The sequence below is a fragment of the Burkholderia stabilis genome, assembly GCF_001742165.1.
Taxonomy (GTDB): domain Bacteria; phylum Pseudomonadota; class Gammaproteobacteria; order Burkholderiales; family Burkholderiaceae; genus Burkholderia; species Burkholderia stabilis.
In genome coordinates this window covers 1804481-2033207 of record NZ_CP016442.1, presented here as the reverse complement: position 1 = coordinate 2033207, position 228727 = coordinate 1804481, and the positions used below count along the sequence as shown (strand labels likewise).

Below are 228727 nucleotides of genomic sequence, written 5' to 3'. Positions count from 1 at the left end.
GGGGAAGGTCTGAATGGTGCAGACGATGATTTTCTTGCCATCCTTGAGCGCCTGACCGAGTTGGCTGCTCTTGCTACCGCTCTCGTTGGTGATGGACGCCACGACGCCAGTCGTGCGCTCGAAGTCAAAAATGGCCTCCTGCAGCTGCGCATCGAGCACGGTCCGGTCGGACACAACCAGCACGCTATCGAACAGCTTGCGATTGTCTGCATCGTGCAGGTCCGCGAGGAAGTGCGCGGTCCACGCAATCGAATTGGTCTTGCCCGACCCGGCCGAGTGCTGAATCAGATACCTCTGGCCAGGGCCCCGTGCTAGCACGTCGTCTACCAGCTTTCGGGTTGCCTCGAGCTGGTGATGGCGAGGAAAGATGACGGATTTAAGCAGCTTCTTCTCATCGCGCTTGCCAATCAGGTAGCGGTGTAGGATATCGAGCCAGCTCTGGGGGGCCCACACTTCGTCCCACAGATAAGCCGTTGCGAAGCCGACCGGATTGTGTGCGTTGCCCGCTGCCCCGTTGTTGCCACGGTTGAACGGCAAGAAGTGGGTGGCCGGGCCGGCAAGCCGTGTCGCCATCATGACTTCGGTTTGGCTCACCGCAAAATGGACGAGGGCCCCACCGGGGAAGGCGAGCAGCGGTTCCTCTTGACCGCCCTTCGGATGTGGATGACGGTCAAAGCGGTACTGGTCGACAGCGTCCTGCACGCCTTGCGTGAAGTTCGATTTCAACTCGGCGGTCGCTACCGGAATGCCGTTCACGAACAGCACCAAGTCCAGTGCGTCCTGGGGATAGTTGGCTGAATGCCGCACCTGACGTACCACGCGCAGGCGGTTGGCCGCGTAGTGCTGCTGGATGACGGGATTGATGGCCAGTGCCGGCTTGAACTGCACCAGCGACAGGGGCTCCTTGAGCCCCAGCATCTCAACCCCACGCCTCAACACATCTAGGGTACCGCGCTCGTTCAGGCTCTTGCGGACACGTTCAGCTAGACGTTGTTTGAGTCCAGGGCCGTGGGTCCTAGTGAGGCGCTGCCAGGTGTCGGACTGAGTCGTCTCAATCCATGTCTCCAGGTCCGGAAGGTAAAGCGCGGTTGCACGGTCGTAGTGCGCCGCATCGCCTTCGGCATAGTGCCAACCTTTGGCTGCGAGGGACCGGCAGATTTCGGCTTCGAAGTGATGTTCCTGGTGCAGGTTGCTCATCGATGACCCCGGAAGTTCTTGATAGTTGTTCTTTGACGAAGAAGTGTGGGTCTAGCCGGTCGCATACCCACTGGCGACAAAGCGGATGCCGAGGAAGGTCGGCACGTTCCCGTCGATTAGCGCCTGCAATTGCTTTTCCAGCTTCGCGGCCTCGCTCGATAGCTCACGCGTGGTGTCGCTCGACAGGCGGGACAGTTGGATGTCGGTCATGCGGCCAGTTCCTGCGGCACTGCGTCGCGCACGTCGATTTTCCCGGTGACGGCGGCGGTAATCAGGGCACTGCGGCGCTCCCTTAGGAGGTCGATAGCATGCGCGGCCTGCTCGACGAGACCGTCGATGTGCGCGGCTACTTCGCCAAATGAGGCCATGATTTCTTGCTGCTCGCGCAACGGGGGTAGCGCAATTTTTATGTTCTTAAATTCATCCCAATAAAGTCGCAACCGGAAATCTGTAATTCCACGAGAGTATCGCTTTACTTCTTGAATACCTTGGGGAGTTCGTAGGAGTTGCTCAATAAAATCAGTTTTGAAGTTGCTATTTATCGGGTGCGCAACGACATATGCTGGACTGACCATTCCGGACGTTTGCACAGTGCCGAAGCCGCCTTGCCATGCTCGCATCATGTTATAGACCAAGTCTAGTGGCATGACCTTTTTGTACTTTGAGCGGTCCTCGCTTCGAGTTACCTTGCGGTCCAGTTCATCGTCATCCAGTTCCTTGTTCGAAACACCGTTATGAATCGATACGCTCAATATGGGTAAAGATTCATCGCCTGACTCTCCCGACTCTCTGAAGATTTGACCCAAACGTACTATTTCCCAATGCGCTGGCACCGTGCCCAACCATGCCACTCCGGAGTCCTTCAGCGGCGAATTAGGGTTGAGGCCACGGGTAACAGCGTGCGCGATGGTCGCCTGGCGCTTCTCTGCCAGCAGGGCGAGAAGTTTTTCTTGTTCAGCAATTAGTCTGTCGATTTTTTTGGTTTCTCGGTCGAGAAATGCGACGATGGCTGATTGTTCATCAAATGGCGGGCGAGGGGCTTTAAATGCGCCCAGCTCGTCTGCTGATAATTCAAGGAATGTAGTCCCCTTGCCCCTGAGATTGAGTGCCTCGGTGGACGCTAGGAGGTAGTAGGCATAGAAAGCTTCGTTAGCTCCGGACCTTGGTACAAGCGATTTACAGCCTTGGTTCGTGCACAGCTCTGTCTTTGCGATGGCCAGTGACCCGATGGGCGCACGGGTCGATAGAACAATGCTTCCCTCGGGCACTAAAATTGTTCCGCAGGATTCAAGCCCCGCTCGGCTTATTTTGCGAGCGGAATCGTCGATATAAATGGAGGAGAGCTTGCTTAGGTCAGCGGGGCTTACCCAAACTATCTCTCCATCCCAGTACGCTGCCTCATCGGATTTCGGCGTCGAACCACCGTAAATGGTGAAGCAGCGTTTAATAGACGTTGCAGACCAATGTGCTGGCAAGTCGCCGAGCAACGGTTCGCCGCTGTCCTTGTATTGCGCGTATTTCGGTAAACTCATTCCGCTAGCTCCTGGAGCATCCTCACGATATTGGCCGAAACGGCTTTCAGTTCGCCGTCTATCTCGTGTAGGTCGCGGGGCGGCTCGAACACGTAGAAGTACCGGTTGAACGGAATCTCGTAGCCGACCTTGCTCTTCGCGTGGTCTATCCATGCGTCCGGCGTGTGGTGGAGGACTTCACGCTTGAAATAGGCCTCGATGTCCTCAGAGAGTGGCACGTTTTCTGTATCGCGTAGGGTGCTATCTGCCTGCGGCTTGCCTTTTTGCTTTCCCTTCAGGCCCAACAATAGCCGGCCTTGCTCGTCGCGCATCGGGCGCTCCACGGTAATCGTCGTGTAGCCGAAGTCCTCGTTCCTAAAAATTCGTGAAATCGGCACTGATTTCACCGTGCCATCAGCCGACACGTTTGGTGCCCTTGTGCCCGCAGGCACCACCCAGCGTCCTACCTCCGCGCCCTCCGCGTCAAACACCGTCGTGAGCTCTGCCTCGACGAAGGTGCCGAAAAGGCGCGTGACCGTGTCAATATGTTCGTCCGACATTTCTCTACGCTTGTTGCCCAGACTCTTCCGCATCTTCTGCCAGAAACTCGACGCATCGATAAGTTGGACAAAACCCTTGCGCGCAGCGGGCTTCTTGTTAGAAAGAATCCATACGTACGTTGCGATGCCTGTGTTATAGAACATGTCGGTCGGCAGGCCTACGATGGCCTCAACCAAGTCGTTCTCCAACACATAGCGCCGAATTTCGCTCTCCCCGCTGCCGGCGCCGCCCGTAAAAAGCGGCGAGCCGTTCAGCACAATGCCAAAGCGGCTTCCACCTTCCTGTGCTGGGCGCATCTTGCTGATGAGGTGGAGAAGGAAAAGCATCGAGCCATCTGACACACGGGGCAGGCCGGGGCCGAAACGACCATCGAATCCCTTCTGCTCATACTCGGTCCGCACAGTTTTTTCGACCTTCTTCCATTCGACGCCAAACGGCGGATTGGATAGCATGTAGTCAAACTTGCGTCCGGTATGACCGTCGTCGGATAGCGTGTTGCCGGCGACAATGTTCTCGACGTTTTGGCCCTTGATGAGCATGTCTGCCTTGCAAATGGCATACGACTCATCGTTGAGTTCCTGTCCAAACATTCTCAAACGTGCGGCAGGGTTATGCTCCAGCAGAAATTCACTTGCCACCGACAGCATGCCGCCCGTACCAGCGGTGGGGTCGTAGATAGCCCGGACCACAGCGTTCCCGGGTGTGAGCACATCGTCGTCTTCAATGAACAGCAGGTTCACCATTAACCGAATAACCTCGCGCGGGGTGAAGTGTTCCCCGGCGGTCTCGTTCGAGATTTCGGCAAACTTTCGAATCAGTTCTTCGAAAACGAGCCCCATCTGGGTGTTGTCCACCGCTGCCGGGTGCAAGTCGATATTGGTGAACTTTTCGGTGACCAGGTAGAGCAGGTTGGCCTTGGCGAGACGTTCGATTTGAGTGTAAAAGTCGAAGCGTTCGAAGATGTCGCGCGCTGCGGGCGAGAATGCTCGCATGTAGGCGTAGAGGTTCTGCCGGATATGGTCCTGGTCGCCCAGCAATTTGACCAGGTCGAGCGGCGAAGTGTTATAGAACTTGGCGTCTCCGACTATGCGCAGTAGAAATGGTTCGGGGTTGATTCCCTTTTTCGATTTTGCGTCGAACTCGGCGAGTACCGCCGATTTGGTGGATTCCAGTACGCAATCGAGGCGTCGTAGTACCGTGAACGGCAGAATTACGCGACCGTACTCGGATTGCTTGTAATCGCCGCGTAACAGGTCGGCAACGGACCAGATGAAGGACGATAGTGCCTGGTGGTTCATTCTGCTGAAGCCTATGCTTGCTGATTTGTGTTCGGGCGGCCATGCGCGAAAGATAGGCCCCTACTGGGGGGCTATTCCAGTGTCGGCGGGGAGGGGGCCGATTTTACAATGGACACCCATACTGTGATTCGACACCGGTCTATGGTCCAGGGCGTGCATGGCGGGACTGGGTTGCGTAGGGGGCCTCGGTTGCTCCGCAGGGGCTCGCCGTCATCGTTGACGCTGCAACGGGATGACGGCGTTTGCGCCGCACAACATGAGGCGCGGTTGAGGTATCTTCATCCCAGAACCGATATTCGAAGAAGTCCAGCATCTCGCCGTGCTACATGCGATTGAACTGACTCTTGAGCAGTGTGCCCATCCGTTCCGCGCCATCGTTGCTGCGAAGCCCGGCATAGTGCTTCTCAACGGTTTGGGTCCGGTCGTTCAGTACCAATGCCGCAGTTTTGTAGTCACCGCCGTCTGCCTTCAGGATTGACGTCGCGACCAAGTGTCGGAATGCGTGAGCGCTAATGCCGGCGCACCGAGGAAGGTACTTGCCGGTAAGCTCGTAGACGCGCTTGCTCAAGTCGGCCCACGGCACATGCCCATTCTCGCCCCGTTTTTGGGTCAGGAAGACCAGGTCGGTTGGCGCTCGCAGCAGCGTCGGACGGCAAATGAACAGATATCGTTCAATGTCCCGCCAGCAGCTTGGCTGCACCATGCAGTCGTAGTTGTGTTCACCCGCAGCGCCGCGGCGATTCTTGAACTTGGTTTTCTGTATCCGAATCCACCACGATTTATCCAGGCGCTGATACAGCTCACCCGTATTGTCGGCACGCCATGTCAAGTGAGCCAGATTGCGCCGTCGGAGCGGATTGCTGGCCAGAATCTTGATGAGCATCATGTCGCGAGCCCACACGGCTTCCCTTCGTGGTAGGGCAATGGGACGGTCCCCCCGCATGCGCTGAATCATGTCAACGACCGCGTCCATCGGTTGGGGCAATTCAATGAAGTGTCGGATGGGTTCGAAGGAGTCCCGTGACACTTCGATTTCGTGCCGATAGCCTGAGACAAGTTGCTGGGTCAACTCGAACTGGCGTTCGCACATCACCTCCCAATCGAGGTCTTGATACGTGCTTGGCAGGGTGGACCGGAACTCGGGGCGTTGCCGCAGGTAGCCAAACCGCGGCCGCACGAGCGATGCAACGAACGCGAGAAACTGATTAACGCTTTGATTGCGTTTTCCAATGCGCGACCGAGTCCAGTCGAGGAACGCCTCAAGGTAGTCCGGCACGGCAAGCCAAGCAAGGGTCTGGATAGCTTCCTCGGCGAGCCCAATGCCTCCCTGGCGGGAAGGCATGGTCAGCCAGCCGAAGTACGCCGACGTTTTCATCCACGCGATTCTGGCCGACGCGACCTCCTGCCCCTTGTAGAAGGCCCACCAGTTGGCAGCGGTTTCAGGGGTCAGCGGGCACGGTGAAAATCTCCATTGACCGCGTTCAGTACGCCTGTACAGCGGTACAGCCGCCGTCTTGTAGCGCAGGTATTCCATCCATTGCCCGCGTAACGGCGACTCCTCGGCGGGCTTGTAGCGGAACGCGACCTTGGTGAGCTTTCCGACCATTTCGTTGTACGGGATTGGCGTGGGTGGGCCGCCGACAGCAACCTTGTGGCCGGAGACCTTCATACCAGAGAGGTTGAGCAGGCTATTGCGCTCCAGCCCGAAATAAGTTTCAAGGCGAAGGAGATATCGTGCATTGCTGGCGCGGGGCGTCTTGCCGCGAAGCCATCCCCAGAGCATACCCTTCGGCACCGCAGCATCTCTCGCGACGCGGGCGACGGACTGGTCGTCCAGAACGCTCTTGAGTGCCTGCATAAAGGGAGTGCCATCGCCCTGGTCGATGGCCACGCGAGTGTCATGCTCAATAACGAACTCCTTCCAGGGCCGAAGCGCGGACCGGGTGTTCGTAATGTTTCTGGCAGAGCGTCCGACCGCCTGCAAGGCGGCGACAAAGCGCTCGATAGACTCGGGATAGCGCATGCGCATCTCGTCGCCAACAACATCGTCTTCGGTCAGGCAATTGGCTCGGAGGAAGGCGCGCAGCGCGGAGACGCGGTTCGCGGCAGTTTGCTGGTTGAGATTCTCAAGCTGCACCTTGCGGGCGTGGTCGTCCAGCATGATGCGGTAGGTAAGGGGCAAGGCCATACGGCTCCCAAGCGCCCGCCCACTCACGCTGCTCGTCTGCGATGCTGTTAAAGACGATGGAGTGAAATACCTGCAAATCTTATAACTCGATGATTTGTCGAGTCTTTGTGCGGTCATGGCGCTCCTCCCTTTTGGTTGGAGGGCGGCGCAATTGCAGGTAATACTCAGGCGAAAAAGAGGGCGTGCAGAAATCTGCGTCGCGAACCGTATAGCTCGGTGCGTGGGGCATGGCCGCTGAAATTTCTCAGGCGACGGGGAAATGAACCAGAAACGTGGGGGCTACGGCGCTGCCGCACCTGCAGGAGAGGGAACAGGGCTCGACTGGCTGGACGCTCGGCCCAGTAATTGGCACCTGGGGGCGCCTCACACCTGCCGGAGTGCCCCGTTCGTGGCTCCCCCCAAAGGGCACAGTCCGGCGTGGGCGCCGGCCTGCGACTCCGGCCGATAGGCCTCCGTCGCCGTCCGGGTGCTGACCGTCCTGGGGGACGGTCGAAGCGACGCTCGACATTGCTCTGAACGCTCCCGTGTGGCGCGGTTGAGGGATGGCGTTGCGCTTCCGGGACGGCGCGTACTCGTCGGTACGGCGCCATCGTGAAAATGTGTCAATTCGCTGGCTAAGCAGCCGCCACATGCAGTCGCCCGATGGACAAACACATTCTTCTGACCTAATAATTCGCGTGGCGATAATGACGTAGAGAGACGTCTTGATAACACGAACAGCACAAAGCGATTTTTCGCCCGGGCAGGTATTTTTCCCTGAGCCATCCCTGTATCTGGTGGCGAACTATGAGCCTCGCCCGGACAATCCGAATTGGGTCAACGTGTTGTGCGAACGGCACGATGGGGGCGACGCAATCTGCGCATACCTCTCGCCGGTGGATGCCATGCTCGACGCAATCTTCGCCTCGAAGCAAGGCAAGCGCTACTACGCAATTCCCGCTAGCGGATTCATTCCGACGACATTCATTGACGACAACAACGGTCGTCTTGCGCTCGACGTGCACCTGGGCTGGCCGGCGCGGAACGGCCAGTTGATTGCCCGGCGCAACGGCAAGCCCGTCTCCTGCGCTTCGCATCACGAGATGCAGGTTCCACCCGAGCACGCTCATCACATCGCGTTCAGACTTGAACGGGGCACCCTGGCAGTTCTCGACGAGCTATATATGAGCGCCGGCCTGTTTGCGTACCGTGAGACGTTCAACACGATGATGGGCTGGCCTGAAACGCGCCGCAACAGAGCCGTTACTGCGGCCGTGCAAAAGATGGGCGGCCTCGCGCCGGCGGAGAGCGAGTACAACCAGATGGCGCTCTACGACGCTGAGTTCGAGCAGTGGCATTTTGTATCCCCCGCGCCACTGGCGAAGCTTTGACTCGACGACTGAAGTTGTTGGTTTCCCGGCAAGAACGGATTTGCGGGAAGCCAGGATGGTTCTACGACCACTAGCCTGTTCAACGTTTTTGAAGGTATCACCAGCATGAGGCGCAGCTACTTGATGGTGGGCGACAAGTCGTCTGCCAACGGAACGGTGATTGAAGGGGTGCCTATGACGACCCATCACGGCACCGAACCGACCTTTCTCGGTGCGCAGGTGACTTGTCCGGCCTGCAAATCCGTCGGCCGTATTGTCCCAACGGGGCCACGCTGGCCGGGTTCAATGATGGGTAAGGAGCCAGCGCTGGAAGGTGACATCTGCGCCTGTAAATGCGACCCGCCCCCGGTGATGATTGCCTCTCAAACCGACATGTACATGACCTTCGAGAGCAATCATTTGGCCGACCTCGGTTTTGCGCCAAGCGGCGAGCTGATTGAGCACGCGTTCAAGACGCACGACCAACACTTTCGGATTATCAACAGCGATGGGGAACCAGTGGAAGGGTTGCCTTATATGCTCAAGAGCGCGGATGGAAAAACCGTGCGAGGCATTACATCAGCGAACGGGAAAACCGAACTCATCTCGGCTGACCAGGCGCATGATGTCCAGTTCTTTCTTCACTTGGCGGGAGGGGGTGAGTAATGCAACTGGCCAACGCGCTGATGACCCCCAAGGACGAACGTAAGGCCGTCACGGTTCAACACAAAATCTACTGGATTCACCGGCACGAATGGAATGCCGAGTGGATAGCTCAATACCATGCTGCAGTACCCGCACTGGCCAAGGAAATACAGGCTCGAAAGGTCGATATGTCGAAGCTGGAGAGCGAACCCATCGATGGGTCACCTACCGGTGGAAATGACACGAACCGATTTACCTGTGAGGATTTCGCCTTCGAAATTCTCATTGAGTTTGCCTCCCGCAACAAGTTGCCCTTGAAAATCAAGACCGGCTCCGCGGTCTTTAAAAACATCGACATGGACTATCAGTCCGGAAACAAGACGGCTCCGCCGACACCGGCTGGATTTGCTCTTGATGTTGCTTATGCCAGCGGGGCGCCCGACGTGCTGAAAAACTCGCTTCCCGTAGCTGACAGCAACCTGTTGCCGGGCGACCTCTTCGTCGAGTTTAACGGCGGGCATATCCAGGTCGTAACCGGGGTGGGGCCAGGGCGGGTAGAAATCATGCAGGGCAACTTCCCTGGACCGGGCGAGACACCTCGCCGAAAGTGGACAAGCTATCTGGAACTCGGTCCCTGGATTCGCGCGACGAATACTGGCAACCGGGAAAGCTCGAACTACCTGGGCTCCCCTGTTCAGAATGCCGTGTACGAGCAGCGCAATGGCAAGTGGATGTATCAGCGTCTCTACGGCGACTATCGAGACTGGGACGCCGATGTCTGGAGAGGCATGAACAAGCACGTGCGCTGGAACTTCGCCGAGTTCAACAACCTATGAAACTGAGACTTACCATCGCGGTGCTTGCGGCGCTCATACTGTGCTACGTCGCAGCTGGTACCCCCTCCATCGGATTGCTCTTTAAGCCTTCCGTAATAGGAGGGGGCCTCGCATTGAAGCCAATCACCTATCATTGGGCTAACCGACTGGACCGCGCGATACCCGACGCGGAACTGCTGGCGAGCCGTTTTTATGTCTTGGTGTTGGCGGCCATCAGCTTGGCAGCGAGTGGATTGGTGTTCCGCGGCGCGCGCGACGGCAAGGGCTTCGCATTTGTGCTCGGGTGGTCCGTTGCATTGCTCTTCATCCTGCTCTATGCGCAAACTCAAGCTTTCTATACGGTCGGCTAACCCATGAAGAAGCGGACGCAAATCGCGCTGGCGACAGCGGCATCTATCCTCTGCCTTGTGGGCACGGTCTTCTGCGTTGGTGCGCTGCTCTCCCTCAGGAGCGTGGACCAACTCCATCGCTTATTGAGCTACGATTACCTCAGCTTTGTGGATGGTCAGACCGCCAGCGGTTTGGCGACTGATTTTTTCACGGGTATTGCGTTGCTGCTCATCGGGAGCATTCTGTTCACCAAAACGCAGCGGGCTGGTCAAGTGAGTAAGGTGGTAGCCGGCTTTCTGCTCGTGTTCATTGCCTGTACTTTCATCTACGCCTGCCTGAACCCTCGCATCGGTGTTCGGCCGTATTGAAGGTGCTGATACTACTTAGCGATGAATTCGGCTGTTGTAGCGCTTACTGCGGGTATTTCCGGTTCACGGCCTCGTACTCGGCGTCCCGCTTTTTCACCATGTCGGTGTAGGGCGGAGATTTTCGTTTCTGGTTAGTCGCCCATTCGTGAAGAAGTAAGCCGGGAATGAAGCCAATCAGAAGAAAGACGACAAACCCGCCGAAAGTCAGGTCACGCGACGAAAAAACGCTGAACAGGACCGCCAGGATTACGCCGCCTATCACCCAGAACACCGCGAAATGGGGCACCTTCTCAAGGGATTCGAACTGCGAATAGTACCGCGCGTTAATTTCCTTGACGGCGGCTTCTCGCGCGGCAGCTGCAGCGCGCGCCTCATCTTCCTGCTTCCGGCGGAGGGCGGCATCCTGCGCGACCTTTTCGGCGGCAAGCTTCCGGTTGCGCTCGTCGACCTCTCGGTCTTTCTCCTCTTTCGCGACCTTGCCGGTCGACGCCTTAACCGCATTCACTGCACGCTCGCGCGTGCACTGAAACCATTCCCGGTCGCGATTGACCCGGCAATCCGCCAGCCGCCGGTGCGCATCGCGCTCGACCGCGGCCGCGTCGGGCACGCGCACCGAGTATTCAACTGTCGCTGGATAGGCCGAGCCCGTTCCGCTCAGTTCGACGGCTCGCTTTTCGGGCGAGCGCGTCGTCAAGCCGACCTTCATCAGGCCGGGCATGCTCTTGTTCGAGATGACGTACACGTAGCCTTCCACAGCGCCTCCGACACCTGCTTCCCCATGAGCGGCGAAACGAGTGTAGCAGTCGTTGGCGGGCCGGCGCGAGCGAATGACGAACTGCTGGATGCCCCCGATGCCGCGATTTACGCAGCGAAGTGCGGGGGCCGCTCGACATACAGCTTCGGAGCATCGACGGACTCCGAACTCTCCTGCGTCGTGAAGCTGACTTGGTAGAGCGCAGCTCAGTATCGTCCGCAGGGCGTCACGCGCCGTACTCAATCTTTTTGGTGGCGCCCCGCCCGTATCCCCGTTCCCCAATCACCGGCAGAAAATGGTCATGCGGCACGCTCGCGGAAATGATGCAGCAACGTTTCATAACTATGAAGAAACGTTGCGGCAACGAATCGTGACTGATATAGTGCACGCTCCAACACATGAACGGGGGGGCAACATGACTGGACGAACGCTGACATCGATGGCCATCGGGCACCATTTGGCTCGTCTTAGAGACCAGGTGGGATTGAAGCAGGCAGAACTTGCACGCAAAGTCACTTGGAGTCCCGCGGTTCTCTCGAGAGTTGAGAGCGGTGAACGTGAGTTGAGCGCCGAGGAACTCGAGGAGGTGTTGCAAGCCATCGGGTCGGATGAAGCTCTCAAGCTTCGAGAGCGCATTCAGCGACAGTGGCAGGTGCTGCCCCAGCCGTCCCTTGACCACCCGGAGCAGGAGCTTTTGTGGGAAGCGGAACTCGCAACTCAGCAGTTGCGCGCGCTTTCGGCATCGGACGATGTCTCCGGCTCATTCCAACGACGGCTCGATGAGTACCAGGAGGAGTTGCAGTATTTGGCGAGCCTGGTGCAGAAACGGGAGCACACGGTTGCGTTCATTGGCAGCATCGGTATCGGTAAATCGACAGCAATCTGCCGGATGACCGGGCTTGAAGTGCAGGAAGGGGACTCTCCGGCGCAGCCGGTGCTCGAAGCCGGTGCTGGTGGCATCACGGTGTGCGAAGTGCATCTTCAAACCGGTCCGCAATACGGCATCACCGTGGAGCCATGCTCGGATGAAGAGATTCGACAGCATGTTGCCGATTTTGCAGACCACATCAGTCATGCAGGTGCGCAAGGCGGTGGCGACGACGTCGACGCAGAGGCCGACGGTCAGGGCATTTCGCGCGAAATCGAGCGGGCTATCCGGAACATGGCGGGACTGCGGCTTCGGAAAGAAAAAATAGAAGGAAAAACGGTTCGACGTGACGACGCGAAGGAAATGGCTCAGCGCTACGGGTCGACTCGAGAGGTCGTGGTCGAAGTTCTTTCCCGCATGGAACTGCACCGTCGCGATACGAGGCACGTTTGGTACGACCCGTCTACCGGGAAGGCCCCGCTAGCGTGGTTGAAAGAGACCTTTGAGGCCATCAATAACGGACGGCTGGCCGAATTCACCCTGCCGAAGCGGATTGAAGTGGTCGTGCCGGTAAAGCTTCTCGACGCAACCGACCTTACCACTCGGCTCATTGATACCAAAGGCATCGATAGGACGGCGGCACGCGCCGACCTCGAAATGCATCTTCAGGACCCTCATACCTTGGCGGTTCTTTGCTCTGGCTTCAACAACGCGCCCGGTGCGGAAGCTCGCCTACTGCTCACGCGCGCTCGCGAGGCAGGCATTCGGAACTTGGCGCTGAAGGCTGCGGTAGTCGCCCTGCCGCGCCCGGAAGAGGCTTTGGCGGTGAAAGACGACGGCGGCGAAAGAGTCGAATCGGCCGAAGAGGGCTATGAGCTGAAGGGAGAGCAGGTAGCGACCGCGCTTGAGCCACTCGGGCTGGCCGATTTGTCGGTCGGTTTCTTTAACGCCCGAGAGGACGCGCCTTCCACCCTGCAGGATTTTGTAGTCAAGCAACTCCTACGGGTACGGGAAGACTTTTCGAGGCGGCTCCAACAAGCCACGGAAAACATTCACGAGGTTATCCGCAACCGGGAGCGCGAGCAGACTCAGGCCGTTATACGAGAGGCCGCTGGTCAATTGAGGAATTGGCTGACTCAGAACGCCGACTGCCCGCCCGTAAAGCAGCAACTGCAGGGTAGCCTGATGACCGAGTTGGTCAAGGCTCATGCCAGCACGATTCACGCAGCAGTGCGGCGTGGCGGTGATTGGCCGAACCTGAATTACAGCAACGAGCTTGGACACGGTGCACGTGTGCTGGCAGCCAGTACGCTTGGGCGTAGACTGAAGGCATTTCAAGCCGTTGCCGAAAACCTGCGAACGAATCCCGACTATGCCATGGCGGTGTCTCTGGTTTCTCAGGCGGAAAAGGTGATGCTTGTTGCTTTTGACGGCGTACTTGCGAAGATGCGACTGCTCGGTGAGACGTTGTTCGAGGAGGAGATGAGAAGAGACGCGGAATTTTGGCGCAATTGCGAAAACGAGTGGGGCAAGGGGCCCGGATATCGAGACCGCATCGTGGACCGCAGCAAGCAGTGGTTTGATGACGAGCGCAAGGACGAGCTCAATCGGGCAATCCAGGCACTACTGTCCTCCGAGTGGGCTGATAGCGTTTCGCGGGTTTCGGCGCTGTTGGACGAGTAATTCTCGACACAAGCTAAGCCCCCGTTTTCTGCGAACCGGGCCGGTATCCCCGTGCATACAAAGGGCCGGTGGGAGAGCGGGGCGATAGTCATTCCACGATGCCGCACTCCTTTGCGTGCCTTGCCGGTTGAATGTCGGCGACAAGCAACGACCTTGGAGTTCACGCGTATCAACGACGGCTTCGTTGCCGCCCGCGATGAGATGCGACGCGATTGTCCGTCATCATGCGAACGACCGAAGGGTTGGCCCGCGAAAGATGGTCGATTTCCGCTCGGTAGCCGTACAACTGGTGGAGAGCCAGTGCGATAGCGCATGAACGCGAATAGCCGCCTTCGCAGTGGACGACGACCGATATCACCTCCATGGGCAGCGCCTCGACGAAAGAGCGAATCGCCTGAGCCTGCCTGGTGGTGAATGCGTGGGCGAGCTTGGCTCGGGACTTGTTCGACAGATTCGGGCTCAGGAAATCGATGTCCGCGAAACTCAGGCGCAGCAAATTGGCGAAGCCGTCGACGCTGGCAAGCGGGTGCTCCGGCGCGGTGACCGAGATGACGGCAATCGACGGTAGCCGCGGCAGTTTCTCGGCGTCGCCGCGCGACAGCGCAAATACTTGGCGCGAACCATCCGCTGGCGGCTTGTACAGCTTGCTCACAACCTCCTGAAGTCGCTGGACCATCGGCTGGATACTAGGAACTCGAGAGTGGATGGACTTCGACCAGCCACTCCCGGATGCGCTGCTGGACTTGCGCGTCGCCAATTCCGCGCTGGGCGTCGAGCAAGACCAGGTGCGAACTCAAGTCGAGGAAATCGGTGCTCAGGTGAAACGCCCCGAAGACCGAGTCGTCAATCGCCAGCCAATTTTTCAGGCGTTTCGCGAACACGTAAGACCTGATGATATAGGTCCGTGCCGACCCGTCCATCAGATACCCAAAGCGCGCCTTGATGCCGCAAGTTGTGCCCACGACCCGTCTGGCGAGCGCAGCCGGCAGGTACGAGACGACCTGGTCGAGCGGCAGCGTGTCGAGCCAAGATGTCGTCAGGACAATCTGCACGTCCGGATACGGCTCGAGCATCTCCGCCAGAAGCGGCGCATATTCGAACAATGGCTGGCCCGAATCCAGTAACACGTTGCCGTCGGCGTCGAGAACGGCGTGTCCCCGGTGGAGCGTGCCGTCATAGTCGACGAAGAGGGTTGGGATTGGTTGGTCCAGCACGAGCATGGTTCGTTGAATTTCATTTGCCATGGTCTTGTTTCGGTCCTGAGACTGCGCTGGGCCGATGCGGTCATCCCAACCGTCGGAACGGCACGCAGGCTCACCGCGTCGGGCTTGAGGCCTTGGGAAACGGCCACCCTAGCAGACGTAATTGGCAGCGGTCAAAGTGAAAGTATGGAGTGCTTGACAATGGAGAATTGAGGGCTATACGCGATGTTGCTTTTTTGCAAAAGACGGACTGCGGCCCGTCCAAACGGTCGATGCAGTCTCATCATCGGCCCATTGGAGTACGCGCTACGGCGACATATAAGGTCGCGTGCCCGGCTGTGACAGCGGCGGCGCACATGATGACGCGAGCCGGCGGCCTAAATATCGTCGTCAAGGCCATGCTCGACGGTTTGCTCCGAAACTGCCTTTCGAGTTTTGGACTTTTCTGCCCGCGCAGCGGTGCAGTCGCCTTTTTCCACGACGACTTTTCCTGCATGCACGCCTTGCGTTTCGAATTCGCATTTGACCCAGCCGGTCGCGAGCTTGACAGCAGCGAGAGCCGGAAGCAACACGTCGAGCCCCTTGCTTAGCTGCATTCCCTGCCGTCCCGCCAGCCGCAGCAAGGTCTCCGGAAGCATGGGGTGAGGGGTCGGCAGCGTCGAGAAATACGCGTGCAGGCCTTTCGCAAGGGGGTTGCCATCAAGGAGCCGCCGCTGTGACCGCCGGAGAATCGTCCATCGGTTACCGTCGAACAACCGGGCCAACTCGACATCGAGCAGAACGTCATAGTCTTCGCCTGCCGCCGTTTTTTTATCGAGGCGATGCATCTTGAGAATGAGCCGGGACTTGCCGGAAAAAAGGCCATGCACCGAAAACTCGAACTCAGCATGGTAGAGGCGGTCCAGCGATTCATCCAGAAGCTTTCTGGTCTTGCCGCCGGCGCTGCGTTCGAGCGCCCGTAGCAACTCCGCGCGACCGAACACGACGTGGGACTCGCGGCACCTTTCGCGGCCGTCCGCAAATACGCGCCTCAGAAGCTCATAGAAGACATCAGCATCGCCCTGGTCAAGTTGATGACCGGCAGTCTGGAAGACCTCGATGTCGCTCGTCGACGGCAACTTGGTTCGTTCGCGATACAGGGGCCGTTCGGCATGGCTGCGATAGAACCGTGTGCTGAAGATGGCGCTACGCGCGAGGGCATGCGCCGTCACGAGGTTATTGTTCAATCCGTGCTTGAGTTGCAGCTTGGGCCACGTCACCGGGCTGGCGTTCTGAAGTGCGGTCATTGCGTTCCTGTCGATTCGTCACATGGCCGCCCGACGGACGGCAGGGAGTATAGTGCGGAATCGTTCATGCGGGCCATGCAGGGGACTTGCGGATAATGCCGCGGGGACTTGCGGATGAAATGTGGGGACTTGCGGAACGGTGCGCAGAAAAAACTGCCTGCAAATAGTGCCGGTTCTTGCCGGCGCCGGGAGGGCAATTCATAAACAGGAGAATTTCAAACAAGGCGCTGTGGGGTTAAGGCAGCTCGCTACGCTCGCGGCTGCTGAAGCGCGGTATCGGCTCTTGCTCCGCAGATGGACATCATTCTGCCCTCGCGGCACTGGCTGGCCAGGACGAGCGGGATTGCGCTAACGGGCGTGCAAATGCTTCCGCCCGTGGCTCCCCGGGGCTGTCGCTTCTGAGGTGCCGTTGGCCACTGGTGGTTGGAAGGACGGCCGGTGCGTGCTCGGTTAGAGACCGGGGTATGCAGCCAGCTCGCTCAAGTCATTTGCCAAAATTGGGTGCAGGGACTTATGGCTAACGGCGAGCGCTGTTGGATGCGCAAGCAGTATAGATGTACTCGTGGCGGCAGAATTCTCCGGCCGTCGCTATTTGGCGCGGAATCCGGCTGCGTCCCACCCATGCTCTGCTAGAACCGGAGCTTTTGCTGTTTCGCTTCGCAAACGCCCGTTGCGTGCGCCGGGTGGTCGAAGCGGCTGATAGCGGTAGCGTAGGAAAATTCGCCACTCGACCGCGATACCCGGAAGATGTCATTGGAGAAGTGCCAACCCCGGACGACATACTCGGTGCCGTCCTCGGCGAGCTTCTTAACTGGCACCTCAATCGCCTTCCCTTTCGGAAAATAGCTGGTTGTCGATTCTTCCGCCTTGCAGAGCAGTTGCGTGAATTCGGCGCAGTGAGCCGCGAGCGAAAACAAAAACAAGGCCGCAGCCAAGGAGATTTTCTTGAGCGTCATAACGTTGTCGAACTGCATAGCTTTTTTGATGCCGAATCCAACATGACATTGCGAAATGCTCGAGAGCCGACTCGGGTACTGCAGGCGACGCGCATCGCGCACGCTGCTTCCCACCGCCGTTGTCGGGATGTCGTTCGTTGGCCGTTCCCTCCTGGCCGCAGGCTCGGTCGTTGTGCCAGTCGCGCTCGCAGTCCTCAGACTGGCGGCCCATGCGCTCCAATTGGCACACTCGTGCCACGCATTCTACGAATAACGTAGGTAAGTAACAAGTTCAACCCTTCGAATCTCGTAGGTCGGAGCGCCGGTTGCCAACGACGGGGCAGCAGGGAGGTTTTCTCAGATTCGCTGAGAAAACGTGAGAAAAAAGCGTCGTGTCGTCGCGGCGACCAGCCGGCCAACAACACGGTCAATCTCTTCGCGGTGCATTCACGACTCCGGCTCTTCCGCGATGCAGTCGTTGCAGTACACGCGCGACCAATATTTGCGGAACGTGCCGGCACTGCCGCAGCATTCGCAGACAGTTCGCGCGAGAAGCTCCGCCTTCTCGACCGCGTCACGGATGCGATTATGCGATGGCATGTCAAAGAAGAATCCGAATGCCAGCTTGATGTCGAGCAGGCCGTTCGTCGTTTCAATGCTTCTGCAGAGCGGGAGTACCGGGTACGGGTTGTACGCCTCCAGAAGAGATTGCTCCCGCAGTGCCTGTTCGAGGGACACGAGGAGGGTGGGCAAGCGTGCCTCCCTGGTCCATAGCGCCTGAATTTCACGCTCAATATCGTCCGCGAGCAGAGCAATTACCGAGTACCATCCGGCGCCACACTGGATGCCGTGGAGCGCAATGTTCGACGGGTATGCCTCCGGCCAATTCATGGCGCGGAAGAACAGCGGATACGCCGAGGCCAGGCGCTGCTGCAGTTCCATCGACATTCGCGCACGCGGCTCATTGTTGGTCGGCTCGGTAGCTTCAATCGCTGCTGGCCGGGGTGTCCGATGACCGTCCACAGATGGACCTCCTTCCGGATTTTTGTTTCGGGTCGTGCGTACCCTGCGGCGAATCGGGAGCCGGGAATCGGGTGTGGCATTAAATGCGCAGCCAAAAGCTCACCAAGGCGGCTCTGGCTTGTTGCCAGGCGGTTGGCGGCGCCGAGGGGTGGCGTCGAATTCTACGAATTACGTAGAGAAACGGCAAGGGATTCCTACGATATTCGCAGCATGAGGATAAAGGAGCCCGCCACCCTATTCGGCCGCCGCCTACGGGCAGCGCGGCAGCGGGCCGATATCCCGCAAGACCGGCTGGGCGTCCAGATTGGGCTCGACGAAAGCACGGCGAGTGCCCGAATGAGCCGCTATGAAACGGGCACACATGAGCCTCCGTTTGGCATCGCCGTCAAATTGGCGCAGGCGCTCCATCTTCCCGCCGCATACTTCTATTGCGAAGACGACGAGCTTGCCGACCTCGTGCTAGCGTGGGTGCGCCTGCCCAAGACCGAGCGCAAACATATCAAGGCCATGATTGATGCCATCCTGGCAGGCAAGCGCGGCAAGTAGTGGCCGTCACGCGACCCGGCGGGCAAAGTCGACACGGATGACGTTCCCGGTCGAGCCGGTTGACGTCGGTGATGAGACCGGCTCCTCTGTTTGCTGACGCGTGCCAGCGTCGCCGTTCTCACGACTGCTTGTTGAAGACTGCATCGCATTGGTGGCCGTGGCAACTTGCGCTGACGGCGCGGCGTCATAGGCGGGCGGGGCGGTTGACGGTGCCGGAGCATGGTCGTCCAGCACCTCCTTGAGCGAGACGGACGCGCCCTGTTTGAGCCGAAGCCGGCCACGGTGGAGTGTCGAATCGGGCGAATTGACCCGAAAGGCCTCGTCCAAGCGCTTGGCAAAGCTTCCTGCGCACAGATGGGCATAGCGCAGCAGCATGCGGGTATCGCGATGGCCGCTGAAGTGCTGAAGGTCGACCAGCGAGAACCCGCCGGGCGTGCGGCTGCCGGCCTCGGCGACGCGGGAAATGGCTTCATGACGCAGGTCATGGATGCGCACCTCGTCGCCGCCAGTCAGGCCCGCGGCGATGCAAATGCGCTGCCAGGCCTTGCGCAGACCATCGACGCCAATTGGGAACACCAGTTCGCTGGTGCACGGCAGCCGGCGCACCAGCTCGACGAGGTCACTGCGAAGAGGCAGGGTGCGGGGCCGGCCATTCTTGGTTTCCGGCAGGAACGCGGCCTGGCCGTCCAGGCTCACGTTCGACCAGGTCAGCGTCAGCGTCTCGCTTCGGCGGGCCCCGGTCATCAGTTGGAAGTGGATGAAAGTCTCCAGCATCGGAATGTGCTCGTACGTCTCCTCGGCTTCCGCCTGGTAGCGCTGCCGGGCGTCCTTAATAACCTGCTTGCGCCGGTACACGGTGGTCGCGCTGTTCGCGTCCTCGCGCTCTGCTGCCAGCAGCTGCTCGAGGCGCAGAGCGATGGACTGCGCGCGGTCCTCCTCGCGGGCGGCGGCCAGCAAGCGCGCCTCCTCGCCATCCTTCAGGCGGCGGTCCCGCTCGTTGTAGTAGCGGGGCCGGCGCACGCCGTCCATCGGGTTCTTGGCGACGTGAATGCGCCAGGTGTCGATGGCGATGTGGCAGACCGCCGAGAAGATGTCGATTTCCCGGTCCACCGTGCTCGGCTCGACGACCTGGCACCGCTCCTCGATGTAGTCGGCGAAGTCGTCCGGGACGATGGCGGCGAAGGGCTTCCGGATGAACTTGCTGGTCTCCGACGGCTGCCCGACGCGAGTGCCCGTGGACTTGCGGATTTTCATGGCTGCGACCGTGGGGCAGGGATTTGGGTGCGCGTCGCGAATCTCGGCGAGGTCCTGCCGGGGCAAGCCGGCATCCTCCAGCCACGCATTGATTTTGTAGCCGAGGACCTCGAAGCTCTTGTCGCGCGGCGCCTCGTCGCGCAGGTAGCGAATCAGCAGGTCGGCGAGGGTTGTCTTGTGCCCCTTCGCATAGTCGATGAAAAGCCCCTGGCGCTGCTCGCTCTCGATGCGCTGCTTGATGGCGATGGCTTCCGCTTCGCTGTGCGCGGTGAGGAACTGGTTCTTGTGCGCGACGCTGCGTGTTCGGACGACATAGTGGTCGTCGAGGCTGGCCAGCCTCGGCTTGAGTCCCTGCAACTGCAGCGTCTGGACGTAGCGCTGGATAGCTTTGTCGGCGTTGTGGGAAAAGGTGCGGGTCAGGTCGTCGCGGTTGCGGACGGTGACGCGGATGCGCGAGCGGTTCTCGATGGACGCCATGGCAGCGATGCTCCAAGGTTGGGAGCAACGTATAGGCGTAAGGCAGGGGGATGATTCGCGATTTGCAGCGAAGTGGGGGAGATTGCCACTGATTTGCCACTGCGAACCCCGAAAACAAAAACAGCGGACATCTAGTCCGCTGTTTTTGAAGGGAAACCTGGTCGGGGTGAGAGGATTCGAACCTCCGGCCTCTACGTCCCGAACGTAGCGCTCTACCAGGCTAAGCTACACCCCGATTTTTACTCTTCCGATTTTGCCGTCTTCTTCAAGACCGCTGCGTCGTCGAGCAAGAACGTAACTATAACGACGTTTTTTCGAAAATGGAATACCTTCGTGAAGATTTTTTTCGAGGCAGGTATTTCACCGTACCGAACGTGCGTCGTCGCAGCGGTGGCGGCGACGCACGCGATGCGCTTACGACTGCCGTGACGTCGAGTAAGAGCACAGCGCGAGCAGGCTCTCCTTGTAGATCGAATCGGGGAACGCGGCGATCGCCGCGGCTGCCGCCTGCGCTTCCTGGCGCGCGCATTCGAGTGTGTGATCCAGCGCGCCCGAGCGCGTGATCGCTTCGAAAATCGTGTCGAAGCGATCGGTGCCGCCCTGTTCGATCGCCTCGCGGGCAAGCGCCGACTGCTCGGGCGTGCCGCGTTCGATCAGATAGATGAGCGGCAGCGTCGGCTTGCCTTCGCGCAGGTCGTCGCCGGCATTCTTGCCCATTGCCTCGACGGTGCCCGCGTAGTCGAGCCAGTCGTCCATGATCTGGAACGCGGTGCCGATCCGGCGGCCGTATTCGGCGGCGGCGGCTTCGGTCGGCGCATCGGCGCCCGCGAGCACCGCGCCCAGGCGTGCCGACGCCTCGAACAGCTTGGCCGTCTTGTAGCGGATCACCTGCATGTAGCGCGTTTCGTCGACGTCCGCGTCGTGCATGTTGAGGAGCTGCAGCACCTCGCCTTCGGAAATGATCGTCGTTGCTTCGGAGAGGATCTCCATCACGCGCATCTTGCCGACGCCGACCATCATCTCGAACGAGCGCGAGTAGAGGTAATCGCCTACCAGCACGCTCGCCGCGTTGCCGAACAGCGCATTGGCGGTCTGGCGGCCGCGGCGCAGCTCGGATTCGTCGACGACGTCGTCATGCAGCAGCGTGGCCGTATGGATGAACTCGACGACGGCGGCCAGCACATGCCGCTGGTGCGACGTCTCGCCGAGCGCGCCGGCGACGAGCAGCAGCAACGCCGGACGCAGCCGCTTGCCGCCCGCGCCGATGATGTACTCGGCGATCTGGTTGATCAGCAGCACGTCGGACGCGAGGCTTTGCCGGATAACGCGATTCACCTGCTCCATGTCGCTGGTGATCGGAGCGAGCAGGTGGGCGGCGCTGAGGGTGGGGGAGGCGGTGGACGACGACATGATGATGGAATTGGGTGATGCCGCGGATTATAAGTCGAATCCGAGATATCCCGGTCTGTCGGACGCGCCGCAGCCGTGATTTTGGCCGTTCGGCCGGGGCCGGCGAGCGGCAATCGTCGATCGGTTTTGACTTCGGTGCTAACCCCATGTATAATCACGTGTTTTCCGCGCGTGGTGTGCGGAAAATTTGGATCCAGAGTGAGGTTCTCAATGTACGCGGTCATAAAAACCGGCGGCAAGCAGTACAAGGTTGCCGTTGGCGAAAAACTCAAAGTAGAACAGATACCGGCTGACATTGACGCTGAAATCACGCTCGACCAGGTTCTCGCAGTGGGCGAAGGCGAATCGATTAAGTTCGGTACGCCGCTGGTCAGTGGGGCTTCCGTCAAGGCCACCGTTGTGTCGCACGGTCGTCATGCCAAGGTCACCATCTTCAAGATGCGTCGCCGGAAGCACTACCAAAAGCACGGCGGCCACCGCCAGAACTACACTGAGCTGCGCATCGACGCGATCAACGCGTAAGCGCCTCGGTAAAGGAGCAATCAGATGGCACACAAAAAGGCAGGCGGCTCTTCCCGGAACGGCCGCGACTCCGAGTCGAAACGTCTCGGCGTGAAAGTGTACGGCGGTCAGGCAATCAATGCCGGCGGCATCATCGTGCGTCAGCGCGGTACGCGCATGCACGCAGGCGAGAACGTCGGCATGGGCAAGGATCACACCCTGTTCGCGCTGGTCGACGGTCACGTGAAGTTCGCGACGAAGGGCGCGGACAAGAAGCATCTGGTCATCGTTGTCCCGGCGGCTGCCTAAGTTCAGGCACCCAAGGGCTTCGTAGCCGAAAGGCCCCGCAGTCTTCGCGGGGCCTTTTTTATTTGGCCGCCGGGCGCATGTGCGCTCCGGCGGCCGTCGCGCGACCGGCGTACGATCGGCCGGATGGCAGATTGTTCAAGCGCTCCGGCGCGCGGCACAATAGCGGAAATACTGGGCGGAGTGACGAATGAAGTTCATTGACGAAGCACGAATCGAAGTCATCGCTGGAGACGGGGGCGATGGCAGTGCGTCGATGCGCCGCGAGAAATTCGTCCCGTTCGGCGGGCCGGACGGCGGCGACGGCGGCCGGGGCGGTAGCGTTTACGCGATCGCCGACCGCAACATCAACACACTGATCGACTACCGTTACGCGAAGAAACACCTGGCGCGCAACGGCGAAAACGGCCGCGGCTCGGATTGCTACGGCAAGGGCGGCGACGATGTGACGCTGCGCATGCCGGTCGGTACGGTCATCAGCGATATGGATACAGGCGAACTGATCGCCGACCTGACCGAGCACGACCAGCAGGTGATGCTTGCGCAAGGCGGCTCCGGCGGCCTCGGCAACCTGCATTTCAAGTCGAGCACGAACCGCGCGCCGCGCCAGAAGACCGACGGCAAGCCCGGCGAGCGACGCATGCTGAGGCTCGAGCTGAAGGTGCTCGCCGATGTCGGCCTGCTCGGCATGCCGAATGCGGGCAAGTCGACGTTCATCTCGTCGGTGTCGAATGCGAAGCCGAAGATCGCCGATTATCCGTTCACGACGCTCGCGCCGAATCTGGGCGTCGTGCGCGTTGGTCCGAGCAAGAGCTTCGTGATCGCCGATATCCCGGGGCTGATCGAGGGTGCCGCCGAAGGCGCGGGCCTCGGCCACCAGTTCCTGCGTCACCTACAGCGCACCGGCGTGCTGCTGCATCTCGTCGATCTCGCCCCGTTCGATGAAAGCGTCGATCCGGTCGCGGAAGCGACGGCGATCGTCGGCGAGCTGCGCAAGTACGACGAGGCGCTTTACGAGAAGCCGCGCTGGCTCGTGCTCAACAAGCTCGACATGGTGCCGGAAGACGAGCGCGAGGCGCGCGTCGCAGATTTCCTCGACCGCTTCGGCTGGAGCGGCCCCGTGTTCGAAATCTCGGCGCTGACGGGCCAGGGCTGCGAGGCGCTGTGCTACGCAATCTACGATTATCTGGCTGAACATTCGGAAGCGCATCGCGCGGCGGAAGCGGAAGATCTGGCGGCGGACGTGCGTTTCCGCGACAAGCCCGCCGACGGCGGCGCGGCGCCGGGCGACGACGCCTGAGCGGTTCCGGAACGCGTCGGGCGTGCCGCCCGGCGCCGTCGTTCAATCGCGCATCAGATACAGGAGACAGTGCAGGATGCGTTCGATCATCGCGGATTCGAAGCGACTGGTGGTGAAGGTGGGTTCCAGCCTCGTGACCAACGACGGCAAGGGGCTCGATCATGCTGCGATCGGCCGCTGGGCGGCGCAGATCGCCGCGCTGCGCGCTCAAGGCAAGGAAGTCGTGCTCGTCAGTTCGGGTGCGATTGCGGAAGGGATGCAGCGGCTCGGCTGGAGCAAGCGGCCGCGGGAAATCGACGAGTTGCAGGCCGCTGCCGCAGTCGGCCAGATGGGGCTCGCACAAGTCTACGAGAGCCGCTTCACCGAACACGACATCCGCACCGCGCAGATCCTGCTCACGCACGCTGACCTCGCGGACCGCGAGCGTTACCTGAATGCGCGTTCGACGCTGCTTACGCTGCTGCGACTCGGTGTCGTGCCGATCATCAACGAGAACGACACGGTCGTCACTGACGAAATCAAGTTCGGCGACAACGACACGCTCGGCGCGCTCGTCGCGAACTTGATCGAAGGCGATGCGCTGATCATCCTGACCGATCAAACCGGGCTGTTTACGGCCGATCCGCGCAAGGACCCGAACGCGACGCTCGTCGCCGAGGCCAATGCAGGTGCGCCGGAACTCGAGGCGATGGCGGGCGGCGCGGGCTCGAGCCTCGGCCGCGGCGGGATGCTGACGAAGATTCTCGCGGCGAAGCGTGCGGCGCATAGCGGCGCGAATACGGTGATCGCGAGCGGCCGGGAGTCCGACGTGCTCGTGCGCCTGGCAGCCGGCGAGGCTATCGGCACGCAACTGATCGCCCGCACCGCGCGGATGGCGGCGCGCAAACAGTGGATGGCAGACCATCTGCAGGTGCGCGGCCATGTCGTGATCGACGCGGGTGCGGTCGAGAAGCTGACGGCTGGCGGCAAGAGCCTGCTGCCGATCGGCGTGATCGACGTGCAGGGCGCATTCGCGCGCGGCGAGGTGATCGCGTGTGTCGGCCCCGACGGGCGCGAGGTGGCGCGCGGGCTCACGAATTACAGCAGTGCGGAGACGAAACTGATTCACCGCAAGCCGAGCGGCGAGATCGAGACGGTACTCGGCTACATGCTGGAGCCCGAGCTGATCCATCGCGACAACCTCGTGCTGGTGTAACGACCTGCCCCGGTTCCGGTAGCCAAATGAAAAGCCCGCGTCACGCGGGCTTTTTTCATGCGATGGGGCGGAGCGGGTAGCCCGCACCGCTCGCCGTTAACGCAGCTGCGTCATCGCGGTGCGGTGAAACCGGATGTTCTCCAGGATCTGCTGGGTCGAGCCTTGCGGCATCTTGTTCGAGCAGAAGTAGTCTTGATAGAGCGACGAATGGTAGGCATTCAGTTCGCCGTTCTCGATGCGCCGCCAGTCGTTCTCGACCGTGCGGTCCCAGCCGTCGTGATCCGAGTTCAGGCCTGCGTACTGGCGCCATTCGTAGGTGTCGCAGCGGATGCCTTCGTAGTTCACGTTGCGCGCGCCGGCCGGGCTCGTGATGACGACGGCGTAGCGCACGACGCCATCGGTGCCGACCGCGAGCGACTTCGCATCGACGAAGAACTTGAGCGGCGTGTTCTGCGAGACGTTGAACGGCAGCAGGTCGCCCGTTTGCGGCAACGGCGGCAGCGTGTCGACCGCGTTTTCCTTCCAGGTGCCCTGGCGGTCCAGCAGATACACGAACTCGCTGTCATCCTTGTTGGTCGGCGTCTTCGAATTCGCGCAACCCGCCAGCGTGGCCGCCGCGGCAATCGAGACGAGCGCGAGAGCAATCGCTTTCAATATGCATTCCTCGTAAAAAAAGGGCGCGACACCAAGGTCGCGCCCGGTCATGCAGTCCGACTCGTCATTTGCCGACGATCACGTGGGGCGGCATCTCGTCGAGCGTGCTCGCTTCCACTTCGATCTCCGAACAGACTACCGATGTGTCGACAATCGTTAACGTCTGCTGGGCCTGTACGCCAATGACGCGCGGATAGCGCGACAGACGCGGCCCACGCGGCTTCTCGGCTCGCTGCGCCGGGCGGCGCAGGAAGCGCGACAGTTCCGTCAGCGCCAACTGATAGACATCCCGCTTGAACTCGATCACCGCATCGAGCGGCACCCAGTACTCGTTCCAGCGCCACGCATCGAACTCCGGGTGATCGGTTGCGCGCAAGCAAATATCGCAATCGCGTCCAACCATCCGTAGCAGGAACCAGATCTGCTTCTGGCCGCGGTAATGACCGCGTACTTCGCGTTTGATGAACTTGTCAGGCACCTCGTAACGCAACCAGTCGCGGGTGCGGCCGATTATCTTGACGTGTTCCGGATGCAGGCCGGTTTCCTCGTGCAGTTCCCGGTACATCGCCTGCATGGGGGTCTCGCCATACTTGATCCCACCTTGAGGAAACTGCCAGGAGTGCTCGCGGAGCCGCTTGCCCCAAAACACCTCGTTGCGCGCGTTCAAGAGGATGATGCCGACGTTCGGGCGAAAGCCTTCACGATCCAGCATACAACCACCTTCGAATCCTTTAAAATTGCTTTGATTATAAACAGATAACGGGCGCTGCGCACCGTGACGGAGCGAATCCGCGCGGGGTACACCGGCTGAATTGTCCCTGATTAGTCTGCTAAGTCATCTGCGCCATCGTCGTTCGTCGCGCGCAGCTTTTTCACCTTGAAACTTTTTCGGGCGCCCCGCCTGGGGGCGCCGTTTTTGGAACCGTCCGCATGAAAGCTTCCCGTTTCTTTATCGGCACCCTGAAAGAAGCACCCGCCGACGCAGAGATCGTCAGCCACAAGCTGATGGTACGCGCCGGCATGATCCGTCGCGTCGCCGGCGGCATCTATAACTACCTGCCGGTCGGCCTGCGCTCGATTCGCAAGGTCGAAGCGATCGTGCGCGAGGAAATGAACCGGGCGGGCGCCATCGAGCTGCTGATGCCGGCCGTGCAGCCGGCCGAGCTGTGGCAGGAATCGGGCCGCTGGGAACAGTACGGCCCCGAGCTGCTGCGCTTCAAGGACCGCAAGGACAATGATTTCGTGATCGGGCCGACGCACGAGGAAGTCATCACCGACATCGCGCGCAACCAGATCAAGAGCTACCGGCAGATGCCGGTGAACTTCTACCAGATCCAGACGAAGTTCCGCGACGAGATCCGTCCGCGTTTCGGCGTGATGCGCGGCCGCGAATTCATCATGAAGGACGCGTATTCGTTCGACAAGGATGCGGCGGGCCTGAACGAGTCGTATCGCAAGATGTACGACGCGTACGTGCGCATCTTCACGCGCCTCGGCCTCGAGTTCCGTGCGGTCGCGGCCGACAGCGGCTCGATCGGCGGCAATTTCTCGCATGAATTCCACGTGATCGCCGATACCGGCGAGGACGCGATCGCCTACTGCCCGACGTCCGAATTCGCGGCGAACATCGAGGCGGCTGAAGCGCTGCCGCTGATCGCCGAACGCGCGGCGCCGGCCGAAGCGATGGAGAAGGTCGCGACGCCGGGCAAGGCAAAGTGCGAAGCGGTCGCCGAACTGCTGGCGATCCCGCTCGAGCGCACGATCAAGTCGATCGTGCTCGCGACCGACAACGAAGGCGCCGAGCCGACGATCTGGCTCGTGATGCTGCGCGGCGATCACGATCTGAACGAGATCAAGGTGTCGAAGCTGCCGGGCCTGAAGAACCATCGCTTCGCGACCGAGCAGGAAATCGTCGAGTGGTTCGGCACGCCGCCGGGCTATCTCGGCCCGGTCGGCACGAAGAAGCCGGTGAAGGTGATCGCGGACCGCACGGTCGCGAACATGAGCGACTTCGTCGTCGGTGCGAACGAGGTCGACTATCACATCGCGGGCGTGAACTGGGGCCGAGACCTGCCCGAGCCGGACGTTGCCGACGTGCGCAACGTGAAGAAGGGCGACCCGTCGCCGGACGGCAAAGGCGTGATCGACATCTGCCGCGGCATCGAGGTCGGCCACGTGTTCCAGCTCGGTACGAAGTATTCGGAAGCGATGGGCGCGACGTTCCTCGACGAGTCGGGCAAGCCGCAGCCGATGCTGATGGGCTGCTACGGCGTCGGCGTCACGCGCATTCTCGGCGCGGCGATCGAGCAGAACTTCGACGACCGCGGCATCATCTGGCCCGAGTCGATCGCGCCGTTCGAAGTCGTGCTGTGCCCGATGGGCTATGACCGCAGCGACATGGTGCGCGAAGCGGCCGACAAGCTGTACGCGGAACTCGCCGCGGCCGGCATCGACGTGATCCTCGACGACCGCGGCGAACGCCCGGGCGTGATGTTCGCCGACTGGGAGCTGATCGGCGTGCCGCATCGCCTCGTGATCGGCGAGCGCGGCCTGAAGGAAGGCAAGATCGAGTATCAGGGCCGCCGCGACGCCGAAGCGACGCTGCTGCCGGCCGACGCGGCTGCGGCGACGGTCGCGGAGAAGATCCGCGCCGCGCTCGCGCGCTAAGCACGGCGACCGGAGGACACGGTGGAATACACCTTCCTGTCGGCCACCGTGCTCCTCGTGCTGATCACCGATCCGCTCGGCAACATCCCGCTGTTCATTTCGGCGATGCGGGACGTGCCGCGCGAGCGGCGCGTGAAGCTGATCCTGCGTGAAGTGGGGATCGCGTTCGTGATCCTGCTGTTCTTCATGGTGGTCGGCGACCGCTTCCTGCGGATGATGAGCCTCACCGATTTGTCGTTGCGGCTCGGCGGCGGGATCGTGCTGTTCCTGATCGCGCTGCGGATGATCTTCCCGCATCCGGACGGCGCGCTCGGCAACGATCCGCGCGCGGGCGGCGAACCGTTCATCGTGCCGCTCGCGATCCCGGCGCTCGCCGGGCCGTCGGCGCTTGCGACGGTGATGCTGCTGACGTCGCAGGCGCCCGGCAAGATGCTCGAGTGGGTTGGCGCGCTGACGGTCACGATGATCGTCTGCGCGGTCACGCTGGTGCTGGCCGAGCGGATCCAGCAATGGATCGGCGAGCGGACGGTCGCGGCGTTCGAGCGGCTGATGGGCCTCGTGCTTGTCGCGATCTCGGTCGAGATGATGCTGGGCGGCATCCGCGCGTTCGTGCACCAGTTGTAAGGCGCGCGGCGCACGCACAAAAAAGCGGCGCTCCGGGAAACCGGAGCGCCGCTTTCTATTTAGAGGGCGGGCAGGGTGCTCAGACGTTCGTGGTCAGCGCGCGGATCGTCGGCAGGTTGCGCCAGTAGCCCTTCGCGTCCATCCCGCAGCCGAACACGTAGCGGTCGGGCACCGAGAAGCCGCAGAAGTCCGGGTGCAGCGGTTTCGCCTTCGAGAGCGTCTTCTCGCACAGCACGGCCGACATGAAGCGCTGCGCGCCCATGTCGAGGATGCGGTCGCGGATCGCGGCCATCGTCTCGCCTTCGTCGAGGATGTCGTCGAGTACGAGCACGATGCGGTCCTTCACCGATTCGCGCGGCGCGACGCGCCAGTGCATTTCGGGGCTGCCCTGCGTCGTGTTGCGGTAGCGGGTCAAGTGGATGTAGTCGAATTCGAGCGGGAAATCGAGATGCGGCAGCAGCATCCCGGTAAACACCGCGGCGCCGCCCATCACCGAGAGAACGAGCGGGAACGCATCGCCGATCTCGGCGCGGATCGCGTCGGCCATCTTGGAGATCGACGCGTTGACGGCGTCGGCCGAGACGATCTCTTCGGAGTGGTCGAAAATGTGGAGGGCTTCTTCGCGGTTCATGTGTTCTGGCGGGCAGTCGGTATACAAATAAGAATGAAGCAGAACGGACGGCGCGCGCTACAGCAAAAACCCGCGCGCCGGCCGACGGGCAAAATCAGCGCATGCCGGGCATCATGCCCTTCAGGCCGCGCATCATTTTCTGCATGTTGCCGCCCTTCAGCTTCTTCATCATCGTACGCATCTGGTCGTACTGGTTCAGCATCCGGTTGACTTCCTGCACCGGCACGCCCGCGCCGGCTGCAATGCGGCGCTTGCGCGTCGCCTTGATGATCTCGGGTTTCGCGCGCTCGGCGGGCGTCATCGAGCTGATGATGCCTTCCATCCGGCGGATCGACTTCTCGGCCTGGCCCATGTCGGCGCCGGCGGCCGCCTGCTGGAATTGCGCGGGCAGCTTGTCCATCAGCGACGACAGGCCGCCCATGTTCTTCATCTGCGAGATCTGCGCGCGGAAATCGTTCAGGTCGAAATCGCCGCCTTTCTTGACCTTGTCGGCGAGCTTTTGCGCAGCCTGCACGTCGACGCCGCGCTGCGCCTCCTCGACGAGCGCGAGGATGTCGCCCATGCCGAGGATTCGGTTCGCCATCCGGTCGGGGTGGAACACCTCGAGGCCGTCGAGCTTCTCGGCGACGCCGACGAACTTGATCGGCTTGCCCGTGATGTGACGCACCGACAGCGCGGCGCCGCCGCGCGAATCGCCGTCGAGCTTGGTCAGCACGACGCCCGTGAGCGGCAGCGTGTCGTTGAACGCCTTCGCGGTGTTGACCGCATCCTGGCCGAGCATCGCGTCGACGACGAACAGCGTTTCGGCCGGCTTCAGCGTGCCGTGCAGCGCGGCGATTTCCTGCATCATCGCCTCGTCGATGCCGAGGCGGCCGGCCGTATCGACGATCAGCACGTCATGATAGTGGCGCTTCGCCCAGTCGACGGCGGCGATCGCGATGTCGACCGGCTTCTGGTCCGGCGTGGACGGGAAGAAATCGGCGCCGACCTGTTCGCTCACCGTTTTCAGCTGCATGATCGCGGCCGGGCGATACACGTCGCACGACACGGTCAGCACCTTCTTCTTGTACTTCTCGCGCAGCAGCTTCGCGAGCTTGCCGGCGGTCGTCGTCTTGCCGGCGCCCTGCAGGCCGGCCATCAGGATCACGGCGGGCGGCGTGACCGCGAGGTTCAGCTCGGCGGCCTTGCCTTCGTAGTCGCCGCCGATCACGGCGGTCAGTTCCTTCTGGACCACGCCGACGAGCGCCTGACCCGGCGACAGGCTGCTGATCACTTCTTCGCCGAGCGCCTTTTCCTTGACCTTGGCGATGAATTCGCGGACGACCGGCAGCGAGACGTCGGCCTCGAGCAGCGCGAGACGCACCTCGCGGAGCATCTCCTGCGTGTTCGCCTCGGTGAGCCGGGCCTCGCCGCGCAGCGTCTTGACGACGCGGGCCATCCGTTGAGTGAGATTGTCGAGCATGGGGAGCGATGGACAGTGGGGCCCGAAGGCGCAGCGGAACCGAACAAAGGGAGCCGTCGCGGGAAGGGGGCCTAGTGTAAACTTCGAACATGGATATTGTACTGTATGCCCTCACCGCATTCCTGTACGGCGGCCTCGCCGTCGCAGGCTGGCGCACGCACCGCCAGGGCGCGACGCCGCTCGTCGCGAGCGTGCCGGCCGTGCCGGTTCCCGCGTCCGCCGCGTCCGGGATGAGCGGGGCCGGCCGCGCGCTGCTGTTCGCCGCGCTCGTCGCGCACGGCGTACTGCTCCACATGACGATCTTTCCGAACGACTCGATGGTGTTCGGCTTCGCGTTCGCGCTGTCCGCGATGTTCTGGCTCGGCGCCGGCATCTACTGGATCGAGAGCTTTTTCTTCCCGCTCGACAGCCTGCGCCTGCTCGTGCTGCCGCTCGCGTGCGGCGCGTCGCTGCTGCCGCTCGTGTTCGGCGGCGTGCGGGTGCTTCCTTATGCCGCAGCGCCGCTGTTCAAACTGCATTTCCTGATCGCGAACATCGCGTACGGCCTGTTCGCGATCGCGGCGCTGCACGCGATCCTGATGCTGATGGTCGAGCGGCGCCTGCAGTCGCTGCGCAGCGGCGGGCGCGACGGTTCGACGGGCTGGATCGCGAGCTGGCTCGAAACGCTGCCGCCGCTGCTCACGCTCGAGAAGCTGCTGTTCCGCCTGATCGGCGCCGGTTTCGTGCTGCTCACGCTGACGCTCGCGTCGGGCATCCTGTTCAGCGAGCAGGTCGATGCGCGCGCGTTGCGGCTCGATCACAAGACCGTGTTCGCGATCCTGTCGTGGCTGATGTTCGGCGGCCTGCTGGTCGCCCGCAAGACATCGGGCTGGCGCGGGCGCGGCGCCGCGCGCTGGGTGCTCGTGTCGTTCGCCGCGCTGCTGCTCGCGTATGTCGGCAGCCGGTTCGTTTTCGAGGTGCTGCTGCACCGTTCCGTGGTTTGAACGCAGGTTTCCGATGCGACAGATTCTTCTCCTGATTCTTCTCTTCTTCGCGGGCTCGTGGATCGCGCGCAAGCTGCGCCAGGCCCAGGAACACGCGCAGGCGCGCACCGGCCGCGGCGCGGGTTACGACGGCGCGGCCGGCACCGGCGGCGCTGGCGCAGCGCGCCCGAACGGCGACACGCGGTCGTTGCCCGAGCCGATGGTGCGCTGCGCTGAATGCGGCGTGCATGCGCCGAAGGGCGACGCTATTGCAGCAGGCGGCGATTACTTCTGCAGCGCCGAGCACGCCCAGCGCCACGCCGCGCGCGCGAGCGGTCAAGACGCGCGATGAGCGACGCGCCGCTGCTGTCGGTCGACGCGAACGGCTGGGTGCGCGAAGCGCGCCATGCGCCGTCGCCGAACTTCGAGGCGCGGCCCGCGGGTGCGGTGCCGACGCTCGTGGTCGTCCACAACATCAGCCTGCCGCCCGGCGAATTCGGCGGCGACGCGATCGAGGCGTTGTTCCTGAATCGCCTCGACTGCGATGCGCACCCCTATTACCAGAGCCACCTGCGCGGCGTGCGCGTGTCCGCGCACTTCCTGATCCGCCGCGGCGGCGAGCTCGTGCAGTTCGTGTCGTGCGACGAGCGCGCGTGGCACGCGGGCTCGTCCGAGTTCTTCGGTCGGCCGCGTTGCAATGACTTCTCGATCGGCATCGAGCTCGAAGGCGCGGACGACGTGCCATTCGACGACGCGCAATACGCGATGCTCGCGGCGCTCACCCGCGCGCTCGCCACGCGCTATCCGGTCGACGCGTTCGCGGGGCATTCCGACGTCGCGCCGGGCCGCAAGACCGACCCGGGCCCGCACTTCGATTGGCAACGCTTTGCGAGCGATGCCGGTTTTTCCGCCGAATACTTTCCTTTCCGTCAGCACTGATCGCGGGGTTTTTGAACCGGAGAAATTTTTTTTTCCGACCAATGCCTTGTCACGTCTGCCCCTCCGGGAGGCGGGGGTGATGTCAATACCTTCAGCGCAAATTATCCGTTTTGACCTCGTCCGAATGTCCACTATACTTGGTGCCAGTTGAGCGGTTCTGCACTAGATATAGTGTGTGTCGCAGGGGAAACCCGAGCGGCACCGGCCGGCGGGCAACGCCGGCGGACAGGGTTCTCAGGGCGGCGCGTCAGGCCGGGCGGTCCAGGCGTCGCGATCAGCGCAGCGAACTTCGACGGGGCAGGGTACACATGACGAAGCACACGACCGGATCGGTTGTCGCGCATCGGCCGAACCGGCTCCCCCGACGTATCGCTCGCCTCTTACCGCTCGCGCACCGTGTTGCGCAGCGTTCGTTTTAATCCGCGGTTCTCTCCGCACCATCCAACACCAGGAGCTTTGCACATGCAAACCACCGACAACGCGACGTCCCAGTACGAGAGCGCCTCGAGCCGTCCGCTCGGCGGGACCGAACAGGGCGCGCAGGCGCTCGCGCCGCAAGCCACGTTCGCCGACTACAAGGTGATCCGCCGCAACGGCAGCGTGGTGTCGTTCGAGCCTTCGAAGATCGCGATCGCGGTGACCAAGGCTTTCCTGGCCGTCAATGGCGGGCAGGGCGCGGCATCGGCGCGCGTACGCGAACTCGTCGAGCAACTGACGCACAACGTCGTGCGCGCGCTCGTGCGTAGCCGCCCGAACGGCGGAACGTTCCATATCGAAGACATCCAGGACCAGGTCGAACTCGCGCTGATGCGCGGCGGCGAACACAACGTCGCGCGTGCGTACGTGCTGTATCGCGAGAAGCGCCACCTCGAACGCCAAAATGCAGGCGAGGAAGCGGCGGTTGCAGGCGGCGAGTCGAACACCGGCATCAACGTCGTCGACAACGGCGTGACGCGCCCGCTCGACCTGAACGCGCTGCGCGCACTGATCGTGTCGGCATGCGACGGCCTCGGCGCTGCGGTTAACCCTGACCCGATCGTCGCGGAGACGGTGAAGAACCTGTACGACGGCGTGCCGATGAGCCAGGTCTACGACTCGGCGATCCTCGCTGCTCGCACGATGATCGAGAAGGACCCGGCATACAGCCAGGTCACGGCCCGCATCCTGCTGCACACGATCCGTCGCGAGATTCTCGGCGAGGAAGTGGTGCAGTCCGAGATGTCGGCCCGTTACGCGGAATACTTCCCGCAGTTCCTGAAGCGCGGCGTCGACGCCGGCCTGCTCGACGACAAGCTGCTGCAGTTCGACCTGAAGCGTCTCGGCGAAGCGCTCGACGCGAACCGCGACCTGCAGTTCGGCTACCTCGGCCTGCAGACCCTGTACGACCGCTACTTCCTGCACGTCGAGGGCGCCCGCATCGAAATGCCGCAGGCATTCTTCATGCGCGTCGCGATGGGCCTGTCGCTGAACGAGATCGACCGCGAAACGCGCGCGATCGAGTTCTACAACGTGCTGTCGAGCTTCGACTTCATGAGCTCGACGCCGACGCTGTTCAACTCGGGCACGCACCGCTCGCAGCTGTCGTCGTGCTACCTGACGACGGTCGCGGACGATCTCGACGGCATCTATGAAGCGCTGAAGGAAAACGCGCTGCTGTCGAAGTTCGCCGGCGGTCTCGGCAACGACTGGACGCGCGTGCGTGCACTCGGCTCGCATATCAAGGGCACGAACGGCAAGTCGCAAGGCGTGGTCCCGTTCCTGAAGGTCGTGAACGACACGGCCGTCGCGGTCAACCAGGGCGGCAAGCGCAAGGGCGCGGTCTGCGCGTACCTCGAATCCTGGCACCTCGACATCGAAGAATTCCTCGAGCTGCGCAAGAACACGGGCGACGATCGCCGCCGGACGCACGACATGAACACGGCGAACTGGATTCCCGACCTGTTCATGAAGCGCGTGATGGAAGGCGCCGACTGGACGCTGTTCTCGCCGTCGACCTGCCCGGACCTGCACGACAAGTTCGGCGCCGATTTCGAGAAGGCTTACACGGCTTACGAAGAGAAGGTCGCGCGCGGCGAGATCAAGCTGTTCAAGAAGATCCCGGCGGCGCAGCTCTGGCGCAAGATGCTCGGCATGCTGTTCGAGACGGGCCACCCGTGGATCACGTTCAAGGATCCGTGCAACGTGCGCTCGCCGCAGCAGCACGTCGGCGTCGTCCACTCGTCGAACCTGTGCACGGAAATCACGCTGAACACGAGCGACACCGAAATCGCGGTGTGCAACCTCGGCTCGGTGAACCTCGTCGCCCACCTGGTCAAGCAGGCCGACGGCAGCTACGCGCTCGACCACGACAAGCTGAAGCGCACGATCAGCGTCGCGATGCGCATGCTCGACAACGTGATCGACATCAACTACTACGCGGTGCCGAAGGCGCGTAACTCGAACCTGAAGCACCGCCCGGTCGGCATGGGCATCATGGGCTTCCAGGACTGCCTGCACCTGCTGCGCACGCCGTACGCGTCGACCGAGGCCGTCGAGTTCGCCGATCGTTCGATGGAAGCGGTCTGCTACTACGCGTACCACGCGTCGACCGAACTGGCCGAAGAGCGCGGCCGCTACTCGAGCTACCGCGGCTCGCTGTGGGATCGCGGCATCCTCCCGCAGGACACGCTGAAGCTGCTGGCCGAAGCGCGCGGCGGCTACGTCGAGGTCGACACGTCCGAGTCGCTTGACTGGACGACACTGCGTTCGCGGATCGCCGCGCACGGCATGCGCAACTCGAACTGCGTCGCGATCGCGCCGACGGCGACGATCTCGAACATCATCGGCGTGTCGGCGTGCATCGAGCCGACCTTCCAGAACCTGTACGTGAAGTCGAACCTGTCGGGCGAATTCACGGTGGTGAACGAGTACCTCGTTCGCGACCTGAAGGAACGCGGCCTGTGGGACGAAGTGATGGTCGCCGACCTGAAGTACTTCGACGGCATGCTGTCGCGCATCGACCGCATCCCGGCCGACCTGCGCGCGATCTACGCGACCGCGTTCGAAGTCGACCCGACGTGGCTGGTCGAGGCGGCATCGCGTCGCCAGAAATGGATCGACCAGGCGCAGTCGCTGAACATCTACATGGGCGGCGCGTCGGGCAAGAAGCTCGACGAGGTCTACAAGCTCGCATGGCTGCGCGGCCTGAAGACGACCTACTACCTCCGCACGATGGCGGCGACGCACGTCGAGAAGTCGACGGTCGCACACGGCGCGCTGAACGCAGTGCCGACCGGCGGCGCAGGCAGCGGCGGTTCGAGCAGCGGCGGCGCGCAAGGCGCAGCAGGCGGCTTCGGCGCAGCGGGCGGCGATGCGTCGTCGGGTGCGATCAACGCAGCACCGGCACTCGCGCCGGTCGAAGCGGACGGTCCGGTGTGCACGATGCGTCCGGGCGATCCGGGCTTCGACGAGTGCGAAGCGTGCCAGTAACGCAGCGCGCCTGACCTGAAGATGTGCCGGGCGGCGCGCACGACGACCGATCGAGGTTGAAGTGTGCGCCGCTCTCAACTAAAAAAATGATAAGGAATCTGTAACGCGGCACCTGCGTTGCAGGCAGTGACAAGCGATCGAAACATCCCCGACGACGTCGCGTTTCGATCAGCGTTCGATGCGTCGAGCGCACCTCGCGATACACGCGCGACACACGTCGCGCTCTGCATGAACGACGATGCGTTGCTCAAAGTGTTGTATCGAGGTCGCAACGCGAATCGAAAAAAGGATTTTTCGTGAGCGAACCCTTTTATCGCTCAGGAAAAGATGGTACAAACCGTTCTAAATTGATGGTGAGAATTTATGCTCAACTGGGATGACGAGAAGACTGCCGTAACTCCCGCGAGCGGAGCGCAGCACAATGCGATGCGCGCCCCCGCAGGAGTGGCTGTCGGAATGCAGGCTGCGTCGCCTGCCGCCCATCAGGTCCGTGACATTTTCGAAGGCGATCTTGCGGTGCCGCCGCAAGCATCGGCTGTTCCCGCCGGCGGTTCCGAAGCGCGGGTCAATGTCGCCGACAAGCGCATCATCAACGGCCAGACTGACGTCAATCAGCTGGTGCCGTTCAAGTACAAGTGGGCGTGGGAAAAGTATCTGGCCGGTTGCGCGAACCACTGGATGCCGCAGGAAATCAACATGTCCCGCGACATCGCACTGTGGAAGGACCCGAACGGTCTGACCGAGGACGAGCGCCGCATCGTGAAGCGCAACCTCGGTTTCTTCGTAACGGCCGATTCGCTCGCGGCGAACAACATCGTGCTCGGCACGTACCGCCACATCACGGCGCCCGAGTGCCGGCAGTTCCTGCTGCGCCAGGCGTTCGAAGAAGCGATCCACACGCACGCGTACCAATATATTGTCGAATCGCTCGGTCTCGACGAAGGCGAGATCTTCAACGCGTACCACGAGGTCACGTCGATCCGCGCGAAGGACGAATTCCTGATCCCGTTCATTCACACGCTGACGGATCCGGCCTTCAAGACCGGCACGCTCGAAGCGGATCAGAAGCTGCTGAAGTCGCTGATCGTGTTCGCCTGCATCATGGAAGGCCTGTTCTTCTATGTCGGGTTCACGCAGATCCTCGCGCTCGGCCGCCAGAACAAGATGACGGGTGCTGCAGAGCAATATCAGTACATCCTGCGCGACGAGTCGATGCACTGCAACTTCGGCATCGACCTGATCAACCAGATCAAGCTCGAGAATCCGCATCTCTGGACCGCGGAATTCCGCGCCGAGATCCGCGAGCTGTTCAAGCAGGCTGTCGAACTCGAATACCGCTACGCCGAGGACACGATGCCGCGCGGCGTGCTGGGTTTGAACGCGTCGATGTTCAAGAGCTATCTGCGCTTCATCAGCAACCGCCGTTGCCAGCAGATCGGCCTCGATCCGCTGTACCCGAACGAGGAAAACCCGTTCCCGTGGATGAGCGAGATGATCGACCTGAAGAAGGAGCGCAACTTCTTCGAGACGCGTGTGATCGAGTATCAGACGGGGGGCGCGCTGTCCTGGGAATAACCCGCAGCAGCGAACCCGTTACACGATGGAGCAGCCGGCGGCCTCTCGGCCCCGGCCCAAGGTTTAGGAGCAAGAACGCCTGATGCAAAGCATGCCCGGTGCCTTAACGGCCCAACGATACGACAGGCACTTTGCGAACCCTTCAGTGGGATGGGCAAACTTCCCTCCGGAAAAAGCGGACGGCCGTGTGGCGATCCGCTTTATCAAGCGATTAGGGGTAGCGGCGCGGGGTGCGCCGGCTACCGACTTGATTTGGCGCGCGAGGCCGGGTGGTCACGCGCGCCATACCGTATTCATTAGCGTAAGCGCGCAGTATCCGCGTACGCCGATGAATAGCCCGCTTCGAAGCGCACGTCCTGAACAGCGTCCGCGGGAAGCGGGTTTTGACGAAGGGTGTAGTTTGAACTGACTCTCATCTGAACCTGAAGGAGAACAACATGGCTACCGCCAAGAAAAAACCGGCTGCTAAGAAGGTTGCTGCCAAGAAGACCGTTGCGAAGAAGGCTGCAGCTCCGGCGAAGAAGGCCGCTGCTGTGAAGAAGGTTGCTGCGAAGAAGGTCGCGGTGAAGAAGGTTGCCGCGAAGAAGGCAGCACCGGCGAAGAAGGCCGCTGCGAAGAAGGTCGCGGCAAAGAAGGTCGCAACGAAGAAGGTTGCAGCCAAGAAGGTCGCAGCGAAGAAAGTCGCGGTGAAGAAGGTTGCTGCGAAGAAGGCAGCGCCGGCCAAGAAGGCCGCTGCGAAGAAGGTTGCAGCCAAGAAAGTCGCAGTGAAGAAGGTTGCTGCGAAGAAGGCCGCACCGGCGAAGAAGGCTGCTGCGAAGAAGGCCGCGCCTGCGAAGAAGGCTGCTGCCAAGAAGGCTGCGCCTGCGAAGAAGGCTGCTGCGAAGAAGGCTGCGCCCGCCAAGAAGGCTGCCCCTGCGAAGAAGGCTGCCGCACCGGCGAAGAAGGCTGCTGCTCCGAAGAAGGCCGTCGTGAAGAAGGCTGCACCGGCAACGACCGCGTCGACCGCATCGGTTGCGCCGGCATCGGGCGTGAAGACCGCGCTCAACCCGGCAGCGGCATGGCCGTTCCCGACCGGCAGCCGTCCGTAATCGCGGCTGACCAGCACCACCCGGGCACTCACGTGGTGTCCGTGGGTTGAGTAGCGCTACTCAATCAATCCCGCCATCTGGCTCAGGTGGCGGGATTTTTTTCGTCCGTGTTCTGCTCGTCCGTGCGCCGGCACCGGCGAGTACGGACGAAAAAAAACGCATGTGCAGCTTCGCACATGCGTTCGACCGCGGCTTGCGCCGCGTGCTGAGGTACCCGGTTAGTGCGTGACGCGCGTGACGCCGCCACTCGACAGCAGCCGCACACGTTCGCCGGCGCGGAACGCTTCGCCGCTTGCCGCTTGCGTGATCGAGCGCAGATCGCCGTTGTCGAGGCGCACGGTGATTTCGACACCGTTCGCCGTGCTGAGGTTTTCGCCGACCGCGTTACCCGCGACCGCGCCAACGAGGCCGCCTGCGATGGCGGTCAGGATCGATCCCTTGCCGCCGCCGATCGCGCTGCCTGCAACCGCGCCGAGTGCGCCGCCGCCGAGCGTGCCGATCGCGCTGCCGCCGCCGTCGGACTGGATGCGCACCGCACGGACGCTTTCGACCACGCCCATGCGGACCGTCTGTTCGCGCTGCGCCTGGCCGACGCTATAGACGTCCGCCGAACCGGGCGCCGTGAAGCAGCCGGCGAGGGTCAGCGTGGCCGTCAGCATGGCCGCGAGCGTGAGGGTTTTTTTCGTCAACATCTTTGCTCTCCCACAATATTCATTTGAGACTGTAACCGAAGGCAGCCTCAAAGCGCGCGTCGATTTCGGCGCGCGTCAGTACGTAAGTCTGGGGCCCCTGGTGGGCGATCTTGAGCGAGCCCATCAGGCTCGCGAGGCGGCCCGTGGTTGCCCAGTCGAGGCCGTTCTCGATGCCGTACAGCAGGCCGCCCCGGAAGGCATCGCCGCAGCCGGTCGGATCGACGACACGCTCGGCACCCACGACGGGAATCTGTTCTTCGCCGTTTTTGTGAAGAATGGTGGAGCCGTGCTCGCCGCGCGTGATGATCAACGCCTGAACCCGGCTGGCGATTTCCTGTTCGGACCAGCCCGTCTTGTCGCTGACGAGCTTGCCTTCGTAGTCGTTGACCGCGACGAACGTCGCGAGTTCAATGATGCGGCGCAGCGTCGCACCGTCGAACAGCGGCAGGCCCTGGCCCGGATCGAAGATGAACGGGACGCCGGCCTTCGCGAACTGTTCGGCGTGCTGGACCATCCCGTCGAAGCCGTCCGGCGCGACGATGCCGAGCTTCACGCCCGGCACTTCGTCCGCGCGGTTCAGGTGCGACTGCATCATCGCGCCGGGGTGGAATGCGGTGATCTGGTTGTTGTCGAGATCGGTCGTGATCATGGCCTGCGCGGTGTGCGTATCGGGCACCACGCGCACGCTTGCCTTCGACAGGCCGAGGCTGTCGAGGCGCTCGAGATAGCGGTCCGCGTCGTTCGCGCCGACCGTCGCCATGATGCGTGCGTCGCCGCCGAGCATGTGCAGCGCGTAGGCGATGTTCCCCGCGCAGCCGCCGAATTCGCGTCGCATCGTCGGCACGAGGAAGCTCACGTTGAGAAGGTGAACCTGGTCGGGCAGGATGTGCTCGCGGAACCGACCTTCGAAGGTCATGATGTTGTCGTAGGCGAGCGAGCCGCAAATCAGCGTAGTCAAGGCGTGCGTTCCTGTAGAGAGTAAAGGGAAGCAACCGCCCGGCCGGCGCGCGGAGCCCGTCGGGTCTCGCGCGGCAGGGCCGGGCGGCAGCGGATTACTTCAGTGCGGCGAGCGCGGCGTCGTAGTTCGGCTCGTCCTTGATCTCGCCGACGAGCTCGGCGTGGATCACCTTGTCCTGCGCGTCGAGCACGACGACCGCACGTGCGGTCAGGCCGTTCAGCGGGCCGCTCGTCACGTCGACGCCGTACGCGTTCGCGAACGCGCGGCCGCTGCGGAACGTCGAAGCCGTCACGACGTTTTCGAGGCCTTCGGTCGTGCAGAAGCGCGTGGCGGCGAACGGCAGGTCGGCGGACACGACGACCACGACCGTGTTGTCGAGCGACGACGCGGCTTCGTTGAACTTGCGGGTCGACGTCGCGCAGGTCGGCGTGTCGAGGCTCGGCACGATGTTCAGCACCTTGCGCTTGCCGGCGAAGCTGGCGAGCGACAGATCGGCGAGATCCTTGCCGACCAGCTTGAAATCGGCGGCTTGGGCGCCGGCGGCCGGGAACGTGCCGGCGATTTCGATCGGGTTGCCACCCAGCGTAACTTTGCTCATGTTCGTGCTCCGAAATAGCGCGCCGTTCGGGCGCGCGGGTTGAGACGGGCGCGCCAGCGCGCGCCGCGGCGCGTCACGGATAGAAAATCTGGACGCGGAAATTCGAGGCGGGCGTGCCGTTCGTTTCGAGGCGGACGACCATCGTCTGCGTCGTGCCGGGCGGCAGCCCGGCGTCGATCGGCGTGCCCGGGCGCACGTAGTCGCGCGGCGCGAGCACGCGGCGCACGGTGACGTGATTGGTGTCGTCGAGCAGCGTCAGCTCGAGCGACGGGTACGCGAGCGCGACGCGGTAGCGGTTCGTCAGCGGCACCTTCAGTTCGAGCTCGCGCGGGCCGTCGAGCTGGCGCAGGTCGGTCGCGTCGAGCCGCAGGCCGTCGATCGCGCGCGGCGGCGCGACCGTGCAGCCGAGCGGCGCGCAAGCCTGCCGGAACCAGCCCTGCGTCACGGGCCAGTAGATCATCAGCGTTTCACGCTGCCACCACGCGAGCTGCGTGACCAGCAGCACGGCCAGCACGGCGGCGACGAGGCCGCCGAAAAAGCCGCCGAGCAACCCGCGCCGCTGCGGTGCGCGCGTCTCGCGCGTCACGGCGAAGTGCGGACGATCGTCGTCGGTCAGCGCGGCTGCGAAAGGTGCGGCGGGCTCGTTGCCGGCAGTTGCCTCGACCGGTGTCTTGTCGGGCCGGATGGCGTTGTCGACGGGTTCTGACGCGGTTTCGGGAATGGCGGGCGCCGGCGCGAAAGCAAAGTGCGGTTCACGTGGCGCGCGATCGTCGTCCGGCACGGCGAAGCGCGCATTGCCGACGGGTTCGGCTGCATCGGCAGCAGTTTCCGCGTCGGACGGAATAGGTGCGACGAAGCGGGGCTCACGCGGGTCGCGCTCGACTGGCGCCACGCCGGGGCCGGCCGATGCTTCGTTTTCGCGATGGGGCGAATGCGATTCGTGTGAATGCGTGGCGGCAGCGGGTGCGTCCGGCTCGGCCGGGGAGGGCGAGATCGGCGCGGGCGTACCCGACAGGTGAACGACGCCGGCTTCGGTGGACGGGAGCGCGAGCGGCACCAGCGGTTCGGTGCGCAAGGTCTGCACGTTGTGCTGCAGTGACGGATCGACGCCGCCGTCGAGCCACGGCGCCCACATGTCCCAGCCTTCCGGCTTGTAATCGGTGTCGGACGGTGCCCCGGCCGGTGCGTCGGCGGCGAACAGCCGGGCAGGCGAAGCCTGATGGTGCGCGTCGCCGGCGTCCGGCGCGGCAGCCGTTTCGGTCAATGCCGGTTCGGGCTGCTGCGCGTGCTCGGGAACGAGCGATTGCGACGCGTTGAAGATTTCGTGGCAATGCCCGCAGCGCACGAGCCCTTCATGCAGCGAGAGCTGTTCCTGCTGCAGCCGGAAGACGGTTTCGCAATGAGGGCAGCGCGTCGCAAGAAGCATGTCGAGCCGGGCGGCCTGCTGGCCAGAGTGAAGGACAGCGCTATTCTAATGGCTTTCCCGCCGGGTTCCGGCGAGGCATACCCAACCTTCGTGTTCGCGCCAGACCGAGATGTCGACGTAACGCGCGTAGACGGCCGCGACTTCGTCCGCCTGGCGCGCGAGCACGCCCGACAGCGCGATGCGCCCGCCCGGTTTGACCTTCGACGCGAGCATCGACGCCATCAGCTTCAGCGGGTTCGACAGGATGTTCGCGACGACGATGTCGAATTCGCCGTCCGGGCATGCATCGGGCAGCCCGTACGTGACTTCCGCACGGTTGCGTTCGCTGTTCTGCCGCGCCGATTCGACCGCTTGCGGATCGATGTCGATGCCGATGACGGGGTTCGCCCCGCATTTCTTCGCGAGGATCGCGAGAATGCCCGAGCCGCAACCGTAGTCGAGCACCGACTGGCCGGGCTTCACCGACTGCTCGAGCCATTCCATGCACAGGCGCGTGGTCGGGTGGCTGCCGGTGCCGAAGGCGAGGCCGGGGTCGAGTTCGAGTACGAGCGCATCGGGATCGGGCGCATCGTGCCACGACGGCACGACCCAGATCCGCTCGCCGATCGGAATCGGCTCGAACTGCGATTGCGTGAGGCGCACCCAGTCCTGTTCTTCGACTTCGCGCACGGTGAACGTCGGCGTTTCGGCGACGCCGATCTCGTTCGCGGCCGCCGCGAGCAGCACGGCCGGCTCATGGTCGGCCGCGAGCAGCGCGACCACGCGCGAGTGCTGCCACGCGGTGCGGTCGGGCACGAGGCCCGGCTCGCCGAAGAGCGGCTGTTCGTCGGGCGTGTCGGCATCGGCGTCCTCGACGGACACCGACAGCGCGCCGAGTTCGAGCAGCGCGTCGGACAGCGCCTCCGCATGCTCACGGGCCAGTTCAACGACGAGTTCGCGATAGCTCATGCTTACGCTTCTTCCGGTGCGACCTGCTGCTTCTGCGCGAGCCGGTTTTCGAGGTAATGGATGCTGGTGCCGCCTTCGACGAACTTCGAGTCGATCATCAGCTCGCGGTGCAGCGGGATGTTGGTCTGGATGCCTTCGACGACCATTTCCGACAGCGCGATGCGCATCCGGCTGATCGCCTGCTCGCGCGTCGCGCCGTAGGTGATCAGCTTGCCGATCATCGAATCATAGTTCGGCGGCACGAAATAGCCATTGTAGGCATGCGAGTCGACGCGCACGCCGGGGCCGCCCGGCGTATGCCACGACGTGATCCGGCCCGGCGACGGCGTGAACTTGAACGGATCTTCCGCGTTGATCCGGCATTCGATCGCATGCCCGCGGAACTGGATGTCGCGCTGGCGCAGCGTGAGCTTCTCGCCGGCCGCGATACGGATCTGTTCCTGCACGATGTCGACGCCCGTGATCAGCTCCGACACCGGATGCTCGACCTGCACGCGCGTGTTCATCTCGATGAAGTAGAACTCGTTGTTCTCGTACAGGAATTCGAACGTGCCCGCGCCGAGATAGCCCATCTTCTTGCACGCGTCCGCGCAGCGGTCGCCGATGCGGTCGATCAGGCGGCGCGGGATGCCCGGCGCCGGCGCTTCCTCGATCACCTTCTGGTGGCGGCGCTGCATCGAGCAGTCGCGCTCACCGAGCCAGATCGCGTTCTTGTACGCGTCGGACAGCACCTGGATCTCGATGTGGCGCGGGTTCTCGAGGAACTTCTCCATGTACACCTGCGGGTTGCCGAACGCACGGCCGGCTTCCTCGCGGGTCATGTTGACCGCGTTGACGAGCGCAGCCTCGGTGTGCACGACGCGCATCCCGCGGCCGCCACCGCCGCCGGCGGCCTTGATGATGACCGGGTAGCCGATTGCGCGCGCAATCTTCACGATCTCCTTCGGATCGTCCGGCAACGCGCCTTCCGAGCCCGGCACGCACGGCACGCCGGTCTTGATCATCGTCTGCTTCGCGGTGACCTTGTCGCCCATCATGCGGATCGTTTCCGGGCGCGGGCCGATGAACGTGAAGCCCGACTGCTCGACGCGTTCCGCGAAATCGGCGTTTTCCGACAGGAAGCCGTAGCCGGGGTGGATCGCCTCGGCATCGGTGACTTCCGCGGCGCTGATCAGCGCCGGCATGTTCAGGTAGCTCAGGTTCGACGGGGCCGGGCCGATACAGACGGCTTCGTCCGCGAGGCGCACGTACTTGGCTTCCTTGTCGGCTTCCGAGTAGACGACCACCGTCTTGACGCCGAGCTCGCGGCACGCGCGCTGGATGCGCAGCGCGATTTCACCGCGGTTGGCAATGAGGATTTTTTCAAACATAGCGAGTATTCGTCTCTTCGAGGGGCGCGCGAACGGCGCCTGGCGAGCATCGGCGGCGCGCGGCCGACAGGCCGCGCGGCGGGCTTAGCCGATCACGAAAAGCGGCTGGCCGTATTCGACGGCCTGGCCGTTCTCGACGAGGATTTCCTTGATCACACCGGCTTTGTCCGACTCGATCTCGTTGAGCAGCTTCATCGCTTCGATGATGCAGATCGTCTGGCCTTCCTTGACCGTGTCGCCGACCTGGACGAACGGGTCCGCGCCCGGCGACGGTGCGCGATAGAACGTGCCGACCATCGGCGACGTCACGACGTGACCCTGCGGAACGGCGGGCGCGGCAGCGGCGCCTGCGGCCGGCGCAGCGGCACCTTCGGTCGGCAGCGCCATCGACGGCGCGGGCGCGCTGACCTGCGGGGCAAACCCAGCCGCCTGCTGTACATAGACCGGCGGCGCGTTCTTGACGATGCGCACCTTGCCTTCGCCTTCCGTCACTTCCAGCTCGGAGATGCCGGATTCGGAGACGAGGTCGATCAGAGTTTTCAGCTTACGAAGATCCATCGGGAATTCCCCTTTCAATACGTGAAAGCGCCGGTTAGGAGCCGGCGCTGAATCTAGATCGCGAAATCAGCCGCGCGACGTGCCTTGCAGCTTGTCCAGCGCGTACTCGAGCGCGTACAGATAACCTTTCCAGCCGAGCCCGCAGATCACGCCTTCGGCCTGGTCGGAAAAGTAGGAGTGGTGCCTGAACGCTTCGCGGCGATGCACGTTCGACAAGTGAACCTCGACGAACGGGATGCCAACGCCGGCGATCGCGTCCCGGATCGCGACGCTCGTGTGCGTATACGCGGCCGGATTGATCAGGATGAAATCGGTCTGTTCTTCCCGCGCGGCCTGGATGCGGTCGACGAGCGCGCCTTCGTGGTTGCTCTGGAACGACGACAGCTCGGCACCGGCCTCCTGCGCACGCGCGGCAAGCGCCTGATCGATCTGCGCCAGCGTGACGCGGCCGTACACCTCCGGTTCCCGGGTGCCGAGAAGGTTCAGGTTCGGGCCGTGCAGCACCAGCAATCGTGTCATGGTCGCTTCTATTTCTGCGGAATTGCGCGAACTTTAGCGCTATTTAGAGAAATTTGTCTAGTTTTGCCGAACGGCCGAGCGGGCCGGACCTGCAAGAATTACCGGTGCGGCTGCAAAGTATCGGCGATTTCACGCGAAATTGCGGCGATCGACCAGCAAATCGCCGCCAACGTGCGGACAGCCGTTCGGGCGCGTTACAGCGCGTCGAGCGTCTTTTTCAGCTCGGCCGGCTGGATTTGTCCCAATTTTGTCTCGCGAATCTTGCCGGTTTCGTCGATGACGACCGTAAACGGCAACGCGCCGGCAGTATTTCCGAAATTGCGGGCCAGATCGGCGCCTGCGTAACCGCTGACGAAGACCGGATAGTCGACCTTCACTTTCTGCAGAAAGTTCTTCACGTTCTGTTCGGAATCGACGCCGATCCCGATGAAACGGATGCCCTTCTGCTTGTATTGATGCGATAGCGCGACGAGCTCGGGCATCTCCTCGACGCACGGGCCGCACCACGATGCCCAGAAATTGACGACGACCTTCTGGCCCTTGAAGGCGGCCAGGGTGGCCGGCTTGCCGTCGACACCCGTCAGCGACGCTGCCCACAGCTGGTCGACCGGGCTGCCCTGTGCGGCGGGCGCGGCGACGGCGACGCCGTCGTCGGCACTGCTGCCGCGGAACCAGTGGCCGGCGGCGATTCCGCCGGCGACGGCGGCGGCCGCGACCACCGCGAGCGCCAACATGCGTTTCATCATCATCGTTGAATCATTCAGGTTCGGAAGGGGCTTTGCCTGCTTCGACGAGCGCACGCAGCGCGGCGGCATCCGCTCGGGCAACCCGGCCGCGCGCGTCGGCCTTGACCGCGCCGCGCAGGTCGTCGCTCGCGTAGAGCGCGAGGTGGATGCCGATCGCGTCGACGTCGCGCCGCGGGCGCCACAGGAAGCTCAGTGTCTCGACATCGGCGCGGCCCGCGAAGTGCCGCGTCTCGGATACGTCGTACTGGATGTTCTGGTTCAGCAGGTAGATCGCGACGTCCTTCGGGTTGTCGGCGAATGCCTGCAAATGGATATCCGAATGCGCGTTGGCCGTGCCGTTCAGCACGGCGCCCGTCACATACGGACGGAACTCGGCGAGCCGGCGCATCCAGTCGAGCGCGATCTCGCGCAGGCGGCGCAGTTCTTCCGGCTGCGTGTCGCTCTGGAACAGTGCGAGGTACTCGCGCAGTTCTTCTTCGATCTGGTCGTTATCCGGCAGCCATTCGCCGGCAACGCGCGAATCGCCCAGCAACTGGCGCGCGGCCTTGCGTTTCGCGCCGGCATAGTCCAGCCCGTCCTCCGCGATCAGGCGGGCGGCGGACTGGGCAATTTCCTCGCGGACGCGCCGCGGGTCGACAAGAGGTTTGCGAGACATGATCCGGCAATCATACTCGATCGCCGCAGCGCCCGAGCGCGGGTGCGGCGGCCTGCCGCCCGGCGTGCGGCGGCGTTCGCATGCATCGTTCGGGCCGCCGGGCACGGCAGGCCGTCAGTTACAATAATGCTCTTTGTGTCGCGGCAAAGGTCGTTGGCCGGGCGCCGGTCGCACGGCCTGTGCGCCGCGCCGCAGACGCATCTTTTCCGAATCGACGGCGCCCGGCGGCGCGAAAGCATTCATCTATGCACATCCACATTCTTGGCATCTGCGGCACCTTCATGGGCGGTCTCGCCGTACTCGCGCGCGAGGCGGGCCACACGGTGACGGGTTGCGACGCGGGCGTCTATCCGCCGATGAGCACGCAGCTCGAGGCGCAGGGCATCACGCTGGTCGAGGGCTACGGCGCCGAACAGATCGACCTGAAACCGGACCTGTTCGTGATCGGCAACGTCGTCACGCGCGGCAATCCGCTGATGGAGGCGATCCTCGATCGCGGCCTGCCGTACGTGTCGGGCCCGCAGTGGCTCGGCGAGCACGTGCTGGCCGGCAAATGGGTGCTCGCGGTCGCGGGCACGCACGGCAAGACGACCACGTCGTCGATGCTCGCGTGGCTGCTGGAAGATTCGGGCCTGAACCCGGGCTTCCTGATCGGCGGCGTGCCGCTGAACTTCGGCGTGTCGGCGCGGCTCACCGATTCGAGCTTCTTCGTGATCGAGGCCGACGAATACGATACGGCGTTCTTCGACAAGCGCTCGAAGTTCGTCCATTATCGGCCGCGCACCGCCGTGCTGAACAACCTCGAATTCGATCACGCAGACATCTTCCCGGATCTTGCCGCGATCGAGACGCAATTCCACCATCTCGTGCGCACTGTGCCCGGTGTCGGGCGGATTGTGACGAACGGCCGCTCGGATGCGCTCGAGCGCGTGCTGACGCGCGGCTGCTGGAGCGAGGTCGAGCGGTTCGGCGTCGACGGCGGCTGGCAGGCGCTGCCGGCCGAGGACGGCGTGCCGGTCGACGAGCGCTTTGCCGTGTACTCGCACGCGGAGCGCGTCGGTGAAGTCGCGTGGCAGGTGCAGGGCGATCACAACCGGATGAATGCGCTCGCGGCGATCGCGGCTGCGCGCCACGTCGGCGTGCCGCCCGCGCAGGCGGCCGCCTCCCTCGCGTCGTTCCGCAACGTGAAGCGCCGCATGGAAGTGCGCGGCAGCGTCGACGGCGTGACCGTCTACGACGACTTCGCGCATCATCCGACCGCGATCGACACCACGATCGCCGGCCTTCGTGCACGCATCGGCCGCCAGAATGCCCGCATCCTCGCCGTGCTCGAGCCGCGCTCGAACACGATGAAGCTCGGCGTGATGAAGTCGCAATTGCCGGCGAGCCTGGCCGACGCCGATCTCGTGTTCGGCTACGGTGCGCCGGCAGGGCGCGACGCGCTCGGCTGGAATCTCGGCGAGGCGTTGGCGCCGCTCGGCGACAAGGCGCGCGCGTTCGACGATCTTCAGCTGCTGGTGAAGTCCGTCGTCGATGCCGCGCGCCCGGGCGACCACGTGCTCGTGATGAGCAACGGCGGCTTCGGCGGCGTGCACCAGAAGCTGCTCGACGCGCTCGGGAGCCGCCCGTGATCCTGTATCTGCACGGTTTCCGGTCGTCGCCGGAATCGCAAAAGTCGCAGCTGCTCGCCGCGCGCATGGCCGAGCTCGGCCGCACGGACGAGTGGCGCTGCCCGTCGCTGTCGGTGTCGCCGCTCGACGCGATCGCGGTTGCCGAGGCGGAAGTCGCGGGTGCCCGCGACGTGACCGTCATCGGCAGTTCGCTCGGTGGCTACTACGCCACGTGGCTGGCCGAAAAGCACGGCTGGAAGGCCGTGCTGCTGAATCCGGCCATCGTGCCGCAACGCGATCTCGAGCAGCATCTCGGCGAACAGCCGCTGTGGCACGGCGGCGGCACGATCGTCGTCGAGCGCCATCACCTGCACGAGCTCGATGCGCTGCGCGTGCCGGCGATCACGCGCGCCGACCGCTACTATCTGTTCGCGGCGACCGGCGACGAAGTGCTCGACTATCGCGAGATGCTTGCCCATTACCCGGGCGCGAAAACGCACGTGATCGAAGGCAGTGATCACGGAATCAGCGAATTTGCCGACTATGTCGACGACGTTCTCGCGTTTTGCGACGGAAAAACGCGATAAACCGGCCGCGTGCCGATCGAATCCCCATCATCATGCGGCGCCGCCGACGCGGCGCCCGGCAGTCTGAACGAGAGTACTGAGTGAACGTTTTCTTCGAGGAATCGGGCAGTTTCAAGGCGGGCAGCGTGCTGTCGCGCCAGGGCGACGCATTTCAGGTCGAGTTGCCCGGCGGGCGGCGGGCGAAGGTGCGCGCGAAAGACGTGCTGATCGAATTCGACAAGCCGGCCGCGGGCGAACTGATGCAGGAGGCCGACACGGCCGCGCAGCAGATCGATCTGGATTTCCTGTGGGAATGCGCGCCGTCCGACGAGTTCGCGTATACGGCGCTGGCCGAGGAGTACTTCGGCGCGGCGTACGGTCCGGTCGAGCGCGCGGCGCTGGTGCTGCGGCTGCACGGCTCGCCCGTCTACTTCCGCCGCAAGGGGCGCGGCCAGTACCAGCGCGCACCGGAAGAGCAGCTCAAGATGGCGCTCGCGTCGCTCGAGCGCAAGCGCCAGCAGGCGCTCGTGCAGGCGCAGTATGAAGAGGAGCTGAAGGCCGGCAAGCTGCCGGAGGCATTCGCGGGCAAGGTGCTCGGGCTGCTGACGCGGCCGGACAAGAACGCGATCGAATACAAGGCGATGGAAGCGGCGGCCGGCGCGCGCGGCGTGTCGCCGGCGCGGCTGATGCTCGACTGCGGCGGCATCGCGTCGCCGCGCGCGCTGCACGAGGCGCGCTTTCTCGCGGAATTCTTCCCGCACGGCACGGGCTTCCCGTCCGTCGCGGTCGGCGCGCTGCCGGACGACCTGCCGCGCGCGGACGTCGAGGCGTTCTCGATCGACGACATCACGACGACCGAAATCGACGACGCGTTCTCGGTCGAGCACCTGTCCGACGGCCGGGTGCGGATCGGCGTGCACATCGCGGCGCCGGCGCTCGGCATCGTGCGCGGCGATGCGGTCGACGCGATCGCGCGCACGCGCCTGTCGACCGTCTACATGCCGGGCGACAAGATCACGATGCTGCCGGACGACGTCGTCGACGTGTTCACGCTGAAGGAGGGCGATTACCGCCCGGCGCTGTCGCTGTACAGCATCGTCAACCGCGAAACGCAGGAGATCGTCGCGAACGAAACGCGCGCCGAACTCGTGTTCGTGAAGAACAACCTGCGTCACAACACGCTCGACGAACTGGTCAACGAAGAGACGCTCGCGGCCGGCACCGGCGACTATCCGCACAAGGAAGACATCGCGGTGCTGTGGCCGCTCGCGCAGGCGCTGTTCGAGAAGCGCCAGCTCGCGCGCGCCGGCTACGGCCTGAAGCGCGAAGTACAGCGCAACACCGACTACAACTTCTATGTCGAAGGCGAGCACGTGTCGATCACGCCGCGCCGCCGTGGTTCGCCGCTGGACCTGATCGTGTCGGAACTCGCGATTCTCGCGAACTCGACCTGGGGCGCGTTCCTGCACGACCACACGGTGCCCGGCATCTACCGCTCGCAGCGCGGCTTCGGCGCGCCGGGCCCGAAGCGCACGCGGATGCAGACGTCGGCCGCACCGCACGAAGGCCTCGGTGTGCCGCAGTACGCCTGGAGCACGTCGCCGCTGCGCCGCTACGTCGACCTCGTGAACCAGTGGCAGTTGCTCGCGTGCGTGCAGCATGGCGTGACCGCGAAGCTCGCCGCGCCGTTCAAGCCGAAGGACGCCGACCTGTACGCGGTCGTGCAGGGCTTCGACGATACCTACACGGCCTACGCCGACTACCAGCGCCGGATGGAGTACTTCTGGTGCCTGCGCTGGCTCGCGCAGGAGCAGAAGAAGCACGTCGTCGCGAGCGTGGTGAAGGGCGATCTCGTGCGCCTCGAGGAAATCCCGCTGCTGCTGCACGTGCCGGGGCTCGGCGTGCATGCGCGCGGCACGCGCGTGCTGCTCGACGTGATGTCGCTCGACGAGCTGACGATCGAGGCGTCGGTGCGATTGCTGAACGTGCTCGACGCGCCGACCGTGACGGGCGGCGATACGGCCGAGGATGAGGACGACGCCGAAGGCGGCGACGATACCCTGATCGACGCGGAAGACGCCTCGGCGGAAACCGAGGCGGAAGCGCTGGCCGAATCGGACGGTGCGGCGGCAGCGGCCGGCGAAGCCGCGAACGGCAACGACAGCGAAGAGGGGCGCGCATCATGACCACGGTCGTGTCGACGAGCGGCGCCGACCGCTATGTGGTGTTCGGCAACCCGGTGGCGCACAGCAAGTCGCCGTTCATCCACGCGCAGTTCGCCGCGCAGACGGGCGAGCCGATCGCCTACACGCACCGGCTCGCGCCGGTCGACGGTTTCGAGGCGGCGGTGCGTGAGTTCGTCGCCGAAGGCGGCCGCGGCGCGAACGTGACGGTGCCGTTCAAGCTCGACGCCCATGCGCTCGCCGACACGCTGTCGCCGCGCGCGGCGGCCGCGGGTGCGGTGAACACGCTGCGCATCGACGCGGACGGCCGCATTCACGGCGACAACACCGACGGCGTCGGCCTCGTGCGCGACATCGAGTCGAATCTCGGCGTGTCGCTCGCGGGCGCGCGCATCCTGCTGCTCGGCGCGGGCGGTGCGGCACGCGGTGTCGTGCTGCCGCTGCTCGACCGCGCGCCGCTGTCGATCACGATCGTGAACCGCACGGCGAGCAAGGCCGAAGCGCTCGTCGGCCAGTTCATGCAGGCCGCGCACGATGCGGGCTGTACGCTCGCGGGCGGCGGCTCCGACGTCGTGCGCGCGGAACCGTACGACGTGATCGTCAACGCGACGGCCGGCAGCCTCGACGCCGCGCTGCCGGAGTGCGACGCGGCCGCGTTCGGCGCAGGTACGCTCGCGTACGACATGATGTACGGCGCGCAGCCGACGGTGTTCATGCAGCACGCGGCGTCGCTCGGCGCACGCACCGCCGACGGGCTCGGGATGCTCGTCGAGCAGGCGGCCGAATCGTTCTTCATCTGGCGCGGCGTGCGGCCCGACGGCGCGCCCGTGCTCGCCGCACTGCGCCAGGCGCTCGCGGCAGGCTGAACGGAGCGCGGCACGTGGCGGCGGTAAGCGGCACGCAGCGTACGCGGACGGTCAGCCCGGCCCGCTGGCTCGTCTATGCGGGCGCGGTGTTCGCGGGCGCGTGGCTCGCGACGCAACTGTTCTATCTCGCGCAGATCGCGCTGTGGTCGTTCGTGAATCCGGGCTCGACCGCGTTCATGCGCACCGACGCGTGGTGGCTGTCGCGCGACAAGCCGCCCGCGCAGATCCAGCACCAGTGGGTGCCGTACGACCAGATCTCGCGCAACCTGAAGCGCGCGCTGATCGCCTCCGAAGATTCGACCTTCGCGACCAACAACGGCTACGACGTCGACGCGATCCTGCAGGCGTGGGAGAAGAACAAGGCACGCGGCCGGATCGTCGCGGGCGGTTCGACGATCACGCAGCAGCTCGCGCGCAACCTGTTCCTGTCGCGCGAGAAGAGCTACATCCGCAAGGGGCAGGAGCTCATCATCACGTGGATGCTCGAGACGGTGCTCGACAAGGAGCGGATCTTCGAGATCTACCTGAATTCGATCGAATGGGGCCGCGGCGTGTACGGCGCCGAGGCGGCCGCACGCTATTACTACAGGATTCCCGCGAGCCGGCTCGGCGCGTGGCAGTCGGCGCGGCTCGCGGTGATGCTGCCGAAGCCGCGCTGGTTCGACGCGCATCGCGGCTCGGCCTACCAGGCGCAGCGCGCGGCGGTCATTGCGCGCCGGATGGGCGCGGCCGAACTCCCGCCATCCGAGTGAACGGCGCACCCGCGCCGTCGCATCGTCCTTTCCGCCGTCAACGCGCCGTTGGTGCGCTGCAGCGCATTCGTGTCGCGCGCATTTCGGGCCACATCCTTTAGACGAATTCGTCTATTTCGCTTTGCTGACCAATGCTGCCGGCTGCGCAATTTTGTGTGTCGATATGGCACGAAATCCTTGGTTTTTTAGTCTTCCCGGGTAAACGCGAATGCCGGCGAAAGGCGTATGAAATGCAACGTTTTGCGAATCGAAGCATTCCTGAAAGGTGTGCACCGCACCGGCCGCCGGCCAAATATTTCAAAATTTTTCAAAGCTGACGGGCTCGCGTATATTGGCCAGCGCCTCGGCTTATCGGCCGCAATCGAGGCAGGGGGGCGGCTTACCCGGCTGCTCGACACAAAAAAACATCCGAGAGAAGGAAAGCAACGATGCCAGCGAGCAAAGCGAAGCTGTTGTTGGGGGTTGTGTTCTCTTCGCTGATTCTGACGGCCTGCAACGACGACGTGACATCGTCCGCCGCCACAAGCGCCGACAACTCAGCCGATCCCGCCAGCCAGGTGGACAGGGCGTACAACGATCCCAACAGTTATTCGTCGAGCGCGACCGCGTCGCTCGACGCGTCCGCCGCGGTCGAAAAGGCCGCCGTCACGCATCACCAGATCACGCTGAACGGCAAGACGATCCGCTACACGGCCACGGCCGGCCACCTCGTCGCGCGCAATCCGCAAACCGGCGCGCCCGAAGCATCGTTCTTCTACGTCGCCTACACGGCCGACAACCAGCCCGCCGCCAAGCGTCCTGTCACGTTCCTGTACAACGGCGGCCCCGGCTCGGCATCGGTGTGGCTGCACCTCGGCTCGTTCGGCCCGAGGCGGATCCAGACGGGCGACCCGAACGCGAACACGTCGAACTTCCCGTTCGTCGACAACCAGGAGAGCCTGCTCGACACGACCGACCTCGTGTTCGTCGATGCGATCGGCACCGGCTTCTCCGAAGCGGTTGCGCCGAACACGAACCAGTCGTTCTGGGGCGTCGACCAGGACGGCGGCGCGTTCCGCGATTTCGTGGTCCGCTATCTGACCGTGAACCAGCGCAACGATTCGCCGAAATACCTGTTCGGCGAGTCGTACGGCACGCCGCGTACCGACGTGCTCGCGAACCTGCTCGAGACGGCCGGCGTGAAGCTGGCGGGCATCGTGCTGCAGTCGTCGATCCTGAACTACAACGCGAACTGCGACATGGCGAGCGACTATGTCGGCAACTCGAACAACGGGTCGAGCCCGGTGAGCTGCGCGGGCTTCGTGCCGTCGTACGGCACCGTCGGCGCGTACTACCAGCTCGACAACCCGAACCCGTCGAACCTGCCGCAGTATGCTGACCAGATGCGCCTGCTGACGGCCGGCAGCTACGCGCCTGCCGTGAACGCGTACCTGGCGAGCCATACGCCGCCGCCGCCGAATCTCGTCACGACGATGGCGAATTCGACCGGCGTGAAAGCGTCGCTGTGGAATGCGAACTTCAACGTGATCCCGACCTTCTTCGACAACAGCTTCCAGTTGTCGTTGGTGCCGGGCACGCTGATCGGCCGCTACGACGCGCGCGTGAACGTGCCGGTATCGAGCCCGCTCGCCTCGGGCGGCGATCCGTCGAGCACGTACATCACGCAGCCGTTCACCGACACGATCGGCCGCTATCTGCCCAACGAGCTGAAGTACACCGCGCAGTCGGCGTATTCGTTGAGCAGCAATGCGATCAACACGTGGGACTGGACGCACGACGGCCTCGCGATGCCCGACACGATCCCCGATCTTGCCGCGGCGTTGACGCTGAATCCGTCGCTGAAGGTGCTGTCGCTGAACGGGTATCACGACATCGCGACGCCGTTCTACCAGACCGAGCTCGACCTCGCGCGGCTCGGGACGCAACCGAACCTGACGATCAAGGACTACCAGGGCGGACACATGGTCTATCTCGACGATACGTCGCGTCCGCAGGAGAAAGCCGACCTCGTGACCTTCTACAACGCGGTCGCGCATTGATGCGCCGGGCCGGCGACGGGCGCCCCGGGCGGCGCCGCGCCGGCCGTCGACGACCTCATTCCAGACTGGAGCCTGATATGAAGAATCGTTTCATCGTCGTTGCCGCGGCGCTCGCATGCGCAGGCATGGCAGCATCCGTATCCGCGTTTGCACAGGCGAGCGACGCCGCCGCGCCGGTGCGCGCGCGCCAGGCGCAGCTCGGCGATCCGTATGTGCCGCCGGCCGCGCGCAAGCCGACGGCCGGCACGCAGACGACCGGCGCCGCGCTGCACGCGCAGGTGGTGCGCAAGCTCGCGCGGCAGTTCAGCGCGGCCGATACGCAGAACACGGGTTCGATCACCGAGGCGCAGGCGCGCGCGGCCGGCCTCGGCTACGTCGCGAACAACTTCCGGCAGATCGACTCGACCGGCAACGGCCGCGTGTCGTTCGGCGACGTGCAGCGCTACATGCAGGCGCGAAGCACGAGCCAACAGTAAGCAGCGAGGCGTGCGTGGACAAACGGGGGCGGAACCTGCTGATCGGCGGGTTCCGCCCCCTTGTGCATGGCGCCGCCGCTGCGTCGCGTATGCGGCGGATTTCGCCTGAATTCTCATTATCTGGGCAACGCATTCAAATATTGGAGGCGAGTGCGTGCGCTCCTACAATCCGAAGCACATCGACAGCTTCGGACCCACGCATCGCGCGGCGCCCGACGCACACGGAGACACATTCCATGAGTTTCGCCGGGCGCTTTCCTCGGTGCATCGACCGCCGCGTCGCCGCGACGCCGGACACAGTTCCGGCGCCGCGCTGCGCGCGGCTTCACCGATTCCGTTGAAGAAGCCCGCCCCATGACCAAGATGCCCGTATCCCTTGCCCTCGACGCCCGGCGCGCGACGCCGGCCGATGTGTCGCTGACCGACAGCATCGGCGCGACCAGCATGCCGCTCGATCTCGCCGCGCAGCAGGCCGGCACGCAGACGCTGCTGCGCGGCCTCGCGATCCTCGAAGCGATCGCGAACGGCGCACGCGACATGCGCGCGATCGGCGCGGCGCTCGGCACGACGCGCAGCACGACGCACCGGCTCGTCAGCAGCCTCGTGCAGGCGCGCTACCTGCGCCAGGTGCAGGGCGGCTACCTGCTCGGCCCGAAGCTGATCGAGCTCGGCACGATCGCGCTCGAACAGATGCCGCTCACCGCAGTGGCGCGCCCGCACCTCGAAGCGCTTGCCGAAGCGACGCTCGACACGATCCATCTCGGCGTGCGCGACGGCGACGATGTGCTGTACATCGACAAGATTCCCGGCACGCGCGGCCTCGAGATGCGCTCGCGCGTCGGCCACCGGATGCCGCTCGCATCGACGGGCATCGGCAAGGCGATGATGCTCGACCTCGATCCCGACCTGTGGCGCTCGCTGTTCGAGGCGGCGCGGCGCGCGCTGGCCGGCGTCAACTTCAAGCCCGACAACCGGCCCGAGACGAGCGCGTTTCTGCAGCGCATGGCCCATTACGCGGCCGGCGGCTATACGTTCGACCTCGAGGAGAACGAGGCGTCGATCCGCTGCGTGGCCGCGCCGATCCGCGACGCGTCGGGCGCGGTCGTCGCGGCGGTGTCGGTCGCGAGCACGATTCCGTACATGCCGCACGACCGGATGGACGAACTGATACCGCTCGTGCAGCGCGAAGCGCGAGCCATTTCCGCGGAACTGGGCTGGAGCCCGCCGCAGGGTACCCGCAGGATCAAACGATGACGATTTCGACCCGGACCGTTCCGGAAGCCAGCTCCGCCGCCCCGTCGCTGATCGCGCTCGACTGGGGCACGACGTCGCTGCGCGCCTATCTCTACGACGCGCACGGCGCGCTGATCGACACGCGCAGCCGCGCGGCGGGCGTCATGCATGTGCCGGGCGGCGGCGCGCACGCGTTCGACGCGGTGTTCGAGGAAGCGTGCGGCGACTGGCTCGACCGGACGCCCGGCCTGCCGGTGCTCGCCGCCGGGATGGTCGGCAGCGCGCAGGGCTGGCGCGAGGCGCCGTACGTCGCGGTGCCGGCCGGCGCCGATGCGCTCGTCGCGGGCCTCATCACGGTGACGACGTCGCGCGGCGCGACGGTCTCGATCGTGCCGGGCGTGATCGCGACCGGCGAATTGCCGGACGTGATGCGCGGCGAAGAAACGCAGATATTCGGCGCACTCGCGAGCGATCCCATGCTTGGCGCAGATCGTTCAGGCGTACTGATCGGACTGCCGGGCACCCACGCTAAATGGGCATGGGTGAAGGACGGGCTGATCGAGCGCTTCCAGACCTTCATGACGGGCGAGCTGTTCGCGGTGCTGCGCGACCACACGATCCTCGGCCGCACGATGCGCGCAGGCGCGTCGCCTGACCATGAAGCGTTCGTGCGCGGCGTATCGGTCGCGCGCGGTGCGCAGCGCACCGGGCTGCTCGCGACGATCTTCAGCACGCGCACGCTCGGGCTGACCGACCGGCTCGCGCCCGATGCGCAGGGCGATTATTTGTCCGGCCTGCTGATCGGCCATGAACTCAATGCGCTCGACGCGATGCTCGCGGAGCGCGGCATCGCGCTCGCGGACCAGCCGCTGCGGCTGATCGGCGACGACAGCCTGTGCGCGCGCTACGTCGATGCGCTCGATGTATTCGGCCATGCGCATGCGCAGGTCGTCGCGCATGCGACCGAGCGCGGCCTGTGGCGGATCGCATCGCGCGCCGGGCTCGTGCGCGCGGATGGCGAGCGCGCCTTCGCCGACCAATGAACCGATTGCAGAGGAATCCAGTCATGCCGTCCGACCTTACGTTGCCCGCGCCGTACGCGCCCCACGCCGTACTGATGCGCGCGTTCGACGCGTGCCCGCTGATCGCGATCCTGCGCGGGATCACGCCCGCCGAAGCGGCCGACCACGGCCACGCGCTTTACGAAGCCGGCTTCCGGATCATGGAGGTGCCGCTCAACTCGCCGGACCCGTTCGGCAGCATCGCAGCGCTGCGGCGCGTGCTGCCGGACGACGCGATCGTCGGCGCGGGCACCGTGCTGCGCGCCGAGTATGTCGATCGCGTGCAGGATGCGGGCGGCGCGCTGATCGTGATGCCGCACAGCGACGCGGCCGTGATCCGCCGTGCGCGCGAGCGCGGCCTCGCGAGCGCGCCGGGCGTCGCGACGCCCACCGAAGCGTTCGCGGCGCTCACGAACGGCGCCGACGTGCTGAAGATGTTCCCGGCCGAGCAGCTCGGCGTGCCCGTCGTGAAGGCGTGGCGCGCGGTGATCGACCGCGCGGTGCCGCTGATCCCGGTCGGCGGTATCTCGCCCGACAACATGCAGCCGTTCCTCGCGGCCGGCGCGAACGGCTTCGGGCTCGGCTCGGCGCTGTACCGTCCCGGCCAGCCGGCCGAAGCGACCGCGGCGAACGCGCGCGCGTTCCAGGCCGGCTTGCGCGTCGCGCGCGACGGAACCGCATGATGGGCCGCCTCGCGGGCAAGGTCACGATGATGACGGGCGCGGGCCGCGGCATCGGCGCCGCGATCGCCCGCGCGTTCGCTCGCGAGGGCGCGGCCGTCGCGCTCGTCGATCTCGACTTCCCGCAGGCGCAGTTCACGGCTGCCGCGATTGCGCACGACATCGACGGCGCACGCGTGCTGCCGCTGCATGCGGACGTCGCGCGGCAGGAATCCGTGCGCGACGCGCACGCGCAGACCGAGGCGGCGTTCGGCCCGCTCGACGTGCTGGTGAACAACGCGGGCATCAACGTGTTCGCCGATCCGCTGACGATGACCGACGACGACTGGCGCCGCTGCTTCGCGGTCGATCTCGACGGCGTGTGGCACGGCTGCCGCGCGGCGCTGCCCGGGATGGTCGAGCGCGGTCGCGGCAGCATCGTCAACATCGCGTCGACCCACGCATTCCGGATCATCCCGGGCTGCTTCCCGTACCCGGTCGCGAAGCACGGCGTGCTTGGCCTCACGCGCGCGCTCGGCATCGAATACGCGGCGCGCAACGTGCGCGTGAACGCAATCGCGCCGGGCTACATCGAGACGCAACTCACGCGCGACTGGTGGGATGCGCAGGCCGATCCGGCCGCGGCGCGCGCCGAGACGCTCGCGCTGCAGCCGATGAAGCGGATCGGCCGGCCGGAGGAAGTCGCGATGACGGCCGTGTTCCTCGCATCCGACGAGGCGCCGTTCATCAATGCCGCGTGCATCACCGTCGACGGCGGGCGCGCGGCGCTGTACCACGACTGACGCAACGATTCGAAAGACCGCACGTGCGACGGCCGCGCGCACGCTGCGTCGAAACCAACAAGCGGCTGCATCCTGTTCGATGAAGACAAGGAGACACTGGAGATGAAACGCAGAACGTTCGTAACGCTGGCCGCGGCAGCCGCGGTGGTGATGGGCAGCCCGGTTGCGCACGCGGCCGACCCGGTCAAGATCGGCTTCCTGGTGAAACAGCCGGAAGAGCCGTGGTTCCAGGACGAGTGGAAATTCGCCGAGATGGCGGCGAAGGACAAGGGCTTCACGCTCGTGAAGATCGGTGCGCCGTCGGGCGAGAAGGTGATGAGCGCGATCGACAACCTGTCCGCGCAGAAAGTGCAGGGCTTCATCATCTGCACGCCCGACGTGAAGCTCGGGCCGGGCATCGTCGCGAAGGCGAAGTCGCACAACCTGAAGATGATGACGGTCGACGACCGCCTCGTCGACGGCGCGGGCAAGCCGCTCGAGTCGGTGCCGCACATGGGGATTTCCGCGTACAACATCGGCAAGCAGGTCGGCGACGGCATCGCGGCCGAGATCAAGAAACGCGGCTGGAACATGAAGGACGTCGGTGCGATCGACATCACCTACGAGCAGCTGCCGACCGCGCACGACCGCACCAGCGGCGCGACCGACGCGCTGGTGGCCGCCGGCTTCCCGAAGGCGAACGTGATCGCGGCGCCGCAGGCGAAGACCGACACCGAGAACGCATTCAACGCGGCCAACATCGCGCTGACGAAGAACCCGCAGTTCAAGCACTGGGTCGCGTACGGCCTGAACGACGAGGCCGTGCTCGGCGCGGTGCGCGCGGCCGAAGGGCGCGGCTTCAAGGCGGACAACATGATCGGCATCGGCATCGGCGGTTCCGACTCGGCACTCAACGAATTCAAGAAGCCGCAGCCGACGGGCTTCTACGGCACCGTGATCATCAGCCCGAAGCGCCACGGCGAGGAAACCTCGGACCTGATGTACACGTGGATCACCCAGGGCAAGGCGCCGCCGCCGCTCACGCTGACGACGGGCATGCTCGCGACGCGCGATAACGTGGCGAAGGTGCGCGACGAGATGGGGCTCGCATCGAAGTAAGCGGCCCGCCGGCTGCCGCGGCGATGCGGCGGCCGGCGGTCGATCGATTCCGGAAGTGGGGAGACGACGTGTCAGCGGCACTGCGTTTTGACAATATCGGCAAGGTATTTCCTGGCGTGCGCGCGCTCGACGGCATTTCGTTCGACGTGCAGGCGGGCGAGGTGCACGGCCTGATGGGCGAGAACGGCGCGGGCAAGTCGACGCTGCTGAAGATTCTCGGCGGCGAATACCAGCCCGATGCGGGCAGCGTGCTGGTCGACGGCCGGCCCGTGCAGTTCGCGAATGCGGCGGCGTCGATCGCGGCCGGCATCGCGGTGATTCACCAGGAGCTGCAGTACGTGCCCGACCTGACGGTCGCGGAAAACCTGCTGCTCGGCCGCCTGCCGAACGCGTTCGGCTGGGTGAGGAAGCGCGAGGCGAAGCGCTACGTGCGCGAGCGGCTCGCCGCGATGGGCGTCGATCTCGATCCCGACGCGAAGCTCGGGCGGCTGTCGATCGCGCAGCGGCAGATGGTCGAGATCTGCAAGGCGCTGATGCGCAATGCGCGCGTGATCGCGCTCGACGAACCGACGAGCTCGCTGTCGCATCGCGAGACCGAGGTGCTGTTCAAGCTCGTCGACGACCTGCGTGCGCAAGGGCGTGCGCTGATCTACATCTCGCACCGGATGGACGAGATCTACCGGCTGTGCAACGCATGCACGATCTTTCGCGACGGGCGCAAGATCGCGTCGCACGGATTGCTTGCCGATGTGCCGCGCGAGCGGCTCGTCGCCGAGATGGTCGGGCGCGAGATTTCCGACATCTACCATTACGCGCCGCGCGCGCTCGGCGACGTGCGGTTCTCCGCCGAAGGCGTCGACGGCCCGGCGTTGCGCGAACCGGCGAGCTTCTCGGTGCGCGCGGGCGAGATCGTCGGCTTCTTCGGGCTCGTCGGCGCGGGTCGCAGCGAACTGATGCGGCTCGTGTACGGCGCGGATCACCGGCGCGCGGGCGTGCTGACGCTCGACGGCGCGCGCATCGACGTGAAGCGCACCGGCGACGCGATCCGCCACGGCATCGTGCTGTGTCCGGAGGACCGCAAGGAAGAAGGGATCATCGCGATCGCGTCGGTCGCGGAGAACATCAACATCAGCTGCCGCCGCCATTCGCTGCGCGCGGGGCTGTTCATCAATCGCAAGGCCGAAAGCGAAACGGCCGACCGCTTCATCCAGCGGCTGAAGATCAAGACGCCGAGCCGGCGGCAGAAGATCCGTTTTCTGTCGGGCGGCAACCAGCAGAAGGCGATCCTGTCGCGCTGGCTCGCGGAGCCCGACCTGAAGGTCGTGATCCTCGACGAGCCGACGCGCGGGATCGACGTCGGCGCGAAGCACGAGATCTACGACGTGATCTACCGGCTCGCGGAGCGCGGCTGCGCGATCGTGATGGTGTCGTCGGAGCTGCCGGAAGTGCTCGGCGTGTCCGATCGCATCGTCGTGATGCGTGAAGGCCGGATCGCGGGCGAGCTGCCGCGCGAACAGGCGAACGAGCACGCGGTGCTGAACCTCGCGTTGCCGCAGACGAGCGCGGTCGAGGCGGCCTGACGCGACCCACGACATTCGAATCGAACACGCGCGGCGCGGGCCGCGCGATGCAGGAGCAGGAGACACCATCATGCAAGTCAACGAAAACCTTGCCAGCGCCGCCGTGAAGCCCACGGCCGACGCGCTGGTTCCACAGCAGAGCGACCGCCAGAAGTGGTGGCAGCATCTCACCGAATACAGCCTCATCGCGATCTTCGCGGTGATGTTCATCACGATGTCGCTGACGGTCGATCACTTCTTCTCGATCGACAACATGCTCGGCCTCGCGCTGTCGATCTCGCAGATCGGCATGGTCGCGTGCACGATGATGTTCTGTCTCGCGTCGCGCGACTTCGACCTGTCGATCGGCTCGACCGTCGCGTTCTCGGGCGTGTTGTGCGCGATGGTGCTGAACGCGACCGACAACACGTTCGTCGCGATCGTTGCCGCGGTCGCGGCAGGCGCCGCGATCGGCTTCGTGAACGGCGCGGTGATCGCGTACCTGCGCATCAACGCGCTGATCACGACGCTCGCGACGATGGAGATCGTGCGCGGGCTCGGCTTCATCGTGTCGAAGGGGCAGGCGGTCGGCGTATCGTCGGATACCTTCATCGCGCTCGGCGGCTTGTCGCTGTTCGGCGTGTCGCTGCCGATCTGGGTGACGCTGCTGTGCTTCATCGCGTTCGGCGTGCTGCTGAACCAGACCGTGTACGGCCGCAATACGCTCGCGATCGGCGGCAACCCGGAAGCGTCGCGGCTCGCGGGGATCAACGTCGAACGCACGCGCGTGTACATCTTCCTGATCCAGGGCGCGGTGACCGCGCTCGCGGGCGTGATCCTCGCGTCGCGTATCACGTCGGGCCAGCCGAACGCCGCGCAGGGCTTCGAGCTGAACGTGATCTCCGCGTGCGTGCTCGGCGGCGTGTCGCTGATGGGCGGCCGCGCGACGATCTCGGGCGTCGTGATCGGCGTGCTGATCATGGGCACCGTCGAGAACGTGATGAACCTGCTGAACATCGACGCGTTCTACCAGTACCTCGTGCGCGGCGCGATCCTGCTCGCGGCCGTGCTGCTCGACCAGCTGAAGAATCGCGGCGTACGCGACTGACCTGATCTGTTCTCACGGAGACGACCCGCATGACCATCGACACTTCCGCGCGCGACCCGCATGCCGCACGCTATGCGCGCTACCCGAGCCTCGAGGATCGCGCGGTGCTGATCACGGGCGGCGCGACCGGCATCGGCGCGTCGTTCGTCGAGCACTTCGTCGAGCAGGGCGCGCGCGTCGCGTTCGTCGACCTCGACGCGGCCGCCGGCGCCGCGCTGGCGGAACGCCTCGCGCAAGCACGCCACGCGCCGTTGTTCATCCAGTGCGACCTGACCGACATCGACGCGCTGCGCCGTGCGATCGACGCGATCCGCGCGCGGATCGGCGCGATCGCGGTGCTCGTGAACAACGCGGCGAACGACACGCGCCACGCGATCGGCGACGTGACGCCCGACTCGTTCGACGCCGGCATCGCGGTGAACCTGCGCCACCAGTTCTTCGCCGCGCAGGCGGTGATCGACGACATGAAGCAGAACGGTGGCGGCGCGATCGTCAACCTCGGCTCGATCAGCTGGATGCTGAAGAACGGCGGTTATCCCGTCTACGTGATGGCGAAGGCGGCCGTGCAGGGGCTCACGCGCGGTCTTGCGCGCGATCTCGGCCCGTTCGGCATCCGCGTCAATTCGCTGGTGCCCGGCTGGGTGATGACCGACAAGCAGCGCCGGCTGTGGCTCGACGACGCGGGCCGCGCGTCGATCAAGGCCGGGCAGTGCATCGACGCCGAATTGCTGCCCGCCGATCTCGCGCGGATGGCGCTGTTTCTCGCGGCCGACGACAGCCGGATGATCACCGCGCAGGACGTGATCGTCGACGGCGGCTGGGCCTGACCGTTCGCACCGACCTGCATCGTTTCTTCGACGAAGGAAAGGAGCTCACCATGACCGCCACGTCCTCGCACGCATCGTCGTCCACCAGCCAGTCGCGCCGCGCCCGCCTGGCGGCCGCCGCGCAGCCGGTCAGCCCCGGCCCGCAGACGGCCGCGTTCGCGCAGGGCGTCGGCGCCGCGCATGCGGCGGCCGTCACGCTGTCGAACGCGTCGCTGCGACTCGACGTGCTGCCGCATCTGGGCGGCGGCATCGCGCGCTTCGACTGGCGCGGCGACAACGGCGCGCTGATGCCGGTGTTCCGCCGCTGCGAGCACCCGGAAACGGCGACGGACCCGAACGAGCTCGCGTGTTATCCGCTGTTGCCGTATTCGAACCGGATCGGCGGCGCGCGCTTCGAATGCGACGGACGCAGCGTCGCGGTGCCGCGCAACCGCCGCGACGAGCCGCTGCCGATCCACGGCGACGGCTGGCTCGCGCCGTGGCAGGTCGACGACGCAACCGACACGACGCTGCAGCTGTCGCTCGATCGCGCGAGCGGCGCGCCGTATGCGTTCCGCGCGATCCAGTCGTTCGAACTCGACGATGCGACGCTGTCGATCGCGCTGACGATCGAGAACGCGGGCCGCGCGCGGCTGCCGTTCGGGCTCGGCGTGCATCCGTTCCTCGTGCGCGATGCGGCGACCGAACTCGCCGCGGCTGCCGGCGGGCTGTGGCTGTCGGGCGCCGATTTCCTGCCGGTGCGGCACGTGAGCGTGCCGCCGGCCTGGCAGTTCGGCGTCGCGTATCCGCTGCCGGCCGCACTCGTCAATCACGCGTTCACCGGCTGGGGCGGCCACGCGACGGTGAGCTGGCCGCGCCGCGGGCTGTCGCTGACGGTTGCGGCCGACGCCGACGCGTACGTGCTCTACACGCCGCCCGGCGAGGATTTCTTCTGCTTCGAACCGGTCGATCATCCGATCAATGCGGTGAACCTGCCGGGCGGCGCGGCCGCGCACGGGATGACGCTGCTCGCGCCGGGCGAGCGGCTCACGCGGCGCTTCGCGTTCACCGTCGAGCGCGCGGATGCGCGCAGCAATGCCGCGACACGCGAGGGACGCCGGAGACGCGGGTAAAATACGCGGTCTACCAACGGTTTGCCGCGAGTATCCGCCATGTCTTCCCCGCTTACTTTCATTGAATCGCTGCGCGCCGCGTGGCAGCGCACGAATTCGCTGCTGTGCGTCGGCCTCGATCCCGAGCCGTCGCGCTTTCCCGTGCAATTCGACGGCCAGCCCGATGCGATCTTCGAATTCTGCCGGCAGATCGTCGACGCGACCGCGGAATACGCGAGCGCGTTCAAGCCGCAGATCGCCTACTTTGCCGCGCATCGCGCGGAAGACCAGCTCGAACGGCTGATCGCGCACATCCATCTCCAGCATCCGGGCCTGCCCGTGATCCTCGACGCGAAGCGCGGCGACATCGGCAGCACGGCCGAGCAGTACGCGCGCGAAGCGTTCGAGCGCTATCGCGCGGACGCGGTCACGGTGAACCCGTACATGGGCTACGACTCGGTCGAGCCGTACTTCGAGCACGAAGGCAAGGGCGTGATCGTGCTGTGCCGCACGTCGAACCCGGGCGGCTCGGATCTCCAGTTCCTCGAAACCGGGGGCCGGCCGCTGTACCAGGTCGTCGCCGATCTCGCGGCGAACAAGTGGAACGCGAAGAATGGCCAGCTCGGCCTCGTGGTCGGCGCGACGTTCCCGAAGGAAATCGAGATCGTGCGCGGAATCGTCGGCGACATGCCGCTGTTGATCCCCGGCATCGGCGCGCAGGGCGGCGACGTGCAGGCGACCGTCAACGCGGGCCGCACGGCCGACGGCACCGGCATGATGATCAACTCGTCGCGCGCGATCCTGTACGCGAGCAAGGGCGAGGATTTCGCCGAAGCCGCGGCGCTCGCCGCGCAAAAGACCCGCGATACGATCAACGCGTATCGCTGAAATAGGCAGGCCGCCCGCCCCGGGCGGCCTTTCATCGCGCCCGCGCCCGCGGGCGCGCGTATTCTCCTGCCGCCCGCCGCCCGCCGCCCGCCGCCCGCCGCCCGCCGCCTGCCGCCTGCCGCCTGCCGCCTCAGCCTCAGCCTCAGCCTCAGCCGATTGGCGCGCCCAAACAACTTCCCGTCGCTTCCGCACCGCATACCCGCGCCGCAATCGCGCGATGCTGCCGCTTGTCATCGATCCGTAACCAAAATGTCAAGAAAAGGAGCGACGCCATGCCCAAGTTGTCCCGCCACCTTCTGAGCGTGTTCGCCGCGTCGCTGTGCATGACGTTCGCCCATGCGGCGGATCTCGCACACTGGCCGGCCGACAGCGCGAAGGCGCTGAACACGATGATCGCCGCGCACGCGCACCGCGGCGACTACGCGGTGTTCGACGCCGACAACACGACCTACCGCTACGACCTCGAGGAATCGCTGCTGCCGTACCTCGAGAACCGCGGCGTGCTCACGCGCGACTCGCTCGATCCGTCGCTGAAGCTGATCCCGTTCAAGGATTCCGCCGACTACAAGGAATCGCTGACGAGCTACTACTACCGGCTCTGCGAGATCGACGATCTGGTGTGCTACCCGTGGATCGCGCAGGCGTTCGCGGGGCTGTCGCTCGCCGACCTGAAGCGCCACGTCGATGCGATGCTCGCCGACGGCAAGCCGATCCCGATCCGCTACTGGCAGGGCGACAAGGTCGCCGACGGCACGGTGAATCCGCCGCGCTTCTTCCGCGGCATGCAGGAGCTGTACAACGCGCTGCGCGAGAACGGGATCGAGGTCTACGTGATGACGGCCGCGCACGAGGAGCTTGCGCGGCTCGTGCTGTCCGATCCGAAATACGGCTACAACGTGAAGCCGCAGAACGTGATCGGCGTGACGACGCTGCTGCGCAACCCGGCGACCGGCGCGCTGACGACGTCGCGGCTGCAGATCAAGGCCGGCAAGTACGACGAGGCCGCGAACCGCGATCTGGTGATCACGCCGTTCCTGATGAACCCGATGACGTGGTACGAAGGCAAGCTCGGCTCGATCGCCGGCTGGATCGACCAATGGAAGAAGCCGGTGCTCGTCGCCGGCGACACGCCGATGTCGGACGGTTACATGCTGCTGAACGCGACCGATGTGACGCGCGGCGGCGTGCGCGTGTGGGTGAACAAGAAGGACAAGCAGATGACGCAGATCCGCGCGTGGTCGGACGAATCGGCCGCGCGGCAGAAGTCGCTCGGCCTGCCGGTCACGGCGGACAAGAACTGGATCGTCGTGAAGCCCGACGCGATCCAGTAAGCGGTGATGCGGGCGCCGGGCGCCCGCGCGTCAGCCTTCGTGTTCGTCGAGCAGCTTCAGCAGCCCGCGCAGCGCATGCACGGCCGCCTGCGTGCGGATCTGTTCACGGTCGCCCTTGAACACGAGCGTCTCGACGTCGGTATGCAGCCGGTTGCTCCATCCGAACGACACGGTGCCGACCGGCTTCTTCTCGCTGCCGCCCGCCGGGCCCGCGATGCCCGTGACGGACAGCGCGACCTGCGCGCGGCTGTTGCGCAGCGCGCCTTCGGCCATCGCGCGCGCGACGGGCTCGCTGACGGCGCCGTGCTTGTCGATCAGGTCGGGCGGCACGCCGATCATCTCGCTCTTGGCCTGGTTCGAATACGTGACGAAGCCGCGCTCGAACCACTGGCTGCTGCCGGAGATGTCGGTGATCGCCGCGGCGATCATGCCGCCGGTGCAGGATTCGGCGGTGGCGAGCATCAGGTGCTCGTCACGCAGCTTGTTGCCTGCGCGGATCGCAAGCTGGTGGACGACGGAATCGGTTGGCATGCGCGTGGGGAAACGGGAGTCGGGAAATCGGTCAGCCGACGACGGAGCGCCACAGGGCGATCACGAGCAGCGTCATGAACGCGGCGATCAGGTCGTCGACCATGATGCCGAGCCCGCCTTTCACGCGACGGTCGAAATAGCGGATCGGCGGCGGTTTGAGCATGTCGAAGAGGCGGAACGCGACGAACGCCCACAACTGGCCGACGAAGGTCGCGGGCGTGACGAACAGCATCACGAGCCAGATCGCGACGATCTCGTCCCAGACGACGGAGCCCGGATCGGCGGTGCCCATCTTCCGCGCGGTGAAACCGGTGATCCACGTGCCCGCCACGAAGCCGGCCGCGATCAGCCCCCACCATTCGGGCACCGTCAGGTAGCGGTTGAGCACGACGAACGTGAGCCAGCCGAACAGCGAGCCGAACGTGCCGGGCATGAACGGTGCGAGCCCGCTGCCGAAGCCGAGCGACACGATGTGCGCCGGGTGCGACAGCATGAAGCGCGCGGTTGCGCGCTTAGGTGCGTTCTGCGCGTTCTGCGCGGCGCCGGGCTCGGCCGCGGCTTGCGCGGGCGTCGGGTCAGTCTGCATGGAAGTGGTCGAAACCGTGCAACGTGAGAGCCAGGGGCGCGCCGGCAGCGTCGCGCCACGCGATCGCGGGCCGCTCCGACGGCGCGGACAAGGCGCGTATTGTACCGATTCGCGTGACCGGGACACCGGCCTTCGCGCCGGCCGCTTCGACCGTCGAGCGGGCGGCTGCGGGCGCGGTGAAGCACAGCTCGTAGTCGTCGCCGCCGGCCAGCGTGCAGCGCCGCTGGACGTCCGGCGGCAGCGTGGCCAGCGCGGCCGAGCGCGGCACCGCGTCGGCGTCGATTTCGGCGCGCACGTTCGAGCGCGTCAGGATGTGCTGCAGGTCGCCGGCGAGGCCGTCCGAGAGATCGAGCGCCGCGTGCGCGACGGCCGCGAGCGTGAGGCCGAGCGCGATGCGCGGTTCGGGGCGCTCGAGCGCCTGCCGGAACGCGGCGGCCTCGCTCGCGCCGGCTGTCCATTCGCCGCGGGCGACGCCGAGGCCGGCGCGCGCGGCGCCGAGCGTGCCGGATACCCACACGTCGTCGCCGTCGCGCGCGGCATCGCGCCGCAGCGCCGCGTCGGGCGAAACTTCGCCGAATACGGTCACGCACAGGTTCAGCGGCCCGCTCGTCGTGTCGCCGCCGATCAGCTCGCAGCCGAACCGGTCGGCGAGTGCGAACAGCCCGTTGCTGAATGCCTCGAGCCACGCCGCGTCGGCGCGCGGCAGCGCGCACGCGAGCGTGAACGCGCGCGGCTCGGCGCCCATCGCCGCGAGATCGGACAGGTTGACCGCGAGTGTCTTGTGGCCGAGCGCGTCAGGCGCGACGTCGGGGAAGAAATGGCGGCCTTCGACCAGCATGTCCGTCGAAATGGCCAGCAATTTTCCGGATCGGGGGGTAATCAGCGCGCAATCGTCGCCGATGCCGAGCGTCGACGTGCGTGCGCCCCGTGCCGCGCGGCGCGCGAAGAAGCGATCGATCAGCGAAAACTCGGAGAGGGCGGCTGGCACGGCGGATGGATCCGAAGGTTGGGGGGAACGGCATTGTACGAAACGAACGGCGGCGTTCCTGCACCGTTCGGTACATTTTTGTCGCGGCTGTTGCACCCGAATCGGCGGTCTGAGGGCCTTCGAATGGCGCTACAATGCCGTCGAACAGTTATTCTAATCTGCCCGTCACAAGACACATGTCGACTCAATCCTCCTCCAAAGCCAAGCTCCGCGAAGCCGCCCTCGACTATCACGAATTCCCGACGCCGGGGAAGATCGCGATCGCACCGACCAAGCAGATGATCAACCAGCGCGACCTCGCGCTCGCGTATTCGCCGGGTGTTGCCTATGCGTGCGAGGAGATCGTCGAGAATCCGCTGAACGCCGCGCGTTTCACCGCGCGCAGCAACCTGGTCGGCGTCGTCACGAACGGCACGGCGGTGCTCGGGCTCGGCAACATCGGCCCGCTCGCGTCGAAGCCGGTGATGGAAGGCAAGGCCGTACTGTTCAAGAAGTTCGCGGGCATCGACGTGTTCGACATCGAGTTGAACGAATCGGACCCGCACAAGCTCGTCGACGTGATCGCCGCGCTGGAGCCGACCTTCGGCGGGATCAACCTGGAAGACATCAAGGCGCCGGACTGCTTCATCGTCGAGCGCGAGTGCCGCAAGCGGATGAAGATCCCGGTGTTCCACGATGACCAGCACGGCACCGCGATCGTCGTGGCCGCGGCCGTCACGAACGGGCTGAAGGTCGTCGGCAAGGACATCAAGAAGGTGAAGCTCGTCGCGTCCGGCGCGGGCGCGGCCGCACTCGCATGTCTCGACCTGCTGGTCGACATCGGCCTGCCGCTCGAGAACATCACGGTGACCGACCTGGCCGGCGTGGTCTACAAGGGCCGCACCGAACTGATGGACCCGGACAAGGAGCGTTTCGCACGCGAGACTGACGCGCGCACGCTGGCCGACGTGATCGACGGCGCGGACATCTTCCTCGGCCTGTCGGCTGCGGGCGTGCTGAAGCCGGAGATGGTGAAGGGCATGGCCGAGCGGCCGCTGATCCTCGCACTCGCGAACCCGACGCCGGAAATCCTGCCGGAAGCGGCGCTCGAAGTGCGCCCCGACGCGATTCTCGCGACCGGCCGCACCGACTACCCGAACCAGGTCAACAACGTCCTGTGTTTCCCGTTCATCTTCCGCGGCGCGCTCGACGTCGGCGCGACGACGATCACGCGTGAAATGGAGATCGCGGCCGTCAACGCGATCGCCGAGCTCGCGCAGCACGAGCAGAGCGACATCGTCGCGACCGCATACGGTATCCAGGACCTGTCATTCGGGCCCGAATACCTGATTCCGAAGCCTTTCGATCCGCGCCTGATCGTGAAGATCGCGCCGGCCGTCGCGCAGGCCGCGATGGATGGTGGCGTCGCGACGCGCCCGATCGAGGACATGGAGGCGTACCGCGTCCATCTGCAGCAGTTCGTGTATCACAGCGGCACGACGATGAAGCCGATCTTCCAGATCGCACGTGCAGCGCCGGAAGAGAAGAAGCGCGTTGTGTTCGCGGAAGGCGAAGAAGAGCGCGTGTTGCGCGCCGTTCAGATCATCGTCGACGAAAAACTCGCGAAGCCGATCCTGATCGGCCGCCCGTCGGTGATCGAGCACCGTATCCAGCGCTACGGCCTGCGCCTGAATCCGGGCGTCGACTTCACGGTCGTCAACACTGAGCACGACGAGCGCTACCGCGACTTCTGGCAGACGTATTACAAGCTGATGGCGCGCAAGGGCATCAGCGAGCAGCTCGCGCGCGTCGAGATGCGCCGCCGCACGACGCTGATCGGCGCGATGCTGGTGAAGAAGGGCGAGGCGGACGGGATGATCTGCGGCACGATCAGCACCACGCACCGTCACCTGCACTTCATCGACCAGGTGATCGGCAAGCGCCCGGGTTGCAGCGTGTACGCGGCGATGAACGGCCTCGTGCTGCCGGGCCGCCAGATTTTCCTCGTCGACACGCACGTGAACGTCGATCCGACCCCGGAGCAACTGGCCGAGATCACGATCATGGCGGCGGAAGAAGTGCGCCGTTTCGGCATCGAGCCGAAGGTCGCGCTGCTGTCGCACTCGAATTTCGGCACGAGCAACGCGCCTTCGGCGAAGAAGATGCGCGATACGCTCGCGATCCTGCAGGAAACCGCGCCGGAGCTGAAGGTCGACGGCGAAATGCACGGCGACGTCGCGCTCGACGCGGCGCTGCGCAAGGAAATCCTGCCGGAATCGACGCTGGAAGGCGAAGCGAACCTGCTGATCCTGCCGAACATCGACGCTGCCAACATCGCGTACAACCTGCTGAAGACGGCCGCGGGCAACAACATCGCGATCGGGCCGATCCTGCTGGGCGCGGCCCAGCCGGTGCACGTGCTGACCGAATCGGCGACCGTGCGCCGGATCGTCAACATGGCGGCGCTGCTGGTTGCCGACGTGAACGCCACGCGCTGAGCAAAAACGAACGCGCCAGGCCGGTCGAACCGGCGTGGCGCGTCGGGCGAAATTGTAAACAAAAGCAAAAAGAGGCGTGCCCGCAATGGGCACGCCGTCGGGCAGGGCGCAAACGCGCTTCCCTCAAAGCAACAGCAGCATCTCTCCACTCCGGGTAGTGAGTGCGGCAAGGAGGCAGGGTCTTGCCATGCGAGAGATGCCGCTCGCATTTTATCCTATGTAAGATAAATGTAGTGCGAATTCGGTAAGAAATACGTAAATTCGCGTATCGTCAGGCTTTCGATTCCCAAACGGACATTGATTCGCGCGGCCAATAACGCTACGCTAACGCCTTTGTTGGTCGTCAACTACTTGATTTAACAGCGGGAACCCTGGTTCATGGCACGCAAGTGGCTCCGCAACGGCGCGCTCGCGTCCGTCTTCGCGATGTTCGCGATGGGTATCGTCGGCACGCCGACGGGCAGTCTGGTTTCCGCCGCCTACGCACGGCAGGCCGTTTCGGCCGACGTGGCCGCCAGCGGGCTCGATACGGTCCCGACCGCCCGTCTTCCGCGCGAGGCCGTGACCACGCTGGGCCTGATCGGCGCCGGCGGTCCGTATCCGTACGAGAAAGACGGCGTCGTGTTCGGCAACCGCGAGCGGATCCTGCCGAAAGCGAAGCGCGGCTACTACCATGAGTACACGGTGCCGACGCCACGCGCGCGCAATCGCGGCGCGCGACGGATCGTCTGCGGCGGGCCATTGCGCCGGATCGACAACTGTTATTACACGGACGACCACTACAACAGTTTTAAACGTATTGTTGAATGACTTCGGGATGAACGGCATGAGCGACTCCATCTACGCGCACGATACGGCGGCGGCGGAACTGTTCGCGGCCGGCGACGGCAATCTGTTTCAGCGCGTGATGCAACTACACGCGGCGTCACAGGCCGGCGGCGAGCCGGAGCAACAGGAAGCCGACGGGCTTTCATCGAACGAGGAGCCTATGAGCCTTTTCACGACCGTGCGACCCAATCTCGTGCAGTCGATCCGCGCGTTCCGCGTGCAGGATCTCGCCGACGAAGCCACCCGGCTCGGCCAACACTTTCTGTATGCGTATTGCGGCGCCGCGCAGTCGAAGCAGGAAGTGATGGAGACGATCGCGACGTCGTTCCTGTTTCCGAAGCATTTCGGGAAGAACTACGACGCGCTGTACGACTGCCTGACCGACCTCGTCGCGAAGGCCGGCGCGCAGCCCGGTTTCGTGATCGTCCTCGAAGGGCTGCCGATCGCGCAGAAGTTCGACAAGGAAGGGCGCGAGACGCTGCTCGACGTGTTCCGCGAGGCGGCCGAGTTCTGGGCCGAGCGCAAGGTCGCGTTCCGCGTGTTCTATTCGTTCGCGTAAGCGCGAATCGGCTGCTGGCCGATTGGCAAAAGAGCCCGCTTCGAGCGGGCTTTTTTGCGTCCGCGCGTTACGCCGGGGACGGTGCGGCACGTCACTCGCCGATCCCGGCCTATCATCGGACACCTTTTTTCGAGACAATCCGGGTCGGCCCGGCTGCTGCTGCTGCTGCTGTCGCATCGGGCCAGTCAAACAAATCATCGAGAGAGGGCCGTCTTCCCATGAGTATTTCCCGTTCCACGCGCGCCGGTGCGCGTATCCCGTTCGTGCGTGCCGCCTTGCTGCCCCTGCTGGTCACGACGAGCGTCGCGCAGGCCGCGCCGCTGACGCCCGAGCAGACCGTCGATCTTTATATCGGCGCGTTCGTCAACGGCGACGTGTCGAAAGCCCGCGCGTTCAACGACGCGGTACGCCCGAGTTATGACGGCAAGGACGCGCTCAACGTCGACGTTCTGTCGTCGCTTGGCGAGTCGATGCGCAAGGAGATGGCCGAGGGATTGCTGGCGCCGATGCCGCCGAAGGTGAGCGCTGCGCTTCGTCCGTCGGCCGAGAGCATGGCCGCGGCGTATCAGCGCGCGCTTCAGCGCTCGGCGTGCAAGACGACCGGAGCGTCGCAGCGGCCGAACTCGGCCATCGAGGGCCAGACGGTCGCGACGGTCGAATTCGCGTGCCGCGTCCCGGATGCGGGGCCCGGCGCGAAGGCGCTGCAGGTGAAGCTCGGCAACGGCCGCCTGAAGAACGACGCGGCACGGATTGCCGCATTCAAGGCGATCTTCTCCGGCATGGCGCAGGTGCTGGATGCGGCGCCGGTGACGCACCCGGTGACGGGCAAGATCGACGTTTACAGCCTGGACGGAGGCTGGACGACCGGAAGCCCGCAAGACGTGCTGACGCCGGTGCTCGACGCGTTGTCCGACGCGATGCCGAGCGGATCGCCGAGCGACAAGTCGCAATAAGCCGCAACGTCGAGACGCGCGGCACATAGGCGGTGCTTCCGGCTGCTTGCCGTGCTTCGGCAGGGTGACGTTCGGGCCTTACCAAGTCGTGCCCCCATGCGGCGGCACGCCCGTTTCGTCACCACCCGCCCCAGCGCGCGGCCAGCGCCGCGAGTACGGCTGCACCGGCCGTCTCGGTGCGCAGCACGCGGGGCCCAAGCGACAGCGCGGTGAACCCGCGCGCACGCGCTGCGTTTTCCTCGTCGGGCGACAACCCGCCTTCGGGCCCGATCAGCAGTGTGACGAGCGCCGCGGGCGGCGCGTCGGGCAGCGACGCGAACGGGATGCTGGCGCGCGGTGACAGCAGCAGCCGCAGTTCGCCGTCGGCCGGCGCGGCCGGCAACGCATCGAGCCAGGCGTGGAAGCCGGCTACCTGCGCAACGTCGGGCACGCGGTTGCGCCCGCACTGTTCGCACGATGCGCGCACGACGCCGCGCCAGTGCGCGACGCGCTTGTCCGCGCGTTCGCCGGAGAGTTTCACGACGCCGCGCGCGGTCGACAGCGGCACGACCGCCGCGACGCCGAGCTCGACGGCCTTCTCGATCACCCAGTCCATCTTGTCGCCGCCGGCGATTCCCTGCGCGAGCGTCACGCGGTAGGGCGGCTCGGCCTCGGCCGGCTCGAACGCGTCGAGCTGCGCGATCGCGCTGCGCTTGTCGATCTCGACGAGCCGGGCGCGGTACTGGCCGCCCGTGCCGTCGAACAGCGCGAGCACGTCGCCGGGTTGCAGGCGCAATACCTGCGCGTGGCGCGCGACGTCGGCCGGCAGCGCGAGCGTCGCGTCGGCGCGCAGTGCGGTGTCGACGAAAAAGCGCGGCACGGCCGCGGTGGTGGTGGCTTCGTTCATGCGTGTGGCGGTGCCGCTCATGCGTGGAGGTGGTGTGCGAGCGCCCAGCGGTAGCCGTCGAGATCCTCGACCTGCGCGAACCGGTCGCCCCAGAACTGGTCTTGCGGCGCGCTCAGCGATTTTGCGCCCGCGTCGAGCGCGCGCTGCCAGGTTGCGTCGACGTCGTCGACGTACAGATAGAACGATTGCGGCGCGACGGCGTTCGCGCTTTTGGGCGTGCGCGCGGTCGAACCGAACGCGCCTTCGGGCGCGAACATCACGATCAGCTGGCCGCGATAGGTCATCTCGACGTGCATGATCGCGCCGTCCTCGTCGTGCACGTCGCGCAGCGCGAAGCCGAATGCGGCCGTGAAGAAATCGATGGCCGCGCGCGCGTTGCGTACGGTCAGGTATGGCGTCAACCAAGGCACGTCGGCCGGACGTGGATCGGTCATGAAAATCTCCTGTCGAACGGTGTTGGCGCTTCGGCGCCTGCCCCGATCGCGTGCTTCGCGGTCGGTCGGTGGGGCGGCGCTGCATCCGGGTCGTTCCGGTCCCGTGTTTCGCACGGCGAACCGTACGGAGCCTCGAAGGAAAAGCGGAGCGATGCGGCCGCCCGGACGTTCAGCGGCGAACGCCCAGTGTATCGCGCAGTGCGCGCGGCAGGGCAAAGAGGGACGCATGCAGCCGCGCGTCGTAGTAGCGCAAGCCCTGCACGTGGCGGGCGGCGAGACGGTCGTCGACGTCGTGCGCGAACAGCGCGGCCGCATCGAGCGTGTCGCTCGCGATCGCCATCAGCCATTGCGAGCCGTACAGCGGCACGTGTGCGGACAGCGGATCGACGACCGCGAAACTCGCGCGCAGGTCGTCGAGCAGCGCGGCAATGCGCGCGGCGTGGAACACGGGCGAGCCGAGGTGCATCGAGATCGCGCCGCACGGCGTGAGGATTCGCTTCAGGCGCGCATAGAACGCGCGCGTATAGAGGCCGGCCGCTGGTGAATCGGGGGGCGTGAGGTCGAACACGACGAGGTCGAAATGCTCGACGGTCGACTCGACGAAATGCGCGGCGTCGCCGATCACGAGCTCGACGCGCGGGTCGTCGAGCGCACCCTGGTGCACGTCGTCGAGATAACGACGCGCCATCCCGACCACCTCGTCGTCGAGTTCCGCGACGACGATCCGCTCGATACACGCGTGCTTGAGCAACTGGCGCGCTGCGCCGCCGTCGCCGCCGCCGAGCACGAGCGCCTTGCGCGGGCACGGATGCGCGAGCGCGGCCGGGTGCGTCATGCACTCGTGATAGACGTATTCATCGCCGACCGCCGTCATCGGCCGGCCGTCCAGCGTGAACAGGCGGCCGAGCTGCGGCGTTTCCCAGACCTCGATCTGCTGGTGCGGGGACGCGACGTGCGCGAGCCGCCGCGCATTCGGGAAGCCGTAGGTGGCGTCGGGCGTAGGGTGGAAGAGAAGCGTAGTGCTCACGGGTGGGCAGCGGCGGGCGGGCAGTTCCGACGTCTGAATTATAGGAGGCATGCGGTTTGACGGAAAACCGTGCCGGAACACTACGCGCCGACAAGGGAAATGTCAGCCCATCTGTTAAAATGACGAGCTTTGCAGCCCCGTCCGTAGGCTCCGTCCGCTTCGCGTCCGTCAGGCGCCGCACCGCGCGCCGGGAACGATTGACGCTCGAGCTTCCGGATGCCGCCGTGCTCCCCGTTTCCTCGACTCGTTCTCCGGACTCGACATGACGACTTCGTCTCCCGCCTCCACCACCCTGATGGCCAACGCGATCCGTGCGCTCGCGATGGACGCCGTTCAGCAAGCGAACTCCGGCCACCCCGGCATGCCGATGGGCATGGCCGAAATCGGCGTCGCGCTCTGGTCGCGCCATCTGAAGCACAACCCGACGAACCCGCACTGGGCAGACCGCGACCGCTTCGTGCTGTCGAACGGCCACGGCTCGATGCTGCTGTACTCGCTGCTGCACCTGACCGGCTACGACCTGCCGATCGAAGAACTGAAGAACTTCCGCCAGCTGCACTCGAAGACGCCGGGCCACCCGGAATACGGGATCACGCCGGGCGTCGAGACGACCACCGGCCCGCTCGGCCAGGGTCTCGCGAACGCGGTCGGCATGGCGCTCGGCGAAGCGCTGATGGCCGACGAGTTCAACCGTGACGGCGCGAAGATCGTCGATCACCACACGTACGTGTTCCTCGGCGACGGCTGCCTGATGGAAGGCATCTCGCACGAAGCCTGCTCGCTCGCGGGCACGCTGAAGCTGAACAAACTGATCGCGCTGTACGACGACAACGGCATCTCGATCGACGGCGACGTCGTGAACTGGTTCCACGACGACACCCCGAAGCGTTTCGAAGCGTACGGCTGGAACGTGATCCCGAACGTGAACGGCCATGACGTCGACGCGGTCGATGCGGCCATCGCGAAGGCGAAGCTGTCGGACAAGCCGACGCTGATCTGCTGCAAGACGGTGATCGGCAAGGGCGCGGCGACCAAGGCCGGCGGCCACGACGTGCACGGCGCGGCGCTCGGCGCGGAAGAAATCGCGAAGACGCGCGAAGCGCTCGGCTGGAAGTGGGAGCCGTTCGTGATTCCGCAGGAAGTCTATGCGGCATGGGACGCGAAGGAAGCCGGCAAGCGCGCGGAAACCGAATGGGACGCGACGTTCGCGCAATATCGCGCGAAGTTCCCGGCTGAAGCGGCCGAATTCGAGCGCCGGATGGCCAACAAGCTGCCGGCCGACTGGGCGCAGAAGGCTGCCGCGATCATCGCCGGCGCGAACGAGCGCGGCGAGACGGTTGCGACCCGCAAGGCGTCGCAGCAGGCGATCGAAGGCCTGGCCGCCGCACTGCCGGAACTGCTCGGCGGCTCGGCCGACCTGACCGGTTCGAACCTGACCAACTGGAAGGCGTCGAAGGCCGTCCGCGCGAACCCGGAAGGCCCGGGCGTCGTGCTGGGCAACCACATCAACTACGGCGTGCGCGAATTCGGCATGAGCGCCGCGATCAACGGCCTCGCGCTGCACGGCGGCCACAAGCCGTTCGGCGGCACGTTCCTGACGTTCTCCGACTACAGCCGCAACGCGCTGCGCGTCGCCGCGCTGATGAAGGTGCCGTCGATCTTCGTGTTCACGCACGATTCGATCGGCCTCGGCGAAGACGGCCCGACGCACCAGTCGATCGAGCACGTGTCGAGCCTGCGCCTGATCCCGAACCACGACGTATGGCGTCCGGCCGACACGGTCGAGACGGCCGTCGCCTGGACCTACGCGGTCGCCGCGGATCGTCCGTCGAGCCTGATCTTCAGCCGCCAGAACCTCGCGTTCAACCCGCGTACCGATGCGCAGATCGCGAACGTCGCGAAGGGCGGCTACGTGCTGAAGGACTGGGACGAGGAAATCGTCGCACGCAAGATCATCCTGATCGCGACGGGCTCGGAAGTCGAACTCGCGATGAAGGCCGTCGAGCCGCTCGCGCAGCAGGGCATCGCGGCCCGCGTCGTGTCGATGCCGTCGACCAACGTGTTCGACCGCCAGGACGCCGAGTACCGCGAACGCGTGCTGCCGCACGGCGTGCGCCGCGTCGCGATCGAAGCGGGCGTGACCGCCTTCTGGCACAAGTACGTCGGCCTCGAAGGCGGCGTCGTCGGGATCGACACGTTCGGCGAATCGGCGCCGGCCGGCGTGCTGTTCAAGTACTTCGGCTTCACCGTCGAGCACGTCGTCGAGACCGCGAAGGCCGTGCTGGCCTAAAAGCATTCGCGACGCGCGCCACCCCTCGCGCGCGTCGCACCGTGAAGCTGCACGAAACGAATTTTTTTCAGCCATCAGGAGATAGACCATGACGATTCGCGTCGCAATCAACGGCTACGGCCGCATCGGCCGCAACACGCTGCGCGCGTTTTATGAAAACGGCAAGAAGCACGATCTCGAGATCGTCGCGATCAACGATCTGGGCGATGCGAAGACCAACGCGCACCTGACCCAGTACGACACCGCGCACGGCAAGTTCCCGGGCGAAGTGTCGGTCGACGGCGACTACCTCGTCGTGAACGGCGACAAGATCCGCGTGCTGGCGAACCGCAACCCGGCCGAACTGCCGTGGGGCGAGCTCGGCGTCGACGTGGTGATGGAGTGCACGGGCTTTTTCACGACGAAGGAAAAGGCGAGCGCGCACCTGAAGGGCGGCGCGAAGAAGGTGATCATCTCGGCGCCGGGCGGGAAGGACGTCGACGCGACGATCGTCTACGGCGTGAACCACAACGTGCTGAAGGCCGAGCACACGGTCATCTCGAACGCATCGTGCACGACGAACTGCCTCGCGCCGCTCGTCAAGCCGCTGAACGACAAGATCGGCCTCGAAACGGGCCTGATGACGACGATCCACGCGTACACGAACGACCAGGTGCTGACGGACGTCTATCACGAAGACCTGCGCCGCGCGCGTTCGGCCACGCACAGCCAGATCCCGACGAAGACGGGCGCGGCTTCCGCCGTCGGCCTCGTGCTGCCGGAACTGAACGGCAAGCTCGACGGCTACGCGATCCGCGTCCCGACGATCAACGTGTCGGTCGTCGATCTGTCGTTCATCGCGAAGCGCGACACGACGGTCGAGGAAGTCAACGCGATCATGAAGGAAGCATCGGAAGGTGCGCTGAAGGGCATCCTCGGCTACAACGATGCACCGCTGGTGTCGATCGACTTCAACCACAACCCGGCTTCGTCGACGTTCGACGCGACGCTGACCAAGGTGTCGGGCCGCCTCGTGAAGGTGTCGAGCTGGTACGACAACGAGTGGGGTTTCTCGAACCGCATGCTGGATACGGCTGTCGCATTCGCGAACGCGAAGTAATCCCGCACGTCGCGCGGCCGCCGCAAGGCGGCCTGCACGGCGAACGAGCCCGGCCCGGTTTTCCGGCCGGGCTTTTTTATTGCCGCGAAGCCGTCATCGCCGCTCCGCCGTCACCTGTTCGAGCGCGTCGACGAACGCGCGTTTCAGCGGGCTGTCGAGGTCGGTCCACGCGAGGCCGATGCCGGTGCGGTGGCCGGCCAGGTCGAGCGGCCGCGCCAGCACGTTCGGCGGCAGCGCGCTGGCCGCTTCCGCCGGAATCAGCCCGATTCCCATCCCCGCCGCGACGAGCGCGAGCATCGTCGTGAACTCCCCGAACTCCTGCGCGATTTCGAGCGTCGTGCCCGCGCGGCTCAGCGCGAGCAGCATGTCGTCGTGAAAGCCGGGCGCATAACGGCGCGCGAGCACGAACGCGGGCTGGCCGCGCAGCGCGGCCGGCGCGATCGCGTCGTGCGCGGCGAGCGGATGGTCGAGCGGCAGCGCGACGACGAAGCCTTCTTCGAGCACCACGCGCGTGTCGATGCCCGCGTACGCGGCCGGCAGCCGGATCATCCCGAAATCGATGCGCCGGTCGCGCAGCGCGGCGATCTGGTCGGGCGTCGGCATGTCCTTCAGTTCCAGCGTGATCAGCGGATAGCGCTCGCGCATCGTGCGCAGCACGGCCGGCAGCAGCGCGGGCAGCACCGACGACACGAACGCGATCCGCAGCGTGCCGATCTCGCCGCGGCTCGACAGCCGCGCCATCTGTTCCGCGCGCGCGGCCTGTTGCAGCGTGGCCCGTGCTTCGGGCAGGAACACGCGCCCGGTATCGCTCAGTTCGACCTTGTGGCGGTCGCGCTCGAACAGGCGCGCGCCGAGTTCTTCCTCGAGCGCCTTGATCTGCATGCTCAGCGCGGGCTGAACGATGAACAGGCGCTGCGCGGCGCGCCCGAAATGCAGCTCTTCCGCGAGCGTGACGAAGGCGCGCAATTGCTTGAGTTCCATAAGCGGTGGGCAGGCGAGGGCGGTAATCAAGTTTCATGATAACCGGATCAAAAAAGACCATTGGCGTGGTGTCTGGCCGGAAGCCGAAGATAGCTTCAACGCGAGACCGGCCGCGATGGGCGCCCGGCTCCAATGGCACGAGGAGACATGCATGACGAACGCGCTTGACCGGTTCCGCCTGGACGGCCGCCGCGCATTGATCACCGGTTCGGGGCGCGGGATCGGGCTGACGCTCGCCCGCGGGCTCGCGGAAGCCGGCGCGGCGATCGTCATCAACGATCGCAATGAGGAGAAGGCCGCGACGCTCGCGCGCCATTTCCGCGAGGAAGGCTTTGCGGCCGACCACGCGGTGTTCGACGTCGCCGAGCACGCGCAGGTGCGCACGGCGATCGACGATTTCGAGGCGCGCGTCGGCGCGATCGACATCCTCGTGAACAACGCGGGCATCCAGCGCCGCGCGCCGCTCGACACATTCGAACCCGACGACTGGCATGCGCTGATGCGCGTGAACCTCGACGGCGTGTTCAACGTCGCGCAGGCCGTCGCGCGGCACATGATCGCGCGCGGCCGCGGGAAGATCATCAACATCTGCTCGGTGCAGAGCGAGCTCGCGCGGCCGACGATCGCGCCGTATGCGGCGACGAAGGGCGCGGTGCGGATGCTGACTAAAGGGATGTGCGCCGACTGGGCGCGCCACGGCATCCAGGCGAACGGCCTCGCGCCCGGTTATTTCGAAACCGAACTGAATCGCGCACTGGTCGACGACGCGGCGTTCTCGGACTGGCTGTGCAAGCGCACGCCTGCCGGCCGCTGGGGGCGCGTCGACGAGCTGTGCGGCGCGGCGATCTTCCTCGCGTCGGCCGCGTCCGATTTCGTGAACGGCCAGACGCTGTTCGTCGACGGCGGGCTGACCAGCGCCGTCTGAGCGGCGGCGCGAGCGCGCCGTGCGCGCAGCGCCGCAGCGACACTACGCCGGCTTCGGCCGGCATCCGAATTCCTAGAAGAGCCCGCCGCACGAGCGGGCCGCTATCCCGGCGCGCATGGCGCCCGGTTCCGGAACGGAAGCAGGAGACAGGAGACAACGATGGATCGCACTTCCCCGCCGCCCGCGCGGCACGATGCAAGGTCCGGCGCGCCGGACGACACCGTCGAGCGCCGCGGCGTCGACACGAAGCAGCTCAATCGCGCGGCGTGGACCTGCTCGCTCGGCAGCGCGCTCGAGTACTACGATTTCGCGTTGTACACGCTCGCGTCGGCGCTGGTCTTCGGGCCGCTGTTCTTCCCCGCGCAAACCACGGAGATGCGGCTGATCGCGAGTTTCGGCACGTACTTCGTCGGCTTCGCGGTGCGCCCGCTCGGCGGCGTCGTGTTCGGCGTGCTCGGCGACCGGATCGGCCGCAAGTTCGTGCTGACGGCGACGGTGCTGCTGATGGGCGTTGCGAGCACGCTGATCGGCGTGTTGCCGACCTTCGCGACGGCCGGCTACTGGGCGCCCGCGCTGCTCGTGCTGCTGCGCATCCTGCAAGGCCTCGGCGCCGGCGCGGAGCAGGCCGGCGCGGCGGTGCTGATGACCGAATACGCGCCGCCCGGCAAGCGCGGCTTCTATGCGTCGCTGCCGTTTCTCGGCATCCAGCTCGGCACCGTGCTCGCGGCTGCCGTCTATTTCCTGCTGCTCGCGAACATCGACCGCGTCACCGACGGCTGGGGCTGGCGCGTGCCGTTCCTGCTCAGCGCGGTGATCGTCGCGGTCGGGCTCTACATGCGCGTGCGGCTGCAGGAGTCGCCGACCTTCGTGCGGCTCGAGAAGCGCGCGCAGGTCTCGGCGAATCCGCTGAAGAGCGCCGTGCAGCATTCGAAGCGCACGCTGCTGATCGGCATCGGCCTGCGGATGGCCGAGAACGGCGGCTCGTCGATCTATCAAGCGCTCGCGGTCAGCTATCTCGCCGGCGTGATCGGGATGAAGGGGCCGATCGGCGCGCTCGCGCTGGTGTGCGCGGCGACCGTCGGCGCATGCACGGTGCCGCTCGCGGGCCGGCTGAGCGACCGCTTCGGCCGCGTGCGCGTGTACCGCACGTTCGCATGGCTGCAACTCGCGCTCGCGTTCCCGGTGTGGTGGATCTTCAGCCAGGGGAACGTGGTCGCGAGCGTCATCGCGATCTCGATCGCGCAGGGCTTCGCGAACTGGGGGATGCTCGGCGCGCAGGCCGCGCTGTTGCCCGAGCTGTTCGGCGCGCGCCATCGCTACATGGGCGTGTCGTTCTCGCGTGAAGTGTCGGCGGTGCTGGCGGGCGGGATCGCGCCGCTCGTCGGCGCGACCCTCATCGCGACGGTGATCGCGCTGCACGGCGGCGACCACGCGGCCGGCGTGCGCGCGTGGGTGCCGATCGCCGCGTATCTGGTGCTGCTGACGCTGATCACGCTGTTCACGACCGCGCGGATGCCGGAAACGCTGAACCGCGATCTCGACGATCCGCTCGATGCGGCGCAGGCGTCGCCCGAGCCGGGCGCCGATCCGCTCGCCCGGCACGCATGAACGGGCCGGGCGGCTGACACGGCCCGGCATCCGTTCGCATTCAAAACTTACCTCGACAGGAGCAAGCGCAGATGGCGCACGAATCGACCCAGCGGCCCGAACTGCTGATGACGGGCCCTTACCAGCCGTGGGACGACGCATGGCTGTCGTCCGGCTACGACGTACGCCGGCTGTGGGAGGCCGCCGACCGCGCGGCGTTCCTCGCCGAACAGGGCGCCGGCGTGCGCGCGATCGCGACGCGCGGCGATCTTGGCGCAAATGCCGAGCTGATCGCCGCGCTGCCGAAGCTCGAGATCATCGCGTGCTACGGCGTCGGCACCGATGCGATCGATCTCGCCGCGGCACGCGAGCGCGGCATCCGCGTGACGAACACGCCCGACGTGCTGACCGGCGACGTCGCCGATCTCGGCGTCGGGCTCGCGCTCGCGATGCTGCGCCGGATCGGCGCCGGCGACGCGTACGTGCGTTCCGGCGCGTGGCGCGACGGCGACATGCCGCTCGTCACGCGGCTCTACGGCAAGCGCGTCGGCGTCGTCGGCTTCGGCCGGATCGGCACGACGCTCGCGCGCCGGTTGTCGGGCTTCGACGTCGAGCTCGGCTACTTCGACGTCGCGCCGCGCGCAGACAGCCCGCACCGCTTCTTCGGCGACCTGGCCGAGCTGGCCGGCTGGTGCGACCTGCTGATCGTCACGCTCGCGGGCGGGCCGTCGACGCGCGGGCTCGTCGATGCGCGCGTGCTCGACGCGCTCGGGCCGAACGGCTATCTCGTGAACGTGTCGCGCGGCACGACCGTCGACGAGCCTGCGCTGCTCGACGCGCTCGAGCGCGGCGCGATCGCCGGGGCCGCGCTCGACGTGTTCTGGAACGAACCGCGCATCGACCCGCGTTTTCTCGCGTTGTCGAACGTGCTGCTGCAGCCGCATCATGCGAGCGGCACGATCGAGACGCGTCAGGCGATGGGCTGGCTGGTGCGCGACAACCTGGCCGCGCACTTCGCCGGCGAGCCGCTGCTCACGCCGGTCGTCTGAGGAGGGTGTCATGCGTATGCGCTGCATGTGTGTCGTGATTCACGGGCCGAACGACCTGCGGCTCGAAGAGCAGGACGCCGGCGAGATCGGCCCGGGCCAGGTGCGCGTCGATGTCGCGATGGGCGGCATCTGCGGCTCCGACCTGCATTACTTCCGGCACGGCGGTTTCGGCGCGATCCGGCTGCAGCAGCCGATGGTGCTCGGCCACGAGGTTGCCGGCACGGTCGCGGCGGTCGCGCCGGACGTGACGTCGGTGAAGGTCGGCGATCGCGTCGCGGTCAATCCGAGCCGGCCGTGCGGCGCGTGCCGCTACTGCCTCGAAGGTTTGCCGAACCAGTGCCTCGACATGCGCTTCTACGGCAGCGCGATGCGGATGCCGCACGTGCAGGGCGCGTTTCGTAACGCGCTCGTGTGCGACGCGGCGCAGTGCGTGAAAGTTGCCGATCATGTGCCGTTGTCGCTCGCGGCGCTCGCCGAGCCGTTCGCGGTCGGGTTGCATGCGGTGTCGCGCGCAGGCCCGCTGATCGGCAAGCGCGTGTTCGTGTCGGGCTGCGGGCCGATCGGCGTGCTGGCCGTTGCGGCTGCGCGCGTGCACGGCGCGGCGGAAGTCGTCGCGACCGACGTCGTCGATGCGCCGCTGGAAGTCGCCCGCGCGCTCGGCGCCGATCGCACGATCAATGCGGCCACCGATGCCGAATGGGTCGCGCGCTACGGCGCGGACAAAGGCACGTTCGACGTGATGATCGAGTGCTCGGGCAATGCGCGCGCGCTGCGCGACGGCCTCGACGTGATGCGTCCGCGCGGTGTCGTCGTGCAGCTCGGGCTCGGCGGCGACGTCAGCCTGCCGCAGAACGTCGTGGTCGCGAAGGAGTTGTCGATCTGCGGATCGTTCCGCTTCCATGCGGAATTCGCGCTCGCCGTGCAGCTGATCAACGCGGGACGCGTCGACCTGCAGCCGGCCGTGACGCGCGTGTTCCCGATGCGCGACGCGAACCTGGCGTTCGAGCTGGCAGGCGACCGGCAGCGCGCGATGAAGGTGCTGATCGATTTCGCAGACGAGGCCGCATGATCGCCCGGCGATAGCGCGCGATCGCGCAATGAAAAAAAGGCACGCCAGCGGTTCGCGCGGCGTGCCTTTTTTCGTGATGGTCCGCGAGCGGATTACTGCGTGACCTGCCGCACGCCGACGCGCTGCGACGCAAGCCACAGCGCGATCAGCACACCCGCGAGCGCCGCGCCCGCGATGCACACGCCGCGCCAGCCGTCGATGCCGTACGCGACGCTCGCCGCGAACGACCCGAGCGCGCCGCCGATGAAGTAGCTCGTCAGGTAGATCGTCGTCGCGCGGCTGCGCGCGTTGCCCGCGAGCGCGTAGATCACGCTCTGGTTCGAGATGTGCATGCCCTGCACGCCGACGTCGAGCAGCAGGATGCCCGCGATCAGCGCCGCGAGCGAATGCGCGCCGGTCGCGATCAGCGCGAACGACGCGAGCACGGCGGCCGCGAACAGCCCCGTCGCCGCATTGCCGTGCCCGCGATCGACGAGCCGGCCGGCCGACGTCGCCGCGAGTGCGCCCACCGCGCCGACGATCCCGAACAGGCCGATCTGCCCTTCGCTATAGCCGTACGGCGGCTGGCTCAGCAGGAACGTGAGGCCGGTCCACAGCAGGCTGAAGCACGCGAACACGAGCGCGCCGTACGTGGAGCGCAGCGCGATCAGCGGCTGCGCGCGTACCAGCGCGACGAGCGACTTCATCAGTGCCGCGTAGTCGAGCCGCGCATCGCGGCGGTCCTTCGGCAGCTTGATGGCGAGCACGATGGTCAGCGCGAGCACCATCACCGCGGCGATGCCGTACACCGCGCGCCAGCCGAACCCGTCGGCGATCGCGCCGGCTGCGACGCGGGCGAGCAGGATGCCGAGCAGCAGCCCGCTCATCACGGTGCCGACCGCGCGGCCGCGCGTGCGCGCGTCGGCGAGCGATGCCGCGAACGGCACGAGCAGCTGCGTCGAGCACGTGACGAAGCCGACCGCGACGTTCGCGACGACGAACATCGTGAAATTGGTGCTGAGCGTGACCGCGACCAGCGCGACGACGTTGAGCATCAGCAGCCGCACGATCAGCGTATGGCGGTTGACCGCGTCGCCGAGCGGAACGATCAGCAGCAGGCTCGCCGCATAACCGAGCTGCGTCAGCGTGACGAGATAACCGAGTTCGGTCGGCGCGCGCCCGAAGCTGCGCGCGATCGCGGCGAGCAGCGGCTGCGCGTAATAGATGTTGCCGATGACGATGCCGCACGCACAGGCGAACAGCAGCGTCATGCCGCGGGTCAGGGGAGGATGGTTGTCGTGATGCGGTTCCATGTTCGAAAGACGGCGATGCCGGCCGGCGGCACGGGGCCGTCGGCTGAGCGGGGTGACGGAAATCGGGGCCGGCGTCAACGCAGCGGTGCTGAACCGGTGCGGCGCGCCGGGCGGATCGCGGTCGCGCCCGGGTGGGGCGGGCGACGGATCGTCGCGCGGCGGGCGGGGGAAGGGCGGGCCCGGACGGGCCGCTCCGGCGCGGCCAGACGCGGTGGGCAGGAGCGGATGTGCGTATGATGCGGGAATCGAGCCATAGCGTCCAAGACTGGATCGTTATGGTATCCATTGGTAAAGCCAATACACGAGCCGCGATGCTTCTCCGCCACATTCGCTATTTCCTGGCCGTCGCCGAGCAGCGCAGTTTCACGCGTGCGGCCGACGTGCTGCACGTGTCGCAGCCGACGCTGTCGCAGCAGGTCCGCCAGCTCGAGGAAACGCTCGGCGTGCAGCTGTTCGACCGCTCGGGCCGCACGGTGCAGCTCACCGAATTCGGCGAGGTCTATGCGCGCCATGCGCGCGCGGCGCTGCACGAGCTCGACACGGGGCAGCGTGCGCTGCACGACGTCGCCGATCTCGGCAGCGGTTCGCTGCGACTCGCGATGATGCCGACCTTCGCGGCCTACCTGAGCGGTTCGCTGATCGACGCGTTCCATGCCGATTATCCGAACGTCGCGCTGACGATCGACGCGATGCCGCAGGAGCGCATCGAGGCGCTGCTCGCCGACGACCGGCTCGATGCGGGTTTCGCGTTCGTGCCGCCGCGCGCGCCGGACATCGACGCGCTGCCGCTGTGGGACGAACCGCTCGCGCTCGTGACGGGCCGCACGCATCGACTCGCGCGGCGCCGCCGCGCGCTGACGCCGGCCGAGCTTTGCGGCGAGCCGCTGGTGCTGCTGAGTCGCGCGTTCGCGACGCGCGAGAGCATCGACCGGTATTTCATCGAGCATGGCGCGCGGCCGTTGATCGCGATCGAGACGAATACGATCAGCGCGGTGCTGGAGCTCGTGCGACGCGGCCGGCTCGCGACGGTGCTGCCTGATGCGATCGCGCGCGGGAGCGGCGACCTGTGCGCGCTGGAGATCGATCCGCCGCTGCCGACGCGCACGGCCGCGCTGCTCACGCGCAAGGGCGCGTACCGCAGCGTCGCGGCGCGCGCGTTCATCGAGCGCGCGCTCGCGTATCGCGATCCGTCGGGAGGTTGACCGGTACGACCGGACGGCGGCTGCGGCGCTTGCCGCGCGCGCCGGAGGTTACGCGCGCGGCGTCGGGAAGAAGATGCCCGCGCGCTGCGCGGCGTTCGCGATGTGGGTTTCGATCGCGGTGCCCGCGGCTGCCGCGTCGCGGGCGATCAGCGCGTCGACGATCGCGCGGTGCTCGTGCCACGTCGACAGCAGCAGCTCGCGCCGGTAGAACGGCATGCGCTGGCTTTCCTTCATGATGTCCGCGCTGCTGCGCAGCACCGATTCGATCGCCGCATTGCCGGCGAGATGGATGATCCGCATGTGGAAGTCGAAGTCGAGCTGCGATGCTTCGTCGAGCGCGCTTTCGGTCAGCGCGACGTGCAGGTCGGCGAGGTTGTCCTCGAACCATGCGATGTCGTCGTCGGTGACGACGTGCGCGGCCATCCGCGCGGCGAACCCTTCGAGCGCATAGCGCATCTGGTACGTGTCGGGCGGCGACGACTGCTCGGCGAACCGCCACGCATGCGCGGCCGTCGCCTGCGCGCTTTCGACGTACACGCCCTTGCCCGCGCGGATGCGCAGCATCCCGAGCGCCTCGAGCGTCGACAGCGCTTCGCGCAGCGACGCACGGCTGATCTCCAGCTCCTCGGAGAGCTGGCGCTGGGCCGGCAGCAGGCTGCCGACCGGATACACGCCTGCCTCGATCCGGTCGCGGATCGTCGCGATGGCGGCGTCGGTCACGGTATGCGGAACGTTTTTCATGATGTGAACTTTGGCCGGTCTGACCGGCATTGTAATCCGCACGCAGGCGGTGCATGACCGCCCTACGGGAAAGCCACGATCTGCCCCTGTCCGGTGCGTCTCGAGCGGGTGGGGAGGGGCGGGAAATCCCTATTTCGTCCGTCCTTGACGCGACTATATCGGCTTCCTACTATCCACCATAACATCACTGGTCTTACCAGTATGAACAGACGAAACTGCAACCGTTGGATCGGGAGAGCGCCGTGTCGAAATTCCTCAATTCGCTGTTTGGCCGGGTAGTCGTCGCATTGATCCTGGGGATCGCGCTAGGCGCGTTCTTCCCGCATTTCGCCGAATCGTTAAGGCCGCTCGGCGACGGCTTCCTGAAGCTCATCAAGATGGTCATCGGCCCGATCGTGTTCTGCGTCGTGGTCAGCGGGATGGCCAATGCGGGCGACCTGAAGAAGGTCGGCCGGGTCGGCCTGAAGGCCGTCATCTACTTCGAGATCATGACGACGCTCGCGCTCGGCATCGGCCTCATCCTCGCGTGGCTCACGCGGCCGGGCGTCGGGATGAACATCGACCTGCGCTCGCTCGACGCGTCGTCGCTCGCGTCATACGCGAAGAACGCCGAAAGCCTGAAGGACACGGCCGGCTACCTGATGAAGATCATCCCCGAGACCGCGATCGACGCGTTCGCGAAGGGCGACATCCTGCAGATCCTCGTGTTCGCGGTGCTGTTCGGCTCCGCGCTGTCGCTGCTCGGCGACAAGGCGCAGCGCGTCAACTCGCTGATCGAGGAACTGTCGCACGTGTTCTTCCGTATCATCGGCTTCATCATCAAGCTCGCGCCGCTCGGCGTGCTCGGCGCGATCGCGTTCACGACCGGCAAGTACGGCGTCGCGTCGCTCAAGCAGCTCGGTTATCTCGTTGCCGTGTTCTACCTGAGCTGCTTCGTGTTCGTCGCGGTCGTGCTCGGCACGGTGATGCGGCTCGCGGGCTTCTCGGTGTTCAAGCTGATCCGCTACCTGCGCGAGGAACTGTCGATCGTGCTCGGTACGGCGTCGTCGGACGCGGTGCTGCCGCAGGTGATGCGCAAGCTCGAATACATGGGCGTCAAGGATTCGACGGTCGGCCTCGTGATCCCGACCGGCTACTCGTTCAACCTCGACGGCTTCTCGATCTACCTGACGCTCGCCGTGCTGTTCATCGCGCAGGCCACCAACACGCCGCTGTCGACGCATGACCTGATCGTCGTGCTGCTCGTGTCGCTCGTCACGTCGAAGGGCGCGCACGGGATTCCCGGCTCGGCGATCGTGATTCTCGCGGCGACGCTGTCGGCGATTCCCGCGATTCCGGGGCTCGGCCTTGTGCTGATCCTGCCGGTCGACTGGTTCGTCGGGATCGCCCGCGCGGTGACCAACCTGATCGGCAACTGCGTCGCGACGGTCGTGGTCGCGGTGTGGGAGAACGACATCGACCGCGCCCGCGCGACGCGCGTGCTGAATCGCGAGTTGCGCTACGTGCCGGCCGAAGAGGAAGGCAACCCGGCGCCGGTCGCGGGCGACCAGGCCCACGCGCTCTGAGCGCGCCGCCGCGCGGGGCGGCTTTCCCCTGGTTGTCCCGCGCGATCGAAGACATGCGGCCGGCGCCTCGATGCACCGGCGCTTTTCAAATTTATGGAGACGACATGGCAGCCCCCATCCTCGATCCGAACGCGCCGGCGTTTACGCGGCGTTACATGAACCTCGCCGACCCGCGCCTCGGTGCGCAGGCATTGTTCGCGAGCGACGAATTCTTCGCGCCGAAAGAGCGCATGCTGAACCCCGAGCCGGCCGTGTTCATTCCCGGCAAGTACGACGACCACGGCAAGTGGATGGACGGCTGGGAAACGCGCCGCAAGCGTACGACCGGCCACGACTTCTGCGTGGTGCGGCTCGCGCGGCCGGGCGTGATCCACGGTGTCGACCTCGATACGAGCCACTTCACCGGCAACTTCCCGCCGGCCGCGTCGATCGACGCGTGCGTCGCCGACGGCGATACGCCGCCGGACACAGCCGAATGGCGAACGATCGTCCCCGCGACGACGCTGCAGGGCAATTCGCATCACTACGTGAGCGTCGACGATACGCAGCCGTATACACACCTGCGCGTGAACCTGTATCCGGACGGCGGCCTCGCGCGGCTGCGCGTGTACGGCCAGCCGCAACGCGACTGGCGCCAGGTGCCGGCCGGCGAACTCGTCGACCTCGCGGCGATCGAGAACGGCGGTTATCTGGTGGCCGCGAACAACCAGCACTTCGGCCCGGCGTCGCAGATGCTGATGCCGGGGCGCGGCGTGAACATGGGCGACGGCTGGGAAACGCGGCGCCGCCGCGAGCCCGGCAACGACTGGGCGATCGTCGCGCTGGCGCGGCCGGGCATCATCAGGCGCGTCGAGGTCGATACGGCGTTCTTCAAGGGCAACTTCCCCGATCGCTGCTCGCTGCAGGCCGCGCGGGTGGCGGGCGGCACCGACGATTCGCTCGTCACGCAGGCGATGTTCTGGGCCGAACTGCTCGGCGAGCAGAAGCTGACGATGGACCACGTGCACACGTTCGACCAGCTCGCGGCGCTCGGCCCCGTCACGCATGTGCGTTTCAACATCTTCCCGGACGGCGGCGTGTCGCGCCTGCGTCTGTGGGGCGAGCCGGCTTGAAGGAGGGCATGAGCATGAGCGAACCGCACATCCTGCGCGTCGAGCGCCTGACCCGCGAAGCGTTCGCGCCGTTCGGCGACGTGATCGCGCTCGAAGGCGCACGGCATTTCCCGATCAACGGCGGCACGACCGAGCGCTTCCACGACCTCGCGACGGTCGACGTCTGCGCGGACGGCGGCCGGCCGCTCGTCAGCGTGTTTCGTGCGCAGCCGCGCGCGCTACCGGTCGCGATCACGCTGATGGAACGCCATCCGCACGGCAGCCAGGCGTTCATCCCGCTCGCGGCCGTGTCGCGTTACGCGGTCGTCGTCGCGCCGGCCGGCGAGTTCCGGCCCGATGCGATGCGCGCGTTCCTGGCCGAAGGCTGGCAGGGCGTGAACTATGCGAAAGGTGTCTGGCATCACCCGCTGCTCGCGCTCGACGCGGTCAGCGATTTCGTGATCGTCGATCGCGGCGGCCCGCAGCCGAATTGCGACGAGATCCCGCTCGGCAGCGCGTGGGCGCTCGAGTTCGAGCCGGTTCGCGCAAGCGCGGCCTGACGCGACGCGTAGCGCGTGCCGCGTGCCGTGTTTCGGCCGTAGGCCGCGGGAGAAGGCCGAAGGGTTTTCGTAAGCGTTCCGAACCGGCCCGCGCGACGCGCGGCGCTATCCCGAAAAGAAGACGGCCCGGGCGGCGAGATGCCGGCCGGGCCGTGCTTCGTGCGCGGGTGGCGCGATTCAGTGCTTGCGGTGCGGGCAGTTTTCAGTCGTGCAGGAGCCGTACATCGCGAGCGAGTGTTCCTGGAGGCGGAAGCCGCGCTCTTTCGCGATCGCCTGCTGGCGGCTTTCGATCTCGGCGTCGAAGAATTCCTCGACGCGGCCGCAATCGAGGCACACGAGGTGGTCGTGGTGCGAACCTTCGTTCAGTTCGAACACCGCCTTGCCGGATTCGAAGTTGCTGCGCGAGAGCAGGCCGGCCTGCTCGAACTGCGTGAGCACGCGGTAGACGGTGGCGAGCCCGATGTCGAGCTGCTCGTTGAGCAGATTGCGGTAGACGTCTTCTGCCGTCAGGTGGCGCACGGGGCTCTGCTGGAAGATCTCGAGAATCTTGAGGCGCGGTAGGGTGGCCTTTAGCCCGATATTCTTGAGATCCGTCGGATTGGTCATGGCTAGGCATCCCTAGAGTACAATGCAGGGCTTCAATGTTACCGGCTTTTCGCCGTTCCAGATACACGCGCGGCCCGCGATGCGGGCCAGCACGGTGAAGGAAATGATCCCAGAATCGCTTTCGCACTTTCAGAGGAGTCGCATGCGGAGTGCCATCATCGCTGCCGCCGCCGTTGCCGCGCTGGCGGGTTGTTCGTCATACGACAGCGTGACGCAGCGCATCGCGCAGAGCATCACGCCCTATCGGATCACCGTCGTGCAAGGCAACTTCGTGTCGCAGGAGAAAGCCGCGCAACTGCAGGTCGGCATGACGCGCGAGCAGGTGCGCGCGCTGCTCGGCACGCCGCTGCTGGCGGACATGTTCCACGCCGACCGCTGGGATTACCTCTTCTACTTCAAGCGCGGCTCGACGGCGATCGTCCAGCAGCGCGACCTCGTCGTGACGTTCTCGGGCGATCGCCTCGCGGGCTGGAGCGGCGCCGACAATCTGCCGTCCGAACTCGACCTGCTGGCCGACATCGACGGCGATCGCGGCGGCAAGAAGGCGAAGGCGGCCGCGGCGGCGAAGAAGGCGTCGGAAGCCGCTGCGGCGAGCGCCGCGCAGGCGCAGGCGGCGGCGAGTACGCCGGTGCCGGATGTCGTCGCCAGCCCGTCCGTCGCGCCGGCCTCCGGCGCAGCGGTCGACCAGGATGCGAACGCGCAGGCTGCCCGCGCGGCGAACCGCGCGACCAACCAGGTGTCGGGGCAGGGTTCGGCCGGACGTCGTTTCACGCCGTCCGCGCAGGCTTCGGGCGGCGCGCCGGTACCGGGCGGCCAGCCGCCGGGCGCCGCGCCGGCGATCCAGCCGCAGTTCCAGTTCCATCGTCCGCCGCAACCGAACGTGTCGAATGAGGCGTCGCCGCCGGTCGGCCCGCAAGGCTCCGACAACCTGCAGAACCAGCCGCTCACCGCGCCGGCGCAGTAAGCCCGGCTTGCGGAACCAGGGCGGCATGCGCCGCCCGCCTTTAGACCTGTCGTGTAGAAAGCCATGAAGATTGCGATTGCCGGTGCATCGGGCCGAATGGGCCGGATGCTGATCGAAGCCGTTCTCAACGATCCCGACGCCCAGCTCGTCGGCGCGCTCGACCGCGCCGGTTCGCCGTTCCTCGGCCAGGACGCGGGCGCGTTCCTCGGCAAGGAAACCGGGATCAAGCTGACCGACGACCTCGACGCCGTGTTCGCGCAGGCCGACTACCTGATCGATTTCACGCGGCCGGAAGGCACGATCGCGCACATCGAGGCCGCGCTGCGCCACGACGTGAAGCTCGTGATCGGCACGACCGGCTTCACCGCCGAGCAGAAGGCCGAACTGCAGGCCGCCGCGGGCAAGATCGGCATCGTGTTCGCGGCGAACATGAGCGTCGGCGTGAACGTCACGCTGAAGCTGCTGGAATTCGCGGCGAAGCATTTCTCGCACGGCTACGACATCGAGATCATCGAGGCGCATCACCGTCACAAGGTCGATGCGCCGTCGGGCACCGCGCTGATGATGGGTGAAGCCGTCGCCGGCGCGCTCGGCCGCTCGCTCGACGAGTGCGCGGTGTACGGCCGCCACGGCGTGACGGGCGAGCGCGATCCGTCGACGATCGGCTTTGCCGCGGTGCGCGGTGGCGACATCGTCGGCGATCACACCGTGCTGTTCGCCGGGATCGGCGAGCGCATCGAGATCACGCACAAGTCGTCGAGCCGCGTGTCGTACGCGCAAGGCGCGCTGCGCGCGGTCCATTTCCTGTCGGCGCGTGGCGCCGGCCTGTTCGACATGCAGGACGTGCTCGGCCTGCGCTGACACAACGGGGAAACTCCGATGGCGATACCCACCGGCGTTGTCCACTACCTCGAAAGCGGCGATGCGATCACGCACGCCGTCGCCTATGTGCTGCTGGCGATGTCCGTCGCCAGCTGGTGCTTCCTCTTCATGAAAGCCTGGCTGCTGATCCGCGCAAAGCGGCAGGGGCCGCGCGCGCTCGCCGCGTTCTGGCGCGCGCCGTCGCTCGACGCGGGTATCGCCGCGCTCGCCGGCGCCGATCGCGAGCGCGTGTTCGTGCCGCTTGCCGAAGCTGCGCGCGACGCGGCCGACGATCACGATCCGGCTGCGCTGGCCGCGCGCGTCGAGCGCAGCGAGCGCGTGCTGCGCGCGTTGCGCCACGCGATGCTGCGCTCGCAACGGCGCCTGGAGTTTGGCCAGGTGCTGCTCGCGTCGATCGGCAGCACCGCGCCGTTCGTCGGGCTGCTCGGCACCGTGTGGGGCATCTACCACGCGCTCGGCAGCATCGCCGCGAGCGGGCAGGCGCAGATCGAGAACGTCGCGGGGCCGGTCGGCGAGGCGCTGATCATGACCGCGTTCGGGCTCGTCGTCGCGATTCCGGCGGTGCTTGCGTACAACATCCTCGGGCGGCTCGTGCGGCAGCTCGCCGAGGAACTCGACGGCTTCGCGCGCGACCTGCACGTGTTCGTGTGCGCGCAGGAAGCCTGACGCGCCCATCCCGGAGGAGCAACCATGGCATTCGGCGGGCTCGAGCACCACAAGACGTCCGCGCCGATGGCGGAGATCAACATGACGCCGCTGATCGACGTGATGCTCGTGCTGCTCGTCATCTTCATCATTACCGCGCCGCTGATGACGCACGCGATCCGGCTCGATCTGCCGAAGGTCGCGGCCAGCGTCGCGCGCGATACGCCGCAATCCGTGACGTTGTCGATCGACGACGCGGGCAAGCTGTACTGGGACGACGCGCCGGTCGCGCTCGACGCGCTGCCCGCGCGCTTCCGGGCCGCCGCCGCGGGCGGCGCGCCGCCCGAGCTGCGGCTGCGCGCATCCCGCGCGACGCGCTACGACGTGATCGCGCAGGTGATGGGCGCCGCGCAGGCCGCGGGCCTCACGCGGATCGGCTTCGTGACCGACGTGCCGCCGCAGGCGGGCGGTTCCGTCGCGCCGTCTGCCGTACCGGCGAACCGCTGAGCGGATTGCCTGGCCGGCCCGCGCCTGCCGCGGGATCGGCCGTACGCCGCAAGACCGGCCGAATGGGCCGGCGCGGGCGGTATAATCAACGTTTTTCCCGGTTGGCAGCCTTTTTCAGGTAACCCGGAATTTTCCAGGCTACCCGGGCATGCTTCGGGTTACCCGGAAAATATCCGGAAACCGTGAACAGGTCCGGCAACAGCGAACCTGCATGTCCGCCGGGCAAGCACGATTTTCGATCCACTCCTGCGCGCGAGCCGTCGCGTCGCTTAAAGCCTAGTCCGAACCACACCATGCACGAGAGATACGTACCCGCCGACGTCGAAGCCGCCGCCCAGGGCGACTGGCGCGCAGCCGATGCCTACAAGACGAAGGAAGATTCGCAGAAGCCGAAGTTCTACTGCGTGTCGATGCTGCCGTACCCGTCCGGCAAGCTGCACATGGGTCACGTGCGCAACTACACGATCAACGACGTGATGTACCGCTATCTGCGGATGAACGGCTACAACACGCTGATGCCGATGGGCTGGGACGCGTTCGGGATGCCGGCCGAGAACGCCGCGATGGCGAACGGAGTGCCGCCCGCGAAGTGGACCTACGACAACATCGACTACATGAAGGGCCAGATGCAGTCGATGGGCCTCGCGATCGACTGGTCGCGCGAAATCGCGACGTGCAAGCCCGACTACTACAAGTGGAACCAGTGGCTGTTCCTGAAGATGCTCGAGAAGGGCATCGCGTACAAGAAGACGGGCACCGTGAACTGGGACCCGGTCGACCAGACCGTGCTCGCGAACGAGCAGGTGAACGACGGCCGCGGCTGGCGGTCGGGCGCGCTCGTCGAGAAGCGCGAGATCCCGATGTACTACCTGCGGATCACGCAGTACGCCGATGAGCTGCTGAACGACCTCGAAGGCCTCGGCTGGCCCGAGCGCGTGAAGATCATGCAGCAGAACTGGATCGGCAAGAGCTTCGGCGTGAACTTCGGCTTCCCGTACGAACTCGACGGCGAGAAGAAGCTGCTGCGCGTGTTTACGACGCGCGCCGACACGATCATGGGCGTCACGTTCTGCGCGATCGCGGCCGAGCATCCGCTCGCCACGCGCCTCGCGCAGGACAAGCCCGAGCTGCTGGCGTTCATCGACGAATGCAAGCGCGGCGGTGTCGCCGAGGCCGACGTCGCGACGATGGAGAAGAAGGGCGTCGCGACGGGCTTCTCGGTCGCGCACCCGCTGACCGGCGAACCCGTCGAGGTGTGGATCGGCAATTACGTGCTGATGAGCTATGGCGAAGGTGCGGTGATGGGCGTGCCGGGCCACGACGAGCGCGATTTCGCGTTCGCGAAGAAGTACGACCTGCCCATCAAGCAAGTGATCGCGGCCGAAGGCCAGGCGTACTCGCTCGATGCCTGGCAGGAGTGGTACGGCGACAAGGAAACCGCCGTCTGCGTGAGCAGCGGCAAGTACGACGGCCTGCGCTATGCGGACGCTATCGACGCGGTCGCCGCCGACCTGAACGCCGGCGGCTTCGGCGACAAGCAGGTCACGTGGCGCCTGCGCGACTGGGGCGTGTCGCGCCAGCGCTACTGGGGCACGCCGATCCCGATCATCCACTGCCCGTCGTGCGGCGACGTGCCGGTGCCGGAGAAGGATCTGCCCGTCGTGCTGCCGGAAGACCTCGTGCCGGACGGCTCGGGCAACCCGCTCGCGAAGTCGGAAGCGTTCCTGAACTGCGCATGCCCGAAGTGCGGCGCGGCCGCGAAGCGCGAAACCGACACGATGGATACCTTCGTCGATTCGTCGTGGTACTTCTCGCGCTACACGGCGCCGGACGCCGACACGATGGTCGACGCGCGCACCGACTACTGGATGCCGATGGATCAATACATCGGCGGCATCGAGCACGCGATCCTGCACCTGCTGTATTCGCGTTTCTGGACCAAGGTGATGCGCGACCTCGGTCTCGTGAAGTTCGGCGAGCCGGCGAAGAACCTGCTCACGCAGGGGATGGTGCTGAACGAGACGTTCTACCGCGAAGACGCATCGGGCAAGAAGACCTGGTACAACCCGGCCGACGTGACCGTCACGTTCGACGACAAGGGGCGCCCGGTCGGTGCGACGCTGAACGCCGACGGCCAGCCGGTCGTGCTCGGCGGCATCGAGAAGATGTCGAAGTCGAAGAACAACGGTGTCGATCCGCAGGTGCTGATCGACCTGTACGGCGCGGATACCGCGCGCCTGTTCACGATGTTCGCCGCGCCGCCCGAGCAGCAGCTCGAGTGGTCGGGTGCGGGCGTCGAGGGCGCGAGCCGCTTCCTGCGCCGCGTGTGGAGCTTTGGCTACGCGAACCGCGAAGCGCTTGTCGCGCGCGCGGGCTTCGACGCGGCTGCGCTCGGCGAAGCCGACAAGGCGCTGCGCCGCGAGATCTACAGCGTGCTGAAGCAGGCCGATTTCGATTACCAGCGCCTGCAGTACAACACGGTCGTGTCGGCCGCGATGAAGATGCTGAATGCGATCGACGGTGCGAAGGGCGCGACGCCCGGCGTGCTGCGCGAAGCGTACGGCGTGCTGCTGCGCGTGCTGTACCCGGTCGTGCCGCACGTCACGTTCGAGTTGTGGAAGGCGCTCGGCTACGCCGACGAATTCGGCCCGCTGCTCGATGCGCCGTGGCCGAAGGTCGACGAGGCCGCGCTCGAGCAGGCCGAGATCGAACTCGTGCTGCAGGTGAACGGCAAGGTGCGCGGCGCGCTGAAGGTCGCGAAGGACGCGAGCCGCGAGGCGATCGAAGCCGCGGCGGTGGCCGACGACGCATTCGCGAAGTTCAGCGACGGCAAGCCGGCGAAGAAGATCGTCGTCGTGCCGGGCCGTCTCGTGAACATCGTCGTCTGACGGCCGTTGGCCGTCGGACGTACACAGAAGGAGCGAAGGTGATCCGCAGATCGTTTTTGATGCTCGTCGGCAGCGCACTCGCGCTGTCGGCATGCGGCTTCCAGTTGCGCGGCCAGCAGGACTACGCGTTCAAGCACCTGCTGGTGGCCGGCGCGCCGGCGCCCGTCGAGGCGCGGCTCACGCGCCTCGTCGAGGCCGGCAGCGACACGAAGATCGTCAAGTCGGCGGATGACGCCGACGCCGTGCTGCGCATGTGGGAGTCGCGTGGCCAGAACACGCTGACGCTCAACAAGTACGGCTCGGCGCAGGAATACGCGCTGTTCTACACGCTGAACTACGTGCTGACGAGCAAGGACGGCACCGTGCTGATTCCGCCGAGCGTGATCGCGCTGAACCGCGCGATGACGTACAGCGATCAGTACACGAACGCGAAGGCGCAGGAAGCCGACATCCTGTACGGCGACATGCAGAACGATGCCGTCGACCAGTTGATGCGGCGTCTCGCGATCGTCCACTCGCTGACGCCGGCGCCGGAAGACGTCGTGCCGGGCGTCGCGCCGCGCGCGCCGCTGCCGCCGCCGCCGCTCTGATCGACGGCGCACGCACCGATGCAATTGCGACTTGATGCGCTGGAGCCGCACCTCGCGAAGGGGTTGGCCGGGCTCTATACCGTCTACGGCGACGAGCCGCTGCTCGCGCAGGAAGCGTGCGACCGCATTCGTGCGGCCGCGCGCGCAGCCGGCTTCACCGATCGTTCGGTGCATACGGTCGAGCGCGGCTTCGACTGGAGCGTGCTGCTCGGCGCGACCCAGGCGATGTCGCTGTTCGGCGAGCGCCAGCTGATCGAGCTGCGCATTCCGTCGGGCAAGCCCGGCAAGGAAGGCGCCGATGCGCTGAAGACGCTCGCGGCCACGCCGAATCCCGATGCGCTGATGCTCGTCACGCTGCCGCGTCTCGATGCGGCCACGCAGAAATCCGCGTGGTTTACCGCGCTGCAGAACGGCGGCGTCGCGCTGAAGATCGATCCGGTCGACCGCGCGCAACTGCCGAACTGGATCGGCCAGCGTCTCGCGATGCAGGGCCAGCGCGCCGCGCCCGGCGAGGACGGGCGTCGCGCGCTGCAGTTCATCGCGGAGCGCGTCGAGGGCAACCTGCTCGCCGCGCACCAGGAAATCCAGAAGCTCGGGCTGCTGTATCCGCAGGGCGCGCTGTCGTTCGAGCAGGTGCACGACGCCGTGCTGAACGTCGCGCGCTACGACGTCTTCAAGCTGAACGAGGCGATGCTCGCCGGCGACGCCGCGCGGCTCGCGCGGATGATCGACGGGCTGAAGGGCGAGGGCGAGGCGATCGTGCTCGTGATGTGGGCCGTCGTCGAAGAGTTGCGCACGTTGCTGCGGATCAAGCGCGGCACGACGGCCGGCAAGCCGCTGGCGACGCTGCTGCGCGAGAACCGCGTATGGGGGCCGCGCGAGCGGCTGATCGGCCCCGCGCTGAACCGCGTGTCGGAAGCCGTGCTCGAGAAGGCGCTCGCGTTCGCCGCGAAGCTCGACCGGCAGGTCAAGGGGCTCACGGCCGTCATGCCGGGCCGCCGTACGCAGGACGAACCGCCGCCCGATCCGTGGGACGGGCTGTTCCAGCTCGCGATGACGGTGGCGGGTGCGCGCGGCGAGCGACCGCCGACCGCGGGTCGCGTGCGGCGTTAAGTCCCTCCGGGCCTTCAGCGCGCGCTGCGCAACCCGCTTACAATGCTTCGATAGCCGGGCGCCGTTCCGGCCGCCGCGCCGCGGATGGCCACTCCGCACGGATGGCCGCCCCGAGTTTCCCCACGAATTCATGCCGCCGAGCGCGGTTCGCTTCTCGAGTCACACGATGGATATCGATCAGTACATGACCGACCTGGGCCGTCGCGCCCGGCACGCTTCCCGCGCGATGGCGCGCGCCAGCACGGCCGCGAAGAACGCGGCGCTCGACGCCGTGGCCCGCGCGATCGAACGCGACGCGCAGGCGCTGAAGGATGCGAACGCGCGCGACGTCGCCCGCGCCCGCGAAAAGGGGCTCGATGCGGCGTTCATCGACCGGCTGACGCTGTCGGACAAGGCGTTGAACACGATGGTCGAAGGCCTGCGCCAGGTCGCGTCGCTCGCCGATCCGATCGGCGAGATCGGCAACCTCAAGTTCCGCCCGAGCGGGATCCAGGTCGGCCAGATGCGCGTGCCGCTCGGCGTGATCGGCATCATCTACGAGTCGCGTCCGAACGTGACGATCGACGCGGCCGCGTTGTGCCTGAAGTCGGGCAACGCGACGATCCTGCGCGGCGGCTCCGAAGCGCTCGAATCGAATACGGCGCTCGCGAAGCTGATCGGCGAAGGGCTCGCCGCGGCCGGCTTGCCGCAGGACGCGGTGCAGGTCGTCGAAACCGCCGATCGCGCGGCGGTCGGCAAGCTGATCACGATGACCGAATCCGTCGACGTGATCGTGCCGCGCGGCGGCAAGAGCCTGATCGAGCGCCTGATCAACGAGGCGCGCGTGCCGATGATCAAGCACCTGGACGGCATCTGCCACGTGTACGTCGACGATCGCGCGGATCTCGACAAGGCGCTGACCGTCTGCGACAACGCGAAGACGCATCGCTACGGCACCTGCAACACGATGGAGACGCTGCTCGTTTCGAGCGGCATCGCCGCGAAGCTGCTGCCGCCGCTCGGCAAGCTGTATCGCGACAAGCAGGTCGAGCTGCGCGTCGATGCGGCCGCGCGCGCGGTGCTCGCCGATGCGGGCGTCGGCCCGCTCGTCGATGCGACCGAGGAAGACTGGCACACCGAATATCTCGCGCCGGTGCTCGCGATCAAGGTCGTCGACGGCCTCGACGCCGCGATCGAGCACATCAACCATTACGGCTCGCATCACACCGATGCAATCGTCACCGAGGATCACGACCGCGCGATGCGCTTCCTGCGCGAAGTCGATTCGGCGAGCGTGATGGTCAACGCGTCGACGCGCTTCGCGGACGGCTTCGAATTCGGCCTCGGCGCGGAAATCGGCATTTCGAACGACAAGCTGCACGCGCGCGGCCCCGTCGGCCTGGAAGGGCTGACGTCGCTGAAGTACGTCGTGCTCGGACACGGCGAAGGCCGTCAGTAAAGCGAGGCGCACAACCGATGGCAATGCTCTGGGTCAAGACGTTCCATATCGTTCTGATCGCCGCGTGGTTCGCGGGGCTGTTCTACCTGCCGCGCATCTACGTGAATCTGGCCATGGAGACCGATCCGGCCGCCGTGCGTCGTCTGCTGCTGATGGCGCGCAAGCTGTTCCGCTTCATGACGATGATCGCGGTGCCGGCGCTGGCCTGCGGGCTGTGGCTCTGGCTCGTGATCGGCATCGGGCAGGGGCAGGGCTGGATTCATGCGAAGGTGACGGTCGTGCTGTTGCTCGTCATCTATCACGCGTACTGCGGCCACCTGCTGCGGGTGTTCGAGCGCGGCGAGAACCGCCGCACCGACAAGTGGTATCGCGTGTTCAACGAACTGCCGGTGCTCGGCATGCTCGCGGCGGTCGCGCTGGTGGTGATCAAGCCGTTCTGAGCGGTGCGGCCGGCTAGGCGGCCTGCGTCGATCGATGCGCAACGGCGCCCCTCGGGGCGCCGTTCGTCGTTTACGCGGCGAGTGATGTGCCGGGTTATGCGCAGAGCCTTTTCAATCCTTCGCGCCATCGTCGATCCGGCGGCGCGTGATCGCTTCCTTCGCGCGGCCGACCCGTTCCATCAGCGCGGGGCCGCGCGACAGCGCGACGCCGACCGCGAGGATGTCGCCGATCGCGAGATGCGACATGCGCGACGTCATCGGCGAGAACACGTCGGTTTCCTCGGCGACGTTCGACGCGAGGCTGACCGTCGCGAGCTTCGCGAGCGGCGAATGGCTCTGCGTGATCGCGACGACTTTCGCGCCGCACGCGAGCGCAGAGCGTGCGGCGTCGACGATGTCGCGCGTGCGCCCCGTGTTCGAGATCGCGACGACCACGTCGTGCGGCCCGAGCAGCGCCGACGACATCGAGAACGTGTGCGGGTCCGAATACGCGACGCTCGGCACGCCGAGCCGGAAGAACTTGTGCTGGATGTCCTGCGCGGCGATGCCCGAGCCGCCGGCGCCGTAGAACTCGATGCGCGACGCGTTCGACAGCAGCGCGATCGCATCGGCGACGCTGCCCGCGGACAGGCTGTTGCGCACTTCGATCAGCGCGCCGATCGTACGGTCGAACACCTTGCCGATGATGCCGGGCGCCGGTTCGTCGGGCTCGACGTCGCGATACACCGACGACACGCCCGGCGCGACGCTCTGCGCGAGCCGGATCTTGAATTCGCGAAAGCCGCTGCAGCCGAGCGCCTGGCAGAAGCGCGCGATCGTCGGCTGGCTGACGCCCGCGCGCGTCGACAGCTCGGTCATCGCAAGGTCGAGCACCTCGCGCGGCGCGGCGAGGATGTAGTCGGCGAGCTTGCGTTCGGACGGGCGCAGTTCGGCGCGGATCGCTTCAATGCGAGGCAGCATGGGGCGGCAGATGGAAATCGGGTTCGGATGAGCGAGTGTATCGCAATCGAATTGTAGAAAATCTACATAAAAATACTAGCGACATCGTAATGCTTTCAACGGGGTATCAGCGAGGAGAATTAGGGTTTTCACTAAGTAAAGCCTTGCTGGTGGCGGGAATGAGGGTTGCGCGGGCATCAATCCGCATTGCATGCGTGTAGTTTTTCTACTAGACTGACTTCGTTCTGTCGAGGCACTCGACCGTCCCCACGATTCCAACCGCCGGTGTCGGCCGGCATACAGGAGCGCCCAGCATGACGTCGCTGCACCCCACTCTGGCGAAGGTCACCGAACGCGTGATCGCCCGCAGCCAATCGACCCGTTCCGCCTATCTGCAGCGCATCGACGGCGCGCAGGGCAAGTTCCCGGCGCGCGGCGCGCTGTCGTGCGCGAACCTCGCGCACGGCTTCGCGGGCCTGGAGGGCAGCGACAAGTTCGCGATCAAGGCGATCCGCGAGCCGAACATCGGCATCGTGTCCTCGTACAACGAGATGCTGTCCGCACATGCGCCGTACAAGGATTTCCCCGAGATCATCAAGGTCGCCGCGCGCGAGAACGGCGGTGTCGCGCAGTTCGCGGGCGGCGTGCCGGCGATGTGCGACGGCATCACGCAGGGCAACGCGGGGATGGAGCTGTCGCTGTTCTCGCGCGAGGCGATCGCGATGGGCACGGCGATCGCGCTCACGCACAACATGTTCGACGCGGCGCTCTGCCTCGGCATCTGCGACAAGATCGTGCCGGGCCTCCTGATCGGCGCGTTGCAGTTCGGCCACCTGCCGACGATCTTCGTGCCGGCCGGCCCGATGACGAGCGGCCTGTCGAACGACGACAAGGCGAAGATCCGCCAGCAGTTCGCCACCGGCCAGGTGGGCCGCGACGCGCTGCTCGAAGCCGAATCGGCCGCCTATCACGGCCACGGCACCTGCACGTTCTACGGCACCGCGAACAGCAACCAGATGCTGATGGAGCTGATGGGGCTGCATCTCCCGGGTTCGGCATTCGTCCATCCGCACACGCCGCTGCGCACCGCGCTGACGGCCGAGGCCGCGCGCCGCGTGCTCGACCTGACGGTCGAGCGCGGCCACTACACGCCGATCGGCCATGTGATCGACGAGAAGGCGATCGTCAACGGGATCGTCGCGCTGCTCGCGACGGGCGGCTCGACCAACCACACGCTGCACCTCGTCGCGATCGCGCGCGCGGCCGGCATCCTGATCGACTGGAACGATTTCGACGAGCTGTCGGCCGTCGTGCCGCTGCTCGCGAAGATCTACCCGAACGGCAAGGCCGACGTGAACCATTTCCACGCAGCGGGCGGCGTCGCGTTCCTGGTGCGCAACCTGCTCGAAGGCGGGCTGTTGCACGAAGACGTGACGACGGTCGCGGGCCGCGGCCTGTCGCACTATACGAAGGAGCCGAAGCTGATCGACGGCAAGCTGACGTGGGTCGACGGCACCGCGGAAAGCCACGACACGAAGGTGCTGCGCGGCATCCGCGACCCGTTCCAGCCGGACGGCGGCCTGCGCCTGATGCAGGGCCGGCTCGGCCGCGGCGTGATCAAGATTTCGGCGGTCGCGCCCGAGCACCGCAAGGTGACGGCGCCCGCGATCGTGTTCGATTCGCAGGAGGCCGTGCAGGAAGCGTTCGATCGGGGCGAGCTGAAGCGCGATTTCGTTGCGGTGGTGCGCTTCCAGGGCGCGCGCGCGAACGGGATGCCCGAACTGCACCGTTTGACGCCGCTGCTCGGCGTGCTGCAGGATCAGGGCTTCCACGTCGCGCTGGTGACCGACGGCCGCATGTCGGGTGCGTCGGGCAAGGTGCCGGCGGTGATCCACGTGTCGCCGGAAGCGCTGCTGGCCGGCCCGCTCGGCAAGGTGAAGACGGGCGACACGCTCGTGATCGACGCGGAAGCCGGCGTGCTCGACATCGAGGTCGACGAGGCCGAGTGGCACGCGCGCCCGGTCGCGCAGCCGCTGCACCAGGCAGAGAACGAGGTGGGTTTCGGGCGCGAACTGTTCGGCGTGTTCCGCGCGGCTGCCGCGCCGGCCGAGCAGGGCGCATCGGTTTTCGGGACGCTGGTCGGCGAAACGGCCGCCCGCGTCGCCGCATGAATTTCAAGGAGCGTTATCGATGAAGACGATTGGTGAAATCGTGAAGCTGGGCCCGGTCATCCCGGTGCTCGCATTCGACTCGGTCGAGCAGGGCGAACACGTGTCGCGCGCATTGCATGCCGGCGGCGTGAAGGTGCTCGAGATCACGCTGCGCACGCCGGCCGGCCTGGAAGCGATCCAGCGCGCGAGCCAGCTCGCGGACGACATCGTCGTCGGCGTCGGCACGATCACGAAACCCGAGCACTGCGCGCAGGCGAAGCGCGCGGGCGCGAAGTTCGGCGTGTCGCCGGGCCTGACGAAGGACCTGCACCTCGCGTCGCTCGACGCGGGCCTGCCGTTGCTGCCGGGCGTGATGACGCCGAGCGACATCATCCAGGCGCTCGAATTCGGCTACGAGATCGTGAAGTTCTTCCCGCGCAGCAGGCGGGCGGCGTGCCGATGCTGCAGGCGTTCCACGGCCCGTTCCCGAACCTGAAGTTCTGCCCGACGGGCGGCATCACGGTCGAGACCGCGCCGAATTTCCTGAAGCTGCCGAACGTCGTCTGCGTCGGCGGCTCGTGGCTCACGCCGAAAGCCGCGCTCGCCGCGCAGGACTGGGCCGAAGTCACGCGCCTCGCGCAAGCTGCGAGCCAGCTCTCCCGTTAATACTTGTATGAAATGACGAATCAACCCTCGGACGACAAGCGCATGTGCTTGTTTTACCGAGGGTTTTTGCTGATGGAACCGGTTCTATCCGCAGGCCGTAAAGATAAGTAAAATTCAGCGTCCTGACGGGGTGGGGGACCCCCCGTGTTCCGGAGACCTGCATAGCCGGGCATACTCGCAACAACTCGCCCGGTTCGAACAATTCTAGGAGGAGTGCCACATGGGGGCTGTCCAAGGCAGCATGCTGCTCGTATTCACGCTGATCGCGATCGCCGCGCTGATCCTGATGATCGCGCGCTTCAAGATCTACCCGTTCCTGGTGCTGATCATCGTGTCGCTCGGCCTCGGCCTCGTCGTCGGCATGCCGATGGACAAGATCGTCAAGTCGTTCGAGACGGGCACCGGTGGCACGCTCGGCCACATCGCGATCGTCGTCGGCCTCGGCACGATGCTCGGCAAGATGATGGCCGAATCGGGCGGCGCCGAACGGATCGCGACCACGCTGATCGACTGGTTCGGTGAAAAGAACATCCACTGGGCGATGATGTTCGTCGCGATCATCGTCGGCCTGCCGGTGTTCTTCGAAGTCGGCTTCGTGCTGCTGATCCCGATCGCGTTCAACGTCGCGAAGCGCACCGGCAAGTCGCTGCTCGTCGTCGGCCTGCCGATGGTGGCCGGCCTGTCCGTCGTGCACGGGCTGATCCCGCCGCACCCGGCCGCGCTGCTGGCCGTCCAGCAATACGGCGCCGATATCGGCAAGACGATCGCGTTCGGCCTGATCGTCGGCGTGCCGACCGCGATCATCGCGGGCCCGCTGTTCGCGCTGACGATCTCGAAGTTCGTGAAGCTGCCGGAAAACAACCCGCTCGCCGCACAGTTCGTCGATTCGCGCGCGGATGGCAGCAAGCGCGAGCTGCCGAGCTTCGGCATCACGCTGTTCACGATCCTGCTGCCCGTTGCGCTGATGCTCGTCGGCAGCTGGGCCGACCTGCTGTTCACGCCGAAGTCGCTGCCGAACAACCTGCTGCGCTTCGCCGGCAACTCGGACGTCGCGCTGCTGATCGCCGTGCTCGTGAGCTTCTTCACGTTCGGCAAGCTGCAAGGTTTCAACCGCGACCAGATCCAGAAGTTCTGCAGCGAGTGCCTGGCGCCGATCGCCGGGATCACGCTGATCGTCGGTGCGGGCGGCGGCTTCGGCGGCGTCCTGCGCGACAGCGGGATCTCGCAACAGATCGTCGAGACCGCGAAGCACGCGCATTTGTCGCCGCTGCTGCTCGGCTGGTTCGTCGCGGCGCTGATGCGTCTCGCGACGGGCTCGGCGACGGTCGCGATGACGACGGCCTGCGGCATCGTCGCGCCGATCGCGGCGGCGGCCGGCACGACGGTCAGCCCGGAGCTGCTGGTGCTCGCGACGGGCTCGGGCTCGCTGATCTTCTCGCACGTGAACGACGGCGGCTTCTGGCTGATCAAGGAATACTTCGGGATGACGGTCGGTCAGACGTTCAAGACCTGGTCGTTGCTCGAAACCATCATCTCGGTGCTCGGTCTGGGCTTCACGCTGCTGCTGAGCCTGGTTTTGTAACAAGGGGTAGTCAATGATTCTGATCGCAATGGGCGTGTCGGGCGCGGGCAAGTCGCTGATCGGCGAAATGCTGGCGGAACGCCTGTCGTGCAGCTATACCGACGGCGACGCGTTTCACAGCGCGGCGAACAAGGAAAAGATGCACCACGGCATTCCGCTGACCGACGACGACCGCTGGCCGTGGCTGCGCACGATTCGTGCGGCCATCGAGGAAAAGCAGCACGCGGGCGAGACGGCCGTATTCACGTGCTCGTCGCTGAAGCGGTCGTATCGCGACGTGCTGCGCGGCACCGACACCGACGTGCGGTTCGTGTATCTGAAGGGGTCGTTCGAGATGTTGCACGAGCGCCTGAAGAGCCGCACCGGCCATTTCTTCGATCCGTCGCTGCTGAAGAGCCAGCTCGACACGCTCGAGGAGCCGGGTCCGGACGAAGCGATCGAGGTCAGCATCGAGCTGACGCCCGAACAAATCGTCGATCAGGTCATGGTGAAGATCGGCATCGCGCAGCAGCACTGAGCGCGGTTCGCGGCAATCGTCATGAAAAGGCGCCCTTTGGGGCGCCTTTTTCGTTTGCGGCGGGCGACCCGGTCAGGCAGCCTGCGCGCGTTGCGCGATGCCGTCGAGCAGCACGTCGAGCATCGTGTCGTGCACGGCTGCCGGATCGAGCTGCGCATAGAGCGGCGCGGTGGATTTGACGAGCGGATGGTCGGTGTCGGGCAGCGCGTTCATTTCCGCGAGCTCGACGTCGTTCGCGGGCCGCGTGAGGCCGCCGGCTTCGGCCGCGGCGAGCCCGATCACGCTCGCATACCAGCCGACGCACACGGACGGCAGCGCCGCGCGCGGGATGCCGGCGTCGACCAGCGCGCGATGCACGGCCTCGATGTGCGCGAGATCGGCCGGCCCGGTACTCATGTGACGCTGCAGGAGCGCGAAGGCGGCGGGGTGGCGCAGCGCGAGCGCGCGATACTGGCGCGCGAGGTCGCGCAGCCGTTCGCGCCACGGCAGCGCATCGTCGACCGGCACGACCGAGCGCGACAGCGCGTTCGCGATCGCGCGGCTCAGCCCGTCCTTCGACTTGAAGTGGTACAGCACGCTCATCGGGTCGCAGCCGACCGACTGCGCGAGCTTGCGTACGCTGAACGCGGCTTCGCCGACGTCTTCGAGCAGCGTGAGCGCGGCCGCGACGATCGCGTCCTTGTCGAGGCCGCGCGGGCCCTGGGCGGGTTTGTCTTTCATCGATGCGCTCTGACGGCCGGTGCCGGCCCGGCTGTAAACTTGACGAAAGCATATTCTACACTGTAGAATTATTTCTGCGGTGTAGAAATTGGGTGTCCCGGCACCTTTCAAAGCGTGCTCCTGCACGGTCCGGGACCCAGGCAACACGATCGTGTCTGCCGTCAACACGGGCCATCACGCCCCTTTTTTTCGTTGACACCCAAGTGGAACCGGCTGCCCCACCCGCGAAGCCAGATGGCTCATCGACAGGCGGCCCAAGACCATGCAAGTGCAATCATGACTGACAACAACAAGCCCCTGATTCTGGATGAATCGCGTTTCGGGCAAACGCAACTGAATATCGAAAAAGACAACTGGAACTGGTGCGATCCTGCCCGCTACGACGGCGATCGCCCGGCGAACTGGTACGAAGCCTCGCTGTCGCGCCACGAAAACGGCACACCGCTCACACAGGACGCCGTGTGCGACGTGCTCGTGATCGGCGCGGGCCTGCTCGGCGCATCGGCCGCGCTGCATCTCGCGGAAGCGGGCGTCGACACGATCCTCGTCGATAAGCATCACGTCGGCTCGGCCGCTTCGGGCCGCAACGGCGGGCAGCTCACGCCCGGCCTCGCGCGCTGGGAAGCCGTCGACATGATCGACCACCTGTCGCACGACGACGCGAAACGGCTGTGGCGCTTCGCGTCGGCCGAATCGATGGACCTGATCGACGCGATCGGCGCGCGTTACGCGCTCGATCTCGATCGCAAGCGCGGCCACGTGACGGCGGCGGTCCACCCGGGCCACATGAGCGCGCTGCTCGACGGCGCGGACGCGCGGCGCCATCTCGGCGACGCGGGCGTGACGCTCGTCGGCCGCCATCAGCTGCACGACGAGTACGTGCGCTCGGGGCTGTATCACGGCGCGGCGGTCGATGCGACCGGCGGCCAGATCCATCCGCTCGCGCTGGTGCGCGGCCTCGTGCACGGCTTCCGGCTGAACGGCGGCGCGTTGTTCGAAGGCACCGAAGTGCTCGAACTCGACGAGACGCCCGAGGGCGTCGTCGCGACGACGCCGGGCGGCACGATCACCGCGCGCAAGGGCGTCGTGCTCGCGCTGCACAACACGACGTTCCGGCTGCTCGACGACGGCGCGACGACCACCGTGCCGTTCTTCACTTACGTGAGCGTCACGCAGCCGCTGGATGTCGATGTCGCGACGCTGATGCCGGCCGGCATGCCCGTGTACGACACGCAGTTCCAGATCGACTACTACCGGCCGGTGCGCGGCAACCGCCTGCTGTTCGGCGGGCAGGGCACCGGCAGCTGCTGGGCGCAGCCCGACGTCAACGCGTATCTGCTGACGCGGCTGAACACGGTGTTTCCGCAGGTCGACGGCCGTTTCGCGCTCGACTACTGCTGGAGCGGCGTCAGCGATTTCACGCTGAACGGCGCGACCGACAGCCGCAAGACCGACGGCCGCGTGCCGATGTACATGGTGCAGGGCTGGAGTGGCCACGGCGTCGCGCAGACGGTGCGGATCGGCAAGGCGATCTGCGACGATTTCGTCGGCCGCAACGACGATTTCTCGATGCTCACCGGCATCGACCATCGCGAGATTCCGCTCGGCCGGCAGTTGTCGCCGATCGCGATCCCGGCCGCGAAGGCCGCGATGAGCGTGATGAGCGCGCTCAACCCGGGCCGGATGATCTCGTTCTGACCGAGTGTGGCAGGCCGGCAAGCCGGCAATGAAAAAAGCCCGATGCGATTGCTCGCATCGGGCTTTTTTTCGTCTGGCGACGGCGGCGCTTACGCGATCCGCTTCGCGAGTTCGACGGCCTTGCCGATGTACGACGCGGGCGTCATCGCGAGCAGGCGGTCCTTCGCGTCCTGCGGGATCGCGAGCGTGCCGACGAACTCCTGCAGCGCTTCGCGCGTGATGCCCTTGCCGCGCGTCAGTTCCTTCAGCTGCTCGTACGGGTTCTCGATGCCGTAGCGGCGCATCACTGTCTGCACCGGCTCGGCGAGCACTTCCCAGCAGTTGTCGAGGTCTTCGTTCAGGCGCTGCGGGTTCACTTCGAGCTTGTCGAGGCCGCGGATCAGCGAGTCGTACGCGAGCAGCGAGTAACCGAGCGCGACGCCCATGTTGCGCAGGACCGTCGAGTCGGTCAGGTCACGCTGCCAGCGCGACACCGGCAGCTTGTCGGCGAGGTGGCGCAGCGTCGCGTTCGCGAGGCCGAGGTTGCCTTCCGAGTTCTCGAAGTCGATCGGGTTGACCTTGTGCGGCATCGTCGACGAACCGATTTCGCCGGCCTTCGTCTTCTGCTTGAAGTAGCCGACCGAGATGTAGCCCCACACGTCGCGATCGAGGTCGAGCAGGATCGTGTTCGCACGCGCGACCGCGTCGAACAGCTCGGCCATGTAGTCGTGCGGCTCGATCTGGATCGTGTACGGGTTGAACGTCAGCTTCAGGCGGTTTTCGATCACATCGCGCGAGAACGCTTCCCAGTCGAATTCCGGATACGCGGAAAGATGCGCGTTGAAGTTGCCGACCGCGCCGTTCATCTTGCCGAGGATCTCGACCTTCTCGATGCGCACGATCGCGCGCGCGAGGCGCGCGGCGACGTTCGCGAGTTCCTTGCCGAGCGTCGTCGGGCTGGCCGGCTGGCCGTGCGTGCGCGACAGCATCGGCTGGTCGGCGAGCGCGTGCGAGAGCGCGACGAGGCGCTGGTGCACCGTGCGCAGCGCCGGCACGATCACGTGCTCGCGCGCGCCGGCGAGCATCATCCCGTGCGACGTGTTGTTGATGTCCTCGGACGTGCAAGCGAAGTGGATGAATTCGCTGGCCTTCTCGAGTTCGGCCTGGCCCTTCACCGATTCCTTCAGCCAGTATTCGACGGCCTTCACGTCGTGGTTCGTCACGCGCTCGATTTCCTTGATGCGGGCGGCGTCGTGCGCGGTGAAGCGCTCGGCGAGCTGCAGCAGGAACTGCTCGGCGGCGTCGGAGAAGCGCGGGACTTCCGCGAAGCCGGCGCGCGACAGCGCGATCAGCCAGTGCACTTCGACGGTGACGCGGTGGCGCATGAAGGCGGCTTCGGAGAGCCAGTCGCGCAGCGCTTCGGTCTTGCTGGCGTAGCGGCCGTCGATGGGCGAGAGCGCGGTGAGGGCGAAAAGCGTATCGGGACGAGTGTCGGACATGGTCGGGCGGGCTTTGAGGGCCGGGTCGAGCGAGGGGAAGGAGAATCCGGCATTTTACCATTGGCGCGCGACGATCCCGACCGCAGCCGGCCGGCGGGTGGCGCTGCGTGCGAACACCGCGCCGGCGCCCGTGCGCAGCGGGCCGCCGGGCCGCGCGCGGCGCCGCCGGCCGGGCCCGCCCGCCGGTAGAATGCAGGCTTCTTCCCGACCGCCGCCCGCCGCGCCCGCCTGCATGGAACTGAAATGGCTCGAAGACTTCGTTTCGCTCGCGGAAACGCGCAGCTTTAGCCGGTCCGCCGAACTGCGGCACGTGTCGCAGCCCGCGTTTTCGCGGCGCATCCAGGCGCTCGAGGCGTGGCTCGCGACCGAACTGATCGATCGTTCGGTCTATCCGACGCGGCTCACACAGGCCGGGCAGATCTTCTACGAGCAGGCGCTGACGATGCTGTCGCAGGCGCACGAGGCGCGCACGCTGCTGCGCGGCCACGTCGGCGCGCCGGTGCCGACGATCGAGTTCGCGGTGCCGCACACGCTGTCGCTCACGTATTTCCCGCGCTGGCTGCAGCGGATCGAGGCGAAGATGGGCCAGGTCCACACGCGGTTGCGTGCGCTGAACGTGCACGATGCCGTGCTGTCGCTCGTCGAGGGCGGCTGCGATCTGGTGATGGGTTACCACCATCCGAGCCATCCCGTCGCGCTCGATCCGGCGCGCTACGACATGCTGATCCTCGGCAGCGAGCCGATCAGCCCGTTTTCCGCGCCGGGCCGCGCGGGCCGGCCGCGCTATACGCTGCCCGGCACGGCCGACGCGCGCGTGCCGTACCTGTCGTATACGCCGAACGCGTATCTCGGCCGGATGACGGAAGTCATCATCGCGAACGCGTCGACGCCGCTGTTCCTCGATCGCGTCTACGAAACCGACATGGCCGAAGGGCTGAAGGCGATGGCGCTCGCAGGGCACGGCGTCGCGTTCCTGCCGCACAGCGCGGTCGAGGACGCGATCGCGGGCGGGCGGCTGATCCGGCTCGACCGGTCGGTGCGCGGCGGCGCGTATCCGTTCACGCTGACGATGGAGATCCGGCTGTATTGCGACAAGCTCGCGCTGCAGGGCGACGACCCGCGCCAGAAACTCGTGCGCGCGCTGTGGGAGGTCGTGCGCGACGAGCTGCGCGAGACGGACGCTTGACCGCGCAATCGCCTGCGCGCGGCTGACGGCGAGCTTGCCGCACCTGTCGGACGGCTGTCCGGCGGCCGGCCCGCGCGCGAGCAACACGATTTTTCGCCGATGCGATGCACGATCGATCGCGTGCGTTCTTGCGCAAATCGACCGCAGATTTGCGAAAAATCGCGATCATGCAAGAAACGCATAATCGAATAAGCAAACGGCATTGGATAAAAAAAACGGGTTTTTCGACAATGTGCGCACCTGTTGACCGTTGGAGCATCCATGTCTTCGCAATTGCAGTCCATCCCGTCCTACCTGCACGCCGACGATCTCGGCCCGTGGGGCAACTATCTTCAGCAAGTCGATCGCGTCGCACCGTACCTCGGTTCGCTGTCGCGCTGGCTCGAAACGCTGAAGCGTCCGAAGCGCATCCTGATCGTCGACTGCCCCATCGAGCTCGACAACGGCACCGTCGCGCACTTCGAAGGCTATCGCGTGCAGCACAACGTGTCGCGCGGCCCGGGCAAGGGCGGCGTGCGCTACCACCAGGACGTGACGCTGTCGGAAGTGATGGCGCTGTCCGCATGGATGTCGGTGAAGAACGCGGCCGTGAACGTGCCGTACGGCGGTGCGAAGGGCGGCATCCGCGTCGACCCGCGCAAGCTGTCCCGTGGTGAGCTCGAGCGCGTGACGCGCCGCTACACCAGCGAAATCGGCATCATCATCGGGCCGAACACCGACATTCCGGCGCCGGACGTCAACACCAACGAACAGGTGATGGCGTGGATGATGGACACGTACTCGATGAACCAGGGCCAGACGTCGACCGGCGTCGTGACCGGCAAGCCGATCGCGCTCGGCGGTTCGCTCGGCCGCAAGGAAGCAACGGGCCGCGGCGTGTTCGTCGTCGGCTCCGAAGCGGCGAAGAAGATCGGCCTCGAGATCGCAGGCGCGCGCATCGCGGTGCAAGGTTTCGGCAACGTCGGCGGCATCGCGGCGAAGCTGTTCCAGGAAGCAGGCTCGAAGGTGATCGCGGTGCAGGATCACACGGGCACGATCTACCAGCCGGCCGGCCTCGATTCGAACAAGCTGCTCGACCACGTCGCACGCACGGGCGGCGTCGCGGGCTTCGAAGGCGCCGAGCCGATGCCGAACGACGAGTTCTGGACGGTCGAAACCGACATCCTGATCCCGGCGGCACTGGAAAACCAGATCACCGAAAAGAACGCATCGAAGATCCGCACGAAGATCATCGTCGAAGGCGCGAACGGCCCGACGACGACGGCGGCGGACGACATCCTGAGCGCGAACGGCGTGCTCGTGATCCCCGACGTGATCGCGAACGCGGGTGGCGTGACCGTGTCGTACTTCGAATGGGTGCAGGATTTCTCGAGCTTCTTCTGGACGGAAGACGAGATCAACCACCGTCTCGAGCGCGTGATGCGTGAAGCGTTCGCGGGCGTGTGGGCCGTGTCGGAAGAGCACAAGGTGTCGGTGCGTACGGCGGCGTTCATCGTTGCGTGCAAGCGCATCCTGATGGCGCGCGAAATGCGCGGCCTGTACCCCTGATCGTTGCGTTGACTTCGATCAAGTCAGAATCGTGACGCAATCCATCCGATTGCGGACATGAACCCTCGCGGGCGGTGCCGAATCCGGCATCGCCCGCGTGTGCATTCGGAGCGCCGGAAGCCGGGAGGAAGGCTTCGTACAGGGCGATTCGTAGTGCGGTAAACAACCAGTACTTTCAAAAATATTACTTTGATACACTGGCGCGGGTTTTAGCCAAGGAGATGACCAAAATGAAATACCACAAGGCAGTCCTGATGGTCGCGGCGCTCTGCGCGTTCGCAAGCGGCGCGCATGCTCAGGAGACGGGCACGCTGAAGAAGATCAAGGACACGGGCGTGATTGCGCTGGGGCACCGCGAATCGTCGATCCCGTTCTCCTACTACGACCAGAACCAGCAGGTGGTCGGCTATTCGCGCGAATTCCAGCTGAAGGTGGTCGACGCGGTGAAGAAGAAGCTGAGCCTGCCGAACCTGCAGGTGAAGAACATCCCGGTCACGTCGCAGAACCGCATCCCGCTGGTGCAGAACGGCACGGTCGACATCGAGTGCGGCTCGACGACCAACAACGCCGAGCGTCAGCAGCAAGCTGCGTTCTCCGACACGATCTTCGTGATCGGCACGCGCCTGATGACGAAGAAGGATTCGGGCGTGAAGGATTTCGCCGACCTGAAGGGCAAGACCGTCGTGACGACGGCCGGCACGACGTCCGAGCGTCTGCTGCGCAAGATGAACAACGAGAAGCAGATGGGCATGAACATCATCAGCGCGAAGGATCACGGCGATTCGTTCAACACGCTGGAATCGGGCCGCGCGGTCGCGTTCATGATGGATGACGCGCTGCTGGCTGGCGAGCGCGCGAAGGCGAAGCAGCCGGGCGAATGGGTGATCGTCGGCACGCCGCAATCGGAAGAGGCTTACGGCTGCATGATGCGCAAGGGCGACGCCGACTTCAAGAAGGTCGTCGACGACGCGATCTCGCAAGTCGAGAAGTCGGGCGAAGCCGCGAAGATCTACGCGAAGTGGTTCGAGAACCCGATCCCGCCGAAGGGGCTGAACCTGAACTTCCCGCTGTCCGAGTCGATGAAGAAGCTGTACGCGAACCCGAACGACAAGGCGCTCGACTGACCGCACGGCCGTTGATGCAGAAATGACGCTAATGAAACGGAAGAGGCCACGCTTCTTCCGTTTCTTTTTGCTGGAGTCTTGCCCATGTCTTACCACTGGAACTGGGGCATCTTCCTGAGCCCCGTGTCGACCGGCGAGCCGACGACTTATTTCGGATGGCTGGTGTCCGGCTTCCTGGTGACGATCGAAGTGTCGCTCGCCGCCTGGGTCATCGCGCTGATCGTCGGTTCGCTGTTCGGCGTGCTGCGCACGGTGCCGAACAAATGGCTGTCCGCGCTCGGCACCCTGTACGTGTCGATCTTCCGGAACATTCCGCTGATCGTGCAGTTCTTCGTCTGGTATCTCGTGATACCCGAGCTGCTGCCCGCGTCGATCGGCACCTGGATCAAGCAGTTGCCGCCCGGCACGCAGTTCTTTACCGCGTCGATCGTCTGTCTCGGCCTGTTCACGGGCGCGCGCGTGTGCGAACAGGTGCGCTCGGGGATCAACGCGCTGCCGAAGGGCCAGCGCGCCGCCGGCCTCGCGATGGGCTTCACGCAATGGCAGACGTACCGCTATGTGCTGCTGCCGGTTGCGTACCGGATCATCGTGCCGCCGCTCACGTCGGAATTCCTGAACATCTTCAAGAACTCCGCGGTCGCGTCGACGATCGGCCTGCTCGACCTGTCCGCGCAGGCGCGCCAGCTCGTCGACTACACCGCGCAAACGTACGAGTCGTTCATCGCGGTCACGCTCGCATACGTGCTGATCAACCTCGTCGTGATGGCGTTCATGCGCTGGATCGAAGGCCGTACGCGGCTGCCCGGCTATATCGGAGGCAAGTGATGCATCAGTTCGACTGGAGTAGTATTCCCGGCGCGCTGCCGACGCTGTGGACGGGTGCGGTCGTCACGTTCCAGATCACGCTGATCGCGATCGTGGTCGGGATCGTCTGGGGCACGCTGCTGGCGCTGATGCGGCTGTCGGGCGTGAAGCCGCTCGCGTGGTTCGCGCAGGGCTACGTGACGGTGTTCCGTTCGATCCCGCTCGTGATGGTGCTGCTGTGGTTCTTCCTGATCGTGCCGCAACTGCTGCAGGGCGTGCTCGGGTTGTCGCCGACGATCGACATTCGCCTCGCGTCGGCGATGGTCGCGTTCTCGCTGTTCGAGGCCGCGTATTATTCCGAGATCATCCGCGCCGGCATCCAGGCGGTGCCGCGCGGGCAGGTGAATGCGGCGTTCGCGCTCGGCATGAACTACTCGCACGCGATGCGCCTCGTGATCCTGCCGCAGGCGTTCCGCGCGATGGTGCCGCTGCTGCTCACGCAGGCGATCGTCCTGTTCCAGGATACGTCGCTCGTGTACGTGATCAGTCTCGCGGACTTCTTCCGCACGGCCGCCAACATCGGCGATCGCGACGGCACGACCGTCGAGATGGTCCTGTTCGCCGGCGCATGCTATTTCGTGATTTGCTCGTTGGCGTCTGTTCTCGTCAAGAGTCTCCAGAAAAAGGTCACACGATGATTTCCATCAAGAACGTTTCCAAGTGGTACGGCCAGTTTCAGGTCCTCACCGACTGCACGACCGAGGTCAAGAAGGGCGAAGTGGTCGTCGTGTGCGGCCCGTCGGGCTCCGGCAAATCGACGCTGATCAAGACCGTGAACGGCCTCGAGCCGTTCCAGCAGGGCGAGATCCTCGTGAACGGCCAGTCGGTCGGCGACAAGAAGACGAACCTGTCGAAGCTGCGCTCGAAGGTCGGGATGGTGTTCCAGCACTTCGAGCTGTTCCCGCACCTGTCGATCACCGAGAACCTGACGCTCGCGCAGATCAAGGTGCTCGGCCGCGGCAAGGACGAGGCGAACGAGAAGGGCATGAAGCTGCTCGATCGCGTCGGCCTGAAGGCGCACGCGCACAAGTTCCCGGGCCAGTTGTCGGGCGGCCAGCAGCAGCGTGTCGCAATCGCGCGCGCGCTGTCGATGGACCCGATCGCGATGCTGTTCGACGAACCGACGTCGGCGCTCGAGCCCGAGATGATCAACGAAGTGCTCGACGTGATGGTCGAACTCGCGCAGGAAGGGATGACGATGATGGTCGTCACGCACGAGATGGGCTTCGCGAAGAAGGTCGCGCATCGCGTGATCTTCATGGACAAGGGTGCGATCGTCGAGGACGACCGCAAGGACGATTTCTTCTCGAATCCGAAATCGGAACGCGCGAAGGATTTCCTCGCGAAGATCCTGCACTGAGCGTTCGCGCATCGCGTACGCCAATGCGAAAACCGCCCGGCCCAGTGCCGGGCGGTTTTTTTTCGCCTTTGGTTTGCCGCTGCGTTCGTTACCAACTGTACCGGTAGCCGACCTGCCCGACGATGCCGCGCCGGTAATCGCCGCCGATGTTGCGCGCGTACTTCGCATTCGCGTACAACTCGCCCGACTTGCCGAAGCCTGCAGTGACGCCGACGCCGAGCTCGTACCACGTGCGGCCGAGATGCGTCGCGAACGGCGTGCCGCCGACGACGGTCTGGCCCGGCGACAGGAAATCGTGCAGCACGTCGGCCGTGAAGTACGGCGTCGCGGCGCTGCCGCCGGAGGTCGATTCGAGGTTCGGCCGGAAGATGCGCACGCCGACGCGCCCGCGCAGCGCGTTGGTCGTCGTGCCCGATACGGCCGACACGTTGTCGTTGAACCCGTTCAGCTTCAGGTACTGGTACATCAGCTGCGCCTGCGGCTCGATCGCGACCGGCGTGTTGCCGATCCCGAACGGCTTGCCGACTTCCTGCGACAGCGCGACGCCGAAGCCGTTCTGCGATGCCTCGTTGCCATAGCTGTCGCGATAGCGGTTGCCGTAGTGCGTGACCTGCCCGACGCTGTCGAAGTACGTGCCGTCGGCAAGATAGCGCGTCCAGTAGCCGCCGATGCTCTGCGCGTGCATCTCGACCGAGCCCGTCGACGTCGACAGGGTCGGCGAGCCGGCGCGCGCCATGTCGTCGAAGCTCGCGTTCGACACGCCGATGCTCGCCGTCACGCCCGCATGTGTGCTGCTGCCGGCGGGCGTCTGGTCGAGCGTCCAGTCCTTGCCGAACTGTGCAAAGAACGTGCGCTCGTCGGCCGCGAAGCGGCCCGCGTTCGCATCGAGGCTCTGGCCGCCGATGCGCCCCCACACGCCATCGCGGTTGCCGGGCTGCTGCTTCTCGAGGTTGTAGATGTCGCCGACGCGTTCGTGCAGCTTGCCGAGCGTCGAGAAACCGTAGTCGACGTTCAGCAGCGGCGTCAGCGCATAGCCGGCGACGCCCGGACGATACGCGAGCGCGCCGCCGTTGCCATTGCCATTCCCGTTGCCGCCGTTCGTGGTGGACGGATCGATCGGGTCGCCGGGGTCGGTCAGTTGCGAACGCAGGTACCAGTTGTTCGCGTCGCTCGTGCCGCCGCTCTGGGCGCCGCGATAAAGCCGGTACTCGTATGCGCCGGCCTGCACGGGGCCGGCGAGCTGGAACGCCGATACGGTGGTCGTGCCGCCGTTGGCCGTGACGACCACGGGGATCCCGGCGCCGGTCGTCTGCGCGCCGGTGCCGGCCGTATTCGCGATCTTCAGGCCGGTCGTGCCGCTCGCGGCGCCGCCGTCGACGATCAGCTTGTCGGTCGGCGACGCATCGGCGCCGAGATACGTGTTGAGCGCGATGATGCCGCCGTTGCCGACGTAGCCGCCCGTCGTCAGCGTCTTGTAGCTGCCCGAGAGCGTCGGCGAGCCGACCGGCGCGGCGAATGCGACCAGGCCCGCGTTGTTCAGGCTGCTCAGCACCGAGCTGCCCGTCATGCGCCACGTGCTCGTGTTGTCGATCGTCAGCGCGACCGGGTCGATCTTGCCGGTCAGCGTCGTGCCGTTCGCGAGGAACACGTTGCCGGTGCTCGACGCGTCGGAGACGATGTCGCCGACGAGGTTCACCGCCGAGGCATTGAACGTCGCGTGGCTGCCGTTCGAGAGATTCAGCAGCGTGCCGTTGCCGGCCGTCACGACCGTGCCGTTGCGCACCGCGATGTCGGCCGTGCCGCCGCGCGCGGCGAATGCCGGCCCGGCGGCGGACGTCACGCTGCCGCCGTCGACGAGCACCGAACTCGTTGCGCCTTTCGCGAGCGTGTCCGACGTCAGCACGCCGGCCGTTGCGCCCTTGAGCGTCGTGCCGGTCAGCGCGAGCACGCCGCCGCTGTCCGCGGTCGCGCCGTTGCCGGCCGCGCTGGCGATCGACGAACCCGTATCGGCGATGCGCCCGCCGTTCCGTGCGACGAGGCCATCGGCCGCGCTGCCCGATGTGCCGACTTTCGCGCCCGACAGTAGCGCCGTCGCGCCGCCGTCCATGACGATCGCGTGCGCGCCGGTGCCCGTCGTCGCGACGCTCGTGCCGTTGGCCGCGAGCGTCGAATCCGCGCCCGACACGAACACGCCGAGCGCATTGTCGCCGGCGGTGCGCACGACCGCTGCCGCATCGGTCGTGATGCGCGCGCCGGCGCCCGTCGACGCGACGCCGTTTGCGCCGTTGCCGGTCGTCGTGACTTGCGTGCCGGCGAGCGCGATCGTCGCATTCGTGCCGAGGTTGTGAATCCCGTTGCCCGATCCGCCGACTGCGATCGACGTCGCACCGGCCGCGATCCCGCCGCCCGATACGGTCGAGTCGATCAGCACGCCGTCGGCGCTGCCGTTCGCGATGACGGTGCCCGCGCCCGACAGCGCGACCGATGCGCCAGCGCCGGTCAGGTGCACGCCCGCGACGCCGTCGTCGGCTTCGATCGTCCCCGCGTTGGCCAGCGTGGCCGATGCACCCTGCACGAGCGCGCCGGTGCCGTTCGATACGCGGATCGTCGACGTGTTGTTCACCGTGCCGAGCGTGCCCGCCACGACGCCCGTCGAGCCGGCGCCCGTCAGCAGCACCGTGTCGCGGTTCTCGAGCGTGCCGAGGTTCTGCGCGACGAAACCGGTCACGCCCGCGGTCGACGACGTGACGGCGGCGTCGTTGGTCAGCGTCGTTGCGACCGGCGCGCCGGCATTCGCGCCGGTGAGGTCGTGCGCCTGGCCGTCGACGACGCCTGCGATCGCGCCGGCCGCATTCAGATTGATCGTCGCGCTCGCGTCGATCGTGCCCTTCGCGCCGCCTTCGACCGCGATCGCGATGCCGTTCGCGCCGTTGACGTTGTAGATCGCGTTGCCGGTCGACAGCGTGGTGCCGGCGTCGGTCGCGAGCACGCCGTGTGCGCGCTGTCCGTTGACGTCGGTCGTCAGCGTGCCGGCTGCCGACGCGCCCGTGTAGGCCGCGCCGCCCGCGACGCGGAACAGCGTCGAATCGTCGGTGTCGACGCTGAGATGCTGCGCGGCGACGTTGATCTTCGAGCCCGCGCCGTATGCGTAGAAGCCGATCTGGTTTGTGCCCGACATGAAGGCCGGCACCGCGTTTGCGCCGACGTCGATCGTCGCGCCCGAGCGAGCGTGCACGCCGATCGCGCCGGTGCCGGTCAGGTTGAGCGCGCCGTCGAGCGTGGCCTTCGCGAGCGGCCCTTCGGCCCACACGCCGTAGTTGCGCGTGCCCGATGCGGGATCGAGGCCGCCGGCCACGTTGATCGTGCCGGTCGACGTCGCGGCGCTCGCGTTCGTGCCGGTGCCGACCACCATGATGCCGATGCCGTTCACGCCGTTCAGCGTGATGGTGCCGGTGTTGGTCACGGTCGCGGCGGTATCGGCTGCGAGTATGCCGACGTTGGCGAGCGGCGTGCCGGGCGCCGCGCCGTTGACGATGATCGAGCCCGAGTTGGTCAGCGTGCCGGACGACGTGCCGATGCTCGCCAGCGCGGCACCGTTCTGCGTCTGCGAGCCGATCACGATCGTGCCGAGGTTGCTCGCGGTGCCGGATGCGCCGAGCAGGATGCCGTACGCGTGCGCGGACAGCGCGACGTCGTTCGCGGCCTCCGGCGACGCGGGATCGTACTGGGCTGCGCGGCCGAGGTAGATCGTGCCGCCGGCCGCGTTCGTGAAGCTGCCGCCGTCGGCGAGGCCGCCGATCACCTGGCTGTCGAGCGTCGTCGCGTTGACGCCGACGTTGATCGTGCCGGCGTTGGTGCCGCTTGCACCGCCGGTTGCGGCTACCGCGTAGTTCTGCAGGTCGGCGCGGTTGCCGGTGAGGTTCCACGCGCCGACGTTCATGATTCCGTTGTTGACGAACGTCGTGCCCGTGCCGTTCGCGTACACGCCGCTGCCTTCGGTGTACGCGTTGAAGCCGAAGTTGTCCGGTTGCGCGGCGCCGCTCGTGTTGAAGTTGTCGCCGGACGCATAGCCGGCCGAGATCACGCCGTTGTTGACGCCGCTCGCGCCGGTCAGCAGGCGCACCAGCGTGAAGTCGCCCGACAGGCGACCGTCGTTGACGAAGTGCGCGCCGTTATCGGCGACGACCGCCGAGCTCGATTCGATCGAGCTGGCGCCGCGGAAGTCGATCTGGCCGTCGGCGCCGATGTGTAGCGTCGCGTTCGCGCCCGTGCCGTGCATCACCGACAGGTAGTCGATCGGCAAGGTGTTCTTGTCGCCCGCGGAGACGTTGTTCGCATACTGGAAGGTTTCGGTCGAGAACGTGACCGCCTGCCCGAACGCATTGTCGTAGGCTGCCTGCGAGCCGAGTGCGCCGCTTTGCACCGAGCGCACGAGAAAGGTGTTGTACGCCGCGAGCGACGCGGCGTCGGTGACGGTCCACGTGCTGCCGTCGAACGCGGTGAAGGTGCCCGCGTAGGCCGGCACGTCGAGCTGGATGCTACCGACCGGGCCGCCGCTCGCGAGATAGTCGCCGGTGGTGAACCAGATCTGGTTGCGCGAATTCCAGTTGACGACGCTCGGCGTCGCGCCGGTGCCGTTTGCGTAGGTCAGGTCGGTCTGTTTCGCCGCCATCGAGATCACGTTGCCGGCCGCCGACGGTGCATTCGCCGGGCTGCCGATCGACACATCGAGCGTGCCGCCCGAGCTCTCGACGGTGCCGATCCGCGTGTTCACGTACTGGTTGTCGTGCACGTCGTGATAGACGGGCACGTCGGCCGAGCCGGTGCTCGACGCGGTGAACGCGGACGAGTTGTAGGTGGCGACCGACGTGTTGGTGCCCGTGATCGAATCGGGCGTGCTGATGCTCTGCGTCTTGCCGCCGAGCGACACGAGCGGCTGGTTCGGATTGCCCGACACGACGGACGTGCTGCCGAGCGGCACGACCGTGTAGCCGGCGTCGCCGGTTGAACCGGTCCAGGTCCCCGTTACGCCGACGGTGTTGCCGTTCGTGACGGTCGCGGCGCCGGCCAGATTGTCGTTCGCGGCCGCGGCGAAACTCCCGAGCGCGCAGTTGCCGCCGCTCGCGACGGTCGCGCCGCTGCCGCACGTCGATGCATACGCGGAGCCGGCCGACAGCGCGGCCAGTGCGGCGCCGAGCGCCGCGAGGCGCAGCGGCGACCGTCGCACTGCCGCGTGCGTGGCACCGCGGCTTGCGCCGGATGCTTTACCTGAACGCTTGCTGCGCGCCCGTGCCGTTTCTGCAACTGCGACCCAGCAGCCGTTGGTCTCGCTCCATATCGATCGAAATGAATGATTCACGACAAGCCCCTCTTTCTTCTTTTGAAGTGGTATTCACCGCGATGCAGTGAAATCGCAATCCGCGGTGGAGAAATGGCTTGAATGGGCGTGCGGCGACCATGGCCGTTTTTGCGCCAACCGTGATTCGTTACACCGAGGATGGACGGAGTCTACTGATCGGAGGGGTGGCTGATTATCAAAAAAATATTAAATGTGGCAATAATGCCAACTTTATTCGGTATTTTTGGATTGTGTGGTGAATCGAACTGAAAGCCTTTGTAGGTAAGGCTTTGGTCGATTTTTTCGATGTGATTTGATGGTTGCTGGATCGGTGGGGTGCCGCACGGTTCGCGTCGGGGTGGTGCGCTAAACTACGGCTTCCGGATTATATATGCTTGATGTTTTCTTGGCTTGGTTATTTGATATTTGAATTATTCTCGCTTGGAAATTAATAAAATCAAGCGAATGTCGTGCGGCGTCGATTCGATATGCCGGACTGTGGTCCGGGTGAAACGGAATCAGTACGGAGCGCGCGATTTTCTCCAGCCGAGAATGTCGACGCTTTGCATGCGCACGAAACTGCACGCCACGATCAAGCGCCGCGTGCAATTGCGTTGCCGGGTGACGGTGAAAACGGAAGAGAAGAGGAAGGGCGCCAGCGCGCCCGGATCAGAAATCGATCGCGTCGTCGGAATCGCCGTCGGCGGCCGTTGCGAGCGCTTCGCGCGGCGCCGATGCGGACGCGTCGAGCGCCGGATTGCGCAGCTTCTCGAGCACGCGCTCGGGCACCGGAATCTGCATCCGCGCGGCGACGTCGCCGCACTGGAACATGATCAGCTCGCCGGGCTCGAACGCGGTCCAGACCTCGTTGTCGGTGAGCGGCTGCGTCGCGATCACCGCGACGCGATCTTCGGGCGTCGTATATTTCGCGAAGTCGATCGACAGGTCTTCGTCGACGAGATGCGCGGTCGAGAACGGCCAGCGTCGCACGAGGTAGTGCAGCCGCGTCGAGCAGTGCGCGAACAGCGCCTGGCCGTTCGACATCAGGAAGTTGAATACGCCATGATCGGTGATGCCGCGCGTCAGCTCGCCCACGCGTTCGAACAGTTCGGGCAGCGGCGGCTGCGCACCGGGAAATGCCTCGCGCAGCCCCTGCATCAGCACGCAGAACGCCTGTTCGCTGTCGGTCGTGCCGACCGGATGGTAGACGCTGCCGTCCATGTCCGGGGCGTAATCCTGCAGGTCGCCGTTATGCGCGAAGATCCAGTGCCGGCCCCACAGCTCGCGCATGAACGGATGGCTGTTCTCGAGCAGGATGTGGCCCTGCGTCGCCTTGCGGATGTGCGCGATCGTGTTCTTGGACTTGATCGGGTAGCGTTTCACCATTTCGGCGATCGGCGACGTGGCCGATGCCTGGTGATCGATGAAGAGGCGGCAGGCTTTATCTTCGAAGAACGCGATGCCCCAGCCGTCGGCATGGTGATCGGTGAGCCCGCCCCGGGCCGCGAAACCTGTGAAGGAGAATGTGACGTCCGTCGGCGCGGCGCAGTTCATTCCTAAGAGTTGGCACATTTTACTTGGGGCGGCAGGCTGAGGCGGGGGGTAACGAACCGGGCGAACCCCGGTACAATGCGGCTTCTAGCATATCACCGAGCCTTGAGCGGTAAAAAGCGGATTCCGCCGGCCGAAGGCCTCGTGTTGCGGTTTGCCGTCAGTCGGCCCGCGCACGCGCGTTCCGGCCCCGCCAATGGCCGCCCGTTCCTCACGACGCCTTCTATGACTGCCTCGAACGCTTCCTCCCCGGCGACGCTCTCGCTCGCCCGTCCCGACGACTGGCACCTGCACCTGCGAGACGGCGACATGCTGGCCGCCGTGCTGCCGCACACCGCGCGCCAGTTCGGCCGCGCGATCGTCATGCCGAACCTGAAGCCGCCGGTGACGACCACCGCGCAGGCGCAGGCTTATCGCGAGCGCATCCTTGCCGCGTTGCCGGCCGGGATGACGTTCGAACCGCTGATGACGCTGTACCTGACCGACAACACGCCGCCCGACGAGATCCGCCGCGCGCGCGAAAGCGGTTTCGTGCACGGCGTGAAGCTGTATCCGGCAGGCGCTACGACGAACTCCGACCGCGGCGTGACCGATCTCGCGAAATGCGCGAAGACGCTCGAGGCCATGCAGGAAACGGGCATGCCGCTGCTCGTGCACGGCGAGGTGACCGATGCGTCGATCGACCTGTTCGACCGCGAGAACGTTTTCATCGACCGTGTGATGACGCCGCTGCGCCGCGATTTCCCGGGCCTGAAGGTCGTGTTCGAGCACATCACGACGAAGGACGCGGCCGACTACGTGCGCGACGCCGACGCGGCGCCCGGCTTGCTCGGCGCGACGATCACGGCCCATCACCTGCTGTACAACCGCAATGCGTTGTTCGTCGGCGGGATTCGCCCGCACTACTACTGCCTGCCCGTGCTGAAGCGCGAGACGCATCGCGTCGCACTGGTCGAGGCCGCGACGTCGGGCAACCCGCGCTTCTTCCTCGGTACCGACAGCGCGCCGCATGCGCGCGACGCGAAGGAAACCGCGTGCGGCTGTGCGGGCTGCTACACGGCGCTGCACGCGCTCGAGCTGTATGCGGAAGCGTTCGATCACGCCGGCGCGCTCGACAAGCTGGAAGGTTTCGCGAGCTTCTTCGGTGCCGATTTCTACGGGCTGCCGCGCAGCGCCGAGACGGTCACACTGCGCCGCGAGGCGTGGGAACTGCCGCGCGAGATCTTCGCGGGCGACACGCCGGTCGTGCCGTTGCGCGGCGGCGAGACGATCGGCTGGAAGCTGGCGTGACCGTTGCGCTGCCGGCAGCGGCGCGCAGTGCTAGAATGCGCGTCGCAAAGCAGGCTAGGCAGTCGCGGCCTCGCCGCCTTCGGGCGCGCGGGGGCGAGGAAAGTCCGGACTCCACAGGGCAGGGTGATGGCTAACGGCCATCCGTGGCAACACGCGGAACAGGGCAACAGAAAGCAAACCGCCGATGGCCCGGCGCAAGCCGGGATCAGGTAAGGGTGAAACGGTGCGGTAAGAGCGCACCGCGGCGACGGCGACGTCCGCCGGCACGGTAACCTCCACCCGGAGCAATTCCAAGTAGGCAGGCGCGCATTTTCGGATGCAGGACGGGGCCCCCGTCTCGTCTGCGGGTAGGAAGCTTGAGCGCGTCAGCAATGGCGCGCCTAGAGGAATGGCTGCCACGCGTTGTGCGCTTCGGCGCGCAGCGTGCACAGAATCCGGCTTATCGGCCTGCTTTGCGGCTCGAATGCGAAAGGGCCGGCGTCTCCTTGCGGAGCGCCGGCCCTTTTTTCATGCGCGCTCGCCGTGCGTTCAGGCGGCGACGATGTCGAACGAATGCGTGAGTTCGGCCGTCTTCGCGATCATGATCGACGCGGAGCAGTACTTGTCGTGCGACAGGTTGATCGCGCGTTCGACCGTGGCCGGGTTCAGGTTGCGGCCGGTGACGGTGAAGTGGAAGTGCACCTTCGTGAACACCTTCGGGTCTTCGCTCGCGCGCTCGGCCTTCAGCGTGACCGAGCAGCCGGTGACTTCCTGGCGGCTCTTCTTCAGGATCAGCACGACGTCATAGGCCGTGCAGCCGCCGGTGCCGAGCAGCACCATTTCCATCGGACGCGGCGCGAGGTTGTGGCCGCCGCCTTCGGGGGCGCCGTCCATCGTGACGAGATGCCCGCTCCCGGTCTGGGCGGAAAACGCCATGCCGTCCTGACCCATCCAGCTTACTTTGCATTCCATGCTTGCACTCCAGCGTTGCCTGATTCGGATTCGATCCGGCATTGTAGCCCGCTGCGCAACGGTCGGCTGATGCGCTGCACGACGTGCAATGCCGGAGCCGCGCGGGCGGTGTGCGACAACGTGCCGAAAGGCAATTTCCCTGCCGATTTTAGGGGTTTTACTCTAGGGGCGGGGGATTTTTGCTTGCGTCAGGTGAGGTCAGGTGATTGATTTTAAAGGGAAAATCAATCTTGTTGATCGATTTCTCGGAATTTCGCATTATGGTTGGTGATTTCGTAATGCAAATTTTCTTGTGATGTCGGAGACGCGTTCGTATAATGAGCCTCATTGGTTGTCGCGCTGCGGCAACCTCCGAATGTCTCCTCCACCCTCCTCCTAAGGTGGATTAAGCCCGAACCAGCCGTTCGGGCTTTTTTTCGTCTCGTGCAAACATCGGCGCGCAGCTTGCGCGCCCCGACATCCGTTACGCGGGCTGCCGGGCGGCCGGCTGCGGCGCGGCGTCGGGCGGCGTGCCGCCGGGGCTTGCGGCGGGTGTCGACGCATGGCCATGCCCCCGTGCGCAAAAATGGCGCACGCGTTCGCGTACCGCGCGCAGGCGGGCGACGCGATCCTCGGCGTGGGCGGTCCGGGCTTCGGCAATGCGAGCATCGAGCGCGTCGAGCTTGGCTTCGCAGCCGGCGTGAGCGGCGACGGCAGGCGCCGCGGCGGCCAGCAGCGCGGCCGCGAAGAAGGGCGTAAGTCGTTGTTTCATCATGCTTGTTTGTTGTTTTCCGTGTTCGGCCGGTCTGGCGCGGCAAGGTCATGTGCCGCGTGTCGATGGGTGCCTCCCCGGGCGCTCGGTTCGCCTGGCTTGTCGGGGCACGACCGGATTTTGGCCCATTTCGGGCGCCGCGGACACGGGGCGTGGATTCCCTTTGACCGCGTCGCCGTATTTCCTTTATAATTCAGGGCTTTTCCGCATTCATGCCCACGGAAAAAGAACAGGGAGAGCCTGCACCGCGCCTCGAAGCGCACACAGACAAGCAGGAAGAACACATCGGGCAAAGCATTTTTTTTGGATCGATCATGAAGACGTTTTCCGCAAAAGCCCATGAGGTGACGCGCGAATGGTACGTGATTGACGCGACGGATAAGGTTCTCGGCCGTGTTGCCAGCGAAGTGGCACGCCGTCTGCGCGGCAAGCACAAGCCTGAGTTCACCCCGCACGTCGACACTGGTGATTTCATCATCATCATCAACGCGAGCAAGTTGAAGGTCACGGGCAACAAGACGCTGGACAAGAAGTACTACCGTCACTCGGGCTACCCGGGCGGCATCTATGAAACGACGTTCGGCAAGATGCAAGAACGCTTCCCGGGCCGTGCGCTCGAGAAGGCGGTCAAGGGCATGCTGCCGAAGGGCCCGCTCGGTTACGCGATGATCAAGAAGCTGAAGGTCTACGCAGAAGCGACGCATCCGCACTCGGCTCAACAGCCGAAGGCGCTCGAGATCTAAGGGGACCCACATGATCGGTAACTGGAACTACGGTACGGGCCGCCGCAAGAGCGCAGTCGCACGTGTCTTCATCAAGGCTGGCAAGGGCGACATCATCGTCAACGGCAAGCCCATCGCTGACTACTTCTCGCGCGAAACGTCGCTGATGATCGTGCGTCAACCGCTGGAACTCACGAACCACGGCCAGACGTTCGACATCAAGGTGAACGTGAACGGTGGTGGTGAAACGGGTCAGGCGGGCGCAGTGCGTCACGGCATCACCCGTGCATTGATCGACTACGATGCGACGCTGAAGCCGTCGCTGTCGAGCGCAGGCTTCGTTACGCGCGATGCGCGTGAAGTCGAGCGTAAGAAGGTCGGTCTGCGCAAGGCACGCCGCGCCAAGCAGTTCTCGAAGCGTTAATTCCGCTTCATGGCCGCGCCGCTTTCGGGCGGCGTTCGCCGGAAAAACCGCCAGCTTTTGCGCTGGCGGTTTTTTTATGCCCGCGGCCGCCTGCGCAGGCGTGTTTGATGAAATCGACAAGAACCTATTGATTTCATGGACTTCAGCACGATCTTCTGATCGGCCCTACAATAGCGGCTAAAGCTTCCTGGAGAGTTCGCAATGAACGCTGTTACCGAATCCGCAGCAACGACGACCGACATGCCGCTTCCGTTCGTCTTCACCGACGCAGCGGCCGACAAGGTCAAGCAATTGATCGACGAAGAGGGCAATCCCGACCTGAAGCTGCGCGTGTTCGTGCAGGGCGGCGGCTGCTCCGGCTTCCAGTATGGCTTCACGTTCGACGAGGAAGTCAACGAGGACGACACCGTGATGGACAAGAACGGCGTCCAGCTCCTGATCGACTCGATGAGCTACCAGTACCTGGTCGGTGCAGAGATCGACTACAAGGACGACCTCAACGGCGCCCAGTTCGTGATCAAGAACCCGAACGCGACCACCACCTGCGGGTGCGGCTCGTCGTTCTCGGTCTGAGCGCACGGCAGATCCGCGCCGGTTCGCCGGAATGAAAAACGGGGCGTTATGCCCCGTTTTTTTATGCCTGTATGCGGTGTCTGCCGGGCGGCCGCGCGTCAGCGCGGATAAAGCGCGCCGAGGACGCGGTTGCCGGCCGCACCGGTGACCGTCGCGAGATTGCCGGGCTGGCGCGCGGTGAAGCGGTATGCGAGCCAGGCGAACGCGAGCGCCTCGACCTGCTGCGGCGGCACGCCGAGCGCGGCCGTCGTATCGACCGTGGCCGGCACGCCGGCTTCGCGCAGCGCGTGCCTGAGCGCGTCCAGCAACACGGGATTGCGGGCGCCGCCGCCGCACACGAAGACCGCCTTGCAGCCGGCTGCGTGCCGCGCGATCTCACGTGCGACCGAGACGGCGGTGAGCGCCGTGAGTGTCGCCTGCACGTCTGCCGGCGCGATTTGCGCGAACGGGGCGAGCTTCGCGTCGAGCCACGCGGGATTGAACAGGTCGCGGCCGGTGCTTTTCGGCGGCGGCGCGGCGAAATACGGCTCGTCGAGCAGCGCGTCGAGCAGCGGCGCCTGCACGGTGCCGCGCGCAGCGAACTTGCCGCCGTCGTCGTACGGCTTGCCGAGGTGGCGCGTCGCCCATTCGTCGATCAGCGCATTCGCGGGGCCGCAATCGAAGCCGCGCACGTCGCCGCCTTCGCCGGGCAGGATCGTGATGTTGCTGATCCCGCCGAGATTGCAGACGACACGCGTTTCGCCCGGCGCACCGAATACCGTCGCATGGAACGCCGGCGCGAGTGGCGCGCCGTGGCCGCCGGCGGCCACATCGCGGCTGCGGAAATCGGCGATCACGTCGACCTGGGTCAGCTCCGCGAGCAGCGCCGGGTTGTTGAGCTGCCGCGTATAGCCGCGCTCGGGGCGATGGCGTACCGTCTGGCCGTGCACGCCGATCGCGCGGATTTCGTCACGTGACAGCCCGGCCGTGCGCTGCAACTCGTGGCAGCACACCGCATAGCGCGCGACCAGCGCGTTCGCGGCGAGCGATTCGCGGTCGATTTCATCGTCGCCCGGCTGCTGCAGCGCGAACAGCGCGTCGCGCAGCGATTGCGCGAAGCCGACGAACGCTTCCGCGAGCACGACCGGCGCGTGGCCGGCCTCGAAGCGTACGGCGACACCGTCGACGCCGTCCATGCTGGTTCCCGACATCAGCCCGAAGTAGATGCCGTCGGCCGGATGGGCGGTTTGCGGATGTCGTTGCGGCACGTTGGGTTCTCCTGGATCGTGCGGCGCGGGCCGGTGCCGCGCGCCTTGCGCCCGATTATCCGCGCAACGTGACGCGTCGTTAAGCGATGCGCGCGCAAGTTATGGGAAAATCCCTGTTTTTGCGACATTCCTCCTGGCACCGATGAGCACCGAACCCAGTTCCAAGCCTGTTTTCCCGATCACCGACGAAGTCCGGCATGCGCTCGCCGTCACGAAGCGCGGCGTCGACGAGCTGCTGATCGAGGAAGAGTTCGCGCAGAAGCTCGCGCGCAGCGCGGCCACGGGCACGCCGCTTCGCATCAAGCTCGGCCTCGACCCGACTGCGCCTGATATCCACATCGGCCATACGGTCGTGCTGAACAAGATGCGTCAGCTGCAGGACCTCGGCCATACGGTGATCTTCCTGATCGGCGATTTCACGTCGCTGATCGGCGATCCGTCGGGCCGCAACGCGACGCGCCCGCCGCTCACGCGCGAGCAGATCGAGTCGAACGCGAAGACCTACTTCGAGCAGGCCGCACTCGTGCTCGACCGCGAAAAGACCGAGATCCGCTACAACAGCGAATGGTCGATGCCGCTCGGCGCGGACGGGATGATCAAGCTCGCGTCGCGCTACACGGTCGCGCGGATTCTCGAGCGCGAGGATTTCACGAAGCGCTTCCAGGGCGGCGTGCCGATCTCGATCCACGAATTCCTGTACCCGCTGATGCAGGGCTACGATTCGGTCGCGCTGAACGCCGATCTCGAGCTCGGCGGCACCGACCAGAAGTTCAACCTGCTGGTCGGCCGCGAACTGCAGAAGCAGTACGGCCAGGAACAGCAGTGCATTCTCACGATGCCGCTGCTCGAAGGCCTCGACGGCGTCGAGAAGATGTCGAAGTCGAAGGGCAACTACGTCGGCATCAGCGAAAAGCCGACCGACATGTTCGGCAAGCTGATGAGCATCTCGGACACGCTGATGTGGCGTTACTTCGAGCTGCTGTCGTTCCGCAGCCTCGACGAGATCGCCGGCTTCAAGCGGGAGGCCGAAGGCGGCCGCAACCCGCGCGATTTCAAGGTGTTGCTCGCGCAGGAAATCGTCGCGCGCTTCCACTCGCAGCCGGACGCCGAGCGCGCGCTCGAAGACTTCAACCACCGCGCGAAGGGCGGCGTGCCGGACGACATCCCGTCGGTCACGCTCGCGGGCGCGCCACTGGCGATTGGCCAGTTGCTGAAGCAGGCCGGCCTCGTGCCGTCGACGAGCGAGGCGCTGCGCAACATCGAGCAGGGCGGCGTGAAGATCGACGGTGCGACCGTGTCGGACAAGGGCCTGAAGATCGAGGCCGGCGAGTTCGTCGTGCAGGTCGGCAAGCGCCGCTTCGCGCGCGTCACGCTGACCGCATGATCGCGCTGATCCAGCGCGTGAAGCGCGCCGACGTGCGCGTCGGCGAGCGCACGACGGGCGAGATCGGCGCGGGCCTGCTCGCGCTGGTCTGCGCGGAGCGCGGCGATACCGAAGCCGCCGCCGACAAGCTGCTCGCGAAGATGCTCGGCTACCGCGTGTTCAGCGATGCGGCCGGCAAGATGAATCTCCCCGTATCGAACATCGACGGGGAAGGGCATGCGGGCGGCCTGCTGCTCGTGTCGCAATTCACGCTGGCGGCCGACACCAACAGCGGGCTGCGTCCGAGCTTCACGCCGGCCGCGCCGCCCGACGAAGGCGCGCGTCTGTTCGATTATTTCGTCGCGGCCGCGCGTACGCGCCATCCGGTCGTCGAGACGGGCGAGTTCGGCGCCGACATGCAGGTGTCGCTCGTCAACGACGGCCCCGTGACGTTCTGGCTGCAAGTGCGGCCCTGATTCTTCCCCGGAGACGCCCCGCGATGGCCACCACGCAGATTCTTTTCATCCGCCATGGCGAGACGGCCTGGAACCGCATCAAGCGCATCCAGGGTCATATCGACATCCCGCTGGCCGACACGGGGCTCGCACAGGCGCAGCGGCTTGCCGCACGGCTCGCGCGCGATGCGCGCGACGGTGCGCGCATCGACGCGGTCTATTCGAGCGACCTGATGCGCGCGCAGCAGACCGCGCAACCCTTTGCCGATGCGCTCGGGTTGCCGCTGCTGTTGCGCGAAGGGTTGCGCGAGCGCTCGTACGGCGCGTTCCAGGGGCACGACAGCACCGAGATCGAGGCGCTGTTTCCGGACGCATACGCTGCCTGGCAGACGCGCGACCCGGGTTTCGCGCCGGAAGGCGGCGAGTCGCAGCGCGCGTTCTATCACCGCGTGCTGCACGCGCTCGAGCCGATCGTCGCCGCGCATCCGGGCGGCCGGATCGCATGCGTCGCACACGGTGGCGTGCTCGATTGCGTGTATCGCTTCGCGAACGGGCTCGATCTGTCGGCGCCGCGCAACTATCAGTTGCTCAACACGAGCATCAACGTCGTCGACTACGTGGATGGCCGCGCGCAGGTCGTGCAGTGGGCCGACGTGTCTCACCTGGACGCCGCGAGCGACGACGACGGGTACCGCAAGGTGCTCTGAGTCCGGGCGCGCAGGCCCCGTCGGCCGGGGCCGTGCGGGAACCGGCTTACTGCGGCAGCGCGTGGCGCTTCTTGTAGTCGAGCGCGTATGCGATCTTGCCGGGCTTGTCGGCCGTGATCGGCTGGCGCAGCTTGTCGAACTCCCCCTTGTTGTACTTCTTCCCGCCGTTGATGGCGTCGGCGCGCCCGAGATCGGCGCCTGTCTTGCCGTCGATCACCGGGTCCGTCGCCGCGACCATTCGGGTCGACGCATTCCACACCGCGTTCAGGTAGCCCGTGTCGGCCTTCGCCGGATCGGGATCGGTCGCGCCGGCGCGCGTCAGGTCGTAGTTGGCGAGCGAGAACGTGCCCGGTTGCGCGCGCAGCCAGTCGGCCCAGTAGAACTCGAGGTAGTCGGTGGATTGCGCGGGTTTGCTGTAGCCGATGTCGCGTGTGAAATAGACGAGCGACCGGTAGCGGTCGTTCGTCATCCCGAGTTTCAGGCCGAGCCCGGTCGGCAGTTGCGCGGCCGTGATCGGCTTGCCTTCGCCATTCTTGAGGCGCACGTAACCGCGGTTTTGCATCTGTTGCCAGAACGCGTCACCCGAATAGTCGCTGAGGTTGTCCTTGACGACGACGTGCACGTGCAGCGCGGGACCGCCGTCGGGCGTCTCGTAGTAGGTCGACAGGCCGTGGTGGCCGTCGGTCAGGTACAGCGCATCGCCGTTCGGGCCGATCACGACGGGGTTCAGCACCGAGCGGTCGCGCGCGTTGGCGTCGGTCTTCGCGCACGCGTAGCTGGCAGGCTCGCGCAGCGTCGACTTCGCCGTGTAGCCGCTCGACGCGACGCCGCCGAGACCTTCGTCCGTGCAGAAGTCGTCGAATTTCTTGTCCGGCTGCAGTTCGTAGCGGCCGAGCTTGTAGTAAATCTGGTCGTAGCCGATCGCACCCTGTGTCGGATGGAGATCGCCGAGCGTCACGTCGATCAGGTCGCCCGTGCGGGCGGTTTTCCATTGGCCCGGTTGCGGCGTGGGGGCGGGCGTCGTCGGGGTGCCGACGGGCGGCGTTTGCGCGTCCGTGCGCGCGACGGCGGTGACATCGTCGCCTCCGCAAGCGGCGAGGGCGAAGACGGCGGACAGGCTGGCGGCAAGGGCGAAACGGATCGGCAGGCGTGGCATCGCGGGCATCGGGTGTCGGTCGGGTGGGCGGGACGCCGCGCGGGTCGTGAACACGCGGGGCGTGCGACCGTGCGCGGGTGCAAGCCCGTCAGCTTGTCACGGAAATTTGACAGCTGATTGAAATGATCGGAGAAATAGGATCGTCAGGCGGGCGGGGTTGCAGTCGCGCGACGGCGCGCACGTTTTGACGCGCCGTTGACGAGGGCCCACCGCAGTACGGGCGCGACGGCCCTTACGCCGGGCCGGACCACCGCGCGCCGCAGCGGCGCGAACGTCGATACGCCGAGCATGTGCTGCGCCCACGGCGGCAGCAGGTCGATCCCCGCATGCATCATCAGCGACGCGGCCGGCCGCAGCGTGGGGCGCGCAACCGGTACGTTCAGCAGGATGGACATCACCTCGAAGGTGTGCGGACCGGCCTCGAGCTCGGGCTGCATGCGCGCAAGATAAGCGCTCACTTCGGCGCGCGAACGCGGCACCTCGTGTGCGCCGAGCAGTTCGGCGATCAATGCAGTTTCGGCGTAGTAGCGATCCTGCAGCTCACCCGGCAACGCCGGATTCACGTAGCACAGATGCGCGGCCAGGAAACTCGACACTTCCGCGACATGTACCCAGGTCAGCAACGCTGGATCGTCGGCGCGGTAAGGCCGGCCGTCGGGCGCGGTACCCGAGATGCGCGCGTGGATCGATTTCACGCGCTCGATCAGCGCGAGTGCGTCTGCGCGACTGCCGAATGTCGTGCCCGTGATGAACGTGGCGGTGCGCCGCAACCGGCCGAGAATGTCGGTGCGAAACGACGAATGATCCCAGACGCCTGCGAGTGCGAGCGGATGAAGCGCCTGCAGCAGCAGTGCGGCGATGCCGCCCGTCATCATCGACGTGAAGTCGGCGTGCACGCGCCAGCAGATCGCATCGGGGCCGAACAGCCCCGGATCGCCCGGCGGCGACGACAGATCGAGCGACGGGCCGCCGCCGCCCACGGTCAGGTGCGTGATGCCTGCCACGAGCCGCTTGCGGATCGGCTCGGCCCAGCGTGGGCCCGGTGCGGGTGCGGAGGGGTGGCTGGGCGGTGTCGTCATGGCTGCTGTGGCGGTTACTTCCCGCCGTCGGGGGCGTCCCACGTTCCGCCGCGCTCGGCACGGCCGGTGTCGGGCACGGAGAGCCCGAAGTGGCGATACGTGAGCTGCGTCGCGACACGCCCGCGCGGCGTGCGCTGCAGGAAACCCTGCTGGATCAGGTACGGCTCGAGCACGTCCTCGATCGTGTCGCGCTCCTCGCCGATCGCCGCCGCGAGGTTGTCGATCCCGACCGGGCCGCCGTCGAACTTGTACAGGATCGCCTCGAGCAGCTTGCGGTCCATCAGGTCGAAGCCGACCGGATCGACGTCGAGCATCGCGAGCGCGGCATCGGCAACGGCCGCCGTGATCTGGCCGTCGGCCTTCACTTCCGCGAAGTCACGCACGCGGCGCAGCAGCCGGTTCGCGATCCGAGGCGTGCCGCGCGAGCGCTTCGCGATTTCCAGCGCGCCGTTCGGATCGATATGCGCGTTCAGCAGCGACGCCGAGCGCCGCACGATGCGCGACAGTTGATCGGCGTCGTAGAACTCGAGGCGCGCGACGATCCCGAAACGGTCGCGCAGCGGGTTGGTCAGCATCCCGGCGCGCGTGGTCGCGCCGACGAGCGTGAACGGCTGCAGGTCGAGCTTCACGCTGCGCGCGGCCGGGCCTTCGCCGATCATGATGTCGATCTGGTAATCCTCGAGTGCCGGATACAGGATTTCCTCGACGACCGGCGACAGCCGGTGGATCTCGTCGATGAACAGTACGTCGTTCGCTTCGAGGTTCGTCAGCAGCGCGGCGAGATCGCCCGCGCGCTCGAGCACGGGGCCCGACGTCTGACGCAGGTTCACGCCCATTTCACGCGCGATGATGTGTGCGAGCGTCGTCTTGCCGAGGCCCGGCGGCCCGAACAGCAGCACGTGATCGAGCGGCTCGGAGCGACGCTTGGCGGCTTCGATGAAGATCTCGAGCTGGCCGCGCACCTTTTCCTGGCCGACGTAGTCGTCGAGCTGGCGTGGCCGCAGCGCGCGTTCGAACACCTCCTCGTGCGACGAGGTGGGCGTGGCGGCGATGATCCGCTGCTCGGTGGCGAGTTTGTCGGTTTCAATCATGCGGCCATTGTACCGCGCAGCGCTGTCCGGCCCACCTGGCCGAACGGCCGACTGGCGAGCGCCGCACAGTCGCGCGACACTGGTTTCGACGGCCGGTTTGGCCGCGCGTTACGCCTTCGACAACGCCTTGAGCGCGAGCTTGATGCCTTCGGATACCCCGGTGCCGGCCGGCACGTTCTTGATCGCGGCGAGGCCTTCCTTTTCGGAGTAGCCGAGTGCGAGCAGCGCGTTGAGGATGTCGGTCGCGTGGTCGGACTGGGACGCGGCACCGGCGAGCGCGCCGAGGTCGGCGCCGAGCTTGCCTTTCAGCTCGAGCAGCAGGCGTTCGGCCGTCTTCTTGCCGATGCCGGGCAGGCGTGTGAGGCGCGCGGCGTCCTGCATCGTCACGGCCTGCGCGAGCTCCTGCACGCTCATGCCGGACAGCACGGCGAGCGCCATGCGTGCGCCGATGCCGGTGATCTTCAGCAGCTCGCGGAAGGTCGTGCGCTCCTGCTGCGTCAGGAAGCCGTACAGCAGGTGCGCGTCCTCGCGGACGATCTGCTGCGTCAGCAGCACGATGCGCTCACCCGTTTGCGGCAGGTTGTAGAAGGTGCTCATCGGCACGTCGATTTCATAGCCGACGCCGTTGCAGTCGACGAGCAGGTGAGGCGGGTTCTTTTCGAGCAGGATGCCGGCGATGCGACCGATCATGGATGGCGGGATGCGAGGAATAAAGCGCGAGTGTAGCGCACGCGCGGTGGAAAACCGATGGGTCCGGCCATTCGGCCGGCCGGCCGCAGTGCGCGCGGCCCGACGATCGCCCGTTGCTCGCCGCCGGCGTCAGCCGACCAGCCGCCCGCGCCGCACGCGCAGCCCTTTTTGCGCGAGCGCCGGCGCGAGGCCGCCGAGCGTGCTGAGCGTGTTGCCGCCGTGCGCGTGGCAGATCGCCATGCCGAGCGCGTCGGCCGCGTCGGAGCCCGGTTGGCCGGAGAGGTTGAGCAGCCGCGTGACCATTTCCTGCATCTGCGTCTTGGTCGCGCGGCCGTAGCCGACGACGGCCTGCTTGAGCTGCAGCGCCGTGTATTCGGCGACGGGCAGGCCGCCCGCGACGAGGCCGCAGATCGCCGCGCCGCGGGCCTGGCCGAGCAGCAGCGTCGACTGCGGGTTCACGTTGACGAACACCTTTTCGATCGCGGACTGGTCGGGCGCATGTTCGCGCACGATCGTCGAGACGCCCTGGAAGATCGTGCCGAGCCGGGTGGCGAGGTCGGCCGTCGGTGTGCGGATGACGCCGCTCGTGACATAGGCGAGCCGGTGGCCGCTGACGTCGATGACGCCGAAGCCGGTGACGCGCAGGCCGGGGTCGATGCCGAGAATTCGCATGAGTGAGGAGAATTGCCTGATGCAGCGATACTACAACGAATGGTGCGGCAAGCCGGTCGCGCGGTCGCGTGCGAGGGCGCTACGCAATAAAAAACCCGGCGGGTGCGACGCCGCCGGGTCTTCGTGCGGCAGCCGCGCGGGCCGCCTGCGATCAGTGACGGAAGTGGCGCACGCCCGTCAGGATCATCGCGATGTTGTGCTCGTCGGCTGCCGCGATCACTTCGTCGTCGCGCATCGAGCCGCCCGGCTGGATCACGCAGGTCGCGCCGGCTGCCACGACGACGTCGAGGCCGTCACGGAACGGGAAGAACGCATCCGACGCGACGGCCGAGCCGGCCAGCGTCAGGCCTGCGTTCTGCGCCTTGATGCTCGCGATGCGCGCGGAATCGACACGGCTCATCTGGCCTGCGCCGACGCCGAGCGTCATGCCGTTGCCGCAGAACACGATCGCGTTCGACTTCACGTACTTCGCGACGCGCCATGCGAACAGCAGGTCGTCCATTTCCTTCGGCGTCGGGTGGCGCTTCGTGACGACGCGCAGCTCGTGCGGCTGCACGTTCTTCGAATCGAGCGACTGCACCAGCAGGCCGCCGCCCACGCGCTTCAGGTCGAACGCGTTATGGCCTTCACCGAGCGCGATTTCGAGCAGGCGCACGTTCTGCTTCGCGGCGAACACCTGCTTCGCGGCGTCGCTGAACGACGGTGCGATCAGCACTTCGACGAACTGCTTCGCGACGGCCTGGGCAGCCGCTTCGTCGACTTCGCGGTTGAACGCGATGATGCCGCCGAACGCGGAGGTCGGGTCGGTCTGGAACGCCTTCGCGTAAGCGTCTGCCGAGTCGTTGCCGACCGCGACGCCGCACGGGTTCGCATGCTTGATGATCACGCAGGCCGGCACGTCGAACGTCTTCACGCATTCCCACGCCGCGTCCGAATCCGCGATGTTGTTGTACGACAGTTCCTTGCCCTGCAGCTGGCGGTAGTTCGCGAGCGAACCGGCCGGCGTCGCGATGTCGCGGTAGAACGCCGCGCTCTGGTGCGGGTTCTCGCCGTAGCGCAGGTCCTGCACCTTGTCGAACGCGAGGTTCAGCGTCGCCGGGTACGCATTGCGCGATGCGTGCTTCAGCTCGTCGGTCAGGCTCGTCAGGTAGTTCGTGATCGCGCCGTCGTACTGCGCGGTGTGCGCGAACACCTTCGTCGCGAGGCGGAAGTTGGTCGCGTAGCCGACCGCATTGCCGTTCGCCTTCATTTCGTCGAGCACGACCGCGTAGTCGGCCGGATCGACGACGACCGTCACGTCGCGGTGGTTCTTCGCGGCCGAGCGCAGCATCGTCGGGCCGCCGATGTCGATGTTCTCGATCGCGTCGGCGAGCGTGCAGTCGTCCTTCGCGATCGTCGCGACGAACGGATACAGGTTCACGACGAGCAGGTCGATCGTCGGGATGCCGTGCTGTTCCAGCGCCTGCATGTGCTCGGGCAGGTCGCGGCGGGCGAGGATGCCGCCGTGCACCTTCGGGTGGAGCGTCTTCACGCGCCCATCGAGCATTTCCGGAAAGCCCGTGTAGTCGGCCACTTCGGTAACGGGCAGGCCCGCGTCGGCGAGCAGTTTCGCGGTGCCGCCCGTCGACAGCAGCTTGACGCCGAGGTCGGACAGCGACTTCGCGAAGTCGACGATGCCGGTCTTGTCGGAAACGGAAATGAGCGCTTGCTTGATCATGATGGAACCACCAATAGCCAGGGAAACGGGGACGGGACGGCCGGCTACAGCAGGCCGTGCTGCTGCAGCTTCTTGCGCAGCGTATTGCGGTTGATGCCGAGGTACTCCGCGGCGAGCGACTGGTTGCCGCCTGCCTGTACGAGCACGACCTCGAGCATCGGCTTTTCGACGCAGGACATCACCATTTCATAGACGTCGTGCGGATTGGAGCCGTCTAGATCCCGGAAATACACGTCCAGGCTCTCGCGGACACATTGTTCGATGTTGTGCTTGCTCATGCTGCTAACTGGTTATGGTCGTCCGACTCGCCCTGGCCGTTTTCCTCTTCGTCATCGACGTAGACGAGGTGGTCCGACAGCGCTTTTTGCGCCTCGAAGAATGCATTGACGGCGGCGAGCTGCTCGCGGGAGGAATCGAGCGTGTTCATCCTGTGCCGGAACCCGTTGGCACCGGAAAGGCCGCGAGTGTACCAGCCGATGTGCTTGCGCGCAGTACGGACTCCCGTGAATTCACCATAGAACGCGTAGTGGTCTTCCAGGTGTTCGTTCATCACCTGCTGGATCTCGTCGATCAGCGGCGGGGGCAGCAGCTCGCCGGTTTGCAGGAAATGATCGATTTCACGGAACAGCCACGGCCGGCCTTGCGCGGCACGACCGATCATCAGCGCGTCGGCGCCGGTTGCATCGAGCACGGCCTTCGCCTTCGCGGGCGACGTGATGTCGCCGTTTGCGACGACCGGGATGCGCACGGCCGCTTTCACGGCCGCGATGGTTTCGTATTCGGCGTCGCCGCGGTAGAGGTCGGCGCGCGTGCGGCCGTGCACGGTGAGCATCGAGATGCCGGCGGCTTCGGCGAGGCGCGCGACCGTGATCGCGTTCTTGTGCTCGCGGTCCCAGCCGGTGCGGATCTTCAGCGTGACGGGCACCGCATCGGGCCCCGTACCGACCGCCGCGACGACGGCCTCGACGATCCGCTGCACGAGCGGCTCGTTCTGCAGCAGTGCGGAGCCGGCGGCGACGTTGCAGACCTTCTTCGCCGGGCAGCCCATGTTGATGTCGATGATCTGCGCGCCGTTGTCGACGTTGTAGCGGGCCGCTTCGGCCATCATCGCCGGATCGGCGCCCGCGATCTGGACCGCGATCGGCTCCACCTCGCCCTCGTGGTTCGCGCGCCGCATCGTCTTCGCGCTTTTCCACAGCTGCGCGTTGGACGCGACCATCTCGGACACGGCGTAACCGGCCCCCAGCCGCTTGCACAGCTGGCGGAACGGACGGTCCGTCACGCCGGCCATCGGGGCGACGAACAGGTTGTTACGCAATACGTGAGAGCCGATAACGGGCATCGCAATGGCACCGCCCGCGACAGGTGCGGGCATGAAAAGGGCGGAGGGAAAACGCGCATTTTACCGTATTCCCATGCCCCGCCGATTTGACCCGGTTTGTGCGGTCCGGCAGTGCGTACCGCGCGGTGCGCGGCGCGTCAGTTGCGCTGGCCGAACATCATCTGGCGCGCGATCACCTTCTTGAGCGGCGGCACGAATTCGAGCGCGGTGAGCGCGGCGCCGCGCAGCAGCGGGAGCGGGCCCGAGTCGATCGTGAACAGTCGCGCGAGCGTGTCGGTCGCGCCGATCGTGAAGCGCCGGTCGAGCGCACGGCGCGCGTTGAAGGTCGCGAGCGCGGTCGCTTCGAAACCTTGCGCGGACAGCGTGTCGACGAGCGTATGCGCATCGCGCAGCCCGAGGTTGAGCCCCTGGCCCGCGACGGGGTGCAGGGTTTGCGCGGCGTTGCCGATGATCGCGACACGGCCGTTCACGAGCGTCTGCGCGGCGTTTAGCCCGAGCGGGAATGACGCGCGGCCCGCGATCGCGACGAAGTGGCCCATGCGTTCGCCGAACGCGCTGCCGAGTTCGCGCAGGAACACATCGTCGGGCAGCGCGGCGCGGCGCGCCGCTTCGCCGGGCGTGCAGCACCAGACGAGCGCGTAGTCGGCCTGGCGCGGCCCGCCGAGCGGCAGCAAGGCGAGCGGGCCTTCGTGCGTGAAGCGCTCCCATGCGACGTTCGGGCGCGGTGCGGAGACCGTGACCGTGCCGACGATCGCGGTCTGCCCGTAGTCGCGGCGATGCTTGCCGGTGTCGGCCTGCTGTTCGTGGAACAGCCCGCCTTCTGCGTTGATGACGATGCGCGCGCGCAGCGTGCGCTCGCCCTGCGGGCCGTCGAGCGTCAGCGTGACGCCATCGGCATCCTGCTGCGGTGCGCGCGCGGTGGTCGACGTGAGCCAGTCGACACGCGTGCCGCGCACGGCGCCCGCGAGCGCCTGCACGAGCGAGCCGTAGCGCACAACGTAGCCGAGCGCGGCGAGGTCATGTTCGTCGCGATCGATCAGCGTGCGGCCGAAATGGCCACGCTGCGACACGTGGATATGCTCGATCGGCGTCGCGTCGGCAGGCCACGCGAGCGTGTCGAGCAGCACGCGGCTGCCGTGCGACACGGCGATCGCGCGCGGGTCGTTCGTGCTCGCGACCGGTTCGCGCGCATCGATCAGCGCGATCGACGCGTGCTGCGTGGCGCTGCGGCGCGCGAGCCAGCCGGCGAGCGCGAGCCCGACGGGGCCCGCGCCGACGATGGCGAGGTCGTAGTCCGGCGTGGCCGGGGAGGAAGCGGTCGTCATCTTGATTCGTGAAACGGAGGTAACGGTCGGCGCCGGCGCACCGGCGGCGCGGCGAGGATGCGGCAGCCGCTCATGCGCCGTGCGCCGCGCCCGCGCGCATCAGCGCTTCGATTTCGTCGGCGGCGACGGGCACGCCGCGCGTGATCAGCTCGCAGCCGTGCTCGCGCACGATCGCGTCGTCCTCGATGCGGATGCCGATGTTCCAGTACTCGGGCGGCACGTCGTCGGCGGCGCGCACGTACAGGCCGGGCTCGACCGTCAGCGTCATGCCGGGCTTCAGCGTGCGCCACGGCAGCGCGCCGTTGTCGTCGCGCTCGGCCAGCCGCTCGCGGTAGTCGCCGCAATCGTGTACGTCCATCCCGATCCAGTGGCCCGTGCGGTGCATGTAGAAACGCGTGTACGCGCGTTCGGCGATCACGTCGTCGACGTTCGAGAAGTGTGTTTTCGGGATGATGCCGGTGTCGAGCAGCCCCTGCGCGAGCACGCGCACGGCCGCATCGTGCGGCGCCTCGAACGGCACGCCCGCGCGCGTCGCATCGACCGCGGCCTGCTGCGCGGCGAGCACGATGTCGTACAGCGTGCGTTGCGCGGGCGAGAAGCGCCCGTTGGCCGGGAACGTGCGCGTGATGTCCGACGCGTAGCCGTCGAGTTCGCACGCGGCGTCGATCAGGATCAGGTCGCCGTCTTTCGCGGCCGCGTTGCCGGCCGGGTAGTGCAGCACGCACGCATTCGCGCCGGCCGCGACGATCGAGCCGTATGCGGGCGCCTGCGCGCCGTGCTTGCGGAACGTGTACAGCAGTTCGGCCTCGAGTTCGTATTCGCGGATGCCGGGGCGGCATGCCTGCATCGCGCGGCGGTGCGCGAGCGCGGAGATGTGCGCGGCGCGCATCATGATCGCGAGTTCGTGCTCGTCCTTCACGAGCCGCATGTCGTCGACGAGCGGCGTGAGGTCGAGCATCGCGTCCGGCGCGGCGACGCCCGTGCGCGCCTGCGCGCGCACCGCGTCGAGCCAGCCCGCGAGCCGGCGTTCGAAATCGGTCGATGCGCCGAACCGGTAGTGCACGGTGCCCGCGTCGGCGAGCAGGCGCGGCATTTCGGTGTCGATCACGTCGACGGCGAACGCCGCGTCGAAGCCGAACGCGTCGCGCGCGGCTTCGGGCCCGTAGTGGAAGCCTTCCCAGATCTCGCGGTCGGCATTCTTGCCGCGGCAGAACAGGACCGACTCCGGCGCGCCGTGCGGCGCGGCCGCGTTCAGCACGAGCACGGCATCCGGCTCGGTGAAGCCCGTCAGGTAGTAGAAGTAGCTGTCGTGCCGGTACGGATAATCCGTATCGCGGTTACGCGGCACTTCCGGCGCGGTGGGGACGATGGCGACGCCGCCGCCGGCGGCGCGCAGTGCGGCAAGCACGCGTTCACGGCGCTGGCGGTAGACGTCGACGGCGATGGCGGTATCGAGGGGCGCATTCATCGTGCGATTGTAGCGCCGCCGGACGCGGCGCGTGAGAGGCGCGGCTGCAAGCCGCGCCGGAAGGCCCTCACGACGGCTGTTGCAAACCATCCACAGGCCGGCCGGGCGATTTTCTGTCGCGCGACGCTGGCCGGTTATGATCGGCGACAACGTATACTCTCGGCGGTTCCCTTAAAAAGGCAGATGATGAAATTAATCGGTTCGCTCGGCAGCCCGTACGTCAGAAAGGCGCGGATCGTGCTTGCTGAAAAGAAGATCGACTACAAGCTGGAGCTCGAGAACGTGTGGGCGCCGGAGACGGATATTCATGCGTCGAATCCGCTCGGCAAGGTCCCGTGCCTCGTGATGGAGGATGGTGCCGCGGTGTTCGATTCCCGCGTGATCTGCGAATACGTCGATACGCTGTCGCCGGTCGGCAAGCTGATTCCGCCGTCGGGCCGCGAGCGCGTCGAAGTGCGCTGCTGGGAAGCGCTGGGCGACGGCGTGCTCGACGCGGCAGTCGCGATTCGTCTCGAACACACGCTGCGCGACGAGGCGCAGCGCAGCGCGAGCTGGATCGCGCGCCAGCAGCGCAAGATCGACGATGCGCTCGTCGCGATGTCGCAGGGTCTCGGCGGCAAGACGTGGTGCGTCGGTAATCATTACACGCTCGCCGACATCGCACTCGGCTGCGCGCTCGGCTATCTCGACTTCCGGATGCCCGAGCTCAACTGGCGCGACCGCCATCCGAACCTCGACAAGCACTTCGTGAAGCTGATGCAGCGGCAGTCGTTCGCCGACACGCTGCCGCAGAACTGAACCGCAACCGGCCGCGTATTCACGCATTCGGCAGACAAAAGAAAAGCGCCCCGCGGGGCGCTTTTCTTTTTGCCGGGCCACTCGGGGCAGAGCGGTCGCAGGCGTTACTCGATCGACGCGTAGACGGCTTCGCCTAGCGTGAACGAATCGCTGCGCGCGATCGGCCACCACTTGTCGTACAGCGTGAAGCCGCAGGTGTGGCCGTCGAGCAGCGCGCCGGGCTTCAGGTACTTCAGCAACTGCGACATCAGCCGGACTTCATGCGGTGCGATGCGCTGCACGATGTGATGCGCGCGCAGCTCCGACGGATGCGCGAGGCCGGCCGCCTGCACGAGCTCCTGCAGCGCATGCAGCGTGTTGCGGTGGAAGTTGTACACGCGGTCGGCCTTGTCGGGCACGACGAGCGCGCGCTGGCGCACCGGGTCCTGCGTCGCGACGCCGGTCGGGCAACGGCCCGTGTGGCAGGTCTGCGCCTGGATGCAGCCGACCGCGAACATGAAGCCGCGCGCCGAGTTCACCCAGTCCGCGCCGATCGCGAGCGTGCGCGCGACGTCGAACGCGGTGATGATCTTGCCGCTCGCGCCGATCTTCACGCGATCGCGCACGCCGATCCCGACGAGCGTGTTGTGCACGAGCAGCAGCCCTTCCTGCAGCGGCACGCCGACGTGGTCGGTGAATTCGAGCGGCGCGGCGCCCGTGCCGCCTTCCGCGCCGTCGACGACGATGAAGTCCGGCACGATGCCCGTCTCGATCATCGCCTTCGCGATCCCGAAGAATTCCCACGGATGGCCGACGCACAGCTTGAAGCCGGTCGGCTTGCCGCCCGACAGCGTGCGCAGCCGTTCGACGAATTCGAGCAGCCCGCGCGGCGTCGAGAATTCCGAGTGCGTCGCGGGCGAGATGCAGTCCTTGCCCATCGGCACACCGCGCGTCTCGGCGATCTCGGGCGTGATCTTCGCGGCCGGCAGCACGCCGCCGTGGCCCGGCTTCGCACCCTGCGACAGCTTGATCTCGATCATCTTGACCTGCGGATCGGCGGCCTGCTTCGCGAACTTGTCGGGGTTGAACGTGCCGTCGTCGTTGCGGCAGCCGAAGTAGCCGGACGCGATTTCCCAGATGATGTCGCCGCCGTTCTCGCGGTGGTACTTCGACAGCGAGCCTTCGCCGGTGTCGTGCGCGAATCCGCCTTTCTTCGCGCCGAGGTTCAGCGAGCGGATCGCGTTCGCGGACAGCGAGCCGAAGCTCATCGCCGAGATGTTGAAGATCGAGATGTCGTACGGTTGCGCGCGATTCGCGCCCACGCGGATGCGGAAATCGTGGTTCGGCAGCTTCGTCGGCGCGAGCGAGTGGCTGATCCATTCGTGCGCGATGGCCTTCACGTTCAGCTCGGTGCCGTACGGGCGATTGTCGGCCACGTTCTTCGCGCGCTGGTAGACGAGGCTGCGCTGCGCGCGCGAGAACGGTTTTTCGTCGGTGTCGTCCTCGACGAAGTACTGACGGATCTCGGGGCGGATGAATTCGAACAGGAAGCGGAAGTGGCCCCAGAGCGGATAGTTGCGCAGGATCGCGTGACGGTCCTGTTTAAGGTCGTACAGGCCGAGTGCGACGAGGGCGGCGGGGATGATGATCCACAGCCAGGAAAGCACGTGGATCGACGCGAGCGCAACCGCCGCGACGAGCAGCAGGATGGCACACCACATCGCCAGATAGCGTCGTGAAAGCATGGGGACTCCGTAAGAATCTTGAAATACCGCCATGCGTGCGCTGCGCGGCGGTCTGCCGGCCTCGGCGGAATCGTGTTCTGCCGGGCGCGGCGTGCCGCAAGTCTAAACCGAATATGTGTCAGCGTGCGTCGGCGAGCGCCGGCGCGTGGCCTTGCGCGGGCGCGGACTGGCTGGTCGCCGCCGATTCGATGATGCCGCCGCCGAGGCAGATCTCGCCGTCGTACAGCACCGCCGACTGGCCGGGTGTGACGGCCCATTGCGCGTTGTCGAACGCGAGCGAGAAGCGCGCTTCGCCTTCCGGGCCGATCGCGGCCCGGTCGAACGTGCACGCCGCATCGGCCTGCCGGTAACGCGTCTTCGCACCGCACGCGAAGCCTGCCGCCGGCGGCTCGCCGGCGACCCAGCTCACGTTGCCGGCGACGAGCTGCCGCGACAGCAGCCACGGGTGATCGTGGCCCTGCACGACGTACAGCGTGTTCGACGCGATGTCCTTCGCGGCGACGAACCACGGTTCGCCGCTGCCGTCCTTGCTGCCGCCGAGGCCGATGCCCTTGCGCTGGCCGAACGTGTAGAACGCGAGGCCGATGTGCTCGCCGACGATCTTGCCGTCCGGCGTCTTCATCGGGCCGGGTTTGGTCGGAAGATAGCGGTTCAGGAAATCGCGGAACGGCCGTTCGCCGATGAAACAGATGCCCGTCGAATCCTTCTTCTTCGCGTTCGGCAGCCCGATTTGCGCGGCAATCTCGCGCACCTTGGTCTTCGGAATCTCGCCGAGCGGGAACATCGTCTTCGACAGTTGCGCCTGGTTCAGCCGGTGCAGGAAGTACGACTGGTCTTTCGTATGATCGAAGGCCTTCAGCAGTTCGAAGCGCCCGTCGCGTTCGCGCACGCGCGCATAGTGGCCGGTCGCGATCATTTCCGCGTCGAGCGACATCGCGTGATCGAGGAACGCCTTGAACTTGATTTCCGCGTTGCACAGCACGTCGGGGTTCGGCGTGCGGCCGGCCGAATATTCGCGCAGGAACTCCGCGAACACGCGGTCCTTGTATTCGGACGCGAAGTTGACGGCTTCCACGTCGATGCCGATCAGGTCGGCCACCGACACGACGTCGATCCAGTCCTGGCGCGTCGAGCAGTATTCGCCGTCGTCGTCGTCTTCCCAGTTCTTCATGAACAGGCCGACCACGTCGTAACCCTGTTCCTTCAGCAGCCACGCGGTCACCGACGAATCGACGCCGCCCGACATGCCCACCACTACACGGCGCTTGCTCATTTGTTGACCGCCTGACGTTCGAATGCTTCGGGGCGCGGCGCGACCGAATGCGTGTGCACGAAATCGAGCGGAATGCGCCGCCCGGCGAGGTAGTCGTCGACGCAGCGCATCACCGCGGGCGAGCGGTGGCGCTCGCTGCACGCGCGCAGTTCGTCGGCCGTCATCCACAGCGTGCGGACGATGCCTTCGTCGAGCACGTGGCCCGCGGCCGGCTCGTCGGCCGTGCCGCAGAACGTGAAGCGCAGGTAGGTCGCGCCGGCGGTGCCGGGGCGGTCGTAGTGCGCGAGATAGACGCCGACGAGTGCGTCGGGCGTGAACGGATGCGCGGTTTCCTCGAGCGTCTCGCGGATCACGGCGTCGGCCAGCGTTTCGCCGGCTTCGAGATGGCCTGCCGGCTGATTGATGCGCAGGCCCGACGAGGTTTCTTCCTCGATCATGAGAAACCGGCCGGCGCGCTCGACGAGCGCGGCGACCGTCACATGCGGGGTCCAGATTTCGGGTTTCATGGTTCGGCATTTTACCGGTTGCGCCCGAACGCTGCCGGGCGTTTGGTTAGACGAATCCGACCCCTGCAAATCGTCCGTCCCGCCGATGCGCGGCGGCGCGCGCCGGGCTAATGTCGCAATCTCGCACGATCGTGCGGAATGTGCTGGCGCGACCATCGCTTTCGGTTAAAGTGCAGCGTAATCGCCGTTGCCCGTGAGCCGGTAAGTCAGCCTGTCCGGCTCGTTGTGCAGTAAAAATCGCAAGAAAAGAAATACTGACAATGACTGGAGGAACCAACGATGCATATTGGAGTGCCTGCTGAAACGCGGGCGAACGAGGCGCGTGTGGCTGCGACGCCGGAAACCGTGAAGAAATACGCGGCTGCCGGCCATCGCGTCAGTATCGCGAAAGGGGCCGGCATCGCAGCCAGCTATCCCGACGAAGCCTATGCGGCCGCCGGCGCCGAATTGACCGACCAGTCGGCTGCTTTTGATGCCGACATCGTGCTCAAGGTCCAGGCGCCCACCGACGCCGAACTGCCATCGCTGAAGCGCGGCTCCGTGCTGGTCGGCATGCTCGAGCCGTTCAACGCGGAGCAGGCGGCGAAACTCGCCGCAGCCGGCGTGACCGGCTTCGCGCTCGAAGCCGCGCCGCGCACAACGCGCGCGCAGAGTCTCGACGTGCTGTCCTCACAGGCGAACATCGCGGGCTACAAGGCCGTGCTGGTCGCGGCGGCGCTGTATCCGCGCTTCTTCCCGATGCTGATGACGGCGGCGGGCACGGTGAAGGCCGCGCGCGTGCTGATTCTCGGCGCGGGCGTCGCAGGTCTGCAGGCGATCGCGACCGCGAAGCGGCTGGGCGCGGTGATCGAGGCCTCCGACGTGCGGCCGGCCGTGAAGGAGCAGATCGAATCGCTCGGCGCGAAATTCCTCGACGTCCCGTTCGAAACCGACGAAGAGCGCGAAGCCGCGCAGGGTGTCGGCGGCTATGCGCGCCCGATGCCGCCGTCGTGGCTCGGCCGCCAGGCCGCGCTCGTGCACGAGCGCGCGAAGCAGGCCGACATCGTGATCACCACCGCGCTGATTCCCGGGCGCCCGGCGCCGACGCTGATCTCGGTCGAAACCGCGCAGTCGATGAAGCCCGGCTCGGTGCTCGTCGATCTCGCGGCCGGCCGCGGCCCGGAATTCGACGGCAGGAAGAGCGGCAACTGCCCGCTGACGGTCGCCGACCAGGTGATCGTGCACAACGGCGTGACGATCGCCGGCTACACGAACCTCGCATCGATGGTCGCGTCGGACGCGTCCGCGCTGTACGCGCGCAACCTGCTCGACTTCATGAAGCTGATCGTCACGAAGGAAGGCACGCTGAACATCGACCTGACCGACGACATCGTCGCCGCGACGCTGCTGTGCCGCGACGGCGAAGTCACGCGCAAATAACGGAGGAGACCATGGAAGTCATCAATCACACGGTGATCAACGTGATCATCTTCGTGCTGGCGGTGTACGTCGGCTACCACGTGGTGTGGAACGTCACGCCGGCGCTGCATACGCCGCTGATGGCCGTGACCAACGCGATCTCGGCGATCGTGATCGTCGGCGCGATGCTCGCGGCGGCGCTCACCGTCGGCGTGACCGGCAAGTTCTTCGGCACGCTCGCGGTCGCGCTCGCGGCCGTCAACGTGTTCGGCGGCTTTCTCGTGACGAGGCGAATGCTAGAGATGTTCCGCAAGAAGGAGCCGAAGGCGGCGAAGGGGGGCGCGCGATGAGCATGAACGTCGTTACGCTGCTGTACCTCATCGCATCGGTGTGCTTCATCCAGGCGCTGAAAGGCCTGTCGAACCCGAAGAGCGCACGGCGCGGCAACCTGTTCGGGATGGTCGGGATGGCCATCGCGATCCTCACGACGGTCGCGCTGATCGTCAAGCAGGCGGCCTGGCTCGGCGCGAACCTTCCGCTCGGCCTTGCGCTGGTGCTCGGCGCGCTGATCGTCGGCGGCGGGGTCGGGGCATTCGTCGCCGCGCGCGTCGAGATGACGAAGATGCCGGAACTCGTCGCGGCGATGCACTCGCTGATCGGTCTCGCGGCCGTGTGCATCGCGTATGCGGTGGTGTCGGAGCCGGAAGCGTTCGGGCTCGTGCCGCAGGACGCCGTCGCCGCGAACTTCATCCCGTACGGCAACCGTGTCGAGCTGTTCATCGGCACGTTCGTCGGCGCGATCACGTTCTCCGGTTCGGTGATCGCGTTCGGCAAGCTGTCGGGCAAGTACAAGTTCCGGCTGTTCCAGGGCGCGCCGGTCGTGTACGCAGGCCAGCACCTGATCAACCTGATGCTCGCGATCGCGATGCTCGGCTTCGGCATCCTGTTCGTCATCACGCAGGCGTGGCTGCCGTTCATCATCATGACGGCGATCGCGTTCGTGCTCGGCGTGCTGATCATCATCCCGATCGGCGGCGCGGACATGCCGGTGGTCGTGTCGATGCTGAACTCGTACTCGGGCTGGGCGGCGGCCGGCATCGGCTTCTCGCTGAACAACGCGATGCTGATCATTGCAGGCTCGCTGGTCGGCTCGTCGGGTGCGATCCTGTCGTACATCATGTGCCACGCGATGAACCGCTCGTTCTTCAACGTGATCCTGGGCGGCTTCGGCGGCGAGGCGTCGGCCGGCGGTGCGGCGGGTGCGCAGGAGCAGCGCCCGGTGAAGTCGGGTTCGGCCGAGGATGCGTCGTTCATGCTCGGCAACGCGGAATCGGTCGTGATCGTGCCGGGCTACGGGCTGGCCGTTGCCCGTGCGCAGCACGCGCTGAAGGAGTTGACCGACAAGCTGATCGAGAAGGGTGTCGACGTGCGCTACGCGATCCACCCGGTTGCCGGGCGGATGCCGGGGCACATGAACGTGCTGCTCGCGGAAGCGGAAGTGCCGTACGACATCGTGTTCGAGATGGAGGACATCAACGGCGAGATGGGCCAGGCCGACGTGGTGCTGGTGCTCGGCGCGAACGACGTGGTGAACCCGGCCGCGAAGAACGATCCGAAATCGCCGATCGCGGGGATGCCGATCATCGAGGCGTACAAGGCGCGCACGGTGATCGTCAACAAGCGTTCGATGGCGGCCGGCTACGCGGGCCTCGACAACGACCTGTTCTACATGGACAAGACGATGATGGTCTTCGGCGATGCGAAGAAGGTCATCGAGGACATGGTGAAGGCCGTCGAGTAACGCACGCACCGGCCATGCGCCCGCCTGCCTCGATTCGCAGGCGGCGCGACCGGAAAGGCCCGACCGGCGCAAGCCGGCCGGGCTTTTTTCATGGCGCGACGATGCGCGCGACGCAGGCGGCGATCGTGTCGCGTACGCGCACGATCGCCGGGTCGCGCTGCGTGCTCGTGCGCCAGCCGATTTCCACCGGGTAACGCGGCAGCTCGACCGGGCACGCGAGCGCACGCAGCGACGCCGAATGCGCGATCGCGCGCGCCGCGTGCGCGGGAATCGTCGCCACCGCGTCGGAGCCGGCGAGCAGGTACGGCAGCGCGGCGAAATGCGTGGTCGATGCCGCGACGTGCCGCTTGTGGCCGAGCGCAGCCAGCGCTTCGTCGACGATCCCGATCACGCCGCCCGACGACACGAGCAGGTGGTCGCGTCGCAGGAAATCGGCGAGCGTGAGCGTGCGGGGCGGCCGCGCGCGGCCGGCCGGATCGATCAGGCACGCATAGCCGCCCGTTGCGACCGCGCGCCGGCTGAGCCCGTTCGCGGAGAAACCGCCCGACGCGATCGCGAGATCGACGCCGTGCCGCAGCAGCGCGTCGCCGGCGATGCCGCTGTGCGTTTGCCGGAAGATCAGCCGGATGCCGGCGGCTTCCCGCGCGACCGCATCGATCAGCGCGCGGCCGAGCGCGATCTCGAAGTCGTCGGACAGCCCGATCGAGATCGTGCGGCCGACGCGGTCGCCGCCGTCGGCGGCTATTGCGAGGCTCTCGCGGCAGCGGTCGAGCGCGTCGGACAGGATCGGCTTGAGTTCGTCCGCGCGCGGTGTCGGCGCGAGCCCGCGGCCGGTGCGCACGAACAGCGGATCGGCGTAGATCACGCGCAACCGCGCGAGCGCGGCGCTGACGGCCGACTGCGTGAGGTCGAGCCGCAGCGCCGCGCGGCTCGCGCCGCCTTCCTCGTACAGTGCCTCGAATACCTTCAGCAGGTTCAGGTCGAGGCTGGCGATATCATCCACGTTCATGACAGATATCTTTCTATCGATTTGATCGATGACATCTTATCGATAAAGATGGCGGCATCCCATTCACCGGAGACGCCTTCATGTCCACATCCGTCATCGCCGCGCTGCAGATCGGTGCATCGCCTGCCGGCACGCGCGCCACACTCGATACGATCCTCGGTTACGAAACCGCGATCCGCGACAGCGGCGCGTCGCTTGTCGTGCTGCCCGAGGCCGTGCTCGGTGGTTATCCGAAAGGCGAGATCTTCGGCACGCGGCTCGGCTACCGGCTGCCCGAAGGCCGCGACGCGTACGCGCGCTACGCCGCGCAGGCGATCGACGTGCCGGGGCCGGAAACCGACGAACTGGCCGCGCTGTCGCAGCGCACGGGGGCGAGCCTCGTGGTCGGCGTGATCGAGCGCGGCGGCAGCACGCTGTACTGCACGGCGCTGTTCTTCGATCCGCGCGACGGGCTCGTCGCGAAGCACCGCAAGCTGATGCCGACCGGCACCGAGCGGTTGATCTGGGGGCAGGGCGACGGCTCGACGCTGCCCGTCGTCGAGACGGCCGCAGGCCGCGCGGGCGCCGCGATCTGCTGGGAGAACCACATGCCGCTGCTGCGCTGCGCGATGTATGCGAAAGGCGTGCAGATCTGGTGCGCGCCGACCGTCGACGAGCGCGATCTGTGGCAAAGCTCGATGCGGCACATCGCGCACGAGGGGCGCTGCTTTGTCGTGAGCGCGTGCCAGGTGCAGCCGTCGCCGCGCGCGCTCGGCATCGACGTGCCGGGCTGGGACCCCGAGCGGCCGCTGATCCGCGGCGGCAGCGTGATCGTCGGGCCGCTCGGCGACCTGCTGACGGAGCCGCTGATCGGCGAGGCCGGGCTCGTGACCGCACATATCGATACCGACGAGCTCGTGCGCGCGCGTTACGACTTCGACGTCGTCGGGCACTACGCGCGCGCCGACGTGTTTTCGCTGCACGTCGACGAGCGGCCGAAGCGGCCGGTGGTGTTCAGCGGGTAGGGAAAAAAGGGCCGGCCGCAGCGCGGCGGCTTGGTGAACGAACGGCGGCGGCGCGCAGCCGTTCGTTCACCGTCGTGCGTCAGCGCATCGGCGCTTCCGCGATCCGCATGTAGTCGGCGATCCGCCGTCCTTCCATGTCCGGAAACTGCTCGTGCACGGTGATGTCGCCCATCCGCGCGATGTCGAAGGTGCGGAAATCGTCGCGCAGCTCGCACCACGCGCCGATCGTCCAGCGCCCGCCCCAGTAGACGAGCCCGAGCGGCCACACGCGGCGTTGCGAATGCGCGCCGAGCCGGTCGCGGTAGCCGAAGCTGACGACGTGGCGCGTGTCGATGGCCTGGTGGATCGCGTCGACCTTCGCGCAAAACGTCTCGTCGATGTGGAACGACGGCGCGAACACGGGCAGGCGGTCGAGCGCGGTGCGCTTGTCGGCCGGCATCGCGGAGGCGATTTTCGCGAGCGCCGAGCGCGCGCCGCTCGCAAAGCGCGCACCGCCCCAGGTTTCGAGCATGCGCGCGCCGGTGGCGAGCGCTGCGAGCTCCTCGGCCGTGAACGTGAGCGGCGGCAGGCTCGCGTTGCGGTTCAGCCGGTAGCCGATGCCGGCTTCGCCTTCGATCGGCACCCCTGACAGTTGCAGGTCGCGCACGTCGCGATAGACGGTGCGCGGCGACACCGACAGCCAGTCGGCAAGCTGCTGCGCGGTCGTGAGACGGCGCCCGCGCAACAGCTCGGCGATCTGGAACAGGCGGTCGGCACGGCGCGTCATGACGGCACCTCGATTCCTTGGGCAACGGGGACTTCGCGATGATAGCGCCGCGCGGCCCCGACAGCCGATGCGCTCAGTGGCATTTCGGCGCGTGCAGGCCGACGCGGTTGCCTTCGGTATCGATCAGGTAGCCGATGTAGCCGTAGTTGTTCGGCAGCTCGACGACCGAGCCCTGCACGATGCCGCCCGCGCGCTTCGCGCGGTCGAGCGCCGCGACGACCGACTCGCCGGCGTTCAGGTACACGAGCACACCGTTCACGCTCGGCTTCATCTGCTGCGGATCGAACACGATGCTGCCGCCCGTGCTCGATGCATCGCGATCGAACGTGGCCATCGGCACGCCGCCGATGACTGCGCGCTGCAGCGTCGTCTGCAGCACGGTTTCGTAAAAGCGGATCGCGCGGTCGAAATCGAGGGACGGAATGTCGAACCACGCGATCGCGCGTTCCTGGGTTGCAGTTGCGGACGTCATGACGAGCTCCTTGTTTTGTTCGGGTTCTGTGTGGAAACCAGCCTTGCATTGCGCCGGGATTGCAGTGTGATCGCGGCCTGCTGACACCGTATTGTCAGTAGAGTTGTCACCCTTGACATGCAACTATTTGGTTGCATAATAAGGCCATTGACCCGGGAGTGGCATGGATCTCGTTTTCAAGGCGCTGGCCGACGCCACGCGCCGTCAGTTGCTCGACCTGCTGCATGCGAAAAGCGGCCAGACGTTGTCCGAGTTGTGCGACGGACTCGCGATGAGCCGGCAGGCCGTCAGCAAGCATCTCGCGCTGCTCGAGGCCGCGAATCTCGTCGCGACAGCGTGGCGTGGCAGGGAAAAGCTGCATTACCTGAATCCGGTGCCGATCCACGACATTGCGGAACGCTGGATCGGCAAGTTCGAACGTCAGCGCCTGCAGGCGCTGGCGGATCTCAAGCGCGGGCTGGAAGCGGCCCACGAAAAAGGAGACGACGATGAGTAACCCCGCCTTTGTGTACGTGACCTTCATCGCGGCGACGCCCGAGCGCGTGTTCGACGCACTGACCAATGCCGAGCTGACGAAAGACTACTGGGTGCGGCATCGCAATGCGTCGCCCGACTGGCGGCCGGGCTCGCGGTGGGAACATCAGGACTACGACGATCCGTCGCGGGTCGACATCGTCGGCGAAGTGGTCGAGAACGACCCGCCGCATCGGCTGGTCGTCACGTGGGGGACGCCGTCAGGGGAGAGCGGGGTGTCGCGCGTGACCTACCTCGTCGAGCCGCACGAGGGCATCGTGAAGCTGACCGTCACGCACGACGGCCTCGTGCCGGGCTCGGAGATGGATCGCGGGATTCGCGGCGGGTGGCCGGTCGTGTTGTCGAGCCTGAAGACGCTGCTCGAGACGGGGCAGGCGCTGGCGTTCACGAAGGGGCGCTGGTCGGAGTCGAAGCACTGACGCGCGCCGCAGGGGCGGGCGCGGGCGCCGCAACGGCGGCCCGCGCGGGGCGGCTTCTTACGCGTCGCCTTCCGGCGCGGCCGGGCGCGCCTTCACGCTGCCCGCGATCAGGTCGAAGCGGAACAGCCGGCATTCGAGCGCGCCGTTGAACAGCGGCGTCTTCGCCGATTCGCGCAGCCGCAGCTGGCCCGGCAGCGAACGGTCGGACGTGAGCAGGAATGCCTGCCAGCCGGTGAAGCGCTGTTTCAGCGCATCGCCGAGCGCGTTGAAGAACTCGCTGTCCGGCGCGTCGGTGTGCGTGCGGCGGAATGCGTCGTCGTTGCCGCGGTTGCGGCCGGTTTCGCGCACCTCGCCGCGCGCGCTGCGGCCGCGCACTTCGATCCGCTCGCCGTACGGCGGGTTCGCGAGGATGATGCCCGGGCCGTCGCACGGCGGCGTCATCCCGCGCGCGTCGACCTGCTTGAGCCACACCGACGGCACGCCCGCGCGCTCGAGGTTCGCGCGCGCCTTCTCGAGCATGTCGCCGGAGATGTCGCTGCCGTACACGCCGAGTGCGTCGCCGCGCTTGCCGCGCGCCGCGCGCTTCGCGTCCAGCGCCGGGACCTTCAGGCCCTGCCACGCGGTGATGTCGTATTGCTTCAGCTTTTCGAAGCCGAACCGGCGCTCGACGCCGGGTGCCACGCCGAGCGCGATCTGTGCGGCTTCCGCGAGGAACGTGCCGCTGCCGCACATCGGGTCGTACAGCGCGGTGCCGGGCGTCCAGCCCGTCAGGCGCAGGATGCCGGCGGCCAGGTTCTCGCGCAGCGGCGCCGCGCCCTTGTCGAGACGCCAGCCGCGCTTGAACAGCGGCTCGCCCGACGTGTCGAGGTACAGCGTGCACTCGTTGGCGGTCAGGAACGCGAACACGCGCACGTCCGGCGCGCCGGTGTCGATGCTCGGACGCGCGCCGGTCTTGTCGCGCATCCGGTCACAAATGGCGTCCTTCACGCGCAACGTCGCGAATTCGAGGCTCTTCAGCGGCGACTTGATCGCGGTGATGTCGACGCGCAGCGTCTGCGTCGCGGCGAACCAGCGCTCCCACGGCTGCTCGAGCGCGAGCGCATAGACGTCCTGCTCGTTGCGGTACGCCCGGTGCGCGATCTTCAGCAGAATCCGGCTCGCGATCCGCGAATGGAGGTTCGCGGCCATGCCGGCGGCCCAGCCGCCGCTGAAATGGACGCCGCCCGGCACCTGCGCGCCCGCGGTGAACGGCGCGCCGTTCAGGTGGCGGCCGGCGATTTCGGCCAGCTCGGCGGCAAGCGCCGCTTCGAGGCCGCGCGGGCAGGGGGCGAAGAATTCGTACAGGGTGGGCGAGGACATAAAGGCGGGTGAGGACGTGCAAAAGTCCACCATTGTACGCGGCGCGGGCGACCGGGGCCGGCGTTGCGTCGCGTATCGGCAGGTTCGAGTGCGTTTCGGCGTGTTTTGGCGCCCCTTGGCGGGCCGCCGCCAGCGCGCTGGCCGTGCATGCGGGCCGGGAAGGCAGGCGCGGCGGCACCCGGCCGGGTACCGCCGCACTGCCGGAGGAGGTTAGTGCGAGCCCGACTGGCCAGCGCGCGCGGCCTGGCCGGCGGCCGGCCAGAACAGCGCGGACGGCTTCGACAGCACCGTGCGGATGATCGCGCCGACGAGCGCGCGCACCTTGGTCCGGCGCAGGCTGCGCGAGCGCACGGCCATCGTGAACGCGAGCGCGAAACTCACGAGCACGTTGAGGATCGCCATGCTGAGCACGCCGGCGCCTGCCCACCACAGTTCGGGTGTGCTCAGCGCGTTCTTGCCGAGCACGCCGAGCGCGATCCCGATCGAGCCGGCCGACAGCGTCACGTGCCGCACCTCGAACGGGAACAGGAACACGGTGACGATCGCCGGAATCAGGCCGAGCATCAGGCCGAGGCCGACGTTCGCGACCACGCCGGCGATGTTCGACCGGCAGAAGTGCGCGAGCTTCGCGGCGCCGGCCACGCCGAGCGTGAGCCGCAGGCGGCGGTTGTACGTGAGCGCGTCGCCGACCCGGTGCAGCACGAACCAGTTGTCGGCCCAGCCCGCGAGCAGGCTCGATGCCCACAGCAGTACGCCGGTCAGCGCCGCGTACAGCGGCGTCGGGCCGAGCAGCGAGAACGAGTGCAGCGTCGCGTGCGCCTTCTCCGGCGAGATCAGGTTCGCATGCAGCACGCCGCCCGCGAACAATTGCACGAGCAGGCACACGGGCAGCACGACGAGCACGTTGCCGGAAATCGCGGCGGCCTGCGTGCGGATCAGCGCGATCACCGACGACACGAACGCCTTCACGCCTTCCTCGTGACCGGTGTCGTCGAGTTCGCGTGCGAGCGTCGGCGCGGTCATCGCCGGCTGCTTGGTCGCGAGCGTGAAGTGCAGGAAGTGCATCAGCATGAAGCTGGCCGCGTAGTTGATGCCCGCGAGCAGCCCTTCGAGCATCGACTGCAGGTGCGCGCCCGTGATCGCGAACTTCACGCACACGGTCACGACGGTGACGAGGCCGCCGCCCGCGGCCATCCGCAGCATCTTCAGGTACTCGGCACGGCCGCGCGAAATGTAGTGCTCGCCGGTGTCCGCGTTGGTCTCGACGAGCTTGCGCGCGAACAGCGAGAAATTGCTGCGCACGAGGTGCGTGACGCTCTGGCTGTTCTGGTTCGCGTCGATGAGCTCGGCGGTGAGGTGCGCCATCCCGTGCAGGTCGTCGCGCGCCATCCACGCGTTCAGCAGCATTTCGGCGCGCAGGATGCGCATGCGCATCCGCTCGACCTGGAACACGATGTCGACCGACACGCCGTTGCGGTACAGGTGCGCGAATACCTCGTCGACGGCGATCCGGCATTCGTCGAGCAGCACGCGCAGGTAGTTCACCTCGTGCAGCAGCTTGCTCGGGTCGCCGCCGTCCTCGACGGCCGCGTGCGCGGTCTCGACCGCGAGCATCGCGCGCGTGAGGCGGTAGAACGGCTGCGTTTCGAGCGGCTTGCGCGCGTCGTCGTCGGACAGGCGGTTGCGCACCGTCTGCGACAGGCCGGTCGAACTGATCTGGCAGGTGAGGTTGTGCAGCGCGGCCAGCAGGTCGCGCGAGAACGAGCCGGGCTCGTGGCGTTCCTCTTCGGTGACGTCGAACGAGATCAGGTCGGCAAGGCGTGCGAGCAGGTCGTTGGGCAGCGCGTCGATCCATTGCGCATCCGCGGGCGTCGGGAACATCAGCGTGAACAGCGCCGACAGCTCGCGGCGGTTCGGCGCCGGCGGGATCAGCGACGAGTCGATCCGCTCGAACAGCGCGCCGAAGAAGCCGGAATGCACGGGCATGCCGGCGTCGCACAGCAGCGAGATGCCGTCGCACTCGCGCAGGACGCCGCGCAGGATGCGCCCGGCATGCGATTTCCATGCGGGGTTGCGGTCGAGCACGTGGAACAGGTAGCGCAGCCGCGCATGGGCCGGATACGCGCGCGCATCGGCGTCGCGATCGGCCGGCGCGTCCTGCATCGTGCCGTTGCGGCGCAGCCAGTGCGCGAGCTCGATCAGCCATTCGCTGCGCTCGGCGTAAGACGCATCGGCGTCGGCGTGCGCGAGCAGCGCATCGAGCTGGTGACCGGCATTGCGCGACGCGCGCCACTTCTTGATCAGGGTCGTCAGGGAACGAAACATAAACGGAATAGCGAAAGCCCTGGGCGGGCGGGTTCGGGATGCCGGCCGGGACAACGGCACGGCGCCGGGGAGAACGGGTGAGACGGGGCCGGTTCGGACGTAAGCGCGGCGACCCGCGATGCGGCTGCCCCGCTGCGGTGCACGCCGATCGCGTGCGGGCGCCGGGAGGCACGGCGGTCGGGCCGAACGCGGCCCGGCGCCGCTGGCTGATGCGCACGACGAACGGCGCGAGCCTGAAAGTGCGTAGGATCGTCAATCGGGCCGGAAAACGCAAGCCGACCGCGTTGCATGACGCCGGTTCCGGCCGACTTTGACAAACAATGCAAACTTGCCGTTCGGCCGATGAAGGCGGCGGAACGCAGGCCGCGGCTACCGGCTACCGCTACCGGACCCGCCGGGCCGGACGGCGCCGCGCAGCCGGGCGTGTCGAGCGCCCGCCTGCGCGCTGCATGCTCATGCGCCGGACTTGCCCGTCGCGCCGGCGTTGCCGCCCGGCGTCGGGTTGGCCGGGCACGGCACGACAGGCGTTGCGGCCGTCTTGCTGCCGGCGGCGGACGCGGCCGCCGCTGTTGCGCCGCGACGCGCAGCCATCGCGCGCACGCCGGCCGCGGCTTGCGTCGCGATCACGTCGAGCGCACGCCGGTGGCCGGCGACGAGCGCGTCGTAGCCATCGGCGACTGGCTCCGCGACGCTCGTGCGGCAGGTCATCACGGCTTGCGAGCCGACCGCGCGCACGCTCCACACCGCGTCGATCGCCGCGCGCTTGCCCGGCCACGACTCGAAGCGCTGCACGTTCATGCTGACGCGATAGACGGGTACGCCGGGCGGATACGCGGAATTCGCGACGTCGATCGTGCCGAGCTGCGCGGCGAGATCGTCCGACAGCGCGCGGCGGATCTCGTCGGCGGGCATCGACGCCCAGCGCTCCTGTTCGAGCACGTCGACCTGCGCGGCGTTCTTCTGCACGACCAGCTGGTTCTTCGCGATCTGTTCGGGCACGCCGACCGACGGCACTTCGATCAGGAACGCCGGGTTGGCCGGCGCGGTGCGCACCGGAGCCGCGGCGTCGGCCGGGCTGAGCGTGTAGAACCGCGCGGGCGGCGAGCTGCACGCGGCGAGCGCGAGTGCGGCGAAGGCCGCCGCCGCGCCGCTCGCGAAACCGTTCACGCGTGTCGTCATTGTTGATCTCCTGGCTTGCCCTTGAGCAGCGATTCGGGGTGGCGCTCCAGATAGTCGGCGAGCGCGTTCAGCGACTGCAGCGTGCGCGTGAGTTCCTTCAGCGCGCCGCGCACGTCGGACTGCAGCGGCGAATCCTGCTGCAGCGTCGCTTCGGCGGTCGAGAAGGTCTGCTTCGCGGCCGACAGCGTGTCGCGCGCTTCCGGCGCAACCTGCGTGTCGAGCTGCTTGAACAGCTTGTCGGCGTTCGACAGCGCGCTGTTCAGGTTCGCGCCGATCTGGTCGAACGGCACCTTGTCGAGCTTCTTCGCGATGTCGGCGACCTGCAGCTGCAGCTCGTCGAGCGTGTTCGGCACGGTCGGCAACTCAAGCGGCTGACGCGTCGTGTCGATCTTCGCGGCCGGTGCCTTCGGGAAGAAGTCGAGCGCGACGTACAACTGGCTCGTCAGCAGGTTGCCGGTGCGCAACTGGCCGCGCAGCCCGTGCTGGACGAGCCGCTCGACGATCTCGCGGCGGGCCGGTTCGCCCTTGCTCTCGATCGTCTCGCGGAAGCGGCGGCCGAGGCGCTCCGGATACACGTTCATCGTCACCGGCATCAGGAAGTTCTTCGTTTTCGGATCGAAATCGATGCCGATGTTCGTCACTTCGCCGAGCACGATGCCGCGGAAGTCGACCGTCGCGCCGACCGCGAGCCCGCGCAGCGACTGGTTGAAGTTCATCACGACCTGCAGCGGCTGGCCGTCCGGATCGCGCATCGCGTCGCCCTCGTCGGACGAGAGGCGGAACGTCGTGTTGTTCGGCGCCGTCGTGCCGCTACCCTGGTTCGGCGGCGTCTGGAACGCGATGCCGCCGAGGATCACCGTCGCGAGCGACTGCGTGTTCAGCTTCAGGCCGCTCGAATCGAGCCGCAGGTCGACGCCGCTTGCCTGCCACCAGCGCGAGTTCACGCCGACGTACTGGTCGTACGGCGCATTGACGAACACGTTGAACGTGACGCCCGTGCCGTCCTTGTCGAGCGAGAAGCCGACCACCTGGCCGACCTGCACGCGGCGGTAGTAGACGGGCGAGCCGATGTCGACCGAGCCGAGCGAATCGCCGCGCAGCACGTATTGCGTGCCTTTCTGGTCGCCGGTGACGGCGGGCGGCGTCTCGAGGCCGGTGAACTCGGTCAGCGTATCCTGCGAGCGCCCGGCGTCGACGCCGATGTACGCGCCCGAGAGCAGCGTGCCGAGCCCCGACACGCCGGTCGCGCCGACGCGCGGCCGCACGATCCAGAAGCGCGAGCCCTTGACCGCGAAGTCCTCCGCCTCCTTCTTGAGCTGCACCTGGACGAGCACGCGCGACAGGTCTTTCGACAGCTTGATCGTCTTGACCATGCCGATCTCGACGTCCTTGTACTTGACCTGGGTCTTGCCGGGCTCGAGCCCTTCGGCGCTGTGGAAGCTGAGCGTGATTTCCGGGCCGCGCTCGCGCACGGACTTGATCACGAGGCCGATGCCGATCAGCGCCGCGATCAGCGGCACGAGCCAGACGAGCGACGGCAGCCAGCCGCTTTTCGTCGAGATCGTCGGGTCGGGCGGCCGGGACGCGTCGTGCTGCGGGCCTTGCGGACTATTCATGGTGATTCCCTGAGGTTTCGACTGGATCCCAGATCAGGCGGGGATCGAACTGCATCGACGCGAGCATCGTCAGGATCACGACCGAGCCGAACGCGAGCGCGCCGGGGCCGGCCGTGATGACGGCGAGCGAACGGAAATGGACGAGCGCGACGGTCAGCGTCACGACGAAGATGTCGAGCATCGACCAGCGGCCGATGCGCTCGACGATCCGGAACAGGCGCGTGCGCTGCAGCGGCCGCCACGCGGTGCGTCGCTGCGCGCTGATCACGAGGATCAGCAGCACGCCGAGCTTGAGCATCGGCACGAGGATGCTCGCGACGAACACGACGACGGCGAGCGGCCAGTCGCCCGATATCCAGAAATAGATGACGCCGCTCATGATCGTGTCTTCCTGCGAGCCGACGATCGACGCGGTGCGCATGATCGGCAGCAGGTTCGCCGGAATGTAGAGGATTGCGGCGGCGAGCAGCAGCGCCCACGTGCGCATCAGGCTGTTCGGCGTGCGGAAATGGAGCGCGGCGCCGCAGCGCGCGCAGTGCGCGTGCGGCTGGTCGAGCGTCTGCACGAGCCCGCACATGTGGCAACTGGCATAACCCTCGCGGGCGGCGGTCGGGATCGTCATCGGCGGGCGGCCTCCGGCAGCGGCGCGGCATCGTCGGGCTGTTCCGGCGCGCGGCCGGCGCGCAGGTCGTCGGCGATGTCCCACAGCGTGCGCGGGTCGAACATCAGCACGACGGCGATCATCAGCGTGAGCGCGGCGAACGCGAACAGCGCGGCCTCGGGCACGACACGTGCGAGGCTCACCATCTTCACGATCGTCACGAGAATGCCGAGCATGAACACCTCGATCATGCCCCACGGGCGCACCAGCTCGATCGCGCGCAGCACCAGGTTGAAGCCGGGCGGCACGACGCCGCGACGGATCGGCAGCAGCAGGTACAGCAGCGCGGACATCTCGATGAGCGGGAACAGGACGGTCGAGCAGAACACCATCACGCCGACGATCGCCATGTCCTGGCGCCACAGCGAGTCGATCGCGCCGATCAGCGTCGTCTGCACGCGGTTGCCGTTCACGTCCATTTCGAGGATCGGGAACGCTTGCGCGATCACGAACGTGATCAGCGCCGCGAGCGCGAGCGCGCAGATCCGCTCGATCTGCGCGGCGCTGTTGCGATAGAGCAGCGCGTCGCAGCGCGGACAGCGCGCGATTTCGCGGCCGCTGAGACGCGGTTTGTGCAACAGTGCGTCGCACTCGTGACAGGCAATCAGGTCGTTTCGTTGCATGGAAAAAGCGGTTGTGCGACGGCTGGGGGAACGCGTCGACGGGGCCGGAACCCGCGCCAATCTTACCAAAACGCCTTTTTCGAGGTGTCAACGATCGCGCATTCGGTGACCGATCGGGAACATGGCAGGAAGCGGGCAGCCCGCTGACATGCCTGTCCTCAGAGTCCGCGCGTGTCAAAAGGTTGCGGTAGCATGGCGCCCTTGACAAGCGTCGGACGCATGGCCGGCGCGGCTGTTCGCTGAACTGAGGAAATCCAAGATGGCATCGAATTCGCTGCCGGCCAGGCCGGTACGCTATACGCAGACGGCGATCGCGCTGCACTGGCTGATCGCGCTGCTGATTATCTGCGGCTTCGCGCTCGGCTGGGTAATGACGGACATCCCCGGCTTCACGCCGACCAAGTTGAAGTATTTCTCGTGGCACAAGTGGATCGGCGTGACGGCGTTCGCGCTGGCCGTCGTGCGCGTGCTGTGGCGCGCAACGCACGTGTCGCCGCCGCTGCCGGGCGGGATGGCCGCGTGGCAGCGGCTCGGTTCGCACGGCGTGCACTTCCTGCTGTACGTGCTGATGCTCGTGATTCCGATCACCGGCTACCTGTACAGCTCCGCGTCGAACATCCCGGTCGTCTATCTCGGCATCGTGCCGCTGCCGCGGCTGATCGACCCCGATCCGGTGCTCAAGGAAACCTTCAAGACGCTCCACGTGTCTTTGAATTACATTCTGCTTGCGCTCGTGTCGCTGCACGTGCTTGCGGCGCTCAAGCATCAGTTGTTGGACCGCGACGGCCTGCTGTCGCGAATGCTTCCCTTTGCCAAATGAAGGATCCCATGAAAGTGTCTTTCTCCCGCTCCATGCTGACCGCGTTCGCCGCGGTGTCACTTGTCGCGTCGGGCGCGGCGCTCGCCGATGTCGATCTCGCGAAGAGCAAGGTGTCTGCCGTGTCGAAGCAGATGAACGTGCCGACCGAAGGCGCATTCAAGAAGTTTTCCGCGCAGGTGAAGTTCGATCCGGCGAAAGCCGCGCAGGGCAGCGCCCAGATGACGATCGACATCGCCAGCTACGATCTCGGCGACAAGATGTACAACGACCAGGTCGCCGGCAAGGACTGGTTCGACGCGAAGGCGTATCCGCAGGCCACGTTCGTGTCGTCGGCGATCGCGCCGGCGGGCGGCAACAAGTACAACGTGACCGGCAAGCTGACGATCAAGGGCAAGGCCGAGACCGTCACGGTGCCCGTCACCGTCACGCAGAGCGGCGCGACGCAGACGTTCGACGGCGTGCTGCCGATCAAGCGTTCGGCGTTCAACGTCGGCACCGGCGAATGGAAGGACACGTCGGTCGTCGCGGACGAAGTCCAGATCAAGTTCCACCTCGTCGCCACGAAGTAAGCGGCGGCCTGTTGCCTCACCCGAATGCCGCGCGAGGGCGCGGCGCCGTTCCAAGGAGAAAGAGTTTGAAAAAGCATCTGATGATCGCCGCGGGCGCACTGGCCGCATCGCTGTCGTTCTCGGCCTTCGCCGAAACCGCGACGTACCAGTTCGATCCGGCCCACACGTACCCGAGCTTCGAGGCCGACCACATGGGCGGCCTGTCGGTCTGGCGCGGCAAGTTCGACAAGTCGAGCGGCACCGTGACGCTCGACCGCGCGGCGAAGACGGGTACGGTCGACGTGACGACCGACATCGCGTCGATCCACACCGGCAGCTCGAAGCTCGACGAGCACCTGCAGACGGCCGAATTCTTCGACGTGGCCAAGTTCCCGCAAGCGAACTACAAGGGCACGATCAAGTTCGACGGCGACAAGCCGGTGTCGGTGGTCGGCAACCTGACGCTGCATGGCGTCACGAAGCCGGTGACGCTGAAGATCGATTCGTTCAAGTGCATGCCGCATCCGATGCTCAAGCGTGAAGTGTGCGGCGTCGACGCGGTCGGCGAATTCAGCCGCGACGATTTCGGCCTCGACTACGGCAAGCAGTACGGCTTCAAGATGAAGACGAAGCTGCTGATCACGGCCGAAGCGCTGAAGCAGTAACGCGTCCGGCCCGAGCGGCCGCCCGCGTGCGAACCGCCGCGCTCCCGACCCGGGGGCGCGGCGGTTTTTTTTGCGCGCCTATAATCGCCCGAGCGCCGCGTGCGGCGCCGGGCGGGCCGACGATGCGAGCGCGGCCGCCTCGAACAGAACGTACAACGACAAGGAGATCGCCGATGCATGCCGTCACGCAGTCCCGTTCCATTGCCTCGTCGCCGCGCGTGTGGCGCGCGGTGGTCGCCGCGTCGATCGGCAACGCGCTCGAGTGGTTCGATCTCGTCGTCTACGGCTTCTTCGCGGTGACGATCGCGAAGCTGTTCTTCCCGGCCGGCAACGACACTGTGTCGCTGCTGCTCACGCTCGGCACGTTCGGCGTGTCGTTCTTCATGCGGCCGCTCGGCGCGATCGTGCTCGGCGCGTATGCCGACCGCGCGGGCCGCAAGGCCGCGCTCACGCTGTCGATCCTGCTGATGATGGCCGGCACGCTGGTCATCGCGGTGCTGCCGACCTACGAGACGATCGGCGTCGCCGCGCCGGTGATCCTCGTCGCCGCGCGGCTGATGCAGGGCTTCTCGGCGGGCGGCGAGTTCGGCAGCGCGACCGCGTTCCTCGCCGAGCACGTGCCGGGCCGGCGCGGCTTCTTCGCGAGCTGGCAGGTCGCGAGCCAGGGGCTGACGACGCTGCTCGCCGCCGGTTTCGGCACCGTGCTGAACGCGCAGCTCACGGCCGCGCAGATGGCCGCGTGGGGCTGGCGTGTGCCGTTCTTCTTCGGCCTGCTGCTCGGGCCCGTCGCGTACTACATCCGCACGAAGGTCGACGAGACGCCCGAGTTTCTCGCGGCTGAAAGCACCGCGAACCCGCTGCGCGACACGTTCGCGTCGCACAAGGCGCGCCTGGTCGCCGCGATGGGCGTGGTCGTGCTCGGCACCGTCGCGACCTATCTCGTGCTGTTCATGCCGACCTACGGCGTGAAGCAGCTCGGCCTCTCGCCGTCCGCCGCGTTCGCGGCGATCCTCGTCGTCGGCGTGATCCAGATGGCGTTCGCGCCGCTCGTCGGCCACTGGTCGGACCGTTACGGCCGCGTGCGCGTGATGATCGCGCCGGCCGTCGGCATCCTCGTGCTGATCTATCCGGCGTTCGCGTATCTCGTCGCGCATCCGGGTTTCGGCACGCTGATCGCGCTGCAGGTGCTGCTCGCGTTCCTGATGACGGGCTACTTCGCGGCGCTGCCGGGCTTGCTGTCCGAGGTGTTTCCGGTGCAGACGCGCACGACCGGGATGTCGCTCGCCTATAACGTCGCGGTGACGATCTTCGGCGGCTTCGGGCCGTTCATCATCGCGTGGCTGATCCGCGCGACCGGGATGAAGACCGCGCCGAGCTTCTACCTGATGTTCGCGGCCGTGCTGAGCCTCGCGGCGCTGATGGTGCTGCGCCGGCGGTTCGGCTTTCGGTGAAAGGGCGGCGGTGCGTCAGTTGCCGACGCGCTCGCACACCGGCTGCGCCGGCATCAACTGCGCCGGCGCATCGACGGTCCGCACCGGGCGTGCGGCCAGCGCATTGAGCGCCTGCTGTAACTGCCAGTCGCCGGCCGTGCCGAACGCGCGCTGCGGCAGCGCCGCGCTCTTCGCCGTATCGACCTTCGCGCGCACGCGCTGCTCGCGCAGCGTTTGACGTTCCTTGCGCACACGCGCGAACGGGTCGGGCGCCTGCCGGTCCGCATACGGCGCGCGGGCGAGATCGGCTTCGCGGTACCACAGCAGCACGCCGTCGACGTCCGAATCGCGGCGCGGCGGCACGAGCCAGTCCGGTACGACGCCGTAGCCGTCCATCGGGCAGCCGTTCGGCCGCAGATTGCGTGCGAACGTGAAATTCAGGCGCGTGCCGTCGATCAGGTCGACGCCGGTTTGTGCGAGCCCCTTTCCGTAGGTCGGCATGCCGAGCAGTTTCGCGCGGCCGAGATCCTTCAGCGCCGCCGCGGTTGCTTCGGCGGCCGACGCGCTTTGTCCGTCGACCAGCACGACGAGCGGCACGGTGCGCCACCAGTCGTCGGCCTGCAGCGGCGCGAGCGGGTCCTGTTCGTGCATGACCGGCAGTGCGTAGTCGGGCCAGTTGGTCGTGTAGCGATGGCGATTCGCGTCGCCGCGCTCGACCGTCACCATCGCCGTACGGTCGCGCCCGGCGAACAGCGCGGTGATGCCGATCGCCGCATTGAGCGCGCCGCCGCCGTTGATGCGCAGGTCGAGAATCACGCCTTTCACCGGCGGGCCCGCGCGGCGCGCGGACTGCACCGCGTCGATGTAGTCGCCGACCGCCGGCTCCGGAAAGCTCGACAGCCGCGCGTACAGGATGTCGCCGTCGAGCCGCTTCGCGATCGCCGGATGCGTCTTCACGATCGCGCGCACGGGCGCGAAGTGGAGCACCGCATGCTGCGGGCCGCGTTGCACCGTGAGCTTCAGCGGGACACCCGCGTCGCCCTTGGCGATTTTCACGACTTCGCTGCTGTCGATGCCGACGACGCTCCTGTCGTTCATCGCGACGACGAGATCGTCGGGGCGTACGCCGGCCTTCTCGGCGGGTGCGTCTGGAATCACGTCGATGATGTGCAGCCCGTCGGGCCGCGTCTCGAAGACGATCCCGATGCCCGGCGTGCCGTTGCGCGTGCGCTGCTCGTCGTCGCGCCGTTCCTGCTCCTCCTTTGCATCGAAGAAGCGCGCGTACGGGAGCGTCTTGATTCCGGCATGGACCGTTGCATCGAGCAGCGCGCCGATATCCACGTCGGTCAGGTGCTGCTGCTTCAGCACCTCGACGGCGGCCTTCAGTTCGCAGATCTGCGGTTCCCAGTCGGGCGGGCAGGGCGACGGCGATTGGGGCGCGGGGGACGAAGCGGCGGGCGGGGCGGATGCCGGCTGCGCGCCGGCGGATGGCATCCACGGCAGGAGCGCGGCCGCAGCGATTGCACGGACGGCGAAACGACGAACGACACGCAGGGGAGGCATCATCGGGACCGCACGTTCGGACGGGTGGCGAGGGGGCTTGCCCGCCGGCGCGTGGCCGGCATGCAGTGGGGCAGGGCGGTGACGATTGTAGCCGACACCTGTGACGGTGCAGGTCGGGCTGCGCGCATGCCGCACGGCGGCGGCCTGCGAAAAAAAAGGCCGGTCCAACAGGACCGGCCTTTTTGCATTCGCCGAAACGGCGCGGCGCTTAAACCTGCGCGCCCGCGTTCGGATCGTCCGGATCGTGCGCGGACTTCTTTTCCTTGATCAGGTCTTCGCGCTTGATGCCGAGCCACATCGCGAGCGAGCCCGCGACGAACACCGACGAGTAGATGCCGAACATGATGCCGACCGTCAGCGCGAGCGCGAAGTAGTGCAGCGTCGGGCCGCCGAAGAAGAACATCGACAGCACCATCATTTCCGTCGACGTGTGCGTGATGATCGTGCGCGACATCGTGGTCGTGATCGCGTGGTTGATCACTTCCTGCACGGTCATCTTGCGTTCGCGGCGGAACGTCTCGCGGATCCGGTCGAAGATGACGACCGACTCGTTGACCGAGTAGCCGAGCACCGCGAGGATGGCCGCGAGCACCGCCAGCGAGAACTCCCACTGGAAGAACGCGAAGAAGCCGAGAATGATCACGACGTCGTGCAGGTTGGCGATGATGCCGGCGACCGCGTACTTCCATTCGAAGCGGAACGACAGGTAGATCACGATACCGATCACGACGCACGCGAGCGCGAGCAAGCCGTCGGTCGCGAGTTCGCGGCCCACCTGCGGGCCGACGAACTCGACGCGCTGCAGCGTGACGTCCGGGCTCTGCGCCTTCAGCGCGCCCATCACCTGGTCGCTCTGCTGCGCGGACGTGAGGCCTTCCTTCAGCTGCAGCCGGATCAGCACGTTGCGCGACGTGCCGAAGTTCTGCACCTGCGCGTCGGCGTAGCCGAGCTTGCCGAGCGTCGCGCGCACCGGTTCGAGCTCCGCGGCCTGCTGGTACTGCACCTCGATCACCGTACCGCCGGTGAATTCGACGGACAGGTGCAGCCCGCGGTGGAACAGGAAGAACACGGCGGCGAGGAACGTGACCAGCGAGATCACGTTGAACACCAGCGCGTGCCGCATGAACGGAATGTCTTTACGGATGCGGAAAAATTCCATGGTCTCGTCTCCGGGGCCTTATTGGGTCGAGCCCGGTTTCTTCGGCGACACGCCTTGCTGCGCGCGATTGCGCAACTGCGGCTTGCCGGCGCGCGGCGCGTTGCCCTTCGCGGGGGCGGCGAGCTTCGCGGCGCGTGCGGTGTCGGTCGATTCGTCGGCCGCGTCGAACGATGCGGCGGCAGCGGCGCCTTCCGGCCTCCACACCTGGCCGATCGCCAGCGACTTCAGCTTCTTGCGGCCGCCGTACCAGAGGTTGACGATCCCGCGCGAGAAGAACACCGCGGAGAACATCGACGTCAGGATACCGATACAGTGCACGATCGCGAACGCGCGAACCGGGCCCGAGCCGAACGCGAGCAGCGCGAGGCCGGCGATCAGCGTCGTGACGTTCGAGTCGAGAATCGTCGCCCACGCATGCGCGTAGCCGGACTGGATCGCGAGTTGCGGCGGCTGGCCCGCGCGCAGTTCTTCACGCACGCGCTCGTTGATCAGCACGTTCGAGTCGATCGCCATACCCAGCGCGAGCGCGATGGCGGCGATACCGGGCAGCGTCAGCGTGGCCTGCATCAGCGACAGCACGGCGACGAGCAGCAGCAGGTTCACCGACAGGCCGATTACCGAGATCACGCCGAACAGCATGTAGTACGCGATCATGAACACGGCGATCGCGCAGAAGCCCCAGATCACCGAGTGAATGCCCATCTTGATGTTGTCGGCGCCGAGGCTCGGGCCGATCGTGCGTTCCTCGATGATGTCCATCGGCGCGGCGAGCGAGCCGGCGCGCAGCAGCAGCGCGAGGTCGGCGGCGGCCTGCGGCGTCGGCTGGCCGGTGATCTGGAAGCGGTCGCCGAGTTCGGACTGGATCGTCGCGACCGTCAGCACTTCACCCTTGCCCTTCTCGAACAGCACCATCGCCATCGGCTTGCCGATGTTCTCGCGCGACACGGCACGCACCGAGCGGCCGCCCGCCGAGTCGAGGCGGATGTTGACCGACGGACGCTGATGATCGTCGAAGCCGGCCGACGCATCGATGATGCGGTCGCCGGTGAAGATCACGTCCTTCTTCAGCAGCACCGGCGCCTGGTTGCCCTGCGTGAACAGTTCCTCGCCCGGCGGCACCGGGTCGTTCGGGTTCGGGTGCGTGTTGATCGGATCGGCGAGGCGCGCCTCGAGCGTCGCGGTGCGGCCGATGATGTCCTTCGCCTTCGCGGTGTCCTGCACGCCCGGCAGCTCGACGACGATACGGTCGCTGCCCTGCTGCTGCAGGATCGGCTCCGACACGCCGAGTTCGTTCACGCGGTTGTGGAGCGTCGTCAGGTTCTGCTTGAGCGCGGCGTCCTCGACGGACTTCTGCACGGCCGGCGTGAACGTGCCGACGACTTGCGTGCCGCCGCCGCCGGGCTGCGTCGCCCATTGCAGTTCGGTGATCTGCAGCGCGAGCACCTTGCGGGCGTCTTCCGCCGTCTGCGCATCGCTGAAGTTGACGACGACGGACTGATCGACGCGGCTCACGCCGCCATCGCGGATGTTCTTGTCGCGCAGCAGCGTGCGCGCGTCGGACGCGTCGGAGTCGAGCTTCTTCGTGAGCGCGCCCGTCATGTCGACCTGGAGCAGGAAGTGGACACCGCCGCGCAGGTCGAGGCCGAGATACATCGGCAGCGCGTGCAGTGCGGTCAGCCAGCGCGGCGACGCGCTCTGCAGGTTCAGTGCGACGACGTACTGCGGATCGTTCGGGTCGGCGTTCAGCGACTTCTGCAGCAGGTCCTTGACGCGCAGCTGCGTATCGGTGTCCTTCAGGCGCACGCGGATGTTCGCGTTGGTCGCCGTGTTCTCGAAGGTGACGTCGTCCGGTGTGATCTGCGCGGACGCGAGCGCGGATTCGACCTGGGTCAGCGTGGTCGAATCGAGCTTGACCGTGGCCTTGCCGCTCGACACCTGCACCGCCGGCGCTTCGCCGAAGAAGTTGGGCAATGTGTACAGAAAGCCGATGGCGAGCGCCACGACCATCACGACATATTTCCAGAGTGGATAACGATTCATGAGGGGGCCGAACGGGTGGTTGGCGTGAAAGCGTCGCGTCCGGCGCCGCGGCGGGCTGCTCTCTCAGGCAGGCGCGACGCGGGGAGCCGGACGCTCGGTGTAAGGCTTACAGCGACTTGATCGTGCCCTTCGGCAGAATGGTCGTGACCGCAGCCTTCTGCACGGTGATTTCGGTGCCTTCGGCGATTTCAACGCCGATGTAGCCTTCGGTGACCTTCGTCACCTTGCCGACGAGGCCGCCGCTCGTGACGACTTCGTCGCCCTTGGCCATCGCCGAGAGCATGTTGCGGTGCTCCTTCTGCCGTTTCATCTGCGGGCGGATCATGATGAAGTAGAGCACGGCGAACATCAGAATGAGCGGCAGGAAGCTCATCAGGCTCGATTCGGCGCCACCGGCGCCTTGCGCGAAGGCATTGGAAATGAACGGCACGTTGGTCTCTCCGTAGGGGAAGATCGAAAAATAAGCCGGTTATTCTACCACCGGCCCCATGCGCAAACGGCGCGGCAAATGCGCTTTCGGATCAAGCTGTTAAAGCACGAACCGACACCGTTGCGACTTGTTTGGAAAGGTAATTGTAATGTTTGGCGGTCTGGACCGACAGTCGGGACGCGTTATTTAGTACACGTCCGGTGTGACGGCCCGTCAGTCGACGCCTCTCGCGCGATCCTCCGCGAAGCGCTGGCGGAACGCGTCGAACGTGTGGGTTTCGATCGCGTCGCGGATCTCGCTCATCAGCTGCAGGTAGTAGTGCAGGTTGTGGATCGTGTTGAGCTGCGCACCGAGGATTTCGCCGACGCGGTGCAGGTGATGCAGGTAGCCGCGCGAGAAGTTCTGGCACGTGTAGCACGTGCAGCTCGCGTCGAGCGGCTTCAGCGAGTTCTTGTGCGTCGCGTTGCGGATCTTCACGTCGCCGAAGCGGGTGAACAGCCAGCCGTTGCGCGCATTGCGGGTCGGCATCACGCAGTCGAACATGTCGACGCCGTTCGAGACGCCCTCGACGAGATCCTCCGGCGTGCCGACGCCCATCAGGTAGTGCGGCTTGTTGGCCGGCAGCTTCGGGCCGACGTGGCGCAGCACGCGCATCATGTCTTCCTTCGGTTCGCCGACCGACAGCCCGCCGATCGCGAGGCCGTGGAAGCCGAGCTCCGACAGCCCGGCGAGCGATTCGTCGCGCAGGTCCTCGAACATCCCGCCCTGGACGATCCCGAACAGCGCGTTCGGGTTGCCGAGCCGGTTGAACTCGTCGAGCGAGCGCTTCGCCCAGCGCAGCGACATGCGCATCGAGTCGGCCGCTTCCTTGTGCGTCGTCGGCACGCCGTTGGTGGCGTACGGCGTGCACTCGTCGAACTGCATCACGACGTCCGAGTTCAGCACCTTCTGAATCTGCATCGACACTTCCGGCGACAGGAACAGCTTGTCGCCGTTGATCGGCGACGCGAACGTGACGCCGTCCTCGGTGATCTTGCGCAGGTCGCCGAGCGAGAACACCTGGAAACCGCCCGAGTCGGTCAGGATCGGCTTGTTCCAGCCCATGAAGCGATGCAGGCCGCCGTGCGCGTCGATCGTGTCGAGGCCCGGGCGCAGCCACAGGTGGAACGTGTTGCCGAGGATGATCTGGGCCTTGATCTCGTGCAGCTCGCGCGGCTGGATCGCCTTCACGGTGCCGTACGTGCCGACCGGCATGAAGATCGGCGTTTCGACCACGCCGTGATTGAGCTTCACGCGGCCGCGGCGTGCGTGGCCGTCGGTCGTCAGCAGTTCGAATTCGAGCCCGTTGGCCGGGCGGTCCTGCACGGGGGCGTGCGTATCGTGGGATGAACCTTCGGTCATCGCGTCATTCTCCTCGCTACCGGAAAACAGTCCGGCGCATGTTGGAAACGCCGCCGGGCGACCGGCGGCGGGGAAAAAGCGGGTGCGCGCCATCGTAGCGCGCGCAGCGGGAAAACGGGGCGCGACGGCGGTACTGGCGGTCGCGCAGGCCGCGCTTACGCGCGCGGCGCCTCCGGCGTGTCGCGCCGCGTGAGCAGCATCGCGTCGCCGTAGCTGAAGAAGCGGTAGCGTTCTTCGATCGCGTGCCGGTACGCCGCGCGGATCGTCTCGACGCCCGCGAACGCGGAGACGAGCATCAGCAGCGTCGACTTCGGCAGGTGGAAGTTCGTGACGAGCCGGTCGACCACGCGGAAACGATAGCCGGGCGTGATGAAGATGTCGGTTTCGGCCTGCGTCGCCGCGAGCGGGCGGCCCGCTTCGTCGGCCGAGCGCGCGGCGGCTTCGAGCGCACGCATCGACGTCGTGCCGACCGCGATCACGTTGCCGCCGCGCGCGCGCGTGGCGGCGATCCTGTCGACGAGCGACTGCGGCAGGTCGTACCACTCGCTGTGCATCTTGTGCTCGGCGATGTTGTCGACGCGCACCGGCTGGAACGTGCCGGCGCCGACGTGCAAGGTCAGCGTCGCGCGCTCGACGCCCATCGCGTCGAGCTTGTCGAGCAGCGGCTGGTCGAAGTGCAGGCCGGCCGTCGGCGCGGCGACCGCGCCCGGATTGCTCGCGTAGACGGTCTGGTAGCGCGTCTCGTCGGTCGCGTCGGGATCGTGCTCGATGTACGGCGGCAACGGCAGGCGGCCGAACTGCTCGATCAGCGTGAGGCACGGCTCGGGGAAGTGCAGCGTGAAGAATGGCTCGACGCGCTCGCCGACCGTCACGTCGAACGCATCGGCCAGACGCAGCGTCGTGCCGGCGCCGGGCGACTTGCTTGCGCGGATCTGCGCGAGCGCCGTGTGCGTGCCCGTCACGCGCTCGATCAGCACCTCGATCTTGCCGCCGCTGGCCTTCTGGCCGAAGAACCGCGCCTTCAGTACCTTGGTATCGTTGAAGACGAGCAGGTCGCCGGGCGCGATGCACGACGGCAGCGCGGCGAAATGGCGGTCGACGAGGCGCGCGGGCTCGACGGTGCGGTCGACCTCGAGCAGGCGGCTCGCGGTGCGATCGGGCAGCGCGGTTTGTGCAATCAGCTCGGGCGGCAGATTGAAATCGAAATCGGAAAGCGTGAACATGCGGGCTGGTTCGAAACGGCCGGCGGGCGTCGCCGGCAGGGCGGAAACGCGTAAATGGGGCGCGCGAGCCGCTATGATGACGGGATGCGCGGCCTGGCCGGCGTCGTTCGTTCGGACGACGTGAAAGCCGCTATTGTACTTGCCTTGCGAAGCACCCAGACGATCCGATGCCTGTGTCCCCCCGCCGTTCCTCCACTGCCGTTGCCGATTCCGCCGATCCGTTCGACGCGGAGGATGCCGTGCCACCCGCGCACAGCGCAGGGGAGCGCGGTGCAGAGCCGGGCGCGGAACCGCAGCGCGCCGCGCCGCGCCGCGCGGGGCCGAAGCGCGGCGCCGACGGGCGGCTCGCGCAGCCGGCCGCCGCCGCGCCCGATGCCGAAGGCGCCGCCGCGAGCGACGAAGCGGGCGCGGCCGGCGCGAAGCGCAAGAAGAAGGCGGCCGACAAACCCGTGAAGACCGCCGACAAGCTCGCGAAGCTCGGCCTCACACGCTCGATCGATCTCGTGCTGCATCTGCCGATGCGCTATGAGGACGAAACCACGCTCACGCCGATCGGCGAACTGCTGCCGGGCGGCATCGCGCAGACCGAAGGCGTCGTGTTCGACAACGAGGTCGCGTTCCGGCCGCGCCGCCAGCTCGTCGTGAAGATCCAGGACGACGACGGTGAGCACCTGGTGCTGCGCTTCCTGAATTTCTACGGCTCGCAGGTCAAGCAGATGGCCGTCGGCCAGCGGCTGCGCGTGCGCGGCGATGTGCGCGGCGGCTTCTTCGGGATGGAAATGGTGCATCCGGCGGTGCGGGTTGTCGAAGCGGACGCGCCGCTGCCGCAGGTGCTCACGCCCGTTTATCCGAGCACGGCCGGCGTGTCGCAGGCGTATCTGCGCAAGGCGATCGAGAACGCGGTCGAGCGCACGCCGCTGCCGGAGCTGCTGCCGCCCGAGATCGAGCGCGATTACCTGAAGCCGCTCGGCGTGCCGTCGCTCGAGCAGGCCGTGCGCATCTTGCACCACCCGGGCGTCGATTCCGACGAAGCCGCGCTGATGGACGGCTCGCACCCGGCGTGGACGCGCATCAAGTTCGAGGAACTGCTCGCGCAGCAACTGTCGCTCAAGCGTGCGCACGAGGAGCGCCGCACGCGTGCGGCGCCCGCGATGCCGCGAAGCACCGCGAGCGATGCCGGGGCGCTCACGACCCGGCTCTACGCGGCGCTGCCGTTCACGCTGACGGGCGCGCAGTCGCGCGTCGTCGACGAAATTGCGCACGACCTCACGCTCGCGCACCCGATGCAGCGCCTGCTGCAGGGCGACGTCGGCAGCGGCAAGACGGTCGTCGCGGCGCTGGCCGCCACGCAGGCGATCGATGCCGGCTACCAGGCCGCGCTGATGGCGCCCACCGAAATCCTTGCGGAACAGCACGCGCGCAAGCTGCGCGCGTGGCTTGAGCCGCTCGGCGTCACGGTCGCGTGGCTCGCGGGCAGCCTGAAGGCGAAGGAGAAGCGCGCGGCGATCGAGGCGGCGGCGCTCGGCACCGCGCAGCTCGTGATCGGCACGCACGCGATCATCCAGGACACGGTCGAATTCGCGCGGCTCGGCCTCGTGATCGTCGACGAACAGCATCGTTTCGGCGTCGAGCAGCGTCTCGCGCTGCGCGCGAAGGCCGCGAACGCGGCCAACGGCGCGCGCGATTTCCAGCCGCACCAGCTGATGATGTCGGCCACGCCGATTCCGCGCACGCTCGCGATGACGTACTACGCGGATCTCGAAGTCTCGACGATCGACGAGCTGCCGCCGGGCCGCACGCCCGTGCTGACGCGCCTCGTCGGCGACGCGCGGCGCGAGGAGGTGATCGCCCGCGTGCGCGAGGCCGCGCTGACCGGGCGCCAGGTGTATTGGGTGTGCCCGCTGATCGAGGAAAGCGAGACGCTGCAGCTGCAGACGGCCGTCGAAACCTACGAGACGCTCGCCGCGGCGCTGCCCGAGCTGAAGGTCGGGCTCGTGCACGGCCGGCTGTCGCCGGCCGACAAGGCGGCCGTGATGGAGGCGTTCACGCGCAACGACGTGCAATTGCTCGTCGCGACGACCGTGATCGAAGTCGGCGTCGACGTGCCGAACGCGTCGCTGATGGTGATCGAACACGCCGAGCGTTTCGGCCTCGCGCAGCTGCACCAGTTGCGCGGCCGCGTCGGGCGCGGCACCGCGGCATCGGTGTGCGTGCTGCTGTACACGGGGCCGCTGTCGATCACCGGTCGCGAGCGGCTGAAGACGATGCGCGAGACGACCGACGGCTTCGAGATCGCCCGGCGCGACCTCGAAATCCGTGGCCCCGGCGAATTCCTCGGCGCGCGCCAGTCGGGCGCGGCGATGCTGCGCTTTGCGAACCTCGAAACCGACGGCTGGTTGATCGATCCGGCGCGCGACGCCGCGACGCGGCTGATCGACGCGTATCCCGACGTCGTCACCCAGCATCTCGCACGCTGGCTCGGCGCGCGCGAGCAGTACCTGAAAGCCTGATTCGCGCATTCGGGGCCGGATTTAAAACCGCCATTCGGTGCATCGAAATGCAGAGAAACTTGGCGAACCGGTGCCAGACGGTGTATAAATTAAACCTATCGCCTGTATATCTCTGATTGACCCACAATGACGCTGACTGAATTGAAATACATCGTCGCGGTCGCGCGCGAGCGGCATTTCGGCCGCGCGGCCGAAGCATGCTTCGTGAGCCAGCCGACGCTGTCGGTGGCGATCAAGAAGCTTGAAGACGAGCTCAACGTGCAGATTTTCGAGCGCGGCGCGAGCGAAGTGAGCGTGACGCCGATCGGCGACCAGATCGTCACGCAGGCGCAGCGCGTGCTCGAGCAGACCTTCGCGATCAAGGAGATCGCGAAGCAGGGCAAGGACCCGCTCGTCGGCCCGTTCCGCCTCGGCGTGATCTACACGATCGGGCCGTACCTGCTGCCGACGCTCGTCAAGCAGATGATCCAGCGTGTTCCGCAGATGCCGCTGATGCTGCAGGAGAACTACACGCTGAAGCTGCTCGAACTGCTGAAGCAGGGCGAGATCGACGCCGCGATCATGGCGCTGCCGTTCCCGGAAACCGGCCTGATGGTGCGCCCGCTGTACGACGAGCCGTTCGTCGTCGCGCTGCCCGCCGGCCATCCGTGGGAGAAGCGCGACGAGATCGACGCCGAGGACCTGAAGCAGGAAACCATGCTGCTGCTCGGCAACGGCCACTGCTTCCGCGATCACGTGCTCGGCGTGTGTCCGGAACTGATGCGCTTCTCGCAGACGGCCGACGGCATCCAGAAGACCTTCGAGGGCTCGTCGCTCGAGACGATCCGCCACATGGTCGCGAGCGGCGTCGGCATTACGGTGCTGCCGCGGATGTCGGTCACCGAGGTCGGTCCGCGCGCGAACGGCCCCGATGCCGAGCTGCTGTCGTACGTGCCGTTCAACGAACCGGTGCCCGACCGCCGCGTGGTGCTGGTGTGGCGCAAGAGCTTCACGCGGATGCCGGCGATCGACGCGATCAGCGACGCGATCACCGCGTGCGAACTGCCGGGCGTCGCGAAGCTCGACATGCCGGCGACGATGAACTGAACGGGCTGCGGCATGCCCATGCGACAGCATGATGAACGGGGTTTGCGACCCCGTTTATTTTTCTCTATCGCATAGATGAAATTAATCAAATTCAAATAATTGATAGATGTAGATAGAATCCTCTACGTGGATCGCGTCGTGTCGGCGCTCGGTTCACACTCGGAATGCAAGCGTCAAAGGAGGATGTCATGATGCGGTCGGTATTGCAGCATGCGCAGCGGAACATCCCGTCGCGCGACGAGGTCGTATATCGCGCCAGGGCTGCGGTGCGCAGCCTGCGCCCGATTGCGTTCGCGTACCTGGCGGACCGTGTGTATGGCGGATGAGTGCCGCCGCATGCCGGTCCTGTGTTCCCCCGATTCACCCGTCGCCAAGCCATGAGGGAGCATTGCATGTCCGAAACACGGAAAACCGCACGCATCGCCGGCGCCACGCCTGCCGGCCGCCGTTTCCCGGAGCGCCGCGCCTGCGGCGCCACGCACGGGAAGCGCGCATCGAAGGTCACGCACGACATCCCGTAGCACGACAGGAGGACCTGCCTGTTTCGTTTCTTATCCCCGCAATGATCCGCCACGAACCGCGCCCGGCACGATGCCGAAGCGGGCAGGCGGGTACATACGAGCAAGCCAAGGAGAAAACGCATGTCGAACGAATCGAAGTGCCCGTTCAACCACACCGCAAGCGGCGGCACGACGAACAAGGACTGGTGGCCGAATCAGCTGAACCTGAACATCCTGCATCGGCATTCGGCGCTGTCCGATCCGATGGACAAGGATTTCGACTACGCCGCGGCGTTCAAGCAACTGGATCTCGCAGCAGTGAAGAAGGATCTGCATGCGCTGATGACGACGTCGCAGGACTGGTGGCCGGCCGACTTCGGCCACTACGGCGGCCTGTTCATCCGCATGGCATGGCACAGCGCCGGCACGTACCGCACGGCTGACGGCCGCGGCGGCGCGGGCGGCGGGCAGCAGCGCTTCGCACCGCTCAACAGCTGGCCGGACAACGTGAGCCTCGACAAGGCGCGCCGGCTGGTGTGGCCGATCAAGCAGAAGTATGGCCGCAACATCTCGTGGGCCGACCTGCTGATCCTGACCGGCAACGTTGCGCTCGAATCGATGGGCTTCAAGACCTTCGGCTTCGCCGGCGGCCGCGTCGACACGTGGGAACCGGACGACGTCTACTGGGGCTCGGAAAAGATCTGGCTGGAACTGAGCGGCGGCCCGAACAGCCGCTACTCGGGCAAGCGCGACCTCGAAAGCCCGCTCGCCGCAGTGCAGATGGGCCTGATCTACGTGAACCCGGAAGGCCCGGACGGCAACCCCGACCCGGTCGCCGCCGCGCATGACATCCGCGAAACGTTCGCGCGCATGGCGATGAACGACGAAGAGACGGTCGCGCTGATCGCGGGCGGCCACACCTTCGGCAAGACGCACGGCGCCGGTCCCGCATCGAATGTCGGCCCCGAGCCGGAAGCTGCGGGCCTCGAAGCGCAGGGCCTCGGCTGGAAGAGCACGTTCGGCACGGGCAAGGGCAAGGACGCGATCACGAGCGGCCTCGAAGTCACGTGGACGTCGACGCCGACGAAGTGGAGCAACGACTTCTTCAAGCACCTGTTCAGCTACGAGTGGGAGCTCACGAAGAGCCCGGCCGGCGCGCACCAGTGGGTCGCGAAGGATGCCGGCGACGTGATTCCGGATGCGTTCGACGCGTCGAAGAAACATCGTCCGACGATGCTGACGACCGACCTGTCGCTGCGTTTCGACCCGGCGTACGAAAAGATCTCGCGCCGCTTCTACGAGAACCCGGCCGAGTTCGCCGACGCGTTCGCGCGCGCCTGGTTCAAGCTCACGCACCGCGACATGGGCCCGCGCGCCCGCTATCTCGGCCCGGACGTGCCGGCGGAGCATCTGCTGTGGCAAGACCCGATCCCGGCTGTCGACCACAAGCTGATCGACGACACCGACGTCGCGGCGCTGAAGGCGAAGGTGCTGGCATCGGGCCTGTCGGTGTCGCAGCTCGTGTCGACCGCATGGGCGTCGGCTGCGACGTTCCGCGGTTCGGACAAGCGCGGCGGCGCGAACGGTGCGCGCATTCGCCTCGCGCCGCAGAAGGACTGGGAAGTGAACCGTCCGGCCGAACTCGCGAAGGTGCTCGCGACGCTCGAAGGCGTGCAGAAGGCGTTCAACGACGCGCAGACGGGCGGCAAGAAGGTGTCGCTCGCCGACCTGATCGTGCTGGCCGGTGCGGCCGGCGTCGAGCAGGCAGCGAAGAACGCGGGCGTCGCGGTGACGGTGCCGTTCGCGCCGGGCCGCGCGGATGCGACGCAGGAAGAGACGGACATCGAAGCGATGGCCGTGCTCGAGCCGGTTGCGGACGGTTTCCGTAACTACCTGAAGAGCGCGTACAAGACGCCGGCCGAAGTGCTGCTGGTCGACAAGGCGCAACTGCTGACGCTGACCGCGCCCGAACTGACGGTGCTCGTCGGTGGCCTGCGCGTACTCGGCACGAACGTTGGCGATGCGAAGCACGGCGTGTTCACCGATCGTCCGGAAACGCTGACGAACGACTTCTTCGTGAACCTGCTCGACATGGGCACGGAGTGGAAGCCGGCGTCGGCCGCGAACGACGTGTTCGAAGGGCGTGATCGTGCGACGGGCAAGGTCAAGTGGACCGGCACGCGCGTCGACCTGATCTTCGGCTCGCATGCGCAACTGCGTGCGCTGGCCGAGGTGTACGGCAGCGCGGACGCGAAGGAGAAGTTCGCACGTGACTTCGTGGCGGCCTGGAACAAGGTGATGAACCTCGACCGCTTCGACCTCGCCTGAGTGCATGCGTGTTGCCGCATCGTGATGCGGTAACGCAGCAACGCGAAACGGCCGGTCGAACGACCGGCCGTTTTTTTTAACAGATGTCTCGTCGAAGGAGTGACGACCATGACGCAAATGATGCTGGACATGCGCGCCGCGTTCGCGGCGCCGGTGACGCGCGCCCCGGCCACGATGGCGCGGCGTTTCGTCGGTTTTGCAATCGTCGGTGGCGGTGCGGCCGTGCTGGTTGCGCAGGCGCTGCACGCGTTCGCGCCGGTTGCCGGCGGCTGAGCGCGCTGTTTCGCGCGACGCCCGCAACGGCGAGCCGCGCACGGATGCCGGACGCACGCGGCATGCGAATTACCCGATACACTTTTTTCGGGCCTGGCGTGATTAATCAGGAATCTTGATGATGATCGGGAGGCGAAATGCCACACGGATCAGGATCGGCATCGGCACAAGGGCCGCAAGGAAATCGTGGAGGGCCTGTCACGCCAACTGGCCGCTGCGTGCTCATTGCGCCTGAATCAGCAGATGTGTCGTCCTGGTCTCCCGGAAATGCATGGGCGCTTTCGCCATGCGGGCAAAGATCTGCCGGCCTGCTTACCGTTGGGTGCATGGGCTGACCTGGTTGAGTAACGCGGAAATTGCGCTATCGACCGTCCCGATCAACCGAAAGTGGGCGGCATGTTGCACGTTGAGCGGCCTGCCGATTTGTGCGAATCTGTATCGCAGACTTCAGCGTTCATCCTTCTCTGCTGGCCCGGTAAGGGAGACAACCATGGCCCTCGATCGAAGCGCGCGTCCGGAACGGACCGCTTTCGTCTTTGCAGGCGGGGGCAGCCTCGGTGCGATCGAGGTGGGCATGCTGCGCGAACTGCTCAACCACGGTGAGCGGCCCGACTTCGTGGTCGGCGCATCCGCCGGTGCGATCAACGCCGCGTATTTCGCCGGGCAGCCCGACGGCGATGGCGTCGCGAAGCTCGAAGCGCTGTGGTGCAACATCCGCCGGCGCGACATCATGCCGTTTTCGATGCTCGGCCTGCTCAGGACGGTTCTGCAGAACCGCGCACACCTCGTCGAGGCGACCGCGCTGCGAATGCTGCTGGAAAGGCATTTGCGGTATCAGTACGTGGAGCGCGCGTCGCTGCCGCTGCACGTCGTTGCAACCGACATGCTCAGCGGCAACGAAATCGTGCTTTCGTCGGGCCTCGTCGTCGATGCCGTGCTCGCCAGCGCGGCGATCCCCGGCGTGTTTCCGCCGGTGCGGATCGACGATCGACTGATGGTCGATGGCGGCGTCGCGAACAATACGCCGATCTCGATTGCCGTCGCGCGGGGCGCGACGCGCATCGTCGTGCTGCCGGCCGGCTTCGCGTGCGCGCTGCGCAAGCCGCCGGGAAGCGCGATCGCGCAGGCGATGCATGCGCTGACGCTCGTGATCGCGCGCCAGCTCGTGCGCGATCTGGCGTTCTACCAAAGTCGTGCTGCGATCTGCGTGGTGCCGCCCCTATGTCCGCTCGACGTCTCGCCATACGACTACACGCGGTGCAAGGAGTTGATCGAACTCGCGGCCGAGCGGACCCGCGCGTGGCTCGGCGAAGGCGGTCTCGGACAGACGTTCATTCCGGGCGCGTTGCACGAGCACACGCATTCGGCGGAGCGGCCGACCTGCGATGCCGGTGCGTAGCGTCTGCCCAACGCGGGCATGGGCCCTGGCCGGTCGGCCCGTATCGGACCAAATCGCGGCCGGTGTGCCGAACGCGTCGATCCGCATTCGTTTCGTATCTGTCCCTTGATATCCACGCATCGCGGCGCGGCCATGTGCCGCGGGCCGCGGCGGCCAGTCCGCGTCCGGCGGCTACCGGCCGCACCCCGCGCCGACATGACGCGGAGCGCCGCTCGGCTCTAAAATGCCGGGGTTATCTTCCCGGTGCTTCGCCATGCTTGCCCGCTTTCCCCTGTATCTGCGGCTCGTTCGGATGGACAAGCCGATCGGCAGCCTGCTGCTGCTCTGGCCGACGCTCAATGCGCTGTGGATCGCGTCGGACGGCCACCCACGCTGGCCCTTGCTCGTGATCTTCACGCTCGGTACGCTGCTGATGCGCTCGGCCGGCTGTGCGATGAACGACTACGCCGACCGCGATTTCGACCGCCACGTGAAGCGCACGGCCGACCGGCCGCTGACGTCGGGCAAGATCCGCGCATGGGAAGCCGTCGCGATCGCGGTGGGGCTGTCGTTTCTCGCATTCCTGCTGATCCTGCCGCTCAATACGCTGACGAAAGAGCTGTCCGTCGTCGCGCTGTTCATCGCGGGCTCGTATCCGTTCATGAAGCGCTTCTTCGCGATTCCGCAGGCGTACCTCGGCATCGCGTTCGGCTTCGGCATCCCGATGGCGTTCGCGGCCGTGCAGGACGCGGTGCCGACGATCGCGTGGGTGATGCTGGTCGCGAACATCTTCTGGTCGGTCGCGTACGACACCGAATACGCGATGGTCGATCGCGACGACGACATCAAGATTGGCATCCGCACGTCCGCGCTGACGTTCGGCCGCTTCGACGTCGCGGCCGTGATGGCGTGCTATGCGGTGACGCTCGGCGTCTACGTGTGGATCGGCGTGACGCTCGGCTTCGGCCTCGCGTACTGGGCCGGCTGGGCGGCGGCGGTCGGCTGCGCGCTGTATCACTACACGCTGATCAAGGATCGCGAGCGGATGCCGTGCTTCGCGGCGTTCCGGCACAACAACTGGCTCGGCGGCGTGCTGTTCGCCGGGATCGCCGCGCATTACCTGCTGGCCGGCAACTGAACGCAGTGGCGCGCCGGCGCGCGTTGCCAATGAAAAAGCGGCCCGATGGCCGCTTTTTTTACGTCCGGTGCCGACGCATCCGGCACCGCCGGCGCGCTTACGCGCGGCCGAGTTCGTCGCCCATCTCCTTCGCACGCGCCTCGGCCGCGAGCGCGCCGCGCACGATCGCTTCCTTCACGCCTTGCGCATCGAACGACGCGAGCGCGGCGGCCGTCGTGCCGCCCTTCGACGTCACGCGCTCGCGCAGCACGCTCGCCGGCTCGCCCGACTGCGCGGCGAGTTGCGCGGCGCCCGTGAACGTCGCGACCGCGAGCGCGCGGCCCTGTTCGTCGTTCATGCCGAGACGGCGTGCGGCTTCCTGCAGCGCTTCGATGAAATAGAACACGTACGCAGGGCCGCTGCCCGAAATGGCCGTGACGGCGTCGATCTGCGATTCGTCGTCGAACCATACGATCTCGCCGACCGCGCCGAGCACGTTCGATGCGAGCTCGCGGCCTGCCGCGTCGACGCCCGGCAGCGCGGCGAGGCCCGTCACGCCCATGCCGACGAGCGCAGGCGTGTTCGGCATCGTACGCACGACGCGCGCGTAATCGCCGAGCCAGCGCGCGAGGTCCGTGCCGCGGATGCCGGCCGCGATGCTGATCACGAGCTGCGACGTCAGGTGCGGCGCGAGCGCCTGCGCGACGTCCTTCAGCACCTGCGGCTTCACCGCGAGCACGACCGCGTCGTAATCGGCGAGGGTCGCGTCGATGGCCGCGCCGGTGCGCACGCCGAATTGCTGCGCGGTGCGCGCGCGGGCGTCCTCGTTGACGTCGATGGCATACAGGCCGTCGGCGGCGACGCCGCGCTTGATCAGGCCGCCGATCAGGGCCGCGGCCATGTTGCCGCCGCCGATGAATGCGATTTTCATGATGTCCGGATTGAGCGAGTGAGTGAACGGAAAGGCGAAAAAGGGGGCGGCGTTCAGTGCGAGTAATCGCGCGCGCCGAAGATCGCGGTGCCGACGCGCACGATCGTCGCGCCTTCGAGCACGGCCGCGTCGAGATCGGCGGACATGCCCATCGACAACGTGTCGAGCGGCAGGCCGCCGGCACGCAATGCGTCGAACAGCGCGCGCAGCGCGCGATGCGGCGCGCGTTGCGCTTCGGTGTCGCCGGCCGGTTCGGGAATCGCCATCAGGCCGCGCAGCCGCAGCGACGGCAGCGCGCTGACCGCGCGCGCGACGTCGGCCACGTCGGCCGGCGCGACGCCGCTCTTCGACGCCTCGCCGCTGATGTTCACCTGGACGCACACGTTGAGCGGCGGCAGGTGCGCGGGGCGTTGTTCCGACAGGCGTTGCGCGATCTTTAGCCGGTCGACCGAATGGACCCAGTCGAAGCGCTCGGCGACCGGTCGCGTCTTGTTCGATTGCAGCGGCCCGATGAAATGCCATTCGAGCGACGCGCGCAGATCGGCGAGCGCGTCGATCTTGTCGATCGATTCCTGCACGTAGTTTTCGCCGAACGCGCGTTGCCCGGCCGCGTGCGCGGCGCGCACGTCGTCGGCGGGAAACGTCTTCGAGACGGCGAGCAGCGAGACGGTGGCGGGATCGCGGCCGGCCGCGCGGGCGGCGTCGGCGATGCGGCGATGAACGGATTCGAGGCGGGCGGCGAGATCGGACATGACGGGCACGAAGGCAGGCACGGAAGCGGGCATCAAGCGGATGCGCCGCGACACGCGGCGCATCGATTCGCCCATTATACGGACGCCGCGTGCGGCCCGGCTTCGACCGCTCGTTGCCCTAGCCGTACAGCAGATGCTCGACGAGCTGGACCCAGTGCGCGACCGGAATCTGCGTGCCGCTCTGCAGGTGCGCGATGCAGCCGATGTTGCCGGAGACGATCATCTGCGGTTCGAGCGCCTGCAGCTTCAGCAGCTTCTGCTTGCGCAACTTGTACGACAGCGATGGCTGCGTCAGCGAATACGTGCCGGCCGAGCCGCAGCACAGATGACTGTCGGCCGGCAGCCGCACGTCGATGCCGAGCGTCTCGAGCAGCCTTTCGACCTTGCCGTGCGACTGCTGGCCGTGCTGCAGCGTGCACGGCGGGTGGTACGCGACGGTATGGATCGCGCGGCGCCGCGCGAGCGTCGCAAGCTCGGCCTCGAAGGCGAGCAGCACGTCGGAGATGTCGCGTGTCAGCGAGACGATGCGCTGCGCCTTCTCCGCGTAGGCCGGGTCGTCGCGCAGCAGGTGCGCGTATTCGAGCACCGTCGCGCCGCAGCCCGACGCATTCATCACGATCGCCTCGGCGCCCTGTTCGACATGGGGCCACCACGCGTCGATGTTGCGGCGCGCGTCGTCGAGCGCCTCGTCGTGATAGTTCAGGTGCAGGCGGATCGCACCACAGCAGCCTGCGTCGGGCGCGACGACCGTCTCGATGCCGAGCGCGTCGAGCACGCGCGCGGTCGCGATGTTGATGTTCGGCAGCATCGACGGCTGCACGCAGCCGCCGAGCATCAGCATCTTGCGCGTATGCGTGCGGTGCGGCCATTCGAGCAGCCGCGTGCGCGGCGGCACCTTGTCGCGCAGCCGCTTCGGCAGCAGCGGCCGCACGTGCTGGCCGAGCCGCATCACCGGCGAGAACAGCGCGGCGTTCGGCACGAAGCTCGCGAGCACGCGGCGCATGAGACGTTGCTGCACGGGGCGCTGCACCTGCGCCTCGACGTGCTTGCGGCCGATCTCGACGAGCCGGCCGTACTGGACGCCCGACGGGCAGGTCGTCTCGCAACTGCGGCACGTGAGGCAGCGGTCGAGGTGCTGCTGCGTGCTGCGCGTGACGTTCGCGCCTTCGACCATCTGCTTGATCAGGTAGATGCGCCCGCGCGGGCCGTCGAGCTCGTCGCCGAGCAACTGGTAGGTCGGGCAGGTCGCCGTGCAGAAGCCGCAATGCACGCACTTGCGCAGGATGGCGTCGGCCTCGTCGCCGTCGGGCGTGTTGCGGATGAAATCGGCGAGGTTCGTTTGCATCGAGCCCTCAGAGGTCGGGGTAGAGCCGGCCGCGGTTGAAGATGCGCGCGGGATCGAACGCGGCCTTCAGCCCGCGGTGGATTTTCATCATCGGGGCGGGGAGCGGCGTGAATACGCCCGCGCTGCGGTCGTAGGCGTCACCCGCGCGGAACAGCGTCGCGTGGCCGCCTGCCTGTTTCGCGCTCATGCGTACGGTCTGCGCATCGGCGTCGGTGATCCACCAGCGCTGCGCGCCGCCCCATTCCATCAACTGGGTGCCGGGCAGGTGCATCGGTTCGGTGATCGACGGCAGCGCGAGGCGCCACAGCGCAAAGCCGGGCGGGATGCCGTTGAAGAACGGGTCGGTATGCTCGCGCAGTCCGGCCCAGAACCGCTCGGCCTCGACCGCGTCGACGACTTCGCCGCCGAGCAGCGTCTTCGCGGATTTGACGGCCGCTTCGGCGCCCGACAGGCGCAGCACGAGCGTGCCGTTGCGCCATGCGCTCGCGCTGACGGGCAGCGGGTGGCCGCCCCATTCGTTGAGCTTGCGCACCGCGTCGGTCGCGGTCATCTCGAACTTCAGCGTGATTTCGGCGACGGGCACCGGCAACACCTTGATCGACAGGTCGAGCATCAGGCCCAGCGTGCCGAGCGCGCCGGCCATCAGCCGCGACACGTCGTAGCCGGCGACGTTTTTCACGACCTGCCCGCCGAAGCGCAGCATTTCGCCGCGGCCGTTCATCAGCGTGACGCCGAGCACGAAATCGCGCGGTGCGCCGCAGGTGGCGCGGCGCGGGCCCGCGAGGCCCGCCGCGACGCAGCCGCCGACGGTGGCCGCGCGGCCGAAGTGCGGCGGCTCGAACGGCAGCATCTGGCCGCACTCGGCGAGGACGGTTTCAAGCTGCGCGAGCGGCGTGCCCGCGCGGACCGTGACGACGAGTTCGGCCGGGTCGTACGATACGATGCCCTGAAACGCGCGCGTGTCGAGTATTTCGCCCTCGAGCGCCTGGCCGTACCAGTCCTTGGTACCGCCGCCGCGAATCCGCAGCGGCCGGCCGTCGGCGCTGGCTGCGCGGATGCGCTCGGCCCATCCGGCGACGATGTCGTCCTCTTCCATGTTCTGTTGCTGCCTCGACTTGTTGTTCGGTCGATTGTACCGGGGTGGCGCGAATCCACATCGCGACTATCCCTAAGCCCCGTATTTCGGACAGCATGCATGCGCCGCCGCGCGAACGGGGCGCACGGGCACGGCAATCCGCAGCGGCCGGCCGCCGGCGCGGGCCGCGCACCGCGCGCGACGCTCAGAAGCGCGGCAGCTCGGGGTGCGGCAGCAACCCGCCGCGCACGTGCTGGCGGCCGTATTCGGCGCAGCGCGCGCGGGTCGGGATGCCCTTGTCCGGGTTCAGCAGCCCTGCCGGATCGAAGGCGCGCTTGACCGCGAAGAACGCATCGCGCTCCTGCGGCGAGAACTGTACGCACATCGAATTGAGCTTCTCGATGCCGACGCCGTGTTCGCCCGTCACGCTGCCGCCGAATTCCACGCAGCATTCCAGGATTTCCGCGCCGAACTGTTCGGCGCGGTGCAGTTCGTCCGGATTGTTCGCGTTGTAGAGGATCAGCGGGTGCATGTTGCCGTCGCCCGCATGGAATACGTTGATGCAGCGCAGCCCGTAGCGCGTCTCCAGTTGCTCGATGCGCGCGAGCAGCGGGCCGATCGCGCGGCGCGGCACGGTGCCGTCCATGCAGTAATAGTCGGCGGAAATGCGGCCGGCTGCCGGGAATGCGTTCTTGCGGCCCGACCAGAAGCGCAGCCGCTCGTGTTCGTTGCGCGACACCTGGATGCGCGTCGCGCCGTGCTCGCGCAGCACGGCCGTCATCCGCACGATCTCTTCGGCGACTTCCTCCGGCGTGCCGTCCGATTCGCACAGCAGGATCGCTTTCGCGTCGAGGTCGTAGCCGGCGTGCGTAAACGCCTCGACCGCCTGCGTGGCCGGCTTGTCCATCATTTCGAGCCCGGCCGGGATGATGCCCGACGCGATGATCGCGGCGACGGCCTCGCCACCCTTGACGACGTCGTCGAAGCTCGCCATCACGAGTTGCGCGGTCTGCGGCTTCGGGATCAGCCGCACCGTGACTTCGGTGACGATCGCGAACATCCCTTCGCTGCCGATCATCACGGCGAGCAGGTCGAGGCCCGGCGTGTCGAGCGCGAGCGAGCCGAACTCGACGATCTCGCCGTCGATCGTCACCGCGCGCACGCGCATCACGTTGTGCACGGTCAGCCCGTATTTCAGGCAATGGACGCCGCCGGAATTTTCCGCGACGTTGCCGCCGATCGTGCACGCGATCTGTGACGACGGGTCGGGCGCGTAATACAGGCCGTACGGCGCGGCAGCTTCCGAGATCGCGAGGTTGCGCACGCCGGGCTGCACGGTCGCCGTGCGCGCGTACGGATCGACTTCGACGATGCGCGTGAAGCGCGCGAGCGACAGCACGACGCCGAGCGCGATCGGCAGCGCGCCGCCCGACAGGCTCGTGCCCGCGCCGCGCGGCACGATCGGCACTTCCATGCGCCGGCAGATCTGCACGACCCGTTGCACCTGCGATTCCGTTTCGGGCAGCGCGACCGCGAGCGGCAGGCGGCGGTAGGCGGACAGGCCGTCGCATTCGTACGGCGCCGTGTCTTCGTCGCGGTACAGCAGGCAGTGCGTCGGCAGCACGGCCATCAGCGCCTGCACGACTTCGCGCTGGCGCTGCGCGCGCGCGGCGCTCGACAGTTCGACGGGAGCATGAGCGTTCATGGGGTCTCCAGGAGGCGTGGCGTCGCGCCGCCGTCTCAGCACGTGAAAATCTTGCCGGGATTCATCAGGTTGCGCGGATCGAGCGCGAGCTTGATCGCGCGCATCGTGTCGATCGCATTGTCGCCGTGCTCCTTCGGCAGGAAGCGCATCTTGTGCAGCCCGACGCCGTGTTCGCCCGTGCAGGTGCCGCCGAGGCGTAGCGCGCGCTCGACGATCCGGTCGTTGATGTGCTCGGCTTCGGCGATTTCCTCGGGCTTGTCGGGATCGATCAGGATCGCGACGTGGAAATTGCCGTCCCCCACATGGCCGACGATCGGGCAGGGCAGCGACGAGGCGCGCAGGTCGACTTCGGTTTCCTCGACGCACGCGGCGAGCTGCGAGATCGGCACGCAGACGTCGGTCGTCACCGCACGGCAGCCGGGTTTCAGCTGCAGCATCGCGAAATACGCGTTGTGGCGCGCGGCCCAGAGGCGCGTGCGGTCTTCGGGGCGCGTCGCCCATTCGAAGCCCTGGCCGTTGTTCTGGCCTGCGAGCGCCTGCACGAGTTCGGCCTGCTCCTTCACGCCGGCCTCGGTGCCGTGGAATTCGAAGAACAGCGTTGGCGCTTCGGTGAGCGTCAGGTTCGAATGGCGGTTGATCGAGCGCACGGCGAGCGAATCGACGAATTCGACGCGCGCGATCGGCACGCCGATCTGGATCGTCTCGATCACGGTGCGCACGGCGTCGCTCATCGTCGGGAACGTGCAGATCGCGGCCGACACGGCTTCCGGCAGCGGGTGCAGGCGCAGCGTGATCTCGGTGATCACGCCGAGCGTGCCTTCGGAGCCGACGAACAGGCGCGTGAGGTCGTAGCCGGCCGACGATTTGCGGGCGCGCGTGCCGGTCTTCACGACGCGGCCGTCGGCGAGCACGGCGGTCAGGCCGAGCACGTTCTCGCGCATCGTGCCGTAGCGCACGGCGTTGGTGCCCGATGCGCGGGTCGCGGTCATTCCGCCGATGCTGGCGTCGGCGCCCGGGTCGATCGGAAAGAACAGGCCGGTGTCGCGCAGTGCCTCGTTGAGCGCCTTGCGTGTGATGCCTGGCTCGACCGTCACGGTCAGGTCTTCGGCGTTGATCGACAGCACGCGGTTCATTTCCGACAGGTCGAGCGATATGCCGCCGCGCACCGCGAGCAGGTGGCCTTCGAGCGACGAGCCGGCGCCGTACGGAATCAGCGGCACGCTGTAGAGCGAGCAGAGCGACACGACTTCGCGCACGTCGTCGGCGCTGTGCGCGAACACGACGGCGTCGGGCAGTTGCGGATCGAACGGCGATTCGTCGCGGCCGTGGTGCGCGCGGACGGCGTCGGCGGTCGATACGCGCTCGCCGAAGGCGGCGCGCAGCGCATCGAGCATGGCGGGGGGAAGGGGGCGGCGCGTGGCGGCCGGCGGGGCGGGGTGATTCACTTGTGTCTCCTTTGTCGGCCGCAGTTAGCGCTTTAGCGCTTACTGCGGCCCCATGCTTCGCGGTCGGCCATGCAGTTGGCGCTTTAGCGCTTACTGCGGCCCCATGCTTCGCGGTCGGCCATGCAGTTGGCGCTTTAGCGCTTACTGCGGCCCCATGCTTCGCGGTCGGCCATGCAGTTGGCGCTTTAGCGCTTACTGCGGCCCCATGCTTCGCGGTCGGCCTTGCAGTTGGCGCTTCAGCGCTTGCCGCGGCCCCATGCTTCGCATGTCGGCCTTGCAGTCAGCGCTCCGGCACCCGCCGCGGCACGTGCCTCGCACTCGACCGGAGGTCAACACGTCGGTCCTCCCCGATCCCGTGCAAATCGTCCGCTTGCATGACAGGCGCCGCAGCAACGCGGGTCCGGGTCATTCTACGCTGTAACGCCTGCTGCGGCCCCCGCCGCGGGCTGCGATAATCGCGTTCCAATGCAACCGGGCCGCGTCGCGGCCGCGCACGAGAGGACATTCGCATGGGCAACCGCTTGAGCAAGATCGCCACGCGCACGGGCGACGACGGCACCACCGGTCTCGGCGACGGACGGCGCATCGGCAAGGACGACGCGCGGATCGCCGCGATCGGCGACGTCGACGAACTGAACTCGAACCTCGGCGTGTTGCTCGCCGAAACGCTGCCGGACGACGTGCGCGCGGCGCTCGTCACGATCCAGCACGACCTGTTCGATCTCGGCGGCGAGCTGTGCATTCCCGGTCATACGGTGCTCGACGACACGCATCTCGCGCGTCTCGACCGGTGGCTCGCCGACTACAACGCGACGCTGCCGCCGCTGAAGGAATTCATCCTGCCGGCCGGCTCGCGCGCGGCGTCGCTCGCGCACGTCTGCCGGACGGTGTGCCGGCGCGCGGAGCGCTCGATCGTCGCGCTGGGGCGCAACGAGACGCTCAATGATGCGCCGCGGCGATACGTGAACCGGCTGTCGGACCTGCTGTTCGTGCTGGCGCGCGTGCTGAATCGCGCTGGCGGCGGAGCTGACGTGCTGTGGGAGCGCGGGCGCGTCCGCTAGCGCACCGCGGCGTTCTTGCGCACTGCGACAATTTGTCAGCGGGAGGTCGATTTTTAAACATGTATCGTATGGGCATGTTTAACGGAGAACGAACATGACCCACATCACCGCTGACCAGATGGCCCGTGTGAAGGCCACCGCCCCCGTCCTCGCCGTGCACGGCGCGACGATCACGAAGCACTTCTACCAGCGCATGTTCGCGCGTCATCCGGAACTGAAGAACCTGTTCAACCAGACGCACCAGAAGACCGGCAGCCAGCCCGAGACGCTCGCGAAGGCCGTCTACGCGTATGCGGCGAACATCGACAACCTCGGCGTGCTGGGCGGCGCGGTGTCGCATATCGCGCACAAGCACGCGAGCCTGAACATCCGTCCCGAGCATTACCCGATCGTCGGCGAGAACCTGCTCGCGTCGATCGTCGAAGTGCTCGGCGACGCGGTCGATGCCGACACGCTCGAAGCGTGGCGCGTCGCGTACGGTCAGCTTGCGCAGATCCTGATCGGCGCCGAGGCGGACCTGTATGCAGGCGCCGCGTGGAGCGGCTTCCGTCCGTTCAAGGTGACGCGCAAGGTGCGTGAGAGCGACGAGATCACATCGTTCTACCTGAGCCCGGCCGATGGCGGCGCGGCACCGACTTTCGAGTCGGGCCAGTACATCACGGTGAAGCGCTTCGTCGGCGATCTCGGCGTCGACCAGCCGCGCCAGTACAGCCTGTCCGACGCGCCGCACGGCAAGTGGCTGCGCATCTCGGTCAAGCGCGAAGCGGGTCGGCCCGAGGAAATCCCGGCCGGCAAGGTGTCGACCCTGATGCACGACGGCGTGGAAGAGGGGGCGGTCGTCGAGGTGACCGCGCCGATGGGCGAATTTTCGCTGAAGCGCGGCGTCGATACGCCGGTCGTGCTGATCTCCGGCGGCGTTGGTCTGACGCCGATGGTGTCGATGGCGTCGACGCTGGCCGAGGAAGGCAGCAAGCGCGACGTGCGGTTCGTCCACGCATGCCGCTCGGGTGCGGTGCACGCGTTCCGCGACTGGCTGAACGATACGGTGCGCGAACACGCGAACGTCAAGCGCACGGTGTTGTACGAACGGGTCGGCCCGAACGATCGCGTCGGCATCGACCACGACCTCGAAGGACGGCTCACGCCGGAGCGCGTGAAGGAATTCGCGATCGTTCCGAACGCCGACTACTACGTTTGCGGCCCGATCGCGTTCATGAAGGCGCAGCGCGATGCACTGGTCGCGCTTGGCGTCGCGCCGGAACGCATCAATACCGAGATCTTCGGCTCGGGCGCGCTCGAGTGACGCGTTGACGTCGACTCCCCAGGAACGAAAACGCCCGGCATGAGCCGGGCGTTTTCGTTTGCGCCGACCAGCGCCTCAGGCGGCGTATGCAGCCTGAAGTGCCACTACGCGATCAGTTGCCGCTGCCGCGCGTCACACGGCGCGCCTTGACCGATTCCGCGAGGCCTTCGAGCACCTTCACGCTGTCGTCCCACGCGATGCACGCGTCGGTGATGCTCTGGCCGTAGGTCAGCTCGCAGCCTTCCTTCAGGTCCTGGCGGCCCTCGACGAGGTGCGACTCGATCATTACGCCGACGATGCGCGCGTCACCGGCCGCAATTTGGCGACCGATATCGGCGCAGACCGGGATCTGGTTCTCGTGCTTCTTCGAGCTGTTCGCGTGGCTCGCGTCGATCATCAGGCGCGCGGCGAGGCCGGCCTTGCCGATGTCCGCGCATGCGGCGTTCACGCTTTCCGCGTCGTAGTTCGGCGTCTTGCCGCCGCGCAGGATCACGTGGCAATCCTCGTTACCGGCCGTCGACACGATCGCCGAATGACCGCCCTTCGTCACCGACAGGAAATGGTGCGGCTGCGACGCAGCCTTGATCGCGTCGACCGCGATCTTCACGTTGCCGTCGGTGCCGTTCTTGAAGCCGACCGGGCACGACAGCCCCGACGCGAGCTCGCGGTGCACCTGCGACTCGGTCGTGCGTGCACCGATCGCGCCCCACGAGATCAGGTCGGCGATGTACTGCGGGCTGATCATGTCGAGGTATTCGGTCGCGGCCGGCAGCCCCATCTCGTTGATCTGCAGCAGCAACTCGCGCGCGGTGCGCAGCCCTTCGTTGATCTTGAAGCTGTTGTCGAGATGCGGATCGTTGATGAGCCCCTTCCAGCCGACCGTCGTGCGCGGCTTTTCGAAGTACACGCGCATCACGATTTCCAGCTCGCCCTTGAAGCGCTCGCGTTCCTTCACGAGCCGGCCCGCGTATTCGATCGCCGCCTTCGTATCGTGGATCGAGCACGGCCCGACCACGACGATCAGCCGGTCGTCCATCCCGTGCAGGATGCGGTGCATCGACTGGCGCGAGTTGTAGATCAGCTCGGACGCGGCTTCGGAGCACGCGAATTCGCGGATCAGGTGGGCGGGCGGCGTCAGTTCCTTGAGTTCGCGAATGCGGACGTCGTCGGTGTTGTGCGGGGGCATGCTGTTTCTCCTAATGTTCCGGGCGCCGTTCGGTCAATGCGCGTGCGGCAGATTCATCAATTCAGGCAATTCAGTGATTTCGGTCGGGGCCGCGGAATCGCTGCGACGGCGACCGGATGGCGAAGGGCGAAAAAAAAACCGCCGGGTTCGCCGGCGGTTTTTTCGGGAATTTCGGTTGCGCTTTACGCGCCATCAACCCTCTCGATCCGCCAGCGGTCTGAGATACCAAAAAAAGTAAAAGTAAAACTTGGCGGACATGACGGAGATTCGGTTCGTCAAAAAAGTTGATTCGGAATTTATACCCCGTCCCCGGTCGGCTGGCAACCAGGGGGTGTCGAAAATGCGGATATTCCGCGCGTTTTCTTCAAAATGCGCGGAATGTCTGCGCCGTGATGCGGTTATGCCGTACCGCCGACCGTCATCTTGTCGATCCGCAGGGTCGGCTGGCCGACGCCGACCGGCACGCTCTGACCTTCCTTGCCGCACACGCCGACGCCGGTGTCGAGCGACATGTCGTTGCCGATCATGCTCACGTACTTCAGCGATTCGGGGCCGCTGCCGATCAGCGTCGCACCCTTCACCGGGTAGGTGATCTTGCCGTTCTCGATCATGTATGCCTCGGACGCCGAGAACACGAACTTGCCGTTCGTGATGTCGACCTGGCCGCCGCCGAAATTCACCGCGTACAGGCCGTTCTTCACCGACGCGATGATTTCCTGCGGGTCCTTGTCGCCGTTCAGCATGTACGTGTTGGTCATGCGCGGCATCGGCAGCGCCGCGTACGACTCGCGCCGCGCGTTGCCGGTGACCGGCATCTTCATCAGGCGCGCATTGAGCGTGTCCTGGATGTAACCCTTCAGGATGCCGTCCTCGATCAGCGTCGTGCACTGCGTCGGGTTGCCTTCGTCGTCGATGTTCAGCGAACCGCGGCGGTTCGGCAGCGTGCCGTCGTCGACGACGGTCACGCCCTTGGCTGCAACCTGTTCGCCGATCCGGCCCGCGAAGGCGGACGAGCCCTTGCGGTTGAAGTCGCCCTCGAGGCCATGGCCGATCGCTTCGTGCAGCAGCACGCCCGGCCAGCCCGGCCCGAGCACGACCGTCATCGCGCCGGCCGGCGCGGGACGCGCGTCGAGGTTGACGAGCGCCGCGTGCACGGCGTCGTCGACGTAGCGCGACAGGACTTCGTCGGTGAAGTAGCCGTAGTCGAAGCGGCCGCCGCCGCCGCCGGAGCCGATCTCGCGGCGGCCGTTCTGTTCGGCGATCACCGTGACCGACACGCGCACGAGCGGGCGGATGTCGGCCGCGAGCGCGCCGTCGCTGCGCGCAACCAGCACGACGTCGTATTCGCCGGCGAGGCCGGCCATCACCTGCTGGATGCGCGGGTCGCGCCCGCGTGCCATCTGCTCGATGCGCTCGAGCAGCTTGACCTTGGCCGTCGCGTCGAGCGACGCGAGCGGATCGGACGGCAGGTACAGGTCGCGGCCCGAGATGCCCTTCAGCGACGTCGCGGCCTTGATCTTCTGCCGGCCGCCGCCGGCCGCCGCGATCGCCTTGGTGGCCGCGGCCGCCTGCGCGATCGCTTCGGGCGACAGGTCGTCCGAGTACGCGAACGCGGTGCGGTCGCCCGCGACCGCGCGCACGCCGACGCCCTGGTCGATGCTGAAGCTGCCCGACTTGACGATGCCTTCCTCGAGGCTCCACGCTTCGCTGCGGGTCGCCTGGAAGTACAGGTCCGCGTAGTCGACGCGATGCGTGAAGATGTCGGCGATCGTGCGCGTGAGCAGGCTTTCGTCGAGGCCGTACGGCGTGAGCAGGATGTCCTTCGCCAGCGCGAGGTTGCGGATGCCGGGTTCGATGATGTTCATGCGGATATCGGGGTTTCTCAAAAAGTTGTCGGGTGCTTCTGGGCAGATGGGTTGGCCGCGCGGCGTTTCAAGCGGCGCGGCGGATTCAGGTCAGCACGCGGTGCCGCCACGCGGGCAGGCTCTGGCGCACGTCGGCGATGCGCTGCGGATCGAGCGCGCCGAGCACGACGCTCGCGCCGACGTCGCGAACCGCGACGATCTCGCCCCACGGGTCGATCAGCATGCTGTGGCCCCAGGTGCGCCGGCCGTTCTCGTGCTTGCCGCCCTGTGCGGCCGCGAGCACGTAGCACTGGTTCTCGACGGCCCGCGCGCGCAGCAGCGTTTCCCAGTGCGCGCGGCCCGTCGTATAGGTAAACGCCGAAGGCACGACGATCAGCGCGCAGTCGCCCATTCTGCGATACAGCTCCGGAAAGCGCAGATCGTAACAGACCGACAGGCCGACCCGCCCGAACGGCGCGTCGAACGCGACGACCGTGTCGCCCGCACGGATCGTGCGCGCCTCGTCGAACGATTCGTCGCCCTTCTCGAAGTTGAACAGGTGGATCTTGTCGTAGCGCGCGGCCTCGTTGCCGGACGGATCGAACACGAGCGTGGTGTTCAGCACGCGGTCGGGCTCCGGCGCCTTCAGCGGCAGCGTGCCGCCGATCACCCAGATGCCGTGGCGGCGCGCGGCGTCTGCGAGGAAGCGTTGGATCGGGCCGTCCTGGTAGGGTTCGGCGAGCGCGAGCTTGTCGGTGTCGCGGTGGCCCATGAAGCAGAAATACTCGGGCAGCAGCACGAGCTGCGCGCCTTCGCCGGCCGCTTCCGCGATCAGGCGGCGGGCTTCGGCGAGATTGCGCGTGACGTCCGGCGTGCTCACCATCTGCAGCGCGGCGACCCGGAAGGGCGTGGCGGAACGGGTGTGGTCGGTCATCGCGGGATCGGTTGCGTCATAAATGGGGTGCGGCCCGGCACCCTGCGCGGTTCAATGGTTCGTCGCATCGGCCGGACCGTGATTCATCTTACCCTGATCGCCCCGCACCCGCTCGATGTGCGGATGCGCCCACGAGCCCGTGATCGTGTAGTCGAGCGCGAACGCGCGCGACAGCGTTTCCGACAGCGCGTAGTTCGCGGCCAGCACGCCGATGCCGAGCAGTGGATTGATGACCGCGGCCCCGATCGCAGCCGCGCCCGCGCTGATTTTCGGCGCGACGTGCGCGTGCAGGTCCTGCGTCTCGGTGCCGAGATCGACCGCGCCGCGCACGGTGACGTTCGCGGGCCCCGTCATCATCGAGAAGTCGTCGGTGCGCGCGATCCCGTTCGAGATCTGGCCCGTGCCGGTGATCTTGTCGAACGGCAAACCCTTGCCGATCACGTCGCGGAAGTTCAGCGTCAGGAAGCGCGCGAGGCTCTGCAGGCTCAGCACGCCGAGCAGCTTGGCGGCGCCCGGATCGACCTTCAGGATCTGGCCGTGTTCGAGATCGAGCGCGACCTGGCCGCCGAACGACGGGAAGTCGACCGCGGTCGGGCCGCCGCGCCAGCCGACCTTGCCCGTGATCGTGCCGTGGCCGCTCTCGAGCGTGCGCGGCAGGCCGACGCGGTCGAGCAGCGCGCCCGCGTTGTCGATGTCGAGCTTGAAGTCGAATACGGTGCGGCGCGGCGCATCGTTTTCGTCGGCACCGCGGGCGAGCGCGCGGCGCGACGTGCGCCAGTTGCCGGTCGCCGTGAGTTTCGCGGCCGGGTTCGACAGCTCCAGCTTGTCGAGCTGCCACACCGGCGTGCCTTCCTCGTCGATGTTGCGCGCGTTGACGACGAGACGGCCGATGTCGTGGTTGCGCGCGACGACCTGGTCGACGATCAGGTCGATCGACGGCATCGGTCGGTCGGTCGGCGTCGGCAGGTTCATCGCGCGGCCGACGAGGTCGTGCTGCGCGCTGTCCGGAATCACGAGCTTCGCGAGCCGCGCGTTCAGCACGCCCGCGCCGTTGTGGCCGCCGCCGGGCGCCCACGACAGGTAGCCCGACACCTGGTTCGACGCGATGTTGGCCTGCCACAGCTCGTCGACGTGCGACGCGCCGACGATCACGTTTTCCCAGTTGCGCTTGAGCAGCTTCAGCGTGCCGAAGTGGAGCGCGAAGCGCTTCGGCGCGAAGCTCGCGAGATCGACGCGCGACGGCGCCTGCGGCTCCGGCGCGCGCGGCGTGTCGGGCTTCAGCGTATGGGCGAGCGCGAGCCACGCATCGGCATCGAGTTCGCCGACGTCGACGGCCGCGCTCACGCCTTCCTGCGGCATGTCGGGCATCCGGTGGATGCCCATCGCGCCGCGCACTGCGCGCAGCGGCTGGCCGCGCGTCGCGTCGAGCAGGTAGGTCGCGGACACGGGGCCGAGCGTCAGGTCGGCGTGTTCGAGGCGCTTGCCGTCGGCCTGCGGGGCCGGCTGCAGCGTGAAGCTGAACGGCATCGGCGTGCCGGCCGGTTTCGCGAACGGCGCCGGGAAGTTCAGCGCGACGCCCGTCAGGTCGGAGCGCGCGGTGATGTCGGGCAGGCGGCCCGGTGCGCCGCGCACGGCGACCTTGTACGGCGCGTCGCCGATCACGTGCTCGAGCAGCGCGGCGGCCGCGCCATGCAGGTTCAGGCCGCGCGCGGCGTCGAGCGCGAGCTTGCCGTCGACGTCCACCGCGTACGGGCCGTGCGACTGGAAGGTGCCGTTCGCGCGCACCGGGCCGCCGAGGAAGCGCCCCGACAGCTCGTGCAGCGATGCGCCGGCCTCGGTGAACTTGACGCTGCCGCGCAGCGCGGACAGCGGCGGCACGCCGCGGGTCGACAGCGTGTTGCCGCCGAATGCGAGCGCGCCTTCGATGTGCGTATGCGGATGCGCGACGTGCTGCGGAATCGTGATCTTGAGCCCGAGCGACGCGGGCCCCTGCGCATCGATCCGCTGGCCGATGTGCCCGCTCATCGTGCCGAGCGAGCTGTTGTCCGCGTAGTCGATCAGGTCGGCGAGCGGGCCTTGTGCATGGCCATCGATGATGAGCGGCGAGTGCGACGGATTGCCGAGATCGTCGATGCGGCCCGCGACCTTCGTCAGCGCGACGCGCTTGTAGTGCGCGCGGTCGATGTCGAAGCGCAGCTTGTTCTGCTTGAGCTCGAACACGCCGTCGATGCCGTCGAGCGCCGGCCAGACGCTCGGCGTGCCGTTCGCGAGCTTGCGCGGCGGGTACGGCGTCGGCTCGAAGCGGCCGCCGGTGAACGGCGCGACGATGTGGAACACGCCGGCGTCGGGCTCGTGCTCGAACGGGAATTTCTCGAGCGGGCCGCGGGCCACGATCGACGCGCCCTTGGTCACCTTGCCGTCCTGCAGCGCGTGGCCGAGATAGTCGCGCAGGTGCTCGGACATCCCGGTCGGCAGGTAGCGCGGAATGCGCGCCACCGCTGCGCGTGCGAAATCGGCGCGCAGGTCGAGCGTCCCGCGACCGTGGCCGGGGTTCGTGTACGAGCCCGACACCGCGATTTCGGCATCGGGGTTCGACACGAGCAGGTCCGGCAGCGTCACGTCGACGCGCGCGTGCTTGTCGCCGGGCGCAGGCGTGATCGTCCATTTGACGTTGCCGCGCAGCCGGTCGAACGTCAGGCGCGGCTCGTCGAACTCGCCGGGCACCGTGACGGCCGCATTGACCGTGTCGAAGTGCGCGGTGCCGCCCGTCTCGCTCGCGTCGACGCGGCCCCACAGGTTCTCGATGCCCGGCCAGCCGGCGCGCGGGTGGCCGCGCGGCGACAGGCCGGGCGGCGGCTCCTGCGCGGCGAAGCTGATGCCCTGCAGGTCGCCGAGGAAGCGGTAGCGGACGATCGGCGCGGCGCCGGTGCGCCGCTCTTCGTCGGCGAGTTCGGCCCGCGCGGGTTTCGCTCGCTCGACTTCGATCTGGTAGTTCGACATCATCCCGCGCGGGTCGATCTTGATCAGCTCGTTGCGCAGGCGGGCCGGCAGCGGCAAGCCGCGAATGAATTCGCTGAGGATGCCGAGATCGACGCGGTCGCCGACGACGCTGATCAGTTGCCCCTGGCTGGCCGTCGGCACGCGGTAGCGGGCCGTCAGCGTCGACAGCGCGAGCGAGCGGGCGAGCGGCGTGCCGTCGTCGAGCGGCGGCTGGCCGAGTTCCGCGTGAAAGCGCGACAGGTGCAGCGTGTAGTCGTGCCCGGCGTCCATCGCCATGTCCCAGCCGAATCCGACCGCCGGCACGTCGAGCCGCGGCTGCGTCGGCCGCACGCGCAGCGTGACGTCGGCGCCCTGCAGGTCGCCGCCCGCCGAGCGCAGCCGGCCGTCGCGGAAGGTCGCCCAGATCGCGTTGTCGATACGCCCCGCATGGATCGTGAGCGGGATGTCGAGATAGCGGGCGAGCGTCTGCAGATCGACGGGGCCGGTCGACAGGTACGCGTCACCCGTCCAGTTCGTCGGCTTGCCGACCGGCGCGAGCGCCTTGTGCGTGAAGCGCGCGCGGAAATCGAGCGGGCCGAGCAGCAGCGTGCCGTTCGCGGGCGCCTGCAGCGCAGCCCGGTGCACGCGGCCGTTGTTGAGCACCGCGATCCGGATGCCCGACAGCACGAGCTCCGGCGCGTCGTGCTGCGCGTCGCGCCAGCGCAGCGTGCCGCCGCGCAGCACGATCGCCTCCTGCTTCAGCAGCCAGGTGCCGAACGTGTCGTTGCCGCCGTGGGTGGTCGCCACGCCGACGCCCGCGATGCTCAGCGAGCCGTCGGCCGCGCGCGCGACGGCAAGGTCGGGCTGGTCGACGATCAGGCTCGACAGCGCGGGCGACAGCCGCAGCAGCGACATCCACGACAGCGCGGCCGTCGCGTGCGGCACCGACAGCGCGACCTTGCCGTCGCGGCCGCGGATCGTCAGGTTCGTGACTTCGACGCCCGGCTGCATGCCGGACCAGTTCGGGGAAAGCTTGCCGATCGAAAGCTGCGCGTGGAGCTTGTCGGACACGAGGCGCTCGATGCGCGGACGGTATTCGTCGATGCGGGGCAGCAGCACATAACGCAGCCCGAGGAAGGCGCCGGACGCGACGAAGTAGGTGCCGATCCCGACTGCCAGCGTCACCCTGAACACGCGACGCAAGACCGGATGATCGTGCTTCGGAGGTCCCGCTTCGGGCGCAGCTACGGCGGATTCCTGACGGTCGGACATGCGGCGGACGGGCGGCGATATGGTAGTTTTGCAGATTGACGTTGAAATGTATCACACGGGTTCGTGCCGGCGGCCGTTGCGGCAGTGCGGCACGGGCTTTCCGGCGCGCGGTTTCGCGACGGGCGCATGCGCCCCGCGATGCCGCGCCGAGTCCATGGGGCCGGCCGGCAGCGGGGCGCGCACGCGTCGGCCCGCGCCGGCCGGTCTTTCCGCCAGGCCCGCTTCTCGATGACCGACGCTTCCGCCCTGATCAGCACGTCCTATTCCCGTTATCTCGCGCGCGCGGCCGCCGCGCGGCCCGCGCTGGCCGAGCAGGTCGTCGCGTGGGCCGCCGCGCCGCTCGCCCGCGCGCAGCTCGACGCCCGCCTCACCGAACTGCTCGCGACGCCGGCCGGCACGGCCGCGCCGACCGAGGAGCAACTGAAGCGCGCGCTGCGGCAACTGCGTGCCGAGGCGTTCGGCGCGGTCGCGGAGCGCGACCTGCGCGGGCTGGCGGACGTCGTCGAGGTGACCGGCGCGATGACCGATCTCGCCGAAGTGGCCGTGCAGCGCTCGCTCGCGCTGCTGTCGGCCGAACTCGAGGCGCTGTACGGCGAGCCGCGCGGCGCCGACGGCCAGCGCGTCGTGCTCGGCGTGGTCGGGATGGGCAAGCTCGGCGGCCGCGAGCTGAACGTGTCGTCGGACATCGACCTGATCTTCGTGTACGAGGACGATGGCGAGACGACCGGCGGCGCGCGCGCGCCGCTGTCCACGCAGGAATACTTCACGCGGCTCGGCCGGCGCCTGATCGGCGTGCTGTCCGAGGTCACGGCCGACGGCTACGTGTTTCGCGTCGACATGCGGCTGCGTCCGAACGGCGATTCCGGGCCGCTCGTCTGCAGCCTCGGGATGCTCGAGGAATATTTCTACGTGCAGGGGCGCGAGTGGGAGCGCTATGCGTGGATCAAGGGGCGGCTCGTGTCGGAAGGCGACAGCGACGCGGCGATGCGGCTCGAGTCGCAGCTCGAGTCGATCGTCAAGCCGTTCGTGTACCGCCGCTATCTCGATTTCGGCGTGATCGGCGCGATTCGCTCGCTGCACCAGCAGATTCGCCAGGAAGCCGCGCGCCGCGCGTCGATGCGGCCCGACAAGGCCGACGACATCAAGCTCGGGCGCGGCGGGATTCGCGAGATCGAGTTCAGCGCGCAGGTGTTCCAGCTGATCCGCGGCGGCCAGGATGCGGAATTCCGCGTGCGGCCGACGCTCGCGGTGCTGCGCCATGCGCAGGCGCGCGGGCTGATCGGCGAGGACGTGCGCGCGCGCCTGACCGACGCGTACAACTTCCTGCGCACGCTCGAGCACCGGCTGCAGTACCGCAACGACGCGCAGACGCACGCGATGCCGGTCGAGCCGGACGAACGCGCGGCGCTGGCCGCGTCGCTCGGCTTTGCCGACTATGCGGCGCTGATGACCGTGCTGGACGAGCACCGGAATTTCGTCGAGGCGCAGTTCGACCAGATCTTCGCCGACAAGGTGAACGGCGCGCCCTGCGGAGCGGGCGAGGAGACGGCCGCCGCGTGGATCTGGAGCGGCGCGCTGGCCGACGACGGCGAGGACGACGCGCTCGCCGCCCGCCTGGACGGCCTCGGTTTCACCGATCCGGTCGCGGTGCTCGCGCGGCTGCGCGCGGTCTGGCAATCGTCGCGCTACACGGGCCTGCCGGAGAAGAGCCGGCACCGCTTCGACCGCGTTGCGCAGCGGGCGCTCGAGGCCGCGCCGCGGATCGATGCCGCGCGCCGCGACGACACGATCGTGCGCCTGTTCGACCTGCTCGAGACGGTCAGCCGGCGCGGCGTCTATCTCGCGCTGCTGACCGAATACCCGGCCGCGCTCGACCGTGTGCTGTCGGTGCTCGGCGCGACGCGCTGGGGCGGCGGCTACCTGATCCGCCACCCGCAACTGCTCGACGAACTGCTCGACGACGAGGCGATCGCGAGCCCGTTCGACTGGCCCGCGTTCAAGGACGCGCTGCGTGCGCGCCTCGCGGCGGCCGACGGCCCCGAGCAGCAGATGGACCTGCTGCGGCACGCGCAGCACGCTGAAGTGTTCCGGATCCTGCTGATCGATCTCGCCGGGCAACTGTCGGTCGAGCACGTGAGCGACCGCCTGTCCGAGCTGGCCGACGCGGTGCTCGACGTGACGATCGAAGTCGTGTGGTCGCAGCTCGCGAAGCGTCATCGCGACGTGCCGAAGTTCGCGGTGATCGCGTACGGCAAGCTGGGCGGCAAGGAGCTCGGCTACGCATCGGATCTCGACCTGATTTTCCTGTACGACGATCCCGACGAGCGTTCTGCGGACGTCTATACGACCTTCACGCGGCGGCTCATCACGTGGCTCACGACGGCGACCGGCGCGGGCGCGCTGTTCGACATCGACCTGCGGCTGCGGCCGAACGGCGAGGCTGGGCTGCTCGTCACCGATCTCGATGCGTTCCGCCGCTACCAGCTGCGCGAAGGCGATGCCGCGAATACCGCGTGGGTGTGGGAGCACCAGGCGCTGACGCGCGCGCGCTACAGCGCGGGCGACGCGCAGATCGGCGCGGACTTCGAGGCGATCCGCCAGCAGGTGCTGACCACGCCGCGCGACGGCGGCGTGCTCGCGAAGGAGATCGTCGACATGCGCGGCAAGGTGTTTGCCGGCCACCCGAACCAGACCGAGCTGTTCGACCTGAAGCACGATCGCGGCGGGATGGTCGACATCGAGTTCATCGTCCAGTACTGGGTGCTGCTGCACGCGTCGAGCGACGCCGAGCTGATCCGCAACACGGGCAACATCGCGCTGCTGCGCGAGGTCGCGCGCTTCGGGCTGATGGGCGAGGACGAGGCCGAGCGCGTCGGCGCGGCCTACCGCAAGTACCGGAAGCTGCAGCACAAGCTGCGGCTCGACGGGATGGAGAAGGCGCGCGTCGATCCGGCCACGGTGGCCGACGAGCGGGCTGCCGTGACGGCGCTGTGGACGCGCGTGTTCGGGGCGGTTGAAACGGGCGTTTGAACGAGAGCGGGGCGGGTGTTGGGTCGGCAGACGCGCCGCCCGCTCTTGAAGCGCAAGCCCGCGCGGCGGGGAGGCGCGGACCCGGCAGGCGGGCGGCCGCGTCAGGCCGCCAGCATTTCCTTCGCGTGCTTGCGGGTCGTCGCCGTGATCTCGAGCCCGCCGAGCATTCGCGCGACTTCCTCGATCCGGTTGGCCCGGTCGAGCGCGACGACCGTCGACACCGTGCCGCCGCGGTCGTCGGCGCCCTTCGCGACCTGGAAGTGATGATCGCCGCGCGCGGCGACCTGCGGCAGGTGCGTCACGCACAGCACCTGGCGGTCGCGCCCGAGCTGGTGCAGCAGGCGACCGACCACTTCGGCGACGCCGCCGCCGATCCCCGTATCGACTTCGTCGAAGATCAACGTCGGCGTCGGGCTCGCCGCGCTCGCGATCACCGCGAGCGCGAGGCTGATCCGAGCGAGCTCGCCGCCCGACGCGACTTTCCCGAGCGGCCGCAGCGGCACGCCCGGGTGCCCGGCCACGCGGAATTCGACCTGCTCGAGCCCGTGCGGGCCGCCGTCGGCGAGCGGCACGAGTGCGACCTCGAAACTCCCGCCCGCCATCGACAGTTCCTGCATGCCGGCCGTGACGGCCGTGCCCAGCGCCCTGGCGGCCTGCGCGCGCGCCTTGGACAGGTGCTTCGCGTCGGCGAGATAGGCTTCCCGCGCCTTGGCCTGCGTCGCCTCGAGCGCGCCGAGATCGGCGGCCGCGTCGAGCGCGGCGAGCTGCGCGCGGCGTGCCGCGTGTTCTTCGTGCAGCGTGTCGGGCGGCAGCCGGAACTTGCGTGCGGTCGAGTGCAGCGCATCGAGACGCGTTTCGACCTGCGCGAGCCGCTCCGGGTCGAGATCGACGCGCTGTGCGTAGTGCGACAGCGAATAGACGGCTTCCTGCAGCTGGATCTCGGCCGGTTCGAGCGACGCGAGCGCGTCGCCGAGCGCGGTGTCGTAGTCGGCGAGGCTGCGCAGCTTCGACACGATCGCGCCGAGCTGCGCGAGCATCGCGTCGTCGGCCTCTGAAAGCGCGTTGAGCGCGCCGCGCACACCGTCGATCAGGTTCGCCGAATGCGACAGGCGCTTGTGCTCGTTGCTGACTTCGTCCCATTCGCCGGCTTGCGGCGCGAGCTTGTCGAGCTCGGCGAGCTGCCACGCGAGCTTTTCGCGTTCGAGCTGCAGCTCGCGTTCGTGCGACTTCGCGGCGTCGATCGCCTGCGTCGCGTCGCGCCACACGCGCCATGCGCGCGCGACGTTCGCGGCATCGGCGACGAGCCCCGCGTGCGTATCGAACAGCTCGCGCTGCGCGTCGGGCCGCATCAGCAGCTGGTGCGCGTGCTGGCCGTGGATGTCGACGAGCATCTCGCCGAGTTCGCGCAGTTGCGCGAGCGTCGCGCTGGTGCCGTTGATGAACGCGCGCGAACGGCCGTTCGCATCGATCACGCGGCGCAGCATCACGGTGTCCTCGGTGTCGAACGCGTGTTCGTCGAGCCAGCGCGCGACGCGGTCGTGCGGCGTGAATTCGGCCGTGATGTCGGCGCGGCCGCAGCCGGCGCGCACGACGCTCGCGTCGGCGCGTTCGCCGAGCGCGAGGGCAAGGGCGTCGATCAGGATCGATTTGCCGGCGCCGGTTTCGCCGGAAAAGACGGAAAAGCCGCTGTCGAATTCGAGATCGAGCGCGGCGACGATGACGAAGTCGCGGATCGAGAGGTGGCGGAGCATGGTGTCGGGCGGGAGGGGCGTCAGGACGCCTTGTCGTCTTCGTTCGATGCGTGTTCGTTCCAGTGCAGCTTCTTGCGCAGCGTCGCGTAGTAGCTGTAGCCGATCGGGTGCAGGAACGGCACCGTATGCTTCGAGCGGCGCACCTCGATCGTGTCGTTCAGTTCGAGCGCGGTAAACGACTGCATGTCGAAGTTCACGTTGACGTCGCGCCCGCCGACGATCTGGATCGCGATCTTCGAATCGTCCGGCAGCACGATCGGCCGGTTCGACAGCGCATGCGGCGCGATCGGCACGAGCACGATGCCCTGCAGCTGCGGATGGAGGATCGGGCCGGCCGACGACAGCGCATAGGCGGTCGAGCCGGTCGGCGTGGCGACGATCAGGCCGTCCGAACGCTGGTTGTACATGTACCGGCCGTCGACCGACGCGCGCAGCTCGACCATCCCGGAGAAGCCGCTGCGGTTCACGACGACGTCGTTGAAGGCGAGCGCGTGGTAGATCGGTTCGCCGTCGCGCATGATCCGGGCCTCGAGCAGCGAGCGCTCCTCGCGCTCGAACTTGCCCGCCAGCATCACGGGGACGCGCGCGTGCATGTCGGCTGCCGCGATGTCTGTGATGAAGCCGAGCCGCCCGTGGTTGATCCCGATCAGCGGCGTCTTGTACGGCGCGAGCTGGCGGCCGATGCCGAGCATCGTGCCGTCGCCGCCCAGCACGACCGCCACGTCCGCGCGCGCCCCGATTTCGGCCGGGGTGAGCGCCGGATAGCCGGTGATGCCGAACTCGCGCGCGGTATCGCCTTCGAAGACGACTTCGAAGCCTAGCTGCGCGAGGCTGGCAGCCAGGGTGGCGAGCGGCTCGGCGATGCCGGGCGTGTTGCTCCGGCCGACGAGCGCGACAGTATTGAACTGATTACCGGTTTTCATGCCGGCATTACACCATAGCTCGTTGACGAAAAGAACCGCCTGTGCGCCGGCGGGGCCGGATCGGGCCGGCCCGGGCAATGGCGGCCGACGCCACTCGCCGCGGTCGCGCGGTTGCGCTAAAATTTTCCACCATGCTAGATCCTCGCGCACGAACCCTCCTGAAAACCCTGATCGAACGGTATATCGCCGACGGTCAGCCAGTCGGCTCGCGCACGTTGTCCCGTTACTCCGGGCTCGAGCTGAGCCCGGCGACGATCCGCAACGTGATGTCCGACCTGGAGGAGCTCGGCCTCGTGTCGAGCCCGCACACGTCGGCCGGCCGCGTGCCGACGCCGCGCGGCTATCGCCTGTTCGTCGACACGATGCTGACGGTCGAGGCGCCGATCGACGCCGAGGCCGTGGCGCGGCAGGTGCAGAACACGCTGCAGGCCGGCGAGCCGCAGCAGCGGGTGGTCGCGGCCGCCGCGAGCGTGCTGTCGAACCTGTCGCAGTTCGCGGGCGTCGTGCTGACGCCGCGCCGCAGCCACGTGTTCAAGCAGATCGAGTTCATGCGCCTGTCGGACAAGCGCATCCTGCTGATCATCGTGACGCCCGAGGGCGACGTGCAGAACCGGATGCTCGCGACGCCGCGCGACTACTCGCCGTCGCAGCTGACCGAAGCCTCCAACTACATCAACGCGCATTTCGCCGGCCTGTCGTTCGACGAGGTGCGCCGCCGCCTGCGCGACGAGATCGACCAGCTGCGCGGCGACATGACCACGCTGATGCACGCGGCCGTGACGGCCAGCACCGAGGTGCCCGACACCGAGGACACCGTGCTGATTTCCGGCGAGCGCAACCTGCTCGAGGTGGCGGATCTTTCCTCCGACATGGCACGGTTGCGCAAGCTGTTCGACGTGTTCGACCAAAAGACGGGCCTCCTGCAACTGCTCGACGTGTCGAGCCACGCCCAGGGCGTGCAGATCTTCATCGGCGGCGAATCGACGCTCGTGCCGATCGAGGAAATGAGCGTCGTCACCGCGCCTTACGAGGTGAACGGGCAGATCGTCGGCACGCTCGGCGTGATCGGCCCGACCCGCATGGCGTACAACCGTGTGATTCCGATCGTCGACATCACCGCGCGCCTGCTGTCGCTCACGCTGAGCCAGCAGTAGAGCCGGCCGAACCCGCCCGATCCCGCCCCGTCATCATGACGCGGTGCCGCACGCGCCGACAGTCGGCCGAACGGCACGAGGCAGCCCGCTATAATTGAGAGCCGTCCGGTCCCGTGCCCAGAGCACGTTCTTGCCCATGCGTTTCGATCTTGAGCCGCCTTCGAGTATCGCGGCCGCCCATCGCATCGGCGTGCTGCTGATCAATCTCGGCACGCCCGACGCCCCCACGCCGCGCGCCGTGCGGCGCTATCTGGCCGAATTCCTGTCGGATCCGCGCGTCGTCGAAATTCCGCAGGCCGTCTGGCAGGTGCTGCTGCGCACGCTGATCCTGCCGCTGCGCGGCCGCGCGTCCGCGAAGAAATACGCGGCCGTGTGGATGCCCGAGGGCTCGCCGTTGCGCGTGCATACCGAGCGCCAGACCGACGGCGTGCGGCACCTGCTCACGTCGAACGGCTATCACGTGCTGGTCGATTACGCGATGCGCTACGGCAGCCCGAACATTGCGCACGCGCTCGCGCAGTTCAAGCGCTTGGGCGTCGAGCGCGTGCTGCTGATGCCGATGTATCCGCAATACTCGGCGTCGACCACGGCCACCGCCTTCGACGCCGCCTTCGACGCGCTCGCGCGCATGCGCAACCAGCCGGAGGTGCGTACGGTGCGGCACTATGCCGACCATCCGGCCTATATCCATGCGCTTGCCGAGCAGGTGCGCCAATATTGGGCGCAGCACGGCCGGCCCGACTTCGCGGCCGGCGACAAGCTCGTGCTGAGCTTTCACGGCGTGCCGAAGCGCACGCTCGATCTCGGCGATCCCTATCACGACCAGTGCCAGCAGACGGGCGCGCTGCTGATGGCCGCGCTCGGGCTGTCGACGACCGAATGCCGCGTCACCTTCCAGTCGCGCTTCGGCAAGGCCGAATGGCTGCAGCCGTACACCGCGCCGACGCTGCGCGAGTTCGGCGAGGCCGGTGTGCGGCGGGCCGACGTGTTCTGCCCCGGCTTCACGGCCGACTGTCTGGAGACGATCGAGGAGATCGGGATGGAAGTGCGCGACGAATTCCTCGCCGGCGGTGGCAAGGCGTTCCACCGCATTCCGTGCCTGAACGGTGCGCCCGCGTGGATCGGTGCGGTCGGCGAGATCGTCGCCGAGAATCTGCAGGGCTGGCCCGTCAAGGCCGCGCAGCCCGAAACGGTGAGCTGAGATGAAACGATCCCCACGCTCACTTTGTTCGCTGCCCCCCGTGGGAGCGGTCAGCCTCCTTGGGGCGGCCCGGCGGAGGCTGAGATGAAACGACCCCCACGCTCACTTCGTTCGCTGCCCCCGCGGGGGCGGTCAGCCCCCTTGGGGCGGCCCGGCGGAGGCTGACATGAACTACAAGATTTCGACGGAACCGGGCGCGAAGCTGCGCATCGACAAATGGCTGTGGGCGGCCCGGTTCTTCAAGACGCGCTCGCTCGCGACCGACGCGGTCGACAAGGGGCACGTGAAGATCGGTGGCGCGGCGATCAAGCCGGCGAAGGAAGTGCGCGTCGGCGACGAGGTCGAGATTGCGATCGACGGCATCGTCTGGCACATTGCCGTGCTTGGTGTGTGCGACGTCCGCGGGCCCGCGAGCGTCGCGCAGACGCTTTACGAGGAAACGGAAGCGGGGCGGGCCGCGCGGCTCGCCGAACTGGAGCGCCGCCGCACGTATCGCGAGCCGGCGGCCGAACTGCACGGCCGGCCGACGAAGCGCGACCGGCGCATCATCGACAGATTTTCTGGTGGGAGCTGAACATCTGGTCGAACGTCGCCCGCGCGCTTCCGTATTCGGTCGTGCGGTCGGTGACGGCTCCCGACAGGCAGATGGTAGTGGTGCCGGCAATGAGTACCAGCGCGACCACCGATATCGCAAAGGTCAGTTTCACGGTACTCCCCTCGAGAAGACGGGTGAAAATGGCGCCAGGTGGATGTAAGGCGACGGTCAGCTAGGGTAAACACGCTTTTCCGACGCTTGAGTGGAGTGTAGTGCAGCCGCGCTGTGACGAGCTAGTACTTGCCGGGTAAGCGTTGTTACAGGCCGTTTCGCCCGCTTTGGGGAACGCTGCGACGCATGCACCGGCGAGACGCGCGGTTGTTTCGCGGCATTGGAGAATGCCGGCGAATAACCCTCTTGAAATCGCAGTTTTCGCCCTTATTTGCACCAACAATGTGCGGTGTCGCCGGGTATACGGTCCGGCGTTGCCGATTTGGCTTCAACCTCTAATCGACTTTCAGCGACATGGAAAACACGCAAGAGAACCCGGCTACCCAATCGGCCGACGACATCGGCAGCGAGAAGCAGGCGGCGCAAGGCGCCGCACCCGCCGCCGAAGCTGCCGACGCGGCGCTCGCGGAGGCTCAAGCCAAGGTCGCCGAGCTGCAGGAGAGCTTCCTGCGGGCGAAGGCCGAAACCGAGAACGTCCGCCGCCGCGCGCAGGACGATGTCTCGAAGGCGCACAAGTTCGCGATCGAAGGCTTCGCGGAGCACCTGCTGCCCGTGCTGGACAGCCTGGAAGCGGCCGTCAGCGACACGTCCGGCGATATCGTCAAGGTGCGCGAAGGCATCGAGCTGACGCTGCGCCAGCTGACGAACGCGCTCGAGAAGGGCCGCGTCGTCGCGATCAACCCGGTCGGCGAGAAGTTCGATCCGCACCAGCACCAGGCGATTTCGATGGTGCCGGCCGAGCAGGAGCCGAACACCGTCGTCGCGGTGCTGCAAAAGGGCTATACGATCGCTGACCGCGTGCTGCGTCCGGCGCTCGTCACCGTCGCGCAGCCGAAGTAAGGCCGTCGCGATGGTTCCCGCCGGCGTCGATCCGGCCGCGTTCGACGCGTTCGGGATGCAGGCGCTGGCCCCCGACACGTTCGATGCAGGCATCGAGGGTGCGGGCGACGCGCTTGCGGTGGTGTTCTTCTGGGGCGTCGACTGCTTCAACTGCGAGATTGCGAAGAAGTCGATGCTCGCCCAGCCCGACGCGATTCGCGCGCTGGATCTGAAGTGGTTCCATTGCAACGTGTACGAACACGCCGAGCTGGGGCGCCGCTTCGGGCTGCATGGCGTGCCGACGTGGTTCTTCTTCCACCGCGGCAAGCGTCTGGGCCGCGCGACCGGCTGGCATGGCCTCGGGCAGTTCCAGGCGGCCGTTTCGGCGGCGCGCGGGAAGATCGCCGCGGCGGCCGGGCATGATCCGGCACCTGGCGATCCGCTGGCCGGCGGCGATTGAAAAAATTTAATATCCGCATCGCTCGTCGGGTCTTGAAAACGGACCGGACGGACGCATTTCGGGAACAGAGTTGAATTCTGGCGCGCGAAACCGCCCAAAAACGCGGGGTTTCGCGCAGCAAACAAGCATTTCTGGAGATTAGGAAAAAATGGGAAAGATCATCGGTATTGACCTCGGCACCACGAACTCGTGCGTCGCCATCATGGAAGGCAACCAGGTCAAGGTCATCGAGAACTCGGAAGGCGCGCGCACCACGCCGTCGATCATCGCCTACATGGACGACAACGAAGTGCTCGTCGGCGCGCCGGCCAAGCGTCAGTCGGTGACCAACCCGAAGAACACGCTGTTCGCGGTGAAGCGCCTGATCGGCCGCCGCTTCGAAGAGAAGGAAGTCCAGAAGGACATCGGCCTGATGCCGTACGCGATCGTCAAGGCCGACAACGGCGACGCATGGGTCGAGGCGCACGGCGAGAAGCTCGCGCCGCCGCAGGTTTCGGCGGAAGTGCTGCGCAAGATGAAGAAGACGGCCGAAGACTACCTCGGCGAGCCGGTCACGGAAGCCGTGATCACGGTGCCGGCGTACTTCAACGACAGCCAGCGCCAGGCGACCAAGGACGCCGGCCGTATCGCGGGCCTCGAAGTCAAGCGGATCATCAACGAGCCGACGGCAGCCGCGCTCGCGTTCGGTCTCGACAAGGTCGAGAAGGGCGACCGCAAGATCGCCGTGTATGACCTCGGCGGCGGCACGTTCGACGTGTCGATCATCGAGATCGCGGACGTCGACGGCGAAATGCAGTTCGAAGTGCTGTCGACCAACGGCGACACGTTCCTCGGTGGCGAGGACTTCGACCAGCGCATCATCGATTACATCATCGGCGAGTTCAAGAAGGAGCAGGGCGTCGACCTGTCGAAGGACGTGCTCGCGCTGCAGCGCCTGAAGGAAGCCGCTGAAAAGGCGAAGATCGAACTGTCGTCGGGCCAGCAGACCGAAATCAACCTGCCGTACATCACGGCGGACGCGTCGGGCCCGAAGCACTTGAACCTGAAGATCACCCGCGCGAAGCTGGAAGCGCTGGTCGAGGATCTGGTCGAGCGCACGATCGAGCCGTGCCGCATCGCGATCAAGGACGCAGGCGTCAAGGTGTCGGACATCGACGACGTGATCCTGGTCGGCGGCCAGACCCGCATGCCGAAGGTGCTGGAGAAGGTGAAGGAGTTCTTCGGCAAGGATCCGCGCCGTGACGTGAACCCGGACGAAGCCGTCGCGGTTGGCGCGGCGATCCAGGGCCAGGTGCTGTCGGGCGACCGCAAGGACGTGCTGCTGCTCGACGTGACCCCGCTGTCGCTCGGCATCGAGACGCTCGGCGGCGTGATGACGAAGATGATCAACAAGAACACGACGATCCCGACGAAGCACGCCCAGGTGTACTCGACGGCGGACGACAATCAGGGCGCCGTGACGATCAAGGTGTTCCAGGGCGAACGCGAAATGGCGGCAGGCAACAAGCTGCTCGGCGAGTTCAACCTCGAAGGCATCCCGCCCGCACCGCGCGGCGTGCCGCAGATCGAAGTGACCTTCGACATCGACGCGAACGGCATCCTGCACGTCGGCGCGAAGGACAAGGCGACCGGCAAGGAAAACAAGATCACGATCAAGGCCAACTCGGGTCTGTCCGAGGCTGAAATCGACCAGATGATCAAGGACGCGGAAGCGAACGCAGCGGAAGACCACAAGCTGCGCGAGCTGGCTGATTCGCGCAACCAGGGCGACGCGCTGGTCCACAGCACGAAGAAGGCGCTCACCGAGTACGGCGACAAGCTGGACGCGGGCGAGAAGGAAGCGATCGAAGCGGCGCTGAAGTCGCTCGAGGAAGTGCTGAAGGACACGTCGGCCGACAAGGCGGCGATCGACGCGAAGGTCGAGGAACTCGGCAAGGTTTCGCAGAAGCTCGGCGAGAAGATGTACGCCGACATGCAGGCCCAGCAGGCAGGTGCTGCCGGCGCGGCGGGTGCAGCGGAAGGCGCGGCCCACGCGGGCGGTGCGCAGCAGGCTGCCGACGACGTCGTCGACGCCGAGTTCAAGGAAGTGAAGAAGGACTGAGCCGGGTTGCAACGGCACCGCACGCCGCGCGCTGAAACGCGCGCGGCGCGACTGACTGGCGGTTGAAAAGCGGTCTGTCTTTCCTTCCGGATGGCCGGATCGACTCCACGCCTGGCGGGCTTCGCGGCCCTCCGGGCACATTTGTTTTTTGGCGGGTGCTGCGCGAGCCGTCCGCGGACGGGCGTAGCGCCAGACGAGTCGAGAGACTTTACTGCAGGCGAAAGGAGCCGCCGCGTGCGCGATGCGTGGCGGCACAGTGAATCGATATGGCGAAACGGGATTACTACGAGGTTCTGGGCGTCGCGAAGAATGCGAGCGACGACGAAATCAAGAAGGCATATCGCAAGCTTGCGATGAAGTATCACCCTGACCGCAATCCGGACAACAAGGATGCGGAAGAGCATTTCAAGGAGGTGAAGGAAGCCTACGAAATGCTGTCGGACAGCCAGAAGCGGGCCGCGTACGACCAGTACGGCCACGCGGGCGTCGATCCGAACATGGGCGGTGCGGGCGCACAGGGCTTCGGCGGCTTCGCGGATGCGTTCGGCGATATTTTCGGCGACATCTTCGGCCAGGCCGCGGGCGGTGCCGCGCGCGGCGGCCGCGGCGGCCCGCAGGTGTACCGCGGCGCCGACCTGCGCTACAGCATGGAAATCACGCTCGAGCAGGCCGCGCACGGCTACGACACGCAGATCCGCGTGCCGAGCTGGGTGTCGTGCGAGGTGTGCCACGGGTCGGGCGCGAAGCCCGGCACGAAGCCGGAAACCTGCCCGACCTGTCATGGCCAGGGCACGGTGCGCATGTCGCAGGGCTTCTTCAGCATCCAGCAGACCTGCCCGAAGTGCCACGGCACGGGCACCTACATCCCCGAGCCGTGCGTGCATTGCCACGGGTCGGGGAAGGTGAAGGAGACCAAGACGCTCGAAGTGAAGATCCCGGCCGGGATCGACGACGGGATGCGGATCCGCTCGGCCGGCAACGGCGAGCCGGGCATCAACGGCGGGCCGCCGGGCGACCTGTACGTCGAGATCCACATCAAGCCGCACTCGGTGTTCGAGCGCGACGGCGACGATCTCCATTGCCAGATGCCGATCCCGTTCACGACCGCCGCGCTCGGCGGCGAGATCGAGGTGCCGACGCTGGCCGGCCGTGCGTCGTTCCCAGTGCCGGAAGGCACGCAGTCGGGCAAGACGTTCCGTCTGCGCGGCAAGGGCATCAAGGGGCTGCGTTCGAGCATCGCGGGCGATCTGTACGTGCACGTGCAGGTCGAGACGCCCGTGAAGCTGACCGACCACCAGCGCGACCTGCTCAAGCAGTTCGAGAAGTCGCTGGCCGAGGGCGGCGCGCGTCACAGCCCGCAGAGCAAGAGCTGGTTCGACCGTGTGAAGAGCTTCTTCGAGTAATGGCATGACTGAAGGCAGCGAGAGCGCGTCGTTCGCGCTCTTGGACGATTGCGACTCGACCGCGTCCGCGCGGTCGAGTCGTTTGTATTCGGGTTTCGTGCGCGAACGCAGGTGCGCGGACCCGGCGCGGCTCGACGAAATCGATGCGGCGGTGGCGCAGGACCTGCGCGACGGGCTGCATGCGGTGGTCGTCGGCGATTACGAATTCGGACGCAACCTGCAACGGGCGCAGCCGGGCCATGCCCCGCTGCGCTTTTTGCTGTATGCGCGCTGCGAGCGCCTGTCGCGCGACGAAGTCGACGCGTGGCTCGCGCGGCAGGACGGCGGCGGCGATGGCGGCGCGCCGTCGATCGCGGGCGTCGCGCATGTCGAGAAGAGCGTCACGCGCGCCGCGTTCGACGCGGCGATCGGCGCGGTGCACGACGCGCTGCGTGCAGGCGATTCGTATCAGGTCAACTACACGTACCGGCTGAATTTCGACGTATTCGGCACGCCGCTCGCGCTGTACCGGCGGCTGCGCGCGCGCCAGCCGGTGCGCTACGGCGCGCTGATCGCGCTGCCCGGCGGCGAGTGGGTCGTGTCGTGTTCGCCGGAGCTGTTCGTCGAGAAACACGGCGACGTGCTGCGCGCGCGGCCGATGAAGGGCACCGCGCCGCGTTCGGCCGATCCCCGTGAAGATGCGGCGGCAGCCGCGTTCCTCGCGAGCGATCCGAAGAACCGCGCGGAAAACGTGATGATCGTCGACCTGCTGCGCAACGACGTGTCGCGGATCGCGCGCACCGGTACGGTCCGTGTGCCGGCGCTGTTCTCCGTCGAGCCGTATGCGTCGGTGTGGCAGATGACGTCGACGGTCGAGGCCGGCTGGCGCGACGGCACGACGTTCGCACAGATGCTGCGCGCGCTGTTTCCGTGCGGATCGATCACGGGCGCGCCGAAGTACCGGACGATGCAACTGATCGATGCGATCGAGTCGACGCCGCGCGGGCTCTATACGGGCGCGATCGGCTGGCTCGACGCGCCGGACGAAAGTGCCGATCCCGGTGCGTCAGGCAATCGCGCGGCCGGTTGCGGCGATTTCTGCCTGTCGGTCGCGATCCGCACGCTGACGCTTGATGCTGGCGGCGAAGGCGCGACCGGCGCCGATATCGAAGCACTCGACGCGGCAGCGGCAACTGCCGGCCGGCGTCGCGGCACGATGGGTGTCGGCGCGGGCATCGTGCTCGACAGCATCGCAGCCGACGAATATGCGGAGTGCGAATTGAAAGCGCGATTCCTGACGGATGCCGACCCCGGCTTCCAGTTGTTCGAAACGACCGCCGCCACGCGCGCGGACGGCATCCGGCATCTCGATCGTCATCTCGCGCGGCTGCAGCGCAGCGCGGATGCGTTCGGCTTCCGCTTCGACACCGATGCGTTGCGCCGCGAGATCGACGCGCGCTGCGCGGCGCTCGACGGCGACGGCGCATACCGGATGAAGCTCGCGCTCGCGAAGGACGGTACGGTCGAGATCACGGCGGCGCCGCTCAAGCCGTTGCCGGCGGGCCCGATCGGCGTGCTGCTGGCGTCGGAGCACGGCTTCGCGCCGACTCGCGCGAGCGATGCGCTGCTGCTGCACAAGACGACGCGCCGCGCCGAATACGATCGCGCGTGGCAGGCGGCGGAGGCGCTCGGCGGGTTCGACATGCTGTTCGTCAACGAGCGCGGCGAGGTGACGGAAGGCGGGCGCTCGAACCTGTTCGTGAAGCTCGACGGCCAGTGGGTGACGCCGCCGCTGGCGTCCGGCGTGCTGCCGGGCGTGATGCGCGGCGTGCTGCTCGACGACCCGGCATTCGGCGCGACGGAACGCGTCGTGACCCGCGACGATCTTGCGCGCGCGCAGGCGCTGCTGCTGACCAACGCATTGCGCGGCGCGCTCGACGCGGTATTGAAGCCGTGAGGTGAAAGATCGGGCACCGCGCTTGGCGCCGGTGCCGCGAAGCATCTGCACCGATGCAGCGAGCAAACAAAAAAGCGCGGCGCCCCGCAAAGGGCGCCGCGCTTTTTCATATCCGCGTGCCGGCGAACAAGCTGCCGGCACCGCGTCAGAACGAATGTTCCGGACCGGGGAAGGTTTGATCCTTCACCGCGCTCACATAGGCTTCGACGGCCGCCTGGATGTTCGGTTGCCCCTGCATGAAGTCCTTCACGAAACGCGGCCGCTTGCCCGGGAAGATGCCGAGCATGTCGTGCAGCACGAGTACCTGCCCCGAGCAGTCGACGCCCGCGCCGATGCCGATGGTCGGAATCTTCAGCATGTGCGTGACTTCGGACGCGACGAGCGTCGGCACCGCTTCGAGCACGACGAGCTGCGCACCCGCGTCCTCGACCGCACGCGCGTCGCGCAGCAGCTGCGCGGCGCCGGCTTCGGTCTTGCCCTGGACCTTGAAGCCGCCGAATGCATGCACCGATTGCGGCGTGAGGCCGATGTGCGCGCACACGGGCACCGAGCGATCGACGAGGAAACGGATCGTCTCGGCCAGCCATTCGCCGCCTTCGAGCTTGACCATCTGCGCGCCTGCGCGCATCAGCGTGACCGCGTTCGCGAACGCTTCGGCCGGCGTGCCGTAGGTGCCGAACGGCAGATCGGCGACGACGAGTGCGCGCGGCTGCGCACGTGCGACGCAGGCGGTGTGATAGGCGATGTCGTCGAGCGATACGGGCAGCGTGGTGGTGTGGCCTTGCAGCACGTTGCCGAGCGAATCGCCGATCAGCAGCACGTCGGTGCCCGCGCGATCGAGCAGGGCGGAAAAGCTCGCGTCGTAGCAGGTGAGCATCGCGATCTTCTCGCCGGCGTCGCGCATTGCCTGCAGCTTGGGTACCGTCACGGCAGGCCGGCTCGATTCCTGGAGGTAGGTCATGGGAAATTCGGTTCGATGGGTAAAGAACGGCAGGCGGGACGCGTCAGCGCGCCGTCTCGCCCTTGACGAAGAATTCCTTGCGGCCGCGCATCGTCTCGATGCGCTCGATCAGCAGCGCGAGGTCTTCGGGGGATTCCAGCGGGTTCAGGTGTTCCGCGGCGACCGTCAGCACCGGCGTGCGGTCGTAGTGATAGAAGAATTCGTTGTACGCGTCGACGAGCGAGCGCAGGTACGCGTCGCTGATCTGCAGCTCCATCGGCAGCCCGCGCTTCTGGATGCGCGAGAACAACACTTCGGGGCTGGCCTGCAGATAGACGACGAGATCGGGCGACGGCGCCTGCGGCACGTCGACGTGCGTCGCGATCGAGCGATAGAGCTGCCATTCGTCTTCCGGCAGATTCAGCCGCGCGAAGATGTCGTTCTTCTGCGGCATGAAATCGGCGATGACGGGGCGGCCCGTTTCGAGCGCGCCGGCCAGCTCGCGCGCCTGCTGCGCGCGCTGCAGCGCGAACGACAGCTGCACCGGCAGCGCGTAGCGCGCGGTGTCGCGATAGAAGCGTTCGAGGAACGGGTTGTCCTGCGGGCGCTCCAGCAGCGTCTGCATCGACCAGCGCTCGGCGAGCAGGCGCGCGAGCGTCGTCTTGCCGACGCCGATCGGGCCTTCGATCACGAGATAGCGGTGCGGGGCGCGCAGGTCGGGCACGGTGACGGTCAGGGGAGTCGAGTTCATCGGCAGGGGTTCTTGTCGGCGTCTTCGCCGGCAGCGAGCGCCTTCTGCATCAGGCACTGGCAGGTCTGCACCTTCTCGACGCGCTGATCCGCGACGGCGGCGAGGAAGGCATCGGCACGACCGCGCGCGGGGATGTCGAGCGCCGGCTCGATCTCGACGAGCGGCACGAGCGCGAACGCACGGTCGGTGAGGCGCGGGTGCGGGACGATCAGGTCGGGCTCGTCGATCGAGTCGGAGCCGAACAGCAGGATGTCGAGATCGAGCGTGCGTGGCGCGTTGCGATACGGGCGCTCGCGGCCGAAGTGATGCTCGATCTTCTGGCAGAGCGCGAGCAGCTCGCGGGCCGAGAGCGTCGTGTCGAGCTTGACGACGCAGTTGTAGTAGTCGTCGCCGCCCGCTTCGAAGGGCGCCGTGCGATACAGGCTCGATTTGCCGAGGACCGAGATGGTGCGCTGCTGAGCAAGGCACACCACCGCGTCCTTCAAGGTCTGGCGCGCATCGCCGAGATTCGCCCCCAGTCCGATATATGCAACCGTCATGGCATCACTTCCTACGTCGTTCGCCGGCGAGCGCGTCAGTCGTCGGAACCGTCCGCGGTATCCGGCGCCTGCTCGGCAGCACCTTCACCCGGTTTGCGGTTTCGCGCACCGCCGCGGCGGCGCCGCTTGCGGGGCGATTTTTCCTTCGAGCCGCCTTGCGTGAGCAATGCCTCGCGAGCGGCCGCGTCGCCTTCGATGAAATCCGTCCACCACTGTCCGACTTCCGCATCGAGCTCGCCGGATTCGCAGCGTAACAGGAGGAAATCATACCCCGCTCTAAACCTTTGGTGTTCCAGCAGCCGCATCGCGCTGCGGCCCGAGCGTTTCTCGAGGCGCAGTTGCAGGCCCCAGATCTCGCGCATGTCGGCCGAATAGCGCTTGTGGATCGCGAGTTTCTCGGTCTGCATGTCGAGCACGTCGTCCATCGCGCGATGGAGCGCCGGCACCGGAATCTCGCCTTCGGCCGTGTATTGCTCGAAGCGCTGGCGCATGTCGTGCCACAGCAGCGTCGCGAACAGGAAGCCTGGCGACACCGGCTTGCCGGCCCGCACGCGCGCATCGGTGTTGTTCAGCGCGAGCGTGATGAACTTCTCGCCCTGCGGCTGTTCGAGCACGACGTCGAGGAGCGGCAGCAACCCGTGGTGCAGCCCTTCCTTGCGCAACTGCTTCAGGCACGCGAGCGCGTGGCCCGACAGCAGCAGCTTCAGCATTTCGTCGAACAGGCGCGCGGCCGGCACGTTGTTGATCAGGTCGGCGAGCGCGTTGATCGGCTCGCGCGTATGCGGCTCGATCTCGAAGCCGAGCTTCGCCGCGAAGCGCACGACGCGCAGCATCCGGACCGGATCCTCGCGGAAGCGCGTGGCCGGGTCGCCGATCATCCGCAACAGGCGGGCGCGCATGTCGGCCATCCCGTCGTGATAGTCGAGCACCGTCTGCGTCGACGGGTCGTAGTACATCGCGTTGATCGTGAAGTCGCGGCGCGCGGCATCCTCGTGCTGCTCGCCCCACACGTTGTCGCGCAGCACGCGGCCGCTCGCGTCGACCGCGTGCGTGCGGCGATCGAGTTCGTCGCGCTTCAGGCGCTTCGGCGGTTCGGCTGCGGCCGCTTCGGGCGGCGCATCGACCAGCGCGCGGAACGTCGACACTTCGATCAGTTCCTGGCCGAACTGCACGTGGACGATCTGGAAGCGGCGGCCGATCAGGCGCGCGCGGCGGAACAGGCGCTGCACCTCGGTCGGCGTCGCGTCGGTCGCGACGTCGAAATCCTTCGGCGCGATGCCGAGCAGCAGGTCGCGAACCGCGCCGCCGACGATGAACGCGCGAAAGCCCGCCTGCTGCAGCGTGTCGGTCACGCGCACGGCATTCCTCGAGATCAGCGACGGATCGATCTGGTGCACGCTGGCCGGCACGACGGTCGGCTCATGGTTGCTGCGCGGCTTCTTCGCGCCGCCGCGGGCGCCCTTCGACGCGCGCGGGGCAGCAGGGGCCGCTTCGTCGGCCGGGGCCGCTGCGGAGGGCGTTTGCTCGGCTTCGTCCTGGCCGAGCAGCTTGCGGATGAATTTTTTGATCACGACGTTCAGAAAAGATCGAGGATACGCCAGCCGCGGTTGCTTGCATGCGCGCGCAGCGTGTCGTCAGGGTTGGTCGCGATCGGGTCGGTGACTTTCTCGAGCAGCGGGATGTCGTTGTGCGAGTCGCTGTAGAAATAGCTGTGCGCGAAGTCGTCCCAGTGCTTGCCGAGCGACGCGAGCCACGCTTCGGTACGCACGATCTTGCCTTCGCGATAGCTCGGTGTGCCGGTCGGCCGGCCCGTGTACGGTGAATCGGGATGCCCGTCGGTCGTTTCGACTTCGCACGCGATCAGCGTGTCGACGCCGAATGCGGTAGCGATCGGGCGCGTGATGAATTCGTTGGTGGCGGTCACGACGCAGCACAGATCGCCCGCGTCGAGGTGCTTGCGCACGAGTTCGAGCGCGGCGGGCGTCATCGCGGGCCGGATCACCTCGTGCATGTACTGCTCGTGCCATTCGGCCAGCTGCGCGCGCGAATACTTCGCGAGCGGCGTGAGCATCGCCGTGAGGTACGCGTGGATGTCGAGCTTGCCCGCCTTGTAGTCGGCGAAGAACTGATCGTTCTGACGCGAGAAGCTTTCCGCGTCGACGATGCCGAGCTTCACCATGAAGCGGCCCCATTCGTGGTCGCTATCGGTCGGGATCAGCGTGTGATCGAGGTCAAAGAGTGCCAGATTAGTCATGGAAGCGCATTTTACTCGAAGCGGTTCGGGCCCGTGCCCGGTGGTGTGATGTCGTCGCCGGGACGTGCCAGCATGCGGCGCAGCAGCGGCAGCGTGACGGCGCGTTTTTGCTCGAGCGAGAAGCGGTCGAGCGCGTCGAGCAGCGCCATCAGGCTCGGCATGTCGCGGCGGAAATGGGTCAGCAGGTAGGCGGCGATGTCGTCGGTGAGCGCGATCCCGCGCTCCTTCGCCGCGAGCTTGAGCACGGCGATCTTGCCGGCGTCGGACGGCGGCGACAGGTGGAACACGAGTCCCCAGCCGAGCCGCGTGCGGAGATCCTCGCGTACGTCGAGCGCGAGCGGCGCAGCAGGCCCCGCCGCGACGAACGCGCTCGACGGATGCGCGCGGACTTCGTTGAACAGGTTGAACAGCGCGACCTGCTGCGTGTCGGTCATCCGGTCGCAGTCGTCGATCGCGTAGATGCCGATGCGCGGGTCGAACGTGAACGCGCCGAGCGGGCTCTGCGGCGTCAGATAACGCGCATAGCCGTACGACGCGTCGCTCACGAGCGCCTGCAGCAGGTGGGTGCGGCCGCTGCCGGGTTCGCCCCAGATGTAGAACGACCGGTCCGGCACGGGGCCCGCCGCGAGCGCGAGGTCGAGCTTCTGCAGCCGCGTGAGGAGCTCGTCGTTCTCCTCGCTCATGATGAAGTTGTCGAACGTGGCGGGCGGCGGCGTGCCGAGATCGAGCGTCAGTTGCCGGGACACAGTCACAATGCGGGTCGGTTGAAAATACGCGTGCCGTACGCCGGGCACGCGCCGGGGAATGCGGCTCCGTGGGCTGCACGCGCGACCGCACGCACGGCGGCGCGCCAGTTTCGGCGCGGCTCGCTGGGCGATGAAAACGGGGACGTGTTGACCAAGATGCAATCCCTGACGATTCGGTGCTGGGAATTCCGGCCAACGGGCCGGCTTCGGGTAAAATCGCATTTTACCGACCTTCTCGCATTCCCCCATGAATCCTCCGAAATCCGCTCCCGACGCTCAGGGTCTGTCCTATCGCGACGCTGGTGTCGACATCGACGCAGGCGACGCGCTCATCGACAAGATCAAGCCTTTTGCGAAGAAAACCCTGCGCGACGGCGTGCTCGGCGGTATCGGCGGGTTCGGCGCGCTGTTCGAAGTGCCGAAGAAGTACAAGGAGCCCGTGCTCGTGTCGGGCACCGACGGCGTGGGCACCAAGCTCAAGCTGGCGTTTCATCTGAACAAACACGACACGGTCGGCCAGGATCTCGTCGCGATGAGCGTGAACGACATCCTCGTGCAGGGCGCCGAGCCGCTGTTCTTCCTCGACTACTTCGCATGCGGCAAGCTCGACGTCGACACGGCCGCGACGGTCGTCAAGGGCATCGCGCAGGGCTGCGAACTGTCGGGCTGCGCGCTGATCGGCGGTGAAACGGCCGAAATGCCGGGTATGTACCCCGACGGCGAGTACGACCTGGCCGGCTTCGCGGTCGGCGCGGTCGAGAAGAGCAAGATCATCGACGGCAGCACGATCGCCGAAGGCGACGTGGTGCTGGGTCTCGCATCGAGCGGCATCCACTCGAACGGCTTCTCGCTCGTGCGCAAGATCATCGAGCGCGCGAATCCCGACCTGTCGGCCGATTTCCACGGCCGTTCGCTCGCCGACGCGCTGATGGCGCCGACGCGCATCTACGTGAAGCCGCTGCTCGCGCTGATGCAGAAGCTGTCGGTGAAGGGCATGGCGCACATCACGGGCGGCGGCCTGGTCGAGAACATTCCGCGCGTGCTGCGCGAAGGCCTCACCGCCGAGCTCGACCAGAACGCATGGCCGCTGCCGCCGCTGTTCAAGTGGCTGCAGGAGCACGGCGGCGTCGCCGATGCGGAAATGCACCGCGTGTTCAACTGCGGGATCGGCATGGCCGTGATCGTCTCGGCGGCCGATGCCGACGCAGCGATCGCCGACCTGACCGCCGCCGGCGAACAGGTGTGGAAGATCGGCACCGTGCGTGCGACCCGCGAAGGCGAGGCGCAGACGGTCGTGGTCTGACGCGCCACTCGCAGCAGATGCAGCAAGGAAAGCCGCCCGGAGTCGATCCGGGCGGCTTTTTTTTCGGGCGCCACGCGCGGCGCCGATGAAGGAGGGACGACGATGACCGAAGACGAACGCGCGATCCGCGAGCTCGTGGAAAACTGGTTCGTGTCGAGCCGGCGCGGCGATCTGGCGACCGTGCTCGACCTGATCGCCGACGACGCGATCTTCATGGTGGCCGGCAAGCCTCCGTTCGACAAGGCGGCGTTCGCCGCCGCATCGCGTGAAGCGAACGCGGCGGCGGAGCACGCGCCGAAGGTCGATGGCCGCTACCGGATCGACGAACTGCGCGTGATCGGCGACTGGGCGTACATGCGCAATTTCATCGAGATCGAGGCGACGCCGCCGGGTGGCGACACGATCCGCCGTTCGGGCCATACGCTGACGATCTTCCGCAAGGCCGACGGCCGCTGGCAGCTCGTGCGCGACGCGAATCTCGCGACGCTCGCGCACTGCGCGCGGCGGCGGCCGCCGTCGCTCAAGCGGACGGCCGCGGGGCGCCCGTCGGGCGCGCGCTGGCCAGCAGTGGCGGCACGAGCAGATAGAGCAGCGCGGCCCCGGCCCATACGAGCCCTGGCCACGTGGCGCGGGTCGCCGCATAGGTCGCGGTGATGACGAGCGGCCCCGCGACGCCGATCAGGCTGGCCACGCTCGCGAGCGTGCCCTGCAGTTCGCCCTGGCGCGCATCGTCCACCTGGCGCGCGAGCATCGCCTGCAACGCAGGCAGCGTCATGCCGCCCGCCGCGAACAGCGGCAGCAGCGCGAACGGCACCCACGCGGCCGTAGCGAACGCGATCATCGCAAGCCCGAGCGCATCGCCCGCGAGCCCCAGCGCGAGCGCGCGGCGCTCGCCGAGCCGCGCGATCAGCGGCCCGATCGCGAACGCCTGCGCGAGCGCATGGCATGCGCCGTAGCCCGCGAGCGAGAGCCCCGCGATCGGCGTCGACCAGCCGAAATGCTCCTGGCCGTAAAGAATCCACAGCGTCGCGGGCGCCTGCGACACCAGCGCCACGATCACGTAGATGCCGACCAGCGGCGCGAGCGCGGGCGCGCCGCTCAGCCGGCGCAGGCTCGCGAACGGGTTGAGCGCGGCAACCGCCCGGCCTTCGCGGGCCGAAGGCGGCCGCGATTCCGGCAGTACGCACCAGACGAGCACGAGATTGAGCGCATTGAGCAGCGCCGCCGCGACGAACGGCGCGCGCAGGTGCAGCGCGCCGAGCAGCCCGCCGATCAGCGGGCCCGCGATGAAGCCGATGCCCATCATTGCGCCGAGCTGGCCGAAACGCTTCGCACGGTCGGGTTCGGCCGTGACGTCGGTGACGTACGCGGTCGCGACCGCGATGTTCGCGCCGGTGATACCGGCGATCAGCCGCCCGACGTAAAGCCACGCGAGCGACGGCGCGAGCGCCATCAGCAGGTAATCGAGCGCGGCGCCTGCGAGCGACGCGAGCAGCACGGGCCGGCGGCCGAAACGGTCGCTCAGCGCGCCGAGCAGCGGCGCGCACAGGAACTGCGCGAACGCGTACAGCGCGAGCAGTATCCCGTAGTGGGTGTCGATGCTGCTCGCATCGGCGAGCGAGCGCAGCAACCCGGGCAGGATCGGCATCACGATCCCGACGCCGATCGCGTCGAGCAGCAACGTAGCCAGAATGGCAATGAGGGATGGATTCAAGAGTGTGACTCTATCGATGATAGAGTGGCGATTATTCCACAGTTTCCCTATCGGTGATAGAGATGAAGGACGCAGGTGCGCGGTTGACGCGCGACACGGTATTGCGCGCGGCGCTCGAACTGCTCGACGAGGTCGGCATCGACGGGCTGTCGACGCGCCGGCTCGCCGAGCGGCTCGGCGTGCAGTCGCCGACGCTTTACTGGCATTTCCGGAACAAGGCCGAGCTGCTCGACGCGATGGCCGAAGCGATCATGCTCGAGCGCCACGACGCGTCGCTGCCGCAGGAGGGCGAAGCATGGGATGCGTGGCTCGTCGAGAACGCGCGCAGTTTCCGCCGCGCGCTGCTGGCTTACCGCGACGGGGCACGCCTGCACGCCGGCACGCGGCCGCGCGACCTGCATTTCGGCTCGATCGAGCGCAAGATCGTGCTGCTCGGCGAGGCGGGTTTCGCACCGGACGAAGCGGTCGACGTGATGTATGCGATCGGCCGCTTCGTGGTCGGATGGGTGCTGGAAGAGCAGGCGGAGCCTGATGGCGAGGCCGATGCGCCGCTGCCCGACGCGGCCACGTATCCGCTGCTCGCGAAAGGCTGGGCCGCGCTGCGCGAGCGCGGTGGTGATGAAGCGTTCGAGCGCGGCGTCACGCTGATCGTCGATGGTGCGCGGGCGCGTCTGTCGGCGCGCAAGCCAGGCTGACGCGGCCGACGCGCGCGGCGTTCAGTCCGGCGTGCGGCCGTCGAGCACGCGTTCGAGCGCGTCGAGCGCGCGGGCCGTCGAGTCCGGCGCAATGCAGTCGACGACGATCCGCTCCGGCATCGCGCGCAGCCACGTGATCTGGCGCTTGCAGAGCTGGCGCGTCGCGAAGATGCCCTTGTCGCGCATGGTCCGGTAGTCGGTGTCGCCGTCGAGGAATTCCCACGCCTGACGGTAGCCGACGCAGCGCATCGACGGCAGGCCCGGATGAAGATCCTCGCGGCGTCGCAGCCGTTCGACTTCGTCGATGAAGCCCGCGTCGAGCATCGCGTCGAAGCGCTGCGCGATCCGAGCGTGCAGCACCGCGCGATCCGACGGCTCGAGCGCGACCGGTACGAAGCGGTACGCGGCGGCCGCATCGTCCGCGCGCGGCGGCGCGGCGAGCAGTGCCGACATCGGCTGCCCGCTCAGCATGAATATTTCGAGCGCACGCTGGATTCGCTGCGAATCGTTCGGCGCGAGCCGGACGGCCGTTTCGGGATCGACCTCGGCGAGCCGCGCATGGAGCGCGGGCCAGCCGTCGCGCGCGGCGTCGGCATCGAGCTTCGCGCGCACGTCCGGATCGGCAGACGGCAGGTCGTTGAGCCCTTGCGTCAGCGCCTTGTAGTACAGCATCGTGCCGCCCGCGAGCAGCGGCGTATGGCCGCGCGCGACGATCTCGCCGATCAGGCGCAACGTATCCGCGCGGAATTCGGCCGCCGAATATGCGTCGGCCGGGTCGATGATGTCGATCAGGTGGTGCGGCACGCTCGCGCGTTCGTCGCGTGACGGTTTCGCGGTGCCGATATCCATGTCGCGGTAGACGAGCGCCGAATCGACGCTGACGATCTCGATCGGGCGGCGCGCGGCGAGCGCCAGCGCCGCGGCCGTCTTGCCGGAGGCGGTGGGGCCGAGCAGGCAGGCGATCGTCGTCGGGCTGGACTGCGAAGAAGCGCTCATTGCCCGCGCATGAAGAGACGGTCGAGATCGTTCAGCGTGAGCTGATACCAGGTCGGCCGGCCGTGATTGCACTGGTCCGCGCGCTCGGTCGCCTCCATCTGGCGCAGCAGCGCGTTCATCTCGTCGAGCGTCAGGCGCCGGTTCGCGCGCACCGCGTGGTGGCACGCGAGCGTGCCGAGCAGTTCGTGCTGACGTTCGGTGAGCACGCGCGAGCCGCCGAACGCATGCAGGTCGGCGAGCACCGCGCGGGCGAGCGACTGCAAATCGGCATCTTTCAGCAGCGCCGGCACCGCACGGATCGCGAGCGTCGTCGGCGACAGCACCGCGAGATCGAAGCCGAGCGATTCGAGCGTGTCGCGCTCTTCCTCGACCGTGCCGATCTCGACCGGCGTCGCCGTCATCGATATCGGCAGCAACAGCGATTGCACGGCGACCGTGCGATCGGCGAGCGCGTTCTTGAACTGCTCGTACAGGATCCGCTCGTGCGCCGCGTGCATGTCGACGATCACGAGGCCGTACGCGTTCTGCGCGAGCACGTAGATGCCGTGGATCTGGCCGAGCGCGAAGCCGAGCGGCTGCTCGTCGTGCGCGGTGGCGGCGATCGGCGACGCGGCAAAGCCCGGCAGCGGCGCGACCGGCGCATCGGCCGAATCGCGGGCGACGACGGTCGTGCCGTCCGGCGTGCCGGCGCCCGTGTCCTTGCGGCCGAACAGCGCGTCGTAGAGCGCGAGCGGCTGCGCGACGGGCAGCGTGCCTTGCGTCATCCGCGCCTGGCGCATCCACGTGTTGCCCGCCGACGATCCGGACGACGACGGCGACGAGAAGCCGCTGCTGCCGATAGCGTTGCCCGGGCTCTGGCCGAGCGGCGTATCCAGGAACGACGCTGGGCCGCGCGGCGCGGGTTCGAGATGCGCGGCGTGGCCGCCCGCGGTGGTTTCCGGCGATGCGCCTGCGTGACGCGCAAGCGCGCGCTGGACCGCGTGGAACACGTACTGGTGGATCGAGCGCGAATCGCGGAAGCGCACTTCGATCTTCGACGGGTGCACGTTCACGTCGACGGCTTCGGGCGGCAGGTCGAGGAACAGCACGTACGACGGGTAGCGATCGCCGTGCAGCACGTCCTCATAGGCCGCGCGCACCGCGTGCGTCAGCAGCTTGTCGCGCACGAAACGGCCGTTGACGAAGAAATACTGCTGGTCGGCGCGCCCGCGGCTCGCGGTCGGCA

General features: G+C 66.6%; 204 protein-coding genes, 1 tRNA gene, 1 other RNA gene and 2 pseudogenes (2 of these 208 cut by a window edge). 112 read left to right on the top strand and 96 right to left on the bottom strand.

Annotated features, from left to right (window positions below; genetic code table 11):
- From BBJ41_RS09445 to BBJ41_RS41510, 5 genes are all read right to left on the bottom strand, one after another.
- On the bottom strand, positions 1-1197 hold the 5' end (the start) of the coding sequence (locus tag BBJ41_RS09445; protein WP_069746284.1) for a type I restriction endonuclease subunit R. Its footprint begins 1920 nt before the window's first position; only the first 1197 of its 3117 coding nucleotides appear in the window; the start codon lies at positions 1195-1197; its stop codon lies beyond the left edge, outside the window.
- A 51-nt stretch (positions 1198-1248) separates the two neighbouring features.
- Positions 1249-1407, bottom strand: coding sequence for a hypothetical protein (locus BBJ41_RS40280; RefSeq protein ID WP_156814758.1), 159 nt, complete (start codon positions 1405-1407; stop codon positions 1249-1251).
- The gene (locus BBJ41_RS38780) at positions 1404-2729 is read right to left on the bottom strand and encodes a restriction endonuclease subunit S (RefSeq protein WP_083281838.1); all 1326 of its coding nucleotides are present in this window, start codon (positions 2727-2729) and stop codon (positions 1404-1406) included. Before BBJ41_RS38780 ends, BBJ41_RS40280 begins: the two co-directional genes overlap by 4 nt.
- Positions 2726-4567, bottom strand: a complete 1842-nt coding sequence (locus BBJ41_RS09435) for a type I restriction-modification system subunit M (RefSeq protein WP_069746282.1) — start codon at positions 4565-4567, stop codon at positions 2726-2728. Before BBJ41_RS09435 ends, BBJ41_RS38780 begins: the two co-directional genes overlap by 4 nt.
- Before the next feature lie 322 nt (positions 4568-4889).
- A complete protein-coding gene (locus BBJ41_RS41510) occupies positions 4890-6755 on the bottom strand; it encodes a site-specific integrase (protein ID WP_236872010.1) in 1866 nt (621 codons plus the stop codon).
- 884 nt (positions 6756-7639) lie between these two features.
- Between BBJ41_RS41510 and BBJ41_RS09425 the strand changes: the two genes are divergently transcribed.
- The 5 genes from BBJ41_RS09425 to BBJ41_RS09405 all read left to right on the top strand — a co-directional run bounded on the left by BBJ41_RS09425 (position 7640) and on the right by BBJ41_RS09405 (position 10283).
- On the top strand, positions 7640-8125 hold the full coding sequence (locus BBJ41_RS09425; RefSeq protein ID WP_236872009.1) for a hypothetical protein: 486 nt from the start codon (positions 7640-7642) through the stop codon (positions 8123-8125).
- Between the two features lie 105 nt (positions 8126-8230).
- On the top strand, positions 8231-8770 hold the full coding sequence (locus BBJ41_RS09420; protein ID WP_069746281.1) for a PAAR domain-containing protein: 540 nt from the start codon (positions 8231-8233) through the stop codon (positions 8768-8770).
- Positions 8770-9585, top strand: a complete 816-nt coding sequence (locus BBJ41_RS09415; RefSeq protein WP_069746280.1) for a hypothetical protein — start codon at positions 8770-8772, stop codon at positions 9583-9585. The genes BBJ41_RS09420 and BBJ41_RS09415 overlap by 1 nt, the downstream gene beginning before the upstream one ends.
- A gap of 113 nt (positions 9586-9698) precedes the next feature.
- A complete protein-coding gene (locus BBJ41_RS09410) occupies positions 9699-9935 on the top strand; it encodes a hypothetical protein (protein WP_156814757.1) in 237 nt (78 codons plus the stop codon).
- 3 nt (positions 9936-9938) lie between these two features.
- A complete protein-coding gene (locus BBJ41_RS09405; RefSeq protein ID WP_069746278.1) occupies positions 9939-10283 on the top strand; it encodes a hypothetical protein in 345 nt (114 codons plus the stop codon).
- Positions 10284-10326: 43 nt separating this feature from the next.
- Here the strand turns inward: BBJ41_RS09405 and BBJ41_RS09400 are convergent, their stop codons facing one another.
- On the bottom strand, positions 10327-11037 hold the full coding sequence (locus tag BBJ41_RS09400; RefSeq protein WP_069746277.1) for a GIY-YIG nuclease family protein: 711 nt from the start codon (positions 11035-11037) through the stop codon (positions 10327-10329).
- A 415-nt stretch (positions 11038-11452) separates the two neighbouring features.
- Between BBJ41_RS09400 and BBJ41_RS09395 the strand changes: the two genes are divergently transcribed.
- On the top strand, positions 11453-13588 hold the full coding sequence (locus tag BBJ41_RS09395) for a helix-turn-helix domain-containing protein (RefSeq protein WP_083281837.1): 2136 nt from the start codon (positions 11453-11455) through the stop codon (positions 13586-13588).
- Between the two features lie 169 nt (positions 13589-13757).
- Here BBJ41_RS09395 and BBJ41_RS09390 read toward each other — a convergent pair whose 3' ends face one another.
- The 5 genes from BBJ41_RS09390 to BBJ41_RS09365 form a co-directional block, all read right to left on the bottom strand.
- A complete protein-coding gene (locus tag BBJ41_RS09390; RefSeq protein ID WP_418222203.1) occupies positions 13758-14240 on the bottom strand; it encodes a hypothetical protein in 483 nt (160 codons plus the stop codon).
- A gap of 34 nt (positions 14241-14274) precedes the next feature.
- Positions 14275-14832 (bottom strand): HAD domain-containing protein, encoded by a 558-nt coding sequence (locus BBJ41_RS09385; protein WP_069746274.1) that lies wholly within the window; start codon positions 14830-14832, stop codon positions 14275-14277.
- 335 nt (positions 14833-15167) lie between these two features.
- Positions 15168-16076 (bottom strand): plasmid replication initiator TrfA, encoded by a 909-nt coding sequence (gene trfA, locus BBJ41_RS09380; protein ID WP_069746273.1) that lies wholly within the window; start codon positions 16074-16076, stop codon positions 15168-15170.
- A 629-nt stretch (positions 16077-16705) separates the two neighbouring features.
- Complete coding sequence (locus BBJ41_RS09375) at positions 16706-17146, bottom strand: hypothetical protein (protein WP_236872008.1); 441 nt, start codon at positions 17144-17146, stop codon at positions 16706-16708.
- A 312-nt stretch (positions 17147-17458) separates the two neighbouring features.
- Positions 17459-17953, bottom strand: a complete 495-nt coding sequence (locus BBJ41_RS09365) for a hypothetical protein (RefSeq protein WP_236872007.1) — start codon at positions 17951-17953, stop codon at positions 17459-17461.
- Between the two features lie 291 nt (positions 17954-18244).
- Here BBJ41_RS09365 and BBJ41_RS09360 point away from each other — a divergent pair, with 291 nt between their 5' ends.
- Positions 18245-18580 carry a helix-turn-helix domain-containing protein gene (locus tag BBJ41_RS09360; RefSeq protein WP_069746269.1) on the top strand — a complete coding sequence of 112 codons (336 nt, stop codon included), beginning with the start codon at positions 18245-18247 and terminating at the stop codon, positions 18578-18580.
- A 6-nt stretch (positions 18581-18586) separates the two neighbouring features.
- Here the strand turns inward: BBJ41_RS09360 and BBJ41_RS41375 are convergent, their stop codons facing one another.
- The 3 genes from BBJ41_RS41375 to BBJ41_RS09345 form a co-directional block, all read right to left on the bottom strand.
- Positions 18587-20311, bottom strand: a complete 1725-nt coding sequence (locus BBJ41_RS41375; protein ID WP_069746268.1) for a site-specific integrase — start codon at positions 20309-20311, stop codon at positions 18587-18589.
- A gap of 158 nt (positions 20312-20469) precedes the next feature.
- Positions 20470-20546: transfer RNA gene (locus BBJ41_RS09350), tRNA-Pro, on the bottom strand.
- A gap of 179 nt (positions 20547-20725) precedes the next feature.
- Positions 20726-21721, bottom strand: a complete 996-nt coding sequence (locus BBJ41_RS09345; protein WP_034182656.1) for a polyprenyl synthetase family protein — start codon at positions 21719-21721, stop codon at positions 20726-20728.
- 210 nt (positions 21722-21931) lie between these two features.
- Between BBJ41_RS09345 and rplU the strand changes: the two genes are divergently transcribed.
- The 4 genes from rplU (at position 21932) to proB (ending at position 25023) form a co-directional block, all read left to right on the top strand.
- Positions 21932-22243 (top strand): 50S ribosomal protein L21, encoded by a 312-nt coding sequence (rplU, locus tag BBJ41_RS09340; RefSeq protein WP_006025184.1) that lies wholly within the window; start codon positions 21932-21934, stop codon positions 22241-22243.
- A 24-nt stretch (positions 22244-22267) separates the two neighbouring features.
- Positions 22268-22531: a 50S ribosomal protein L27 gene (gene rpmA / locus BBJ41_RS09335; protein WP_006476999.1), complete on the top strand. Its 264-nt coding sequence runs from the start codon at positions 22268-22270 to the stop codon at positions 22529-22531.
- 187 nt (positions 22532-22718) lie between these two features.
- Positions 22719-23828 (top strand): Obg family GTPase CgtA, encoded by a 1110-nt coding sequence (obgE, locus tag BBJ41_RS09330; protein ID WP_069746267.1) that lies wholly within the window; start codon positions 22719-22721, stop codon positions 23826-23828.
- Between the two features lie 76 nt (positions 23829-23904).
- The gene (proB, locus tag BBJ41_RS09325; protein ID WP_069746266.1) at positions 23905-25023 is read left to right on the top strand and encodes a glutamate 5-kinase; all 1119 of its coding nucleotides are present in this window, start codon (positions 23905-23907) and stop codon (positions 25021-25023) included.
- Between the two features lie 96 nt (positions 25024-25119).
- Here the strand turns inward: proB and BBJ41_RS09320 are convergent, their stop codons facing one another.
- Together BBJ41_RS09320 and BBJ41_RS09315 are read right to left on the bottom strand one after the other, a co-directional pair.
- Positions 25120-25728, bottom strand: a complete 609-nt coding sequence (locus tag BBJ41_RS09320) for a CNP1-like family protein (RefSeq protein ID WP_069746265.1) — start codon at positions 25726-25728, stop codon at positions 25120-25122.
- Positions 25729-25741: 13 nt separating this feature from the next.
- Positions 25742-26389: an RNA pyrophosphohydrolase gene (locus BBJ41_RS09315; protein ID WP_011350862.1), complete on the bottom strand. Its 648-nt coding sequence runs from the start codon at positions 26387-26389 to the stop codon at positions 25742-25744.
- A 218-nt stretch (positions 26390-26607) separates the two neighbouring features.
- Between BBJ41_RS09315 and BBJ41_RS09310 the strand changes: the two genes are divergently transcribed.
- A complete protein-coding gene (locus BBJ41_RS09310; RefSeq protein ID WP_069746264.1) occupies positions 26608-28344 on the top strand; it encodes a proline--tRNA ligase in 1737 nt (578 codons plus the stop codon).
- A gap of 21 nt (positions 28345-28365) precedes the next feature.
- The gene (locus BBJ41_RS09305) at positions 28366-28968 is read left to right on the top strand and encodes a MarC family protein (RefSeq protein WP_031398927.1); all 603 of its coding nucleotides are present in this window, start codon (positions 28366-28368) and stop codon (positions 28966-28968) included.
- 79 nt (positions 28969-29047) lie between these two features.
- Here the strand turns inward: BBJ41_RS09305 and BBJ41_RS09300 are convergent, their stop codons facing one another.
- Both BBJ41_RS09300 and ffh read right to left on the bottom strand, forming a co-directional pair.
- Positions 29048-29599 carry a hypoxanthine-guanine phosphoribosyltransferase gene (locus BBJ41_RS09300; protein ID WP_069746263.1) on the bottom strand — a complete coding sequence of 184 codons (552 nt, stop codon included), beginning with the start codon at positions 29597-29599 and terminating at the stop codon, positions 29048-29050.
- Positions 29600-29693: 94 nt separating this feature from the next.
- Complete coding sequence (ffh, locus tag BBJ41_RS09295; RefSeq protein WP_069746262.1) at positions 29694-31061, bottom strand: signal recognition particle protein; 1368 nt, start codon at positions 31059-31061, stop codon at positions 29694-29696.
- 89 nt (positions 31062-31150) lie between these two features.
- Here ffh and BBJ41_RS09290 point away from each other — a divergent pair, with 89 nt between their 5' ends.
- The 7 genes from BBJ41_RS09290 (at position 31151) to BBJ41_RS09265 (ending at position 39093) form a co-directional block, all read left to right on the top strand.
- Positions 31151-32044 (top strand): cytochrome C assembly family protein, encoded by an 894-nt coding sequence (locus tag BBJ41_RS09290; RefSeq protein WP_046544887.1) that lies wholly within the window; start codon positions 31151-31153, stop codon positions 32042-32044.
- A 13-nt stretch (positions 32045-32057) separates the two neighbouring features.
- A complete protein-coding gene (locus BBJ41_RS09285; protein ID WP_069746261.1) occupies positions 32058-32375 on the top strand; it encodes a PP0621 family protein in 318 nt (105 codons plus the stop codon).
- Positions 32372-32962: a 1,6-anhydro-N-acetylmuramyl-L-alanine amidase AmpD gene (ampD, locus tag BBJ41_RS09280; protein WP_069746260.1), complete on the top strand. Its 591-nt coding sequence runs from the start codon at positions 32372-32374 to the stop codon at positions 32960-32962. Before BBJ41_RS09285 ends, ampD begins: the two co-directional genes overlap by 4 nt.
- Positions 32963-33424: 462 nt before the next feature.
- Positions 33425-36430 carry a ribonucleoside-diphosphate reductase subunit alpha gene (locus tag BBJ41_RS09275; RefSeq protein WP_069746259.1) on the top strand — a complete coding sequence of 1002 codons (3006 nt, stop codon included), beginning with the start codon at positions 33425-33427 and terminating at the stop codon, positions 36428-36430.
- Between the two features lie 363 nt (positions 36431-36793).
- Positions 36794-38005 carry a ribonucleotide-diphosphate reductase subunit beta gene (locus BBJ41_RS09270; protein WP_047899748.1) on the top strand — a complete coding sequence of 404 codons (1212 nt, stop codon included), beginning with the start codon at positions 36794-36796 and terminating at the stop codon, positions 38003-38005.
- 82 nt (positions 38006-38087) lie between these two features.
- The gene (locus tag BBJ41_RS38760) at positions 38088-38414 is read left to right on the top strand and encodes a hypothetical protein (RefSeq protein WP_083281835.1); all 327 of its coding nucleotides are present in this window, start codon (positions 38088-38090) and stop codon (positions 38412-38414) included.
- 28 nt (positions 38415-38442) lie between these two features.
- A complete protein-coding gene (locus BBJ41_RS09265) occupies positions 38443-39093 on the top strand; it encodes a histone H1-like DNA-binding protein (RefSeq protein ID WP_069746258.1) in 651 nt (216 codons plus the stop codon).
- A 218-nt stretch (positions 39094-39311) separates the two neighbouring features.
- Here BBJ41_RS09265 and BBJ41_RS09260 read toward each other — a convergent pair whose 3' ends face one another.
- From BBJ41_RS09260 to BBJ41_RS09215, 10 genes are all read right to left on the bottom strand, one after another.
- Positions 39312-39785 carry an outer membrane lipoprotein gene (locus BBJ41_RS09260; protein WP_047899750.1) on the bottom strand — a complete coding sequence of 158 codons (474 nt, stop codon included), beginning with the start codon at positions 39783-39785 and terminating at the stop codon, positions 39312-39314.
- A gap of 19 nt (positions 39786-39804) precedes the next feature.
- Positions 39805-40743 carry a carbohydrate kinase family protein gene (locus tag BBJ41_RS09255; RefSeq protein WP_069746257.1) on the bottom strand — a complete coding sequence of 313 codons (939 nt, stop codon included), beginning with the start codon at positions 40741-40743 and terminating at the stop codon, positions 39805-39807.
- Positions 40744-40837: 94 nt separating this feature from the next.
- Positions 40838-41341 (bottom strand): thiol peroxidase, encoded by a 504-nt coding sequence (tpx, locus tag BBJ41_RS09250; protein ID WP_069746256.1) that lies wholly within the window; start codon positions 41339-41341, stop codon positions 40838-40840.
- 73 nt (positions 41342-41414) lie between these two features.
- Entirely contained in the window at positions 41415-42767 is a 1353-nt protein-coding gene (locus tag BBJ41_RS09245; RefSeq protein ID WP_069746255.1) for a zinc-ribbon and DUF3426 domain-containing protein, read from the bottom strand.
- A 45-nt stretch (positions 42768-42812) separates the two neighbouring features.
- On the bottom strand, positions 42813-43715 hold the full coding sequence (prmA, locus tag BBJ41_RS09240) for a 50S ribosomal protein L11 methyltransferase (protein WP_069746254.1): 903 nt from the start codon (positions 43713-43715) through the stop codon (positions 42813-42815).
- A 2-nt stretch (positions 43716-43717) separates the two neighbouring features.
- A complete protein-coding gene (gene accC / locus BBJ41_RS09235; protein WP_048251162.1) occupies positions 43718-45085 on the bottom strand; it encodes an acetyl-CoA carboxylase biotin carboxylase subunit in 1368 nt (455 codons plus the stop codon).
- A gap of 84 nt (positions 45086-45169) precedes the next feature.
- Entirely contained in the window at positions 45170-45643 is a 474-nt protein-coding gene (gene accB / locus BBJ41_RS09230; RefSeq protein WP_069746253.1) for an acetyl-CoA carboxylase biotin carboxyl carrier protein, read from the bottom strand.
- A gap of 66 nt (positions 45644-45709) precedes the next feature.
- On the bottom strand, positions 45710-46162 hold the full coding sequence (gene aroQ, locus BBJ41_RS09225; protein ID WP_057926821.1) for a type II 3-dehydroquinate dehydratase: 453 nt from the start codon (positions 46160-46162) through the stop codon (positions 45710-45712).
- 194 nt (positions 46163-46356) lie between these two features.
- Positions 46357-46911 (bottom strand): TlpA family protein disulfide reductase, encoded by a 555-nt coding sequence (locus tag BBJ41_RS09220; RefSeq protein WP_069746252.1) that lies wholly within the window; start codon positions 46909-46911, stop codon positions 46357-46359.
- A 7-nt stretch (positions 46912-46918) separates the two neighbouring features.
- Entirely contained in the window at positions 46919-47563 is a 645-nt protein-coding gene (locus BBJ41_RS09215; RefSeq protein WP_069747647.1) for a UDP-N-acetylmuramate--alanine ligase, read from the bottom strand.
- Positions 47564-47643: 80 nt separating this feature from the next.
- Here BBJ41_RS09215 and mpl point away from each other — a divergent pair, with 80 nt between their 5' ends.
- The 18 genes from mpl to BBJ41_RS09125 all read left to right on the top strand — a co-directional run bounded on the left by mpl (position 47644) and on the right by BBJ41_RS09125 (position 67713).
- Positions 47644-49194, top strand: a complete 1551-nt coding sequence (mpl, locus tag BBJ41_RS09210) for a UDP-N-acetylmuramate:L-alanyl-gamma-D-glutamyl-meso-diaminopimelate ligase (RefSeq protein ID WP_418222202.1) — start codon at positions 47644-47646, stop codon at positions 49192-49194.
- Positions 49191-49760, top strand: a complete 570-nt coding sequence (locus tag BBJ41_RS09205) for a YqiA/YcfP family alpha/beta fold hydrolase (RefSeq protein ID WP_069746250.1) — start codon at positions 49191-49193, stop codon at positions 49758-49760. The genes mpl and BBJ41_RS09205 overlap by 4 nt, the downstream gene beginning before the upstream one ends.
- Positions 49761-49840: 80 nt before the next feature.
- Entirely contained in the window at positions 49841-51925 is a 2085-nt protein-coding gene (locus tag BBJ41_RS09200; protein ID WP_069746249.1) for an RNB domain-containing ribonuclease, read from the top strand.
- Positions 51922-52788: a shikimate dehydrogenase gene (gene aroE / locus BBJ41_RS09195; RefSeq protein ID WP_069746248.1), complete on the top strand. Its 867-nt coding sequence runs from the start codon at positions 51922-51924 to the stop codon at positions 52786-52788. Before BBJ41_RS09200 ends, aroE begins: the two co-directional genes overlap by 4 nt.
- A gap of 14 nt (positions 52789-52802) precedes the next feature.
- Positions 52803-53540, top strand: coding sequence for a monofunctional biosynthetic peptidoglycan transglycosylase (gene mtgA / locus BBJ41_RS09190; protein WP_069746247.1), 738 nt, complete (start codon positions 52803-52805; stop codon positions 53538-53540).
- A gap of 428 nt (positions 53541-53968) precedes the next feature.
- Positions 53969-55579, top strand: coding sequence for a S10 family peptidase (locus BBJ41_RS09185; RefSeq protein ID WP_069746246.1), 1611 nt, complete (start codon positions 53969-53971; stop codon positions 55577-55579).
- Positions 55580-55656: 77 nt separating this feature from the next.
- Positions 55657-56055, top strand: a complete 399-nt coding sequence (locus tag BBJ41_RS09180) for an EF-hand domain-containing protein (protein ID WP_069746245.1) — start codon at positions 55657-55659, stop codon at positions 56053-56055.
- Between the two features lie 354 nt (positions 56056-56409).
- Positions 56410-57309 carry an IclR family transcriptional regulator gene (locus BBJ41_RS09175; RefSeq protein WP_069746244.1) on the top strand — a complete coding sequence of 300 codons (900 nt, stop codon included), beginning with the start codon at positions 56410-56412 and terminating at the stop codon, positions 57307-57309.
- Entirely contained in the window at positions 57306-58331 is a 1026-nt protein-coding gene (locus BBJ41_RS09170; protein ID WP_069746243.1) for a 2-dehydro-3-deoxygalactonokinase, read from the top strand. The genes BBJ41_RS09175 and BBJ41_RS09170 overlap by 4 nt, the downstream gene beginning before the upstream one ends.
- 23 nt (positions 58332-58354) lie before the next feature.
- The gene (locus BBJ41_RS09165; RefSeq protein WP_069746242.1) at positions 58355-59032 is read left to right on the top strand and encodes a 2-dehydro-3-deoxy-6-phosphogalactonate aldolase; all 678 of its coding nucleotides are present in this window, start codon (positions 58355-58357) and stop codon (positions 59030-59032) included.
- Positions 59032-59811, top strand: a complete 780-nt coding sequence (locus BBJ41_RS09160; protein WP_069747646.1) for an SDR family oxidoreductase — start codon at positions 59032-59034, stop codon at positions 59809-59811. The genes BBJ41_RS09165 and BBJ41_RS09160 overlap by 1 nt, the downstream gene beginning before the upstream one ends.
- Before the next feature lie 102 nt (positions 59812-59913).
- Positions 59914-60909 (top strand): arabinose ABC transporter substrate-binding protein, encoded by a 996-nt coding sequence (locus BBJ41_RS09155; RefSeq protein ID WP_069746241.1) that lies wholly within the window; start codon positions 59914-59916, stop codon positions 60907-60909.
- Between the two features lie 68 nt (positions 60910-60977).
- Positions 60978-62489, top strand: coding sequence for an L-arabinose ABC transporter ATP-binding protein AraG (araG, locus tag BBJ41_RS09150; protein ID WP_069747645.1), 1512 nt, complete (start codon positions 60978-60980; stop codon positions 62487-62489).
- A 70-nt stretch (positions 62490-62559) separates the two neighbouring features.
- Positions 62560-63576: an L-arabinose ABC transporter permease AraH gene (gene araH / locus BBJ41_RS09145; protein ID WP_069746240.1), complete on the top strand. Its 1017-nt coding sequence runs from the start codon at positions 62560-62562 to the stop codon at positions 63574-63576.
- Between the two features lie 29 nt (positions 63577-63605).
- The gene (locus BBJ41_RS09140) at positions 63606-64403 is read left to right on the top strand and encodes an SDR family NAD(P)-dependent oxidoreductase (protein ID WP_069746239.1); all 798 of its coding nucleotides are present in this window, start codon (positions 63606-63608) and stop codon (positions 64401-64403) included.
- A 50-nt stretch (positions 64404-64453) separates the two neighbouring features.
- Positions 64454-65515, top strand: coding sequence for an aldose 1-epimerase (locus BBJ41_RS09135; protein ID WP_069746238.1), 1062 nt, complete (start codon positions 64454-64456; stop codon positions 65513-65515).
- Between the two features lie 39 nt (positions 65516-65554).
- Complete coding sequence (gene pyrF / locus BBJ41_RS09130) at positions 65555-66382, top strand: orotidine-5'-phosphate decarboxylase (protein ID WP_069746237.1); 828 nt, start codon at positions 65555-65557, stop codon at positions 66380-66382.
- A gap of 272 nt (positions 66383-66654) precedes the next feature.
- A complete protein-coding gene (locus BBJ41_RS09125) occupies positions 66655-67713 on the top strand; it encodes an HAD family hydrolase (RefSeq protein WP_069746236.1) in 1059 nt (352 codons plus the stop codon).
- Positions 67714-67743: 30 nt separating this feature from the next.
- Here BBJ41_RS09125 and BBJ41_RS09120 read toward each other — a convergent pair whose 3' ends face one another.
- From BBJ41_RS09120 to thiL, 3 genes are read right to left on the bottom strand one after another with little or no spacing between them, the layout of a single operon-like run.
- Positions 67744-68244 carry a CinA family protein gene (locus BBJ41_RS09120; protein WP_069746235.1) on the bottom strand — a complete coding sequence of 167 codons (501 nt, stop codon included), beginning with the start codon at positions 68242-68244 and terminating at the stop codon, positions 67744-67746.
- Positions 68245-68275: 31 nt separating this feature from the next.
- On the bottom strand, positions 68276-68830 hold the full coding sequence (locus BBJ41_RS09115; RefSeq protein ID WP_069746234.1) for a phosphatidylglycerophosphatase A family protein: 555 nt from the start codon (positions 68828-68830) through the stop codon (positions 68276-68278).
- Positions 68820-69818 carry a thiamine-phosphate kinase gene (gene thiL / locus BBJ41_RS09110; RefSeq protein ID WP_069746233.1) on the bottom strand — a complete coding sequence of 333 codons (999 nt, stop codon included), beginning with the start codon at positions 69816-69818 and terminating at the stop codon, positions 68820-68822. Before thiL ends, BBJ41_RS09115 begins: the two co-directional genes overlap by 11 nt.
- A gap of 134 nt (positions 69819-69952) precedes the next feature.
- Between thiL and BBJ41_RS09105 the strand changes: the two genes are divergently transcribed.
- From BBJ41_RS09105 to BBJ41_RS09090, 4 genes are all read left to right on the top strand, one after another.
- A complete protein-coding gene (locus tag BBJ41_RS09105; protein ID WP_269466226.1) occupies positions 69953-72295 on the top strand; it encodes an NADP-dependent malic enzyme in 2343 nt (780 codons plus the stop codon).
- 378 nt (positions 72296-72673) lie between these two features.
- Positions 72674-73105: a ribonuclease gene (locus BBJ41_RS09100; RefSeq protein ID WP_069746231.1), complete on the top strand. Its 432-nt coding sequence runs from the start codon at positions 72674-72676 to the stop codon at positions 73103-73105.
- A gap of 16 nt (positions 73106-73121) precedes the next feature.
- The gene (locus tag BBJ41_RS09095; protein ID WP_069747644.1) at positions 73122-73682 is read left to right on the top strand and encodes a barstar family protein; all 561 of its coding nucleotides are present in this window, start codon (positions 73122-73124) and stop codon (positions 73680-73682) included.
- A gap of 218 nt (positions 73683-73900) precedes the next feature.
- Positions 73901-74635 (top strand): hypothetical protein, encoded by a 735-nt coding sequence (locus tag BBJ41_RS09090; RefSeq protein WP_069746230.1) that lies wholly within the window; start codon positions 73901-73903, stop codon positions 74633-74635.
- Between the two features lie 118 nt (positions 74636-74753).
- On the opposite strand, the gene BBJ41_RS09085 is transcribed toward BBJ41_RS09090, so the two are convergent.
- From BBJ41_RS09085 to speE, 3 genes are all read right to left on the bottom strand, one after another.
- Positions 74754-75521: a 16S rRNA (uracil(1498)-N(3))-methyltransferase gene (locus BBJ41_RS09085; RefSeq protein ID WP_069747643.1), complete on the bottom strand. Its 768-nt coding sequence runs from the start codon at positions 75519-75521 to the stop codon at positions 74754-74756.
- A gap of 17 nt (positions 75522-75538) precedes the next feature.
- Positions 75539-75955, bottom strand: a complete 417-nt coding sequence (locus tag BBJ41_RS09080; RefSeq protein ID WP_069746229.1) for a VOC family protein — start codon at positions 75953-75955, stop codon at positions 75539-75541.
- Between the two features lie 169 nt (positions 75956-76124).
- Entirely contained in the window at positions 76125-76982 is an 858-nt protein-coding gene (gene speE / locus BBJ41_RS09075; protein ID WP_069746228.1) for a polyamine aminopropyltransferase, read from the bottom strand.
- Between the two features lie 262 nt (positions 76983-77244).
- Here speE and tkt point away from each other — a divergent pair, with 262 nt between their 5' ends.
- Together tkt and gap are read left to right on the top strand one after the other, a co-directional pair.
- A complete protein-coding gene (gene tkt / locus BBJ41_RS09070) occupies positions 77245-79272 on the top strand; it encodes a transketolase (RefSeq protein WP_069746227.1) in 2028 nt (675 codons plus the stop codon).
- 88 nt (positions 79273-79360) lie between these two features.
- Positions 79361-80371: a type I glyceraldehyde-3-phosphate dehydrogenase gene (gene gap / locus BBJ41_RS09065; protein WP_014898111.1), complete on the top strand. Its 1011-nt coding sequence runs from the start codon at positions 79361-79363 to the stop codon at positions 80369-80371.
- Positions 80372-80464: 93 nt separating this feature from the next.
- On the opposite strand, the gene BBJ41_RS09060 is transcribed toward gap, so the two are convergent.
- Positions 80465-81352: a LysR substrate-binding domain-containing protein gene (locus tag BBJ41_RS09060; RefSeq protein ID WP_069746226.1), complete on the bottom strand. Its 888-nt coding sequence runs from the start codon at positions 81350-81352 to the stop codon at positions 80465-80467.
- Between the two features lie 151 nt (positions 81353-81503).
- Between BBJ41_RS09060 and BBJ41_RS09055 the strand changes: the two genes are divergently transcribed.
- From BBJ41_RS09055 to BBJ41_RS09040, 4 genes are all read left to right on the top strand, one after another.
- Complete coding sequence (locus tag BBJ41_RS09055; RefSeq protein WP_069747642.1) at positions 81504-82277, top strand: SDR family NAD(P)-dependent oxidoreductase; 774 nt, start codon at positions 81504-81506, stop codon at positions 82275-82277.
- Between the two features lie 159 nt (positions 82278-82436).
- Positions 82437-83885, top strand: a complete 1449-nt coding sequence (locus tag BBJ41_RS09050) for an MFS transporter (protein ID WP_069746225.1) — start codon at positions 82437-82439, stop codon at positions 83883-83885.
- Between the two features lie 71 nt (positions 83886-83956).
- Positions 83957-84913: a 2-hydroxyacid dehydrogenase gene (locus tag BBJ41_RS09045; protein WP_069746224.1), complete on the top strand. Its 957-nt coding sequence runs from the start codon at positions 83957-83959 to the stop codon at positions 84911-84913.
- 10 nt (positions 84914-84923) lie between these two features.
- Positions 84924-85982, top strand: a complete 1059-nt coding sequence (locus BBJ41_RS09040) for an L-idonate 5-dehydrogenase (protein WP_069746223.1) — start codon at positions 84924-84926, stop codon at positions 85980-85982.
- Between the two features lie 92 nt (positions 85983-86074).
- Here the strand turns inward: BBJ41_RS09040 and BBJ41_RS09035 are convergent, their stop codons facing one another.
- Complete coding sequence (locus tag BBJ41_RS09035) at positions 86075-87274, bottom strand: MFS transporter (protein WP_069746222.1); 1200 nt, start codon at positions 87272-87274, stop codon at positions 86075-86077.
- Between the two features lie 311 nt (positions 87275-87585).
- On the opposite strand from BBJ41_RS09035, the gene cynR reads away from it, so the two are divergent.
- Positions 87586-88476, top strand: coding sequence for a transcriptional regulator CynR (gene cynR, locus BBJ41_RS09030; protein ID WP_069746221.1), 891 nt, complete (start codon positions 87586-87588; stop codon positions 88474-88476).
- A gap of 48 nt (positions 88477-88524) precedes the next feature.
- Here the strand turns inward: cynR and BBJ41_RS09025 are convergent, their stop codons facing one another.
- On the bottom strand, positions 88525-89247 hold the full coding sequence (locus tag BBJ41_RS09025; RefSeq protein ID WP_083281832.1) for a FadR/GntR family transcriptional regulator: 723 nt from the start codon (positions 89245-89247) through the stop codon (positions 88525-88527).
- 212 nt (positions 89248-89459) lie between these two features.
- Between BBJ41_RS09025 and BBJ41_RS09020 the strand changes: the two genes are divergently transcribed.
- From BBJ41_RS09020 to BBJ41_RS09010, 3 genes are all read left to right on the top strand, one after another.
- Positions 89460-90782 (top strand): C4-dicarboxylate transporter DctA, encoded by a 1323-nt coding sequence (locus tag BBJ41_RS09020; RefSeq protein ID WP_069747641.1) that lies wholly within the window; start codon positions 89460-89462, stop codon positions 90780-90782.
- Positions 90783-90886: 104 nt separating this feature from the next.
- Complete coding sequence (gene alc, locus BBJ41_RS09015; protein WP_069746219.1) at positions 90887-91894, top strand: allantoicase; 1008 nt, start codon at positions 90887-90889, stop codon at positions 91892-91894.
- A gap of 14 nt (positions 91895-91908) precedes the next feature.
- Entirely contained in the window at positions 91909-92433 is a 525-nt protein-coding gene (locus BBJ41_RS09010; protein ID WP_069747640.1) for an ureidoglycolate lyase, read from the top strand.
- Positions 92434-92610: 177 nt separating this feature from the next.
- On the opposite strand, the gene fur is transcribed toward BBJ41_RS09010, so the two are convergent.
- Positions 92611-93039: a ferric iron uptake transcriptional regulator gene (gene fur / locus BBJ41_RS09005; RefSeq protein WP_006400349.1), complete on the bottom strand. Its 429-nt coding sequence runs from the start codon at positions 93037-93039 to the stop codon at positions 92611-92613.
- 142 nt (positions 93040-93181) lie between these two features.
- Here fur and BBJ41_RS09000 point away from each other — a divergent pair, with 142 nt between their 5' ends.
- The 9 genes from BBJ41_RS09000 to BBJ41_RS08960 all read left to right on the top strand — a co-directional run bounded on the left by BBJ41_RS09000 (position 93182) and on the right by BBJ41_RS08960 (position 102506).
- On the top strand, positions 93182-94003 hold the full coding sequence (locus tag BBJ41_RS09000; protein ID WP_069746218.1) for an outer membrane protein assembly factor BamE: 822 nt from the start codon (positions 93182-93184) through the stop codon (positions 94001-94003).
- Positions 94004-94066: 63 nt separating this feature from the next.
- The gene (gene dapB / locus BBJ41_RS08995) at positions 94067-94864 is read left to right on the top strand and encodes a 4-hydroxy-tetrahydrodipicolinate reductase (RefSeq protein ID WP_069746217.1); all 798 of its coding nucleotides are present in this window, start codon (positions 94067-94069) and stop codon (positions 94862-94864) included.
- 18 nt (positions 94865-94882) lie between these two features.
- Positions 94883-95551: a MotA/TolQ/ExbB proton channel family protein gene (locus BBJ41_RS08990; protein WP_069746216.1), complete on the top strand. Its 669-nt coding sequence runs from the start codon at positions 94883-94885 to the stop codon at positions 95549-95551.
- Positions 95552-95575: 24 nt separating this feature from the next.
- On the top strand, positions 95576-96037 hold the full coding sequence (locus BBJ41_RS08985; RefSeq protein ID WP_069746215.1) for an ExbD/TolR family protein: 462 nt from the start codon (positions 95576-95578) through the stop codon (positions 96035-96037).
- Between the two features lie 293 nt (positions 96038-96330).
- Positions 96331-98925 carry a leucine--tRNA ligase gene (gene leuS, locus BBJ41_RS08980; protein ID WP_069746214.1) on the top strand — a complete coding sequence of 865 codons (2595 nt, stop codon included), beginning with the start codon at positions 96331-96333 and terminating at the stop codon, positions 98923-98925.
- Positions 98926-98963: 38 nt separating this feature from the next.
- Positions 98964-99515: an LPS-assembly lipoprotein LptE gene (locus BBJ41_RS08975; protein ID WP_069746213.1), complete on the top strand. Its 552-nt coding sequence runs from the start codon at positions 98964-98966 to the stop codon at positions 99513-99515.
- 18 nt (positions 99516-99533) lie between these two features.
- Positions 99534-100628, top strand: a complete 1095-nt coding sequence (gene holA, locus BBJ41_RS08970) for a DNA polymerase III subunit delta (RefSeq protein ID WP_069746212.1) — start codon at positions 99534-99536, stop codon at positions 100626-100628.
- A 166-nt stretch (positions 100629-100794) separates the two neighbouring features.
- Complete coding sequence (locus BBJ41_RS08965; RefSeq protein WP_069746211.1) at positions 100795-102066, top strand: glutamate-5-semialdehyde dehydrogenase; 1272 nt, start codon at positions 100795-100797, stop codon at positions 102064-102066.
- 17 nt (positions 102067-102083) lie between these two features.
- Positions 102084-102506, top strand: a complete 423-nt coding sequence (locus tag BBJ41_RS08960; protein ID WP_006760213.1) for a CopD family protein — start codon at positions 102084-102086, stop codon at positions 102504-102506.
- Between the two features lie 111 nt (positions 102507-102617).
- On the opposite strand, the gene BBJ41_RS08955 is transcribed toward BBJ41_RS08960, so the two are convergent.
- On the bottom strand, positions 102618-103466 hold the full coding sequence (locus tag BBJ41_RS08955; protein ID WP_011350936.1) for a MurR/RpiR family transcriptional regulator: 849 nt from the start codon (positions 103464-103466) through the stop codon (positions 102618-102620).
- Between the two features lie 293 nt (positions 103467-103759).
- On the opposite strand from BBJ41_RS08955, the gene edd reads away from it, so the two are divergent.
- From edd to BBJ41_RS08935, 4 genes and pseudogenes are all read left to right on the top strand, one after another.
- Entirely contained in the window at positions 103760-105616 is a 1857-nt protein-coding gene (gene edd, locus BBJ41_RS08950; protein WP_069746210.1) for a phosphogluconate dehydratase, read from the top strand.
- Positions 105617-105635: 19 nt separating this feature from the next.
- A pseudogene (gene eda, locus BBJ41_RS08945) lies at positions 105636-106261 on the top strand (bifunctional 4-hydroxy-2-oxoglutarate aldolase/2-dehydro-3-deoxy-phosphogluconate aldolase).
- 220 nt (positions 106262-106481) lie between these two features.
- A complete protein-coding gene (locus BBJ41_RS08940) occupies positions 106482-107843 on the top strand; it encodes a GntP family permease (RefSeq protein WP_069746209.1) in 1362 nt (453 codons plus the stop codon).
- A 13-nt stretch (positions 107844-107856) separates the two neighbouring features.
- A complete protein-coding gene (locus BBJ41_RS08935; RefSeq protein WP_069746208.1) occupies positions 107857-108360 on the top strand; it encodes a gluconokinase in 504 nt (167 codons plus the stop codon).
- A 72-nt stretch (positions 108361-108432) separates the two neighbouring features.
- Here BBJ41_RS08935 and BBJ41_RS08930 read toward each other — a convergent pair whose 3' ends face one another.
- Positions 108433-109080 (bottom strand): TetR/AcrR family transcriptional regulator, encoded by a 648-nt coding sequence (locus BBJ41_RS08930; protein WP_069746207.1) that lies wholly within the window; start codon positions 109078-109080, stop codon positions 108433-108435.
- A 276-nt stretch (positions 109081-109356) separates the two neighbouring features.
- Here BBJ41_RS08930 and BBJ41_RS08925 point away from each other — a divergent pair, with 276 nt between their 5' ends.
- The gene (locus BBJ41_RS08925) at positions 109357-110778 is read left to right on the top strand and encodes an NAD(P)/FAD-dependent oxidoreductase (protein WP_069746206.1); all 1422 of its coding nucleotides are present in this window, start codon (positions 109357-109359) and stop codon (positions 110776-110778) included.
- 89 nt (positions 110779-110867) lie between these two features.
- On the opposite strand, the gene purB is transcribed toward BBJ41_RS08925, so the two are convergent.
- The gene (gene purB / locus BBJ41_RS08920) at positions 110868-112256 is read right to left on the bottom strand and encodes an adenylosuccinate lyase (protein WP_069746205.1); all 1389 of its coding nucleotides are present in this window, start codon (positions 112254-112256) and stop codon (positions 110868-110870) included.
- Between the two features lie 232 nt (positions 112257-112488).
- On the opposite strand from purB, the gene BBJ41_RS08910 reads away from it, so the two are divergent.
- From BBJ41_RS08910 to BBJ41_RS08885, 6 genes are all read left to right on the top strand, one after another.
- The gene (locus BBJ41_RS08910; protein ID WP_069746203.1) at positions 112489-113442 is read left to right on the top strand and encodes a LysR substrate-binding domain-containing protein; all 954 of its coding nucleotides are present in this window, start codon (positions 112489-112491) and stop codon (positions 113440-113442) included.
- Between the two features lie 261 nt (positions 113443-113703).
- On the top strand, positions 113704-114990 hold the full coding sequence (locus BBJ41_RS08905; RefSeq protein WP_069746202.1) for a Glu/Leu/Phe/Val family dehydrogenase: 1287 nt from the start codon (positions 113704-113706) through the stop codon (positions 114988-114990).
- A gap of 230 nt (positions 114991-115220) precedes the next feature.
- Positions 115221-116114, top strand: a complete 894-nt coding sequence (locus tag BBJ41_RS08900; RefSeq protein WP_069747639.1) for a glutamate/aspartate ABC transporter substrate-binding protein — start codon at positions 115221-115223, stop codon at positions 116112-116114.
- A gap of 84 nt (positions 116115-116198) precedes the next feature.
- A complete protein-coding gene (locus BBJ41_RS08895; RefSeq protein WP_069746201.1) occupies positions 116199-116939 on the top strand; it encodes an amino acid ABC transporter permease in 741 nt (246 codons plus the stop codon).
- Positions 116939-117616: a glutamate/aspartate ABC transporter permease GltK gene (gene gltK / locus BBJ41_RS08890; protein WP_069746200.1), complete on the top strand. Its 678-nt coding sequence runs from the start codon at positions 116939-116941 to the stop codon at positions 117614-117616. Before BBJ41_RS08895 ends, gltK begins: the two co-directional genes overlap by 1 nt.
- The gene (locus BBJ41_RS08885; RefSeq protein WP_069746199.1) at positions 117613-118338 is read left to right on the top strand and encodes an amino acid ABC transporter ATP-binding protein; all 726 of its coding nucleotides are present in this window, start codon (positions 117613-117615) and stop codon (positions 118336-118338) included. Before gltK ends, BBJ41_RS08885 begins: the two co-directional genes overlap by 4 nt.
- An 88-nt stretch (positions 118339-118426) precedes the next feature.
- Here the strand turns inward: BBJ41_RS08885 and BBJ41_RS08880 are convergent, their stop codons facing one another.
- Complete coding sequence (locus tag BBJ41_RS08880; RefSeq protein ID WP_069746198.1) at positions 118427-123697, bottom strand: autotransporter outer membrane beta-barrel domain-containing protein; 5271 nt, start codon at positions 123695-123697, stop codon at positions 118427-118429.
- A gap of 648 nt (positions 123698-124345) precedes the next feature.
- A complete protein-coding gene (locus BBJ41_RS08875) occupies positions 124346-125248 on the bottom strand; it encodes a class II glutamine amidotransferase (RefSeq protein ID WP_083281831.1) in 903 nt (300 codons plus the stop codon).
- A gap of 204 nt (positions 125249-125452) precedes the next feature.
- Between BBJ41_RS08875 and pyrC the strand changes: the two genes are divergently transcribed.
- Positions 125453-126517 carry a dihydroorotase gene (gene pyrC / locus BBJ41_RS08870; RefSeq protein WP_069746196.1) on the top strand — a complete coding sequence of 355 codons (1065 nt, stop codon included), beginning with the start codon at positions 125453-125455 and terminating at the stop codon, positions 126515-126517.
- A gap of 46 nt (positions 126518-126563) precedes the next feature.
- Positions 126564-126975, top strand: an RNA gene (gene rnpB, locus BBJ41_RS08865) — RNase P RNA component class A.
- 70 nt (positions 126976-127045) lie between these two features.
- Here the strand turns inward: rnpB and BBJ41_RS08860 are convergent.
- Both BBJ41_RS08860 and BBJ41_RS08855 read right to left on the bottom strand, forming a co-directional pair.
- Entirely contained in the window at positions 127046-127510 is a 465-nt protein-coding gene (locus BBJ41_RS08860) for an OsmC family protein (protein ID WP_072436316.1), read from the bottom strand.
- Between the two features lie 421 nt (positions 127511-127931).
- Positions 127932-128222, bottom strand: coding sequence for a DUF1090 family protein (locus tag BBJ41_RS08855; RefSeq protein WP_069746195.1), 291 nt, complete (start codon positions 128220-128222; stop codon positions 127932-127934).
- Positions 128223-128533: 311 nt separating this feature from the next.
- On the opposite strand from BBJ41_RS08855, the gene rplM reads away from it, so the two are divergent.
- The 3 genes from rplM (at position 128534) to erpA (ending at position 129938) form a co-directional block, all read left to right on the top strand.
- The gene (gene rplM, locus BBJ41_RS08850) at positions 128534-128962 is read left to right on the top strand and encodes a 50S ribosomal protein L13 (protein WP_009687896.1); all 429 of its coding nucleotides are present in this window, start codon (positions 128534-128536) and stop codon (positions 128960-128962) included.
- Positions 128963-128972: 10 nt separating this feature from the next.
- On the top strand, positions 128973-129365 hold the full coding sequence (gene rpsI, locus BBJ41_RS08845; protein ID WP_006476904.1) for a 30S ribosomal protein S9: 393 nt from the start codon (positions 128973-128975) through the stop codon (positions 129363-129365).
- Positions 129366-129566: 201 nt separating this feature from the next.
- The gene (gene erpA / locus BBJ41_RS08840) at positions 129567-129938 is read left to right on the top strand and encodes an iron-sulfur cluster insertion protein ErpA (protein WP_034187117.1); all 372 of its coding nucleotides are present in this window, start codon (positions 129567-129569) and stop codon (positions 129936-129938) included.
- Between the two features lie 98 nt (positions 129939-130036).
- Here erpA and BBJ41_RS08835 read toward each other — a convergent pair whose 3' ends face one another.
- Complete coding sequence (locus BBJ41_RS08835) at positions 130037-131185, bottom strand: anhydro-N-acetylmuramic acid kinase (protein WP_069746194.1); 1149 nt, start codon at positions 131183-131185, stop codon at positions 130037-130039.
- Positions 131186-131327: 142 nt separating this feature from the next.
- On the opposite strand from BBJ41_RS08835, the gene tyrS reads away from it, so the two are divergent.
- The 3 genes from tyrS to BBJ41_RS08820 are packed head-to-tail and all read left to right on the top strand — an operon-like array spanning position 131328 to position 133710.
- On the top strand, positions 131328-132569 hold the full coding sequence (gene tyrS, locus BBJ41_RS08830; protein WP_069746193.1) for a tyrosine--tRNA ligase: 1242 nt from the start codon (positions 131328-131330) through the stop codon (positions 132567-132569).
- Positions 132566-133024, top strand: coding sequence for a D-aminoacyl-tRNA deacylase (gene dtd, locus BBJ41_RS08825; protein WP_069746192.1), 459 nt, complete (start codon positions 132566-132568; stop codon positions 133022-133024). Before tyrS ends, dtd begins: the two co-directional genes overlap by 4 nt.
- A 23-nt stretch (positions 133025-133047) precedes the next feature.
- Entirely contained in the window at positions 133048-133710 is a 663-nt protein-coding gene (locus BBJ41_RS08820; RefSeq protein WP_069746191.1) for a histidine phosphatase family protein, read from the top strand.
- 46 nt (positions 133711-133756) lie between these two features.
- Here the strand turns inward: BBJ41_RS08820 and BBJ41_RS08815 are convergent, their stop codons facing one another.
- The 10 genes from BBJ41_RS08815 to BBJ41_RS08770 all read right to left on the bottom strand — a co-directional run bounded on the left by BBJ41_RS08815 (position 133757) and on the right by BBJ41_RS08770 (position 144250).
- Positions 133757-134866, bottom strand: a complete 1110-nt coding sequence (locus BBJ41_RS08815) for a ParB/Srx family N-terminal domain-containing protein (protein ID WP_069747638.1) — start codon at positions 134864-134866, stop codon at positions 133757-133759.
- A gap of 143 nt (positions 134867-135009) precedes the next feature.
- On the bottom strand, positions 135010-135945 hold the full coding sequence (locus tag BBJ41_RS08810) for an oxygenase MpaB family protein (protein ID WP_069746190.1): 936 nt from the start codon (positions 135943-135945) through the stop codon (positions 135010-135012).
- 14 nt (positions 135946-135959) lie between these two features.
- Positions 135960-137036, bottom strand: a complete 1077-nt coding sequence (ruvB, locus tag BBJ41_RS08805) for a Holliday junction branch migration DNA helicase RuvB (RefSeq protein ID WP_069746189.1) — start codon at positions 137034-137036, stop codon at positions 135960-135962.
- A gap of 108 nt (positions 137037-137144) precedes the next feature.
- Entirely contained in the window at positions 137145-137726 is a 582-nt protein-coding gene (ruvA, locus tag BBJ41_RS08800) for a Holliday junction branch migration protein RuvA (protein WP_069746188.1), read from the bottom strand.
- 129 nt (positions 137727-137855) lie between these two features.
- Entirely contained in the window at positions 137856-138398 is a 543-nt protein-coding gene (gene ruvC / locus BBJ41_RS08795; RefSeq protein WP_069746187.1) for a crossover junction endodeoxyribonuclease RuvC, read from the bottom strand.
- A 151-nt stretch (positions 138399-138549) separates the two neighbouring features.
- Positions 138550-140115, bottom strand: a complete 1566-nt coding sequence (gene purH / locus BBJ41_RS08790) for a bifunctional phosphoribosylaminoimidazolecarboxamide formyltransferase/IMP cyclohydrolase (protein ID WP_069746186.1) — start codon at positions 140113-140115, stop codon at positions 138550-138552.
- 44 nt (positions 140116-140159) lie between these two features.
- Positions 140160-140393, bottom strand: a complete 234-nt coding sequence (locus BBJ41_RS08785) for a Fis family transcriptional regulator (RefSeq protein ID WP_006476892.1) — start codon at positions 140391-140393, stop codon at positions 140160-140162.
- Entirely contained in the window at positions 140390-141457 is a 1068-nt protein-coding gene (dusB, locus tag BBJ41_RS08780) for a tRNA dihydrouridine synthase DusB (RefSeq protein WP_069746185.1), read from the bottom strand. The genes BBJ41_RS08785 and dusB overlap by 4 nt, the downstream gene beginning before the upstream one ends.
- Before the next feature lie 137 nt (positions 141458-141594).
- Positions 141595-142782: a UbiH/UbiF/VisC/COQ6 family ubiquinone biosynthesis hydroxylase gene (locus BBJ41_RS08775; RefSeq protein ID WP_069746184.1), complete on the bottom strand. Its 1188-nt coding sequence runs from the start codon at positions 142780-142782 to the stop codon at positions 141595-141597.
- 70 nt (positions 142783-142852) lie between these two features.
- Positions 142853-144250: an aminopeptidase P N-terminal domain-containing protein gene (locus tag BBJ41_RS08770; protein ID WP_069746183.1), complete on the bottom strand. Its 1398-nt coding sequence runs from the start codon at positions 144248-144250 to the stop codon at positions 142853-142855.
- A gap of 186 nt (positions 144251-144436) precedes the next feature.
- On the opposite strand from BBJ41_RS08770, the gene BBJ41_RS08765 reads away from it, so the two are divergent.
- Positions 144437-145048 carry a glutathione S-transferase family protein gene (locus BBJ41_RS08765; RefSeq protein WP_069747637.1) on the top strand — a complete coding sequence of 204 codons (612 nt, stop codon included), beginning with the start codon at positions 144437-144439 and terminating at the stop codon, positions 145046-145048.
- A gap of 104 nt (positions 145049-145152) precedes the next feature.
- Here BBJ41_RS08765 and BBJ41_RS08760 read toward each other — a convergent pair whose 3' ends face one another.
- The 3 genes from BBJ41_RS08760 to BBJ41_RS08750 form a co-directional block, all read right to left on the bottom strand.
- Complete coding sequence (locus tag BBJ41_RS08760; protein ID WP_069746182.1) at positions 145153-146772, bottom strand: FMN-binding glutamate synthase family protein; 1620 nt, start codon at positions 146770-146772, stop codon at positions 145153-145155.
- 118 nt (positions 146773-146890) lie between these two features.
- Positions 146891-148045 (bottom strand): tRNA 2-thiouridine(34) synthase MnmA, encoded by a 1155-nt coding sequence (gene mnmA / locus BBJ41_RS08755; protein ID WP_069746181.1) that lies wholly within the window; start codon positions 148043-148045, stop codon positions 146891-146893.
- Positions 148042-148551: an NUDIX hydrolase gene (locus BBJ41_RS08750; RefSeq protein ID WP_069746180.1), complete on the bottom strand. Its 510-nt coding sequence runs from the start codon at positions 148549-148551 to the stop codon at positions 148042-148044. The genes mnmA and BBJ41_RS08750 overlap by 4 nt, the downstream gene beginning before the upstream one ends.
- Before the next feature lie 279 nt (positions 148552-148830).
- Here BBJ41_RS08750 and BBJ41_RS08745 point away from each other — a divergent pair, with 279 nt between their 5' ends.
- From BBJ41_RS08745 to BBJ41_RS08735, 3 genes are read left to right on the top strand one after another with little or no spacing between them, the layout of a single operon-like run.
- Positions 148831-149970, top strand: coding sequence for a Re/Si-specific NAD(P)(+) transhydrogenase subunit alpha (locus BBJ41_RS08745; protein ID WP_069746179.1), 1140 nt, complete (start codon positions 148831-148833; stop codon positions 149968-149970).
- A gap of 11 nt (positions 149971-149981) precedes the next feature.
- The gene (locus BBJ41_RS08740; protein WP_069746178.1) at positions 149982-150299 is read left to right on the top strand and encodes an NAD(P) transhydrogenase subunit alpha part 2; all 318 of its coding nucleotides are present in this window, start codon (positions 149982-149984) and stop codon (positions 150297-150299) included.
- Entirely contained in the window at positions 150296-151750 is a 1455-nt protein-coding gene (locus BBJ41_RS08735) for an NAD(P)(+) transhydrogenase (Re/Si-specific) subunit beta (RefSeq protein WP_069746177.1), read from the top strand. The genes BBJ41_RS08740 and BBJ41_RS08735 overlap by 4 nt, the downstream gene beginning before the upstream one ends.
- Before the next feature lie 88 nt (positions 151751-151838).
- Here the strand turns inward: BBJ41_RS08735 and BBJ41_RS08730 are convergent, their stop codons facing one another.
- Positions 151839-152759 carry a LysR family transcriptional regulator gene (locus BBJ41_RS08730; protein ID WP_069746176.1) on the bottom strand — a complete coding sequence of 307 codons (921 nt, stop codon included), beginning with the start codon at positions 152757-152759 and terminating at the stop codon, positions 151839-151841.
- A gap of 80 nt (positions 152760-152839) precedes the next feature.
- Between BBJ41_RS08730 and BBJ41_RS08725 the strand changes: the two genes are divergently transcribed.
- Positions 152840-153763, top strand: a complete 924-nt coding sequence (locus BBJ41_RS08725) for a carbon-nitrogen hydrolase family protein (protein WP_069746175.1) — start codon at positions 152840-152842, stop codon at positions 153761-153763.
- 79 nt (positions 153764-153842) lie between these two features.
- On the opposite strand, the gene BBJ41_RS08720 is transcribed toward BBJ41_RS08725, so the two are convergent.
- Positions 153843-154529, bottom strand: coding sequence for a helix-turn-helix transcriptional regulator (locus tag BBJ41_RS08720; RefSeq protein ID WP_069746174.1), 687 nt, complete (start codon positions 154527-154529; stop codon positions 153843-153845).
- 73 nt (positions 154530-154602) lie between these two features.
- Complete coding sequence (locus tag BBJ41_RS08715) at positions 154603-155001, bottom strand: VOC family protein (RefSeq protein ID WP_069746173.1); 399 nt, start codon at positions 154999-155001, stop codon at positions 154603-154605.
- 163 nt (positions 155002-155164) lie between these two features.
- Between BBJ41_RS08715 and BBJ41_RS08710 the strand changes: the two genes are divergently transcribed.
- Positions 155165-155497, top strand: a complete 333-nt coding sequence (locus BBJ41_RS08710) for an ArsR/SmtB family transcription factor (protein WP_069746172.1) — start codon at positions 155165-155167, stop codon at positions 155495-155497.
- The gene (locus BBJ41_RS08705) at positions 155490-155954 is read left to right on the top strand and encodes an SRPBCC family protein (RefSeq protein ID WP_069746171.1); all 465 of its coding nucleotides are present in this window, start codon (positions 155490-155492) and stop codon (positions 155952-155954) included. Before BBJ41_RS08710 ends, BBJ41_RS08705 begins: the two co-directional genes overlap by 8 nt.
- A gap of 57 nt (positions 155955-156011) precedes the next feature.
- Here the strand turns inward: BBJ41_RS08705 and BBJ41_RS08700 are convergent, their stop codons facing one another.
- The 6 genes from BBJ41_RS08700 to BBJ41_RS08675 form a co-directional block, all read right to left on the bottom strand.
- Entirely contained in the window at positions 156012-157313 is a 1302-nt protein-coding gene (locus BBJ41_RS08700) for a THUMP domain-containing class I SAM-dependent RNA methyltransferase (protein ID WP_047899833.1), read from the bottom strand.
- 210 nt (positions 157314-157523) lie between these two features.
- Positions 157524-159638 carry a site-specific recombinase gene (locus BBJ41_RS08695; protein WP_069746170.1) on the bottom strand — a complete coding sequence of 705 codons (2115 nt, stop codon included), beginning with the start codon at positions 159636-159638 and terminating at the stop codon, positions 157524-157526.
- Positions 159639-160091: 453 nt separating this feature from the next.
- Complete coding sequence (locus BBJ41_RS08690) at positions 160092-160817, bottom strand: PqiC family protein (protein WP_069746169.1); 726 nt, start codon at positions 160815-160817, stop codon at positions 160092-160094.
- The gene (locus tag BBJ41_RS08685; protein ID WP_069746168.1) at positions 160814-162433 is read right to left on the bottom strand and encodes a PqiB family protein; all 1620 of its coding nucleotides are present in this window, start codon (positions 162431-162433) and stop codon (positions 160814-160816) included. Before BBJ41_RS08685 ends, BBJ41_RS08690 begins: the two co-directional genes overlap by 4 nt.
- Positions 162426-163055 (bottom strand): paraquat-inducible protein A, encoded by a 630-nt coding sequence (locus tag BBJ41_RS08680; protein ID WP_069746167.1) that lies wholly within the window; start codon positions 163053-163055, stop codon positions 162426-162428. The genes BBJ41_RS08685 and BBJ41_RS08680 overlap by 8 nt, the downstream gene beginning before the upstream one ends.
- Positions 163052-163717, bottom strand: a complete 666-nt coding sequence (locus BBJ41_RS08675) for a paraquat-inducible protein A (protein ID WP_069746166.1) — start codon at positions 163715-163717, stop codon at positions 163052-163054. Before BBJ41_RS08675 ends, BBJ41_RS08680 begins: the two co-directional genes overlap by 4 nt.
- Positions 163718-163976: 259 nt before the next feature.
- Here BBJ41_RS08675 and BBJ41_RS08670 point away from each other — a divergent pair, with 259 nt between their 5' ends.
- The 4 genes from BBJ41_RS08670 to BBJ41_RS08655 all read left to right on the top strand — a co-directional run bounded on the left by BBJ41_RS08670 (position 163977) and on the right by BBJ41_RS08655 (position 167201).
- Positions 163977-164537, top strand: a complete 561-nt coding sequence (locus BBJ41_RS08670; RefSeq protein WP_069746165.1) for a cytochrome b — start codon at positions 163977-163979, stop codon at positions 164535-164537.
- 8 nt (positions 164538-164545) lie between these two features.
- Entirely contained in the window at positions 164546-165106 is a 561-nt protein-coding gene (locus BBJ41_RS08665) for a YceI family protein (protein WP_069747636.1), read from the top strand.
- A gap of 65 nt (positions 165107-165171) precedes the next feature.
- On the top strand, positions 165172-165750 hold the full coding sequence (locus BBJ41_RS08660) for a YceI family protein (protein WP_069746164.1): 579 nt from the start codon (positions 165172-165174) through the stop codon (positions 165748-165750).
- A gap of 173 nt (positions 165751-165923) precedes the next feature.
- A complete protein-coding gene (locus BBJ41_RS08655) occupies positions 165924-167201 on the top strand; it encodes an MFS transporter (RefSeq protein ID WP_069746163.1) in 1278 nt (425 codons plus the stop codon).
- 15 nt (positions 167202-167216) lie between these two features.
- Here the strand turns inward: BBJ41_RS08655 and BBJ41_RS08650 are convergent, their stop codons facing one another.
- The 6 genes from BBJ41_RS08650 to queA form a co-directional block, all read right to left on the bottom strand.
- Positions 167217-168746 carry a S41 family peptidase gene (locus tag BBJ41_RS08650; RefSeq protein WP_083281828.1) on the bottom strand — a complete coding sequence of 510 codons (1530 nt, stop codon included), beginning with the start codon at positions 168744-168746 and terminating at the stop codon, positions 167217-167219.
- A gap of 205 nt (positions 168747-168951) precedes the next feature.
- A complete protein-coding gene (gene secF / locus BBJ41_RS08645) occupies positions 168952-169902 on the bottom strand; it encodes a protein translocase subunit SecF (protein ID WP_069746161.1) in 951 nt (316 codons plus the stop codon).
- 18 nt (positions 169903-169920) lie between these two features.
- Positions 169921-171942 (bottom strand): protein translocase subunit SecD, encoded by a 2022-nt coding sequence (gene secD / locus BBJ41_RS08640; RefSeq protein WP_069746160.1) that lies wholly within the window; start codon positions 171940-171942, stop codon positions 169921-169923.
- Positions 171943-172048: 106 nt separating this feature from the next.
- Positions 172049-172372 carry a preprotein translocase subunit YajC gene (gene yajC, locus BBJ41_RS08635; RefSeq protein ID WP_048250795.1) on the bottom strand — a complete coding sequence of 108 codons (324 nt, stop codon included), beginning with the start codon at positions 172370-172372 and terminating at the stop codon, positions 172049-172051.
- Between the two features lie 213 nt (positions 172373-172585).
- The gene (tgt, locus tag BBJ41_RS08630; protein WP_069746159.1) at positions 172586-173773 is read right to left on the bottom strand and encodes a tRNA guanosine(34) transglycosylase Tgt; all 1188 of its coding nucleotides are present in this window, start codon (positions 173771-173773) and stop codon (positions 172586-172588) included.
- A 155-nt stretch (positions 173774-173928) separates the two neighbouring features.
- The gene (gene queA, locus BBJ41_RS08625; RefSeq protein ID WP_069746158.1) at positions 173929-174996 is read right to left on the bottom strand and encodes a tRNA preQ1(34) S-adenosylmethionine ribosyltransferase-isomerase QueA; all 1068 of its coding nucleotides are present in this window, start codon (positions 174994-174996) and stop codon (positions 173929-173931) included.
- Positions 174997-175163: 167 nt separating this feature from the next.
- On the opposite strand from queA, the gene recG reads away from it, so the two are divergent.
- From recG to ubiA, 7 genes are all read left to right on the top strand, one after another.
- Positions 175164-177506, top strand: a complete 2343-nt coding sequence (gene recG / locus BBJ41_RS08620; RefSeq protein ID WP_069746157.1) for an ATP-dependent DNA helicase RecG — start codon at positions 175164-175166, stop codon at positions 177504-177506.
- A gap of 126 nt (positions 177507-177632) precedes the next feature.
- On the top strand, positions 177633-178592 hold the full coding sequence (locus BBJ41_RS08615) for a hydrogen peroxide-inducible genes activator (protein WP_069746156.1): 960 nt from the start codon (positions 177633-177635) through the stop codon (positions 178590-178592).
- A 392-nt stretch (positions 178593-178984) separates the two neighbouring features.
- Positions 178985-179113 carry a hypothetical protein gene (locus BBJ41_RS41900; RefSeq protein ID WP_257786467.1) on the top strand — a complete coding sequence of 43 codons (129 nt, stop codon included), beginning with the start codon at positions 178985-178987 and terminating at the stop codon, positions 179111-179113.
- Positions 179114-179233: 120 nt separating this feature from the next.
- Complete coding sequence (gene katG / locus BBJ41_RS08610) at positions 179234-181420, top strand: catalase/peroxidase HPI (RefSeq protein ID WP_069746155.1); 2187 nt, start codon at positions 179234-179236, stop codon at positions 181418-181420.
- Between the two features lie 108 nt (positions 181421-181528).
- Positions 181529-181693, top strand: a complete 165-nt coding sequence (locus tag BBJ41_RS41125; protein ID WP_167362196.1) for a hypothetical protein — start codon at positions 181529-181531, stop codon at positions 181691-181693.
- A 490-nt stretch (positions 181694-182183) separates the two neighbouring features.
- Complete coding sequence (locus BBJ41_RS08605; protein ID WP_069746154.1) at positions 182184-183092, top strand: patatin-like phospholipase family protein; 909 nt, start codon at positions 182184-182186, stop codon at positions 183090-183092.
- Positions 183093-183345: 253 nt separating this feature from the next.
- Entirely contained in the window at positions 183346-184209 is an 864-nt protein-coding gene (gene ubiA / locus BBJ41_RS08600; protein ID WP_069746153.1) for a 4-hydroxybenzoate octaprenyltransferase, read from the top strand.
- A 97-nt stretch (positions 184210-184306) separates the two neighbouring features.
- Here ubiA and proC read toward each other — a convergent pair whose 3' ends face one another.
- From proC to BBJ41_RS08570, 6 genes are all read right to left on the bottom strand, one after another.
- On the bottom strand, positions 184307-185119 hold the full coding sequence (proC, locus tag BBJ41_RS08595; RefSeq protein WP_069746152.1) for a pyrroline-5-carboxylate reductase: 813 nt from the start codon (positions 185117-185119) through the stop codon (positions 184307-184309).
- 53 nt (positions 185120-185172) lie between these two features.
- Positions 185173-185871 carry a YggS family pyridoxal phosphate-dependent enzyme gene (locus BBJ41_RS08590; protein ID WP_069747635.1) on the bottom strand — a complete coding sequence of 233 codons (699 nt, stop codon included), beginning with the start codon at positions 185869-185871 and terminating at the stop codon, positions 185173-185175.
- 118 nt (positions 185872-185989) lie between these two features.
- Positions 185990-187216, bottom strand: coding sequence for a glycolate oxidase subunit GlcF (gene glcF, locus BBJ41_RS08585; protein WP_069746151.1), 1227 nt, complete (start codon positions 187214-187216; stop codon positions 185990-185992).
- 7 nt (positions 187217-187223) lie between these two features.
- On the bottom strand, positions 187224-188312 hold the full coding sequence (gene glcE, locus BBJ41_RS08580) for a glycolate oxidase subunit GlcE (RefSeq protein ID WP_069746150.1): 1089 nt from the start codon (positions 188310-188312) through the stop codon (positions 187224-187226).
- 184 nt (positions 188313-188496) lie between these two features.
- Complete coding sequence (locus tag BBJ41_RS08575; protein ID WP_069746149.1) at positions 188497-189996, bottom strand: FAD-linked oxidase C-terminal domain-containing protein; 1500 nt, start codon at positions 189994-189996, stop codon at positions 188497-188499.
- A 35-nt stretch (positions 189997-190031) separates the two neighbouring features.
- Positions 190032-191441 (bottom strand): FAD-binding oxidoreductase, encoded by a 1410-nt coding sequence (locus tag BBJ41_RS08570; RefSeq protein WP_069746148.1) that lies wholly within the window; start codon positions 191439-191441, stop codon positions 190032-190034.
- Between the two features lie 509 nt (positions 191442-191950).
- Between BBJ41_RS08570 and BBJ41_RS08565 the strand changes: the two genes are divergently transcribed.
- Positions 191951-192502: a cob(I)yrinic acid a,c-diamide adenosyltransferase gene (locus BBJ41_RS08565; protein WP_069746147.1), complete on the top strand. Its 552-nt coding sequence runs from the start codon at positions 191951-191953 to the stop codon at positions 192500-192502.
- Between the two features lie 94 nt (positions 192503-192596).
- Entirely contained in the window at positions 192597-193805 is a 1209-nt protein-coding gene (hmpA, locus tag BBJ41_RS08560) for an NO-inducible flavohemoprotein (RefSeq protein ID WP_069746146.1), read from the top strand.
- Positions 193806-193917: 112 nt separating this feature from the next.
- Here hmpA and aroG read toward each other — a convergent pair whose 3' ends face one another.
- From aroG to BBJ41_RS08540, 4 genes are all read right to left on the bottom strand, one after another.
- Complete coding sequence (gene aroG / locus BBJ41_RS08555; protein ID WP_069746145.1) at positions 193918-194991, bottom strand: 3-deoxy-7-phosphoheptulonate synthase AroG; 1074 nt, start codon at positions 194989-194991, stop codon at positions 193918-193920.
- Positions 194992-195389: 398 nt separating this feature from the next.
- The gene (gene tldD / locus BBJ41_RS08550; RefSeq protein WP_069746144.1) at positions 195390-196856 is read right to left on the bottom strand and encodes a metalloprotease TldD; all 1467 of its coding nucleotides are present in this window, start codon (positions 196854-196856) and stop codon (positions 195390-195392) included.
- An 85-nt stretch (positions 196857-196941) separates the two neighbouring features.
- On the bottom strand, positions 196942-197769 hold the full coding sequence (locus BBJ41_RS08545; protein ID WP_069746143.1) for a carbon-nitrogen hydrolase family protein: 828 nt from the start codon (positions 197767-197769) through the stop codon (positions 196942-196944).
- A gap of 51 nt (positions 197770-197820) precedes the next feature.
- On the bottom strand, positions 197821-202020 hold the full coding sequence (locus BBJ41_RS08540) for a YhdP family protein (protein ID WP_069746142.1): 4200 nt from the start codon (positions 202018-202020) through the stop codon (positions 197821-197823).
- A 228-nt stretch (positions 202021-202248) separates the two neighbouring features.
- Here BBJ41_RS08540 and glnE point away from each other — a divergent pair, with 228 nt between their 5' ends.
- Entirely contained in the window at positions 202249-205050 is a 2802-nt protein-coding gene (gene glnE, locus BBJ41_RS08535; RefSeq protein WP_069746141.1) for a bifunctional [glutamate--ammonia ligase]-adenylyl-L-tyrosine phosphorylase/[glutamate--ammonia-ligase] adenylyltransferase, read from the top strand.
- A 101-nt stretch (positions 205051-205151) separates the two neighbouring features.
- On the opposite strand, the gene recN is transcribed toward glnE, so the two are convergent.
- Positions 205152-206801 (bottom strand): DNA repair protein RecN, encoded by a 1650-nt coding sequence (gene recN / locus BBJ41_RS08530; protein WP_069746140.1) that lies wholly within the window; start codon positions 206799-206801, stop codon positions 205152-205154.
- Positions 206802-206821: 20 nt separating this feature from the next.
- Positions 206822-207724 carry an NAD kinase gene (locus BBJ41_RS08525; protein WP_069746139.1) on the bottom strand — a complete coding sequence of 301 codons (903 nt, stop codon included), beginning with the start codon at positions 207722-207724 and terminating at the stop codon, positions 206822-206824.
- Between the two features lie 131 nt (positions 207725-207855).
- Between BBJ41_RS08525 and hrcA the strand changes: the two genes are divergently transcribed.
- The 3 genes from hrcA (at position 207856) to BBJ41_RS08510 (ending at position 210653) form a co-directional block, all read left to right on the top strand.
- Positions 207856-208878, top strand: a complete 1023-nt coding sequence (gene hrcA, locus BBJ41_RS08520) for a heat-inducible transcriptional repressor HrcA (RefSeq protein WP_011544637.1) — start codon at positions 207856-207858, stop codon at positions 208876-208878.
- A gap of 136 nt (positions 208879-209014) precedes the next feature.
- Positions 209015-210079, top strand: coding sequence for a ferrochelatase (gene hemH, locus BBJ41_RS08515; protein ID WP_069746138.1), 1065 nt, complete (start codon positions 209015-209017; stop codon positions 210077-210079).
- A 166-nt stretch (positions 210080-210245) separates the two neighbouring features.
- Positions 210246-210653: an RNA-binding S4 domain-containing protein gene (locus BBJ41_RS08510; RefSeq protein ID WP_069746137.1), complete on the top strand. Its 408-nt coding sequence runs from the start codon at positions 210246-210248 to the stop codon at positions 210651-210653.
- On the opposite strand, the gene BBJ41_RS41120 is transcribed toward BBJ41_RS08510, so the two are convergent.
- Positions 210625-210786 (bottom strand): hypothetical protein, encoded by a 162-nt coding sequence (locus tag BBJ41_RS41120; RefSeq protein ID WP_006476841.1) that lies wholly within the window; start codon positions 210784-210786, stop codon positions 210625-210627. The genes BBJ41_RS08510 and BBJ41_RS41120 overlap by 29 nt on opposite strands.
- Before the next feature lie 353 nt (positions 210787-211139).
- Between BBJ41_RS41120 and grpE the strand changes: the two genes are divergently transcribed.
- From grpE to BBJ41_RS08485, 5 genes are all read left to right on the top strand, one after another.
- The gene (gene grpE, locus BBJ41_RS08505) at positions 211140-211685 is read left to right on the top strand and encodes a nucleotide exchange factor GrpE (RefSeq protein ID WP_069746136.1); all 546 of its coding nucleotides are present in this window, start codon (positions 211140-211142) and stop codon (positions 211683-211685) included.
- Between the two features lie 10 nt (positions 211686-211695).
- Positions 211696-212124 carry a thioredoxin family protein gene (locus tag BBJ41_RS08500; RefSeq protein WP_069746135.1) on the top strand — a complete coding sequence of 143 codons (429 nt, stop codon included), beginning with the start codon at positions 211696-211698 and terminating at the stop codon, positions 212122-212124.
- 148 nt (positions 212125-212272) lie between these two features.
- The gene (gene dnaK, locus BBJ41_RS08495) at positions 212273-214225 is read left to right on the top strand and encodes a molecular chaperone DnaK (protein ID WP_069746134.1); all 1953 of its coding nucleotides are present in this window, start codon (positions 212273-212275) and stop codon (positions 214223-214225) included.
- Positions 214226-214491: 266 nt separating this feature from the next.
- Positions 214492-215628, top strand: a complete 1137-nt coding sequence (gene dnaJ / locus BBJ41_RS08490) for a molecular chaperone DnaJ (protein WP_069746133.1) — start codon at positions 214492-214494, stop codon at positions 215626-215628.
- 4 nt (positions 215629-215632) lie between these two features.
- Positions 215633-217564 carry a chorismate-binding protein gene (locus BBJ41_RS08485; RefSeq protein ID WP_069746132.1) on the top strand — a complete coding sequence of 644 codons (1932 nt, stop codon included), beginning with the start codon at positions 215633-215635 and terminating at the stop codon, positions 217562-217564.
- A 145-nt stretch (positions 217565-217709) separates the two neighbouring features.
- On the opposite strand, the gene panB is transcribed toward BBJ41_RS08485, so the two are convergent.
- Genes panB through hda form a run of 6 tightly spaced genes read right to left on the bottom strand, consistent with a single transcriptional unit; the run spans position 217710 to position 222800 of the window.
- The gene (gene panB, locus BBJ41_RS08480) at positions 217710-218525 is read right to left on the bottom strand and encodes a 3-methyl-2-oxobutanoate hydroxymethyltransferase (RefSeq protein ID WP_069746131.1); all 816 of its coding nucleotides are present in this window, start codon (positions 218523-218525) and stop codon (positions 217710-217712) included.
- 43 nt (positions 218526-218568) lie between these two features.
- Positions 218569-219255, bottom strand: coding sequence for a deoxynucleoside kinase (locus BBJ41_RS08475; RefSeq protein ID WP_069746130.1), 687 nt, complete (start codon positions 219253-219255; stop codon positions 218569-218571).
- Positions 219252-219794 carry a 2-amino-4-hydroxy-6-hydroxymethyldihydropteridine diphosphokinase gene (gene folK, locus BBJ41_RS08470; RefSeq protein ID WP_069746129.1) on the bottom strand — a complete coding sequence of 181 codons (543 nt, stop codon included), beginning with the start codon at positions 219792-219794 and terminating at the stop codon, positions 219252-219254. Before folK ends, BBJ41_RS08475 begins: the two co-directional genes overlap by 4 nt.
- Positions 219795-219829: 35 nt before the next feature.
- Positions 219830-221365 carry a polynucleotide adenylyltransferase PcnB gene (gene pcnB, locus BBJ41_RS08465; RefSeq protein ID WP_069746128.1) on the bottom strand — a complete coding sequence of 512 codons (1536 nt, stop codon included), beginning with the start codon at positions 221363-221365 and terminating at the stop codon, positions 219830-219832.
- A 5-nt stretch (positions 221366-221370) separates the two neighbouring features.
- Positions 221371-222048, bottom strand: coding sequence for a histidinol-phosphatase (locus tag BBJ41_RS08460; RefSeq protein ID WP_069746127.1), 678 nt, complete (start codon positions 222046-222048; stop codon positions 221371-221373).
- Positions 222049-222059: 11 nt separating this feature from the next.
- A complete protein-coding gene (gene hda / locus BBJ41_RS08455; protein WP_279610564.1) occupies positions 222060-222800 on the bottom strand; it encodes a DnaA regulatory inactivator Hda in 741 nt (246 codons plus the stop codon).
- Between the two features lie 241 nt (positions 222801-223041).
- On the opposite strand from hda, the gene purM reads away from it, so the two are divergent.
- Positions 223042-224097, top strand: coding sequence for a phosphoribosylformylglycinamidine cyclo-ligase (gene purM, locus BBJ41_RS08450; protein ID WP_006484927.1), 1056 nt, complete (start codon positions 223042-223044; stop codon positions 224095-224097).
- A 102-nt stretch (positions 224098-224199) separates the two neighbouring features.
- A pseudogene (locus BBJ41_RS38710) lies at positions 224200-224589 on the top strand (YybH family protein); the annotation flags it as partial.
- 28 nt (positions 224590-224617) lie between these two features.
- On the opposite strand, the gene tet reads toward BBJ41_RS38710, so the two are convergent.
- Positions 224618-225811: a Tet(A)/Tet(B)/Tet(C) family tetracycline efflux MFS transporter gene (gene tet, locus BBJ41_RS08440; protein ID WP_069746124.1), complete on the bottom strand. Its 1194-nt coding sequence runs from the start codon at positions 225809-225811 to the stop codon at positions 224618-224620.
- Positions 225812-225873: 62 nt separating this feature from the next.
- Between tet and tetR the strand changes: the two genes are divergently transcribed.
- On the top strand, positions 225874-226506 hold the full coding sequence (tetR, locus tag BBJ41_RS08435) for a tetracycline resistance transcriptional repressor TetR (protein ID WP_069746123.1): 633 nt from the start codon (positions 225874-225876) through the stop codon (positions 226504-226506).
- 21 nt (positions 226507-226527) lie between these two features.
- Here tetR and miaA read toward each other — a convergent pair whose 3' ends face one another.
- Positions 226528-227502 (bottom strand): tRNA (adenosine(37)-N6)-dimethylallyltransferase MiaA, encoded by a 975-nt coding sequence (miaA, locus tag BBJ41_RS08430; RefSeq protein ID WP_069746122.1) that lies wholly within the window; start codon positions 227500-227502, stop codon positions 226528-226530.
- Positions 227499-228727, bottom strand: partial view of a DNA mismatch repair endonuclease MutL gene (gene mutL / locus BBJ41_RS08425; protein ID WP_069746121.1) — the 3' portion only. It continues 760 nt past the right edge of the window; 1229 of the gene's 1989 nt are visible here — the last part of the coding sequence; its start codon lies beyond the right edge, outside the window; its stop codon occupies positions 227499-227501. Before mutL ends, miaA begins: the two co-directional genes overlap by 4 nt.

Bases quoted from the DNA above. Each gene is read 5' to 3' on its own strand.
- BBJ41_RS40280 (WP_156814758.1), bottom strand. From the start codon at position 1,407: ATGACCGACATCCAACTGTCCCGCCTGTCGAGCGACACCACGCGTGAG.
- BBJ41_RS38780 (WP_083281838.1), bottom strand. From the start codon at position 2,729: ATGAGTTTACCGAAATACGCGCAATACAAGGACAGCGGCGAACCGTTG.
- BBJ41_RS09435 (WP_069746282.1), bottom strand. From the start codon at position 4,567: ATGAACCACCAGGCACTATCGTCCTTCATCTGGTCCGTTGCCGACCTG.
- BBJ41_RS41510 (WP_236872010.1), bottom strand. From the start codon at position 6,755: ATGGCCTTGCCCCTTACCTACCGCATCATGCTGGACGACCACGCCCGC.
- BBJ41_RS09425 (WP_236872009.1), top strand. From the start codon at position 7,640: ATGCTCGACGCAATCTTCGCCTCGAAGCAAGGCAAGCGCTACTACGCA.
- BBJ41_RS09420 (WP_069746281.1), top strand. From the start codon at position 8,231: ATGAGGCGCAGCTACTTGATGGTGGGCGACAAGTCGTCTGCCAACGGA.
- BBJ41_RS09415 (WP_069746280.1), top strand. From the start codon at position 8,770: ATGCAACTGGCCAACGCGCTGATGACCCCCAAGGACGAACGTAAGGCC.
- BBJ41_RS09405 (WP_069746278.1), top strand. From the start codon at position 9,939: ATGAAGAAGCGGACGCAAATCGCGCTGGCGACAGCGGCATCTATCCTC.
- BBJ41_RS09395 (WP_083281837.1), top strand. From the start codon at position 11,453: ATGACTGGACGAACGCTGACATCGATGGCCATCGGGCACCATTTGGCT.
- BBJ41_RS09385 (WP_069746274.1), bottom strand. From the start codon at position 14,832: ATGGCAAATGAAATTCAACGAACCATGCTCGTGCTGGACCAACCAATC.
- trfA (WP_069746273.1), bottom strand. From the start codon at position 16,076: ATGACCGCACTTCAGAACGCCAGCCCGGTGACGTGGCCCAAGCTGCAA.
- BBJ41_RS09365 (WP_236872007.1), bottom strand. From the start codon at position 17,953: ATGGAACTGCAGCAGCGCCTGGCCTCGGCGTATCCGCTGTTCTTCCGC.
- BBJ41_RS09360 (WP_069746269.1), top strand. From the start codon at position 18,245: ATGAGGATAAAGGAGCCCGCCACCCTATTCGGCCGCCGCCTACGGGCA.
- BBJ41_RS41375 (WP_069746268.1), bottom strand. From the start codon at position 20,311: ATGGCGTCCATCGAGAACCGCTCGCGCATCCGCGTCACCGTCCGCAAC.
- BBJ41_RS09345 (WP_034182656.1), bottom strand. From the start codon at position 21,721: ATGTCGTCGTCCACCGCCTCCCCCACCCTCAGCGCCGCCCACCTGCTC.
- rplU (WP_006025184.1), top strand. From the start codon at position 21,932: ATGTACGCGGTCATAAAAACCGGCGGCAAGCAGTACAAGGTTGCCGTT.
- rpmA (WP_006476999.1), top strand. From the start codon at position 22,268: ATGGCACACAAAAAGGCAGGCGGCTCTTCCCGGAACGGCCGCGACTCC.
- obgE (WP_069746267.1), top strand. From the start codon at position 22,719: ATGAAGTTCATTGACGAAGCACGAATCGAAGTCATCGCTGGAGACGGG.
- proB (WP_069746266.1), top strand. From the start codon at position 23,905: ATGCGTTCGATCATCGCGGATTCGAAGCGACTGGTGGTGAAGGTGGGT.
- BBJ41_RS09320 (WP_069746265.1), bottom strand. From the start codon at position 25,728: ATGACCGGGCGCGACCTTGGTGTCGCGCCCTTTTTTTACGAGGAATGC.
- BBJ41_RS09315 (WP_011350862.1), bottom strand. From the start codon at position 26,389: ATGCTGGATCGTGAAGGCTTTCGCCCGAACGTCGGCATCATCCTCTTG.
- BBJ41_RS09310 (WP_069746264.1), top strand. From the start codon at position 26,608: ATGAAAGCTTCCCGTTTCTTTATCGGCACCCTGAAAGAAGCACCCGCC.
- BBJ41_RS09300 (WP_069746263.1), bottom strand. From the start codon at position 29,599: ATGAACCGCGAAGAAGCCCTCCACATTTTCGACCACTCCGAAGAGATC.
- ffh (WP_069746262.1), bottom strand. From the start codon at position 31,061: ATGCTCGACAATCTCACTCAACGGATGGCCCGCGTCGTCAAGACGCTG.
- BBJ41_RS09290 (WP_046544887.1), top strand. From the start codon at position 31,151: ATGGATATTGTACTGTATGCCCTCACCGCATTCCTGTACGGCGGCCTC.
- BBJ41_RS09285 (WP_069746261.1), top strand. From the start codon at position 32,058: ATGCGACAGATTCTTCTCCTGATTCTTCTCTTCTTCGCGGGCTCGTGG.
- ampD (WP_069746260.1), top strand. From the start codon at position 32,372: ATGAGCGACGCGCCGCTGCTGTCGGTCGACGCGAACGGCTGGGTGCGC.
- BBJ41_RS09275 (WP_069746259.1), top strand. From the start codon at position 33,425: ATGCAAACCACCGACAACGCGACGTCCCAGTACGAGAGCGCCTCGAGC.
- BBJ41_RS09270 (WP_047899748.1), top strand. From the start codon at position 36,794: ATGCTCAACTGGGATGACGAGAAGACTGCCGTAACTCCCGCGAGCGGA.
- BBJ41_RS38760 (WP_083281835.1), top strand. From the start codon at position 38,088: ATGCAAAGCATGCCCGGTGCCTTAACGGCCCAACGATACGACAGGCAC.
- BBJ41_RS09265 (WP_069746258.1), top strand. From the start codon at position 38,443: ATGGCTACCGCCAAGAAAAAACCGGCTGCTAAGAAGGTTGCTGCCAAG.
- BBJ41_RS09260 (WP_047899750.1), bottom strand. From the start codon at position 39,785: ATGTTGACGAAAAAAACCCTCACGCTCGCGGCCATGCTGACGGCCACG.
- tpx (WP_069746256.1), bottom strand. From the start codon at position 41,341: ATGAGCAAAGTTACGCTGGGTGGCAACCCGATCGAAATCGCCGGCACG.
- BBJ41_RS09245 (WP_069746255.1), bottom strand. From the start codon at position 42,767: ATGCTTCTTGCGACGCGCTGCCCTCATTGCGAAACCGTCTTCCGGCTG.
- prmA (WP_069746254.1), bottom strand. From the start codon at position 43,715: ATGAGCTATCGCGAACTCGTCGTTGAACTGGCCCGTGAGCATGCGGAG.
- accC (WP_048251162.1), bottom strand. From the start codon at position 45,085: ATGTTTGAAAAAATCCTCATTGCCAACCGCGGTGAAATCGCGCTGCGC.
- accB (WP_069746253.1), bottom strand. From the start codon at position 45,643: ATGGATCTTCGTAAGCTGAAAACTCTGATCGACCTCGTCTCCGAATCC.
- aroQ (WP_057926821.1), bottom strand. From the start codon at position 46,162: ATGACACGATTGCTGGTGCTGCACGGCCCGAACCTGAACCTTCTCGGC.
- BBJ41_RS09220 (WP_069746252.1), bottom strand. From the start codon at position 46,911: ATGATGATGAAACGCATGTTGGCGCTCGCGGTGGTCGCGGCCGCCGCC.
- BBJ41_RS09215 (WP_069747647.1), bottom strand. From the start codon at position 47,563: ATGTCTCGCAAACCTCTTGTCGACCCGCGGCGCGTCCGCGAGGAAATT.
- mpl (WP_418222202.1), top strand. From the start codon at position 47,644: ATGCATCGTTCGGGCCGCCGGGCACGGCAGGCCGTCAGTTACAATAAT.
- aroE (WP_069746248.1), top strand. From the start codon at position 51,922: ATGACCACGGTCGTGTCGACGAGCGGCGCCGACCGCTATGTGGTGTTC.
- BBJ41_RS09185 (WP_069746246.1), top strand. From the start codon at position 53,969: ATGCCAGCGAGCAAAGCGAAGCTGTTGTTGGGGGTTGTGTTCTCTTCG.
- BBJ41_RS09180 (WP_069746245.1), top strand. From the start codon at position 55,657: ATGAAGAATCGTTTCATCGTCGTTGCCGCGGCGCTCGCATGCGCAGGC.
- BBJ41_RS09175 (WP_069746244.1), top strand. From the start codon at position 56,410: ATGACCAAGATGCCCGTATCCCTTGCCCTCGACGCCCGGCGCGCGACG.
- BBJ41_RS09170 (WP_069746243.1), top strand. From the start codon at position 57,306: ATGACGATTTCGACCCGGACCGTTCCGGAAGCCAGCTCCGCCGCCCCG.
- BBJ41_RS09165 (WP_069746242.1), top strand. From the start codon at position 58,355: ATGCCGTCCGACCTTACGTTGCCCGCGCCGTACGCGCCCCACGCCGTA.
- BBJ41_RS09160 (WP_069747646.1), top strand. From the start codon at position 59,032: ATGGGCCGCCTCGCGGGCAAGGTCACGATGATGACGGGCGCGGGCCGC.
- BBJ41_RS09155 (WP_069746241.1), top strand. From the start codon at position 59,914: ATGAAACGCAGAACGTTCGTAACGCTGGCCGCGGCAGCCGCGGTGGTG.
- araH (WP_069746240.1), top strand. From the start codon at position 62,560: ATGCAAGTCAACGAAAACCTTGCCAGCGCCGCCGTGAAGCCCACGGCC.
- BBJ41_RS09140 (WP_069746239.1), top strand. From the start codon at position 63,606: ATGACCATCGACACTTCCGCGCGCGACCCGCATGCCGCACGCTATGCG.
- BBJ41_RS09135 (WP_069746238.1), top strand. From the start codon at position 64,454: ATGACCGCCACGTCCTCGCACGCATCGTCGTCCACCAGCCAGTCGCGC.
- pyrF (WP_069746237.1), top strand. From the start codon at position 65,555: ATGTCTTCCCCGCTTACTTTCATTGAATCGCTGCGCGCCGCGTGGCAG.
- BBJ41_RS09125 (WP_069746236.1), top strand. From the start codon at position 66,655: ATGCCCAAGTTGTCCCGCCACCTTCTGAGCGTGTTCGCCGCGTCGCTG.
- BBJ41_RS09120 (WP_069746235.1), bottom strand. From the start codon at position 68,244: ATGCCAACCGATTCCGTCGTCCACCAGCTTGCGATCCGCGCAGGCAAC.
- BBJ41_RS09115 (WP_069746234.1), bottom strand. From the start codon at position 68,830: ATGCAGACTGACCCGACGCCCGCGCAAGCCGCGGCCGAGCCCGGCGCC.
- BBJ41_RS09105 (WP_269466226.1), top strand. From the start codon at position 69,953: ATGCCGTCGAACAGTTATTCTAATCTGCCCGTCACAAGACACATGTCG.
- BBJ41_RS09100 (WP_069746231.1), top strand. From the start codon at position 72,674: ATGGCACGCAAGTGGCTCCGCAACGGCGCGCTCGCGTCCGTCTTCGCG.
- BBJ41_RS09095 (WP_069747644.1), top strand. From the start codon at position 73,122: ATGAGCGACTCCATCTACGCGCACGATACGGCGGCGGCGGAACTGTTC.
- BBJ41_RS09090 (WP_069746230.1), top strand. From the start codon at position 73,901: ATGAGTATTTCCCGTTCCACGCGCGCCGGTGCGCGTATCCCGTTCGTG.
- BBJ41_RS09085 (WP_069747643.1), bottom strand. From the start codon at position 75,521: ATGAACGAAGCCACCACCACCGCGGCCGTGCCGCGCTTTTTCGTCGAC.
- BBJ41_RS09080 (WP_069746229.1), bottom strand. From the start codon at position 75,955: ATGACCGATCCACGTCCGGCCGACGTGCCTTGGTTGACGCCATACCTG.
- tkt (WP_069746227.1), top strand. From the start codon at position 77,245: ATGACGACTTCGTCTCCCGCCTCCACCACCCTGATGGCCAACGCGATC.
- gap (WP_014898111.1), top strand. From the start codon at position 79,361: ATGACGATTCGCGTCGCAATCAACGGCTACGGCCGCATCGGCCGCAAC.
- BBJ41_RS09060 (WP_069746226.1), bottom strand. From the start codon at position 81,352: ATGGAACTCAAGCAATTGCGCGCCTTCGTCACGCTCGCGGAAGAGCTG.
- BBJ41_RS09055 (WP_069747642.1), top strand. From the start codon at position 81,504: ATGACGAACGCGCTTGACCGGTTCCGCCTGGACGGCCGCCGCGCATTG.
- BBJ41_RS09050 (WP_069746225.1), top strand. From the start codon at position 82,437: ATGGATCGCACTTCCCCGCCGCCCGCGCGGCACGATGCAAGGTCCGGC.
- BBJ41_RS09045 (WP_069746224.1), top strand. From the start codon at position 83,957: ATGGCGCACGAATCGACCCAGCGGCCCGAACTGCTGATGACGGGCCCT.
- BBJ41_RS09040 (WP_069746223.1), top strand. From the start codon at position 84,924: ATGCGTATGCGCTGCATGTGTGTCGTGATTCACGGGCCGAACGACCTG.
- BBJ41_RS09035 (WP_069746222.1), bottom strand. From the start codon at position 87,274: ATGGAACCGCATCACGACAACCATCCTCCCCTGACCCGCGGCATGACG.
- cynR (WP_069746221.1), top strand. From the start codon at position 87,586: ATGCTTCTCCGCCACATTCGCTATTTCCTGGCCGTCGCCGAGCAGCGC.
- BBJ41_RS09025 (WP_083281832.1), bottom strand. From the start codon at position 89,247: ATGCCGGTCAGACCGGCCAAAGTTCACATCATGAAAAACGTTCCGCAT.
- alc (WP_069746219.1), top strand. From the start codon at position 90,887: ATGGCAGCCCCCATCCTCGATCCGAACGCGCCGGCGTTTACGCGGCGT.
- BBJ41_RS09010 (WP_069747640.1), top strand. From the start codon at position 91,909: ATGAGCGAACCGCACATCCTGCGCGTCGAGCGCCTGACCCGCGAAGCG.
- fur (WP_006400349.1), bottom strand. From the start codon at position 93,039: ATGACCAATCCGACGGATCTCAAGAATATCGGGCTAAAGGCCACCCTA.
- BBJ41_RS09000 (WP_069746218.1), top strand. From the start codon at position 93,182: ATGCGGAGTGCCATCATCGCTGCCGCCGCCGTTGCCGCGCTGGCGGGT.
- dapB (WP_069746217.1), top strand. From the start codon at position 94,067: ATGAAGATTGCGATTGCCGGTGCATCGGGCCGAATGGGCCGGATGCTG.
- BBJ41_RS08990 (WP_069746216.1), top strand. From the start codon at position 94,883: ATGGCGATACCCACCGGCGTTGTCCACTACCTCGAAAGCGGCGATGCG.
- BBJ41_RS08985 (WP_069746215.1), top strand. From the start codon at position 95,576: ATGGCATTCGGCGGGCTCGAGCACCACAAGACGTCCGCGCCGATGGCG.
- leuS (WP_069746214.1), top strand. From the start codon at position 96,331: ATGCACGAGAGATACGTACCCGCCGACGTCGAAGCCGCCGCCCAGGGC.
- holA (WP_069746212.1), top strand. From the start codon at position 99,534: ATGCAATTGCGACTTGATGCGCTGGAGCCGCACCTCGCGAAGGGGTTG.
- BBJ41_RS08965 (WP_069746211.1), top strand. From the start codon at position 100,795: ATGGATATCGATCAGTACATGACCGACCTGGGCCGTCGCGCCCGGCAC.
- BBJ41_RS08960 (WP_006760213.1), top strand. From the start codon at position 102,084: ATGGCAATGCTCTGGGTCAAGACGTTCCATATCGTTCTGATCGCCGCG.
- BBJ41_RS08955 (WP_011350936.1), bottom strand. From the start codon at position 103,466: ATGCTGCCTCGCATTGAAGCGATCCGCGCCGAACTGCGCCCGTCCGAA.
- edd (WP_069746210.1), top strand. From the start codon at position 103,760: ATGACGTCGCTGCACCCCACTCTGGCGAAGGTCACCGAACGCGTGATC.
- BBJ41_RS08940 (WP_069746209.1), top strand. From the start codon at position 106,482: ATGGGGGCTGTCCAAGGCAGCATGCTGCTCGTATTCACGCTGATCGCG.
- BBJ41_RS08935 (WP_069746208.1), top strand. From the start codon at position 107,857: ATGATTCTGATCGCAATGGGCGTGTCGGGCGCGGGCAAGTCGCTGATC.
- BBJ41_RS08930 (WP_069746207.1), bottom strand. From the start codon at position 109,080: ATGAAAGACAAACCCGCCCAGGGCCCGCGCGGCCTCGACAAGGACGCG.
- BBJ41_RS08925 (WP_069746206.1), top strand. From the start codon at position 109,357: ATGACTGACAACAACAAGCCCCTGATTCTGGATGAATCGCGTTTCGGG.
- purB (WP_069746205.1), bottom strand. From the start codon at position 112,256: ATGTCCGACACTCGTCCCGATACGCTTTTCGCCCTCACCGCGCTCTCG.
- BBJ41_RS08910 (WP_069746203.1), top strand. From the start codon at position 112,489: ATGGAACTGAAATGGCTCGAAGACTTCGTTTCGCTCGCGGAAACGCGC.
- BBJ41_RS08905 (WP_069746202.1), top strand. From the start codon at position 113,704: ATGTCTTCGCAATTGCAGTCCATCCCGTCCTACCTGCACGCCGACGAT.
- BBJ41_RS08900 (WP_069747639.1), top strand. From the start codon at position 115,221: ATGAAATACCACAAGGCAGTCCTGATGGTCGCGGCGCTCTGCGCGTTC.
- BBJ41_RS08895 (WP_069746201.1), top strand. From the start codon at position 116,199: ATGTCTTACCACTGGAACTGGGGCATCTTCCTGAGCCCCGTGTCGACC.
- gltK (WP_069746200.1), top strand. From the start codon at position 116,939: ATGCATCAGTTCGACTGGAGTAGTATTCCCGGCGCGCTGCCGACGCTG.
- BBJ41_RS08885 (WP_069746199.1), top strand. From the start codon at position 117,613: ATGATTTCCATCAAGAACGTTTCCAAGTGGTACGGCCAGTTTCAGGTC.
- BBJ41_RS08875 (WP_083281831.1), bottom strand. From the start codon at position 125,248: ATGTGCCAACTCTTAGGAATGAACTGCGCCGCGCCGACGGACGTCACA.
- pyrC (WP_069746196.1), top strand. From the start codon at position 125,453: ATGACTGCCTCGAACGCTTCCTCCCCGGCGACGCTCTCGCTCGCCCGT.
- BBJ41_RS08860 (WP_072436316.1), bottom strand. From the start codon at position 127,510: ATGCCGGATCGAATCCGAATCAGGCAACGCTGGAGTGCAAGCATGGAA.
- BBJ41_RS08855 (WP_069746195.1), bottom strand. From the start codon at position 128,222: ATGATGAAACAACGACTTACGCCCTTCTTCGCGGCCGCGCTGCTGGCC.
- rplM (WP_009687896.1), top strand. From the start codon at position 128,534: ATGAAGACGTTTTCCGCAAAAGCCCATGAGGTGACGCGCGAATGGTAC.
- rpsI (WP_006476904.1), top strand. From the start codon at position 128,973: ATGATCGGTAACTGGAACTACGGTACGGGCCGCCGCAAGAGCGCAGTC.
- erpA (WP_034187117.1), top strand. From the start codon at position 129,567: ATGAACGCTGTTACCGAATCCGCAGCAACGACGACCGACATGCCGCTT.
- tyrS (WP_069746193.1), top strand. From the start codon at position 131,328: ATGAGCACCGAACCCAGTTCCAAGCCTGTTTTCCCGATCACCGACGAA.
- dtd (WP_069746192.1), top strand. From the start codon at position 132,566: ATGATCGCGCTGATCCAGCGCGTGAAGCGCGCCGACGTGCGCGTCGGC.
- BBJ41_RS08820 (WP_069746191.1), top strand. From the start codon at position 133,048: ATGGCCACCACGCAGATTCTTTTCATCCGCCATGGCGAGACGGCCTGG.
- BBJ41_RS08815 (WP_069747638.1), bottom strand. From the start codon at position 134,866: ATGCCACGCCTGCCGATCCGTTTCGCCCTTGCCGCCAGCCTGTCCGCC.
- BBJ41_RS08810 (WP_069746190.1), bottom strand. From the start codon at position 135,945: ATGACGACACCGCCCAGCCACCCCTCCGCACCCGCACCGGGCCCACGC.
- ruvB (WP_069746189.1), bottom strand. From the start codon at position 137,036: ATGATTGAAACCGACAAACTCGCCACCGAGCAGCGGATCATCGCCGCC.
- ruvA (WP_069746188.1), bottom strand. From the start codon at position 137,726: ATGATCGGTCGCATCGCCGGCATCCTGCTCGAAAAGAACCCGCCTCAC.
- ruvC (WP_069746187.1), bottom strand. From the start codon at position 138,398: ATGCGAATTCTCGGCATCGACCCCGGCCTGCGCGTCACCGGCTTCGGC.
- purH (WP_069746186.1), bottom strand. From the start codon at position 140,115: ATGATCAAGCAAGCGCTCATTTCCGTTTCCGACAAGACCGGCATCGTC.
- BBJ41_RS08785 (WP_006476892.1), bottom strand. From the start codon at position 140,393: ATGAGCAAGCACAACATCGAACAATGTGTCCGCGAGAGCCTGGACGTG.
- dusB (WP_069746185.1), bottom strand. From the start codon at position 141,457: ATGCCCGTTATCGGCTCTCACGTATTGCGTAACAACCTGTTCGTCGCC.
- BBJ41_RS08775 (WP_069746184.1), bottom strand. From the start codon at position 142,782: ATGACGACCGCTTCCTCCCCGGCCACGCCGGACTACGACCTCGCCATC.
- BBJ41_RS08770 (WP_069746183.1), bottom strand. From the start codon at position 144,250: ATGAATGCGCCCCTCGATACCGCCATCGCCGTCGACGTCTACCGCCAG.
- BBJ41_RS08765 (WP_069747637.1), top strand. From the start codon at position 144,437: ATGAAATTAATCGGTTCGCTCGGCAGCCCGTACGTCAGAAAGGCGCGG.
- BBJ41_RS08760 (WP_069746182.1), bottom strand. From the start codon at position 146,772: ATGCTTTCACGACGCTATCTGGCGATGTGGTGTGCCATCCTGCTGCTC.
- mnmA (WP_069746181.1), bottom strand. From the start codon at position 148,045: ATGAGCAAGCGCCGTGTAGTGGTGGGCATGTCGGGCGGCGTCGATTCG.
- BBJ41_RS08750 (WP_069746180.1), bottom strand. From the start codon at position 148,551: ATGAAACCCGAAATCTGGACCCCGCATGTGACGGTCGCCGCGCTCGTC.
- BBJ41_RS08745 (WP_069746179.1), top strand. From the start codon at position 148,831: ATGCATATTGGAGTGCCTGCTGAAACGCGGGCGAACGAGGCGCGTGTG.
- BBJ41_RS08740 (WP_069746178.1), top strand. From the start codon at position 149,982: ATGGAAGTCATCAATCACACGGTGATCAACGTGATCATCTTCGTGCTG.
- BBJ41_RS08735 (WP_069746177.1), top strand. From the start codon at position 150,296: ATGAGCATGAACGTCGTTACGCTGCTGTACCTCATCGCATCGGTGTGC.
- BBJ41_RS08730 (WP_069746176.1), bottom strand. From the start codon at position 152,759: ATGAACGTGGATGATATCGCCAGCCTCGACCTGAACCTGCTGAAGGTA.
- BBJ41_RS08725 (WP_069746175.1), top strand. From the start codon at position 152,840: ATGTCCACATCCGTCATCGCCGCGCTGCAGATCGGTGCATCGCCTGCC.
- BBJ41_RS08720 (WP_069746174.1), bottom strand. From the start codon at position 154,529: ATGACGCGCCGTGCCGACCGCCTGTTCCAGATCGCCGAGCTGTTGCGC.
- BBJ41_RS08715 (WP_069746173.1), bottom strand. From the start codon at position 155,001: ATGACGTCCGCAACTGCAACCCAGGAACGCGCGATCGCGTGGTTCGAC.
- BBJ41_RS08710 (WP_069746172.1), top strand. From the start codon at position 155,165: ATGGATCTCGTTTTCAAGGCGCTGGCCGACGCCACGCGCCGTCAGTTG.
- BBJ41_RS08705 (WP_069746171.1), top strand. From the start codon at position 155,490: ATGAGTAACCCCGCCTTTGTGTACGTGACCTTCATCGCGGCGACGCCC.
- BBJ41_RS08700 (WP_047899833.1), bottom strand. From the start codon at position 157,313: ATGTCCTCGCCCACCCTGTACGAATTCTTCGCCCCCTGCCCGCGCGGC.
- BBJ41_RS08695 (WP_069746170.1), bottom strand. From the start codon at position 159,638: ATGTTTCGTTCCCTGACGACCCTGATCAAGAAGTGGCGCGCGTCGCGC.
- BBJ41_RS08690 (WP_069746169.1), bottom strand. From the start codon at position 160,817: ATGACGACACGCGTGAACGGTTTCGCGAGCGGCGCGGCGGCGGCCTTC.
- BBJ41_RS08685 (WP_069746168.1), bottom strand. From the start codon at position 162,433: ATGAATAGTCCGCAAGGCCCGCAGCACGACGCGTCCCGGCCGCCCGAC.
- BBJ41_RS08680 (WP_069746167.1), bottom strand. From the start codon at position 163,055: ATGACGATCCCGACCGCCGCCCGCGAGGGTTATGCCAGTTGCCACATG.
- BBJ41_RS08675 (WP_069746166.1), bottom strand. From the start codon at position 163,717: ATGCAACGAAACGACCTGATTGCCTGTCACGAGTGCGACGCACTGTTG.
- BBJ41_RS08670 (WP_069746165.1), top strand. From the start codon at position 163,977: ATGGCATCGAATTCGCTGCCGGCCAGGCCGGTACGCTATACGCAGACG.
- BBJ41_RS08665 (WP_069747636.1), top strand. From the start codon at position 164,546: ATGAAAGTGTCTTTCTCCCGCTCCATGCTGACCGCGTTCGCCGCGGTG.
- BBJ41_RS08655 (WP_069746163.1), top strand. From the start codon at position 165,924: ATGCATGCCGTCACGCAGTCCCGTTCCATTGCCTCGTCGCCGCGCGTG.
- BBJ41_RS08650 (WP_083281828.1), bottom strand. From the start codon at position 168,746: ATGATGCCTCCCCTGCGTGTCGTTCGTCGTTTCGCCGTCCGTGCAATC.
- secF (WP_069746161.1), bottom strand. From the start codon at position 169,902: ATGGAATTTTTCCGCATCCGTAAAGACATTCCGTTCATGCGGCACGCG.
- secD (WP_069746160.1), bottom strand. From the start codon at position 171,942: ATGAATCGTTATCCACTCTGGAAATATGTCGTGATGGTCGTGGCGCTC.
- tgt (WP_069746159.1), bottom strand. From the start codon at position 173,773: ATGACCGAAGGTTCATCCCACGATACGCACGCCCCCGTGCAGGACCGC.
- queA (WP_069746158.1), bottom strand. From the start codon at position 174,996: ATGTTCACGCTTTCCGATTTCGATTTCAATCTGCCGCCCGAGCTGATT.
- recG (WP_069746157.1), top strand. From the start codon at position 175,164: ATGCCTGTGTCCCCCCGCCGTTCCTCCACTGCCGTTGCCGATTCCGCC.
- BBJ41_RS08615 (WP_069746156.1), top strand. From the start codon at position 177,633: ATGACGCTGACTGAATTGAAATACATCGTCGCGGTCGCGCGCGAGCGG.
- BBJ41_RS41900 (WP_257786467.1), top strand. From the start codon at position 178,985: ATGTCCGAAACACGGAAAACCGCACGCATCGCCGGCGCCACGCCTGCC.
- katG (WP_069746155.1), top strand. From the start codon at position 179,234: ATGTCGAACGAATCGAAGTGCCCGTTCAACCACACCGCAAGCGGCGGC.
- BBJ41_RS41125 (WP_167362196.1), top strand. From the start codon at position 181,529: ATGACGCAAATGATGCTGGACATGCGCGCCGCGTTCGCGGCGCCGGTG.
- BBJ41_RS08605 (WP_069746154.1), top strand. From the start codon at position 182,184: ATGGCCCTCGATCGAAGCGCGCGTCCGGAACGGACCGCTTTCGTCTTT.
- ubiA (WP_069746153.1), top strand. From the start codon at position 183,346: ATGCTTGCCCGCTTTCCCCTGTATCTGCGGCTCGTTCGGATGGACAAG.
- proC (WP_069746152.1), bottom strand. From the start codon at position 185,119: ATGAAAATCGCATTCATCGGCGGCGGCAACATGGCCGCGGCCCTGATC.
- BBJ41_RS08590 (WP_069747635.1), bottom strand. From the start codon at position 185,871: ATGTCCGATCTCGCCGCCCGCCTCGAATCCGTTCATCGCCGCATCGCC.
- glcF (WP_069746151.1), bottom strand. From the start codon at position 187,216: ATGCAAACGAACCTCGCCGATTTCATCCGCAACACGCCCGACGGCGAC.
- glcE (WP_069746150.1), bottom strand. From the start codon at position 188,312: ATGGAAGAGGACGACATCGTCGCCGGATGGGCCGAGCGCATCCGCGCA.
- BBJ41_RS08575 (WP_069746149.1), bottom strand. From the start codon at position 189,996: ATGAACGCTCATGCTCCCGTCGAACTGTCGAGCGCCGCGCGCGCGCAG.
- BBJ41_RS08565 (WP_069746147.1), top strand. From the start codon at position 191,951: ATGGGCAACCGCTTGAGCAAGATCGCCACGCGCACGGGCGACGACGGC.
- hmpA (WP_069746146.1), top strand. From the start codon at position 192,597: ATGACCCACATCACCGCTGACCAGATGGCCCGTGTGAAGGCCACCGCC.
- aroG (WP_069746145.1), bottom strand. From the start codon at position 194,991: ATGCCCCCGCACAACACCGACGACGTCCGCATTCGCGAACTCAAGGAA.
- tldD (WP_069746144.1), bottom strand. From the start codon at position 196,856: ATGAACATCATCGAACCCGGCATCCGCAACCTCGCGCTGGCGAAGGAC.
- BBJ41_RS08545 (WP_069746143.1), bottom strand. From the start codon at position 197,769: ATGACCGACCACACCCGTTCCGCCACGCCCTTCCGGGTCGCCGCGCTG.
- BBJ41_RS08540 (WP_069746142.1), bottom strand. From the start codon at position 202,020: ATGTCCGACCGTCAGGAATCCGCCGTAGCTGCGCCCGAAGCGGGACCT.
- glnE (WP_069746141.1), top strand. From the start codon at position 202,249: ATGACCGACGCTTCCGCCCTGATCAGCACGTCCTATTCCCGTTATCTC.
- recN (WP_069746140.1), bottom strand. From the start codon at position 206,801: ATGCTCCGCCACCTCTCGATCCGCGACTTCGTCATCGTCGCCGCGCTC.
- BBJ41_RS08525 (WP_069746139.1), bottom strand. From the start codon at position 207,724: ATGAAAACCGGTAATCAGTTCAATACTGTCGCGCTCGTCGGCCGGAGC.
- hrcA (WP_011544637.1), top strand. From the start codon at position 207,856: ATGCTAGATCCTCGCGCACGAACCCTCCTGAAAACCCTGATCGAACGG.
- hemH (WP_069746138.1), top strand. From the start codon at position 209,015: ATGCGTTTCGATCTTGAGCCGCCTTCGAGTATCGCGGCCGCCCATCGC.
- BBJ41_RS08510 (WP_069746137.1), top strand. From the start codon at position 210,246: ATGAACTACAAGATTTCGACGGAACCGGGCGCGAAGCTGCGCATCGAC.
- grpE (WP_069746136.1), top strand. From the start codon at position 211,140: ATGGAAAACACGCAAGAGAACCCGGCTACCCAATCGGCCGACGACATC.
- BBJ41_RS08500 (WP_069746135.1), top strand. From the start codon at position 211,696: ATGGTTCCCGCCGGCGTCGATCCGGCCGCGTTCGACGCGTTCGGGATG.
- dnaK (WP_069746134.1), top strand. From the start codon at position 212,273: ATGGGAAAGATCATCGGTATTGACCTCGGCACCACGAACTCGTGCGTC.
- dnaJ (WP_069746133.1), top strand. From the start codon at position 214,492: ATGGCGAAACGGGATTACTACGAGGTTCTGGGCGTCGCGAAGAATGCG.
- BBJ41_RS08485 (WP_069746132.1), top strand. From the start codon at position 215,633: ATGACTGAAGGCAGCGAGAGCGCGTCGTTCGCGCTCTTGGACGATTGC.
- panB (WP_069746131.1), bottom strand. From the start codon at position 218,525: ATGACCTACCTCCAGGAATCGAGCCGGCCTGCCGTGACGGTACCCAAG.
- BBJ41_RS08475 (WP_069746130.1), bottom strand. From the start codon at position 219,255: ATGAACTCGACTCCCCTGACCGTCACCGTGCCCGACCTGCGCGCCCCG.
- folK (WP_069746129.1), bottom strand. From the start codon at position 219,794: ATGACGGTTGCATATATCGGACTGGGGGCGAATCTCGGCGATGCGCGC.
- BBJ41_RS08460 (WP_069746127.1), bottom strand. From the start codon at position 222,048: ATGACTAATCTGGCACTCTTTGACCTCGATCACACGCTGATCCCGACC.
- purM (WP_006484927.1), top strand. From the start codon at position 223,042: ATGAATCCTCCGAAATCCGCTCCCGACGCTCAGGGTCTGTCCTATCGC.
- tetR (WP_069746123.1), top strand. From the start codon at position 225,874: ATGAAGGACGCAGGTGCGCGGTTGACGCGCGACACGGTATTGCGCGCG.
- miaA (WP_069746122.1), bottom strand. From the start codon at position 227,502: ATGAGCGCTTCTTCGCAGTCCAGCCCGACGACGATCGCCTGCCTGCTC.